Annotated in this window: 199 protein-coding genes, 2 tRNA genes, 3 rRNA genes, 1 pseudogene and 1 riboswitch (1 of these 206 cut by a window edge); of the genes and pseudogenes, 118 read left to right on the forward strand and 87 right to left on the reverse strand. The window is 40.1% G+C overall.

What is annotated here, in order from left to right:
- The 6 genes from dnaA (at nt 1) to K6I41_RS00030 (ending at nt 7,762) form a co-directional block, all read left to right on the forward strand.
- Complete coding sequence (gene dnaA / locus K6I41_RS00005; protein ID WP_199988173.1) at nt 1-1,407, forward strand: chromosomal replication initiator protein DnaA; 1,407 nt, start codon at nt 1-3, stop codon at nt 1,405-1,407.
- 97 nt (nt 1,408-1,504) lie between these two features.
- The gene (gene dnaN / locus K6I41_RS00010) at nt 1,505-2,653 is read left to right on the forward strand and encodes a DNA polymerase III subunit beta (RefSeq protein WP_250374973.1); all 1,149 of its coding nucleotides are present in this window, start codon (nt 1,505-1,507) and stop codon (nt 2,651-2,653) included.
- A gap of 14 nt (nt 2,654-2,667) precedes the next feature.
- On the forward strand, nt 2,668-3,750 hold the full coding sequence (gene recF, locus K6I41_RS00015) for a DNA replication/repair protein RecF (RefSeq protein ID WP_250374974.1): 1,083 nt from the start codon (nt 2,668-2,670) through the stop codon (nt 3,748-3,750).
- 52 nt (nt 3,751-3,802) lie between these two features.
- Entirely contained in the window at nt 3,803-6,271 is a 2,469-nt protein-coding gene (gene gyrB, locus K6I41_RS00020) for a DNA topoisomerase (ATP-hydrolyzing) subunit B (RefSeq protein ID WP_250374975.1), read from the forward strand.
- Between the two features lie 37 nt (nt 6,272-6,308).
- Nucleotides 6,309-6,701, forward strand: coding sequence for a cytochrome b562 (gene cybC, locus K6I41_RS00025; RefSeq protein ID WP_250374976.1), 393 nt, complete (start codon nt 6,309-6,311; stop codon nt 6,699-6,701).
- Between the two features lie 134 nt (nt 6,702-6,835).
- Nucleotides 6,836-7,762, forward strand: a complete 927-nt coding sequence (locus tag K6I41_RS00030) for a TolB-like translocation protein (RefSeq protein ID WP_250374977.1) — start codon at nt 6,836-6,838, stop codon at nt 7,760-7,762.
- A 50-nt stretch (nt 7,763-7,812) separates the two neighbouring features.
- On the opposite strand, the gene K6I41_RS00035 is transcribed toward K6I41_RS00030, so the two are convergent.
- Nucleotides 7,813-9,744 carry an ATP-binding cassette domain-containing protein gene (locus K6I41_RS00035; protein ID WP_013196506.1) on the reverse strand — a complete coding sequence of 644 codons (1,932 nt, stop codon included), beginning with the start codon at nt 9,742-9,744 and terminating at the stop codon, nt 7,813-7,815.
- Nucleotides 9,745-9,997: 253 nt separating this feature from the next.
- On the opposite strand from K6I41_RS00035, the gene K6I41_RS00040 reads away from it, so the two are divergent.
- The 4 genes from K6I41_RS00040 to erpA all read left to right on the forward strand — a co-directional run bounded on the left by K6I41_RS00040 (nt 9,998) and on the right by erpA (nt 14,082).
- On the forward strand, nt 9,998-11,002 hold the full coding sequence (locus K6I41_RS00040) for a putative solute-binding protein (protein ID WP_250374978.1): 1,005 nt from the start codon (nt 9,998-10,000) through the stop codon (nt 11,000-11,002).
- Between the two features lie 255 nt (nt 11,003-11,257).
- Complete coding sequence (locus K6I41_RS00045) at nt 11,258-12,265, forward strand: putative solute-binding protein (protein ID WP_003656045.1); 1,008 nt, start codon at nt 11,258-11,260, stop codon at nt 12,263-12,265.
- A 352-nt stretch (nt 12,266-12,617) separates the two neighbouring features.
- Entirely contained in the window at nt 12,618-13,622 is a 1,005-nt protein-coding gene (locus tag K6I41_RS00050; protein WP_013196508.1) for a putative solute-binding protein, read from the forward strand.
- 124 nt (nt 13,623-13,746) lie between these two features.
- Nucleotides 13,747-14,082: an iron-sulfur cluster insertion protein ErpA gene (gene erpA, locus K6I41_RS00055; RefSeq protein ID WP_003656048.1), complete on the forward strand. Its 336-nt coding sequence runs from the start codon at nt 13,747-13,749 to the stop codon at nt 14,080-14,082.
- Between the two features lie 60 nt (nt 14,083-14,142).
- Here erpA and K6I41_RS00060 read toward each other — a convergent pair whose 3' ends face one another.
- Nucleotides 14,143-14,985: an alpha/beta fold hydrolase gene (locus tag K6I41_RS00060; protein WP_192835207.1), complete on the reverse strand. Its 843-nt coding sequence runs from the start codon at nt 14,983-14,985 to the stop codon at nt 14,143-14,145.
- A gap of 127 nt (nt 14,986-15,112) precedes the next feature.
- Complete coding sequence (locus K6I41_RS00065; protein WP_004795587.1) at nt 15,113-16,240, reverse strand: anhydro-N-acetylmuramic acid kinase; 1,128 nt, start codon at nt 16,238-16,240, stop codon at nt 15,113-15,115.
- Nucleotides 16,241-16,301: 61 nt separating this feature from the next.
- On the opposite strand from K6I41_RS00065, the gene tyrS reads away from it, so the two are divergent.
- The 6 genes from tyrS to rrf all read left to right on the forward strand — a co-directional run bounded on the left by tyrS (nt 16,302) and on the right by rrf (nt 23,776).
- On the forward strand, nt 16,302-17,534 hold the full coding sequence (tyrS, locus tag K6I41_RS00070) for a tyrosine--tRNA ligase (RefSeq protein WP_174766028.1): 1,233 nt from the start codon (nt 16,302-16,304) through the stop codon (nt 17,532-17,534).
- Nucleotides 17,535-18,432: 898 nt separating this feature from the next.
- A 16S ribosomal RNA gene (locus tag K6I41_RS00075) occupies nt 18,433-19,970 on the forward strand.
- A 59-nt stretch (nt 19,971-20,029) separates the two neighbouring features.
- Nucleotides 20,030-20,106: transfer RNA gene (locus K6I41_RS00080), tRNA-Ile, on the forward strand.
- A gap of 55 nt (nt 20,107-20,161) precedes the next feature.
- Nucleotides 20,162-20,237, forward strand: a tRNA-Ala gene (locus tag K6I41_RS00085).
- Nucleotides 20,238-20,589: 352 nt separating this feature from the next.
- Nucleotides 20,590-23,482: ribosomal RNA gene (locus K6I41_RS00090) — 23S ribosomal RNA — on the forward strand.
- A gap of 179 nt (nt 23,483-23,661) precedes the next feature.
- Nucleotides 23,662-23,776 (forward strand): 5S ribosomal RNA (gene rrf / locus K6I41_RS00095).
- Together the 16S, 23S and 5S rRNA genes with 2 tRNA genes alongside form the textbook arrangement of a ribosomal RNA operon.
- A gap of 164 nt (nt 23,777-23,940) precedes the next feature.
- On the opposite strand, the gene K6I41_RS00100 is transcribed toward rrf, so the two are convergent.
- Nucleotides 23,941-24,642, reverse strand: coding sequence for a TIGR04219 family outer membrane beta-barrel protein (locus K6I41_RS00100; protein WP_081399233.1), 702 nt, complete (start codon nt 24,640-24,642; stop codon nt 23,941-23,943).
- Nucleotides 24,643-25,283: 641 nt separating this feature from the next.
- On the opposite strand from K6I41_RS00100, the gene K6I41_RS00105 reads away from it, so the two are divergent.
- Nucleotides 25,284-26,762 carry a sodium-dependent transporter gene (locus tag K6I41_RS00105; protein WP_005300319.1) on the forward strand — a complete coding sequence of 493 codons (1,479 nt, stop codon included), beginning with the start codon at nt 25,284-25,286 and terminating at the stop codon, nt 26,760-26,762.
- A 12-nt stretch (nt 26,763-26,774) separates the two neighbouring features.
- A complete protein-coding gene (locus K6I41_RS00110) occupies nt 26,775-26,918 on the forward strand; it encodes a methionine/alanine import family NSS transporter small subunit (RefSeq protein WP_004790262.1) in 144 nt (47 codons plus the stop codon).
- 39 nt (nt 26,919-26,957) lie between these two features.
- Here K6I41_RS00110 and rsmB read toward each other — a convergent pair whose 3' ends face one another.
- Entirely contained in the window at nt 26,958-28,262 is a 1,305-nt protein-coding gene (gene rsmB / locus K6I41_RS00115; protein WP_192454696.1) for a 16S rRNA (cytosine(967)-C(5))-methyltransferase RsmB, read from the reverse strand.
- Nucleotides 28,259-29,221, reverse strand: a complete 963-nt coding sequence (gene fmt, locus K6I41_RS00120; protein ID WP_192454695.1) for a methionyl-tRNA formyltransferase — start codon at nt 29,219-29,221, stop codon at nt 28,259-28,261. The genes rsmB and fmt overlap by 4 nt, the downstream gene beginning before the upstream one ends.
- A gap of 348 nt (nt 29,222-29,569) precedes the next feature.
- On the opposite strand from fmt, the gene ilvD reads away from it, so the two are divergent.
- The 3 genes from ilvD to K6I41_RS00135 all read left to right on the forward strand — a co-directional run bounded on the left by ilvD (nt 29,570) and on the right by K6I41_RS00135 (nt 33,820).
- Nucleotides 29,570-31,399 (forward strand): dihydroxy-acid dehydratase, encoded by a 1,830-nt coding sequence (gene ilvD, locus K6I41_RS00125; protein WP_034590616.1) that lies wholly within the window; start codon nt 29,570-29,572, stop codon nt 31,397-31,399.
- Between the two features lie 320 nt (nt 31,400-31,719).
- Entirely contained in the window at nt 31,720-33,009 is a 1,290-nt protein-coding gene (locus K6I41_RS00130; RefSeq protein WP_151828092.1) for a hypothetical protein, read from the forward strand.
- A 79-nt stretch (nt 33,010-33,088) separates the two neighbouring features.
- A complete protein-coding gene (locus K6I41_RS00135; protein WP_223115594.1) occupies nt 33,089-33,820 on the forward strand; it encodes a sulfite exporter TauE/SafE family protein in 732 nt (243 codons plus the stop codon).
- On the opposite strand, the gene K6I41_RS00140 is transcribed toward K6I41_RS00135, so the two are convergent.
- The 4 genes from K6I41_RS00140 to K6I41_RS00155 form a co-directional block, all read right to left on the reverse strand.
- Nucleotides 33,817-34,719 (reverse strand): LysR family transcriptional regulator, encoded by a 903-nt coding sequence (locus tag K6I41_RS00140; RefSeq protein ID WP_250374979.1) that lies wholly within the window; start codon nt 34,717-34,719, stop codon nt 33,817-33,819. The genes K6I41_RS00135 and K6I41_RS00140 overlap by 4 nt on opposite strands.
- 79 nt (nt 34,720-34,798) lie before the next feature.
- Complete coding sequence (locus tag K6I41_RS00145; protein WP_004790247.1) at nt 34,799-36,094, reverse strand: solute carrier family 23 protein; 1,296 nt, start codon at nt 36,092-36,094, stop codon at nt 34,799-34,801.
- A 297-nt stretch (nt 36,095-36,391) separates the two neighbouring features.
- On the reverse strand, nt 36,392-39,076 hold the full coding sequence (ppc, locus tag K6I41_RS00150) for a phosphoenolpyruvate carboxylase (RefSeq protein ID WP_049837589.1): 2,685 nt from the start codon (nt 39,074-39,076) through the stop codon (nt 36,392-36,394).
- A gap of 170 nt (nt 39,077-39,246) precedes the next feature.
- A complete protein-coding gene (locus K6I41_RS00155) occupies nt 39,247-39,870 on the reverse strand; it encodes a TetR/AcrR family transcriptional regulator (protein ID WP_250374980.1) in 624 nt (207 codons plus the stop codon).
- A 149-nt stretch (nt 39,871-40,019) separates the two neighbouring features.
- Between K6I41_RS00155 and K6I41_RS00160 the strand changes: the two genes are divergently transcribed.
- The 4 genes from K6I41_RS00160 to dnaJ all read left to right on the forward strand — a co-directional run bounded on the left by K6I41_RS00160 (nt 40,020) and on the right by dnaJ (nt 45,981).
- Nucleotides 40,020-41,126: an efflux RND transporter periplasmic adaptor subunit gene (locus tag K6I41_RS00160; RefSeq protein WP_005300346.1), complete on the forward strand. Its 1,107-nt coding sequence runs from the start codon at nt 40,020-40,022 to the stop codon at nt 41,124-41,126.
- Nucleotides 41,123-44,248 (forward strand): efflux RND transporter permease subunit, encoded by a 3,126-nt coding sequence (locus K6I41_RS00165; protein WP_250374981.1) that lies wholly within the window; start codon nt 41,123-41,125, stop codon nt 44,246-44,248. Before K6I41_RS00160 ends, K6I41_RS00165 begins: the two co-directional genes overlap by 4 nt.
- 139 nt (nt 44,249-44,387) lie before the next feature.
- The gene (locus tag K6I41_RS00170; RefSeq protein ID WP_004790237.1) at nt 44,388-44,765 is read left to right on the forward strand and encodes a hypothetical protein; all 378 of its coding nucleotides are present in this window, start codon (nt 44,388-44,390) and stop codon (nt 44,763-44,765) included.
- Between the two features lie 103 nt (nt 44,766-44,868).
- Nucleotides 44,869-45,981: a molecular chaperone DnaJ gene (dnaJ, locus tag K6I41_RS00175; protein ID WP_250374982.1), complete on the forward strand. Its 1,113-nt coding sequence runs from the start codon at nt 44,869-44,871 to the stop codon at nt 45,979-45,981.
- Between the two features lie 114 nt (nt 45,982-46,095).
- Here the strand turns inward: dnaJ and K6I41_RS00180 are convergent, their stop codons facing one another.
- Nucleotides 46,096-46,455: a hypothetical protein gene (locus K6I41_RS00180; RefSeq protein WP_250374983.1), complete on the reverse strand. Its 360-nt coding sequence runs from the start codon at nt 46,453-46,455 to the stop codon at nt 46,096-46,098.
- A gap of 183 nt (nt 46,456-46,638) precedes the next feature.
- Between K6I41_RS00180 and dapB the strand changes: the two genes are divergently transcribed.
- Nucleotides 46,639-47,460 (forward strand): 4-hydroxy-tetrahydrodipicolinate reductase, encoded by an 822-nt coding sequence (dapB, locus tag K6I41_RS00185; protein ID WP_250374984.1) that lies wholly within the window; start codon nt 46,639-46,641, stop codon nt 47,458-47,460.
- Between the two features lie 50 nt (nt 47,461-47,510).
- Nucleotides 47,511-48,164 (forward strand): START domain-containing protein, encoded by a 654-nt coding sequence (locus K6I41_RS00190; RefSeq protein WP_005300357.1) that lies wholly within the window; start codon nt 47,511-47,513, stop codon nt 48,162-48,164.
- Nucleotides 48,165-48,205: 41 nt separating this feature from the next.
- Here the strand turns inward: K6I41_RS00190 and K6I41_RS00195 are convergent, their stop codons facing one another.
- Both K6I41_RS00195 and dkgB read right to left on the reverse strand, forming a co-directional pair.
- Nucleotides 48,206-49,396, reverse strand: a complete 1,191-nt coding sequence (locus tag K6I41_RS00195; RefSeq protein WP_107880392.1) for an MFS transporter — start codon at nt 49,394-49,396, stop codon at nt 48,206-48,208.
- Between the two features lie 4 nt (nt 49,397-49,400).
- A complete protein-coding gene (gene dkgB, locus K6I41_RS00200; RefSeq protein ID WP_005300363.1) occupies nt 49,401-50,204 on the reverse strand; it encodes a 2,5-didehydrogluconate reductase DkgB in 804 nt (267 codons plus the stop codon).
- A gap of 120 nt (nt 50,205-50,324) precedes the next feature.
- On the opposite strand from dkgB, the gene K6I41_RS00205 reads away from it, so the two are divergent.
- Nucleotides 50,325-51,227, forward strand: coding sequence for a LysR family transcriptional regulator (locus K6I41_RS00205; RefSeq protein WP_250374985.1), 903 nt, complete (start codon nt 50,325-50,327; stop codon nt 51,225-51,227).
- Here K6I41_RS00205 and K6I41_RS00210 read toward each other — a convergent pair.
- Nucleotides 51,211-51,585, reverse strand: a complete 375-nt coding sequence (locus tag K6I41_RS00210) for a hypothetical protein (RefSeq protein WP_192836119.1) — start codon at nt 51,583-51,585, stop codon at nt 51,211-51,213. The genes K6I41_RS00205 and K6I41_RS00210 overlap by 17 nt on opposite strands.
- A gap of 90 nt (nt 51,586-51,675) precedes the next feature.
- Here K6I41_RS00210 and K6I41_RS00220 point away from each other — a divergent pair, with 90 nt between their 5' ends.
- Nucleotides 51,676-53,100 (forward strand): aminotransferase-like domain-containing protein, encoded by a 1,425-nt coding sequence (locus K6I41_RS00220; RefSeq protein WP_250374986.1) that lies wholly within the window; start codon nt 51,676-51,678, stop codon nt 53,098-53,100.
- A gap of 2 nt (nt 53,101-53,102) precedes the next feature.
- Here the strand turns inward: K6I41_RS00220 and ahr are convergent, their stop codons facing one another.
- The 8 genes from ahr to K6I41_RS00260 all read right to left on the reverse strand — a co-directional run bounded on the left by ahr (nt 53,103) and on the right by K6I41_RS00260 (nt 58,388).
- Entirely contained in the window at nt 53,103-54,131 is a 1,029-nt protein-coding gene (gene ahr / locus K6I41_RS00225; protein ID WP_250374987.1) for an NADPH-dependent aldehyde reductase Ahr, read from the reverse strand.
- Between the two features lie 38 nt (nt 54,132-54,169).
- The gene (locus K6I41_RS00230; protein ID WP_005300378.1) at nt 54,170-54,730 is read right to left on the reverse strand and encodes a DNA-3-methyladenine glycosylase I; all 561 of its coding nucleotides are present in this window, start codon (nt 54,728-54,730) and stop codon (nt 54,170-54,172) included.
- Between the two features lie 30 nt (nt 54,731-54,760).
- Nucleotides 54,761-55,006, reverse strand: a complete 246-nt coding sequence (locus K6I41_RS00235; RefSeq protein ID WP_001287364.1) for a hypothetical protein — start codon at nt 55,004-55,006, stop codon at nt 54,761-54,763.
- A 9-nt stretch (nt 55,007-55,015) separates the two neighbouring features.
- A complete protein-coding gene (locus tag K6I41_RS00240; protein WP_005300382.1) occupies nt 55,016-55,552 on the reverse strand; it encodes a M23 family metallopeptidase in 537 nt (178 codons plus the stop codon).
- A 47-nt stretch (nt 55,553-55,599) separates the two neighbouring features.
- The gene (mutY, locus tag K6I41_RS00245) at nt 55,600-56,634 is read right to left on the reverse strand and encodes an A/G-specific adenine glycosylase (protein ID WP_250374988.1); all 1,035 of its coding nucleotides are present in this window, start codon (nt 56,632-56,634) and stop codon (nt 55,600-55,602) included.
- A 141-nt stretch (nt 56,635-56,775) separates the two neighbouring features.
- Entirely contained in the window at nt 56,776-57,138 is a 363-nt protein-coding gene (locus K6I41_RS00250) for an HIT family protein (RefSeq protein ID WP_005300389.1), read from the reverse strand.
- Nucleotides 57,139-57,321: 183 nt separating this feature from the next.
- Nucleotides 57,322-58,059: a dienelactone hydrolase family protein gene (locus K6I41_RS00255; protein ID WP_005300392.1), complete on the reverse strand. Its 738-nt coding sequence runs from the start codon at nt 58,057-58,059 to the stop codon at nt 57,322-57,324.
- Nucleotides 58,060-58,229: 170 nt separating this feature from the next.
- The gene (locus K6I41_RS00260) at nt 58,230-58,388 is read right to left on the reverse strand and encodes a DUF1328 domain-containing protein (RefSeq protein WP_002053759.1); all 159 of its coding nucleotides are present in this window, start codon (nt 58,386-58,388) and stop codon (nt 58,230-58,232) included.
- A 193-nt stretch (nt 58,389-58,581) separates the two neighbouring features.
- Between K6I41_RS00260 and K6I41_RS00265 the strand changes: the two genes are divergently transcribed.
- From K6I41_RS00265 to K6I41_RS00275, 3 genes are all read left to right on the forward strand, one after another.
- Nucleotides 58,582-59,040, forward strand: a complete 459-nt coding sequence (locus tag K6I41_RS00265; protein ID WP_004790211.1) for a YcgN family cysteine cluster protein — start codon at nt 58,582-58,584, stop codon at nt 59,038-59,040.
- 108 nt (nt 59,041-59,148) lie between these two features.
- Nucleotides 59,149-60,321: a PQQ-dependent sugar dehydrogenase gene (locus K6I41_RS00270; protein ID WP_250374989.1), complete on the forward strand. Its 1,173-nt coding sequence runs from the start codon at nt 59,149-59,151 to the stop codon at nt 60,319-60,321.
- Between the two features lie 102 nt (nt 60,322-60,423).
- Nucleotides 60,424-61,689, forward strand: coding sequence for a replication-associated recombination protein A (locus K6I41_RS00275; RefSeq protein WP_111855307.1), 1,266 nt, complete (start codon nt 60,424-60,426; stop codon nt 61,687-61,689).
- Nucleotide 61,690: 1 nt separating this feature from the next.
- Here K6I41_RS00275 and K6I41_RS00280 read toward each other — a convergent pair whose 3' ends face one another.
- From K6I41_RS00280 to dapA, 5 genes are all read right to left on the reverse strand, one after another.
- On the reverse strand, nt 61,691-62,539 hold the full coding sequence (locus K6I41_RS00280; protein WP_250374990.1) for a formate/nitrite transporter family protein: 849 nt from the start codon (nt 62,537-62,539) through the stop codon (nt 61,691-61,693).
- Nucleotides 62,540-62,691: 152 nt separating this feature from the next.
- Nucleotides 62,692-62,895 (reverse strand): hypothetical protein, encoded by a 204-nt coding sequence (locus K6I41_RS00285; protein ID WP_013196537.1) that lies wholly within the window; start codon nt 62,893-62,895, stop codon nt 62,692-62,694.
- A gap of 190 nt (nt 62,896-63,085) precedes the next feature.
- On the reverse strand, nt 63,086-63,805 hold the full coding sequence (gene purC, locus K6I41_RS00290) for a phosphoribosylaminoimidazolesuccinocarboxamide synthase (protein ID WP_004790203.1): 720 nt from the start codon (nt 63,803-63,805) through the stop codon (nt 63,086-63,088).
- 35 nt (nt 63,806-63,840) lie between these two features.
- Complete coding sequence (locus K6I41_RS00295) at nt 63,841-64,446, reverse strand: lipoprotein-34 precursor (NlpB) (protein WP_081399090.1); 606 nt, start codon at nt 64,444-64,446, stop codon at nt 63,841-63,843.
- Nucleotides 64,447-64,461: 15 nt separating this feature from the next.
- Nucleotides 64,462-65,355 carry a 4-hydroxy-tetrahydrodipicolinate synthase gene (gene dapA / locus K6I41_RS00300; protein WP_005300412.1) on the reverse strand — a complete coding sequence of 298 codons (894 nt, stop codon included), beginning with the start codon at nt 65,353-65,355 and terminating at the stop codon, nt 64,462-64,464.
- 329 nt (nt 65,356-65,684) lie between these two features.
- Here dapA and pncA point away from each other — a divergent pair, with 329 nt between their 5' ends.
- The 3 genes from pncA (at nt 65,685) to K6I41_RS00315 (ending at nt 68,830) form a co-directional block, all read left to right on the forward strand.
- The gene (pncA, locus tag K6I41_RS00305) at nt 65,685-66,329 is read left to right on the forward strand and encodes a bifunctional nicotinamidase/pyrazinamidase (RefSeq protein WP_250374991.1); all 645 of its coding nucleotides are present in this window, start codon (nt 65,685-65,687) and stop codon (nt 66,327-66,329) included.
- A gap of 40 nt (nt 66,330-66,369) precedes the next feature.
- Nucleotides 66,370-67,308, forward strand: coding sequence for a bile acid:sodium symporter family protein (locus tag K6I41_RS00310; protein WP_250374992.1), 939 nt, complete (start codon nt 66,370-66,372; stop codon nt 67,306-67,308).
- 178 nt (nt 67,309-67,486) lie between these two features.
- A complete protein-coding gene (locus K6I41_RS00315) occupies nt 67,487-68,830 on the forward strand; it encodes an MATE family efflux transporter (RefSeq protein ID WP_250374993.1) in 1,344 nt (447 codons plus the stop codon).
- A 15-nt stretch (nt 68,831-68,845) separates the two neighbouring features.
- Here K6I41_RS00315 and K6I41_RS00320 read toward each other — a convergent pair whose 3' ends face one another.
- On the reverse strand, nt 68,846-69,316 hold the full coding sequence (locus K6I41_RS00320) for a 2-thiouracil desulfurase family protein (protein ID WP_250374994.1): 471 nt from the start codon (nt 69,314-69,316) through the stop codon (nt 68,846-68,848).
- 525 nt (nt 69,317-69,841) lie between these two features.
- Between K6I41_RS00320 and hppD the strand changes: the two genes are divergently transcribed.
- A complete protein-coding gene (hppD, locus tag K6I41_RS00325; RefSeq protein WP_049837573.1) occupies nt 69,842-70,897 on the forward strand; it encodes a 4-hydroxyphenylpyruvate dioxygenase in 1,056 nt (351 codons plus the stop codon).
- A 64-nt stretch (nt 70,898-70,961) separates the two neighbouring features.
- Here the strand turns inward: hppD and K6I41_RS00330 are convergent, their stop codons facing one another.
- The 4 genes from K6I41_RS00330 to fahA all read right to left on the reverse strand — a co-directional run bounded on the left by K6I41_RS00330 (nt 70,962) and on the right by fahA (nt 74,530).
- Entirely contained in the window at nt 70,962-71,741 is a 780-nt protein-coding gene (locus K6I41_RS00330) for an IclR family transcriptional regulator (protein WP_250374995.1), read from the reverse strand.
- A gap of 296 nt (nt 71,742-72,037) precedes the next feature.
- Nucleotides 72,038-72,586, reverse strand: a complete 549-nt coding sequence (locus tag K6I41_RS00335; protein WP_013196543.1) for a VOC family protein — start codon at nt 72,584-72,586, stop codon at nt 72,038-72,040.
- 17 nt (nt 72,587-72,603) lie between these two features.
- On the reverse strand, nt 72,604-73,236 hold the full coding sequence (maiA, locus tag K6I41_RS00340; RefSeq protein WP_250374996.1) for a maleylacetoacetate isomerase: 633 nt from the start codon (nt 73,234-73,236) through the stop codon (nt 72,604-72,606).
- Complete coding sequence (gene fahA, locus K6I41_RS00345) at nt 73,223-74,530, reverse strand: fumarylacetoacetase (RefSeq protein WP_151988786.1); 1,308 nt, start codon at nt 74,528-74,530, stop codon at nt 73,223-73,225. The genes maiA and fahA overlap by 14 nt, the downstream gene beginning before the upstream one ends.
- Nucleotides 74,531-74,884: 354 nt before the next feature.
- Between fahA and K6I41_RS00350 the strand changes: the two genes are divergently transcribed.
- The 3 genes from K6I41_RS00350 to zigA all read left to right on the forward strand — a co-directional run bounded on the left by K6I41_RS00350 (nt 74,885) and on the right by zigA (nt 78,530).
- Entirely contained in the window at nt 74,885-76,273 is a 1,389-nt protein-coding gene (locus K6I41_RS00350; protein ID WP_250374997.1) for an amino acid permease, read from the forward strand.
- Between the two features lie 165 nt (nt 76,274-76,438).
- On the forward strand, nt 76,439-77,116 hold the full coding sequence (gene zrlA / locus K6I41_RS00355; RefSeq protein ID WP_250374998.1) for a D-Ala-D-Ala carboxypeptidase ZrlA: 678 nt from the start codon (nt 76,439-76,441) through the stop codon (nt 77,114-77,116).
- A 148-nt stretch (nt 77,117-77,264) separates the two neighbouring features.
- Nucleotides 77,265-78,530, forward strand: coding sequence for a zinc metallochaperone GTPase ZigA (gene zigA, locus K6I41_RS00360; protein WP_250374999.1), 1,266 nt, complete (start codon nt 77,265-77,267; stop codon nt 78,528-78,530).
- 32 nt (nt 78,531-78,562) lie between these two features.
- Here the strand turns inward: zigA and K6I41_RS00365 are convergent, their stop codons facing one another.
- Nucleotides 78,563-79,675, reverse strand: a complete 1,113-nt coding sequence (locus tag K6I41_RS00365) for an acyltransferase family protein (RefSeq protein ID WP_250375000.1) — start codon at nt 79,673-79,675, stop codon at nt 78,563-78,565.
- Nucleotides 79,676-80,028: 353 nt separating this feature from the next.
- Between K6I41_RS00365 and hutC the strand changes: the two genes are divergently transcribed.
- The 10 genes from hutC (at nt 80,029) to murI (ending at nt 92,201) form a co-directional block, all read left to right on the forward strand.
- Complete coding sequence (gene hutC, locus K6I41_RS00370; protein WP_005066641.1) at nt 80,029-80,781, forward strand: histidine utilization transcriptional repressor HutC; 753 nt, start codon at nt 80,029-80,031, stop codon at nt 80,779-80,781.
- On the forward strand, nt 80,778-81,353 hold the full coding sequence (locus K6I41_RS00375; protein WP_250375001.1) for a HutD/Ves family protein: 576 nt from the start codon (nt 80,778-80,780) through the stop codon (nt 81,351-81,353). Before hutC ends, K6I41_RS00375 begins: the two co-directional genes overlap by 4 nt.
- A 251-nt stretch (nt 81,354-81,604) precedes the next feature.
- Nucleotides 81,605-83,281 carry a urocanate hydratase gene (hutU, locus tag K6I41_RS00380; RefSeq protein ID WP_005300451.1) on the forward strand — a complete coding sequence of 559 codons (1,677 nt, stop codon included), beginning with the start codon at nt 81,605-81,607 and terminating at the stop codon, nt 83,279-83,281.
- Between the two features lie 87 nt (nt 83,282-83,368).
- On the forward strand, nt 83,369-84,907 hold the full coding sequence (gene hutH, locus K6I41_RS00385) for a histidine ammonia-lyase (RefSeq protein ID WP_005300454.1): 1,539 nt from the start codon (nt 83,369-83,371) through the stop codon (nt 84,905-84,907).
- A 64-nt stretch (nt 84,908-84,971) separates the two neighbouring features.
- Nucleotides 84,972-86,384 (forward strand): amino acid permease, encoded by a 1,413-nt coding sequence (locus K6I41_RS00390; RefSeq protein WP_005300457.1) that lies wholly within the window; start codon nt 84,972-84,974, stop codon nt 86,382-86,384.
- A gap of 51 nt (nt 86,385-86,435) precedes the next feature.
- A complete protein-coding gene (gene hutI / locus K6I41_RS00395) occupies nt 86,436-87,641 on the forward strand; it encodes an imidazolonepropionase (RefSeq protein ID WP_250375002.1) in 1,206 nt (401 codons plus the stop codon).
- A gap of 10 nt (nt 87,642-87,651) precedes the next feature.
- On the forward strand, nt 87,652-88,572 hold the full coding sequence (gene hutG, locus K6I41_RS00400) for a formimidoylglutamase (protein ID WP_250375003.1): 921 nt from the start codon (nt 87,652-87,654) through the stop codon (nt 88,570-88,572).
- A gap of 251 nt (nt 88,573-88,823) precedes the next feature.
- The gene (locus K6I41_RS00405; protein WP_250375004.1) at nt 88,824-90,650 is read left to right on the forward strand and encodes a DUF885 domain-containing protein; all 1,827 of its coding nucleotides are present in this window, start codon (nt 88,824-88,826) and stop codon (nt 90,648-90,650) included.
- An 88-nt stretch (nt 90,651-90,738) separates the two neighbouring features.
- Nucleotides 90,739-91,377, forward strand: a complete 639-nt coding sequence (locus tag K6I41_RS00410) for an HAD family hydrolase (RefSeq protein WP_250375005.1) — start codon at nt 90,739-90,741, stop codon at nt 91,375-91,377.
- A 23-nt stretch (nt 91,378-91,400) separates the two neighbouring features.
- Nucleotides 91,401-92,201: a glutamate racemase gene (gene murI / locus K6I41_RS00415; protein ID WP_250375006.1), complete on the forward strand. Its 801-nt coding sequence runs from the start codon at nt 91,401-91,403 to the stop codon at nt 92,199-92,201.
- Here the strand turns inward: murI and K6I41_RS00420 are convergent.
- Nucleotides 92,188-92,811: a LysE family translocator gene (locus K6I41_RS00420; RefSeq protein WP_191000952.1), complete on the reverse strand. Its 624-nt coding sequence runs from the start codon at nt 92,809-92,811 to the stop codon at nt 92,188-92,190. The two genes, murI and K6I41_RS00420, sit on opposite strands and share 14 nt — an antisense overlap.
- A gap of 889 nt (nt 92,812-93,700) precedes the next feature.
- Here K6I41_RS00420 and K6I41_RS00425 point away from each other — a divergent pair.
- A pseudogene (locus tag K6I41_RS00425) lies at nt 93,701-93,995 on the forward strand (hypothetical protein).
- A gap of 232 nt (nt 93,996-94,227) precedes the next feature.
- Here K6I41_RS00425 and glmS read toward each other — a convergent pair.
- From glmS to K6I41_RS00465, 8 genes are all read right to left on the reverse strand, one after another.
- Nucleotides 94,228-96,066 carry a glutamine--fructose-6-phosphate transaminase (isomerizing) gene (gene glmS / locus K6I41_RS00430; RefSeq protein ID WP_005300481.1) on the reverse strand — a complete coding sequence of 613 codons (1,839 nt, stop codon included), beginning with the start codon at nt 96,064-96,066 and terminating at the stop codon, nt 94,228-94,230.
- 12 nt (nt 96,067-96,078) lie between these two features.
- Nucleotides 96,079-97,443 (reverse strand): bifunctional UDP-N-acetylglucosamine diphosphorylase/glucosamine-1-phosphate N-acetyltransferase GlmU, encoded by a 1,365-nt coding sequence (glmU, locus tag K6I41_RS00435; RefSeq protein ID WP_250375007.1) that lies wholly within the window; start codon nt 97,441-97,443, stop codon nt 96,079-96,081.
- A 15-nt stretch (nt 97,444-97,458) separates the two neighbouring features.
- Complete coding sequence (locus K6I41_RS00440; RefSeq protein ID WP_013196559.1) at nt 97,459-97,974, reverse strand: phosphatidylglycerophosphatase A family protein; 516 nt, start codon at nt 97,972-97,974, stop codon at nt 97,459-97,461.
- On the reverse strand, nt 97,952-98,869 hold the full coding sequence (gene thiL / locus K6I41_RS00445) for a thiamine-phosphate kinase (protein WP_250375008.1): 918 nt from the start codon (nt 98,867-98,869) through the stop codon (nt 97,952-97,954). Before thiL ends, K6I41_RS00440 begins: the two co-directional genes overlap by 23 nt.
- A gap of 16 nt (nt 98,870-98,885) precedes the next feature.
- Nucleotides 98,886-99,335 (reverse strand): transcription antitermination factor NusB, encoded by a 450-nt coding sequence (gene nusB, locus K6I41_RS00450; protein ID WP_004790142.1) that lies wholly within the window; start codon nt 99,333-99,335, stop codon nt 98,886-98,888.
- 3 nt (nt 99,336-99,338) lie between these two features.
- On the reverse strand, nt 99,339-99,809 hold the full coding sequence (gene ribH / locus K6I41_RS00455; RefSeq protein ID WP_002119264.1) for a 6,7-dimethyl-8-ribityllumazine synthase: 471 nt from the start codon (nt 99,807-99,809) through the stop codon (nt 99,339-99,341).
- 11 nt (nt 99,810-99,820) lie between these two features.
- Nucleotides 99,821-100,942 (reverse strand): bifunctional 3,4-dihydroxy-2-butanone-4-phosphate synthase/GTP cyclohydrolase II, encoded by a 1,122-nt coding sequence (ribBA, locus tag K6I41_RS00460; RefSeq protein ID WP_003654193.1) that lies wholly within the window; start codon nt 100,940-100,942, stop codon nt 99,821-99,823.
- 240 nt (nt 100,943-101,182) lie between these two features.
- Nucleotides 101,183-102,490 carry a hypothetical protein gene (locus K6I41_RS00465; RefSeq protein WP_081399092.1) on the reverse strand — a complete coding sequence of 436 codons (1,308 nt, stop codon included), beginning with the start codon at nt 102,488-102,490 and terminating at the stop codon, nt 101,183-101,185.
- Between the two features lie 59 nt (nt 102,491-102,549).
- Between K6I41_RS00465 and serB the strand changes: the two genes are divergently transcribed.
- From serB to K6I41_RS00480, 3 genes are all read left to right on the forward strand, one after another.
- Entirely contained in the window at nt 102,550-103,773 is a 1,224-nt protein-coding gene (serB, locus tag K6I41_RS00470) for a phosphoserine phosphatase SerB (protein ID WP_004790139.1), read from the forward strand.
- 409 nt (nt 103,774-104,182) lie between these two features.
- Nucleotides 104,183-104,518 (forward strand): ciprofloxacin tolerance protein AciT, encoded by a 336-nt coding sequence (aciT, locus tag K6I41_RS00475; RefSeq protein ID WP_004704819.1) that lies wholly within the window; start codon nt 104,183-104,185, stop codon nt 104,516-104,518.
- Between the two features lie 251 nt (nt 104,519-104,769).
- Nucleotides 104,770-105,249, forward strand: coding sequence for a hypothetical protein (locus K6I41_RS00480; protein ID WP_013196563.1), 480 nt, complete (start codon nt 104,770-104,772; stop codon nt 105,247-105,249).
- 43 nt (nt 105,250-105,292) lie between these two features.
- Here the strand turns inward: K6I41_RS00480 and dtd are convergent, their stop codons facing one another.
- Complete coding sequence (gene dtd, locus K6I41_RS00485; protein WP_005300497.1) at nt 105,293-105,736, reverse strand: D-aminoacyl-tRNA deacylase; 444 nt, start codon at nt 105,734-105,736, stop codon at nt 105,293-105,295.
- A 168-nt stretch (nt 105,737-105,904) separates the two neighbouring features.
- On the opposite strand from dtd, the gene pncB reads away from it, so the two are divergent.
- The 4 genes from pncB (at nt 105,905) to K6I41_RS00505 (ending at nt 110,611) form a co-directional block, all read left to right on the forward strand.
- Complete coding sequence (gene pncB, locus K6I41_RS00490; RefSeq protein ID WP_005300500.1) at nt 105,905-107,119, forward strand: nicotinate phosphoribosyltransferase; 1,215 nt, start codon at nt 105,905-105,907, stop codon at nt 107,117-107,119.
- Nucleotides 107,120-107,266: 147 nt separating this feature from the next.
- On the forward strand, nt 107,267-108,115 hold the full coding sequence (locus tag K6I41_RS00495) for a sulfurtransferase (RefSeq protein WP_016801778.1): 849 nt from the start codon (nt 107,267-107,269) through the stop codon (nt 108,113-108,115).
- On the forward strand, nt 108,112-108,963 hold the full coding sequence (gene asd, locus K6I41_RS00500; protein ID WP_004790127.1) for an archaetidylserine decarboxylase: 852 nt from the start codon (nt 108,112-108,114) through the stop codon (nt 108,961-108,963). The genes K6I41_RS00495 and asd overlap by 4 nt, the downstream gene beginning before the upstream one ends.
- Before the next feature lie 427 nt (nt 108,964-109,390).
- A complete protein-coding gene (locus K6I41_RS00505; RefSeq protein ID WP_151744771.1) occupies nt 109,391-110,611 on the forward strand; it encodes an acetamidase/formamidase family protein in 1,221 nt (406 codons plus the stop codon).
- Between the two features lie 29 nt (nt 110,612-110,640).
- Here the strand turns inward: K6I41_RS00505 and K6I41_RS00510 are convergent, their stop codons facing one another.
- Nucleotides 110,641-111,402 carry an AcfC family putative adhesin gene (locus tag K6I41_RS00510; protein ID WP_250375009.1) on the reverse strand — a complete coding sequence of 254 codons (762 nt, stop codon included), beginning with the start codon at nt 111,400-111,402 and terminating at the stop codon, nt 110,641-110,643.
- Nucleotides 111,403-111,643: 241 nt separating this feature from the next.
- Between K6I41_RS00510 and K6I41_RS00515 the strand changes: the two genes are divergently transcribed.
- Nucleotides 111,644-112,840 carry an alpha/beta fold hydrolase gene (locus K6I41_RS00515; RefSeq protein ID WP_250375010.1) on the forward strand — a complete coding sequence of 399 codons (1,197 nt, stop codon included), beginning with the start codon at nt 111,644-111,646 and terminating at the stop codon, nt 112,838-112,840.
- 111 nt (nt 112,841-112,951) lie between these two features.
- On the opposite strand, the gene K6I41_RS00520 is transcribed toward K6I41_RS00515, so the two are convergent.
- The 4 genes from K6I41_RS00520 to K6I41_RS00535 all read right to left on the reverse strand — a co-directional run bounded on the left by K6I41_RS00520 (nt 112,952) and on the right by K6I41_RS00535 (nt 116,926).
- Nucleotides 112,952-113,488 carry a hypothetical protein gene (locus K6I41_RS00520; protein WP_151822344.1) on the reverse strand — a complete coding sequence of 179 codons (537 nt, stop codon included), beginning with the start codon at nt 113,486-113,488 and terminating at the stop codon, nt 112,952-112,954.
- A 433-nt stretch (nt 113,489-113,921) separates the two neighbouring features.
- Entirely contained in the window at nt 113,922-115,280 is a 1,359-nt protein-coding gene (phoR, locus tag K6I41_RS00525) for a phosphate regulon sensor histidine kinase PhoR (RefSeq protein WP_013196569.1), read from the reverse strand.
- 9 nt (nt 115,281-115,289) lie between these two features.
- Nucleotides 115,290-116,000, reverse strand: coding sequence for a phosphate regulon transcriptional regulator PhoB (gene phoB, locus K6I41_RS00530; protein WP_000650776.1), 711 nt, complete (start codon nt 115,998-116,000; stop codon nt 115,290-115,292).
- A 254-nt stretch (nt 116,001-116,254) separates the two neighbouring features.
- Nucleotides 116,255-116,926, reverse strand: coding sequence for a TetR/AcrR family transcriptional regulator (locus tag K6I41_RS00535; RefSeq protein ID WP_031949648.1), 672 nt, complete (start codon nt 116,924-116,926; stop codon nt 116,255-116,257).
- A gap of 212 nt (nt 116,927-117,138) precedes the next feature.
- Between K6I41_RS00535 and K6I41_RS00540 the strand changes: the two genes are divergently transcribed.
- The gene (locus tag K6I41_RS00540) at nt 117,139-117,972 is read left to right on the forward strand and encodes an SDR family NAD(P)-dependent oxidoreductase (protein WP_005300520.1); all 834 of its coding nucleotides are present in this window, start codon (nt 117,139-117,141) and stop codon (nt 117,970-117,972) included.
- A gap of 56 nt (nt 117,973-118,028) precedes the next feature.
- Here K6I41_RS00540 and K6I41_RS00545 read toward each other — a convergent pair whose 3' ends face one another.
- From K6I41_RS00545 to K6I41_RS00565, 5 genes are all read right to left on the reverse strand, one after another.
- Nucleotides 118,029-119,396, reverse strand: coding sequence for an MATE family efflux transporter (locus tag K6I41_RS00545; RefSeq protein ID WP_250375011.1), 1,368 nt, complete (start codon nt 119,394-119,396; stop codon nt 118,029-118,031).
- A gap of 105 nt (nt 119,397-119,501) precedes the next feature.
- Nucleotides 119,502-120,656 (reverse strand): pyridoxal phosphate-dependent aminotransferase, encoded by a 1,155-nt coding sequence (locus K6I41_RS00550; protein WP_250375012.1) that lies wholly within the window; start codon nt 120,654-120,656, stop codon nt 119,502-119,504.
- Nucleotides 120,657-120,684: 28 nt separating this feature from the next.
- Nucleotides 120,685-121,995 carry a DUF445 domain-containing protein gene (locus tag K6I41_RS00555; RefSeq protein WP_250375013.1) on the reverse strand — a complete coding sequence of 437 codons (1,311 nt, stop codon included), beginning with the start codon at nt 121,993-121,995 and terminating at the stop codon, nt 120,685-120,687.
- Between the two features lie 13 nt (nt 121,996-122,008).
- Nucleotides 122,009-122,572: a CC0125/CC1285 family lipoprotein gene (locus K6I41_RS00560; protein WP_005300533.1), complete on the reverse strand. Its 564-nt coding sequence runs from the start codon at nt 122,570-122,572 to the stop codon at nt 122,009-122,011.
- Nucleotides 122,573-122,631: 59 nt separating this feature from the next.
- Nucleotides 122,632-123,171, reverse strand: coding sequence for a DUF924 family protein (locus K6I41_RS00565; protein ID WP_005300536.1), 540 nt, complete (start codon nt 123,169-123,171; stop codon nt 122,632-122,634).
- A 168-nt stretch (nt 123,172-123,339) separates the two neighbouring features.
- On the opposite strand from K6I41_RS00565, the gene gshA reads away from it, so the two are divergent.
- The 6 genes from gshA (at nt 123,340) to K6I41_RS00595 (ending at nt 131,517) form a co-directional block, all read left to right on the forward strand.
- Nucleotides 123,340-124,917, forward strand: coding sequence for a glutamate--cysteine ligase (gene gshA, locus K6I41_RS00570; RefSeq protein WP_151767078.1), 1,578 nt, complete (start codon nt 123,340-123,342; stop codon nt 124,915-124,917).
- 16 nt (nt 124,918-124,933) lie between these two features.
- Nucleotides 124,934-125,449, forward strand: coding sequence for a disulfide bond formation protein B (locus K6I41_RS00575; protein WP_004790111.1), 516 nt, complete (start codon nt 124,934-124,936; stop codon nt 125,447-125,449).
- A gap of 164 nt (nt 125,450-125,613) precedes the next feature.
- Entirely contained in the window at nt 125,614-128,919 is a 3,306-nt protein-coding gene (locus K6I41_RS00580) for a type VI secretion system Vgr family protein (protein ID WP_250375014.1), read from the forward strand.
- Between the two features lie 11 nt (nt 128,920-128,930).
- Nucleotides 128,931-130,679 carry a LysM peptidoglycan-binding domain-containing protein gene (locus K6I41_RS00585; RefSeq protein ID WP_250375015.1) on the forward strand — a complete coding sequence of 583 codons (1,749 nt, stop codon included), beginning with the start codon at nt 128,931-128,933 and terminating at the stop codon, nt 130,677-130,679.
- A 21-nt stretch (nt 130,680-130,700) separates the two neighbouring features.
- On the forward strand, nt 130,701-131,159 hold the full coding sequence (locus K6I41_RS00590) for a hypothetical protein (RefSeq protein WP_250375016.1): 459 nt from the start codon (nt 130,701-130,703) through the stop codon (nt 131,157-131,159).
- A 1-nt stretch (nt 131,160) separates the two neighbouring features.
- A complete protein-coding gene (locus tag K6I41_RS00595; protein WP_250375017.1) occupies nt 131,161-131,517 on the forward strand; it encodes a DUF5991 domain-containing protein in 357 nt (118 codons plus the stop codon).
- Between the two features lie 68 nt (nt 131,518-131,585).
- Here K6I41_RS00595 and K6I41_RS00600 read toward each other — a convergent pair whose 3' ends face one another.
- Complete coding sequence (locus K6I41_RS00600; protein WP_005300558.1) at nt 131,586-132,929, reverse strand: alpha/beta fold hydrolase; 1,344 nt, start codon at nt 132,927-132,929, stop codon at nt 131,586-131,588.
- Between the two features lie 210 nt (nt 132,930-133,139).
- On the opposite strand from K6I41_RS00600, the gene K6I41_RS00605 reads away from it, so the two are divergent.
- Nucleotides 133,140-133,721 carry a YqiA/YcfP family alpha/beta fold hydrolase gene (locus K6I41_RS00605; protein ID WP_005300561.1) on the forward strand — a complete coding sequence of 194 codons (582 nt, stop codon included), beginning with the start codon at nt 133,140-133,142 and terminating at the stop codon, nt 133,719-133,721.
- A 14-nt stretch (nt 133,722-133,735) separates the two neighbouring features.
- Nucleotides 133,736-135,619, forward strand: coding sequence for a DNA topoisomerase IV subunit B (gene parE, locus K6I41_RS00610; RefSeq protein ID WP_250375018.1), 1,884 nt, complete (start codon nt 133,736-133,738; stop codon nt 135,617-135,619).
- 122 nt (nt 135,620-135,741) lie between these two features.
- Here the strand turns inward: parE and K6I41_RS00615 are convergent, their stop codons facing one another.
- Both K6I41_RS00615 and alc read right to left on the reverse strand, forming a co-directional pair.
- On the reverse strand, nt 135,742-136,245 hold the full coding sequence (locus K6I41_RS00615) for an ureidoglycolate lyase (protein WP_005300567.1): 504 nt from the start codon (nt 136,243-136,245) through the stop codon (nt 135,742-135,744).
- Complete coding sequence (gene alc, locus K6I41_RS00620) at nt 136,242-137,252, reverse strand: allantoicase (RefSeq protein ID WP_250375019.1); 1,011 nt, start codon at nt 137,250-137,252, stop codon at nt 136,242-136,244. Before alc ends, K6I41_RS00615 begins: the two co-directional genes overlap by 4 nt.
- 199 nt (nt 137,253-137,451) lie before the next feature.
- Here alc and hpxO point away from each other — a divergent pair, with 199 nt between their 5' ends.
- The gene (gene hpxO, locus K6I41_RS00625) at nt 137,452-138,609 is read left to right on the forward strand and encodes an FAD-dependent urate hydroxylase HpxO (RefSeq protein WP_250375020.1); all 1,158 of its coding nucleotides are present in this window, start codon (nt 137,452-137,454) and stop codon (nt 138,607-138,609) included.
- 52 nt (nt 138,610-138,661) lie between these two features.
- Here the strand turns inward: hpxO and K6I41_RS00630 are convergent, their stop codons facing one another.
- The 5 genes from K6I41_RS00630 to puuE all read right to left on the reverse strand — a co-directional run bounded on the left by K6I41_RS00630 (nt 138,662) and on the right by puuE (nt 142,790).
- Nucleotides 138,662-139,387, reverse strand: a complete 726-nt coding sequence (locus tag K6I41_RS00630; protein ID WP_144732520.1) for an outer membrane protein OmpK — start codon at nt 139,385-139,387, stop codon at nt 138,662-138,664.
- A 121-nt stretch (nt 139,388-139,508) separates the two neighbouring features.
- Complete coding sequence (locus K6I41_RS00635; RefSeq protein ID WP_250375021.1) at nt 139,509-140,876, reverse strand: nucleobase:cation symporter-2 family protein; 1,368 nt, start codon at nt 140,874-140,876, stop codon at nt 139,509-139,511.
- A 24-nt stretch (nt 140,877-140,900) separates the two neighbouring features.
- A complete protein-coding gene (gene uraH, locus K6I41_RS00640; RefSeq protein WP_191900301.1) occupies nt 140,901-141,224 on the reverse strand; it encodes a hydroxyisourate hydrolase in 324 nt (107 codons plus the stop codon).
- Entirely contained in the window at nt 141,221-141,724 is a 504-nt protein-coding gene (uraD, locus tag K6I41_RS00645) for a 2-oxo-4-hydroxy-4-carboxy-5-ureidoimidazoline decarboxylase (protein ID WP_250375741.1), read from the reverse strand. The genes uraH and uraD overlap by 4 nt, the downstream gene beginning before the upstream one ends.
- Before the next feature lie 100 nt (nt 141,725-141,824).
- Nucleotides 141,825-142,790, reverse strand: coding sequence for an allantoinase PuuE (puuE, locus tag K6I41_RS00650; RefSeq protein WP_250375022.1), 966 nt, complete (start codon nt 142,788-142,790; stop codon nt 141,825-141,827).
- A gap of 252 nt (nt 142,791-143,042) precedes the next feature.
- Between puuE and K6I41_RS00655 the strand changes: the two genes are divergently transcribed.
- The 4 genes from K6I41_RS00655 (at nt 143,043) to dsbD (ending at nt 146,717) form a co-directional block, all read left to right on the forward strand.
- Entirely contained in the window at nt 143,043-143,393 is a 351-nt protein-coding gene (locus tag K6I41_RS00655) for an HPF/RaiA family ribosome-associated protein (protein ID WP_001019316.1), read from the forward strand.
- 153 nt (nt 143,394-143,546) lie between these two features.
- Complete coding sequence (locus K6I41_RS00660) at nt 143,547-144,092, forward strand: ankyrin repeat domain-containing protein (RefSeq protein ID WP_250375023.1); 546 nt, start codon at nt 143,547-143,549, stop codon at nt 144,090-144,092.
- Nucleotides 144,093-144,104: 12 nt separating this feature from the next.
- Complete coding sequence (locus K6I41_RS00665) at nt 144,105-144,872, forward strand: transporter (RefSeq protein WP_023274357.1); 768 nt, start codon at nt 144,105-144,107, stop codon at nt 144,870-144,872.
- Between the two features lie 18 nt (nt 144,873-144,890).
- Nucleotides 144,891-146,717 carry a protein-disulfide reductase DsbD gene (gene dsbD / locus K6I41_RS00670; RefSeq protein ID WP_250375024.1) on the forward strand — a complete coding sequence of 609 codons (1,827 nt, stop codon included), beginning with the start codon at nt 144,891-144,893 and terminating at the stop codon, nt 146,715-146,717.
- On the opposite strand, the gene K6I41_RS00675 is transcribed toward dsbD, so the two are convergent.
- On the reverse strand, nt 146,712-147,905 hold the full coding sequence (locus K6I41_RS00675) for a GGDEF domain-containing protein (RefSeq protein ID WP_250375025.1): 1,194 nt from the start codon (nt 147,903-147,905) through the stop codon (nt 146,712-146,714). The genes dsbD and K6I41_RS00675 overlap by 6 nt on opposite strands.
- Nucleotides 147,906-148,079: 174 nt before the next feature.
- Nucleotides 148,080-148,991 carry an alpha/beta hydrolase gene (locus tag K6I41_RS00680; RefSeq protein ID WP_151988755.1) on the reverse strand — a complete coding sequence of 304 codons (912 nt, stop codon included), beginning with the start codon at nt 148,989-148,991 and terminating at the stop codon, nt 148,080-148,082.
- Between the two features lie 152 nt (nt 148,992-149,143).
- Here K6I41_RS00680 and K6I41_RS00685 point away from each other — a divergent pair, with 152 nt between their 5' ends.
- Nucleotides 149,144-149,581, forward strand: a complete 438-nt coding sequence (locus K6I41_RS00685; RefSeq protein WP_002121971.1) for a DUF2147 domain-containing protein — start codon at nt 149,144-149,146, stop codon at nt 149,579-149,581.
- A 38-nt stretch (nt 149,582-149,619) separates the two neighbouring features.
- Here the strand turns inward: K6I41_RS00685 and K6I41_RS00690 are convergent, their stop codons facing one another.
- Together K6I41_RS00690 and K6I41_RS00695 are read right to left on the reverse strand one after the other, a co-directional pair.
- Nucleotides 149,620-149,970, reverse strand: a complete 351-nt coding sequence (locus tag K6I41_RS00690; RefSeq protein WP_250375026.1) for an arsenate reductase — start codon at nt 149,968-149,970, stop codon at nt 149,620-149,622.
- Nucleotides 149,971-150,422: 452 nt separating this feature from the next.
- Nucleotides 150,423-151,247, reverse strand: a complete 825-nt coding sequence (locus K6I41_RS00695; RefSeq protein WP_005300601.1) for an exodeoxyribonuclease III — start codon at nt 151,245-151,247, stop codon at nt 150,423-150,425.
- 38 nt (nt 151,248-151,285) lie between these two features.
- Between K6I41_RS00695 and pyrE the strand changes: the two genes are divergently transcribed.
- A complete protein-coding gene (pyrE, locus tag K6I41_RS00700; protein WP_049837532.1) occupies nt 151,286-151,936 on the forward strand; it encodes an orotate phosphoribosyltransferase in 651 nt (216 codons plus the stop codon).
- A gap of 51 nt (nt 151,937-151,987) precedes the next feature.
- On the opposite strand, the gene K6I41_RS00705 is transcribed toward pyrE, so the two are convergent.
- A complete protein-coding gene (locus K6I41_RS00705) occupies nt 151,988-154,177 on the reverse strand; it encodes a TonB-dependent receptor (protein ID WP_250375027.1) in 2,190 nt (729 codons plus the stop codon).
- Nucleotides 154,178-154,406: 229 nt separating this feature from the next.
- Nucleotides 154,407-154,619 carry a DUF1737 domain-containing protein gene (locus K6I41_RS00710; RefSeq protein ID WP_002122004.1) on the reverse strand — a complete coding sequence of 71 codons (213 nt, stop codon included), beginning with the start codon at nt 154,617-154,619 and terminating at the stop codon, nt 154,407-154,409.
- Nucleotides 154,620-154,779: 160 nt separating this feature from the next.
- Here K6I41_RS00710 and gshB point away from each other — a divergent pair, with 160 nt between their 5' ends.
- The 8 genes from gshB to lpxC all read left to right on the forward strand — a co-directional run bounded on the left by gshB (nt 154,780) and on the right by lpxC (nt 164,015).
- Entirely contained in the window at nt 154,780-155,724 is a 945-nt protein-coding gene (gene gshB / locus K6I41_RS00715; RefSeq protein ID WP_151767064.1) for a glutathione synthase, read from the forward strand.
- A gap of 237 nt (nt 155,725-155,961) precedes the next feature.
- Nucleotides 155,962-157,059 (forward strand): undecaprenyldiphospho-muramoylpentapeptide beta-N-acetylglucosaminyltransferase, encoded by a 1,098-nt coding sequence (murG, locus tag K6I41_RS00720; protein WP_005300613.1) that lies wholly within the window; start codon nt 155,962-155,964, stop codon nt 157,057-157,059.
- A gap of 11 nt (nt 157,060-157,070) precedes the next feature.
- Nucleotides 157,071-158,519: a UDP-N-acetylmuramate--L-alanine ligase gene (gene murC, locus K6I41_RS00725; protein ID WP_003654096.1), complete on the forward strand. Its 1,449-nt coding sequence runs from the start codon at nt 157,071-157,073 to the stop codon at nt 158,517-158,519.
- 36 nt (nt 158,520-158,555) lie between these two features.
- The gene (locus K6I41_RS00730) at nt 158,556-159,482 is read left to right on the forward strand and encodes a D-alanine--D-alanine ligase (RefSeq protein WP_005300616.1); all 927 of its coding nucleotides are present in this window, start codon (nt 158,556-158,558) and stop codon (nt 159,480-159,482) included.
- Between the two features lie 2 nt (nt 159,483-159,484).
- The gene (locus K6I41_RS00735) at nt 159,485-160,339 is read left to right on the forward strand and encodes a cell division protein FtsQ/DivIB (protein ID WP_005300619.1); all 855 of its coding nucleotides are present in this window, start codon (nt 159,485-159,487) and stop codon (nt 160,337-160,339) included.
- Nucleotides 160,340-160,399: 60 nt separating this feature from the next.
- Nucleotides 160,400-161,662, forward strand: a complete 1,263-nt coding sequence (ftsA, locus tag K6I41_RS00740; protein WP_004790064.1) for a cell division protein FtsA — start codon at nt 160,400-160,402, stop codon at nt 161,660-161,662.
- A 164-nt stretch (nt 161,663-161,826) separates the two neighbouring features.
- Nucleotides 161,827-163,002, forward strand: a complete 1,176-nt coding sequence (ftsZ, locus tag K6I41_RS00745) for a cell division protein FtsZ (RefSeq protein WP_016139861.1) — start codon at nt 161,827-161,829, stop codon at nt 163,000-163,002.
- A gap of 110 nt (nt 163,003-163,112) precedes the next feature.
- Nucleotides 163,113-164,015 carry a UDP-3-O-acyl-N-acetylglucosamine deacetylase gene (lpxC, locus tag K6I41_RS00750; RefSeq protein WP_004790060.1) on the forward strand — a complete coding sequence of 301 codons (903 nt, stop codon included), beginning with the start codon at nt 163,113-163,115 and terminating at the stop codon, nt 164,013-164,015.
- A 97-nt stretch (nt 164,016-164,112) separates the two neighbouring features.
- On the opposite strand, the gene K6I41_RS00755 is transcribed toward lpxC, so the two are convergent.
- The gene (locus K6I41_RS00755) at nt 164,113-164,553 is read right to left on the reverse strand and encodes a DciA family protein (protein WP_151822037.1); all 441 of its coding nucleotides are present in this window, start codon (nt 164,551-164,553) and stop codon (nt 164,113-164,115) included.
- Nucleotides 164,554-164,660: 107 nt separating this feature from the next.
- Between K6I41_RS00755 and K6I41_RS00760 the strand changes: the two genes are divergently transcribed.
- The 5 genes from K6I41_RS00760 (at nt 164,661) to K6I41_RS00780 (ending at nt 171,510) form a co-directional block, all read left to right on the forward strand.
- Nucleotides 164,661-165,353 carry a M23 family metallopeptidase gene (locus K6I41_RS00760; RefSeq protein WP_005300632.1) on the forward strand — a complete coding sequence of 231 codons (693 nt, stop codon included), beginning with the start codon at nt 164,661-164,663 and terminating at the stop codon, nt 165,351-165,353.
- Nucleotides 165,354-165,602: 249 nt separating this feature from the next.
- On the forward strand, nt 165,603-168,320 hold the full coding sequence (gene aceE / locus K6I41_RS00765; RefSeq protein WP_013196595.1) for a pyruvate dehydrogenase (acetyl-transferring), homodimeric type: 2,718 nt from the start codon (nt 165,603-165,605) through the stop codon (nt 168,318-168,320).
- Nucleotides 168,321-168,322: 2 nt separating this feature from the next.
- The gene (locus K6I41_RS00770) at nt 168,323-170,281 is read left to right on the forward strand and encodes a 2-oxo acid dehydrogenase subunit E2 (RefSeq protein WP_250375028.1); all 1,959 of its coding nucleotides are present in this window, start codon (nt 168,323-168,325) and stop codon (nt 170,279-170,281) included.
- A 145-nt stretch (nt 170,282-170,426) separates the two neighbouring features.
- Nucleotides 170,427-170,705: a hypothetical protein gene (locus K6I41_RS00775; protein ID WP_077163716.1), complete on the forward strand. Its 279-nt coding sequence runs from the start codon at nt 170,427-170,429 to the stop codon at nt 170,703-170,705.
- A gap of 28 nt (nt 170,706-170,733) precedes the next feature.
- A riboswitch (yybP-ykoY riboswitch) is annotated at nt 170,734-170,919 on the forward strand.
- Between the two features lie 15 nt (nt 170,920-170,934).
- Nucleotides 170,935-171,510, forward strand: a complete 576-nt coding sequence (locus K6I41_RS00780) for a TMEM165/GDT1 family protein (RefSeq protein WP_013196598.1) — start codon at nt 170,935-170,937, stop codon at nt 171,508-171,510.
- Nucleotides 171,511-171,570: 60 nt separating this feature from the next.
- Here the strand turns inward: K6I41_RS00780 and K6I41_RS00785 are convergent, their stop codons facing one another.
- Entirely contained in the window at nt 171,571-173,709 is a 2,139-nt protein-coding gene (locus tag K6I41_RS00785) for a TonB-dependent siderophore receptor (RefSeq protein WP_151822034.1), read from the reverse strand.
- A gap of 226 nt (nt 173,710-173,935) precedes the next feature.
- Here K6I41_RS00785 and K6I41_RS00790 point away from each other — a divergent pair, with 226 nt between their 5' ends.
- The 5 genes from K6I41_RS00790 to recJ all read left to right on the forward strand — a co-directional run bounded on the left by K6I41_RS00790 (nt 173,936) and on the right by recJ (nt 180,248).
- Nucleotides 173,936-174,733: an oxygen-binding di-iron domain-containing protein gene (locus K6I41_RS00790; RefSeq protein WP_060465086.1), complete on the forward strand. Its 798-nt coding sequence runs from the start codon at nt 173,936-173,938 to the stop codon at nt 174,731-174,733.
- Nucleotides 174,734-174,927: 194 nt separating this feature from the next.
- Nucleotides 174,928-176,394 carry an IMP dehydrogenase gene (gene guaB, locus K6I41_RS00795; protein WP_004790042.1) on the forward strand — a complete coding sequence of 489 codons (1,467 nt, stop codon included), beginning with the start codon at nt 174,928-174,930 and terminating at the stop codon, nt 176,392-176,394.
- A gap of 148 nt (nt 176,395-176,542) precedes the next feature.
- Entirely contained in the window at nt 176,543-177,880 is a 1,338-nt protein-coding gene (gene glmM / locus K6I41_RS00800) for a phosphoglucosamine mutase (protein WP_005300649.1), read from the forward strand.
- Between the two features lie 10 nt (nt 177,881-177,890).
- On the forward strand, nt 177,891-178,547 hold the full coding sequence (gene pdxH, locus K6I41_RS00805) for a pyridoxamine 5'-phosphate oxidase (protein ID WP_250375029.1): 657 nt from the start codon (nt 177,891-177,893) through the stop codon (nt 178,545-178,547).
- A complete protein-coding gene (gene recJ / locus K6I41_RS00810; protein ID WP_250375030.1) occupies nt 178,548-180,248 on the forward strand; it encodes a single-stranded-DNA-specific exonuclease RecJ in 1,701 nt (566 codons plus the stop codon).
- Nucleotides 180,249-180,296: 48 nt separating this feature from the next.
- Here recJ and K6I41_RS00815 read toward each other — a convergent pair whose 3' ends face one another.
- Nucleotides 180,297-181,064 carry a putative porin gene (locus K6I41_RS00815; RefSeq protein WP_009391349.1) on the reverse strand — a complete coding sequence of 256 codons (768 nt, stop codon included), beginning with the start codon at nt 181,062-181,064 and terminating at the stop codon, nt 180,297-180,299.
- 392 nt (nt 181,065-181,456) lie between these two features.
- On the opposite strand from K6I41_RS00815, the gene prfB reads away from it, so the two are divergent.
- The 5 genes from prfB (at nt 181,457) to K6I41_RS00840 (ending at nt 186,318) form a co-directional block, all read left to right on the forward strand.
- Nucleotides 181,457-182,552, forward strand: a protein-coding gene (prfB, locus tag K6I41_RS00820) for a peptide chain release factor 2 (RefSeq protein ID WP_107880456.1) whose coding sequence is annotated in 2 segments (ribosomal slippage) — nt 181,457-181,528 and nt 181,530-182,552 — 1,095 coding nt in all. Because the reading frame shifts where the segments join, the coding sequence is not laid out codon by codon here.
- A 221-nt stretch (nt 182,553-182,773) separates the two neighbouring features.
- Nucleotides 182,774-183,076, forward strand: a complete 303-nt coding sequence (locus K6I41_RS00825) for an ArsR/SmtB family transcription factor (protein ID WP_002121891.1) — start codon at nt 182,774-182,776, stop codon at nt 183,074-183,076.
- A 28-nt stretch (nt 183,077-183,104) separates the two neighbouring features.
- On the forward strand, nt 183,105-184,163 hold the full coding sequence (locus K6I41_RS00830; RefSeq protein WP_250375031.1) for an alkene reductase: 1,059 nt from the start codon (nt 183,105-183,107) through the stop codon (nt 184,161-184,163).
- 158 nt (nt 184,164-184,321) lie between these two features.
- Entirely contained in the window at nt 184,322-185,614 is a 1,293-nt protein-coding gene (locus K6I41_RS00835) for a 3-deoxy-D-manno-octulosonic acid transferase (protein WP_250375032.1), read from the forward strand.
- Entirely contained in the window at nt 185,611-186,318 is a 708-nt protein-coding gene (locus K6I41_RS00840) for a 16S rRNA (uracil(1498)-N(3))-methyltransferase (protein WP_250375033.1), read from the forward strand. The genes K6I41_RS00835 and K6I41_RS00840 overlap by 4 nt, the downstream gene beginning before the upstream one ends.
- Here the strand turns inward: K6I41_RS00840 and K6I41_RS00845 are convergent.
- Complete coding sequence (locus K6I41_RS00845) at nt 186,298-187,278, reverse strand: mechanosensitive ion channel family protein (protein WP_004790025.1); 981 nt, start codon at nt 187,276-187,278, stop codon at nt 186,298-186,300. The genes K6I41_RS00840 and K6I41_RS00845 overlap by 21 nt on opposite strands.
- Before the next feature lie 113 nt (nt 187,279-187,391).
- Entirely contained in the window at nt 187,392-187,967 is a 576-nt protein-coding gene (locus tag K6I41_RS00850; protein ID WP_013196608.1) for a DUF805 domain-containing protein, read from the reverse strand.
- Between the two features lie 294 nt (nt 187,968-188,261).
- On the opposite strand from K6I41_RS00850, the gene acs reads away from it, so the two are divergent.
- The gene (acs, locus tag K6I41_RS00855) at nt 188,262-190,211 is read left to right on the forward strand and encodes an acetate--CoA ligase (protein WP_250375034.1); all 1,950 of its coding nucleotides are present in this window, start codon (nt 188,262-188,264) and stop codon (nt 190,209-190,211) included.
- A 41-nt stretch (nt 190,212-190,252) separates the two neighbouring features.
- On the opposite strand, the gene K6I41_RS00860 is transcribed toward acs, so the two are convergent.
- Entirely contained in the window at nt 190,253-190,795 is a 543-nt protein-coding gene (locus tag K6I41_RS00860) for a cysteine hydrolase family protein (protein WP_250375035.1), read from the reverse strand.
- A 105-nt stretch (nt 190,796-190,900) separates the two neighbouring features.
- On the opposite strand from K6I41_RS00860, the gene K6I41_RS00865 reads away from it, so the two are divergent.
- Nucleotides 190,901-191,314 carry an Lrp/AsnC family transcriptional regulator gene (locus K6I41_RS00865; RefSeq protein ID WP_005066843.1) on the forward strand — a complete coding sequence of 138 codons (414 nt, stop codon included), beginning with the start codon at nt 190,901-190,903 and terminating at the stop codon, nt 191,312-191,314.
- 93 nt (nt 191,315-191,407) lie between these two features.
- Here the strand turns inward: K6I41_RS00865 and sfnG are convergent, their stop codons facing one another.
- Nucleotides 191,408-192,520, reverse strand: coding sequence for a dimethylsulfone monooxygenase SfnG (gene sfnG, locus K6I41_RS00870; protein WP_250375036.1), 1,113 nt, complete (start codon nt 192,518-192,520; stop codon nt 191,408-191,410).
- Between the two features lie 43 nt (nt 192,521-192,563).
- The gene (gene msuE, locus K6I41_RS00875; protein WP_005300671.1) at nt 192,564-193,304 is read right to left on the reverse strand and encodes an FMN reductase; all 741 of its coding nucleotides are present in this window, start codon (nt 193,302-193,304) and stop codon (nt 192,564-192,566) included.
- A 376-nt stretch (nt 193,305-193,680) separates the two neighbouring features.
- Here msuE and K6I41_RS00880 point away from each other — a divergent pair, with 376 nt between their 5' ends.
- Nucleotides 193,681-194,331, forward strand: a complete 651-nt coding sequence (locus K6I41_RS00880; RefSeq protein ID WP_013196611.1) for a response regulator — start codon at nt 193,681-193,683, stop codon at nt 194,329-194,331.
- A gap of 43 nt (nt 194,332-194,374) precedes the next feature.
- Here the strand turns inward: K6I41_RS00880 and K6I41_RS00885 are convergent, their stop codons facing one another.
- A complete protein-coding gene (locus K6I41_RS00885) occupies nt 194,375-195,142 on the reverse strand; it encodes a hypothetical protein (protein ID WP_250375037.1) in 768 nt (255 codons plus the stop codon).
- A gap of 389 nt (nt 195,143-195,531) precedes the next feature.
- Nucleotides 195,532-199,029, reverse strand: a complete 3,498-nt coding sequence (locus K6I41_RS00890) for a hybrid sensor histidine kinase/response regulator (protein WP_013196613.1) — start codon at nt 199,027-199,029, stop codon at nt 195,532-195,534.
- Between the two features lie 181 nt (nt 199,030-199,210).
- Here K6I41_RS00890 and K6I41_RS00895 point away from each other — a divergent pair, with 181 nt between their 5' ends.
- The 4 genes from K6I41_RS00895 (at nt 199,211) to K6I41_RS00910 (ending at nt 204,259) form a co-directional block, all read left to right on the forward strand.
- Nucleotides 199,211-199,543 carry a DUF485 domain-containing protein gene (locus tag K6I41_RS00895; RefSeq protein WP_004790008.1) on the forward strand — a complete coding sequence of 111 codons (333 nt, stop codon included), beginning with the start codon at nt 199,211-199,213 and terminating at the stop codon, nt 199,541-199,543.
- A gap of 1 nt (nt 199,544) precedes the next feature.
- A complete protein-coding gene (locus K6I41_RS00900) occupies nt 199,545-201,260 on the forward strand; it encodes a cation acetate symporter (protein WP_004790007.1) in 1,716 nt (571 codons plus the stop codon).
- 171 nt (nt 201,261-201,431) lie between these two features.
- Nucleotides 201,432-202,124, forward strand: coding sequence for an ion channel (locus K6I41_RS00905; RefSeq protein ID WP_250375038.1), 693 nt, complete (start codon nt 201,432-201,434; stop codon nt 202,122-202,124).
- A gap of 167 nt (nt 202,125-202,291) precedes the next feature.
- A complete protein-coding gene (locus tag K6I41_RS00910; RefSeq protein ID WP_250375039.1) occupies nt 202,292-204,259 on the forward strand; it encodes a glycine betaine transporter in 1,968 nt (655 codons plus the stop codon).
- A 60-nt stretch (nt 204,260-204,319) separates the two neighbouring features.
- On the opposite strand, the gene omp33-36 is transcribed toward K6I41_RS00910, so the two are convergent.
- Entirely contained in the window at nt 204,320-205,225 is a 906-nt protein-coding gene (omp33-36, locus tag K6I41_RS00915; RefSeq protein ID WP_005300691.1) for a porin Omp33-36, read from the reverse strand.
- A 1,004-nt stretch (nt 205,226-206,229) separates the two neighbouring features.
- Here omp33-36 and K6I41_RS00920 point away from each other — a divergent pair.
- A complete protein-coding gene (locus tag K6I41_RS00920) occupies nt 206,230-207,939 on the forward strand; it encodes a GGDEF domain-containing protein (protein ID WP_151988738.1) in 1,710 nt (569 codons plus the stop codon).
- A 39-nt stretch (nt 207,940-207,978) separates the two neighbouring features.
- Here K6I41_RS00920 and uvrA read toward each other — a convergent pair whose 3' ends face one another.
- Nucleotides 207,979-210,810 (reverse strand): excinuclease ABC subunit UvrA, encoded by a 2,832-nt coding sequence (gene uvrA, locus K6I41_RS00925; RefSeq protein ID WP_250375040.1) that lies wholly within the window; start codon nt 210,808-210,810, stop codon nt 207,979-207,981.
- A 297-nt stretch (nt 210,811-211,107) separates the two neighbouring features.
- On the opposite strand from uvrA, the gene K6I41_RS00930 reads away from it, so the two are divergent.
- From K6I41_RS00930 to K6I41_RS00945, 4 genes are all read left to right on the forward strand, one after another.
- A complete protein-coding gene (locus K6I41_RS00930) occupies nt 211,108-211,710 on the forward strand; it encodes a TetR/AcrR family transcriptional regulator (protein ID WP_250375041.1) in 603 nt (200 codons plus the stop codon).
- 3 nt (nt 211,711-211,713) lie between these two features.
- Nucleotides 211,714-212,691 (forward strand): zinc-binding dehydrogenase, encoded by a 978-nt coding sequence (locus K6I41_RS00935; RefSeq protein WP_013196617.1) that lies wholly within the window; start codon nt 211,714-211,716, stop codon nt 212,689-212,691.
- A gap of 65 nt (nt 212,692-212,756) precedes the next feature.
- The gene (locus K6I41_RS00940; protein WP_002053763.1) at nt 212,757-213,110 is read left to right on the forward strand and encodes a DUF1304 domain-containing protein; all 354 of its coding nucleotides are present in this window, start codon (nt 212,757-212,759) and stop codon (nt 213,108-213,110) included.
- Between the two features lie 52 nt (nt 213,111-213,162).
- The gene (locus tag K6I41_RS00945; RefSeq protein WP_151827531.1) at nt 213,163-213,504 is read left to right on the forward strand and encodes a GlpM family protein; all 342 of its coding nucleotides are present in this window, start codon (nt 213,163-213,165) and stop codon (nt 213,502-213,504) included.
- 42 nt (nt 213,505-213,546) lie between these two features.
- On the opposite strand, the gene K6I41_RS00950 is transcribed toward K6I41_RS00945, so the two are convergent.
- From K6I41_RS00950 to tenA, 3 genes are all read right to left on the reverse strand, one after another.
- Nucleotides 213,547-214,353: an SDR family NAD(P)-dependent oxidoreductase gene (locus K6I41_RS00950; RefSeq protein ID WP_151827532.1), complete on the reverse strand. Its 807-nt coding sequence runs from the start codon at nt 214,351-214,353 to the stop codon at nt 213,547-213,549.
- Nucleotides 214,354-214,456: 103 nt separating this feature from the next.
- A complete protein-coding gene (locus K6I41_RS00955; protein WP_107880474.1) occupies nt 214,457-214,828 on the reverse strand; it encodes a MerR family transcriptional regulator in 372 nt (123 codons plus the stop codon).
- Between the two features lie 65 nt (nt 214,829-214,893).
- Nucleotides 214,894-215,568, reverse strand: a complete 675-nt coding sequence (gene tenA, locus K6I41_RS00960; RefSeq protein ID WP_250375042.1) for a thiaminase II — start codon at nt 215,566-215,568, stop codon at nt 214,894-214,896.
- Nucleotides 215,569-215,830: 262 nt separating this feature from the next.
- Here tenA and K6I41_RS00965 point away from each other — a divergent pair, with 262 nt between their 5' ends.
- From K6I41_RS00965 to ssb, 3 genes are all read left to right on the forward strand, one after another.
- Nucleotides 215,831-216,913: a DUF475 domain-containing protein gene (locus K6I41_RS00965; protein ID WP_005300706.1), complete on the forward strand. Its 1,083-nt coding sequence runs from the start codon at nt 215,831-215,833 to the stop codon at nt 216,911-216,913.
- A gap of 147 nt (nt 216,914-217,060) precedes the next feature.
- Nucleotides 217,061-218,425: an MFS transporter gene (locus K6I41_RS00970; protein ID WP_250375043.1), complete on the forward strand. Its 1,365-nt coding sequence runs from the start codon at nt 217,061-217,063 to the stop codon at nt 218,423-218,425.
- 51 nt (nt 218,426-218,476) lie between these two features.
- On the forward strand, nt 218,477-219,067 hold the full coding sequence (gene ssb, locus K6I41_RS00975; protein WP_004789979.1) for a single-stranded DNA-binding protein: 591 nt from the start codon (nt 218,477-218,479) through the stop codon (nt 219,065-219,067).
- Nucleotides 219,068-219,108: 41 nt separating this feature from the next.
- Here ssb and K6I41_RS00980 read toward each other — a convergent pair whose 3' ends face one another.
- Nucleotides 219,109-219,432, reverse strand: a complete 324-nt coding sequence (locus K6I41_RS00980; RefSeq protein ID WP_111855172.1) for an AzlD domain-containing protein — start codon at nt 219,430-219,432, stop codon at nt 219,109-219,111.
- Nucleotides 219,429-220,124 (reverse strand): AzlC family ABC transporter permease, encoded by a 696-nt coding sequence (locus tag K6I41_RS00985; RefSeq protein ID WP_250375742.1) that lies wholly within the window; start codon nt 220,122-220,124, stop codon nt 219,429-219,431. Before K6I41_RS00985 ends, K6I41_RS00980 begins: the two co-directional genes overlap by 4 nt.
- Nucleotides 220,125-220,192: 68 nt before the next feature.
- Between K6I41_RS00985 and K6I41_RS00990 the strand changes: the two genes are divergently transcribed.
- Complete coding sequence (locus tag K6I41_RS00990; protein WP_151768128.1) at nt 220,193-220,741, forward strand: helix-turn-helix domain-containing protein; 549 nt, start codon at nt 220,193-220,195, stop codon at nt 220,739-220,741.
- A gap of 327 nt (nt 220,742-221,068) precedes the next feature.
- A complete protein-coding gene (locus K6I41_RS00995) occupies nt 221,069-222,511 on the forward strand; it encodes an amino acid permease (protein ID WP_151768127.1) in 1,443 nt (480 codons plus the stop codon).
- Between the two features lie 65 nt (nt 222,512-222,576).
- Here the strand turns inward: K6I41_RS00995 and pdxR are convergent, their stop codons facing one another.
- Nucleotides 222,577-224,076: a MocR-like pyridoxine biosynthesis transcription factor PdxR gene (pdxR, locus tag K6I41_RS01000; protein ID WP_250375044.1), complete on the reverse strand. Its 1,500-nt coding sequence runs from the start codon at nt 224,074-224,076 to the stop codon at nt 222,577-222,579.
- A 155-nt stretch (nt 224,077-224,231) separates the two neighbouring features.
- Between pdxR and gabT the strand changes: the two genes are divergently transcribed.
- Together gabT and K6I41_RS01010 are read left to right on the forward strand one after the other, a co-directional pair.
- On the forward strand, nt 224,232-225,524 hold the full coding sequence (gabT, locus tag K6I41_RS01005; RefSeq protein ID WP_004789969.1) for a 4-aminobutyrate--2-oxoglutarate transaminase: 1,293 nt from the start codon (nt 224,232-224,234) through the stop codon (nt 225,522-225,524).
- The gene (locus K6I41_RS01010; RefSeq protein WP_151988731.1) at nt 225,521-226,969 is read left to right on the forward strand and encodes an NAD-dependent succinate-semialdehyde dehydrogenase; all 1,449 of its coding nucleotides are present in this window, start codon (nt 225,521-225,523) and stop codon (nt 226,967-226,969) included. The genes gabT and K6I41_RS01010 overlap by 4 nt, the downstream gene beginning before the upstream one ends.
- Before the next feature lie 103 nt (nt 226,970-227,072).
- Here K6I41_RS01010 and K6I41_RS01015 read toward each other — a convergent pair whose 3' ends face one another.
- Nucleotides 227,073-228,047, reverse strand: coding sequence for a LysR substrate-binding domain-containing protein (locus K6I41_RS01015; protein WP_013196629.1), 975 nt, complete (start codon nt 228,045-228,047; stop codon nt 227,073-227,075).
- A gap of 20 nt (nt 228,048-228,067) precedes the next feature.
- The gene (ycaC, locus tag K6I41_RS01020; protein ID WP_002052204.1) at nt 228,068-228,694 is read right to left on the reverse strand and encodes an isochorismate family cysteine hydrolase YcaC; all 627 of its coding nucleotides are present in this window, start codon (nt 228,692-228,694) and stop codon (nt 228,068-228,070) included.
- 276 nt (nt 228,695-228,970) lie between these two features.
- Between ycaC and K6I41_RS01025 the strand changes: the two genes are divergently transcribed.
- Both K6I41_RS01025 and K6I41_RS01030 read left to right on the forward strand, forming a co-directional pair.
- Nucleotides 228,971-229,843 (forward strand): pirin family protein, encoded by an 873-nt coding sequence (locus K6I41_RS01025; RefSeq protein WP_250375045.1) that lies wholly within the window; start codon nt 228,971-228,973, stop codon nt 229,841-229,843.
- Between the two features lie 439 nt (nt 229,844-230,282).
- On the forward strand, nt 230,283-230,686 hold the start of the coding sequence (locus tag K6I41_RS01030; protein ID WP_043961653.1) for an FAD-dependent oxidoreductase. The gene runs 895 nt beyond the window's last position; only the first 404 of its 1,299 coding nucleotides appear in the window; its start codon is at nt 230,283-230,285; its stop codon lies beyond the right edge, outside the window.

Here is a 230,686-nt window from a genome sequence, read left to right on the forward strand (position 1 = left end):
ATGCTTTGGACAGACTGCTTAACTCGCTTGCGACAAGAGCTCTCTGATAACGTCTTTGCGATGTGGATTCGCCCATTAGTTGCTGAAGAAGTAGAAGGGATACTACGTCTCTATGCTCCTAACCCTTATTGGACGCGTTACATTCAAGAGAATCATTTAGAATTAATTTCTATATTGGCTGAGCAGTTGTCAGAAGGACGTGTACGTCAGGTTGAGATTTTAGTTGATTCTCGTCCTGGGAGTATTTTGTCATCGAGCGAACAACCAGCAACCACTACAGCTGCTTTGCAAACTACGCCACCACAAAGTATAAAAGTAAAAAAAGAGCCTGAGTCTGTTTCTAGCCCTCATGCAAATAGTGTGGTCAATCCGAAAACATCGAAAAAGAAACTACTGAATCCTCAGTTTACTTTTTCTTTGTTTGTTGAAGGCCGTTCGAACCAGATGGCTGCTGAAACATGTAGAAAAGTATTAACTCAATTAGGTGCCTCACAACATAACCCTTTGTTTTTATACGGTCCTACAGGTTTAGGTAAGACACACTTAATGCAAGCAGTTGGTAATGCTTTATTACAAGCCAAACCTAATGCTCGTGTGATGTATATGACTTCTGAGAGTTTTGTTCAGGATTTTGTGAGTTCTTTACAAAAAGGCAAAGTAGAAGAGTTTAAGAAAAACTGTCGTTCTTTAGATTTATTATTGGTCGATGATATTCATCTCTTAGCAGGTAAAGAGGCGAGTCTAGTTGAGTTCTTCTATACATTTAATGCCTTACTTGATGAATCTAAACAAATTATTTTAACTTCAGACCGTTATCCAAAAGAGTTAACAGAGTTAGATCCGCGTTTAGTTTCTCGTTTTTCTTGGGGGCTTTCAGTAGGCGTTGAACCACCAGATATTGAAACTCGTATCGAAATTTTATTAAAGAAAGCCGAAAATAGTGGCGTTGATTTACCTCGAAATTGTGCACTATTTATTGCACAACAAGTCGTTGCTAACGTACGTGAACTTGAAGGGGCACTTAATAAAGTCGTTGCAATTTCTCGTTTTAAAGGTGCTCCAATCGATCTTGATGTTGTGCGTGAGTCTTTAAAAGATGTGTTGGCTATCCGTGCACGAACAATTAGTGTAGAAAATATTCAGCGTGTGGTGAGTGAGTATTTCCGTATCCCATTAAAAGAATTAGTAGGGCCCAAACGTACGCGAATTTATGCTCGACCACGTCAGTTAGCAATGGGACTTGCTCGTGAATTGACCGGTGATAGTTTTCCAGAAATTGGAATGGCTTTTGGTGGACGCGACCACAGTACCGTGATGCATGCTTGTGAAAAAGTAACCAGTCTGCGCGGAGAAGATCCAATTTTTGACGAAGATTATAAAAATCTACTGCGTCTACTTCAGAGTTAATGAAATAATAAGACCTTGTTGCAAAGTCTACGTAAGTGCAGCATAGTACACAGCTAAAAAATGAAATATTTGCTCCAAGTTGCTAGAGGAATGAATCGTGCGTTTGAAAATCGCTAAAGAAAGTTTACTCAATGTTTTATCGCATGTTGTCGGTGCGGTAGAACGTCGTCATACATTGAATATTCTTTCAAACGTCAAAATTCAGACTAATGCTCAGGCGCTCACTATTACTGGTTCCGATCTAGAGGTCGAACTGGTTGCGAGCACTGTTTTAACAGAAGGGGCATGCCTTGAAGCAGGGGAAACCACAGTCCCTGCGCGTAAATTAATGGAAATTTGTAAATCATTGCCTACAGCTGCATTAATTGATTTACAAATTACTGAAGATCAAAGATGTATCTTAAAATCTGGTAATAGCCGTTTCGTATTAGGAACTTTACCAGCAGAAGATTATCCATTATTGACGACTGAAAATAGTCAAGGTACTCAAGTACAGGTAACTCAACGTGAGTTAAAGCGTTTATTTGAAAAAACTGCTTTTGCGATGGCTGTACAAGATGTACGTTTCTATTTAACAGGTACTTTATTGGAAATTGATGAAAATCAATTACGTGCAGTAACAACAGATGGACACCGTTTAGCACTTTGTGAAATTGCGGCTTCTTCTACATCATCTCAATTGGTTCAGGCTATTGTACCTCGTAAAGCTGTTGGTGAATTACAGCGCTTATTGAGTATTGAAGATGAGCAATTAACATTGTTGATTGGTCGTGAGTTGTTAAATGTAACCATCAATACGCCAAGTCGTGACAAAGAGCAGGGTGATATTACTGTTCGTTTTACAACAAAATTGATTGATGGAAAATTCCCTGATTATCGTCGTGTAATTCCACGTGGTGGCGATAAACATGTATTAATTAGCCATGATGTATTTAAGCAATCATTACAACGTGTTGCAATTTTGAGTAATGAGAAATTGCGTGGTGTTTTCTTGAATTTTAATCAAGATTCTTTACAGCTTCGTGCGAATAACCCTGAGCAAGATGAGGCTATTGAAGATTTAGCTATCCAATATCAAAACGTACCGCTTGAAATGTCATTTAATGCGCAATATTTACTTGAAGTATTGGGTGTATTAGATGGTGATGACGTAAACATGAGTATGAGTGAAGCGAATCAGTCTGTTTTGGTCCAAGACCCAGCACATACTGATCAAACTTATGTAGTTATGCCGATGCGTGTATAATCTGGCTATCTAATATGCATCTTACGCGCTTAAACATTGAACGTGTGCGTAATTTAAAAACGGTTGCACTCCAAGGGTTGCAACCGTTTAATATATTTTATGGCGCTAATGGTTCAGGGAAAACCTCAATTCTGGAAGCAATTCATTTGCTTGCAACTGGACGATCGTTCCGCACTCATATTCCTAAAAACTATATTCAGTATGCTGCCGAAGATGCGATTGTCTTTGCACAGTCTAGTACTGAAAAAATTGGCATGCAAAAGTTAGCATCTGGTGAGCAGTTGATGAAGGTTAATGGCGATACCGTAGCTACTCAAGGACAACTTGCTAAATTACTTCCTTTGCAGCATATTGATCCACAAAGTACCGACATTATTGACCATGGTGCAAAACCACGGCGCCAACTTTTAGATTGGCTGATGTTCCACGTGGAACCTGAGTTTTATTTTGCGTGGCAATACTATTCGCGTGCATTAAAACAGCGAAATACGTTACTTAAAACCCGAAGAAATTTGTCGTTGGCTGATTTAGAGCCTTGGAACAAAATGCTGAGTGATTATGGTGAAATTTTGCACTCTCAGCGCTTGGGTATTGTGGAACAATGGAATGTGTTTTTTCAAAACGATTTGAGCCAATTACTCCCTGATCTTGAAATTGAACTGGAATACAGTCCAGGTTTTCATACAGAGCAGGGACTCATGCAAGACCTGCTAAATCAGCACCAAAAAGATATCGAAAGACGGTATACGGAATATGGCCCACATCGTGCAGATTTGCGCTTAAAAACCCCGTTTGGACATGCTGATGTGGTTTTATCAAGAGGTCAGAAAAAACTGCTGATTATTGCTTTAAAACTGTCACAAATTGCAATGTTACATGCGAGTAATAAGGAAACTGTGGTATTATTAGATGATCTGACAGCAGAATTAGACTTAACCGCACAACAACGTTTAATTGAACGATTAAGCCAACTTGGTAGCCAGGTTTTTATGACAACTTTAGATCATGCATCGGTAAAAAAACACTTACATGATCTGTCTATTTCATATCAATTATTCAATGTTGAATCCGGTCAAGTTAGTCTTGCTTCACCATAATTTTTTGATGTTAACCATCTTTGAATAAACCTATATTTGCTAGGGAGAAACCATGAGTTCAGAGTCTCAATCAGCCTCTCAAACAGAACAAACCAATGAAAAGGCTTATGATTCCTCTAGTATTAAAGTATTACGTGGATTAGATGCAGTTCGTAAACGTCCGGGTATGTATATTGGGGATACAGACGACGGTACCGGTTTACACCATATGGTATTCGAGGTAGTCGATAACGCAATCGATGAAGCTTTAGCTGGGCATTGTGATGAAATTATTGTCACTATTCATGAAGATGAGTCAGTAAGCGTTTCTGATAATGGCCGTGGTATTCCAACCGATATTCACCCTGAAGAAGGTGTTTCTGCAGCGGAAGTAATTCTTACCATTCTCCACGCAGGTGGTAAGTTTGATGACAACAGCTATAAAGTTTCAGGTGGTTTACACGGTGTAGGTGTTTCTGTAGTAAACGCACTTTCGCGTAAATTACATTTAATGATTTCTCGCGCTGGTCAAGTGCATGAGCAGGAATATCAACACGGTGATCCGCAATATCCATTACGTGTGATTGGTGAAACAGATAAAAGCGGTACAACAGTACGTTTTTGGCCAAGTTCAGAAACTTTTAGTCAAACTATCTTTAACGTAGAAATTCTAGCGCGTCGTTTACGTGAGCTTTCATTCTTAAATGCGGGCGTGCGTATTGTTTTACGTGATGAACGAATTAACCTTGAACATGTGTATGACTACGAAGGCGGTTTATCTGAGTTCGTAAAATACATTAACGAAGGTAAAACTCATCTGAATGAGATTTTCCATTTCACTGCGGATACAGATAACGGCATTGTTGTAGAAGTAGCCTTGCAGTGGAACGAAAGTTATCAAGAAAACGTTCGTTGTTTTACCAATAACATTCCTCAAAAAGATGGTGGTACGCATTTAGCAGGTTTCCGTGCAGCGTTGACACGTGGTCTTAACCAATATCTTGAAAATGAAAATATTATCAAGAAAGAAAAAGTCAATGTAACCGGTGACGATGCGCGTGAAGGTTTAACTGCTATTATTTCGGTAAAAGTACCTGATCCGAAGTTCTCATCTCAAACCAAAGAAAAACTGGTATCGAGTGAAGTAAAACCAGCAGTTGAGCAAGCAATGAACAAAGAGTTCTCTGCTTACTTACTTGAAAACCCGCAAGCTGCAAAATCGATTGCAGGTAAAATTATTGATGCTGCACGTGCGCGTGATGCTGCACGTAAAGCACGTGAAATGACGCGTCGTAAAAGCGCACTTGATATCGCTGGTTTACCAGGTAAATTGGCAGATTGTCAGGAAAAAGATCCAGCACTTTCTGAACTATATCTTGTCGAGGGTGACTCAGCAGGTGGTAGTGCCAAGCAAGGCCGTAACCGTAAAATGCAGGCTATTTTGCCGTTGAAAGGTAAAATCCTGAACGTTGAACGTGCGCGCTTTGACAAAATGATTTCTAGTCAGGAAGTTGGTACTTTAATTACTGCTCTTGGCTGTGGTATTGGTCGTGAAGAATATAATCCCGATAAGCTACGCTATCATAAAATTATTATCATGACCGATGCCGACGTTGATGGTTCGCACATTCGTACCTTGTTATTAACGTTCTTCTTCCGTCAAATGCCAGAATTGGTTGAGCGTGGGCATATTTATATTGCACAGCCACCTTTGTATAAATTGAAAAAAGGTAAGCAGGAACAATACATCAAAGATAATGATGCGTTGGAAACTTATTTAATTTCAAATGCGATTGATGAGCTGTCTTTGCATACTAATGCTGAAGCACCTGCTATTACGGGTGAAGCACTTGCAAAAGTCATTCAAGACTATCAAGTTTCACAAAAGAGCTTGCAGCGCTTAACTTTACGTTATCCAGCTAGCTTATTGGATGCTTTACTTGAAGTAGAAGCATTCAAGAGCGATCAAAATCATGATCAGGCTTATGTACAACAATGGGCTGATCAAGTAAAAGCTATCATTACAAGATTACAGCCAAGTTTACGCCCAGAAATTACACTAGAGTCATTTGAGCGTGAAAATGCTCAAGGTGAAAAATCTGCGCATTATTGGCCGCGTATTACAGTATATGTTCATAACTTGCCACATGCATATTTGCTTGATGCAGCTTTATTGAATTCAGCTGAGTATGCACGTTTGTTGAAAAACTCGAAGAGTTGGTTCAGTTTGCTTGAAGATGGTGCTTATTTACAAAAAGGTGATCGCCGTATTCAAGTGGCTAACTTCCATCAAGTTTGGCAGCATATTTTGCAAGATTCGCGCCGTGGTATGATGATTCAGCGCTATAAAGGTCTTGGCGAGATGAACGCTGAACAGCTTTGGGAAACGACAATGGACCCTGAAAACCGTAATATGTTGCAGGTAACTATTGACGATGCGATTGAAGCAGATCGTATGTTCTCTTGCCTGATGGGTGATGATGTGGAACCACGTCGTGCATTCATTGAAGAAAATGCTTTAAATGCGGATATTGATGCTTAATTGATAACACGATTCTAAATCAGTCTAGGGAGAGAAGATGATGGGTCAGAAAGTATTAACTAGTTTGTTAATCTCATGTGCGTTTTTAGGAAGCTCTGCTGTTTGGGCAGCTGATTTAGAAACAAATATGAAAACTTTAGCTAAGAGCACTAAAGCATTTGCTGAAGCGAAAGATGCTACTAATGCGAAACAACAACTTGTTGTAATGCGTGAAGCAGCAGTTTCTTCTAAGCAATATTTGCCGCATAAACTCGAAGGTTTACCTTCAGGAAATGTACAGGTAAAAGAGTACCAAGCTGGTTTAGATCAGCTGGTTACTGAGATTGATAAAGTAACTGCATTAGTTGAGCAAGGACAATTAGACCAAGCAAAAACTGAAGCAATCAATTTAGTCAAAATTCGAAATGAAAATCATAAAAAATTTAGATAATTGATTTTTTATGGGAAAGGGCTAATCATCATTAGCCCTTTTTTGTATCCAGAAAAGCATTTTGTTTAACACCTAAACTATTGAAAGTTATATTCTCTAGGCGGTACTTACTAATAACAATAGGCAATATAATTATGAAAAAGATTTATAAACTCATATTGGGTAGCATTGTTTTTGTCACTAGTGTGTTTCAATTGCATGCTGCTACAGTCCCGACCTTTTATGGCAAATTAGTATTTCATCGTTATAGTGATTATGACGCATGGGACAGTAAGCTTTATCTTTATAACTTCACAACGCAGCAGACTACATTGCTGGGTACAAACTGGAAAATCGACCATATGATGAATGGCCATTTTTCCCTAGATGGAAAATGGTTAACTTTTATGGGGGTTAACTCTGGGCAGCATTATGGCGATGCATGGGATGTGTATGCTTGGAAAGTGGGTAGTAGTGAGTTACCCATTAATTTAACTCAGGGAAATAATAAACGCGATGAAGATCCAAAATTCATAGATAACCAGCGTATTATTTTTAAACAAAATGGCGATTTAAAAATCGTTAAAATGACGGATCGTACGATTACTTCTGTCACTCAAAATGGTTGGGACATAGAAGAGTCGATGCCTTATCCGATGGTAAATACTACCCAAATCTTGTATGCGAAAGGTGCTGGAAATAATTCTAGAGTTTTCAGTATTGATCAGTCGGGTGCCTATGATACACAACTGACCAATATTGCCTCATATTATCCAGTATGGTGGCAAGGCAGTCAGTTTTTATATGTGCGCTGGTATAGCTCAACAAATGCCCATGATCAGATTTATGCTTATGATATGGCTAATAAACAAACCACACGTTTGCCATTCAATAGCATTAATTATGATGCTTCAGATCCAGCGCCTTTAGATCAGCGTTACATGGTGGTGTCTCTTGCCGGACAAACAGGCAGTCGAGGCGGTTATGATCTATATATCGCAGATAGCCAATCAAGCAATGTTTGGCCTTTACCTGTAAATAGCAATTTAAATGAATTAGGGGCTTTTTATACCCCTTATTAATTAATAAAAAAGCCGATTAAGAAATCGGCTTTTTTATTTTAGAAAACAGATTAATCAAAAGAAGCTTCCATTTCTTCTAACTCCATCATGAGTTCTAAAAGCTGCTCTTCGTGTTGCTCAAGTTTAGCCTTCAGCTCAGTCTGTTCATTCATAAGTTTGAGTAAATCGTCTTTACGTGCAGCCTCATATAGAGATGTGTCTGCTAGAGATTCTTCAATTTTGGCAAGCTGCGGTTGAAGCTTCTCAATTTGAGACTCAACTTTTTCAATGTTTTTACGAATAGGTCGAGTTTGTTCACGACGGCGAGCTGCTTCTTTACGCTGTGCTTCTTTATCAACTTTAGCTGGGGCGGCAGCAGTGGTTGAGGACGAATTATTTTGAGCCACGGCAGTTTGAGCATTGATAAGTTGCTGACGTGCTTCACGTAGCCATTTTGCATAATCCTGTAAATCACCTTCGAATTCGGTACATTTACCGCCGTGTACTAAAAGAAGCTCGTCACAAACACTTGCAATGAGTTGACGTTCGTGGGAAACCAGTACAACAGCACCCTCAAAGTCTTGTAATGCCATGCTCAGTGAATGACGCATATCTAGATCTAAATGGTTCGTCGGTTCATCGAGAATTAAAACGTTTGGACGCTGCCATACAATGAGTGCGAGGGCTAAACGGGCGCGCTCTCCACCAGAAAAGGTTTCACATGGCGTATCCATGCGTTCACCACTAAAGCCAAAACTACCTAAGAAAGAACGTAGGGTGGCTTCACTAATTTTTTTATCTGCTATACGAGCAAGCTGTAACATTGGAGTAGCATGCCCATCTAAAGCATCCATTTGGTGCTGCGCAAAGTAACCAATGTTAAGCAGTTCGGAAGCTTTACGTTCACCCGCTAAGAGTGGTAAATCACCAACCAAACTCTTAATCAATGTTGATTTACCTGCGCCGTTCATACCAAGTAAACCAATACGTGAGGTTGGTGTAATTTGTAATCTGATTTTTTCGGCTATTTGTTTATCACCATAACCAATGCTGGCATTGTCTAAAGTCAGCAAAGGAGAACTCATTTTGGTGGGTTCACGGAAACTAAAAGTAAATGGCGTATCTACATGAGCGGGTGCAAGTTGCTGCATGCGCTCAAGTTGTTTAATACGACTCTGCGCTTGACGAGCTTTCGTCGCTTTTGCTTTAAAACGGTCAATAAACTTTTGTAGATGAGCACGTGTTTCTTCTTGTTTCTCAAAAGCTTGTTGTTGTTGGGCAAGACGTTCACTACGCGTAGTTTCAAATGTAGAGTAGTTTCCGGTGTAAAGCGTGAGTTCTTGATTTTCAATGTGAAGAATATGATCAGTAATTGCATCTAAAAAGTCGCGGTCATGCGAAATGAGGATGAGTGTACCTTCATAGGCTTTAAGCCAATCTTCTAACCACAGAATTGCATCCAAGTCTAAATGGTTGGTTGGTTCGTCTAGTAATAATAAATCTGAACGGCTCATAAGGGTACGCGCCAAATTTAAGCGCATACGCCATCCACCTGAGAAACTCTCAACGTTTAAACGCAATTGATTTTCTAGAAAACCAAGACCAGCCATGAGTTGGGCTGCTTTAGAGGGTGCTGAATAACCATGAATTTCATCAAATCGGCCATGCAATTTAGCCAATTCAAAATCAGTCAGTTGATCTGGTTGAGCAAGCTTATTTTGAATATCCCAAAATTCTTCATCACCCGAAAGAACAAAATCAATTGCAGGCATATCTAAGGCTTTTATTTCTTGAGCCATATGCGCTACGGTCCAGCCTGTAGGACGAGTAAGTGAACCTTCATCGGCACCTAAACTTCCAAGTAATGCAGCAAATAACGTCGACTTACCTGCACCATTTACCCCAGTTAGACCAATCTTCCAACCTGGGTGTAATTGCATAGACGCTTTTTGAAATAGAACACGTCCACCGCGGCGTAAAGAAACTTGGTCAAATTGAATCATCTTATTGTATCGAGGTGAGTTAGGGATGCTGTATTTTAAAGAGAACTGCCGATGAAAACAAAACTTTCCGGATTTTAGTGAGCAGCTATTAATAATTACATATATCAAGACATTCTAAATTTCGCTATTCATCCGAAATTCTCAAAATATTGAATAAGATAGAACACATTTAAAAAAATATAGCTAAAATAAAAACAGTTTAAATTTTGGTTGATTAATGAGCTACTAATAAAACTAGACTAAGGAAAGTCAAATGAAAAAAAGATTGGGGATAATTGGTGCAGCATTTTGCTGTGCTATGGGAACAACACATGCGGGACAAAATGTGTGTGTATTTGATTTATTAGGAAAGTCAGGGGAATCTTATAAATTGATGGAAGAGTGGGCGCTTGCAGCAAAAGAGTGGCAAGCTGATATCACTTTAATTCCATTTCAAGATGAAGCTTTGGTTGACCGTAGGTTGCGTGAAGGCAAGTGTGATGCCGCTTATATGACTTCCATGCGGGCGAGAAATTACAATAAATTTGCAGGTTCGATTGATGCGATTGGTGGAGTAACCAGTAATGCCATTGCCCAAAAAGCAATTAGCTACGTTTTAGATAAGCGTAATAAACATCGTATGGTAACTGTACAAAATGGAGTCAATTACGAAGTCGTCGGGATTGTTCAGATTGGATTGGCTTATTTATTTGTAAGAGATAAAAACTTGAATTCAATTGAAAAAGTACGCGGTACTAAATTTGCTATTTTGCAATATGACGCAGCACAGAAGATTATGGTGGAAAGTGTTGGCGCGCAGCCTATTCCATCAGAAATTACCGATTTTGTGAAAAAGTTCAATAGTGGACAAGTCGATGCAATTGCGGCACCAGCTTATGCTTATAAACCTTTAGAGATTGGTAAAGGAGTTGGAGTGAAAGGGGCAATGTTTACTTTCCCCGTAGTTAACGTTACGGGAGATTTGATTGCTCGAAGTGATAAGTTCCCTACAGATTTCGGTATAAAGTCACGTGCTTGGTTTCTACAGCAACTACCTCAGAACTTTGCCATGATAAAACGGCTAGAAATGGGCGTACCCTCAAAAATTAAAATGAATTTTTCAGCTGAAGACAAAATTAAATATCAAAAAATTTTACGTGAAGGTCGCCTCAGCTTAACAAAACAAGGTGTATACGATGCAACAATGATGAGTGTGCTGAAGCGTGCTCGTTGTACGGTTGAAAGAACTAATTTTGAATGTACCCTTAATGGAGAATAGTTTGTTTTTTAAACACAAAAACGCTACATATATTTCAAAGCTGAATATGGGTATGAAAATTGTGAATATAAAAAGTAACTTACGGAAACTTAGTGATTTTTACTACTAATAAATAATTTAAATTGAACAAACAATGGTTCAATGAGATAAAAATATTTGAGTAAAAGCTCTATTTTTTTCTAAAAAACATGATTAATATCTGTCTTTGAAAGGAAACTTCAAACAAAAAATCTGTTCCGTGGAAGGATGAAGAAAATGAAAAAAATCGTACTTGCTATGGCTGCCGCTTCTGTTGTTGGTTTTTCTGCTTCAGCGCAAGCAGCGAGTACCGTATGTGTATTCGACCTCTTAGGAAAAGCAGGCGACTCATATAAAATGATGGAAGAATGGGCTCTAGCTGCAAAAGGCTGGGGTACTGAAATTAACTTAGTTCCTCGTCAGGACGAGGCTGTTGCTGATAATGATTTTAAAGCAGGCAAATGTGATGCTGTAGCAATGACAGCAATGCGTGCGCGCCAATATAACAAATTCGCAGGATCTATCGACTCACTCGGTGGTGTTCCAAACAACCAAATCGCTCAACGTGCAATTACCTATGTATTAGATGCGCGTAATGCAGCTAAAATGACCACTAATATGGGTGGTAAAAAATATGAAGTTGCTGGTATTTCTCCGCTAGGTTCAGCATTCATTTTCGTACGTGACAAAAACATCAACTCTGTTGAAAAAGCTGCGGGTAAAAAATTCGCCGTACTTGGCTATGACGATGCACAAAAAATTATGGTGCAACGCGTAGGCGCTCAAGCGGTTCTTTCTGATATTTCGAACTTTGCCGCGAAATTTAACAATGGTCAGGTAGATATGGTAGGTGCGCCTGCTTATGCTTACAAACCATTAGAGTTAAATAAAGGTTTAGGTGCAAACGGTGTAATGTGGAACTTCCCTGTATTACACGTTACAGCAGATCTAGTATTACGTTCTGATAAATTCCCAGCTGGTTTTGGTCAAAAATCTCGTGACTGGTTCGTTAAACAGTTGCCTAAGAACTTTGCAATGATCAACCGTTTAGAAGCGCAAATTCCTGGCAAATACAAAATGAACTTAAGTGCAGAAGATAAACTTAAGTATCAAAAAATGTTGCGTGATGGCCGTATGGACTTAACTAAACGCGGTGTTTACGATGCAGGAATGATGTCTGTATTGAAAAAAGCACGTTGTTCTGTAGACAAGGCTAACTTTGAATGTTCAATGCCTGGTGAATAATCTTAATTTCTTTCAGAAAGCCTAGACCTAGTTCTAGGCTTTTTGTTTTATATGTGCTGTCAATTCTGCCATTGTGGTTAGTTAGAAAGAGGTTAAGCTAAATTTAGATAAAAACTTCATAAGGAAACATGAAGGTATAAAAATGGATCAAGGACTTGAGTGATTAAAATAATTGCTAATAGGTGGGGCAAACGCTATCTATTTTTCATGGAAATAAAATCATTAAAGCAAATAGGGTCTATACCAATATTCCATCATGATTTTTATATGAGGCCTATCCGATTCATACCTGATCGGTGTGAAATTTCTTGGTATCGAAAAACAAAAACTCCACAAGGAAAGGAAAAAGAATATGCAATTTTCCAAAATGCTATTACTTGCGATGGGACTTACTACAGTTTCTTTTGCAGCTCAGGCTAAACAAACAGTATGTGTTTTCGACTTCGTTGGTAAAAATGGCGATGTCTATGCGCTGATGAAGGATTATCAACTTGCCGCTAAAAACTGGGGAGCTGATATTGAACTTAAAGTAAACCAAAATGAAGCCGTGATTGCTGAAGATTTTAAAGCAGGCAAATGTGATGGGATTAGTGTGTCAGGGATGCGTGGCCGTCAATTTAACTCATTTACTGGGTCATTAGACGCGATCGGGGCCATTCCTGACCTCAAGCTTGCTGTAAAAATCATGCAAGGTTTAGCGAGTCCGACTTTTAGTAAATATATGGTTAATGGTCGCTATGAGGTTGTAGGTGTTATTCCAGTTGGTGATGCTTATCTTTTAGTAAACGATCGCAGCATCAATACAGTAGCGAAAGCCGCAGGAAAGAAAATTGCGGTTCTTGACTATGATGAAGCTCAAAAAATTATGGTTCAGCAGGTAGGAGCACAGGCTGTTAGTGCTGACGTCACAAATTTCGGTGCGAAATTTAATAACCATCAAGTTGATATTATTGGTGCGCCAGCAGCAGCATTTAAGCCTTTAGAGCTACAAAAAGGTTTAGGAACAAAAGGTGCGATCGTGAACTATCCGATCTTACAGGTCACCGGAAATATTATTATCCGTCCTGATAAGTTCCCAGCTGGTTTTGGTCAAAAATCTAGAGAATGGGTTTCAGGTCAGCTACCACGTGCCTTTACCATCTTGGGTAAAATGAAAGCTGATATTCCGCAAAAATACTGGATGGATGTTCCAGCAGCCGATAAACCAGGCTACCAAAAGCTTATGCGTGAGTCTCGAATTAATCTTACACAACGTGGTGTGTACGATAAACGCATGATGAAACTACTGTGGCAATTCCGTTGTAAGCAAGATGCTAAAAACTTTGAATGTGGCTTACAGGATGAGAATTACAAATAATCTTGATAAAAATACTCAAGATTCGCTTTAAACTTCGAAGACAGACCCTATATTGATTATGCTATACTCAATATAGGGTCTTTTTTATTTTGAAAGGCACAGCAAAATCCGAGGAACAATCATCATGAATGCCCAAGCTCTAGTTTTGACAGATAATGCTGCCAATAAGGTACGCCAACTCCGTGATAGTGAAGGGAATGACGATCTCATGTTACGTGTATATGTAACAGGAGGCGGGTGTTCAGGATTTTCGTATGGCTTCAATTTTGCTGAAAGCGTAAATGAAGATGATGCAGAATTCGTAAATGGCGATGTAAAAATGCTTGTTGACTCACTTAGCTATCAATATTTAATTGGCTCAGTGGTTGACTATGTAGAAGGTCTTGAAGGGTCACGTTTTATTATCCAAAACCCGAATGCAACAACAACATGTGGTTGTGGTTCTTCGTTCTCGATTTAAAAAGAATTTTAAAATAAAAAAAACCTCTCTATTTTGAGAGGTTTTTTATTGGTCAGATCATTATTTTTCACTGATAGATTCTAAAAAGTATTGAACCAGTTCAGGTGCATTCTGATATGGAATCCAATGCGATGCATCCATAAAAACTGCGTTATAACTATTTTTAAAATAATGTGAGTTTAGCTCGGCACTTTTTTCTGTAACGGCAATATCATGTTTACCCCAAATAAAGAGGGTAGGGACAGCTATGGCTTTAAACGGATTTTGAGGCTTGTCCCAAAAAAAGCCACGATACCAATTCAACGCCGTAGTTAATCTATTTTCTTCTATAAACTCAGCCTCGAATATCGCAATTTGTTCTTCGGTCATGCCTGATGACTTAAGAAACTTCCGGCCCAATTTAGGTATCTTTTTAAATAAAAGTTCGGGCAGAATCGGTAGCTGAAAAATTGCAAAATAATAAGATTTAAAAAGTTGTCTGCTGCTTAAACAGGCTTTTAAAAAAGCAGCTTGATGGGGTACAGAAACTAAAGTGAGATGCTGAATATATTGTGGATACTTCATCGCAACGCCCGAAGCGATTGCTGAGCCCCAGTCATGCCCAATTAAATAAACTGACTGGCCAAGCTGCTCAATGAAACTGGCCACATCTTCTACAAGTTCACTCAGTGAATATTGAAATCGGCTTTGAGGCCTAGCATTTAAACTATAACCACGTTGATGAATCGCAAGCGTTCTAAATTGATGCTGATGCAATAATTCAGAGGTTTGCTCCCAACTATGAGCAGTTTCAGGAAAACCATGCAATAAAACAACGAGTGGACCATCTATAGGGCCTGAATCAATCACATCGAATGTCCAAGCCCCACGTGTGTATTGAGAAATACGTTTAGTCAGATCCATACAAACATGCCTTAAATTATTTTTGTCGGCATTTATCATGAGTTTTTATGCTCATTTAAATAACAGCATTTCGGGTCAGTAAATGTGTTATGAGGTCGAATCTGACCAATCAATCAATAAGTAGTTTTTATACTACTGTGATTGTACCTAGAATTCTGAAATCCGAAGCACCTGTTACTGCTGGCAAATTACCACTTAAACCATTTACAAAGCGCATTGCTAACCATGCAAATGCTGTAGCCTCAACCCAAGTAGGGGAGAGCCCTAAAACATCTGTAGGTTGAACAGACCAATTGTGCTTACGAAGACGCCAGCGTAATTGTTCTAATAAATAAGAGTTATAAGCACCACCGCCACATACATATACTTCACCTGTTTCCATCTCAGAGCGATAAATCGCTTTTTGAATAGCGCGCACAGTAAGCTTTAATAGGGTAGCTTGGATGTTTTCAGGTGTATCTTCTAACTCATCGTAAGTTAAATCATTACGCCAATCGATTAACTGATCATCTAACCAGTCAATATTAAAGTCTTCACGACCTGTGCTTTTAGGTGGTTCTTTAGAAAAATACTCATGCGCATGAAGGCGGTCGAGTAAAGAGCGAATAGGATGACCATAGGCAGCCCAGTCACCATTTTCATCATATGGATGACCTGTATGGCGATGGCACCAAGCATCCATCAAAATATTTGCAGGCCCTGTATCAAAACCAAATACGCCGTCAGCATTATTGGCAGGCAGCATACTCACATTAGCAATACCACCCAAGTTCAAAATCACACGATGAATACTTGGATGTTGAAATAATGCTTGATGGAAAGCCGGAACTAATGGTGCACCTTGACCGCCTGCTGCCATATCTCTACGACGAAAATCTGAAACAACCGGAATCTGAGTGATTTCAGTAATGATGTTGGGATCACCAATTTGTAGCGTAAAACCATGTTCTGGACGATGACGAATGGTTTGTCCATGCGATCCAATCGCTTTAATTTGACTACGATCTAACTGATTTTTTTCAATGAGAGTATTAATGCCATGACCAATCATTTTGGCTAGAGCAACATCAGCTTTACCCATGCGGTCAATTTCATTGTCATCAGGCAAAGTTAACGCCATAAGCTCATCACGTAACTCGGGTTCAAATGGAACTGTAAGAGTGGCATGAAGCTGTAGTGGCTCAAATGAAGCCGCAACAATATCCACACCATCCATACTAGTGCCAGTCATTACGCCGATATAGATTGCGCTCATATGCAACTTCCCCTGCAAGACGCTGAAAAAATGTTAGTATATCGCACAAATTGAATAACTGATGTGTTTAGGTTTTGTGATGTCAAATTTCTTGCCCGCCGAAGAACAGCTTGCCCTCATCCAACGAGGCACGCACGAAATTATTTCAGAAGAAGATTTACTGAAAAAGCTCAAAGAGAATCGTCCTCTTAAAATTAAAGCTGGTTTCGATCCTACAGCACCAGATTTACATTTAGGACATACGGTTCTTATTAATAAATTAAAAACTTTCCAAGATTTGGGCCATGAAGTTACCTTCTTAATTGGTGACTATACAGCGATGATCGGTGACCCAACTGGTAAAAGCGCAACTCGTCCGCCGTTGTCACGTGAACAAGTGGAAGCCAACGCTAAAACTTATCAAGAACAAGTTTTCAAAATATTAGACCCGAATAAAACAAAAGTACGTTTTAACTCAGAATGGTTTAATCAAAAATCTGCTGCTGACCTCATTCAGTTGGCAAGTCAGCAAACCGTATCCCGCATGTTAGAGCGTGATGACTTTACAAAGCGTTATAGCAACCATCAGCCGATTGCAATTCATGAGTTTTTATATCCTTTAGTTCAAGGTTATGACTCAATTGCGCTTGAAGCTGACGTTGAGTTAGGCGGTACAGACCAGACCTTTAACTTACTCATGGGTCGTACATTACAAAGCCGTTATGGCCAAGAATCCCAAGTGTGTATCACTGTGCCGATTCTAGAAGGTTTAGATGGCGTAAATAAAATGTCTAAATCTTTAGGTAACTATATTGGTGTATTTGATACACCAGGGGCAATGTACCAAAAAGTTTTATCAATGCCAGACTCTTTAATTGAACGCTATTTCGATTTATTAAGTTTTAAATCTCTAGATGAGATCAAAGCTTTATTAGATGAAATTGCTGCTGGTCGTAATCCACAAGAAGTAAAGCGTATTCTTGCACTTGAGCTAGTTGAGCGCTTCCATGATGCAGAAGCTGCCGCTAATGCACATAAAAGTGCTGGCAACCTTATTACAGAAGGTGAAGTACCAGAAGACACCCCAGAGGTGACTATTTCGCGTGGTGAGTTTGGTGGAGAAATCTTTATTGCCACGATTCTACGTGTAGCTGGATTAAATCCGAATGCTGCAGCTGCAAAAGATGCAGTAGCTCGTGGTGCAGTAAAAGTTGACTGGAATGCTGTTGATGCTGGTTTCTCTGTAAAAGAAAACGGTACTTTCATTATTCAGTCAGGTAAAAAAGCAATTGCACGTGTAACGTTCACTGACTAAGAATGTTATGTAGTGAAAAAAGCAGGAGTAATCCTGCTTTTTTTATTTTAGGATCAAAAAAACAATCCAACGTTCCACGTGGAACAATTTATAGATCAGTAATAATGAAAAGTAATGAAAGCAAATAACAAGATAGAGCGAAATATAGCTTGAGAGTAGAGCATTTGCTCTAATATGTTTTTGGAATTTTTGGAATTTTTGGAATTTTTGGAATTTTTGGAATTTTTGGAATTTTTGGAATTTTTGGAATTTTTGGAATTTTTGGAATTTTTGGAATTTTTGGAATCTTTGGAATCTTTGGAATAGAGAATGCTATATATACCTATAACAACTGTATAAGAATAAGAAGACATCAAAAATCTAAGATGAACTGTATTTTCCTAAAAATAAAATTAATAAAAGTGGCGAAAATGCCTAAAAAAAAGCCATATATATCACTTTTTTTGCAAAATAGTAGAAAAAAACGGCACTCAATAGAAAAAGGCTGAAATACCCCTTGCAAAGGGTTTTTAATCCTCTATAATGCACATCCATCGGCGGTGATGCAGATAAGAACTTGTTGAAAAACAGTTACTTGGAATTAGATTGGTTACTTTAAGTGATGAATTTGATGAGAAGTTGGTTTTGAGATTAAGTTTTAAAAATATCGAAATTACCTGTTGACTTTTAAGAGATTAAGAGTAATATAGCCGACCTAGCTTGCTGGTGACGAACCAGGAAGAAGATCATTAAGAGAATTGAAGAACAACTTGTGTGGATTTTTACTGATTGATTGATCGAAATATTATCATTGATTGATTGGTTTAAATTACTCGAAGTTTATTTGAGCGAAATTTAAGTCAGAAAATTGATGAGCCAGAATTGGCACCTTGTCTTTAATAAGGTGCAAAATGATTTTTAACTGAAGAGTTTGATCATGGCTCAGATTGAACGCTGGCGGCAGGCTTAACACATGCAAGTCGAGCGGGGTGATGGTGCTTGCACTATCACTTAGCGGCGGACGGGTGAGTAATGCTTAGGAATCTGCCTATTAGTGGGGGACAACATTTCGAAAGGAATGCTAATACCGCATACGTCCTACGGGAGAAAGCAGGGGATCTTCGGACCTTGCGCTAATAGATGAGCCTAAGTCGGATTAGCTAGTTGGTGGGGTAAAGGCCTACCAAGGCGACGATCTGTAGCGGGTCTGAGAGGATGATCCGCCACACTGGGACTGAGACACGGCCCAGACTCCTACGGGAGGCAGCAGTGGGGAATATTGGACAATGGGCGGAAGCCTGATCCAGCCATGCCGCGTGTGTGAAGAAGGCCTTATGGTTGTAAAGCACTTTAAGCGAGGAGGAGGCTACTCTAGTTAATACCTAGGGATAGTGGACGTTACTCGCAGAATAAGCACCGGCTAACTCTGTGCCAGCAGCCGCGGTAATACAGAGGGTGCAAGCGTTAATCGGATTTACTGGGCGTAAAGCGCGCGTAGGCGGCTAATTAAGTCAAATGTGAAATCCCCGAGCTTAACTTGGGAATTGCATTCGATACTGGTTAGCTAGAGTGTGGGAGAGGATGGTAGAATTCCAGGTGTAGCGGTGAAATGCGTAGAGATCTGGAGGAATACCGATGGCGAAGGCAGCCATCTGGCCTAACACTGACGCTGAGGTGCGAAAGCATGGGGAGCAAACAGGATTAGATACCCTGGTAGTCCATGCCGTAAACGATGTCTACTAGCCGTTGGGGCCTTTGAGGCTTTAGTGGCGCAGCTAACGCGATAAGTAGACCGCCTGGGGAGTACGGTCGCAAGACTAAAACTCAAATGAATTGACGGGGGCCCGCACAAGCGGTGGAGCATGTGGTTTAATTCGATGCAACGCGAAGAACCTTACCTGGCCTTGACATAGTAAGAACTTTCCAGAGATGGATTGGTGCCTTCGGGAACTTACATACAGGTGCTGCATGGCTGTCGTCAGCTCGTGTCGTGAGATGTTGGGTTAAGTCCCGCAACGAGCGCAACCCTTTTCCTTATTTGCCAGCGAGTAATGTCGGGAACTTTAAGGATACTGCCAGTGACAAACTGGAGGAAGGCGGGGACGACGTCAAGTCATCATGGCCCTTACGGCCAGGGCTACACACGTGCTACAATGGTCGGTACAAAGGGTTGCTACCTAGCGATAGGATGCTAATCTCAAAAAGCCGATCGTAGTCCGGATTGGAGTCTGCAACTCGACTCCATGAAGTCGGAATCGCTAGTAATCGCGGATCAGAATGCCGCGGTGAATACGTTCCCGGGCCTTGTACACACCGCCCGTCACACCATGGGAGTTTGTTGCACCAGAAGTAGCTAGCCTAACTGCAAAGAGGGCGGTTACCACGGTGTGGCCGATGACTGGGGTGAAGTCGTAACAAGGTAGCCGTAGGGGAACCTGCGGCTGGATCACCTCCTTAACGAAAGATTGACGATTGGTAAGAATCCACAACAAGTTGTTCTTCATAGATGTATCTGAGGGTCTGTAGCTCAGTTGGTTAGAGCACACGCTTGATAAGCGTGGGGTCACAAGTTCAAGTCTTGTCAGACCCACCATGACTTTGACTGGTTGAAGTTATAGATAAAAGATACATGACTGATGATGTAAGCTGGGGACTTAGCTTAGTTGGTAGAGCGCCTGCTTTGCACGCAGGAGGTCAGGAGTTCGACTCTCCTAGTCTCCACCAGAACTTAAGAGAAGTTCGGATTACAGAAATTAGTAAATAGAGATTTAGATCTTGGTTTATTAACTTCTGTGATTTAAGTATCACGGTATTAAGCATGACCTGACGAAGGCGTGTTTATTCATTAACAGATTGGCAAAATTGAGTCTGAAATAAATTGTTCACTCAAGAGTTTAGATTAAGCAATTAATCTAGATGAATTGAGAACTAGCAAATTAACTGAATCAAGCGTTTTGGTATATGAATTTAGATTGAAGCTGTACAGTGTTTAAGTACACGGACAACAGATAGTAGCGATGAAGAATCGCACGGACAACACTCACTTGTAAGTGTTGACGACTGTTTGGGGTTGTATAGTCAAGTAATTAAGTGCATGTGGTGGATGCCTTGGCAGTCAGAGGCGATGAAAGACGTAATAGCCTGCGATAAGCTCCGGGGAGGCGGCAAATATCCTTTGATCCGGAGATTTCTGAATGGGGGAACCCACCTACTTTAAGGTAGGTATTGCAACATGAATACATAGTGTTGCAAGGCGAACGAGGGGAAGTGAAACATCTCAGTACCCTTAGGAAAAGAAATCAATTGAGATTCCCTTAGTAGCGGCGAGCGAACGGGGATCAGCCCATTAAGTTATGTGTGTTTTAGTGGAACGCTCTGGGAAGTGCGAACGTAGAGGGTGATATTCCCGTACACGAAAGGGCACACATAATGATGACGAGTAGGGCGAGGCACGTGAAACCTTGTCTGAATATGGGGGGACCATCCTCCAAGGCTAAATACTCCTGACTGACCGATAGTGAACCAGTACCGTGAGGGAAAGGCGAAAAGAACCCCTGTGAGGGGAGTGAAATAGATCCTGAAACCGCATGCATACAAGCAGTGGGAGCCGACTTGTTCGGTGACTGCGTACCTTTTGTATAATGGGTCAGCGACTTATATTCAGTAGCGAGGTTAACCGTATAGGGGAGCCGTAGAGAAATCGAGTCTTAATAGGGCGTTTAGTTGCTGGGTATAGACCCGAAACCAGGCGATCTATCCATGAGCAGGTTGAAGGTTGGGTAACACTAACTGGAGGACCGAACCCACTGTCGTTGAAAAGCCAGGGGATGACTTGTGGATAGGGGTGAAAGGCTAATCAAGCCTGGTGATAGCTGGTTCTCCCCGAAAGCTATTTAGGTAGCGCCTCGGACGAATACCATAGGGGGTAGAGCACTGTTTCGGCTAGGGGGTCATCCCGACTTACCAAACCGATGCAAACTCCGAATACCTATGAGTACTATCCGGGAGACAGACTGCGGGTGCTAACGTCCGTAGTCAAGAGGAAAACAATCCAGACCGCCAGCTAAGGCCCCAAAATCATAGTTAAGTGGGAAACGATGTGGGAAGGCATAGACAGCTAGGAGGTTGGCTTAGAAGCAGCCACCCTTTAAAGAAAGCGTAATAGCTCACTAGTCGAGTCGGCCTGCGCGGAAGATGTAACGGGGCTAAAACTATGTGCCGAAGCTGCGGATTTGACTTTTAGTCAAGTGGTAGGGGAGCGTTCTGTAAGCCGATGAAGGTGTATTGAGAAGTATGCTGGAGGTATCAGAAGTGCGAATGCTGACGTGAGTAACGACAAAACGGGTGAAAAACCCGTTCGCCGAAAGACCAAGGGTTCCAGTCCAACGTTAATCGGGGCTGGGTGAGTCGACCCCTAAGGCGAGGCCGAAAGGCGTAGTCGATGGGAAATTGGTTAATATTCCAATACTTCTGTGTAATGCGATGAGAGGACGGAGAAGGTTAAGTCAGCCTGGCGTTGGTTGTCCAGGTGGAAGGAAGTAGGCATGCATCTTAGGCAAATCCGGGGTGCTCTATGCTGAGATCTGATAGCAAGCTGTACTTGTACAGCGAAGTGGCTGATACCATGCTTCCAGGAAAAGTCTCTAAGCTTCAGTTACACAGGAATCGTACCCGAAACCGACACAGGTGGTCAGGTCGAGTAGACCAAGGCGCTTGAGAGAACTCTGCTGAAGGAACTAGGCAAAATGGTACCGTAACTTCGGGAGAAGGTACGCTGCTGACGGTGATGACCCTTGCGGTCTGAGCTATTGGCAGCCACAGAAACCAGGCCGCTGCAACTGTTTATTAAAAACATAGCACTCTGCAAACACGAAAGTGGACGTATAGGGTGTGATGCCTGCCCGGTGCTGGAAGGTTAATTGATGGGGTTAGCGTAAGCGAAGCTCTTGATCGAAGCCCCAGTAAACGGCGGCCGTAACTATAACGGTCCTAAGGTAGCGAAATTCCTTGTCGGGTAAGTTCCGACCTGCACGAATGGCATAATGATGGCGGCGCTGTCTCCAGCAGAGGCTCAGTGAAATCGAAATCGCTGTGAAGATGCAGTGTACCCGCGGCTAGACGGAAAGACCCCGTGAACCTTTACTGCAGCTTGACATTGAACTTTGACCTTACTTGTGTAGGATAGGTGGGAGGCTTTGAAGTTGGAACGCTAGTTCCAATGGAGCCGTCCTTGAAATACCACCCTGGTAATGTTGAGGTTCTAACTCTGCCCCGTAATCCGGGGCGAGGACCATGTCTGGTGGGTAGTTTGACTGGGGCGGTCTCCTCCTAAAGAGTAACGGAGGAGTACGAAGGTGCGCTCAGCGTGGTCGGAAATCACGCGTAGAGTATAAAGGCAAAAGCGCGCTTAACTGCGAGACCCACAAGTCGAGCAGGTACGAAAGTAGGTCTTAGTGATCCGGTGGTTCTGTATGGAAGGGCCATCGCTCAACGGATAAAAGGTACTCTGGGGATAACAGGCTGATACCGCCCAAGAGTTCATATCGACGGCGGTGTTTGGCACCTCGATGTCGGCTCATCTCATCCTGGGGCTGAAGCAGGTCCCAAGGGTATGGCTGTTCGCCATTTAAAGAGGTACGCGAGCTGGGTTTAGAACGTCGTGAGACAGTTCGGTCCCTATCTACCGTGGGCGCTGGAAATTTGAGAGGATCTGCTCCTAGTACGAGAGGACCAGAGTGGACGAACCTCTGGTGTACCGGTTGTGACGCCAGTCGCATCGCCGGGTAGCTATGTTCGGAAGGGATAACCGCTGAAAGCATCTAAGCGGGAAGCCTACCTCAAGATAAGATTTCCCTAGGACTTTATGTCCTCTAAAGAGCCGTTCGAGACTAGGACGTTGATAGGTTGGATGTGGAAGCATAGTGATATGTGAAGCTGACCAATACTAATTGCTCGTGAGGCTTGACTATACAACACCCAAGCAGTTGTATATAAAGCATCAATCGATTCATTAATATGCAAAGCAACTTGATTTAGTTATACGCTTAGCTAAAATGAACAAATAAAGTAAGATTCAATCAGCCCATCTGCAAAGATTTGGAAAACGCATCGGCATATTAAGACCAATGCAAGTATCCATACCAGTTGTGCTGGCGACCATAGCAAGAGTGAACCACCTGATCCCTTCCCGAACTCAGAAGTGAAACCTCTTAGCGCTGATGGTAGTGTGGGGTTTCCCATGTGAGAGTAAGTCATCGCCAGCTCATTATTCTAAACACCCCGGTCTCGAAAGAGCCCGGGGTGTTTCTTTATGCATGAATTGAATGAATTGAATGAATTGTTTAATTTAGATGCACTAAGACCCATAAAAAAGGACTCTATATGAGTCCTTTTTTATATATGAAGGAAACTTCGAGCCCGTTCTAAGTTAGAAATGGGCTTCTAAGCCTACATATGGGCCCTTAAATTCAAACTTAAGATCATTATTATCGTAGTCATCTAAATCAATATTGAGTACGCGATATCCTGCTGTTAAACCAAGATCAATGAGTAGATTATCTGCAAATTTATATTTTACTTCTGCTAATGCATCTGTGATTCGTGCATCATCAAAGTTTGTATAGGTTGCTTCACCTTTAGCACTTAAGCCTGTAAATGGAAGTTTGACTTCACCAGATAAATAAGCAATAGGATATGTTTTATCAATATCCACGCGTTTACCAGTATAAGCAGTAATATCACCATTTAGTACAGTTGCACCAAGCCCAGCATCTACACTCACAATATTGTCTAGTAACTCATAATAGAGAATAAAATCGCTATGATCTAAATCAACTTTATAGTTAGCTTGACCTAAAGTTTCTGATTTAGTTTGAGTATCTAAATTTACATAACGTATTTTTGCATTTGGAATAAATGGGATTGGGTGTTCTATTGCCAATGAGAGTTGAGCACTACCTTTTTGATCTAGATCTTGATCATCAGGAAATTGAGAAGACATATTCGCTTTACCATCGTAAAACCAGTAGCCGACATCTCCTTTTACTCCAACAAAGTCTGCTTGAGCAAGGCCACTTAAGCCCATCCCGAGCGTTAATAAAGATATTTTTAATATTTTCACTTTGAACATCCGCATAAAAGAAATCTTTGAGCGCATCATATAGACATCTTGCTACAGATGCATTGATAAAAAATATGAGTCTGAAGCATATATTATTAATAATTTTTCTAAGCTAGATAAAATATTAATCATTTCAAATAATTAATATTTAAATTTTTCATTTGGATGACATTAGTCCTCTACAGATTTTAGTATAAATTTTGTCATATAAAAAATGGGTATTATCAAATTTTAATTGGAAATTAAGGAGGAAATTAATGGATAAGTCGAGTAATTAAATAGATCTTTTTAGTGCTTGGAAGAAAATGTCATTGAACAATATTGTCTGACTATTTGATTTAAACGTAAAGATTAGCTGAAAAATAACCAATTGTGAAAAAAACTTAAAAAATTCGTAAAATTTCTGATGGAAATTACAGTAAAAAGAAATAAAAACAGGTATTGTTCAGCTATATAGGGGCAAAAAATGGACAAAAATCTTTAAGGAAGAATTTTCTATTTTTGCTTGTTTGAAATGAAAATAAAAATACTCACAAGGTGCCTTTTATTCTCAATCAAACACAAAAGTATTCTTTGGTTCTTTTTTTGCATGCGGAATAACAATCAACAATAGCAGTAAAAATAAGCAATCTTTTAACATTAGGTGTTTTATGACAGATTCTCGTGAAAACTGGACGTCACGATCTGGTTTTATTATTGCAGCCGTTGGTTCGGCTGTAGGCTTAGGTAATATTTGGCGCTTTCCATACGTTGCTTATGAAAATGGTGGTGGTGCGTTTCTTATTCCTTATCTATTGGCACTCATTACTGCTGGTTTACCGTTACTATTTTTAGATTATGCGGTTGGTCATCGTAGTACTGGTTCACCTCCAAAAGCATATCGGGCCTTATTTAAAGGTGGAGAAACATTAGGTTGGTGGCAAGTTTGTGTCTGTATCATTATTGGTTTGTATTATGCGAGCGTTTTGACATGGGCAGGTAGTTACGTTTACTTCTCTATTGGTCAAATGTGGGGAAGTGATCCGGAAGGCTTCTTCTTTAATACCTATTTACAAACCTCAAAAGCGACTGGTTTTGATTTACAGTTTGTAAGTCATTTATTCTGGCCGATTGTTGGAATTTGGGCACTTACTTTAATCATTCTTTATGGTGGGGTGAAAAAGGGTGTGGAATTATCCAATAAAATTTTCATGCCATTATTATTCATTCTATTCACTATTTTGGTGATTCAGTCATTGCGTTTACCTGGTGCAGTTCAAGGTTTAAATGCATTCTTTACGCCAAACTGGTCAGCAATGATGGACTATAAAGTATGGTTAGCCGCATATGGTCATACTTTCTTTTCATTATCTGTTGGTTTCGGGATCATGGTTACCTATGCATCTTATTTAAAACCAAAAACGAATTTAACTGGCTCTGGCTTAATCGTTGGTTTTGCAAATGCATCAACTGAGATTTTGGCAGGGATTGGTATTTTTGCTGCTCTTGGTTTTATGGCACATGCAGCAGGTACTGATGTTAAAGATGTCGTGAGTGGCGGTATTGGATTAGCATTTATCGCATTCCCTAAAATTATTTCAAGCTTAGGCGCTGGGGCTGATTTATTTGGTCTTTTATTCTTCTCTTCACTTTTCGTCGCAGGTATTTCTTCGATGGTCAGTATTTTGGAAGTGCCTATTGCAGCAATGCAAGATAAGTTGAAATGGGGCCGTAAAAAAGCTGTAACGATTATTGGTGGTGGTAGTGCACTTGTATCAATTATTTTATTCTCAAGTGTAAATGCAATTAAGCTGGTTGATATTGTTGATCACTTTATTAATAACATCGGTATTATCGGTGGCGCATTAATATCAATTATTAGCGTAGCTTGGTTTAAACGTTCAGCTCTTAAAGAACTTAGTGACCATATAAATCGTATCTCAACCATTCAAGTGGGTAAGGGGTGGGATTTCACTTTAACGGTTATTACATCTTTAATCTTGTTAACGACACTCTGTATGACTGTTTTTAATTTGATCAAAAATGGCTATGATACTTATAGTATGAGCTTACAAGGTGTATTCGGCTGGGGCAGTGTGATTTTCTGTGCGGTCGTTGCAATCGTGCTAAGCAAAATGAAAGATCGCTAGGAGGATAAAATAATGAATACTTCGGCAATCGTGATGATGGTGATTTCGATGGTGTTTTTATGGGGTGGGTTGGCTTTATCCATTCTACATTTATCGAAACATCCTGAAGAGTTAGATGACGTTTTAGAAGATGTAAAAGATCAGCATACGCTTTGATGCTGATCAAATAAAAAGCAGGCTTAAAGCCTGCTTTTTTTATGCAATTTTTTGAATTTTACAATAATAAAATCCGTCGCCAGACTGCGCTTGTGGTAATAATTGTCGGCCATGAATTTGTTCAAGTCCCCAATTCGCTTCAATCTTAATTTCTTTTGCATCAGTATGTTCTGCAAAGAAATTTATCATCTGCTGTTCATTTTCAGCTTTTAAAACTGAACAGGTAATATAGAGCAATGTGCCTCCAACATTAAGCTGTTGCCACATGTGTTCCAAAATCTGCTTTTGCAGTTCAATCGTTTGAGTTATATCGCTAGATTGGCGCAATAGGCGTATGTCAGGATGACGACGAATAACGCCTGTAGCGGAGCAAGGTGCATCAAGCAAGATACAATCTACTGGTTCTGCGGGAACCCATTGGGTTGCATCGGCTGCCAAAATTTCTGTTTGACTTTGATCAAGTGCTAAGCGGTTTAAATTTTCAGTTACACGGATTAAACGATTCGAATCCTGGTCAATAGCAATGAGTTTAGTCGGTTTAAACTTTTCGAGTAAATGAGCTGTTTTTCCACCGGGAGCTGCACAGGCATCAATTACTGTTTTATTATTTAGATCTGGCAATAATGTTGCACATAGTTGAGCATGTTCATCTTGTACAGAAAGCCATCCCTCTTCAAAGCCGGGTAGCTGGGTAATTTGTACAGATTGTTCAAGAACAATACCTGCTTCAGACAGAGTACAAGCACGGGCCTGAATATCTAGACTTTGTAATTTTGCTAAATAAGCATCACGACCAATATGACGCTGGTTAACTCGCAAGGTTAAAGGTGCGACTTGTTTTAATGATTGACAAAGAGATTCAGTTTGTTCCCCCCAATCCTTTTTTAACCTTTTGAAAAGCCAACTTGGTAAGCCATGCGCTTGCTTTAAACCTTGCTGAAAATCATCAGTCTCACGAGTTGCTCGGCGCAAAATAGCATTCACAATACCGCCGAGCGCAGGAAATCCAAGCTGTTTGGTGGCATCTACTGTTTCTGATATGGCAGCGTGCGCTGCAATACGCGTGCATAAAACTTGATAAAGCCCAACATACAGACAGGTTTCAACAGTTTCATTATTTAAAGGTTTACTGAGTAAAGGTAGGCTAATTGATTTAAGAGCAAACCATTGGCGTAGCGTACCTAGAACAAGTTCATGAAATAGTGCGCGATCACGCTCTGCGACTTGATTCAGCTGTGTATTTAAAATACTAGCAAGTGATTGCCCTTGCTGAACTTTTAGTAACGTTTGGACGACTTGAGCACGTAGGTTAAAACGTGATGAATTTGAATTAACCTGACTCATGGCAGAATCTGTCCTACGTGAAGTTTTTGAGTTTGCGCTATTTGTTGAGCATTTAATGCCTTACCACCCGGCCACTGTACACTCGTCAAACAAACAAATGTATTTTCACCGCAAGCAACATGCACGCCTTGTTTATCAATTGCAATAATTTCACCAGCTTGGGCATCTGCTTTGCTTTGGCTAGAAACTAAAGAGTTCCAAACACGCAGTGCATTATTTTCATCGAGTTGAACAAAAGCGACTGGCCAAGGGTTGAACGCACGAATATTTCGGTCAAGTTGAACAGCATCATTTGACCAGTCAATACGAGCTTCTGATTTCACCAATTTGTGTGCATAGACAGTTAGGCTTTCGTCTTGGACTTCGCGTTCTGCCAAATATTTTTGTAGTGTTTCTTCTGACTCAAGTACGTCACAAATTGCTTCCGCACCTTGAGCTGCGAGTTTGTCATGTAAAGTCGCTGATGTATCTTCGGCTGTGATTGGACAGTAGGTTTTATACATCATATCGCCTGTATCTAAACCAGCAGCCATTTGCATGATTGTGATTCCGGTTTCTTTATCACCCGTTGCAATTGCACGCTGAATTGGTGCTGCACCGCGCCAACGTGGTAATAGTGAACCGTGAATATTTAAACAGCCATATTTAGGTGTATCGAGCACAGCTTGTGGAAGAATCAAGCCATAGGCTGCAACGACCATCACATCGGCACCTAAAGTTGCAAGTTCTTGTTGGGCTGCGAGCCCTTCTTCTGTAGATGCTTTAAAGTGAAGTGGTTGATAAACAGGGATACCATGTTCAAGCGCAAGCTGTTTTACAGGAGATGGCGTTAGTTTTTGTCCACGGCCTGCTTTACGATCTGGCTGGGTGTAAACGGCGATAATTTCATGGGAAGTTTTTAATAATGCCGCCAATGCTGTTGCAGCAAATTCGGGGGTGCCAGCAAAAATAATTTTCACAAATGCAATCCAAAAAGAGTTTATGGGTAGTATACGTGAAAAACGTTTGAAGCCCTAAACTCATGGCTATTGAGAGATTTGATTTTTAAATAGTGAACAAAAAATTATTCAAAAAATTTTATTGATAAAAAAAGGTTATGAAAAAATAAAAAATTATTCATGTAAGTTTTGCTAAATATTGACTGACTATTACTGTTCTTGGCTTTCCGAATATTATTTGCTTCTATAGAATGGAGAATGATCAAATTATGATGATGAGTCAATATTCCGACTGATCTAACGCTATATCAGTATCATTCAGCCAGAGTGGGAGAAATTCCGCTCAAGCACAACTTGTTGGAAACACTAATGCCTGACTATCGTTCAAAAACATCGACACACGGAAGAAATATGGCTGGCGCACGTGGCTTATGGCGTGCAACAGGAATGAAAGATGAGGATTTCGGCAAACCGATTATTGCGGTGGTCAATTCATTTACTCAATTTGTTCCGGGCCATGTACATCTTAAAGATTTAGGGCAACTAGTCGCAGCAGAAATTCAAGCGGCAGGTGGTGTTGCTAAAGAGTTTAATACGATTGCAGTAGATGATGGGATCGCGATGGGGCATGACGGCATGCTTTATTCATTACCATCACGTGATTTGATTGCTGACTCAGTTGAATACATGGTGAATGCACATTGCGCCGATGCAATGGTATGTATTTCTAACTGTGACAAAATTACTCCGGGAATGCTCATGGCTGCGATGCGCCTGAATATTCCAGTTGTTTTTGTGTCTGGCGGACCAATGGAAGCGGGCAAGGTCAAGTTCCGTGGTAATGAAAAAGCGATTGACCTTGTTGATGCAATGGTTGTTGCGGCTGATGAAAGTTATACAGACGAAGAAGTTGAAGAATTTGAACGTTCAGCATGTCCAACATGTGGTTCATGTTCAGGTATGTTTACTGCAAACTCAATGAACTGTTTAACCGAAGCTTTAGGTCTATCTTTACCGGGTAATGGTTCGATTGTTGCGACACATGCAAATCGCAAAAAACTATTCTTAAAAGCAGGCCAACTTATTGTTGAATTGGCTAAGCGCTATTACGAACAAGAAGATGCAAGTATTTTACCTCGTTCAATTGCAACCAAGGCTGCGTTTAAAAATGCGATGACCCTTGATATTGCAATGGGTGGTTCAACCAATACGGTTCTGCATTTATTGGCCGCGGCAAGTGAAGCAGAAGTTGACTTTACCATGGACGATATCGACGAGTTGTCACGTCGAGTTCCTGTACTGTCTAAAGTAGCGCCTGCGAAACAAGACGTTCACATGGAAGATGTTCACCGTGCTGGCGGTATTATGGCCATTTTGGGTGAGCTTGACCGTGCGAAGTTACTTGATGTATCAGTACCAACTGTACACGAGAAAACTTTAAAAGATGCATTAGATAAGTGGGATATTATTCGTACTGAAGATGCAGATGTATATGAGTTCTATCGCTCATCTCCAGGTGGTGTTCCAACTCAAGTTGCATTCTCTCAAAACCGTTATTATGCAACTTTAGATGGCGATCGTGAAAAAGGCGTTATTCGCAATGCAGAACATGCATTCTCTAAAGATGGTGGTTTAGCAGTTCTATACGGCAACATCGCGCTTGATGGCTGTATTGTAAAAACTGCGGGTGTAGATGAATCGATCTTGAAATTTACGGGCACAGCGCGTGTATTTGAGAGCCAAGATGCTGCTGTAGATGCAATCTTGGGTCATGATATTAAAGCTGGCGATGTTGTTGTGATTCGTTACGAAGGCCCACGTGGTGGTCCGGGTATGCAGGAAATGCTTTACCCAACCAGCTACCTTAAATCGAAAGGTTTAGGAAAAGATTGTGCATTGGTGACAGATGGTCGTTTCTCTGGTGGTTCATCAGGTCTTTCAATTGGACATGTTTCGCCAGAAGCTGCTGAAGGTGGTGCAATTGGTTTGGTAGAAGATGGTGACACCATTGAAATCGATATTCCAAATCGTACCATCCACTTAAACGTTGATGATGCGACTATGGCGCACCGTCGTACAGTTCAAGAAGCGAAAGGCTGGCATCCGAAAGAAGAACGTAAACGTAAGGTATCAAAAGCGTTAAAAGTTTATGCAATGCATACAACAAGTGCAGCGAAAGGAGCTGTACGCGTTCTATAAAATATTCAATTTTATTAATTGAATAGAAACTATGCATCCATTTGCACGATAAATTATTATCATGCTGATGGGTGCATTTTTTACATCTGTTCGAAAAAATAGGCTTGTAGATGAGGGTGTTGCAAGTCATTCTATGGGTTTGCCATAAAATGATGATAAAATCTTCACCGATGCAGGAATACGTGCAATAACATGATCTTTGTTCTGTGTAAGCAGAGCTCATCAGCATTTTGTATATGAAGTTTCTGCGGTACTTTGTACTGCGATCAAAGCAGTTTTTTGGTCTTGCTTAGGATTTATTTTTTAGAGGCTCTACTCTCATGTCACTGCTACGCCGTTGGTTTGACCCTATCCGATCGAGTTGGTTTTACCAAAAACCTTCACGTCAAGCGGTGTTACCCACGGAAAATGGTTTAAGTATTTATTTACGACTTGATGATGTGTATAGCTATTTAGCTGTTCAGCAACTGTCTCAGCTTGATGAGATTTTAAGTGATGAACTTAAGCCCTTAAAAATTATTATTTCCCATACGGCTTCTGAACCTCCGAATGGTATGTCGCATGAAGAATGGCAAAATTATTGTTTGAATGATGCCAAAATATTAGCCAAACAACATCGTTTTGCTTTTGATGAATTTCCAGAAATCCCAAGCCAAGAATCTTTAAAACAAGCCGCCGTCATATTAAAAAGAACCCCATTACAAGGTCAGAATTTCTTACATTTACTTGAAGATATTTTTCACATGCTTTGGCAGCAGCAATACGGAAAGCTGCGTACTTTACATGCCATGGCAGTTAAACATCAGCTTCCTCAACATTTTTCAGAACGTATTTTTACGGATGAGCCTGTGCCGGCAGCTTACTTTGAATTTGGTGGGCGTAAATATCATGCAGTAGATGATTTATTACGTTTAACCCGTCGTCTAAAACAGCAAAAGTTACTGACTGGCAATCCGATCTTTTTAATTAATCACATCGAATGGCGTGAACATTTAATTAATGATGCTGAGGCACTTACCGAAATTCAGACACTTCATCCTGAACTTGATTTATATATTGCCTTAGAAGATCCAATGAGTTGGCTGTTGCTTGCTTATATTAAGGAAGAACTGGCTGATTATTATGATATTCAATTAAAAGTTTACCCTTTAAGCTACCAAGGCCGAGACTGGTTTGATTGGAGTTTGGCAACACGTGTTTCTAAACGAACAGATGTCGCTTTTACTCCTTTTTGCCGCCCTACCGAAGAAAGTGCGCTTGAAATGGCAAAGCTTTTCTATAGTGTGCAGGAAAATCAGCAAATCGATACGGTTTTTACGATCTTGCAGGCCGTTTGGACAAAAGGCAAAGATTTATCTTTCCAAAAGCATTTCCAAGAATTACAGCATCAGCTGGGAATTGAGCAGTTAACCGAGCAGGATGTGCCAGCTGTTTTGGCACAAAATGATGCTTTTTGCAAAGATAAGCATCAGCCTGATTTGCCAGTTCTAGAGTTACGTATTGATGGGCAAAGTTATGTATTTAATAGCTTGTACCGCGTTTGGATGATTGAAAGTATTTTTAGTAATGTTTTAGAAGAAAAATACAAAACGGCCTCAACTTCTAATTGAGGCCTACTCCTAAAAACAAGAATAGGGCAAACCTGTTTTTTTTCCGTAGCATAACCATGTAGGGAATCGGAGATAAACAGTGACTTTTTTAGTAATTATTATGATGGTGTTTGCCTTTGCTGGCATGATTAAAGGCATGATCGGTTTAGGGTTGCCCGCAGTATCGATGGGCTTACTCACCATCGCAATGAGTCCTTTTCAAGCAGCCTCTTTACTCATTGTTCCTTCAATGGTCACCAATGTTTGGCAGCTTTTTGCTGAAGGACATGTCTGGGCTTTTATTCGCCGTTTCTGGACCTTACTCGTAGGCATTGTGGTCGGTTCAATATGGAGTTTTCTACCGACTTTAAGTCAAAGTCATGGGCACAGTAGTGAGATTTTATTGGGCTGTATGTTGGCCTTATATGGCCTTTATGGACTGTGTGTCAAAAAGCTTCCACATTTAGGGAAACATGAGCGCTGGTTATCGCCGATTATTGGATATATTGGTGGGGCAGTGACCGTAGCAACAGGCGTTATTATTATTCCGATTGTTCCTTATTTGCAGTCTTTGCATTTAAAACGTGACGAGTTGGTTCAGGCTTTGGGATTAACCTTTACGGTGTCTACCATTTGTCTTGCCGTCTTTTTACACCATAACCCGATGTCGGGAGTAACACTGGACTATCGTTTATCTTTTGCTGCGTTGGTGGCGGCACTTGTTGGAATGTGGTTAGGTAAAAAAATTCGCTATCGACTCAACGAGCAGTTATTTCGTCGTATCTTTTTTATAGGTTTGGTGTCATTAGGGCTTTATATGATTTTGCATTAAGCCGTTTTTTCAGGACGATGCTGCAATAAAAAATCTGCAAAGTGTTGGTAACTGCTAGGCAGCTGGTTGAAGTTTTGTGTGGCTAAAAGTAGTTTTCGGTTTGCCCATGCACCGAGTAATTGGATCGAATGAAAATCATAATCTGATTGCAAACGCTGTGCAGCACGAGCTGGCATAATCGCAATTCCTACGCCTTTGGTGACTACCTCAGCAATTGCGCCAAAATTAGGTAAACGCAAACGGTACTGTATGTTAAAGCCTAGTAATTTAGCTTGGGTTTCGATGGACTGTTGCAAAGAGTGATGGGGTTTAAGGCCAATAAAACCATAGCTTAGAGCCTCTACCAAATTCAGCTCTTGGTATTGAGCTAACTCATGTGTAGCGGGGCAAATCAGAACTAAAGGATCACTCGCAAATTCCTTAGTTTGCAAATGTCGGGTATCAAAAAAACTTGAGACTAGACCGAGACTCGCAATTCCTTGGGTTAACGCATCTACAATTTCTGAGCTTTCTGCCTCATGTAAATCAATATTCATTTCGGGATGAAGCACCAGATATTGCGGTAATAACGTAGGCAAATATTCACTTTGAGCAGAAGAATTACACCAAAGCGTTAATGCCTCTGTGGTAGGGTGCCTAAACCGCTGCATTTCTTGTTCGAGTTGATCTTTTTGTGCTAAAAGCTGACGAGCATGTTCTACAAAAGCATGTCCAGCTGTGGTGAGTTCTACCCCAGTGGTTTGGCGAATAAATAAGGGTGTCTCAAAATATTGTTCGAGTTTTTTTATACGCTCGCTCGCTGCTTGAAGTGAAATCGCAGAGCGGTCTGCACCTTTGGTTAGGCTACCAGTCGAGACAATATGAAGAACCAACTGTAAATCAAAAAAATCAAAACGCATGATAGGAACGTATTGAAACGCAAAAATTCATCATACTAAATCGTAATGAAAAAAGGCAGCTTACGCTGCCTTTTTGAATTTAGGTTTTATCTTTTAAACTAAACAACCAATTTAAAATAATGGCCGCAAATGTTGCTGTACCAATGCCACCTAAATTGAAATTACCAAACATTAATTCAAAATTTCCGGCACCTAAAATAATCGTCACAGAAGCAACAATCAGGTTTTTATTGTTAGAAAAATCAACTTTGTTTTCAATCCAGATTTTTGCACCTGCAATGGTAATTAAACCAAACACAACAATAGATGCACCTGTTAAGACAGCACTTGGAATCGTACTAATTACCGCGCCAAATTTTGGAGATAAACCCAAGAAAATGGCGAAGACACCAGCAATCACAAAAACAATGGTTGAATAGACACGAGTGACTGCCATGACTCCAATGTTTTCGCCGTAAGTGGTCATCCCCGGTGCGCCAACACTACCAGAAAGAGTGGTTGCCAAACCATCTGCAACGAATGCTTTGCCTAATTGTGGCGTCAGGTTTTCACCAGTCATTGCACCAACAGCTTTAATATGGCCTAAGTTTTCTGCTACTAAAATAAGCGCAACTGGCGCAATAATTAGCATTGCTTTGGTATCAAAAGTAGGATGTGAAAAGCTTGGGATACCGAACCATGCAGCCTGTGAGATCTGGCTAAAATCGATTGGTTTACCAAAACCTAGCCCATTGGTGGTGATGGCATAAATTGCATACGCCAAAATTAAACCGACCAATAGAAGCAGACGTTGCAATAAGCCACGAGTAAAGACTGCGATACTACCCATACAAAGTACGGTAATTAAAGCCATCCACATTTCAAATGGTTGGCCTGCAACACCTTTAATGGTAACGGGTGCGAGGTTTAGACCAATAATCATCACAATGGCGCCAGTCACCACAGGCGGCATGAGTTTTTCGATCCAGCGTGTACCCGTAAGCATCACAATAAAACCGATAATGGCATAAAACACACCACATGCTACGATTCCGCCTAAAGCCATCGAAAGGTTTGGATTTGCACCTGAACCTGTAATATGTCCAGTTGCTGCTGCAACCACACCAATAAATGCAAAACTTGAGCCTAAGTAACTCGGAACACGGCCACCCGTAATTAAAAAGAACAGGATGGTACAGATACCAGACATTAAAATGGCAAGGTTAGGATTAAAGCCCATGAGTAAAGGTGCTAAAACAGTTGCTCCAAACATGGCAAACGCATGTTGAATACCTAAAATAGCACTCTGAACTGGGGGGAGATATTCGTTGGTAGAGACCGGTCGGTGGTCAATATCACCTTGGTAAGGCTGCCATTTTGGAAACCAATTGGACATAAAATAAGCTCGTTATTCTTTAATTGGTGCCATGATACTCTTTCTTGAGAGTGCATTTAATCTCTAGAGAGAAGTATGTTAGTGAAAAGTAATTATTTTTTAACGATTGGTATAATTTTATGAATTCTAAATATAAGGAATTAGTTATTTTTTTCTCATAAAGACTAATTTTTTGATTTTAAAAAAATATTCAAAAAAATAGAAAATCGAGGAAAATTTAAGAAAAATAGAGAATTTTGCAAGTAAAAAGCAGTACATCAAGATGCACTGCCTTGTTAAACAATTGGTAAAATTAGCTTAGCCCGTATTACGTAAACCAGCAGCAATACCCGCAATACTCACCATAAGTGCATGGTCAACAGGCGTGTTCTCTGCCTGACGCTCAGCAAGATAATCACGGCGGCGTTTCATGAGTTCAGCCTGTAAAAGATGCAAAGGAAGTAAGTACGGTTTACGAACCTGCATTGATTGATCAAGAACTTCGTTGTTACTAAGAAGCTTTGATTCATCTTTCAATTTAAGGAGCGTTTCAACAGCATCTTTTAAGCGCTGACGTAATTGATTACCGAGCACTTTTAAATCTTCATCTTCAGTCAAATGAGACTCGTAATAGAGTGCAATGTTGGCATCGGATTTAGACAATACCATTTCCAGCATATCAATAAGCGTCTGGAAATAAGGCCATTGCTGGAGCATTTCATCAAGTGTTGCTTTTTGCTGATCGGCAATCACTTCATTAATTGCTGCACCAGTACCTAGCCATGCTGGTAGCATCAAACGGATTTGAGTCCATGCAAATACCCATGGAATCGCACGTAAAGACTCGATACCACCACTCACTTTACGTTTTGCTGGACGTGAGCCTAATGGCAACATTTGTAATTCAAGTTCAGGCGTAACGGTCCGTAAGTACTTCACAAAATGTGGATTTTCACGCACTGTCTGGCGATAAACCTTTACAGAATGATCTGTCATACGGTTCATGATTTCACGCCACTCGGCTTTAGGCTCTGGTGGCGGTAATAAAGTCGCTTCGAGAGTTGCAGCGGTATAGATTTCAAGGTTTTGCATGGCAATCCCTTCTAAACCGAACTTGAAGCGAATCATTTCTCCTTGTTCTGTGACACGGATTGCACCAGAGATAGAACCCGGCGGCTGTGAAAATAGTGCCTGTTGTGTTGGAGCACCACCACGACTAATTGAACCACCACGGCCGTGGAATAGCGTTAACTGTACACCGTGTTTTTGAGCAATTGCGGTCAGTTCTTCTTGAGCACGATATTGCGCCCAGTTAGCTGACATAAAACCGGCATCTTTTGCAGAGTCGGAGTAACCGATCATCACTTCATGTTTACCCTGAATGTGCTGTTTATACCAATGCATATTGAACAGCGTATTCATGGTTGTTGCAGCGCCATCTAAATCTTTTAAAGTTTCAAACAGAGGAACTACACGTAGAGGGTGCTGAATACCTGCTTCTTTTTGCAATAGCAACACAGCTAAAACATCACTTGGATATTCAGCCATCGAAATAATATAAGCCCCTAAAGACTCAGGCGGTTGGTCTGCCAAAGTACGCATGGTTGCAAATACTTCTTGGACATCTGGGTGTCCAATCAAACTGCCTTCAGGTTCATTAATATATTTCGGTAAAAGCGGGCGCTTGCTCTGTAATTCCTGAATCAGGAAGTTTTGGCGCGCTTGTTCAGTCCACGATTCAAAATTACCTAAACCTAAATATTCGGTAATTGCTGAAATCGCTTGGCGATGACGACCTGATTCTTGGCGAATGTCGAGTTTAAGTAGTTCAATACCAAAACAGTTCACACGATAAATAAAGTCGAGGAGTTGACCATTCGCAATTTCAGGTAAGTTACTGTCGATTAAAGAGCGATAACAAAGCAATAGGGGTTGTAAAAGCTCATCTTTGCTTTTAATGACATTGCTGTCGTCTGCTTCTAAGCCTTGTAAGCGCTGTGCTAACCAGTGGCGAGTCGCTTTTAAGCGTTCGCGTGTAGCACGTAAATATTCGCGATAAGGCTCTGCATGTTGGTTACCAATAGCCTGAATCATTTCTTCAGAACAGGTTTGGATTGAAAGTTCCCAACGTAAGTTTTCGATATCTCTTAGGTAAAGGTCAGCAGCTTGCCAGCGTGATAACCACAGCACTTCTTGGGTAATTTGGTGAGTAACATTTGGGTTGCCATCGCGGTCTCCGCCCATCCAAGAAGCAAAGCGTACCGGCGCAATGTTAAGGGGTAAGTTTTGTTGGCAATTATCTTGAACCAACTCATTTAACTCACGAATAAATTTAGGTACTGCGTTCCAAAGTGTTTGTTCAATGGTTGCAAAGCCCCATTTTGCTTCATCAACAGGGGTCGGGCGGTGCTGGCGAATTTCATCTGTTTGCCATGCCGAACTGATTTGTTGCTTTAAGTTGGCAAGTGCATTTTGTCGTTCGCGTGGAGTAAGTTTTTGCTGATCAAGCTGTGAAAGACAAGCATTGATATCATCATATTTTTGAATGAGGGTACGACGGCTGACTTCGGTTGGGTGCGCCGTAAGTACCAATTCAATATTAAGATCACAAATTTGCTGAAACAGTTTTTCTGTCGAGATACTTTTGTCTTTAAATTTTTGAAATAGGTGAACAAGCGGATTTGGAGAATTAGCCTCCGAATCAAACTCTGCCTGTCTGCGGCTACGCACTACATGGTATTGCTCGGCAATATTGGCAAAATTTAAAAAATGAGAAAAAGCGCGGGTAAGAGGTAATAGCTCTTCATCGGGCAATTCTAAAAATAATTGTTCTAATTGCTTTTCGGCTTCAGCTTGACCATCACGTGCACCTTTGGCAAGCGCACGGATTTGCTCGATCTGATTAAACAGTTCTTGTCCTGCATGTTGTTTTAGGGTTTCACCTAACAAATTGCCAAGTAAACGGACATCCTCACGCAGTGGCGCATCGATTTGCTGAACCATGCTATTTTCTCCTGTTCTTATTCTTATCGAATATAGCGCGATTAACAAACATTCCAAGCTTTGAGCGTAAGAAAATGTGAATTTTTGCTTAAAAAATAACATTTAATTCGCTTATTGCATCTTAAAAGTAGACATGCACTCAGTGCAACTTTTGGCAATCGGACTTTGGTTTAATTCCGATATTTGAGCAAAAATAAATGAATTGCATCTCTAATAATTTGTTCTAGCTCTTCTGCATTAGGTACGGCAATAATTCTAAGTAGAACCTTATGGTGACGTACACCAAGCAACAAAGTTAAAAGAAGCTCTGTTTGATAAATTGGATCATCGGCGTGGATAAAACCTAATTCAGCTGCTTTTTGGAAGAATGCGGCTAACTGATTTTGAAGTCGTGTATGCGATGCATCAAAAAACTGTTCAGCTAAAGGGCTTTGTTCTGCTGCGAGCTCAAATAATACATGTTCCAGCTTTAATGCTTCAGGTGAATAAATAATCTGCAAAGCGTGTGAACAGACAATAAAGAGTGCTTGATAAAAGTCTACCGATGCATCTAATTCAAATTGTTTAGGATTCAGTGTCTCTTCACAAGTTTGCGTAATTGCACAGATAAACAGGTTTGCTTTGTCTTGAAAGTGGTTATACACCGTGAGTTTAGTGACACCTGCTTCCTGTGCAATCTGGTTCATGCTGGTACCGTGATAGCCAGATTTTAAAAAAATAGCTTTCGCGGCTTGTAAGATACGAGCACGTTTTTCCAGATCTTTGGGGCGACCACTTTGATTAACTGTTTGCACAAAATCCTCTGATAAAAATTTAAAAAGATAGCAATTTATAAGTTTTTCTTTAATTAATGTACCCATGGGTATATTAATTAAAAAATAAACAATTTATGATGCAAGCATATTGTGCCTTAAAAAATCAGTTTGAATAAGAGCGATAAGATATGAATCTGTTAAAACCTCTCATCATGAGTATGGTGATTGTTTGTACGGTCACATTAATGGGGTGTAGTAAAGAAGCTCCCAAAACAGAAGAAATACCCTATGTGATGGTGGCCCAACCCTTAACCACTCTCAATGAACAAAAAAGCTATGCAGGGGATGTGCAGGCCAGACAGCAAACAGCTTTAGCATTTCGGGTCGGTGGACAGGTTACAGCACGTTACGTGGATGTAGGTGATCGAGTTAAAGTCGGACAAGTTTTAGCAAAGCTTGACGTAGCAGATGCTCAGCTACAATTAAATGCCGCTAAAGCCCAACTGGACAATGCACAGGCTTCAGCAAAAACAGCAGCAGACGAACTTAAACGTTTTCAGCAATTATTGCCGATTAATGCGGTAAGTCGTTCGCAATTCGATACGGTAAAAAATCAATATGACGCTGCGCAAGCGGCTCTACAGCAAGCTCGTTCTAATTATGAAGTTTCTGCAAACCAAACTGGTTATAACCAACTCGTTTCTAATAAAAACGGGGTAATTACTGCACGAAACATTGAGATTGGACAAGTGGTTGCTGCGGGGCAAGCGGCTTATCAACTGGCCATTGATGGAGAGCGTGAAGTTGTCATTGGTGTGCCAGAACAAGCGGTTTCCGAGATCAAAGTTGGCCAAGCAGCTTGGGTGACGTTATGGTCTAAACCGAATGACCGATTTGCTGGTTATGTGCGTGAAGTTTCCCCAGCGGCGGATCAGTCTCGTACATTTACGGTCAAAGTTGCACTCAAAGAAGGTCAATCTGCTATTCAGCTTGGACAAAGTGCACGCGTATTTTTTAGCTCGACTCAAACCAATGTGATGAGCGTGCCACTTTCGAGTGTTTCAGCAACAGATAATCAACCTTATGTGTGGGTGGTTAATGCGAACCAGACTTTGCGTAAAGTACCTGTAACGATTGGTGCATATGGCAAAGATAGTGTACCTGTGTTATCAGGCTTGGCTCCAAATGATTGGGTTGTGATTGGCGGCGTACATTTGCTACGTGATAAACAGAAGATTCATCCGATTGATCGTGAAAACCGTGGGGTGAAAATTCAGGGAGCAACCCAGCCATGAAATTCAATCTCTCGGAATGGGCATTAAATAATAAAGGCATTGTCCTTTATTTTATGCTGTTGCTTGGCATTATCGGTGCAATCTCTTATTCAAAATTATCACAAAGTGAAGATCCACCATTTACCTTCAAGGTCATGGTGGTGCAGACCTACTGGCCTGGGGCGACTGCCAAAGAAGTTTCTACTTTAGTTACGGACCGTATCGAAAAGGAACTCATGACAACAGGGCAGTATGACAAGATTATGGCTTACTCCCGTCCGGGTGAGTCGTTGGTCACTTTTGTAGCGAAGGATTCACTTACTTCTGACAAGATTCCTGATGTTTGGTACAACGTTCGTAAGAAGGTAAATGATATACGCCATGAACTACCAAACGGTGTACAAGGTCCATTTTTCAATGACGAATTTGGAGACACTTACGGCAATATTTATGTACTGACAGGCAAAGACTTTGACTATGCACTTCTTAAGGAATATGCAGATCGTTTGCAATTACAGCTTCAACGTGTCAAAGATGTCAGTAAGGTCGAACTCATTGGTCTGCAAGATCAAAAAATCTGGATTGAGATTTCTAACACCAAAGCGGTACAGCTTGGCATTCCAGTTACAGCGATTCAAGATGCCTTACAAAAGCAAAATAGTATGGCAAGTGCAGGTTTTTTTGAAACGGGCACAGACCGCATCCAGATTCGGGTAAGTGGTCATTTACAAAACATTGATGAAATTAAGAAAATGCCTTTACTGGTAGGTGATAAAACCATTCAACTCGGAGATGTCGCTGATGTCTATCGTGGTTTTAGTCAACCTGCTCAGCCACGTATGCGCTTCATGGGTGAAAATGGCATTGGTATTGCTTTATCAATGCGTAAGGGCGGCGACATTATTGCCTTAGGTAAAAATCTCGACACAGAATTTGCCCAACTGCAAAAAACTTTGCCTTTAGGCATGAAGCTTCAAAAAGTTTCTGACCAACCTGTAGCAGTACAACGCAGTATTCATGAGTTTATAAAGGTACTCGCTGAAGCAGTTATTATTGTCTTGTTAGTGAGTTTTTTCTCTTTAGGTTTCCGTACAGGATTGGTTGTCGCTTTTTCTATTCCTTTAGTTTTAGCAATGACTTTTGCGGGGATGAATCTATTCGATGTCGGACTACATAAGATTTCACTGGGTGCCTTGATTCTGGCGCTAGGTCTGTTAGTCGATGACGCCATTATTGCTGTCGAGATGATGGCAATTAAGATGGAGCAGGGTTATAGCCGAATTAAAGCCGCCGGCTTTGCGTGGAAAACAACAGCATTTCCGATGCTCACCGGAACACTGATTACTGCGGCTGGTTTCTTACCGATCGCTACAGCTCAGTCTGGTACAGGTGAATACACTCGCTCTATCTTTCAGGTGGTAACGATTGCCTTATTAGTCTCTTGGGTTGCAGCAGTTTTATTCGTACCTTATTTAGGCGAAAAGCTATTACCCGATTTTACTAAAACAGGTGATCAAGCACCTTGGTATGTCCGTTTATGGGCGAGGTTAACCAAAAAACCGCAACCGCAAACTGTGGCCATTTCACAGGACCATCACTACGATCCTTATCAATCTAATTTCTATTTACGTTTTAGAAAGATGGTCGAGTTTTGTGTGACTTACCGTAAAACCGTAATTGCGACGACGGTGGGTGTTTTTGTGCTATCTGTGCTGATGTTTAAGATAGTGCCTCAGCAGTTTTTCCCACCATCGAATCGTGCCGAGATTTTAGTCGATTTAAAACTTGAAGAAGGTGCTTCTTTAACAGCGACTGAACAAGCTGTGAAAAAGGTTGAAAAATTCCTGTCTAAACAAAAAGGTATTGATAACTATGTGGCATATGTCGGTACAGGGTCACCACGTTTTTATTTACCGTTAGACCAGCAATTACCGCAAGCCAGCTTTGCACAGTTTGTTGTACTCGCATCATCGCTTGATGATCGTGATGAAATTCGACGCTCGTTAGACAAACAAATTAGACAATTGCTGCCGCAAGTTCGTACTCGCGTGTCATTACTGGAGAATGGCCCTCCTGTTGGTTATCCATTGCAATATCGTGTGTCGGGTGAAGATCAAAATCTAGTCCGTCAAGAAGCACAGAAAGTCGCTAAACTGATTAGCGAAAACCCGAATACCACCAATGTGCATTTAGATTGGGGTGAGCCGAGTAAGATTATTTCAATTCAAATTGACCAAGATCGTGCTCGACAAATGGGTGTCTCTAGTGTCGATTTAGCAAATTTCATTAATGCATCAATTACAGGTAGTGCGATTGAGCAATATCGTGAAAAGCGTGAACTCATCGAAATCCGTTTACGCGGCGATCAGAGCGAACGAGTTGAAGTGGCTTCTCTGGCAAGTTTAGCTGTACCAACGAACAACGGAACGACTGTGCCTTTAGCTCAAATCGCTAAAATTGAGTATAAGTTTGAAGATGGTTTAATTTGGCATCGTAACCGCTTACCGACCATTACTGTTCGCGCAGATATCCGTACTCAATTACAGCCAGCGACTGTTGTTGGCGAGTTAGCTGAATCAATGGATAAGTTACGTGCTGAATTACCAAGTGGTTATCTGGTTGAAGTTGGTGGAACTGTAGAAGAGTCTGCACGTGGGCAAAATTCCGTTAATGCGGGTATGCCACTGTTCTTGGCTGTGGTTATGACATTACTGATGATTCAGCTCAAAAGCTTATCACGCGCGACTATTGTGTTGTTAACAGCTCCGCTTGGTTTAATTGGTGTGGTTTTATTCTTGCTCCTATTTAACAAACCATTTGGCTTTGTGGCCATGTTGGGCACAATTGCACTCTCTGGGATGATCATGCGTAACTCGCTTATTTTGATTGATCAAATTGAACAAGACAGGCAAGCAGGACATCCAACATGGGAGGCGATTATTGAGGCGACAGTGCGTCGATTCCGCCCGATTATTTTGACTGCATTAGCCGCGGTTTTGGCCATGATTCCACTTTCACGAAGTATTTTCTTTGGTCCGATGGCAGTTGCGATCATGGGCGGCTTGATTGTTGCCACCTTACTGACATTATTTTTCTTACCTGCGCTCTACGCAGCGTGGTTTAAGGTGAAAAAAACCGCATAAAATACATAAATTTTTTGTGAATAAAGGTGCGAAATATTGAAAACTCCAATATAGTAGCACCTGTCTTTACACAAAAAATACAGGATTATTTCACTGCATAAAAAATAGGCTAAGTGCAGTGAATTGAGGTGAAATACAGATGGGGCAAGACCATATCGAACAGCATCGCCGTTATATAGTAATTTCTTATGCGTTCATGTTTCTTGCATTGTTTACGGTTATTTTTGCGGCCTTTGCTTATTTGGTCGCTCGTAAAGTGGCGGTTGTAGATAATGCAGAAGTTTGGATTCATGCGCATGCACTATGGATTATGCGAAACGGGATTCTATTTCTTTGTATGGCAATTTTTGCTGTGGTCTGGTTTATTCCGCTCTTCTTTTTTGCATGGGACAGTAACCTCTGGGTAACCGCCTCTACGGTTGCTGGTGTGGTATTTAGCGCTATTGCGTGGTTATTTCTATTAAATGCATGGTTAAAAGGCTTGTCTAAATATTTAAAAAATAAGGCAGTTTTTTAATATATCTATTTTTTAAACATTTTACCCTTGTAAATTCGGCTAAAGCCCCCCATTTAGTCGGCAATAGAGTATTGATAAAATTCCGTGAGGAGCACCGCCAAAAATGGCTAAACGTGATTATTATGAGGTTTTAGGCGTTTCAAAAACCGCAAGTGATGATGAGATCAAAAAAGCCTACCGTAAATTGGCGATGAAATATCATCCTGATAGAAACCCTGACAATGCCGAAGCTGAAGAGAAATTTAAAGAAGCTGCTGAAGCTTATGAAGTTTTATCGGACAGCGAAAAGCGTAGCATGTACGATCGCATGGGTCATAATGCGTTCGAAGGCGGCTTTGGCAGCGGCGGCGGTGGCTTTGGTGGATTTAGTGCCGAAGACATTTTCAGCCAGTTCGGTGATATCTTCGGTGGTGCATTCGGTGGTGGTGGACGTCAACAGCGTCAACGTCGCGGATCAGATCTACGCTATGTAATGGAACTTACCCTTGAAGAAGCTGTAAAAGGGGTGAAAAAAACCATTACCTTTACTGCTCCAGCACCTTGTGATGTGTGTGATGGTAAAGGTTCAAAAAATCCAAAAGATGTTGAAACTTGTAAAACTTGTCATGGTTCAGGACAAGTACGTATGCAGCAAGGTTTCTTCTCTGTACAACAAACATGTGGTACTTGTCGTGGCCAAGGTAAAATTATTAAAAACCCTTGCCAGGCATGTCATGGTTCAGGTGTAGCTGATCGCCAGCAAACGTTGGAAGTTACAATTCCAGCGGGTGTAGATAATGGTGACCGCGTACGTTTGAGTGGTAAAGGCGAAGCAATTCGTGATGGCCAATCAGGTGATTTATACGTTGAAGTCGTTGTTCGTGAACACGAAATTTTCCAACGTGATGGTGCCGATCTTTATATGGACGTACCAGTAAGCATTGCTGATGCTGCACTTGGTAAAGAAATTGAAATTCCAACTTTGGAAGGTCGCGTTAGCTTGAAAATTCCTGAGGGAACTCAAACAGGTAAATTATTCCGTTTACGTGGCAAAGGTGTTCGTCCAGTACGTAGCAGCATGGTAGGTGATTTACTCTGCCGTATTGTGGTAGAAACACCAGTCAACTTAAATTCTCGTCAACGTGAATTACTTAAAGAGTTGCAAGCTTCTTTTGATGGCGAAGACAGTGCTTCTTCACCGAAGAAAAAATCATTCTTTGATCGTTTGTTCGATTAATAGTTGATTAGATAAGAAATTAAAAAGAAGGCGGATATTGATAAAATATCCGCCTTTTTATTGCGCTGATTCATCTTATTATTTTTATTCTGCTTAAAAGAAAATTACGTCTGCTTACTCTGTAGGATGAGCAACATCAATATCATTAACGCTTACAGTCGGTTCGCTAGAAGCAAAAGTAGGAGCATTTTCGATCACTGATGCAGCTACTGCTTCTGCCTGTACAGCTACTTTCGGTGCCTCTGCTGCTGTTTCGCCAATAATCGGGTCAATATCTTCAACTTTAACGTCAGTGTTGGCATCAGTTGCTACAGTTTGAGCTGTAGGTGTTGCTGTTTGAGTGCTTACGTTAGTGGTAATACGTGCTTTAGATAAGCTTTCTAAGGTGTCTCCTGGCTGGATTGCAGGCTCTGCAAATGCCATTGGACTCATAATCCCCATCATCACGGTAAAGCCAATAATTCTCGAATGCATGCTGAACTCCTTATAGTCATCTTTTTTTCATTCGTGGCCCGTAGTGTGCAGATCAATTCTTTAACTTTTGTGAAAACAGCTTAAATTTCAGTTCATCTCAAAAAATAATTTTTACTTTTTATCGTGAGCAAAGAGTTTTGATATAGTAGACAAATTACGTAAAACAGAAGATTGGGAAGGATTATGTCAGCAGCTCCACGCATTGGTATTTTAGGTGCAGGCGGTCGTATGGGCCGTACGCTTATTCAAGCAGTTCAACAAGCAGGCTATCAATTAGCTGCTGCGGTAGAGCGTCCGGAAAGTAGTTTGGTGGGCACTGACGCTGGTGAGCTTGCTGGTATTGGTTCAGTGGGTGTGAAGGTTTCAGGAAGCTTGGCCGATGTTCTGAAAGATTGCGATGTAATCATTGATTTTACTGCACCAGTTGCAACTGCTCAGCATTTGAAGCTTTGCCGTGAAGCTGGGGTTGCCATGGTTATTGGTACAACAGGTATGTCAGATGAGCAAAAAACTGAATTAGACGAAGTTGCCACTCATACACCTGTGGTTTACGCAGCGAACTATTCAGTAGGTGTAAATGTATCAATCAAGTTACTTGAGCTTGCAGCAAAAGTATTTGGCGATACAGTAGATATTGAAGTGATTGAAGCTCATCACCGTCATAAAGTAGATGCGCCGTCAGGTACAGCGTTAATGATGGGTGAAGCGATTGCAGATACTTTAGGCCGTAACCTAAAAGAAGTTGCTGTTTATGGCCGTGAAGGGCACACAGGTCCGCGTGAACGTCAAACGATTGGTTTTGAAACCATTCGTGGGGGCGATATTGTTGGTGAGCACACTGTGATGTTCATTGGTGAAGGTGAGCGCGTTGAAGTGACTCATAAAGCAACGAATCGTATGAACTTTGCTGCTGGTGCAGTGCGAGCTGCTGCATGGGTTGTGGGCCGTGAAGCGCGTAAATATGACATGAAAGATGTTTTAGGATTGAACGACGTACAGGTTTAAAACCCTGTCCGTATTCCATGTGTAGCGAGAAAAACAAGATAGAGCAGAACATGAATAAAAAACAAATTGCCTTGACCACTCTTCTTTGCTTAAGCAGCCTCTGGACGGGGGCTGCTTCTACGGAAAAAGCTAAACTCAGCTTAGACCGTAATAATATTAAAGTCTGGACCTATCAAAAGACTGATAATCCAGTCTTTCAATATAAGGCTGAAACGACTTTTGATGTGCCACTTGAACGCGCTGTTGCTGTGATTCTAGATGTAAATCGTGCCGATCAGTGGGTACCTTATATGGGCAAGGTTCAGATGTTGTCTCAAGATGAGAAAAAGGGTGAATTCACACTCTATATGCTATTAGATTTTCCATTTCCTCTAAAAGATCGCGATGTGGTCGTGAAAGGAAAAATGAGTAAAGCAGCCAATGGCTTAATTACCATTAAGAATACAGCGATTAATAGTAATTATCCGATACAACCTGATGTCGTGCGCTTAACACGCTATGAAGGGGATTGGACCTTCCAGAAATTAGCAAATAACAAAGTTAAAGTAACCACAAGTGGTTATGCTGATCCGGCTGGTGCGATTCCGCTGAGCTTCGTAAATATGTTTGTTCAACAGCAACCTTACCAGATGTTGCTGAAAATGAAGCGGGAAGTGACGAGTCCGATTTACGAGCAACCCAAGTTACCAGAAATTTTAAAATAAATAGCTTAAAAAAAAGCGCCTGAGATCAGGCGCTTTTTTTATTAATCTGAACACTGCTGTAATGCTTGGGCGGGACTACTCTCGCGTTTGATTTGGAATAAAACCAATAACAAACCTAACCCTGCTAGCAATGCACCAGCAAATGATACTGCGCTATAGCCCCAACCTAAATCGAGTACTAACGCACCTGCTGCTGCTCCAACTGCGTTACCTAAGTTAAAGGCACCGATATTTACTGAAGAGGCAAGGCCTGGTGCTTCGTGAGCGACAGACATTACACGCATTTGTAATGGTGGAACTAAAGCAAAAGTTGCAGCACCCCAGATCACTAAAGCAATGGCTGCTCCAATCTGGCTTTGTGCAAGGATTGGGAAAGTCACCATCATTACAATTAACAGAACCAAGAAACCAATCAGAGTTTTGTTAATAGACAAATCTGCAAAGCGACCGCCTAAATGGTTACCAACAGAGAAACCGACACCAATCAACATCAGCATAAACGTAATGAAGGTCGGTGAAGCATGTGTAAACTCAGTCAAACTTGGCGCAATATAGGTATAGAGCGTAAACATTGCACCTGCACCAAGCACGGTGGTAAGTAGAGCAAGTATTACAGGGGCACGCGTCAACACTTTCAACTCAGCTTTCACATTCGGTTTTTGGGCAACCATACCTTGTGGTAATGCTTTCCATAAAGCGAGCATAGTAATCACACCAAGCAATGAAATCGCAAGGAAAGACATACGCCAGCCAATGTTTTGCCCAACCCATGTTGCCAACGGTACACCACCAATATTGGCAATGGTTAATCCCATAAACATGGTTGCTACAGCACTGGCCTGTTTATGTGCGGGCACAATGCTTGCTGCAACAACAGAGCCAATCCCGAAGAAAGCACCATGGTTAAGGCTTGTGATGAGACGCGCACCTAATAAGCTCATATAGCTTGGTGAAAACGCTGCTATCAGGTTACCTACCGTAAAGATCGCCATCAGGAAGATAAGCGCATTACGTCGTGCAAAACCACCAAACCACAGGGTCATGAAAGGCGCACCTAGCATGACGCCAAGAGCATAGCCCGTAATTAACATTCCAGCCGTTGGAATTGAAATCCCTAAATCATTAGCGATATTCGGCAACAGTCCCATCGGAGAGAATTCTGTGGTGCCAATGGCAAAGGCACCAATTGCCAATGCCAATAACGAGAACGCCGTATTTGATTGAGTGTTCATGAGTTTAGTCCCAAACTGGTGCCCATGGCTCTGGGCTAACTTCACGACTGTTACGATCAAGTTCGGCAATCATTTGCATTTCAGCTGAAGTTAACTCGATATCCTGTGCTTTTAAGTTGCTAATCAGGTTTTCACGTTTAGTCGAAGATGGAATAACTGCAAAACCACGTTGCAATGCCCATGCAAGTGCAATTTGCGCTGTCGTTGCTTTATGAGCTGCTGCAATTTCAGTTAAAACGGGGTCTTGAAGCACTTTACCGTACGCAAGCGTCATATATGAAGTGACATCAATATTCTTCTCTTGTAAGAAATTTACAAGTTTATGGTTTTGAAGATAAGGGCTTAACTCAATCTGGTTGGTTGCAATATTTTCAGCACCAATTGTATCAATCGCTTGTTGAGTAAGCTCAATATTGAAGTTTGAAATACCAATTTGTTTAGTAAGACCTTGTTCTTTCGCTTCAAGTAAAAGCTTCATGATTTCAGGAATCGAAACGCCTAAATCTGGTGCTGGCCAATGAATCAAAGTTAAATCGACATGGTCAGTACGAAGCTTTTCTAAGCTTTCTTTTAAGCTCGGAATAAACTTATCTTGAGCAAAATTATCTACCCAGATTTTTGTGGTTAGAAATAAGTCCTGACGTGATACACCGCTTTCGGCAATGGCTTGACCAATCGCTGCTTCATTGTCATAAATTTGAGCAGTATCAATTACACGGTAACCTACGTCTAAAGCAGTTTTCACAGAATCAATGACTGCTTGTTCTTTAAGACGGAAAGTACCTAGACCAAAACGTGGAATATTCATGTGTTTACCTAAATTTGAATAATCATTTAACTTGATGTGCATTTTGCTTTTTTTATTGTTGCGAAAAAATAGATGAATAAGCAAAATATCTTTGATCATTAGTCAATAATGGAATAAGACATGAAATCAACAATTGAAGAACTCGTCGCGTTTATCGCAATCGTTGATACGGGTTCTTTTGTTGCAGCGGCAGAGCATTTAAAACAAACACCTTCGGGGGTTAGTCGATCTTTAACACGCTTGGAAGCTAAGTTAGATGTGACTTTGTTAGAGCGAACGACGCGTAAGTTGAAACTCACTCAAGAAGGGCAACAATTTTTGGTAAAGGCCCGTAAAATCTTAAATGAGCTAAATGCTGCTGAAGAAGAACTACAAAAATCTGATCAGGGCACCGCGGGACTCATCCGCATTGATTCAGCAACGCCGTTTGTTTTACACGTGATCGCACCATTAATGCATAAGTTTCGTGAGTGCTATCCAAATATTGAAATTGAATTAAATAGTAATGATCAGGTGATTGATCTATTACAGCATAAAACCGATGTGGCATTTCGATTTGGGGAGCTTAATGATTCGAGTCTGCATGCCAAACTAGTGTGTAAAAGTCGTTTATTTATTGTTGCGAGTCCAGAATATCTAGCGATTAAAGGCACACCAACACAACCTGAACAACTCGAACAGCATGATCTGATTGGTTTTACCAGACCTGCCTATATTAATAGCTGGCCGATTAAAGTCGGCGATGAATATTTTTTCGCACAAGCAAATATTAAAGCTTCTAGCGGTGAGACGGTACGCCAACTCACGATTAGAGGTCATGGTATCGCACGACTATCTGAATTTGAAGTTTGGAAAGATATTCAAGAAGGACGCTTGATTGCATTATTCGAAGATCAAATTGAACATCAATATCAAAGCATCCATGCTGTGTATTATCAACAAGAGCATCTACCAAAACGAATCCGTTTATTCATTGAGTTTTTGGTAGAACAGTTAAAAGATGGTTTTAAAAGCGCTCTCTAAAAGTAGCATAACCATCAGTTGGAAAATGAACTTCTAAAATTGGAGTGATTTGTCCCTCTGATGAATGCTGGGCCAGAAAATAGCTTTTTTGCTGTTGTCGACAACTAAAATATAATTTGGAATAAGTCGAATTCACCATGACAACTTCATTTGAGCTATTGCGCTTATATTGATAATGAGAAATCGTATTGGCTTCATCATCAGTGCGTTGCTCCATTTTATAGTCTTGTTGATTGGTCATTTTTAAATAACCTTCAATGAGACTTTGGCAAACCGTATGTCTATACTGCTCGTTTTTTGGTTGTGGCTGGCAACCTGCTAAAACAATAGTAAATAACAATATAGCTTTTAATTTCATGATCTTGCTACTCTTTGAGTTGATTTCTATAGCGTAAAGGTGTTCTATAAACCAGTACAGATACAGAAATTTTTAAAAAAGCAGCACAGAATGACTTTTCAATATCAGGTTCTTGCCAATCAATTAGCACATCGAATTTATCAAGATGAGCTCAAGCCTCATCAGAAGCTGATTTCATTACGAGATTTCGCTCGTCAGCATAGTATTAGCTTAAGCACGGCAAAAAGTTGCTATGAATTGCTTGAGGCGAGGGGACTGATTTATGTAAAGCCGAAATCAGGTTATTTTGTGGTTGCTCGTACTCAATCTAGTCCTATTCCTGATAGCCTAGATTTTTTGTCTTTACCTCGGCAAGTCTCAAATTTAGAGTTGCATAACCAAATTCAAGAAGCCGCCTTACAAAGCCATCTCGTACCGTTAGGTTCGATTCAGTTGACGCCGCATTTTATTCCGGTAGAGGGTTTACGTCGTTCTATTCAACGGGCTTTAAAAAATTGCCAACCACAAGACTTTCTTTATTGTAATAAACAAGGACATGAGCAATTAAGAAAAGCGCTTTCTGATCATTGGCGCGAAGACGGAATCTTCATTGCAACGGAAGATATTTTTATTACTAATGGTTGCATCCCCGCTTTATCGTTAGTCATTCAGCATCTAACAGAAGTAGGCGATAGTATTTTGATTCCGACGCCTACTTTTAATGGGCAACTACAGCTTTTAGCAAGTTTAAAACGGCAGATTATTGAAATTCCAGCACATCATCGTGGCATTGATCTTGAACGTTTAGAATCATTGATGGAGCAGGGGTTGGCGAAGGTTTGCTTGATGACAGCCAATTATCAAAATCCTTTAGGATATTGTTTAAGTAATGCAGAAAAGCAAAAGATTGCTGAATTAGCTGCAAAGTATCAGTGCTTTATTATTGAAGACGATATTTTTGGTGAATGCGGTTACAGCAATGAACGCCCGCTACCGATTCGCTATTGGGATCGTGAAGGCTATGTCATTTGGTGTGGATCGGTTTCTAAGTCACTATCGAGCGCATATCGGGTGGGGTGGTTTTGTTTAAGCTCAAAGCTACAGCATTTAAAACTAGAGCTACTGGCAAGTAATATTGGCGTAAATACACCGCTACAATTAGGCTTAGCTGATTTTATTTATAGCCGTGGTTATCGAGAGCATTTAGAGCAGCTACGACCAAATCTAATGCGACAGGTCGAGCAATATCGCAGTTGTATTTTAAGAGCCTTTGACGGCCTTCCCATTGCGTTAAGTCAGCCAGAAGGGGGCTACGCACTCTGGATACAGTTACCAAAGGGAGTGGATACCTTAGCGCTTTATTACACTGCGAAAGCTGAAGGAATTACTGTGGTACCGGGCCATGTTTTTGGTGAGGATGAACGATATCGACATTTCATTCGTTTAAATGCGGGTCATGAATTAACAGCAGATGTCCGCCAAGCAATTAGTGACTTGGCGGAATGGTCACGACAACAGATGAAAACCGTAAGTTAGTTTTATTCTGCAAAGTCTGCTTTCAACACAATGCGGTAGCGTGCCTGACCTGAGTGTAGACGTTCAATTGCTTCATTCAGCTGTGACATTGGAAATAGCTCAATTTGAGGCGCAATTTTTTTGCGTGCAGCAAACTTCAAAAGTTGACGTAGTGCAGCTGGTGAACCCGTCGGTGAACCTGTCACTGACTTAGCACCACTAATAAGTGAACCTACAGAAACAGGAACAGGCTCCAGAGTCAACCCCAAGAAGTGCAACGAACCGTTTGGTGCTAGCGTAGAAATGAAAGCACGCCAGTTTAGGGTCACGTTTACTGTGCTCAGCAATAAATCAAAGTTCCCTTTTTGTGCTGTTACCGCGTCTGTATCGCGGCTATTCACGACATGATCTGCTCCCATTGCTTTAAGTTCCTCTGTTTTATCAGGGTTGGAACTAAATGCAGTGATCTCACAGCCCCAAGCTTTGAGTAGCTTAATGGCTATATGACCTAAGCCACCAATGCCAATCACACCGACATGATGTGTTGCTTGAATTTTATGTTTAAGCAACGGGTCAAAAACGGTAATTCCGCCACAAAGTAAAGGACCAGCACTTTCAGCGTCTAAATCTTCAGGGAGGGGAATAGCCCACTGCCAGCCTGCACGGACTTTGTCAGCAAAACCACCCGCATGTCCTACGATTGTTGCAACACTTCCGCCTGTACAAAGTACTTGCTGACCACCAATACATTCATCGCAGGCTTGGCAACTTTCCGCGGTCCAGCCAATGCCGACACGTTGCCCGATTTGTAGACCTTTGGCTTCTGAACCCAAAGCAACAATTCGTCCAATAATTTCATGACCCGCAACCACAGGGTATACAGTTGAGCGCCATTCATTGTTCAAAACAGAAACATCAGAATGGCATAAACCACAGTATTCAACTTTTACCTCAACCTGATGCGGTTGTAATTCACCTGCATCAAATTGATAGGGAACCAGTTTTTCACCTGCTTGCATTGCGGCATAAGCCTGAATCGTATTATTGCTCATCGGAAACTCCTTAAGCGGATTTGGACCGTTCGAGTGGGTTATGAAGCTTTAAATTGACAATCGTTTTCATGATCATCGACCATGCCTACTGCTTGCATAAAAGCATAGCAAGTGGTTGGGCCGACAAATTTGAAGCCATTCTTTTTAAGAGTCTTGGAAAGTTTTACGCTGAGTTCAGTTTGTGCAGGAGCCTTACGATAATCTACAACATCATTGTGTTGTGGAGCTGCATCTACAAACTGCCAAAGCCATTTAGGAACGTCACCGACTTGTGCTTTGAGTGCTTGCCAAGCAATTGCATTATCACGAATAGCTTTGAGTTTGCCTAAGTGGCGAATTAAGCCTGCATCGGATAATTTTAATTCTAAAAAATCATCTGTGAATGAAGCAATTTCTGCAATCGGATGATTAAAAAAGTGCTGACGGTAGCTTTCTCTTTTCTTCAGTACAGTAATCCAAGATAAACCAGCTTGCTGACCTTCAAGGCAAAGCATTTCAAATAAACGTGCTTCGTCATGTTCCGGTTTGCCCCATTCTTCATCATGGTAGGCAATATAGAGTGGATCGTCGGAACACCATCCGCAACGTTGAGTTTTCATGATAATGCTCCTTATATTTATCTTAGAATTTTAAAGTTTAAACAGCACCCATTCATTTGGGCGAGTATCCCAATAATACAGTTCAGCTTGAGTTAAGTCTTCAAACTTTAGCCAAAAGTCTTTACCAACTTTATCTGAAAAACCGGTACTGATTAGCAGGGCATCATCACTGATTTCCATGATCCAGCCTTGATAGCTATTGCCATTTAAAATGATCTTTTGCTGGTTGCCAGACTCGGCAAACTCTACTAAGCGATTGATCAGCGCTTCCGACATAAAATGTTCCTAGCGTAAATATGAATAAGGATTAACAGCACCACGTCCTTTACCATCTAGGTAAAGACCATAATGAAGATGAGGTGAAGTATAACGTGCATTGCCCGTATTGCCGACATAGCCAATTAGATCGCCTTTTTTGACATAGTCACCCACATTTAAGCCACGTTTGTGGTCATCAAGGTGGGCATAATAATGCCATGTTCCAGCTGGACCTAAAATCCAGATGACTTTGCCACCTAAGTTATTATTGCGAAGATCTGCAACCAGTCCTTCGGTTGCACTGTACACTTTGGTTCCACGTGGAGCCAAAATATCAATTCCTTCGTGACTACGACCTTGACTGCGAGCAGCTCCCCATGTGTCTTTTAACTCATCTCGATCGACACCTTTCACTGGTACAGGCAGTCGATTTGGAAGCTGCATACTTTTAAGTTTATTAACTTGAGCAGGTGGAAGTGGGGCAGGTTTTTTAGGTGCACTGGCACAGGCCGCCAATAGGATAATCAGAAAACCAAGTGAGAAATGAGAAACAAAACGTCGCACAAAATACTCCCTGTCACAGTCATATCAAAATTATTTTGCTCACTATGTCACGAACGGCTTGTCGAGATCAATTTTTTCATGGCGGTTGGTACACCTTTAGCAATAGCTTGTTCTGGGCTCAACCATTGGCCTTCAAGTTCAATTGACAGATGTTCTTTTTGATCAGGTTCCACGTGGAACATGTGAGCATTAAGTAACCATGTGAAGTGAGTGAAGCTATGACTGATCTGAAAAGTTTGCGGTTGAGGATGTAATTTAAATTGCTGGCTTAAGCTCAGTCGCTCATGTTCATTTTCTAAAATAGGTAAACAGAATAAACCACCCCATAGACCATGAGCTTTGCGTTGTTGCCAGAACCATTCATCTTCGCACTGGATGATAAGAACATCTGCTGTTCTAACAGGCGGTGTTTTTTTCGGTTTCTTAAAAGGTAATTCTTGTTCTAAACCTTGCTGATAAGCTTTGCAATGTTCTTGCATTGGACAATATAAACAAAGCGGTTTTTTAGGCGTACAAATGGTTGCACCCAAGTCCATAATCGCTTGCGTGTAGTCATGGTTACGATGTGTCGGGCAAAGCTCTTCAGCGAGTTTCCACATTTCACGTTCGTGCTGTGGTTTGCTTAAATCATCTTCAATGGCAAAGAAACGGGCTAAGACACGTTTCACGTTGCCATCCATAATGACGCCGTACTGACGTAGACCCAAAGACATGAGTGCACCTGCTGTAGAGGGACCAATGCCGGGTAGTGCAATCCATTCTTCTAGTGTTTCAGGAAACTTGCCTTGCTGAGTGACAAGGCCAGCAGCTTTATGCAAATTGCGTGCACGAGCGTAATAGCCCAGACCCGCCCAATAAGGCGCTACTTCATCCCAAGTTGCATGACCTAATGTCTCTACAGTTGGGAAGCGCTCCATAAAGCGGTCAAAATATTGCAGAACCGTTTTCACCTGAGTCTGCTGCAACATAATTTCAGAAACCCAAACTTTGTACGGATCATCTGCAACTTGCCAAGGCAAATCGTGACGACCATGTTGATCGAACCAGTTTAAAAGGGCATCAGAAAAAGAAAATTCAGGCATGAACAGCTATAGAAGAGAAGTAAGGGCTAAATTATAGCTGAAATTTAGATGAAATTTTGTTTAAAGCAGGCGAACAGCGAGAGTATGTTAAAACAGAGATTACCTGATAATGAGTAACCTCTGCTTCATATATAAAAAGGACTAATCCTTTTGTACACCCCAACGTTGGTCAAGTTTCAACGGTTGGTTTTTGTAGTACGGAATGACATGAATGTGGAAATGATCAGAATTTTGTCCGAACACTTCACCATCATTGAAGCCGATATGGAAACCGTCTGGTTGATGGCGAAGCTGTGTTTCGTGGCGAGCAATTTCAAGAAGTGTAAGCAAGCCTTGATGTTCTTTAGAAGTGATATCAAAAAAAGAACGAACATGGCGTAGTGGCGTTACCACACAGTGGCCTTTAGATAGCGGATTAGAATCAGGTAAAATTACAGCAAATTCATTCTTATCAATGATGTCATATTCATCAAATTCGCAATACGGACATTTCTTGTCAGTCATTGTTGTATCCTCTCATGTTATTCCATTAAACCCCGAGTGCGGGAAATAAGACTAGGCTTTGCTCTAGCTCAACGGGAGTATAGTTATTGAAGTATGGTTTAAAAAATACAGTAAAAATATTGCAAAGTCATAAACATTTAAGGGAGCAAATGCGAAAAAACATTTGCTCCAAATTGGCTTCTTTTATTTTAAAGTACGATCTAACAACGCGTACATTTTAGCAAGGCCTTGTTTTTCCGCTTCGCTATTGTAGCCAAGGTCTACACCGTTCGCTTTAGCTTTTTCATCTGCAAGCGGGTTACTAAAGCCATGTTTAGCACCTTCTAAAACCACTACTTCGTGTTTAACCTCAGCAGCTTGCATCTCTTTTTCAAAATTAGCAACATCTTCTAAGGTGACCATGCTGTCTAGTTCACCATGTAGTACTAAAACTTCACCTTGAATGTTGCCTTTTTGAGCAGGTGCTTTCGGAGCTAATGTGGCATGGAACGTTATAATTGATTTAAGTGGTGCACCTGAACGAGCAAGGTCTAATACAACTTTACCGCCATAGCAGAAGCCAATTGCAGCAAGTTTTTCACTGTTTACTTCTGGTTGGGCCGCTAGAGTTTGAAGCGCTGCATTGGCACGATCGGTAACCGTATCTAAATTTTCAAATGTCTGCATCATCCATTCATAGGCTTGAGCTGCAGTCGAAGTTACTTTTTTATCGCCATACATATCAATTGCAAGCGCAGCATAGCCATGTTCAGCAAGCTCACGTGCACGTTGTTCCGTATATTCGTTACGACCCCACCACTCAGGACCAACAATTACACCCGCAACAGGTGTTTCACTATCTGGAGCCGCAAAGTAACCAATTAAATGGCTTCCATCTGGTGCAGTATATTGAATTTCACGGGTTTTAATTGCTGTACTCATAACCTTAATCCTGAAATTTAAAGAGATTTAAACACGCTTGATTAAAGCATAAAAAGATAAAACTAATATAAATAACTGTGTAAGAATCTACATCAAAACAAAAGAGAGAAATCTTCAAGCAATAAAAAAGAAGGAAACCAGTTCCTTCTTTTTAGGTGATCATGATTAAGTTACGTTCTGCCTCGCGAAATGAACCCAATTACAGCGAGAATTACAGCCACAACTAATAAAATCACGGCAAAGTCTTTAGATAGTCCTGCAACACCACCAAACCCTAATAGACTGGCAATGAGTGCAATCACTGCAAAAATTATAGCCCAACGGAACATATGCTGTTCTCCTTATTTTTTCATTGTTGTTTAACTATATAGCTTGTTTTTTGCACCGAATGTGTCGTTTATGTGGTTGAAATGTATATTAAACAATCATTTTGTGATGCTAGGAATACAGCTTCTTTTTTCGTACAGACGACTTCAATGTTATACTTAGCCACTGTTTCATCTCATCAGCTGCTAAAACATTATGTCTACCGAGACCTCACTTCGACCACTCTTCTGGAAAAACTATCCATTAGAGCAACTCACTCAAATTGAGTGGGAAGCTTTATGCGATGGGTGTGGTTTGTGCTGTTTGGTCAAGCTTGAAGATGAAGATACCCATGAGGTGGCTTATACCAAAGTGGCCTGTAAGTTACTCGATTGTGATACAGGACGTTGTACCGATTATCCAAATCGTCAGCAGCAAGTGCCTGACTGTTTGCAATTAACCCCAGAGTCTTTAAAAACAATTCATTGGTTACCATCGAGCTGTGCCTATAAGCGCTTGAATGAAGGTAAAAATCTACCTTCTTGGCATTATTTAAATACAGGCTCTAGACAAAGCGTCGTTAAGGCGAAAAAGTCAGTTGCTGGACGTTGTCTTTCTGAAGTTGATGTCCATGAAGATGATCTTGAAGATTATGTCGTACGATGGGTGCGTTAATATGCTCGTGATGGGCATTTTTAATTACAACGTATTATAAAGTAACATTTTATCGTAAATTTTTTGCTCATCTCCGTTATATAACAATAAAAACAAAAGGAGATAAGAGTGATGAGACGATTAGCAACCCCCTTATTATGTAGTAGCTTTTTTTTGTTGATGGCTTGTGGGTCGAATAATACAAATTCAAAAAATCTTGAACAAAATACGTCTGCAAAAACAGAGCAGACCGCCTTAACCAAACAACCTTATCAAACTGAAATATTTGCTCAATTCAATGAACCTTGGGCTTTGACCAGCTTGCCTGATGAGCGTTTATTAGTCACTGAACGGCAAGGTAAATTAAAAATTTTTAACCCTAAAAATAAACAAATGTTAGATGTACAAGGCATTCCAGCGGTTAATTATGGCGGACAGGGCGGTTTAGGGGATGTAGCTTTACACCCAGACTTTGCCAAAAATCACTGGATATATCTCAGTTATGCAGCCAAAGGGCAAGGCGGATCTGGGGCAGTGATTTCGCGTGCGAAATTAGATTTATCTAACCCCAATCGGCCAAAACTTACCGATATAAAGCAGATTTGGCAGCAAGTACCTAAAGTTTCAGGACAAGGCCATTATGGACATCGTATGCTTTTTGGCGCAGACGGTAAGCTGTGGGTCAGTTCAGGTGAGAGACAAAAGTTTGACCCTGCTCAAAACATGAAAAGTAACTTGGGTAAAATCTTGCGTTTAAATGAGGATGGTTCAGCGGTTGTAGATAACCCTTTTTATAAGCAAGACGGGGTCACTGCTGAAATATGGTCGCTTGGACACCGTAATCCATTAGGTATGGCTTTTGATCGTCAAGGACAGCTCTGGGTAGTTGAAATGGGGCCTAAAGGTGGTGATGAGCTTAACGTCATCGTAAAAGGTGAAAATTATGGTTATCCAATCGTTTCAAATGGAGACCATTATTCAGGTCAACCTATTCCCGACCATCACACTCGCCCAGAATTTAAAGCACCAGAAATTGACTGGACTCCCGTAATCTCTCCGTCGAGCCTAATCATTTACCGGGGCCAACAATTTCCTGCATGGAAAAATAAGGCGTTAATTGGCGGGCTATCTTCAGAAGCAATTATTGTGGTGGATTTAGAGCATAAACCCGTGAAAGAAGTACAAAGATTAGATATGAAAAAACGTATTCGTGGATTACATGAAGCACAAGATGGCTCGATTTGGGTCATTGAAGACGGCTCAAATGCGCGTTTACTGAAGCTAAGTAAGAAACCCTCTTAATGCGAACCAGCCTATAAATAACGGACGTGTCTCATAGATTCAAATTGTAGATTTCTGTGAGACACAATAGACTATAGTGAAAAGACGATAAAGCAATTTGAGATGTCAGACACCCATATTCCACTTCCTGAACGCCTGCGCCCGAGAGACTTGTCTGAAATTATTGGGCAAGATCATTTATTAGGTGAACATGCGCCCTTACGTCAAATGATTGATCAGGGGCATTTGCCTTCTATTATTTTTTGGGGGCCACCAGGCGTTGGTAAAACAACAATTGCTTTGCTTTTGGCTCAAGCGATAGATCGCCCATTTGTGAGCTTATCTGCGCTGAATACGGGCGTAAAAGAATTACGTGAAGTGATTGCAGAAAGTGGGGATTTACTGACACCTGTGGTTTTTATTGACGAAATTCACCGCTTTAATAAATCACAGCAAGATGCATTATTGGGTGCAGTTGAAAAAGGCAAAATTACCTTAATTGGCGCGACGACTGAAAACCCATCGTTTGAGGTGAATAGTGCGCTTTTATCTCGCTGTCAGGTCTATACCTTAAATAGTTTAGACAGTGAGGCAATTCAGACACTCCTCAATAATGCACTTCAAGCCGATAAATTCTTAAAAGAGCGTTACATTCATGTTGAAGAATACGATGCTCTCATACAATTTGCAGCAGGCGATGCTCGTAAGGCGCTTAATTTACTGGATTTAATTGCAAGTACGTTTGAGCCAGAAGTTGAAAACACGATTACCAATGCGGTGGTGGTGAAAGTCGCTCAGCAAAATATTGCGCGTTATGACAAATCGGGTGAGCAGCATTACGACCTCGTTTCTGCCTTTATTAAATCAATTCGTGGTAGTGATCCAGATGCAACCCTGTATTGGATGGCACGTATGCTCAAAGGCGGAGAAGATCCGGTTTTTATTGCAAGACGTATGCTGATTGCAGCCTCAGAAGACATTGGAAACTCTAACCCTAATGCGCTATTGCTAGCAGGCGAGTGTTTCCGCTCTGTACAAGCGGTGGGGATGCCTGAGGCTCGAATTATTTTGGGCCAAACCGCGGTTTATTTAGCAACGAGTGCAAAGAGTAATAGTACTTATTTAGCGATTAATAAGGCCTTGGAACTTGCTGAAAAAACGGCAAATTTACCTGTGCCTTTGCATTTGAGAAATGCACCAACCAAGCTGATGAAACAGCAAGGCTATGGGATTAATTATCTCTATCCTCACGATTACCCTGAGCACTTTGTGTTGCAAGACTATTTGCCACCTGAGTTAAAGGGAACCAAACTCTATGAATCTGCAAGAAACAAGCGTGAGGTTGAAGGTGAGCGCTTACAGCAACGCAGATGGCAGCAGGAACAATAGTTTATTTATGCTTCTGCTCTAGTTCTTCAGTCACTTGACCATAAATCAGTAGTGTAAATACACCTGTACCGCCAATAATATTGCCAATAGTGGTGGGGACGAGGAAAGTAAACAGATAGTCAGTAATGGAAGCCTCTCCTTGCCAGACGAGATAGGACATTTCTGTAGAACCCACCACTACATGGGTAAAGTCACCCAGTCCTATCAGATACGTCATGAAAAAGATGAGCAGGAACTTATTAGTAACTGAGGGTAACATCCAAACCAACGCTGCAATTAACAGCCCTGACATAATACCTTTGAGCATATTCTGGGTGGCAGAAAAGGAACCGACATGATGGGCGAGTTCATCTAGTGCTTTGTCAATATCTGGAGTAAACAGGTGAGTAGTTAAGAAAAACAAACTCGCCAACGCTGTTCCAATAATATTGCAGAGAATCACAATCCCCCATAAGCGGCCCACTGCTCGTAATTTATCGAAGGTAAAGGGTTTGAATAAAGGTACAACAGTGGTGATGGTATTCTCTGTAAAGAGTTGCATGTGACCCAAAATAGCGATCAGGAACCCAATGGTATAACCGATATTGGTGATTAAATCGGTCCAAACAGCATCAGTTGGGAGGTAAGAGGCAATAATCGCTTTAAATACAAATGAAAAGCTGATGACTAAACCCGCAGCAATCCCTGAAAAGATCAGTGCAGCCGTTGGACGATCCAGCTCTTCGGCACCATCGCGGCGGATAATTTCATAGACCAAGCGGGGTGACAGTTTTTCATGTTCTTCAACTGCCATTTTTTCACGCCAGCTTAAGGTTTTCTCGACCTTTTTTTCCTCTATTTCATGATCCATCAGGTTTACTCCTCACTGAATAAATAATTTATATTTCTTATTTTTATTTATTGATAAGGCAGTGCTTGGGATAAATCCAGTCGATTCCTAACAGCTTTATGTGTCTTTTTATAAATTGAATGTGAAGTTGCAGCAGATCATCAGCAATAAGATTAAAGAAATGTATAAGCCCTTAACGTACGGATCAGTGCCATATAGTCACCTTGGGAGGCTTTAGAAATAACAGATTCGACTTCTGCCTGACTCCAGCCTTGTTTTAAGGCGGAATTGCTAAAGTTAGTTAATAAGACCAAAGGATTTTCACCAAAAAGGATTGGATGATTCGTTAATCTCTTTTCAAGCTTAGATATTTCCATAGCTTTACCCTAGTTTTGACATTTAATTATTGTGAAGTGCTTAATGTTTTTTTAGATTTTAGTGTTTTAAATTGAGTTTGTGCAAGTGCTAATTTACTTTAATAGACAAATCTGTCTACTTTTTAATATCTCAAATAATTAAATATAAAAAAACCGGGCTAAAGCCCGGTTTTTCATGAAGTTTGAACGATTAGAGAGCAGATAAATCTACGCCTAAACGAGCAGCAACTTCTTCATAAGCTTCAACAACACCGCCTAAACCTTGACGGAAACGGTCTTTGTCGAGTTTCTTCTTAGAGTCTTTATCCCATAGACGGCAGCCGTCTGGAGAGAATTCATCACCAAGCACGATACGGTCATGGAAAACACCGAATTCAAGCTTGAAGTCCACCAAGATCATGTTGCCTTCAGCAAATAATGCTTTTAATACATCGTTTACTTGGTAAGTTAACACTTTCATTTGTTCTAATTGTTCAGCAGTCGCCCAACCTAAAGCAATCGCTTGAGATTCGTTAACCATTGGGTCGCCTAGACCGTCATCTTTATAGAACAATTCAAATGTAGGAGGAGTTAACTCTTTACCTTCTTCTACACCTAAGCGACGGCATAGAGAACCAGCTGCGTAGTTACGAATTACACATTCAACAGGAATCATTTGAAGTTTTTTAACAAGCACTTCAGTTGGAGAAAGCAATTTTTCAAAATGCGTTTCAATACCTGCAGCAGCAAGTTTTTCCATGATGAAGGCGTTAAAAAGGTTGTTCACCTTGCCTTTACGATCTAGTTGTTCGATTTTTTCGCCGTTGAACGCAGAGGCATCATCACGAAAGACTAAAATCAGATGGTCGGCATTGTCTGTTTCATATACAGATTTTGCTTTACCAGTATAGAGCAAGGTTTGTTTTAACATGAGGGAACCTTTTAAAAAAAATGCCTAGTAAACGACTAGGCTGGCCAATTTTGGTAAATCTGGTTTAACACTTCAGCAGCCACATCTGGGCTTGCAAAAGTGTTGTCTACATTAAATAGAGCAAGAGTATGACTTGAACCTACACCAGTAAGTTTAAGCACATAAGTATTGTCATTTACTTTAATCGTCGCCTGATTACTGCCTTGAGCGATGATGTTGTAATTTAAAGTACTTAATGTCGCTTTGGTGTATTGCCAGATCTCGGTCGTATTCCCATCAACTTTTAATAATGGGTTTTTATTACCGTCGGTCACAAGCTGAGGACGTCCAAGCGCAGTTGTCGTTTGAGCAGATGCATCTGCTGTTGCATTGTTACCTTGAGTTTGTTCAGGGCGTGGCAATGCAAAACGGTTACCGCGCTGGTTTTCAAACTTCGGCGCGTGCTCGATAGCGAGCTGGTCAACAGTTGGTGCAGGATACAAAGGTGTCGCTGGTCGTACAGTTGCATCGGCAGGATACTCAAGCGGGGCAAGTTGCTTGGCATTTTTATAATCTAAAGAGTGATTATTAATTGCGAAGCGACCACAACCAGCTAAACTTAAGGCTGAAACTGCAAGGACTAAACCAAGACGTAATTGCATCATAAATTGCTCTTATTAAATAATTCCCGCATCTTTTAGGGCATTGCGGAGAGGTTCGCGATATTGCTCAGCGAGAGGAGTGAGTGGTAAACGAATACCAGTATCAATCAGTCCCATCTCATGTAGTGCCCATTTCACAGGAATTGGGTTTGATTCGCAAAATAGAATATTGTGTAAATTTGCAATCTTATTGTTAATCGTCTTCGCTTGTTGTTCATCTTTAGCAATCGCAACAGCGCATACTTCACTCATTGCTTTAGGTGCAACATTTGCAGTAACTGAAATATTACCGTCAGCGCCAAGAAGCATGAGTTCCCAAGCAGTTTCGTCGTCACCTGAGTAGACAGCCATCTTGCCATTTAAAGCTTCGATTAATGCTTTACCACGAGGTACATCACCTGTTGCATCTTTAATACCAACAATATTAGGGATCTCTGCTAAACGTACAGCTGTGTCGTTTGCAAGATCTACACCAGTACGACCCGGTACATTATAAAGAATAAGAGGGAGTTCTACGGCTTCAGCAATCGCTTTATAGTGTTGGAATAGGCCTTCTTGAGTTGGCTTGTTATAGTACGGCGTCACAAGTAAAGCTGCATCCGCGCCAAGATCTTTCGCAGCTTTAGTTAATTCGATTGCTTCACGGGTTGAGTTTGCACCAGTACCGGCAATAATTGGAATACGTTTATTGGCTACACGAATAATTTCTTTAATAACCTGTGTGTGCTCTTCCATGCTCAATGTTGAGGCTTCGCCGGTTGTACCGACGGCTACAATACTGTTTGTACCTTGTTCTATGTGCCACTCAACCAGCTTCTCAAGACCCTTCCAATCTACACCGCCGTCTTTCAACATTGGTGTGACGATTGCGACGATTGAGCCTTGAATGGTCTGTGCTTGCTGAGTCATTTTTAAAAATATCCTATTTATCCATCCGAATCTGAGGTAAGAAAAACAAAATGTGGGATGGTTGCAGTATTTTGATTGTCCAGTTCTAACAATAACAGATTGTTGAATGACAATTATGCAAATTATGACTGATCAGACGCATAAGAACAATACGCCTAACGGATAATCGCGAGGTAAACTTGAGGAAAAGATAGGATGTTTTCATTATTGTCAGCTGAGAGAGGCTAGTAAATATAACAATAGAGCCTGATTCGACTGGACCTTACTTAATATGTACTTTTTTTATGGCAAGATAGAATGCAATTTTCCCGGTTGGGATTGAAGATGACATGAATATGAATAAACAACCACAAAATGCGGTTTTAATCGTAGTTGATGTGCAAAATGGTTTTACACCGGGTGGAAATTTAGCAGTTGTTGATGCCGATACAATTATTCCAACGATTAACCAACTTGCTGATTGTTTTGAAAATGTTGTTTTGACACAAGATTGGCATCCCGATAATCATATCTCTTTTGCTCAAAACCATTCGGGTAAGCAGCCATTTGAAACCATTGAACTCGACTATGGACCACAAGTGCTTTGGCCGAAGCATTGTGTGCAGGGTACTCAAGATGCCGAATTTCATCCGAATTTAAATATTCCGACCGCTCAACTGATTATTCGAAAGGGTTTTCATGCTCATGTTGATAGCTACTCGGCTTTTATGGAAGCAGATCACGCCACAATGACGGGTTTAACGGGTTACTTAAAAGAACGCGGTATTGATACGGTTTATGTGGTCGGAATTGCCACGGACTTTTGTGTGGCATGGACTGCCTTAGATGCAGTTAAACAAGGTTTTAAAACTTTAGTGGTTGAAGATGCTTGTAAAGCTATTGATCTGAATGGCTCGTTAGAACACGCGTGGCAAACCATGCAGCAACGAGGTGTTATCCGTATTCAATCGACTGATCTGTTGAGTGGGCGCTAAGTCTATTGGTCTAATATTTTAATTTTTAGGGATAGGAAGTATGTCTGCATTACTGCGCTTTACCCAATTTATTCAAAAAACTTTTGCCCTATGGGTTATTGTTTTTGCAGCACTAGCGTTATGGCAGCCTGAATTTTTTGTTTGGCTCAAAGCTTACATTCCATGGATTTTGGGCATTATTATGCTCGGCATGGGAATGACCATGACTGTAGACGACTTTAAAGGGGTATTACAAAGCCCTAAAGCTGTATTGATTGGGGTGGTTGCTCAGTTTGTGGTGATGCCCGGTTTAGCATATGTTCTATGTAAATTATTTAACTTACCGCCTGAAATTGCCGTTGGGGTTATTTTAGTGGGGTGTTGCCCCGGCGGAACAGCTTCAAACGTGATTACCTATATGGCCAAAGGTAACGTGGCTTTATCGGTTGCTTGTACATCGGTATCAACACTTTTAGCGCCAGTGTTAACACCAGCGATTTTTTATTTGCTCGCGAGTCAATGGTTAAAGATTGATGCAGCTTCGATGTTTATTTCGATTTTGCAGGTGGTGCTACTGCCTATTGTGGTTGGTCTGATTTTAAGAACGTGGCTCAAGCGTCAGGTCGAATCCTATATTCAAGTCATGCCATTAGTTTCAGTGATTGCAATTGTAGCGATTGTGGCAGCCATTATTGGTGGGAGCAAAGCAGCTATTCTTCAATCGGGTTTGCTCATTTTAGCTGTGGTGATCTTACATAATGGATTCGGATATTTATTAGGTTTTGCAGCAGCGCGATTCTTTAAATTGCCTTATGCGGACAGTAAGGCAATTGCCGTAGAAGTAGGAATGCAAAACTCAGGTTTAGGTGTTGCGCTCGCAGCAGTACATTTTGCTGCTTCTCCAATTACAGCAGTACCAAGCGCGATTTTCAGTCTTTGGCACAATATTTCTGGTCCTGCACTTGCGACTTATTGGGCAAGTAAACACAAACAAGACTAACTGTATAAACACAACATACATTAAATAAGAAGGCCAAACGAATAGTTTGGCCTTCTTATTTAAAGCATATTTTACGGGAGCTGAATTTATAACTGGTATGTCTTTTGCTTTGGATTGATGCACTAAAAATAACGTGAATATGAGTATAAATCGCAAAGAAAAATAAGGTATTTCCTAGATGAATCAGATTTTTAAATTATTTATTCCCATGCTCTCAAGCAATTTAATTCTAGTTTTAAGTGGTTTGATTGATCTTGCTTATGTAGGGCATTTTAGCAATGACCATGTCGCCGCATTATCGGTGACCTTATCTTTATATACAGTGATTTATGTCATTGGGATGGGTATTCTGCAAGGTGTGATCCTCAAGCTCTCGGAAGCTTATGGTTGCCATGATATACCCCATATTCGTCAAATTTTTATTCAAGGCATTTGGCTGATGTTATGTTCGGCATTGGTGAGTATTGGCTTGCTTTACTTGTTCCGTGATTTACCAAAATTGTTCGGTGCATCTGAACATGTCGTTTCAATTACTAAAAACTGTATTTGGGCTTTGGTATTTATTTTACCTGCGCATTTACTGATGCGCTTATTTACAGCTTTGTCTCAGGTCACTGAAAATGCGCATAAGGTTTTACTATCAGATAGCATTTTCTTCATTCTTAAAATTATTTTGTCCTATCTTTTGATTTATGGGGTCGCTTTATTTTCAATTCCACCACTCGGTGCGATAGGGGCTTTGTTAGCCACTCTCATTGTACGGTGGTTTATGTTGGCTGTTTATTACCTGTTTTTCCTAGAGAAAGGATACATCTTTACTGAACATCCAGAACGTTCGGTTGAAGATAGCCGACAAAGTCTTCGGATGATTTTAAAAATAGGGATACCCACTGCAATCATGGCATTGATGGACGTCGTTGCATTTTGTTCGGTTGCTATTCTGATTTTACCTTTTGGGAGTGTGGTGTCAGCAGCCCATCAAATTGTCGCGAGTACTGGCGGCTTCATGTTTATTTTCCCTTCATCAATTGCCTCGGCTTATAGCATTTTGGTGTCACGATCTATGGGCAGCGGCAACATAGAAGAAGCAGACAAAATTGCCAGACAAAGTATATGGGTAATTATGGCAGTGAGTGGCAGTCTGTCCCTGTGTTTATGGTTAGAGCGGGACTTAATTGTCACGTTCTATTCAGATGATTTGGCCGTGCAGATTTTGGCTGCATCCTTGTTGTTGATTGTGTGTCTGTCTCACTTTCTAGATGGCTTAATGACGTTATTGACCTCTTTGTTGCGCTGTTGGGATGTGTCAATTTTACCGATGCTAATTTTCTTGGTCGTAGTGCTGGGTTGCGGATTGGGTGGTGGTTGGTGGATGGCCTATAAAGGCCTGCATTGGCAGGATATCTCGATTTCTGCGATGGGAATTTATGGTTTCTGGTGGATGGCCGCCCTGAGTTATTTAGTAGCTTGTCTATTAAGTGCCTTTTGTTTCCATTTTAGAAAGCAATTAAGAGGGTTTTGATTAAGCAGACAACCATTAAAGAGGATGTTCTACTAACCAATCTTCAATCTCATTTTCAGAAATTACCTTAAAACCATGGCGCTGTAACAGTGCTGTGGTAATTCCAGTTCCAACAATTTTTTCGCCTTGAAAAGTCCCGTTATAAATTTTTTGACTGCCGCAAGAAGGGCTATTTTCTTTTAAAACCACACAGCTTGCTTTTATTTGCTGTGCAATTTCTAAAGTGCGGTAAGCGCCTTTTAAATATAAGTCGGTTACATCTAAACCAGATGAATCGGTAATTTTTGCTTGGCCATCAAGTACATCTTGACCTGTTCCGCCCACAATTTCTGAGGGTAAGCGAGGAGTAGTAAAACCGCCTAATAACTCTGGGCATAATGATTGGGCTTTTTTATTGAGTAATAGTTGCTTAAGTAAAGTATTTGGACAAGATTTACCATCATATCGAACAGGTTCACCAGTTAAACAGGCGCTGACTAAGATCATAAGTTTTCCTAAATCAAATGGATGGTAGGGCTTATTGTAGAAATCATAAACAAAATTTGAAAACTGACCATTAATTTTAAAATTACTTCATTTAATATTACTAAAATTATGCAATTCATAATTAAGTTATGTATTGCATAATTTAATTGTTTTTAGTAGCATCTAATTCAAGGTAAATGGCCAATGGAGATCCAACAAGGAAGTTGGTCTCCATAAATCTATAAATGATTTTTAGGAAAAGACGATTTTTAAAGGTTTATTGAAAAATCTCAATCGTACTTTTAGATAACAAAGGACAGTGTGTATGGAAAACAAACACCACATGGAACGGAAATTAATCATCAAAGGCTCTACGCTCATCATATCTTCATTTTAATGATTCGTTTTTTTCTCATAGGATGCGTTGGGTTAAGGCATTTTGACGGTTCAAATACTCACCCAATGATTACGTATTCTATAGAGAAAGGAGCTGAGTTCATCAGCAATAGAGATAAACGGAACAGGTAATCACCAGAGGGAAACTAGATGGATATTTTAGAGAACCCATTAGAATTATGCGGTTTTGCATTTATTGAGTTTGTTTCAAAAGAAAATGAATTAGATCCAATTTTTGAAACAATCGGCTTTTCAAAAGTAGCCAAGCATAAATCGAAAGAAGCGTACTTATGGCGTCAAGGAAATATCAATATTATCCTGAATTATCAGCCAGAATCTTATGCTTCATTCTTCTTTAATGAACATGGTCCATCTGCTTGTGCGATGGGTTTCAAAACACGTGATGCAGCAAAAGCTTTCCAAAAAGCAGTAGAGCTTGGCGCTGAACCAATGTATTCAAAAGTTGGGCCAATGGAGCTTAACATTCCGGCAATTAAAGGTATTGGTGGCATGCCGATCTTCTTGGTTGACCGCGATATTTATGAAAATGACTTTACTTTCTTTGATGATGCTCAAAGACACCCCGTAGGTGCGGGCTTAAATGAAATTGACCATTTAACTCATAATGTCTACAAAGGCCGTATGGAGTATTGGGCAAACTTCTATGAAAAAATCTTTAACTTCCAAGAAATTCGCTACTTTGATATTAAGGGCGAATATACGGGCTTAACGTCTAAAGCATTAACAGCACCAGATGGCAAGATCCGTATTCCATTAAACGAAGATTCGGACAAAGGAAACGGCCAAATTGCAGAGTTCCTTTCTGACTTTAATGGCGAAGGTATTCAACATATCGCGTTTATTTGTGATGACTTAATTTCGACTTGGGATAAGTTAAAAGGCCTTGGTCTGAAATTTATGACACCGCCGCCAAATACCTATTATGAAATGCTACCAGAACGTTTACCTGAGCATGGTGAGCCGACTGAAGAGTTAAAACAGCGTGGTATTTTGCTAGATGGCAATACTAAAGATGGTCAGAAGAAACTGTTATTGCAAATTTTCTCTGAAAACATGATTGGTCCAGTCTTCTTTGAATTCATTCAACGTAAAGATGATGACGGTTTTGGTGAAGGTAACTTCAAGGCATTATTTGAGTCGATTGAACGTGATCAGATTCGCCGTGGTGTTTTAGAAACTAAATAAGCTGAGCTTTATTCCTGATAAAAAACCAAGAGTTTGATCTCTTGGTTTTTTTTATTGCTGTTGATTAGCGACTTTTAATATATTGATTGATGAGTTTCACTTCATTTTTTAAGATTTCAATCGTTTTACTGTGAGGGTCGACTGGTAAAAACATTTCGCTATCCAGTGCGACAATACAAAATTCAATGCTCTGGTTTGAGTTAAACACAGGTAAACCCACCGCATTAATTCCTGTCAGTAAATCACCTTTTGCTGCCGACATTTCTTGCTGGCGAATGCTTTCTTTAAGCTCTGTAAACGCTTCCCAGTTTTGTGGTGCGATGTTTAGACCAAGCTCTTGATGTTTCTGCCATTCTGTTTCCATTAAGGGGCGAACAAAATGCTCTGGAAGATAAGAAGCAAATAAACGTCCCGCAGCAGAATTGACTAAAGGCATAATTGAGCCGACTTTAGTGACAATCGAAATAGGATGGTTTGATTCAATCGATTGAACAACCACAGGGCCTTTAGGCGACCATTTACTAATTTGTATGCCGCAACCAATTTTGTTTTGTAGGTCGTAAATTAAATGCTGTACCAGCTGTAGTGTGTCGCTATGCTGAACACAGTTGAGACCTAAGCGCCACGCCTGATCACCTAAAGCATATTGCCCATCATCAAGTTGTTTTGCATATTCCATGCGAATAAGGCTGACCAGATAGCGATGCACTTTGGCAGGATGCATTTCTAGCTTGCTCGATAGGTCTTTGAGAATAATAGGTTGATTGTGCTCTAAAAGGGCGTTTAGTACAGATAAACCGACTTCAAGTGATTGAACCCCCCCAGATACTTTTTCTTCAATCATTTAAATACCCTTAATAAAGTTACTTCAGCTGTTAAACAGTGACGATCAAAACATAAATTGAAATTGCTGCGATTTGCATCATGCCTGAGCCTAGTAAGAAATAGAAATCACCTTTTTCTATTAGCGAAATTGGCATGTTTAATAATCAACAATTTTTCTAAAATCCCGACACTCTTATTTATAGCGCGTTTTTCTAGAAATTTAGCAGTTTTAAATAATATAAATCGGCATTGATACAGAACCGTTCATTTAAACAATTCTAATCAATGCCGACTTTTTAGTTTGCTCTTTTTAAATTAGGTTCCTAACTCTGCTTCATGTAAGAAATGAGTGTGGTGTGGAGCACGTTTGGTTTTGCTCCATTCCTCTAGCATTTCAGCTTTCATTTCTTCAGTAATTTTTGCAATTTTTTCTTCAGCATGCGCATCGTTATAAGTCAGTTCTAAACGATGGCCATTTGGATCGAAGAAATAAATTGAGTGGAAAATGCCATGGTTGGTTACGCCCAAAACTTTCACGCCATTTTCTTCTAAATGTTGCTTCGCAGCCATTAGAGCATTTAAGTCTTCAACTTCAAAAGCAATATGTTGTACCCATTGAGGGGTATTTTCGTCTCGGCCCATGTCTGGTTGAGTTGGCAATTCAAAGAAAGCCAAAACGTTGCCTTGACCTGCATCTAAGAATAAATGCATGTAAGGGTCAAAGGCTTTAGTTGAAGGCACATGGTCTTCAGCAAAAGCTAAAATGAAGTCCATGTTGAGCATTTTTTTATACCACTCAACAGTTTCTTTCGCATCCTTACAACGATATGCAACGTGATGTATTTTTTTAATGGCAAATGTCATATTAAAACTCCTTTTTACTATTCCCAATCTGGTTGTTGTTCTGGCGCCGCGTTATAGAAGGCTGGGATAGACAAACAATGGTGATAAATCGATTCAATTTTTGGAAACGCAGATAAATCAATCTTGAAGCGTTTCGCGTTGTAAACCTGTGGAATCAGACAGCAATCTGCAATTGTTGCTTCATTTCCAAAGCAAAATTGTCCGTTTGAATCTTGGAGTAGCTGTTCAAGATTTTGAAAGCCTTCAATAATCCAGTGCTGATACCAATAATTTTTTTGTTCGTCCGAAACATTTAAGTCATTTTTTAAATATTTCAGTACGCGTAAGTTGTTTAACGGGTGAATATCGCAAGCGATTGCCTGGGCAAAAGCACGAATTTTGGCTCTCTCTTGCACATTGATTGGAAGTAGTTTGGTTTCTGGATATTGCTCATCCAGATATTCCAAAATACTTAATGATTGAGACAAGGTTAAATCGCCGTCAATTAAAGTCGGGACTAGAGCACTGCGGTTTAACTTTAAATAGTCTTCGCTTTGCTGTTCGTTTTTTACCAGATGAACCGGAACAGTCTCATAAGCTAAACCTTTAATGTTTAGACCAATCCGTACTCTGTAGGCTGCAGAGCTACGAAAGTAACTATACAGCTTCATAGTCTGGCTCCGAAGTTTCTGCAAAGTCGAACGTTAATGCAGGAAGAACCGTATTTCGAACTTCACCGAAGCCAATGCGAATACCATTTTTCTCACAGTGACCTTTCATAATGAGTGTATCGCCGTCTTGCAAGAAACCACGAGTTTCACCATTGGCAAGTGTTAAAGGCTTGGTGGTGTTCCATGTAAGCTCAAGCAAGCTACCATACGAATCTGGTGTAGAACCTGAAATAGTACCTGAACCCATTAAATCGCCAACCTGAACATTACAGCCGCCAATGGTGTGGTGAGTGAGCTGTTGAGACATAGACCAATACATATATTTGAAATTGGTTTTGCAGATCACATCAGCTTGTGCCGATTTCGGACTTTGAATTTCAACACTCAAATTAATGTCGTAACTGTTGGCGATATTTTCTTGTAAATAAGCTAAAGGTTTAGGCTCTTGTTTTGGACCTTCGACTTTAAATGGCTCAAGTGCTTCAAGTGTTACCACCCAAGGTGAGATGGCACTAGCAAATGATTTTGAATTGAATGGACCTAGAGGCACATATTCCCATTGCTGGATATCGCGTGCTGACCAGTCATTGAGTAATACCATTCCAAAAATATGGTCCCACGCATTTTCAATCGAGATCGGTTGACCAAGCGCCGTTGGTTTACCAATAACAAATGCTGTTTCAAGTTCAAAATCGAGTTTACGCGATGCAGAAAAAACTGGGCGCTCTTCATTTGGAAGTTTAATTTGTCCAGAAGGACGCACAACTTGAGTGCCGCTGACTACAACAGAGCTAGCACGGCCGTTATAACCAACAGGCAATTCAGTCCAGTTTGGCAGTAAAGCATTTTTTGGGTCGCGGAACATACAGCCCACATTGGTTGCATGCTCTTTAGAAGAATAGAAATCGGTATAACCAGGCACCTGAAGAGGTAAATGCAAAGTAACGCTGTCTTGTTTAACTAAAACTTCTTGGCGTAATGCTTCATTTTCTTGAAGTGTTAAATTTTCAACTGAAAGAAGAGACTGTAACGTTTTACGAACTTTTGACCAGTTGGCTTTGCCAGACTCGATAAATTTATTCAGTGTCGGTTGATTAAAGTATGTATCTTGTTCTGAGAGTTTTAAAAGACCGTGCTTTTCAAGAGCAGCGAGATCAATCACCCAATCACCAATAGCTACACCAACCTGACGCTCGCCATCAGCTGTTTTGCTAAAAATACCATAAGGCAAATTATGAATAGTGAAATCTGATTGAGGTGAAACTTCAATAAAAGAGTTTAGTTTTTGTTCCATTTTCGCGTCCTTGTCTTTATCTCGGGTCTTATACAAATAAAAGTTCGGTCTAGGACTGAGCTACTCAATAAGTTTTTAACCTTTGCTTAGATCATCTGTCTTATGAGTTTGATATAGACCGAGCACAACCAATTGCTTCATGTCTCTATAATACTGAATTCATCAAATTACGCAATACATAATTTAATTACACATTTCATAATAATTGTCATTTCTTGTATTTTCTGTTTTCATTCGCGGTCATGAGAAAAGTCACGCAATTATTTTTTCATGAATATCTATGAAAGTTTGATCAATTTATGATATACGTAATTTATTGGAAAAAAATTACGTGACACGGATGAGAATAATCATATGTCAGCACAAGAGCAAGGAAACCTGAAACATGGTTTGAGTAATCGGCACATCCAGCTTATTGCATTGGGTGGGGCGATTGGCACAGGGCTTTTTCTTGGTATATCACAATCGATTAAATTAGCAGGTCCATCGGTCATCCTCGGTTATGCCATTGCAGGATTTATTGCTTTTTTAATGATGCGTCAGCTTGGTGAAATGGTGGTTGAAGAGCCAGTTAGTGGTTCTTTTAGTCATTTTGCCTATAAATATTGGGGACCATTTGCAGGGTTCATGTCAGGATGGAACTATTGGGTACTCAATGTGCTCGTCTGTATGGCAGAACTAAGTGCAATTGGTCTTTATATTCAATATTGGTGGCCGCAAATCCCAACGTGGGCATCTGCTTTAACCTTCTTTGTCTTAATTAATGGCATTAATTTGCTACATGTTAAGTTTTTTGGCGAAATGGAATTTTGGTTTTCTATCGTCAAAATCTTGGCGATTCTTGCAATGATTGGTTTTGGTTCATATTTACTTGCAACAGGCACGGCAGGTCCACAAGCAAGCATTTCGAACCTTTGGGCACTTGGTGGTTTCTTCCCATTTGGTGTTGAAGGCTTAGTCATGGCAATGGCGGTCATTATTTTTGCTTTTGGTGGTATCGAACTTTTCGGTATTACTGCGGCTGAAGCACGTGACCCTGATAAAACTTTACCTAAAGCTGTGAATCAAATTATTTACCGTATTTTGATTTTCTATATTGCGACACTTTTTGTTTTATTCTCGCTATTCCCATGGAACCAGATGGCACAAGGCGGTAGCCCGTTTGTGATGGTATTTGCTTCTTTAGATAGCCAAGGAATTGCAACGTTATTAAACTTTGTGATTTTGACTGCTGCTGTTTCAGTTTATAACGGTACAAGCTATTGCAGCAGCCGTATGCTATTGGGCCTTGCACAACAAGGAAATGCGCCAAAAGCATTTGCACACATTAATAAACGCGGTATTCCAACCAATGCAGTGATCCTTTCTGCTGCTGTGACTATTTTATGTGTATTGTTAAATTATATTTTCCCTGAAAAAGCATTTGGTTTACTCATGATGCTCGTGGTTGCAGCCATTGTGATTAACTGGGTTGTAATTTCATGGACGCATTTAAAATTCCGAAAATATATGCAACGCCAAGGGCAAACAACGAAGTTCCCAAGCTTCATGTATCCATTTAGCAACTATTTATGCATCGTATTTATGTTGGGCATTTTAATTGTGATGTCTTTAACACCAGATATGCGTGTTGCGGTCATGATGATTCCTGGCTGGATCTTATGTTTGATGGTGGCTTATCAATTTAAACGCCGCAAACTAAAAGCTGAGCAGTCTTTAACTGCTGTAGAAGCCGATATTTAATAACAGCGTAAGTTGTAGGTATCAAAAGGACGTATCTCATACGTCCTTTTTTATTTTTAAAATTTAACAACAGAAATTAAAGGACTTTATTATTGTTATAATATAACATTTGTTCAATTTAATGATGAGCAGTCTTCCCATTTTTGGCGAAGATAGAGCATATTTATGAAACGTTATTTAGGTTTAATTTTATTATCTCTTACAGCGTGTAGTACTCAAACGCCCAAGCCAACAACTCCTCTATACACCCACACTTTGCCGCAGCCTAAAAAAACAGTGGTCAGGATAAAACAACAACCCGAAGATTATGTGGCTTGGATCGCAACTGCAGATCACGGACAGTCTGTACAAGCTTATAAGCAATTTCTTAAGCAAAAAGGGCTTGCCAATTTGGTTCCAGACCATGAGTTATTACGCTCGGCTCGCGATTGGCAAAAATGTGGAGTTGAACCGTATGCGGTGCCACCAAGAGAGATTTGGTCCAACATCGTTCCGACGCTTAGCATTTTAAAAGCATTGGTTGACGATGGGGTAATTAACGATTTTGAAGTGACATCGGCCTATCGAGCTTTATCTTTAAACCGTTGTGCAGGTGGTGCAGATGCTTCTCGACATGTCTTTAATGCAGCGCTTGATTTTCGAATTGGAGCAGAACAGCCTACCGATTTAGACCAGTTTAATATTCAACAAACCAAAACCAAACTTTGTCAGTTCTGGGAAACCAAGGGGCAAGCACTTAACATGGGGCTGGGTGTTTATGCTTCGGGACAAATTCATATTGATAGCCAAGGATTCCGTTCATGGGGACCTGACCATCACTATAGAACCTCGATTTGTCAGTAACTATAAAAGCAATTTTTTCAAAGACTAAATGAATGGGCTTAAATAAAACTGGAATAAAAACTTGATCAATAGTTATGTTATAACATAACATTATTGTGGTTTAGAAATAGATTACGCTTGTGATCTGGCCATATTTAAATGGCCAGCCATGATCAGTTTAAATATTATTCAAAGAGATCAAGCCATGCGCACTGCAATCGCCAACTCATTTGCCAAGCTTCCCGTCACTGTTTTATCTGGCTTTTTGGGTGCAGGAAAGACCACATTACTCAACCATATTTTAAATAATCGTGAAGGCCGCCGTATTGCCGTGATTGTTAATGATATGTCAGAGGTGAATATTGATGCAGCATTAGTACGCGAAGGTGGGGCGGAACTTTCAAGGACAGATGAAAAACTGGTTGAAATGAGTAATGGCTGTATCTGTTGCACGCTACGAGAAGATTTACTGGTTGAGGTTAAACGTTTAGCTGATGAAGGACGCTTTGATCAATTGGTGATTGAGTCAACTGGCATTTCTGAACCGTTGCCTGTTGCAGAAACCTTTACCTTTGAAGATGAAGATGGAAACTCTCTCAATGAGTTTGCTCGACTCGACACCATGGTTACTGTAGTCGATGCTTTTAACTTTCTTAAAGATTACAGTTCAATCGACTCCCTGCAACAACGTGGTGAGTCCTTGGGCGAACAAGATGAGCGAACTGTGGTCGACCTTCTTATTGACCAGATTGAGTTTTGTGATGTGATTATGCTGAATAAAATTGATTTGATTGATCAGGTTCAGCAAGACCAACTCATCGCAATTTTAAAAACTCTAAACCCGCGTGCTCGAATTGAAATTGCTCAATTTGGAAAGATCGCTTTAGATAAAATCTTAAATACACAGCTATTTGACTTTGATGAAGCCGCACAAGCACCGGGCTGGTTAAAAGAGTTACGTGGAGAACATACGCCAGAGACTGAAGAGTATGGAATCAGTAGCTTTGTTTACCGCGCGCGTCGACCTTTCCATCCAGAACGTTTTTATGATTTGGTGCAGGCTGAATGGCCGGGTGTCGTTCGTTCTAAAGGCTTTTTCTGGTTGGCTGCTGAACCGACATTGGCTTATTCATGGTCACAAGCAGGTGCGATGGCACGACATGGCTTGGCAGGCTATTGGTGGGCGGCCGTTGCAGAAGAAGACTGGCCGAGTGACTTAGACAGCATCGAACAAATTAAAAAGGTTTGGGACGCTCAAACAGGTGATGCACGTCAGGAGCTGGTGTTAATTGGTATGCAAATGGATGAGCAAGCTTTAATAGAACGCTTAGACCGTTGCTTGTTAAGTGATGAAGAAATGGCTTTAGGACCACCAGCTTGGCAGAACTGGTCTAATCCTTTTAAACAAGAAGATGAAACCATGTTGATTGCTTAATTAAAAAAGCCCCTGATTTAAAGGGGCTTTTTTTATGATTTGTCTTTAATAAAAATCTTTCGAATGTAACTGTTAAGTGGGGTGGAATAATATTTTTCAATTGCTGCGCTGATAATAAAGGTCAGAACCAAATAGCCAATTAAAAGCATAATTTTGATGCTAGAGTCGGTTTGAGCCGGAACAAAAGCAACTTTCATAAGACCCAGCACAACCAGATGAAACAAATAAGTTTCATAACTTCTTTGCCCCAACCAAACCATGATTTTTGTAAAGAGGTTATGCGCTTGTGTTCCAGAAGGATGTTGAAAACACAAAATCATTAAGCCTGTGGCAAGAGCAAATAAGCTAATACCCCAAGTACTCACTTCTTTAATTGGTGCATATAAATAAAGAGCGACCATACTCAAAATAATCAACCAAGAAAGAGGTTTTTTATAGTGCCAATTTGGCTGATATTTATGAGAAAAAATCGCAGTTAAACAGCCAATTGCTATACCATCAAAGCTCGAAAAATAATGATATAAATAAGCGCCGCTTTCTTCTCCAAAATGGAGAGACCTAAAATAAGGTCCGTATAAAATGACTCCAATCAGTACAGCAATAAAGACCTTATTACTACGCGTGAACAGGCACAATAATGGAAAAACAAAGTAAAAAACTTCTTCTACAGAGAGCGACCACAACACGCCCAAAGCATAGTTTACCCAACCGAATTTAATAATCAGGATGTTCATCCAGAAGGTTAAAGCTGCAAATATGGTTAAAGGATAGGAAACCTCAATACCATTGGGTGCTTGGTTCATAAAGGGTTTTAAGTCAAATGAACCAAGTATGCTTACCCCTAAAATGAGTAATATCAGACACGGTAAAATACGGGCTGCTCGGCGGATATAAAAATGCTTGAGGTTAATTGCGGAAAATTGTTTATCTCTTTTTAAAGTGTGATGGGTGATTAAAAAACCCGAAATCACAAAAAACATGGTGACGCCATAATTTCCGTTTCTTGCGATGACTGTGCTAAATGCTTCACCTAAGAAATCAAAACCTAACCATGTATCTTTAAGTTTATAGGGAATATTAAAATGATGTAAAAGAACCAAAAGGATAGACATTCCTCGAAGAATATCTATTTTATAATTACGCATTCGATGTGCTTCCAGTTTTATTAATATACTGTGTGGCTGAAGAATACTATCGATCAGTTATTTTAAATAAAAATTTTAAGCAGCATTTCGTAAATCAGAAAAGACGATACTTTTTACATCCTTGAGTTGAGCACGGGCATAGCAGAAATAACTATTAAATAAATATTGATAAAGCCTTTATATATTTGAATTTCTCTACATAAAACTTTAAATTAGCTCTTATCGAGCTATGTTTATTTTTTAAACTTTTTAAAATCTATTTAATTCATAAATTAACATGTTGTATGTGGTTGTATATACATAGCATGTCAACTAAAATACCTTTTTGCCTGCCGCCTTTTTGAGTATTTGTTATGCCCAGAACATCAAAACAAGAACATGCTGAGCTTTCGATTGAAGCTGATAGTCCAGTTCCTTTATACCAACGCGTCAAACAGCTAATTTCACAAAAAATTTATGAAGGCTCGTGGGCTGTAAATAAAAAAATTCCTTCGGAAAGTGAGTTGGTTAATCAACTCGGTTGTAGCCGTATGACTGTAAACCGTGCGCTTCGTGAGTTAACGACGGAGGGCCTACTTGTTCGAATTCAAGGCGTTGGTTCGTTCGTAGCTGAAGGGCAAGGCCGAACTGCACTTTTTCAAATTAATAATATTGCCGATGAGATTATTGCACGAAACCATAAGCACCACGCTGAAGTTTTAGTCTTAGAACAAATTTATGCAAATGCAGAGCAAAGCGTGTTAATGCAAACTCGCGAAGGGCAAAGATTATTTCACTCGATTATTGTGCATTATGAAAATGATGTACCTGTTCAGGTCGAAGATCGTTTAGTCGACGCAGCGCTCATTCCAGATTATCTACAACAAGATTTTAAAACCATTACCCCAAATGCTTACCTCATGGCAAAAGCACCTGTGTCCGAAGGTGAGCATATTGTTGAGGCAGTTTTAGCATCTCCTCAAGAGTGTAAATGGTTGAAGATTACCAAAGCTGAGCCGTGTTTACTGATCCGTCGCCGCACATGGTCAAACAAGCAATTGATTTCAAGTGCGCGTTTGATTTATCCGGGCAGCCGCTATTATCTCGAAGGGAAATTTAACCCATGATTGAATTGATCAGGGCCGATCAATATACAAAAATGCTTTGGAAAAATGGTGCGGGTTTCACTTTAGAAATTGCTCGAAGCCAAGGGGATGCTGATTTCGATTGGCGTATTTCGATGGCAGATGTGACCACTTCCGGGCCATTTTCATTATTTCCTAATAAGCAGCGAATTATTAGTGTGCTTGATGGAAAAGGCATGGTGCTGCATGTCGATGATCTTCCTGCCAAAACGCTGAACCAAGGCGATATTTTTGCTTTTCATGGCGAAAGTCAGGTTCAAAGTGAACTGGTAGACGGGGCAATTCGAGATTTAAATTTAATTTATGATCCTGCAAAGTTTCATGCTCGTTTTCAGTGGTTGAATGATGCAGCTGAGCAGGCATTTATTAGCTCGGCAGATCTGATTTTTATTTTTAATCAGGGTGATGAAACACAAGTAAATGTGGATGATCATTCCGTTCAGGTTGCTGCTCACGAGACGCTAAAAATTGAGAGAAATGCTGGCGTGACATCGATCAGTTTTCCCAAAAGACAACTCAAAAGCTGCTATGTCATTGAGTTAATTCAAGGATAAAACAATAGAATTTACTACTTAAAAAGCACGTGTCGATTTAAAAGACATGTGCTTTTTTTATACCTAATATAAAAATAAATTAATTTAATTCATAAGCTTATTCAATTTTTTTAAAAAAATATGAGTAACCCTCTTCACGCCGTAAAATATTTGTGTAGTATATGGATGTATATACAAGTTAATACATTACTATACAAATGCAGAAACAAGTGATGTTCTGCTGATGTAAGCTCAAAGGAAGGAGTCCGCCTGTGACAACAACGACAACAAAATTTCGTGATGTAGAAATTCGTGCACCACGTGGCACTGAATTAACGGCTAAGAGTTGGTTAACTGAAGCCCCATTACGTATGTTGATGAATAACCTTGATCCGGACGTTGCAGAAAACCCGAAAGAGTTAGTTGTATACGGCGGTATTGGTCGTGCAGCACGAAACTGGGAATGTTTCGACAAAATTGTAGATACTTTAAAAAATCTTGAAACTGATGAAACTTTATTAGTTCAATCAGGCAAACCAGTAGGTGTATTTAAAACTCATAAAGATGCACCACGCGTTTTAATTGCAAACTCAAACCTTGTACCGCACTGGGCAAACTGGGAACACTTTAACGAATTAGATGCAAAAGCACTCGCAATGTACGGTCAAATGACAGCGGGTTCTTGGATCTACATCGGTAGCCAAGGCATTGTGCAAGGTACTTATGAAACTTTCGTTGAAGCTGGCCGCCAACATTACAATGGTGATTTAAACGGTCGTTGGGTTCTTACTGCTGGTTTAGGCGGTATGGGTGGCGCTCAGCCTTTAGCTGCAACACTTGCAGGGGCTTGTTCTTTAAACATCGAATGTCAGCAAGCAAGTATCGATTTCCGTTTACGTACTCGTTATGTAGATGAGCAAGCAACTGATTTAGACGATGCTTTAGCGCGTATTGATCGTTACACCAAAGAAGGTAAGGTCATTTCAATTGCGCTTCATGGCAATGCTGCAGAAATTTTACCTGAGCTTGTTCGCCGTGGTGTACGTCCTGACATGGTAACCGACCAAACAAGTGCACACGATCCACTCAATGGCTACTTACCAGTAGGCTGGACTTGGGATGAATACCGTGAACGTGCCAAAACTGAACCAGAAGCTGTTGTAAAAGCTGCAAAACAGTCGATGGCGAAACACGTACAAGCGATGCTCGATTTCCAAAAAATGGGTGTTCCAACATTTGACTACGGTAATAACATCCGTCAAATGGCGAAAGAAGAAGGCGTAGAAAACGCTTTTGATTTCCCTGGCTTTGTACCTGCTTATATCCGTCCATTGTTCTGCCGTGGTATTGGTCCATTCCGTTGGGCAGCGCTTTCTGGTGACCCAGAAGACATTTATAAAACAGATGCTAAAGTTAAAGAATTAATTCCTGATGATGAACATTTACATCACTGGTTAGACATGGCACGTGAACGCATTAGCTTCCAAGGCTTACCAGCGCGTATTTGTTGGGTTGGTCTAGGCTTACGTGCAAAACTTGGTTTGGCATTTAACGAAATGGTTCGTAGTGGTGAATTATCAGCTCCAGTTGTGATTGGTCGTGACCACTTAGACTCAGGTTCAGTTGCGAGTCCAAACCGTGAAACTGAAGCAATGCAAGATGGATCAGATGCAGTATCAGACTGGCCTTTATTAAACGCTTTGCTTAATACTGCGGGCGGCGCAACTTGGGTATCTCTACACCATGGTGGTGGTGTAGGTATGGGCTTCTCTCAACACTCAGGCGTTGTGATTGTGTGTGACGGTACAGATGAAGCTGCTGCACGTATTGCTCGTGTACTGACCAATGACCCTGCAACAGGTGTTATGCGTCATGCCGATGCCGGTTATGAAATTGCGATTAACTGTGCGAAAGAGCAAGGCTTAAACTTGCCAATGATCACGCAATAAAAATACATGGAAGAACTGGCGGTGCTTTTTGCAATTGTGAAAAGCACTGTCTCAGCAGAATATAGTGCAAAAAATTAGGAAGCCAACATGGAATTACTGATCCAACCGGGAAAATTAACCTTAGCTGATTTACGTCAAGCTTACCTCAACCCGATTAAAGTTAAGTTAGATGAAAGTGCGTCAGCTGCAATCAACGCAAGCGTGGCTTGTGTAGAACAGATTGTAAATGAAGGGCGTACAGCTTACGGCATTAACACAGGTTTTGGTTTACTTGCTTCAACCAAGATTGCTCCTGAAGATTTAGAAAAATTACAGCGTTCGTTAGTTCTTTCCCATGCAGCAGGTGTAGGTGAAGCACTTGATGATGCAATGGTTCGTTTAATTATTCTATTGAAAGCAAATAGCTTGGCACGTGGCTTCTCAGGTATTCGCCGTAAAGTCATTGATGCTTTGTTGGCTTTAATTAATGCTGAAGTTTATCCGCACATTCCTCTTAAAGGTTCAGTCGGCGCTTCAGGTGACTTGGCACCACTTGCACATATGTCTTTGATTTTACTTGGTGAAAGTAAAGCGCGTTATAAAGGTGAATGGTTACCAGCAGTTGAAGCTTTAAAAATTGCAGGCTTAGAACCAATTTCTTTAGCAGCGAAAGAAGGCTTGGCACTTTTAAACGGTACACAAGTTTCGACTGCTTATGCTTTACGTGGCTTGTTTGAAGCTGAAGATTTATTTGCTGCTGCGACAGTTTGTGGTGGCTTAAGTGTTGAAGCAATGCTGGGTTCACGCTCACCGTTCGATGCACGTATTCATGAAGTACGTGGTCAACGTGGTCAAATTGATGTTGCGGCGGCTTATCGTGACTTATTGACGGATTCGAGTGAAATTGCACATTCACACGAAGACTGTAGCAAAGTTCAAGATCCCTATTCTTTACGTTGCCAACCACAGGTGATGGGTGCATGTCTAACTCAAATCCGTCAGGCTGCTGAAGTTTTAGAAATTGAAGCAAATGCGGTATCTGATAACCCACTTGTTTTCGCAGAACAAGGTGATGTGATTTCTGGTGGTAACTTCCACGCAGAACCTGTAGCAATGGCGGCAGATAATTTAGCATTGGCAATCGCAGAAATTGGTTCACTTTCAGAACGTCGTATTTCGATGATGATGGACCGTCACATGTCACAGCTTCCACCGTTCTTGGTTGCAAATGGTGGTGTGAACTCAGGCTTCATGATTGCTCAAGTGACAGCAGCAGCTCTTGCGAGTGATAACAAAGCACTTGCACATCCAGCGAGTGTTGATAGTTTGCCAACTTCAGCGAATCAGGAAGACCATGTATCAATGGCTCCGAATGCAGGTAAACGTCTTTGGTATATGGCTGACAACGTTCGTGGCATTTTAGCTGTCGAATGGTTAGGCGCTTGTCAGGGTCTAGACTTCCGTGAAGGCTTAAAAAGCTCGCCTAAACTTGAACAAGCTCGTAAAATCTTGCGCGATCAAGTTCCTTACTACAGTGAAGACCGTTTCTTTGCTCCTGATATTGAACAAGCAAGTGAATTACTTTCGAGTGGCTGTTTAAACGAGTTACTTATTCCAAAACTACTCCCTAGTTTATCTGAAGTGTGATTGATAAAACGGTCACATGGAGTGGCCGAATCTAACTAAATTTCCTCAAGGATTGGAGATTATAATGTCACAAAACTCCACACTACAGCGGGGATTGAACACCCGCCATATTCGTTTCTTGGCATTGGGCTCAGCAATTGGAACTGGGCTTTTCTATGGTTCGGCTACCGCCATTAAAATGGCGGGGCCTTCAGTATTATTGGCGTATATCGTTGCAGGGATTGCAATTTATATCGTTATGCGCGCACTGGGTGAAATGGCTGTCCATAACCCAGTATCCGGTTCATTTAGTCACTATGCATCACAATACATTAGTCCTCTGGCAGGTTTTACGACAGGCTGGACCTATGTTTTTGAAATGGTGATTGTTGCGATTGCCGATGTCACCGCTTTTGGTATTTATATGGGGTTCTGGTATCCCGATGTACCACGGTGGATCTGGATTTTATCCCTAATTATGTTCTTGGGTGCTATTAACCTGATTCACGTTAAAGTCTTTGGTGAACTCGAATTCTGGCTTTCCATCATTAAAGTCAGTGCCATTGTTGCCATGATTTTAGGCGGAATAGGGTTAATGTTCTATGGCTTCCACGCTGACCATAGCAGTGTGGTACCGGGTATTCAAAACTTATGGATTTATGATGGCTTTATGCCGCATGGCATTGCAGGCTTAGTTGCATGTTTATCTGTGGTTGTATTTGCTTTCGGTGGTATCGAAATTATCGGTTTAACTGCTGGTGAGTCACAAGACCCTAAAACCACTTTGCCAAAAGCAATTAATGCTGTTCCAGTACGTATTTTACTTTTCTATGTACTGACCATTTTTGTTTTGATGTCGATTTTCCCATGGAATCAAATTGGTAGCCAAGGTAGTCCATTTGTACAAATTTTTGAAAATTTAGGCATTAAATCTGCTGCGAATATTCTAAATATTGTGGTGGTGACTGCTGCGATTTCGGCAATTAATAGTGATGTATTTGGCGCTGGCCGTATGCTTTATGGTATGGCAAACCGTGGTCAAGCACCTCGCATTTTCCAAAAATTATCGCGTAATGGTGTGCCTTGGATGACTGTTGTGGTTATGGCTGGCGTGCTGTTAATTGGTGTGGTGTTGAACTACCTAATTCCTGAAAATGTATTCATGATCATTGCATCAATTGCGACTTTTGCAACGGTTTGGGTATGGCTCATGATTTTACTTTCGCAAGTTGCGATGCGCCGTAAATTATCTACTGCTGAAATTAAGGCACTGGATTTCCCTGTATGGGGTTGGCCAGTTGCACCTGCGTTCGCGATTGGTTTTATGGTGTTTATTTTAGTGATGATGGGTTATTTCCCTGATTCACGTCCTGCAATTTATGTCGGAATAACATGGCTTGCACTCTTAACTATTGCTTATCGCATATGGGTAAAACCACAGCAAAACTTGGGAAAGGAAAGTAATCCTATCCAGCAAAATGTTGAGATAGAAAGCTAACAAATGAACTGCCCAATGGTTTAACTATTGGGCAGTTTTGAGGAAAGGCTCATGAAAAAACTTTGGCAGAATTGCCACATTGCGACCATGCAAAATGGGCAATACTCCTACATTGAAGATGCTGCAATTGTCACAGAAGGGCATCTCATTCAGTGGATTGGAAAACAACAAGAACTTCCTACCGATACATATTCCGAAACAGTTGATTTAAACGGTGCTTGGGTGACCCCAGGGTTCATCGACTGCCATACGCATAGTGTATTTGGTGGCAACCGTAGTGTTGAGTTTGAAAAGCGCTTACAAGGTGTAAGTTATGCTGAAATTGCAGCAAGCGGTGGCGGTATTGCTAGTACAGTACGTGCAACGCGTGAAGCAAGCGAAGAACAACTATTAAATTCAGCACTTAAACGTATTCGTTGCATGCAACAAGACGGTGTAACGACTATCGAAATTAAGTCTGGTTACGGACTCAACTACGAAAACGAGCGCAAAATGCTGCGTGTGATCCGTCAAATTGGTGAAGCTTTACCAATGACGGTCAAAAGTACCTGTTTAGCTGCTCATGCTTTACCGCCAGAGTACAAAGACCAAAGCGATGCTTATATCGAGCATATCTGTACAGAAATGTTGCCTAAACTACATGCTGAAGGTTTAGTCGATGCAGTTGATGCGTTCTGTGAGCATTTAGCATTTTCACCTGCTCAGGTCGAACGTGTTTTTAAAACAGCACAATCATTGGGTCTACCCGTTAAGCTTCATGCTGAACAGCTTTCATCGCTAGGTGGCTCAAGCTTGGCAGCACATTATCATGCTTTGTCGGCTGACCATTTAGAGTACATGACCGAAGATGATGTCAAAGCAATGGCAGAGTCGGGTACGGTTGCTGTGTTACTACCGGGCGCCTTTTATCTATTACGTGAAACACAATATCCACCGATTGAAAGTCTCATTAAACATGGCGTGCGTATTGCGCTTTCGAGTGATTTAAATCCGGGCACATCTCCAGCACTTTCTTTACGTTTAATGCTCAACATGGGCAGTACGTTATTCCGTTTAACGCCTGAGCAAGCATTAGCTGGTGTCACCATTCATGCTGCACAAGCACTTGGTTTAGAGCAAACACACGGCAGTTTGGAGCAGGGTAAAGTCGCTGACTTTGTGGCTTGGGATATTGAGCATCCATCTGAAATTGTTTACTGGCTTGGCGGCGATTTGCCTAAGCGAGTCGTTCAGCATGGACAAGAAGTTATTTTTTAAACGGTGTCACATGAATCACACATTTAAATGGCAAGGTCGCCATGATGGCGAGGGTGAAGCACACCAACGTATTCACCATATTATGAATAAAACCCAACATGCTGAATTTGCGCTGATTGGTTTTAGCTCTGATGAAGGCGTGAAACGTAATAAAGGCCGAGTCGGTGCTGCCGATGCGCCAGATGCAATCCGTAATCAGCTTGCCAATTTACCTATTCATCGTCCAGTCAGTATTGTCGATTTAGGTACAGTGACCTGCGAATATGACAATTTAGAGCAAGCCCAAACCGAGTTGGCGGAGCAAGTCGCAACCAGCCTACAAAATGGTTTAAAACCGATTGTACTTGGTGGTGGACATGAAGTTGCATTTGGCAGCTTTAGCGGTATGTTCCAATATGTACAAGCCCACACGCCAGATAAAAAAATAGGCATTATTAATTTCGATGCCCATTTCGATTTGCGTGAAGCAGAGCATGCCACTTCTGGAACACCTTTTTTACAAGCAGCGCGACTTTCAGAACAGCATCAAAAACAATTTAATTATTTATGTATTGGGGTCGCTAATCACGCCAATACTAAAGTTTTGTTTGATACAGCCGATGCGCTAAATTGTTCATATTTACGCGATCATGAGGTTAATATTTTTAACCTATCAAACGTGCTTGCAGCGGTTGATGCTTTTATTGAAAAAGTAGACTATTTGTACGTTACGATTGATTTAGATGTCTTCACGGCTGCGGTTGCACCAGGGGTCAGTGCACCTGCTGTAAAAGGAATTGATTTAGCCACTTTTGAAGCAATTTTTAAGCATATTCAAGAGACTGGGAAAATCAAACTTTTAGATATTGCTGAGTGCAATCCAAAATTTGATTTAGACAATAGAACAGCAAAACTGGCTGCGTATATTGTTTATCAATATTTGTTTTCTTAAGAAACAATTTTTAATGTAGAAATTCAAAAGTGCACTGAGATTGCTCATGTGCACTTTTTTAAGTTTCTGAACCATTAAAGTCAGCTACGAAATATAGATAGCAACTATAAATAATTTAATTAAAAAGAAAATTAATTTATAAAATCATTGAGTTAAAAAATACTCGATTTTTACATTATTTTATATGCTGCTTGGCACGTAATTTGTTTTGTCTTTATTTTAACCTTCGTTAAATATTTCTGGATAATTAAATGAAAAACAGAACCTTACATTTTGCTTGTATCAGTGTTTTATTTTGGATGTCTCATTCTGCTGATGCTGCAACCCCCGAAATAAATACAAATACCATCGAAAAATCACAATCTAAACAAAACAGTGATGTCTCTGTTCAGGTGAAAGCTTTAAACCAGCTTTTACAAGAACAGTGGGAATATACTTTGAAAAATAATCCTGAAACTGCAACGACATTAGGCGATTTACGCTACAACAATCGATGGACCGAGGTTTCAAAAACTCAGATCGAGAAAGATAAAAAAAGTACTCAAAATTTTTTAAAACGTTTTGAAGCAATTGATAGCACGGGGTTTTCAGCAACTGATCAATTAAATAAAGATTTAATGATTTATCAGTTGAAAGAAACACTTAAAAATTATGATTTGAAATTGTATGAGATGCCTTTTAATCAAATGTGGGGGCTACATTTACAATTTCCGGGATTTATTAGTGCAATTCCATTTAATAATGCTAAGGAATATCAAGACTATATTGCTCGTTTAAAACAAATCCCACTTATTCTTGATCAAGGTATTCAGTTAGCAAAACAAGGACAAAAAGATGGTTTAATGCCACCGAAATATTTACTTGAAAAAGTGGTGAAGCAGGTTGATAGCATTGCAACTCCTGCAGGGAAAGACAGCGTGTTTGCTTCTCCATTAAAGCAATTTCCAAAAAACATTTCGAAAGCAGAACAAGAGCGTCTAAGCCGTGAAATACTACAGGCCATAGATCAGAATGTTCGGCCTGCTTATCAAAAACTCGGTACGTTTATTCAGAAAGATTACTTACCCTATGGACGACAACACGAGGGTATCTGGAGCTTGCCAAACGGTGACGAACTCTATCGCTTTTATGTAGAAAACAATACGACAACCTCGGAAAGCCCTGAAAATATTCATCAGCTCGGATTGAAAGAAGTTGCTCGTATAGAAGCGGAAATGCTGAAAATTGCTAAAGCACAAGGTTTCAATGACTTAAAAAGTTTCCAACAATCCTTAAAAACAAATCCCGCTGTTTTCTCAAAATCTCGTGAAGAAATTTTAGAGATTTATCGGGGATATATTGCCCAAATGCAACCAGAGTTGCCGAAGCTGTTTGGTTTATTACCCAAAAATAAAGTCGAAGTTTTACCTGTAGAGCAATATCGAGAAAAAGAAGCGGCAGGTGCGGAGTATCACCAAGGCACGCCTGATGGTTCACGCCCCGGACAGGTATATGTGAATACTGGAGACTTCTCTGAACGTTCAAAAATATCCATGGAAGCGACTGCTTACCATGAGGCAATTCCCGGCCACCATATGCAGATTGATATTGCCCAAAACCTGCCAAATTTGCCGATGTTCCGAAAGCAGCCTAACCACACTGCCTATATAGAAGGATGGGCACTTTATGCAGAGCAGTTGGGTAAAGATGTTGGTTTCTATAAAGACCCGCTTTCAGACTATGGAAGACTATCGAGTGAGTTGTTCCGTGCTTGTCGTTTAGTGGTGGACACTGGCGTACATTATAAAAAGTGGACACGCCAACAAATGATTGATTTTATGCGCGAACACTCAGCTTTAGATGAACCTGATATTCAGGCAGAGACTGATCGATATATTGCTATTCCCGCCCAAGCATTGGCATACAAGATGGGACAACTAAAAATTTTAGAGCTACGGGAGCTTGCGAAACAGGAGCTTGGAGATCGTTTTGATATCAAAGCGTTCCATGACATGATCTTAAATGCAGGAACACTGCCTTTAAATATATTGGATGCACGTATTAAAAATTGGATTAAGGAACAAAAAGCGGCAGCTTAAAACAAAATTCAAAATTTAGATCAGGTCCTCATTGGGCCTGATTTAAAAACAGAATATAATAATAAAAAATATATTTTCGAATTTGAAAATGGAAAAAAACCTAAAAGAATATCAGGCTATTATTTTTGATTTAGATGGCACCTTAGTCGACTCCTTTCATTTTTTTCTAAGCGTTTTAAATCAACTTTCCGCAAAGTATAAGTTTAAATCTGTAGAGCTACATGAAGTAGAGCAGTACAAACATCTTTCACCAAAAGAAATTATGAAAGAGATGAATGTTTCTAGGTGGAAACTACCTTGGATTGCCAAAGATTTCATTCGATTAATGAAAGAAAGAGACCAAGACGTTTACATGTTTGAAGGTATGCGGGATCACTTAATTGAACTGCATAAGCGGGGATATACGCTCGCAATTATTACTTCAAACTCTAAAGAAAACTGTCAAAGTATTCTTGGTACAGAACTATGTGAACTTTTTAGCCATATTGATGGTGGCTCGTCTATATTTGGCAAAGCTAAACGAATTAAGCATGTTCTCAGCATTTTGGATGTAAGTAAAAACCAAGCCATTTATGTCGGCGACCAAACCACGGATGGCGAAGCTGCACATAAAGCAGGCATTGATTTTGCTGCGGTAGGTTGGGGGTATACATCGGCTGAAAAATTAAAAACCATTCAGCCCAAAGTCGTGCTAACAGACTTAGCAACCATGAAAGAATTTTTCTAAATATATGAAATGCAGGACAAACCATGAATAACAATAACAACCCGATTGGAATGATTGATTCTGGTTTAGGTGGGTTGTCTCTCTTTAAGCATATTCGGCAGGCCCTTCCGAATGAAGATATTATCTATTTCGCTGACTCGAAATATGTCCCATATGGAGACAAAGAAAGCGACTGGATTGTTTCACGAACCACTCACTTAATCTCAAATCTTATAAATGACGGGAATTGCAAAGCGATTGTGGTTGCTTGTAACACCATGACGGCTGTAGCGATTGAAACGATTAGAGCACAAATTAGTGTTCCACTTATTGCCATAGAACCAGCGGTAAAACCTGCTGTAGCCATCACAAAAAGTAAGCATATTGCGGTTTTGGCAACTGCCACTACGGTTAGGGGCAAAAACTTAAAAAGTTTAATTGAAACATATGCGCAAGATATTAAAGTCTCTTTAGTGCCTTGTATTGGTCTGGCCGAAAAAATTGAAACGGGTAAAGCGCATACAGCGGAAGTTAAAGATTATTTAAAAAATATTTTGGCGCCGTTGGTCGAACAAAAAGTCGATACGATTATTTTAGGATGCACCCACTATCCGTTTGTTTCAGACACGATTCAGGAAATTGTAGGTCGTGATATACAAATTATTGAGCCTTCGGAAGCTGTAACAGCGCAATTAATTCGGCAGCTCAATCAATATCATTTAAGTTCTGAAAGTCCAAATGAAGGAAATCATATTATTTGGACCAGTTCAGACCCGTTGGAAGTTGCAGACGTGACTTTTTCTTTATTAGGTACGCATTTACCCGTAGAAACTACTGGTTTTTAAAGCCAAGAAAAACGCCTAGCCCCATAAAAATGAGTCCACCCATAACTGACATAGATTTTTGGGGCTTCTTCGATTTAGTTAATTTTTGGCTAATGTAATTGGCTAAAAACACACAAACCACATCAGCAGAAACAAAGATTAGATTCACTATAAGCCCCAGAATGATGAATTGAGACCAAACTGGAAAATCTAATGAGGTATTAATAAATTGGGGTAAAAATGCGATATAAAAAATAGCGGTTTTAGGGTTTAAAACTTCGACCAGAATGCTCTGCTTTAAAGATAATTGACCATTTTCAACATTTTGCTGAACAGTAGGGGACGAGGTAGATCTAATTAATTTAATGCCTAACCAAACTAAATACAAAGCACCTAAAATCTTAATAATATCATAGAGTTTTGGAATAATTTGAAAGATGGTCGTTAAGCCTAAAGAGGCTGCAATGATATGAAAACAACCTCCTAAGAAAATTCCAAATGCTGCCATCAAACCAGATTTTCTGCCGCGAGAAAGCGTCTGTGCAGCCGTATAAAGCATTGCCGGACCCGGGATATAAGCAAAAATAATTGTAGTAATTAAAAATGTAATGAAAAGCTCTAAAGAAATCATGTTTTACCTATCTTATTGTTACTATTTTTGAGTGAATTTTAAACAATTTAAAGTATATGAAATTTATAAGTATTTCAATTTTATAATCAGATTTATGGCTATAAAAACTCAAAATAACTTGATCTAACTTTTAGAGTCACTGTCAAAAAATCTCAATCACAAAACTCTAAGCTTAGAGCACCTAGATTAAGATATTTTTTATACTTAACTTTTCTCATCTTAGACGTATTTATATTAATTATTAATTTAAAATTAACGATCAATCTATTTTATTAACCAAATATATAACTCAATTTTAAATTTAATTAAAAACCATGAAAATAATAAAGAGGATAATATTATTTAAATATTAATAAAATTATTATATTTAAAATTTTTTATTAAAATAAATTGACGTAATTAAAATCACCGATTATTATCTCGTTGCTGGCCTACATTGCCAGACGGTTTTGACAGACCGTAAGTCCCCATAGCGGATTATAGTTCTACTATAAGTCGTTAGACCCTTGCGTCCCCTTTCTTTGCGGTAGGACGGAAGGGGGACGCCCCGTGCGTGCTGGTCTCTATGGGCACCAGTCTGTCAACCCTCTTTCGTTCTACCACCATAAATTAATTCGCGGTGATCTGGTGGTAGGACTCCATTTTTAAGGAGTTGGCCATGCCACAATTTAAACTCATTTTCTCTCTTATTTAACTATTTTATTTATTTAAAATTTGGGTTTCTTTAACCTGATTTTTTAAATTTATAAATTATTTTTATTTTAAAATCTTAATTATTTTATTTTCCTATTTTTGTGGGAGGATTAATTATTATTTAAAAAATTATTTTAATATTTAAGCGAATAATATTTCTGTTTTATTTAAAGATATAAATAATCATGAGAATAATATGAAACTTCATAAATTTATATTGTTTTTAAACCTTGTGGTCGGTGCTTACAGTATTACAAATGATGATGCCAATGCTCAGCAGGAATTTAAAAGAATTTGCTTGTCAGGTGAACACATGCAAGCCAGTTGTAATTGTGTTTGCCAACAGCTCGCGCAAGTGTATTCACCTCAAATCGTGCAACGTTTAAAACACACCAGTTTGCAAAGTCCTGTTCTCCCACAGGACTTTGCCCCTAACTTGTTCAGCAGCATTCAACGCTGCGATAAAACTGAAATGGGCTAAGTTCGCTTAGCTCCTTTATCTCTGTGTCGCAATGCTCTCTCAAACTTTAAATCAGCGCAAAAGTAAAAGTCCGTTGTGACACAGGGTCCTAAGCAGAGTTCTCTATTTTCTTTCACGGGAAAGGGGCTGTGTAGCCATATGAACGCAATAAAAAAAGCCCGATAGGCAATTAATGCGTATCGGGCTTTCTAATCAACAGAAGCGATCTACACCCTTTATGGCATAGAAAGCATGTCTGATTATTATTCTACAGTTACTGATTTCGCCAAGTTACGTGGCTGGTCAACGTCTGTACCACGTAATACAGCAACGTGATAAGACAACAACTGAACTGGTACGCTATAAACGATTGGTGCAAGCCATTCGTTTACTGCTGGAATATGCACAACGTGTTGACGGTCTTTTCCATTGATTCCGCTATTTTCATCAGCGAAAACGAATAATTCACCACCACGTGCCTGAACTTCTTCCATATTTGATTTTAGCTTATCAAGCATTTCATCATTTGGAGCAAGAATGACGATCGGCATTTCATTATCAACAAGTGCTAATGGGCCGTGTTTTAACTCACCAGCCGCATAACCTTCTGCATGAATATATGAAATTTCTTTTAGCTTTAATGCACCTTCTAATGCGATTGGATAATTCGTACCACGACCTAAGAATAAGCAGTGATTTTTTTCAACGAATAATTCAGACAAACGCAAAATTTCTGGATCATGTTTAAGCGTATCAAGAATAACTTTCGGGCTGTGCCATAGCTCACGCGTAATTTCTTCAAGAAGAGCAGGGCTAATACGTTGTTTCACTTGACCAATTTTCAAGATTAACAACATAAGCGCAGCGAGCTGAGTCGTGAACGCTTTAGTTGAAGCAACACCAATCTCAGGACCAGCAAGAGTCAATAAGTGATGATCAGTTTCACGAACCATTGAAGACGTAGCAACGTTACAGATAGTCAAAGTCTGAATATCGATATTGTTTGCTTTCGCACGTTTTTGAGTTTCACGTAGTGCCGCTAAAGTATCAGCAGTTTCACCTGACTGTGAAATACAAATATAAAGTGTATTTTCAACAATTACAGGGGTGCGATAGCGGAATTCACTCGCGATTTCAACTTGGCAAGGCACGCCAATCAGTTGTTCAAACCAATATTTCGCAATCATTCCTGAGTGGTAACTTGTACCACAAGCAATGATTTGTACGCTTTGAATTTTGTTGAAATCTGCATCAGCATTTTTCAAGAAATCATCACGTAAGCTATTGCCATCAAGCGCTTGAGAAATTGTTTGCTTGATTGCTTCTGGTTGCTCATAAATTTCTTTGAGCATGTAGTGCTTGTATTCACCTTTTGATGCACTGCTTACGGTTGCATCAAGCTCTCGTACTGGACGTTCAACGCGTTCGCCATTTGCGAATACTTCAATTGAAGTGCGAGTAAGACGTGCAATATCGCCTTCTTCTAGGTACATAAAGCGGTTAGTCACTGGTAAAAGTGCAAGTTGGTCTGAACTAATAAAGTTTTCACCAATACCTACACCAATGACTAAAGGTGAACCTTCACGTACAGTAATGAGTTCATCTGGATAATCGCTGTGGATAATACCTAGCGCGTAAGCACCTTTAAGCTGAGGTACAACAGTTTCAACAGCATCTAAAAGGCTATCTGTGCTTTTTAGTGCTTCAGCAACTAAGTGTGCAACAACTTCAGTATCTGTTTGAGAAGTAAAAACGTAACCTAATGCTTGAAGGTCGTCTTTTAATTCTTGGTAGTTTTCAATGATACCGTTATGTACAACAGCAACCTTACCCGACATATGTGGGTGAGCATTATTTTCAGTTGGTTTACCATGTGTTGCCCAACGGGTATGCGCAATCCCGATAGCCCCTGTAAGCTGGTGTTCAGCAACTGCATCGGCAAGATTAATAACTTTACCTACACGACGCTCACGTAAAATTTGTTGGTTATTCAGTAAAGCAACACCCGCAGAATCATAACCGCGGTATTCAAGACGTTTTAAACCTTCAATTAAAATCTCGGTTACACAACGCTCTGCAACGCCTCCGACGATACCACACATACTTCAATCCTCTTATTTTTTAACCTTTTGGGGACGTTGATAATTTGCTTTTGAAATTTGTTGCGCACGTTCAAAGGAGAGACTTTGTTCGGCTACATCTTTCGTAATCACAGAACCCGCACCAACTGTTGCGCCATTCCCAATGGTCACCGGAGCAACCAGCGAGCTATTAGAACCGATAAAAACGGCATCGCCAATAGTGGTTTTGTGTTTATTTGCACCGTCGTAATTACAAGTAATAGTACCTGCCCCAATATTTGATTCAGCACCGATTTCTGCATCACCTAAGTATGTGAAATGGTTAGCTTTACTACCTAGTCCAATCGATGTGTTTTTAACTTCAACAAAGTTGCCAATATGCACTTCATTTGCCAATTTAGCACCTGGGCGTAAGCGTGCAAATGGTCCAATTTGAGCATTTTCGCCTACAACTGCGCCATCAAAAACGCTGTAGGCCTGAACTTTAGTGCCTGCTGCAATTTTGGTGTTCTTTAAAATACAGCCAGCGCCGATTTCTACAAAATCACCAAGCTCACATTCACCTTCAATAATAACATTGATGTCAATACGAACGTCTTGTCCAACTTTTACAGAACCACGTAAATCAAAGCGTGCAGGGTCAAAGAACATTACACCTTGCTGCATGAGCTTTTTGACTTGCTCTTGTTGGAACTGGCGTTCTAAAGCTGCAAGTTGTAAGCGGTCATTAACCCCTTCAACTTCAAAAGCAAGCTCTGGTTCAACAGAGGCAACTTCTAAGCCATCTGCAATTGCCATTGCAACGATGTCAGTTAGGTAATATTCACCCTGTGCATTTTCATTTGAAAGTTTAGGCAACCACTCATGAAGTTTTGCGTTGCTAACACAGTAAATGCCTGTATTGAATTCTTTAATTTGGCGTTGTGCTTCGTTTGCATCTTTATGTTCAACAATGGCTTGGATTTTGCCATTTTGGCGCACAATACGGCCATAACCTGTTGCATCATCTACAGTAAGCGTAACTAAGCCAATTCCTGTCTGAGTCGATGCATCTAATAATTTTTGCAACGTATTTGCATTAATACATGGTACATCGCCTGATAAAATCAGTGAAACACCTTCTTTAGGAAGTACAGGTAAGGTCATTTGTACTGCATGACCTGTACCAAGTTGTTCAGCTTGCTCAACCCATTGAACATTTTCTTGGGCAAATGTTTGTTGTACGCGGTCACCACCATGACCATAAATCGTAATAATATTTTTAGCTTGTAATTGTTTTGCTGTTTCAATGACATGCCCTAATAGTGGGCGACCTGCTAAAGGTTGTAATACTTTAGGAAGCTGAGAACGCATACGCGTTCCTTTACCAGCAGCAAGAATAATGACGGTAGTTGACATGAATAACTCTAATGATTAAGTCAAATGGATAATAATTAGTGTACAAAGAGCAGCCCATACACCGGCAATAATATCGTCAAGCATAATACCAAAACCACCATGCACTTGACGATCAATAACACGGATAGGCCAAGGTTTCCAAACATCGAAAATTCGAAATAATATGAAGCCGACGATCACCCACATCCAGTTCATTTGTTGTAAGTAAATGAGAGGAAGAAAGGTAATAGATTGCCCTGCAAATTCATCCCACACAATTCGACCATCATCGTGTACATTTATGACTTTTGCTGTTTGACCACAAATATAAATCCCGACCAAAGACATGATAATTATCGCGATTAAGCTTAAGTTAAATCCAAGCGATAACCAGATCGGAACGAAGAGTAGGGCAAAAGCAGAGCCAAAAGTACCAGGGGCTTTAGGTGCGAGACCAGATCCGAAACCAACTCCACAGAAAACGATGCAGCGGTTGAACCAAGACATGTCTTTAAAATGAATCGGCGGCTTATGCAAAGTGTTGGTATCCATGAATTTGCAATGGGTAATCCGAACCCAAATGCTCAAAAGTTAGTTGTGTTTGCTCAACGATCTGTCCGATCATTGTAAACTTAATGTCTAGTTGTTTTTGCAAAAGTTTTTCATAATTTTGCGGTGTTATTGTAAAACATAATTCGTAGTCATCACCACCAGCTAGCGCATATTGCCAACGCTGCTGTTCTGGTAGTTTCTCTAGCGTTGAATCAATCGGTAACTTTTCTAAAAATAACCGAGCACCGACCTTTGAAGCTTTTAAAATATGGCCTAAATCTTGGGCTAATCCATCAGAAATATCAATCATGCTAGAAGCAAGGCCCTTTAACTGTTGTCCAAGCTGACAACGTGGTGTTGGGTAGTCTAGTCTTTTTTGTAATGGATGACCTGGGTGTTGTAAACCATATGCTGCATCTCCAACTTGACCGCTCACACACACATAGTCACCGACTTTTGCGCCTGAACGTAACACCGCTTGTCCAGCTTCAATCCAACCCATAGCCGTCACGGTAATGGTCAGATGTGGACCTTGGGTCGTATCTCCACCAATGAGAGCAACACCAAATTGATTACAGCAGTCATAGATTCCCTGACTGAATCCTTCGAGCCATTCATGGTCAATGGTAGGGAGGCTTAACGCAAGTAAGATACTATGGGGTTTAGCACCCATGGCAGCAATATCTGAAAGATTTACAGCCACACTTTTCCAGCCAATTGCATGCGCTGAGGTATTAAGAGGAAAGTGACGACCAGCAACTAGTGTATCTGCACAGATCACCAATTGTTGATTTTGGGGAGGGGTGATTAAGGCTGAGTCATCTCCAATACCTAAGGTGACATCTGTGTAAGATTGTCTGTTAAAGTATTGGTCAATAATAGAAAACTCAGCCATATCAACTTCAAACCTATTAGTTTGCTTGTTGTTTTTCAGCACTACGTAGTGTTGAACTTAAACGATCTAAAACGCCATTAATGTATTTATGGCTATCTGCTCCACCAAAGTGTTTGGCGAGTTCAATGGCTTCATCAAGAACTACACGATAAGGTACTTCTAAATGATCACGTAACTCATAAGCACCTAAACGTAAGGTTGCGAGCTCTACACCATCAAGTGCACTAAGTTCACGGTCAAGTACCGGAATGAGTAATGCATCAAGATCATCGCGCAGTGCAATCACTTGCGTTAGTAGTTCGTGATAGTAATTTAAGTCTACCTTGTGCATGGCATTTTCAGCACGAGTACGTGCTTCGATTTCATGTACAGGATTGTGACTCATTTGCCACTCATAAATACCTTGTACAGCAAAACGACGTGCTTTGCGTTTTGCTGCATAAGCGGCTTGCAGTGTTTGAGACATGCTTTAAATTGCCTTTAATAAATTAACCATTTCAATTGCAGTTAAAGCAGCTTCGCTACCTTTGTTTCCTGCTTTTGTACCTGAACGTTCGATGGCTTGCTCGATGCTATCAGTAGTTAATACACCATTGATGACAGGCAAGCTGCTTTCTAACGCGACTACACCTAAACCTTTTGCACATTCACCAGCAACGAAGTCAAAGTGTGGTGTGCTACCACGAATAACTGCGCCAAGTGCGATGATTGCATCAAATTGATTTGATGTAGCTAATTTTTTAGCAACAATCGGGAGTTCCCATGCGCCAGGAGCATGAATAACAGTAATGTTATCTTCATTTACACCATGACGTTTTAATGTGTCGATTGCACCATCCAATAAGTGTTCAACAACAAAACTGTTGAAACGACCCACTAAAATCGCATAACGACCTTCGCTTGCGAGATGTAATAAACCTTCAATACGGCGAATTGCCATAGCAACCTCGATTATTTCGTTGTGATTTGATCAGCAGTGACATATTCCACTACTTCTAAATTAAAGCCAGATAAAGCATTGAAACGTAATGGTGAGCTAAGAAGCTTCATTTTTTCAACACCTAAGTCACGCAAAATTTGAGCGCCTACACCAATGGTTTGATATTGATGTGAAAGTGCTGCATTGGATTTCACCGGTTTTGGTTTATTTAAATCATCCAACGCTGGTCCCAAGTCTTGCAAATGATCTTGCCCGATCCAGACTAAAACACCGCGATCACTCGCTGCAATTGTCTGTAGTGCACGGTCTAGATTCCACGCAGGTTCACCATCAGCTTTATTGAGCTTAAGTAAATCGCGAATTGGACTGAAACCATGTACACGTACTGTTGTAACACCTTCTTTTGGCTCGCCTTTGACTAAAGCCAAATGGATGTCCGGGTTACCAATCTCACGATAACGATAGAGTTCAAATGAACCATATTCTGTTTGAATCGTTTTTTGATCCAGACGTTCAACCGTTTGCTCATTGGTCATGCGGTAGTGAATCAAGTCCGCAATTGTACCAATTTTTAAGCCATGCTTCTCGGCAAAAATTTCTAAATCTGCACGGCGCGCCATTGTGCCATCTTCATTGATGATTTCACAAATGACAGAAGCTGGTTCAAGACCTGCTAAGCGTGTTAAATCACAGCCCGCTTCAGTATGACCCGCACGATGTAGAACACCGCCTGGCTGTGCCATTAACGGGAAAATATGGCCCGGTTGCACAATATCACTTGGCTTTGCATGCGCTGCGACAGCAGCTTGAATTGTATGTGCACGCTCTGCTGCTGAAATACCAGTTGTAATACCTTCAGCGGCTTCGATTGATAAGGTAAAGTTTGTACTATGCTGAGCACCGTTTTGGTCAACCATCAACGGAAGGTTTAACTGCTTACAGCGCTCACGGCTTAACGTTAGGCAAACTAGACCACGTGCATGGGTAATCATGAAGTTAATATCTTCAGGACGAACATGCGTTGCTGCAATGACAAGATCACCTTCATTTTCGCGATCTTCGTCATCCATCAAGATAACCATTTTGCCTGCACGAATATCGGCGACAAGATCTTCAACACGACTCAGCGGCATTCGCTCTCACCTTTTTTTGTCGTTAGACAATTTCTATTTAATAAATTTTGCATAGTTTACGCTGTTTAGAGAATTTTGCCTATGATTCTGATTTATCCAACTTTGCAACGAGATAGAATAGATCCAGCTTTATTTATACAAATAAATCATAAGAAAATGGAATAATTTAAAATAAAAACAAGGAATTTAAATAAAAAAAACCTAGCCAAAAGGCTAGGTTCTGATGTGCGCAGGTATTTTTTATGAAGCTGCACTGCTTGGACTATCATTTTGTGGGATTGATTTTTTTCCCATCAAAATCTCAGTGCGAATATTTTGAGCAAGTTCAGCGCACTCTGCATTCATGCCATTGATCATAAATGCATGACGAGTCATCACATTGCTTGGGTTTGGCATTGCAACAAGTTGATAGCTGTCTTGAATTGCCTTAAGTTGATCATTCTCAAGATATAAAGCAGATTCTTTCGCATGAAGATGCTGTGCTAAACGTTGAGCAGCTTCTTTCGCGTCAATTTGCATTGCTTCCACAGCATTACACGTTGCACTACGAGTTTGAAGCGCAAAGCGTTTATCTTCGCGGTAACGTTTATATAAAACGTCAGAGAGCAACTGAAATACGGTTCCAACCATAAGCAGACACTCTACAGCGTGAGCGTGCGAGGTTGAAATCGCAAGTGTAGCGCCGTCAGCATTAAACTCATTTACGACTTCAATGTCCGCTAACTTTAATTGGTAATGTTTCACGCATAACTCAATACTCTTGTTTAAAAAGAGCTGACAGAGTTTAAAGTACGGAACAGATACCGATTGGTTAACACTGCTTAATAACTGTTTAGGATCATAAAACTGAATATTGAGTGCCAACATGTGTTGGTCAGCTGAATCTGCTGTTTTCTCTGGTTGTGGACGAGCCGCCGGTTTACCTTTCGCTTGTTGTTGAGCTTGAGCAACCAACGTTACTGTATTTTGTTTTTCTAGAGCCAATGCCTGAGTTAACTGCTGAATTTCATGTTTCAAGCGGTTTTCTTCGTTAATACGTGCCAAATATTCGCTACGGGTTGGGCGAGCAATCGCGCGATAGGCAAGCCATAATAAAACATGCAAAAACAGAGAAGCTAAAATTGCTAGCCATTGAGTGCGCAGAATTTCACCAATGCTTGGTTGAATCAGCGTAATCTCGATAGAGCCCACTTTCTTTTCATTTTGCAGAGCATCGCGAGCAAAAATCTCACCTTGGCGAGTTTTTGAAATTCCACTCGTTGCCAGCACTTGTTTGTTGGCATCAAGAATGCGAATAGACGCAACGCTTGGATTGGTCGCATAGCGATTGGCAATCAGAGCTAAAGACACCGTATTGGCAGGTTCTAGCTCAGATAAGCTGTCTGCAACGAGTTGACTGGTCATGAGCTGACCTTGACTCGCACGGTTTTCATTGAGCTGGTGTGTCGTTGCAATCACCATTAAAAAGGTATGCAATGCAAAACTAACGATCAGTAGGCTAGCAAATAGCCCTTGTCTAGGCGCAATCAAGTTAAACTTCCAAGGCAATTATATTGAAATTCGATTATGATTCTTACAATAGTTGTCACTCAGACTAGAGTCAATTCATGCGAGAAATCATTCTTATATCCTTTTTAGGACCAGACCAACCAAACCAGTTTACCCGATTAATGCAAGTACTATCCGTACATTCATTGCAAATACTGGATGTAGGTCAGGCTGTTATTCATAATCAACTCACATTGGGCATTGTAGTCGCTTCCGATAATGAAACTGCGACCGCATTGGCAATGAAAGAAATTCTGATTTTAGCACATGATATTGGCTTAACAGTGCGCTTTAAACCAATCACAGGCGCAGAATACGATCAATGGGTAACTGAAGGTGGCCGCACTCGTTATATCGTCACGGCTTTAGCCCCTGAACTCACTGCTGCACACTTACAAGCGGTTACACAAATTGTGTCTAGCCAAGGCTTTAACATTGAAACTGTTACCCGTTTATCAGGCCGTGTCGACTTTGAAAAGGATAGCGCATTCCCGCGTCGTGCATGTGTACAGTTTGGTTTAAGCAGTGGCCCAACTTTAGATGCTCAAGCCATGCGTGCAGCATGTTTACTTCTTTCAAGTGAATTAAATATTGATGTCGCTGTTCAAGAAGACAACGCTTATCGACGTAACCGCCGTTTAGTTTGTTTTGATATGGACTCAACACTCATTGAACAAGAAGTGATTGATGAGTTAGCGATTGAAGCAGGGGTAGGCGCACAAGTTGCTGAAATCACTGAAAGAGCGATGCAAGGTGAACTTGATTTCCAGCAAAGCTTCCGTGCTCGTGTTGCATTATTAAAAGGGCTAGATGCTGCTGTTTTACCTAAAATTGCAGAGCGTTTAACCATTACTGAAGGTGCAGAGCGTCTTATCTCGACCTTAAAAGCGCTTGGTTATAAAACGGCAATTTTATCTGGTGGATTCCAATATTTTGCTGAATATCTACAAGGTAAACTTGGTATTGATGAAGTTCATGCCAACATCTTAGATGTGCAAGACGGTTTCGTAACGGGTGAAGTGAAAGGCGCAATTGTTGATGGCGCTCGTAAAGCTGAGTTATTACGCGAACTTGCAAATAAAATGGGTATTTCTCTAGAGCAAGCGATGGCAGTAGGCGATGGCGCAAACGATTTGCCAATGCTAGCGATTGCAGGGCTTGGTGTAGCTTATCGCGCTAAACCTTTAGTTCGTCAAAATGCAAATCAGGCTATTTCAAGTGTGGGCTTAGACGGGGTTCTATATTTACTTGGTATGCATGACAAAGATTTAAACCGTGCTTAATCTATAAGGCTAAGCTTTAAGCGCTACTTCAGAGTAGCGCTTTTTTTATGCAGAATCGTCATAAAAACAAGCATGTTATGCTCAAATCATGCACAGAAAAAAGGCAATAAAAAAATCTGAAAAAAACTTATTTTGGTCCTTAAAAACAGCATATTTTTTTGTAATGACACGCCAGAATTGATGCCATATAGGGAATCGAACTTTTTGAATTTTACAAAAATGTAATGACAAAAGAATGTTGCGACAAAGTATGTCGCATTAAGAAAAAACGGGTCTTTTTTTCTAAAAAAAAACATCCATAATGCATCCTAAGCTTCAACACAAATTATGAATTAAAGTTGTTTTTGGAATGAGGTCGGGTTTTTAAGACCGAATCTTTTTAGACGTTTTCATTAAGACGGAGGTTTCTATGGTAACAGCGAATTTTGCCGCTATCGCCGGATTCAGCTTGATCGCTGTCGCGCTTGTTGCTGTTTTCTTTTCTCCTTACCGTCGTTGGCTTGGTTTTATGCTTGCAGGGATGTTCTTTTGGGGGCTATTGGAAGTGGTCCGTTTTGGAGTTCAAGTCACTTTTGAAATGCCAGTCACATATAGTTATTTAACTGCACTAAGTCTAGCGATGGTAATGGTTACATTTGTTTTGTTACGTGAGGATAAACAGGCACAAAAGGCTTTGGCAAATCGCCAATATATAGAACACACGCCAGTATATGAAGATGATCAGCAGCAATGTTCTAGCCGATAATTAAATTGTTATCTAACGGTAAAAAGGTATGCACAGCATGCCTTTTTTATTTACGAAACGTGATTTTTATTATACAAAGCATTTATTAAAAAATAGCCAGTTATGCTACGATAGACGCGTCTGTTGACGTTTCATCTAGATTGCGTTGCCAGCTAAAAATTATCAGTTGATGCACAAAACACAAGCAATGGTATGTCCTTGTTGAGTTTTGCTCTAAAGTTTTCATAAAAATACAATAGGCGTGAATGTTCATGAAACTTTCTTCTATACCTGTAGTCAAGTTACCTCTCGTTGATGTCAGTACAGACCCGTTAGATTTATTGGTAGCAGGTTTAGTGCTGCGTATGAAGCAATTGGCACGTACTAGTCCTAAGTTTATTGAATTGATTCATGACCGCGCTTTCCGTATTCAGATTGGTACGGACTTAGGTGTTGCACGTCAGATCATTATTAATAATGGACAGATCGATACTGTTGCAGGTGCACCTGAAAAAGCTGACTTTATCTTGCAGTTTGCAGATAGCGAACAGGGTGTAAAAACTTTGATTAAAGGTGACCCAACTGCATTTATGACAGGCATGCAAAACGGCAGTATTAAAATGGAAGGAGACTTCAGCCTACTTGTTTGGTTTAACCAAGTGGCTAGACTCATTCCACCTAAGTTGCCAAAACCAGTTAAAGAGAAAGTACGTCAAGCACGCGCTTTTATTAAAGAGAAAACTGGTCGCTAATCGCCAGATATAAAAAAACTCCCAAATGGGAGTTTTTTTATATCTACGCTTCGACTTCTAGATTGAAAGTCACGGGACCATCATTAATGAGATGAACCTTCATATCAGCTGCAAAAATGCCGGTTTGAACTTTTTCAAATTGTGAATGGGCATATTCAACCAACTGTTCATATAACGCTTTTGCATCTGCTGGTGGCATGGCTGGGCCAAAATCTGGACGTAAACCTTTTTGCGTTTGAGCCATCAGGGTAAATTGTGAAACAAGCAGGATTCCTCCATTTGCTTGAGAGACATTCCAGCCCATTTTGCCTTGTTCGTCATCAAAGATGCGATATTTCAAAATCTTATCAATAAGCTTCTGGCCAATTGCTAAAGTGTCATCACGGCCAATGCCTAAAAAAACCAGTAGTCCATGTTGGATTTCACCAGTAGTCTCACCGTCAACCACCACTTTGGCTTCAAGAACTCGTTGTATTAAAGCGCGCATAGTTAAAGCAAATTTCTGCAATTAATTGAATTGGTTTAGTTTAGCAGAATTTAAATTAAATGATTTTTAAAAGGAAATTTCATGGAATTGCAACAATGGTCTAAAAGCTCGCAATTGATTTATAAAAATATGCTTTAATGCTAAGAAGCAAGCGAATAATCATTGACTATGTCTCCAATTATCCATTCTTTACTAGATACAGACTTGTACAAATTTACGATGTTACAAGTGGTTTTGCATAAATTCCCGCAAACCCATAGTGTCTACCATTTCCGCTGTAGAAATTTAGAAGATACTGTCTATCCACTAGTAGATATTTTGGATGATTTAAACGAACAACTCGACTATTTGTGTAGTCTTAAATATAAAGAAGACGAGCTTCAATATTTACGTAAATTGCGCTTTATAAAAAGTGACTTTGTCGATTATTTAGAACTGTTTCAACTGAAGCGACGCTTTATTCGAGCTAGCATCGATGCGGAAGGTCGTTTGGATATTCATATTGAAGGTCCAATGGTTCAAGCCATGATGTTTGAAATTTTTGTATTGGCAATTGTAAATGAACTTTATTTTAGCCGTATCAAAACCGATGAAGTATGGGCTGAAGGCGAGCGCCGTTTAAAGGCTAAGCTTGAATTGATTCAGGAATATGAAAAAACACAAAAACCGAATGACCCGCCATTCTTAGTTTCTGATTTTGGTACACGTCGCCGTTATAGCTTCGTATGGCAAAAACATGTGGTGGCAGCCTTTCATAAAACAGTACCAAATGTGTTCCGTGGTACAAGTAATGTCCTGCTTGCAAAAGAGTTAAACATTACGCCAATTGGGACCATGGCTCATGAATTCCTACAAGCTTTTCAGGCACTTGATGTACGACTGCGTGACTTTCAAAAAGCTGCTTTAGAAACATGGGTGCAAGAATATCGCGGAGACTTAGGAATTGCTTTGACTGACGTTGTTGGTATGGATGCGTTCCTCCGAGATTTTGATTTGTATTTTGCGAAACTCTTTGATGGCTTACGCCATGACAGTGGTGATCCTTACGAATGGGGCGATAAGGCTTATGCGCATTATCGTAAATTAAAAATTGATACCAAAACCAAGATGCTGACTTTTAGCGATGGTCTTAATTTGCCAAAAGCATGGGAATTACATCAATACTTTAAAGATCGTTTTCAGGTGAGTTTTGGTATTGGAACTAATTTGACTAATGATATGGGACAAAAGCCGCTCAATATTGTGTTGAAACTAGTCGAATGTAATGGTCAGTCGGTTGCGAAAATTTCTGATAGTCCCGGTAAAACCATGACCGATAACGATACCTTCTTAGCTTATTTGCGTCAGGTTTTTGAAATTGAAGAACTTGAAGAAGTCGTTTAAGTAAAAAGTAGTCTCGCTATTTTGTATTTTTAAAAGTAAGAGTGCTGATATCTGATTTTCTGCTAAAGAGTTGCAGAAAATCAGAGTTTGTTAGATATAAGCTTATGCTAATATGAAATTAAGCTGGTATAAAAAGAAACCATGACGATGACACTCCCGGATTTTAAACTCGATTTATTAATAGAAGCAGAAGAATTAGTGCCTTATTTAGGCAATGAATATATTCGCATTGTAGATTTGAGCCGTGCTTCTGTTTATGAGCAACTTCATATTCCGCATGCTATTCACTTACAACCTAAATGGTTAGTGTCTCAACACGAAGAAGCCACTGGCATTTTGCCAGATGAAGCAGGTTTACAAGCACTGATTGAGAAATTGAATATTTCACCTAATCATCATGTTGTGGTCTATGACGATGAAGGCGGAGCATGGGCTGGACGTTTAATCTGGAATTTGCATTGCTTAGGATTCACCCGTACCAGTTTAATTAATGGCGGTATCCATGCATGGTTAGGAGCAGGGTTACCAACTACAGCAGAAGTCGAAGAAGTTTCTCCTGTTACAGACTTAATTCAGATTGATTTATCGCATGCCGCTCAGTTCCGTGTGAACTATGAAGAGCTACGCAAACAAGTAGAACAAGAAAATGTTCAATTGTGGGATTGCCGGACGAGTGATGAATATAGTGGGATCCGTTTAGCAGCGCGACGCGGCGGTCACATTCCAAATGCACTCCATTTTGAATGGAGTACTGCACTTAATCGGCAAAATCATCTAAAATTGCACCCGCTTGAACGCACGCGGCAGCGCCTTGAACAACTTGGGTTCGATTTACAGCAACCTGTAGTTGTGTACTGCCAGTCACATCACCGTTCCGGTTTGGCCTATATTTTGGCTAGGCTCTTGGGCTGGGAAGCAAAAGCCTATGATGGTGCGTGGAGTGAATGGGGCAATCGCCTCGATAGTCCTATTATTACTGGAGAATCACCGTCGTGAGTTTCACATCTCGATTAAAAAAAGAATTATTTATTAAGGCACAAAACCTTGTACCACAGCACCAATTGAGCCGTGTGGTAGGTAAAGTTGCTGCGAGTGAAAATCCAGTTGTGAAAACTGCTGTTATTCATGCATTTAAAACCAAATATGGGATTGATTTATCGATTGCTGAACAAGGCAACGCACTAAAATATAAATCTTTTAATGACTTTTTTACTCGTGCTTTGAAAGATGGCGTGCGTCTTGTTGACGAAAATGCAGATAGCATCGTGTCACCTGCTGATGGCGCAATTTCTCAAATTGGTAAAATTACTGCGGGTGAAGTATTTCAAGCAAAAGGCCAAAGCTTCTCTGTAGAGAAACTTATTGGCGACCCACAACTTGCTCAGCCGTTTCAAGAAGGCGAGTTCGCGACAGTCTATCTATCTCCACGCGATTACCACCGTGTACATATGCCGTTTGCAGGTACATTAACTGAAACGTTGTATGTACCGGGTGAGCTATTTTCGGTAAATCAGGTGACTGCTGAAAATGTACCGGGACTATTTGCCCGTAATGAACGCATGGTGTGTTTGTTTGATACTGAACTTGGCCGTATGGCTGTTGTTTTAGTGGGGGCAATGATTGTTGCTGGTATTGAAACTGTGGCGACAGGTAAAGTGAAACCTTCAGGTCGTATCGAATTACAGCATCATCAGTTAAAGCTAGAAAAAGGTGCCGAGCTTGGACGTTTTTATTTAGGTTCTACCGCAGTTATTTTATTTGAAAAAGATAAGATCGAATGGGAACAACGTTTTAAAGCTGAGTCTGTGGTTGTAATGGGCGAGCGCATGGGACATACAGTTTAGTAAGCGATATAATCCCTATAAAACAAGTAAACCCTGAGTTTAATTATTCAGGGTTTATTTTTTGATTTAAATTATATAAAAGCAAAATATATAACTATGTCTGGATTTATATTATATGGAAATATAATTATTATTAAGTGATCTGAAATAGGACGCTATATTAACTAGCCTATAAATATGTGTCTAAAGAGAGCAAAAATATTAATGTGATTGAAAATTAATAAATAAAAATAGAAAGAAATATTTAAGTTAGACTTAAGTCGTAATTTTAATTTTATTTGAAGATAAGTTATTAAATTTAAAAAAATTATTTAATTTTATAAATGTGAAGCGATTTTTAGATATTGCACAGCCTTTAGCCTTGGCACAATGCTTGCTAACTATTCAGGACCTTACTGTAATTTTCATATTTTTAGGTTCTGAAATCATGTTAAAAGTTAAACGCCTGACAGCTTCGGTTTTATCTGTACTTTGTATTTCACTCAGCCATGCCAATGATTTTAAAGTTTTAAATCAAATTTCAAAACAGCCTACTCAACTTCAAAGTGGCGAATATAAAGGTAATTATTACGTTCCATCTACTTTAAAAACCATTACATGGGGTTATTTACCGAATCGGGATGCCAAACCCGTACTTACTGTTCCGTCGGGTAGTGTTGTGACATTTGATACGGTTTCTCATGAAGGTTTGCTTGAAGACCAAGGGCGTAATGCTGAAAAGTTCTTTCAATCGAAAGGTGTCAAATCTAATGAAATATTGGAAGATGCAAAAACGATTACGCAGTCAAATTTAAAGCATGATTTTCATAAAGATGGGCCACATATTGTGACAGGTCCTGTTGCAATTGAAGGCGCACAGCCCGGTGATATTTTGAAAGTTGAGGTACTTAAAGTTGAGCCGCGTGTACCTTACGGTGTTATTTCAAATCGACATGGTAAAGGTGCTTTAGTCGGGGAATTTCCTAAAAAAGCAAAGCAAGAAAATGCATCGGCTGAGCATCCTGAACGCTATGGAAATGTCTCAATTTTCACACCAATTGAAAAAAATGCTAAAGGTGAGTACGAAGGTGTATTAAAAACAGAATCGGGTAAATCAATACGGTTCCCGCTTTATCCTTTTATGGGAATTATGGGGGTAGCAGCCAATACTTCTGAGCCTGTTCACTCTGTACCCCCTGCAATGTATGGTGGAAATATTGATATTAATGAACTAGGTGCAGGTTCAACAGCCTATTATCCTGTTCAGGTCAAAGGCGCATTATTCTATACGGGTGATAGCCATTTCGCGCAAGGGGATGGTGAAGTAGCATTAACTGCACTCGAAGCTTCAGCACGTGCAACACTAAAATTTACCTTGCTCAAAGCAGGTAAAGATAAAATACCGGGCAAAGAGCTAAAACAACCTTTAGCTGAAAATGCTGAGTTTTGGATTACACCGGGACTTGATGAAGATCTTGATGAAGCGATGAAAAAGTCTACACGTGAAGCCATTCGTTTCCTAAATCAAGAATACGGTATTGATGAAGCAACGGCTTATGCGTATTTAAGTGCCGCAACTGATTTTGAAGTTTCACAAGTTGTAGATAAAACCAAAGGGATCCATGCAAAAATCAGAAAAGCTGATTTTAAAGAGTTTGAGAGTAAATAATTAAAAAGGGAGCAATGCTCCCTTTTTAATTATTTAGTCCAACCATATTTTTTGAAAATAGTATTGCCTTGCTGAGACGATAAGAACTCTACAAAACGTTTAGCTTCAGCATCTTTTAAACTATGCTTGGTTAAGGCTACACCTATATCTCGATAGACAACCAGCTCTGGTTCAATAGGTATAATTTGCCCAACATCTGGGTTACTAATTCCCCAAATATTAAAAACTAACCAAGCATCATAGCTGCTATTTTCTTCCCAGTTTTTCTTGGCAATACCTGTATTGGCTGCATAGGTGGCAATATTTTTTCGAACAGATTTGGTTAATTGAATATTGCCAGTTCTACCAGCGATATCCTCCCACATACCGACCTGACCTGCACCATGAGTAACTAAAACTTTAACGCCAGATTTAGCTAGGTCTTTAAATCCTTTAATATTTTTAGGATTTCCTTTGCGTACTAAAATGGCCGCGGGGCGTAAATATAAAGGTTCCACCGAGTCTTTTATAATTTGCTCAGAAAAAGCATTTTCAAAATCAGACATCATGGCTTCAGAACCACTATATATAACATCGGCATCAAGTTTCGCTTTGTCAGACCATTGAGAAGTAGGCCCAGACGTTACATGGACTGCTATGCCCGTTTTATTGGTGAATTGTTTAGCGGCTTCTTTCATGGCGGGTGCTGGTCCACCAGGACCATACACTTGTACATCTGCAAAGCTATGGATAGGTAGAGAACCGAGAATAAGACAAATCAGGTATGGTATAAATTTATATTGTTTTGACATTTTAATCGCTATAGTAATTAAGAAAATATCAGCATATATTTTTTATTATTTAAACGGGATTAATTTTTGCAACGATATTTATAATACATTTCTTTAAAATATATTTTAATGAGATTTTAAGTAACTGTATAAATGTAAATTCTTTTGAATTAAATATAACTATAGAAGTTTTTATGGTAATTTATATTTTATAAATTGATTATTTGAATAGATATATTGTAAATAATAGAGGCGTAATCCCTTGATTAAAAAAAGTAATTCTTTTTTAAAAATTTTATTTAGCAGCGCTTGTTTGGTGTCTGGTTCTGCTATGGCTGCTCCCATTACAGATTTGGGTAAGCAAATTGTGAGCGATAAACCGGGTTCAATACTGTCTCTAGAACGGCAAGATGTGACGGATTTATTTCCTCATGCTGATCAGCGTTTGTTAGTTAATTATCGTAGTCGAGGGATTCAGGGCGAGCCCATTGTGGCATCGGCTTTTATTTTATTACCGAAAGGCACTCCGCCAAAAAATGGTTGGCCGATACTCGCTTGGGCGCATGGCACGACTGGAGTTGCCGATACTTGTGCACCTTCGGGTGATTATGTTGGTGGGCCAGTTCATTCATACCAAGAAGTTGCTTCAAAAGCTTTAGATGGTTGGCTTGCACGTGGCTATGCAGTTGTTGCACCAGATTATCAGGGCTTAGGTACACCGGGTGGGCATCCTTACATGAATGCAAAGAGCCAATTGCATACGGTAGTTGATGCAGTGCGTGCATTACATGTGCTTAAGCCCAAGAGTTTTAATAAACAGTGGTTTGTGATGGGGCACAGTCAAGGCGGAGCTGCGGCAATTGCAGTGTCTGCCTATGGTCAAAAAGATGCGCCCGAACTGGATTTAAAAGGGGCAATCGCTCTTGCGCCAGGTGGCTATCAATATGAAGGCATCGCAGAATATGTGCAGAGTAATCCAAACCCAGAACCAAGTGTGGCAGCATTTTTCCCGATTGTGTTATTGGGTGCGCAAGCAGCAGATCCAAGCATCGTTCCTGAAAAGCTGGTAAGTCCTGAAATGAACACTGTGCTGACTCAAGCGCGCAGTCGTTGTTTATCTGAACTTCAATCTGATTTGAAGAAATCTCCTTCTAGCATATTTCGATCTGATGCTGATTTAAAACCTCTTTTGGCTTATCTAAAACAACAGTCCATTGAAAATATGGTACCTACCGTGCCATTAATGATTGTTCAAGGTTCTAAAGATCATTTAGTCGACCCGAGAGGCACATCTGCTTATTATCAGCAGCTATGTAAATTAAAAAAACCAACTATATATCAAACGATTGATGGCGGAGATCATCGTGATGCACTACGCCAGAGCAATACTTTTGCTACTCACTTTTTAAATGTAATAGAGAAAAACCAAAGTAAATCCTATTGCTCGACTTCTAAGTAAATTGGTTTAAATGCTAAAAAAGCCGACTTTTCATGAGCCGGCTTTTTATATTTGAAGAGGTGACTTTAGGTCAGGTTATACAGTCTTTCTTTAGGGAAAACTGCGTTAAAATCAGCCTTCATATTCACGCCCATTTTTGCGCCATTTTCCATCAGCACCTTTATACCAGTCTGGGGCTACAGCTGGGCCTCGTGCTCCTGAGCCTTCTCGTGACTCATCTATATAATCAATTTTATCAATGTACACTGTATCTTCTCGGCCTTCATAAACTCTGCTGCGTAACAGTATTGTACGGTGCTTCCAATCAATACTTTTAAGTTCTCCTTGCTCGCAACGTTGATTTATTGAACCACCAAAATGTCCCCAAACCATTAAATACTTGCCCATAGGTATGCATCTTAATTGATCATCAATAGTTTCTATGTAAGGTTCTTCTTCGATTGGCTCAAGTGACTCAATTTTATCAAAAGAGATTAGTCCAATTGATTCACCTTCTATGAATACACGAATTGATACAAGAATAGTCTGTTGATCTTTATCAATATGAAGAACTTTTACTTTTAATGATTCTCCACTTTTTAAACCAAGAATAAAGCAATCAGTTATTTCTGCATTATTCGATATTATTTCTACAGGGTTAATAGTCATTTAAGCCTCGCTTAATTATTATGTTAGCTGTTCTTATGGGTTAAGTTATTTGTAGCGATTTAATAATACTGAATTATTCTTAAAATAAAAGTTGTTTTTAAAACTATTAGATAATTCGTTTAAATGGTGTTTTTTATTTTAATCATTTTTTAAATTATCAATGATATTAATTATATATATTGTATAAATTGGGTGGTTTTGTATTTTAAAAGTACAGTTAGTATATCTATTTCATAAATTCTAATCTATGAAATAGATACGAGGAAAAAGAAGATTTATTAAATAACTTATATAGGCTGACCATAGGTTATATTTGATATTATCAATGACAAAAAATTAAAATCATGTCCATAATAAATTATATATAAAAAATGGCTAAGTATTTTTCACTGCGTCTATTTAATATCCACCCTTTGCGTGAAATGAATACTTTTTAAGCCATGTTATATAGTCTTTCTTTTGGAAAAACTGCGGTAAACGTTGATCCTTCGTTTTCTTTAGACTGCACATCTAAATACGCGCCGTGTTGCATCAGCACGTGTTTTACAATCGCAAGACCTAAACCTGTACCACCTGTTTGGCGACTACGGTCACTGTCAACACGATAGAAGCGTTCAGTTAGTCGTGGTAAATGTTTAGGGTTAATTCCAATGCCTGTGTCTTGTACACTAAAGAACGCATGTTCACCATCATCATGCCAGCCAATGGTAATTGTTCCACCTTTTGGCGTGTACTTGATGGCATTGGTAATTAAGTTACTAAATGCACTGGCGATTTCCATGTCGGAACCAATCAGGTCACAGTGGCTATCAATATGTAAATTGAGCGTATGTCCATAATCGGCATTGTAGGCCTGAGCATCATCAAAGAGTTGACTCATTAAACTCGGCATTTCAATAATCTGATTCTTTGCAATTTTTTTATTATTTTCTAAATTCGATAACAGCAGTAAATCATTCACCAAAGCATTCATACGCTTGGTTTGTGACTGCATCTGATCAAACGCACGTTTCCAGCGCGGACTAATATCTTCTTGATCGGTAAAGGTCTCGATATAACCACTCAGTACCGTTAATGGTGTACGAAGTTCATGAGAAATATTATCGACGAAGTCTTTACGCATTTGCTCAAGGTTGTGCATACGCGTAACGTCGTAAGCCACCAATAAGCGACTTTCTCCACCAAATCTTGTCAGCTTAACCTGTACATAGCGGTCATCATCAAAATTTGAGTGAAGCTTAATCCCGTCGGGTGCTTGATCAATATTGTTAAAATATTCAATAAAGGTCGGCTGACGTAAAATGGTTAATAAGTTACGACCACGATCGAGAGGGCTGATTCCTAACAAACGTTCGGCAGCAGGGTTCCACCACTCGATTTGATGTTGGTCATCAATTAAAACAACGGCTTCAGCAAGTGCAACCAAAGAAGACTGAGCTCGGTCAATTAAACCGACCATTTCTGCCTGAACAATTCGTTCTTGGCGCTGAGCACGATAGACATTAAATAATAATGCCCCCCAAATCCCATTAAGATTTGGAGGAACGTCATAAGGTTTATTCGCAATCCAGTCATTGACCAGATATAAAGAACGCAACTGGAGTGTAAAAAATACCACGAAGGCGATAAAAATACAGCTCCAGAAATACCCAAGGCCTAAACCGACTAAACCGGCAATAATTAGAAAAAATAATAAGAGCCGTAAATCTTGTTTGGCAAACGTCCATAAACTACTGTAGCGGGAAAGTTTTTGTTCACGTACCTGTTCGGGGACGGGGTAGGGTTCATACATAAATCTTGGTTAACCTGCGGCTAAATCTGCACGTGTTGAGAAACGGTAGCCAGTTCCACGCACAGTCTGAACAAATCGGTCTACACCAAAAGGTTCTAAAACTTTACGCAAACGGCGAATGTGCACATCGATAGTGCGGTCTTCGATATATACATTACCGCCCCATACCTGATCGAGCAACTGGGCACGTGTATATGCACGCTCTGGATGGGTCATAAAAAATGCAAGTAAGCGATATTCAGTTGGGCCCATATCTAAAATGCTGTTGCCAAAGCTAACACGCTGGCTTACAGGATCAAGAATTAAGCCATTGGCATCAATGGTTTTTTCGCCACTTAATGCATTAGCACGACGCAGAACTGCTTTAATACGTGAAACCAGTTCACGTGTTGAAAAAGGCTTAGTCATGTAGTCATCTGCACCTGCGTCAAGACCTTGTACTTTGTGGTCTTCTTCTCCGCGAGCAGTCAACATAATGACCGGAATTTCTGCTAGGTTTTCATCTCGTTTTAAGCGGCGACATAAATCGACACCACTTACGCCTCCAGGTAACATCCAATCAAGCAAGATAAGCGCCGGACGTTGGTCGACGATAATTTGATGAGCTTGTTTGGCATCTTCTGCCTGTAAACACTGAAAGCCTGCCATGTCCAAAGAAGTATGGATCATTTCGCGAATAGGAAGCTCATCATCGACAATTAAAATATAGTCATCTTTCACAGCGCAATATCCTATAGATTTAACGGTGAACCGTTTTGTAGTTATGACAGGCTTATTACAAAGATTAATTATGACAATTTCATTGCAGAAAAGTCTATAAAATTAAATTTAGCAATAATTTGTGACAAAACTAAGGCAAAGGTATGACCAAATTATGACATGAAGTCTTTAATTTTCTTAAAATCATTCAAAGGGTTATCACTTGAATCGCTTAACTCATTTTGCACATTTATGGCTGTCAAAAAACTTTAATATTATTTTGAAACTTGCGCTAATAAAGATAAGAAAACGATACGGCATGCGGTTAAAACCTGTTCAAGCGACTGTTCAAACCCTCCCATGACCCATCGAATCGCAATTTGAGTGACATATCCATTTAAGCCAGTTGCGATTAAAGAGAGCTCATTTTCATGGTGTTGAATTTGCGGCATGGTCAGCATAACAAAGGCTTGAATCATGCGATCAAATTGCGCAAGTGTTTCTTGAATTGTGGCCTGATTATGTAACTCTTGTACCAAAACGGCATCGACATAGATAATACGAGCTAATCTTGGGTCGTCTTTTAAGGTCGTCAGCAGTGCTCTTAAACCAGCATCCACCATTTTTTCTGGATCGGGTGCAGCTTTAATCACGGCTTGCATCAGATTTTGCTGTAATTCTTCAATCATTTTTAAAAAGATGGTTTGGAATAAATCTTCACTCTTCTTAAATGATTCATAAAAATAACGTTCTGTGAGTTTTGCCTCTTGGCAGACATCTTTTACCGTCACGGAAAAAAAACCGAGCGTTCCGTAAGTCGCAATACCTGCTTCAATCAGTTTTTCACGGCGGGCCTCTTTACGTTCTGATAGAGATAACCCTTTGAACTGACGTTCTTTACTCACACTTTTTGTTTTCTTTTTACTGGTTGAGTCGTTAGTCGCCATAAATAAGTCGTTTCCTAAAGATTGGTTTCCTAATTTATAGGTTTTGGCCAAATATGCTCACTATGATAAAGCTCTCAGAAGAATTGTGCCATTCTATCTGAAATTACAGTGTACTATATTGACAATGGATATTGTCAAAATTATATTGAAGATGTCTGAACTGCACATGCAATGAACCGGTTGTGCAAATATCGAAAAACAAAGGATGGACAATGAAAAATTTTAAAAACAAAGTCGCTGCAATTACGGGCGCAGGTTCTGGCATTGGGCAACAGTTAGCAATTCTTTTGGCAAAACAGGGCTGCCATCTTTCGTTGAGTGATATTAATGAAAAAGGATTACAACAAACTGTCGAGCTTTTAAAACCGTACAGCAATATTACGGTTACCACCAAAAAGCTTGATGTGTCGGATCGGGACGCGGTAAAGCAGTGGGCACAAGAAACTGTGCAAGATCACGGTTCTGTTAACCTAATTTTTAACAATGCTGGTGTTGCTTTAGGCTCAACTGTTGAAGGTGCGACCTACGAAGATTTAGAGTGGATCGTTGGGATTAACTTCTGGGGTGTCGTGTACGGAACTAAAGAGTTTTTACCGTTCATTAAGCAAACTCAAGATGGCCATATTATTAACATCTCCAGCTTATTTGGTCTGACTGCTCAACCGACTCAGTCTGGTTATAACGCGACTAAATTTGCTGTACGTGGTTTTACCGAATCATTACGCCAAGAGTTGGATATTGAAAAAAGTGGTGTAAGCTCGTTGTGCGTACATCCAGGTGGAATCCGCACCAACATTGCTAAATCTGCAAAAATGAGTGATAGCTTGAATAGTTTAGGTATGGACCCGACTAAATCAATTCAAAACTTTGACAAGCTACTACGTACTCCACCTGAAGAAGCAGCTCGTCAAATTTTACAAGCTGTCTTAAAAAATAAACGCCGTTTATTGATTGGTAGTGATGCAAAAATTCTTGATGCATTCCAGCGTTTATTCCCAACGGGATATCAACGTGCTTCAACCATTGTGACCAAATTAATGAAATAATTTTTTAATGTAAAAAAGCCATCAAATGATGGCTTTTTTATGTGGTTTAGTTAGTTCTAAATAAGAACTTTGATCTTCTTTTTCTTCCAGATAAATTGATAATACAGGCCTTGAATAATACATAAACTAACGAATGCCAAGGCATAGGCAACCCAGATTCCTTTAAGGCCCCATATTGAGCTAAACCAGTAAGCACATGGAATTTCAATAAATAAAATAGCAGAAATATTAAGTAGCATTGGAACAGTCACGGTTCCGCTGGCACGCATGATCGATGCAAAAATGGCACCTGCACCAAAGAATAAAATTGCCCACAGCACAATAAATAAAAGTTGCTGCCCTAACACCACCACAGTTGGGTCGGTAATAAACAAAGCCATTAAATATTTTGAAAATAGATAGCCAAGTGCAATTAAGGTACCTGTAAATAAAAAGTTCATTCCCAAAGCTGTGCGGGTTACCCGTGCTAACAGATCTGATTTGCCAGCACCAATCGCTTGTGCAGCAAAAATTGAAGCCGCAATTGAGATCGATAAGGCAGGGAACTGAATGTAGTTGAGCACCTGATTCACTGCACCATACGCTGCTGTAGCATGTGATCCATAACGGTTAACTAACCCAACAATAACTAAGCCAGCCATTGAGGTGGTAATCATTTGAATGCCGGTCGGAACGCCTAAGCGCAAAATGATTTTGCTTAGTTCTGGATTGTGACGGATATGTTGCAGAAGCTGACGATTCGGCCGAAGTGGATGATTTTTCTTATTTAGATAAATCGCGAGAAAAATTAATATTGCGATATAACTAATAATTGATGCTATAGCAGGAGCAATAATCCCTAGAGCAGGAAAGCCAAAATAACCTTTAAGTAGAATTGGTGTAATAATTACACCGATGACACTGGTTAAAGCCAATGCTAGTAAAGGCGTGGTACTGTCGCCTACACCACGTAAAATTGAGGTATAAATAATATAAACAAACAGAAGCGGGCTACCCGCCAGCATCCATTGCACATAAGGCAAAGCAAGATGCATGACCTTAGGGTCAGTACCCAATAACTCTAAAATATCGTGGGCAAAAAACACGCCGATAATCGCGGTAATTACCCCACCAATCAGTGTCATAAATAGGGTAGAACCAACCACACTTTGGACTTTCTCTATATTTTGTGCACCCCACGCTTGCCCTACTAAAACAGTAGTACCCGTTGAAATCCCGATAATAAAAGCGAGAAGCAAGAATAAAATAGGGAAATATACAGAAACTGCTGCAATTGCATCTACTCCCATCATTTGACCAACGAAGATGGTGTTAATCGTCCCCGACAAGTTTTGCAAAATATTGGTTGCAATGAGTGGCAGTAAGAAAACAAAAAATGTTTTCCATAGATTTTGCTGGTGAATTAAAGACTGTCTTGGTGGCATGTGTTCTCCATCGCCCATCTCTTTGATGAGCGGGGCAGACATTCAACTTAGCATATTTAGGTGAAACTTCTTGTAGTGTTTTACTATGCTAAGTTTCTAAATTTATTAACATTCATTCAAGATTTCTCCTGCTTTTTGCAATGTCTCATCATTTTTAGCAAAGCAGAAGCGAATTAGGCGTAAAGATTCTGGCGCTTGCTGGTAGAAAACCGAAACAGGAATAGCCACAATTTTATGTTGCTCCGCAAGAAACTGGCACATTTCTACATCGTTTAAGTCAGGTCTAATCTGACTGTAATCAAGATTTTGGAAATAGGTACCTTGAGATGGTTTTAGTAAAAAACGGCTATTGTGAATTGCCTGATTAAAACGATCTCGCTTAGTTTGGTAAAACTGCGAAAGCTCTTGAATATGTTCCGGATGTTGCTGCATATATTGCGCTAGGGCAATCTGACAAGGTGTCGTGCCACAGAAATTCGCATATTGGTAAATCTGGCGGAATAAACGCATTAACTCAGGTGAAGCGACGCAATACCCTGTTTTCCAGCCCGTCACATGAAAGGTTTTTCCAAAAGACCCAATCACAAAACTGCGATCTCTGAGCTCTGGAAAATGCAATGCGCTAAAGTGTTGTTGACCATCAAAGACTAAGTGTTCATAGACTTCATCGGATAAAACCACAATGTTTTTATCTTGAATCAGTGCAATAAGCTCTAACCAATCCTGTTTATCCCAGATGGTACCTGTTGGATTGTGAGGCGTATTCACCACAATCATACGGGTTTTGTCATTAATCAAATCTTTAACGTGTTGCCAGTTCACCTTAAAGTCAGGTGCCTCAAGTGCGATATGAACCGCTTTACCGCCAGCTAACTGCACAGAAGGGCCATAACTGTCATAACTTGGGTCAAAAATAATGACTTCATCACCTGCATTAATGCATGCCTGTATGGCACAAAAAATTGCAATGGTTGCACCGGGAGTAATCGTGATTTGCGTTACAGGATCAAGTTGTAGTTGGTCACGCTGCTGAAATTGTAAAGCGAGCTGCTCACGTAAACCGAGAATACCATCGCCAGGTGGATATTGATTATGCCCAGCTAAAGTCGCCTGAGATAAAGCTTCCAGTAAGGCTTGTGGTGCCGGAAAATCTGGAAAGCCTTGTGACAGGTTGAGAGCACCTAAACGATGTGCCATTGCCGTCATGGTACTAAAAATAGTCACGCCTTGAGTGGCCAATTTTGACTGTAGTTGAAGCATATTGTTCTCTTATTAAAAATATTTAAAGTTATAAAATTGATTCAATCACTGCTCGAATTACACCGAGGGTTAAACCAATAAATGCACCGACTACAACGCCATTTACTCGGATCATATGTAGGTCGCCACCGACTTCATTTTCAATTTTTCCGATCATTTCGCGTGAATCCCATTCATGAATGCGTTCACTGACATAGCGTATGATTTTATGGCTATATTGATCTGTAAAAGTCAGCGCAAGTCCTGTCATTTCTTTGTTGAGAACTTCACGTACCTTGGCATTTTGAACAAGGTTTTCACCTAGTTGTTGAATAGCCGCTCTTAGGTTCATTGCAATGCCAGAATCTTCTTTCATTAAATCTTCTTTAATGGCATTACACAAAATCGTAACAGCGCCACTGATGAAATTGAGGACTTGTGGACTATCGAGAAGGGCATCTTTACCGCTGTTGAGACGTTGACTAGCAACGCTGTCTGGTTCTGCCAGCTCAAGCATGAGAGAGTGGGCAATGGTTTCAATTTCTTGTCGCCATGGGTGTTCAGGGTCTGCCAGCATCGACTCTACTTTTTCAACGAGTGAATCGATGGTACGTTGTTGAACATCAATACCAATCCAGCTTGCGCCTTTTGCAAGTGACCAGACACCAAGTGCTTTAAACATTTTTCGGGTTAATTCACGGGTTTTATCTGGGTTTTGTACCACCCATTCATGAGCGATATCGAGTCCACGCTGTAAAACGTCTTGATGGAAATCATTTTCCAATACCGCGCGTAGCATTTCACTTGCGAGTTTATTGACCTCGGTATTACGCACCCATTGCACACTATTGTTTTGCACAAAATTGGCAATTTGATCTTGGCTAACAAACTCAAAAATTTTCGGTACGGTTTGCTGAATGAGCTGCACCACTTGAGTATTGTTTTGTGGGCTTGCTAACCATTGACCAATTGCAAGGCTTAAGTCAGTTTTTTCTAAGCTTCGTTCGACCACTTGAGGCGAAAGAAAATTTTCTTGTACAAAACGGCCCATTGACTCTGCAATGCGAGCTTTGTTGCGCGGAATAATCTCGGTATGGTCGCGTAAAAACTTAGGAATGGGTAACTTACCAAATGGGTTCCGAAACAGAACGGTAATCGCGTACCAGTCGGCTAAACCACCGACTACACCGGCTTCTGCCCCTAACATTAAAATATGAATAAAACCTGTGTACTCTGGCAGAAAACGATCAGCCACCATCAGTGCAATCCACAGCACAACGACAATAATAAGCGCCAGAGTAGCAAAATATTTGCTACGTTTAAGACTGGGCACGTGGTGAACTTCTTCTGCCATGTTCATAAATTTATCCTATTCATTTTTGTTTTACTGGAGGCTCAGGCGGTGGCAACAGCTCTCCTGTCGGACTCAATCCATATTTTTGTCCGATTGATTTCAAGATCAAGGTTGCATCAAAAGCATCCTGTGGAGCCTGCTTTTGATCCCGATAACATTCAATAGTATACGACACTTGAACAGGGTCGATATTGACCACTTGTGGGTAATCATAGAACGGATCATGCCAGAAACCTGGATAGCGACGACCATAACCATATGGGTAAAAGCTTGGAGCTGATGGATAAACCACAGCTTGACGTGGTGGTTTCTGGCTCTGATTGCTTGGATCATTTTGCACTTTAAAAAAGCGGAAACCTTTTTGTATCGTCGTTTGTGCTGATTTCACCAAGGTAATTTCTTCAGCTCTGCCATAACTCATATTTGGGTCGGCTTGAAAACTAATACGGAACGTTTGGGCATTTAGAGGATATGCTGAAAACTGGCCAAGCTGATCAAAGGTTTTTGGTTTACTTGGAGTCGTTGCACACGCAGTTAAAGTTAAGGCAGTGCCTAAGGCTAAACAAAGAGAGAGATATTTCATGATGAACTCCCAGCTGAGCATTAAAAAATAGATGACTCAGCATTAAAAATTAAGAAGTTTTAAAAACTACTGTTCGGTTCTAATAAAAATTCGGTTTCCTCTGGAGTGGAAACACGCCCGAGAATGGTATTTCGATGAGGATAGCGTCCAAAGCGATCAATAATGACTTTATGCTTTTTCTCAAAACTTAAATTAATTTCATTGCCGAGGCGTTGAAAGAGTTTCAAGGCAAACTCATGAATCAGCTTTGATTCACTATGCATAAACGGCATATATAAAAAAGAACGTTGCTCTGGATTAAGCTGTGCATCGAGTTGTAAGCTAATCGTTTCTTGTGCCAAAGCTAATGCCAAACTGTCATAGGCAAAAGATTCGGGTTGATCACGATAAATGTTGCGAGAAAACTGGTCTAGTACAATAATCTCTGCCAAACGGCCTTCCGCTGTTTTTCGCCAAGACCACAGTTCTGCTTGAGTTGCCTGTCGATGAACGTCAGAAAAATTTTCACGGATTTTTTTGTCAAAATCATCACTTTTTGCAAACCAAAGTGAACGGTGTTCAGGAGAAAACCAGAAGTTTAAAATGTCTTGTTCGTTCATGATATTGACAACTCTTTAGCAATTATTCTTCAATAAAATCACAATTCTTTCGTGTCTTAAATAACAAGATTGTGATAAAAATTGCCAAACTGGAATGATGTGAGTATATAAATAGCCGTATCATCTCACGATTTTGTATATAGTGATCTTTAATAAGCGAGCAAATGCATGAGTCAACCCACTACACCCTCTCAATCAGTTATTCCTGCTTGGGTGGATTCGTCGCTACTACAAGGCATGTTACGTGGAATAGAGCGTGAAAGCCTACGTATGCAAAGTAATGGGTTCTTATCACAAGAGTTACATCCAAAGGCATTGGGTTCAGCTTTAACACATCCACAAATTACGACTGATTATTCAGAAGCATTAATGGAGTTTATTACCTCACCTAAGCCAACCATTGGTGAAGCTTTGAATGAGCTCACCGATATTCATGCGGTTGTGCATCGTCATTTAGAAAATGGTGAGAAACTCTGGCCGCTGTCTATGCCATGTATGTTAGATGACAATGAAGAACGGATTCGTCTAGCACAATACGGCACCTCTAATATTGGTCGTTTTAAAACACTATACCGCCGTGGGCTGGGAATTCGATATGGTCGCCGTATGCAGACCATTTCAGGCGTGCATTACAATTTATCTTTTCCAGATACACTTTTTGCCGAGCTACAGGCTCATGAAACTGACGAACAATTAAAATCATTAAGTTTGCAGGATTATCGTAGCCATCGTTATTTTGGTCTTATTCGTAATTTTATCCGTTTAACACCGTTAGTTATGTTTTTAGTGGGCGCTAGCCCAACAGTATGTCGTTGTTTCTTAACTGGACATAAACATCAGTTGTTGCCTTTAATCAAAGGTTCATACTATTTACCGTATGCTACAGCTTTGCGCATGGGACGATTGGGTTATCAAAACTCAGCTCAAAAAAGCTTGGGTATTCATTACAATAATTTGTCTGGCTATCTGGATGGTTTACAAAAAGCCGTTCATTCTCCTTACCCACCATTTAGCCGTTTAGGGTTAAATGATGCCTCTGGTGAGCCGTTGCAAATTAATGATCATGTTTTGCAGATCGAGAACGAATATTACAGTCTCGTACGTCCAAAACAGGTGCCTCAAAAAGGTGAGACGCCGTCTCAAGCTTTGAAAAATCGAGGAGTGGGATATGTTGAGCTACGTGCTGTTGATGTAAACCCATACTCGGCAATTGGCGTTGATGAAACAACGGCAGGCTTTCTTGAAGTGTTAGCACTTTATTGTCTGTTAAGTGATAGCCCAGACTTGTTAGGTCCTGAGCAAGACTTGGTTGAGAAAAATCAGACCGAGGTGGTAAACCGAGGTCGAGCACCGAACGCAACCATTACTGATTTAACAGGGTCATATCACATCGAAGATTGGGCACGTTTATATATTGCAAAAATGCAAGATTGTGCACAGCTACTCGATCAGACCTATGCAACGGACTTGTATGGTTCCGCATTAGCGATCATGCAAGCACGAATTGATGAAGTTGATGAGACTTTATCTGCCCATGTTATTGACGATACGTTAAAACATGGTGGAACTTGGAGTTTTGGTAGCCACATGGCGCAATTACATGCTGAAAGTTATGAAGAGCATGAGCTTAGTGTGGAAACCTTGAAACATTTTGAACAATTGGCTGCACAGTCGTTACAGCAGCAAGAACAACTTGAGCAAGATACTCAGGTCAGTTTTGATCAATATCTTGAACAATATCGATAATAAAACGAGGTTTTACATGCGATTAAGTTACCGTTTGGTGAGTGGACTACTTGTTTTAGCAAGTATTGTCGGCATGTCTTTTGCGTTGTATCTGGAACATGTAAAAGGTTTAGAGCCATGTCCGCTCTGTATTTTTCAACGTGTTGGCTTAATGGCGATGGGTTTTGTGGCGCTCGTCGCTTTTTTGCATAACCCAGTTTCCAACGCGATTAAACGCTTTTATGCATTTTTGGCTGGCATTGCAATTTTATGGTCAGTAGGTGTGGCTGGGCGTCATGTGTGGATACAGCACTTACCAGCAGATCAAGTACCGAGTTGTGGACCGGGTTTAAATTACTTAATTGATGCTTTACCTATGAAAGCAGTTTTGCAAGAAGTGCTTTCTGGTTCAGGTGAGTGTGCAGCTATTGACTGGACCTTTTTAGGTCAGTCTTTACCAGTTTGGTCGTTAGTTTATTTCCTTTTGCTCTTACTGGTCTGTTTATGGCAGTTGTTCCGTTTTTATCCAGTGTTTAAGACTGCTAAAAAGTAAGTTTAAACAGATTAAAAAAAGCTCAATATTATGTTGGGCTTTTTTTATTGTTTTAGAATTGATCAAACTATAAAAAAACAAATTGAAAAAAAGAATAATGATATAGACAGATAGGTCTGTTTTTTATAAAGTGCAGCCGTTTTATATCCTTATGATTATAAAAAATGTTTTTTAATATCTTTAATGTTTTGGAAAAAATAGGGTTAAGTGCACAGAAACGCGCGATTCACGTGCAATTTTCTAATGAATTACTCAATAACCAAGTTTTTTTACAGCGTATCGAAGGCCAACACCAGCTAAATGGGGGAGTTGAAGCTGAGTTAATTTGTCTTTCGACGAGTGCCCAAATTGCATTGAAGCAGTTTATAGGAGTGCAAGTTGCTGTTGATCAGGTCACCGATTCAGGACAATTATTTCGAACTACAGGAATTTTAACGGAAGCTAGTTATGGCCAAAGTGACGGTGCTTTAACGCTTTATAAACTGACCTTAAAAGATGCGACAAATTTATGGCACAAACGCCGTAATAGCCGTGTTTTCATGAATAAAAGTATTATTGAAATCACGGAAATTTTATTTAAAGAGTGGCAAGAAAAAAGTCAGCTTTTTGCGACAAGTTTAAGTCTTGATCTTAGTGGGTTAAGTCAAAACTATGATATTCGACCTTTCACCATGCAGCACAATGAGTCTGACTATGACTTCCTTACACGTTTATGGCGAAGTGAAGGTATTAGTTGGCTCATTGATGAGTCAGAACTTTTTGTTCCGCATTTTACTGCGCCAATACAAGCTCAAAAACTAAGACTCATTGATGAAAATAGCCAGTACCAAGCTTTAGAGCGACGCAGCATTCGTTATCACCGCAGTAGTGCAACAGAATATCAAGATAGCATTACAGGTTTTGTAGCAGTGCGGACTTTGCAGCCGACAGCGGTACATGTGCAGCGTTGGCAACCGGATGCTCTGGCACACGAAGAAGGTGTAGGTTCAGTTATTACTACACACATACATTCAGAGCAGTTTGATTCAGCGAGTTTGAGCCTTGAACAAGCATGGCACATGAGCCCAGCTTGGATGCAAGATTTAAAAGGGGAAGATCAGGCTACCGCTTCAAGTGGTAATCAGCTAGAAAAATTAAATCAGCACTTCACACATATGTACGCAAGTCAGGCCAAATACTTTAAGGCCTATAGTAGTGTCCGTGATAGCCAAGTTGGTTATTGGTTTAATCTACAGGGGCATCCAGAAATTGATCAGCATGAAGGGGCTGACCAAGAGTTCCTCATCATTGCTAAAAATTTCTATAATCAAAATAACCTACCGAAAGATTTGCATCAGCAAGTTAGCCAGTTGTTAACCCAAAGTCGTTGGGATAAACATGGTTATGAAGATATTGAGCGCCAAGGTAATGAGCTGACCTTAATACGCCGTCAAATTAAAACTGCACCTGAATATCATCCAGAACAGCATCGACCAATTGCCTACCCACAAAGAGCGAAAGTCGTGGGGCCAGAGGGAGAGACTATTCATGTCGATGAATGGGGGCGTATCAAAGTACGTTTTCTATTTACCCGTAGTGATGATCATGGACATGACGGTGGTGCAGGGAGTAATGATAACGATACCGACTCGGCTTGGGTTGATGTATTGACTCCTTGGGCAGGTGAAGGCTATGGAGCACGGTTTTTACCACGTATTGGTGAAGTGGTTGTCATAGACTTCTTTGATGGCAATATTGACCGTCCATTTGTGACGGGGCGTATCCATGAAGCGCAGCGTTCGCCAACCAAGTTCGATGTAAAAGGGCAGCTTCCTGATACTAAAAAACTAAGCGGGATTCGCAGTCAGGAAATCAGTGGTAGTGGTTTTAACCAATTACGTTTTGATGATACAACAGGGCAAATCAGTACCCAACTACAAAGTAGTCATGCCGCGACACAGTTGAACTTAGGTAACTTAAGCCATCCGAAAGAACAAGCAACGAGCCAAGGTCGTGGTGAGGGTTTTGAGCTTAGAACAGATGCTTGGGGAGCTGTGCGTGCGGGCAAAGGCATGCTCATTAGTACCTATGCACAAGAGCAGGCAATTGCAGACCATTTAGAAGCTGCACAAGCACAATCTTTACTTTCACAAGGTTATGAAAGCATGAAAATGCTCAGTGAAGTTGCAGCTAAGCAACAAACTGATGCTTTGAATGTGATTAATCGATTACCCAAATTCATCCAGTCCCTTGAGCTAAAAACCACAGGACAGGCATTAAATAGTACGGTAAACCTATTTAAGGAAGGCATTAATAACGACCCTATTCACGCATTAAAAGACTGCGGTGGCTTTATTCAAGACATGGGTGCTCTAGGTGGCAATACAAAAGGTGTTGTAGACGAATTTAATGCTTTCTTTACCGACGCTAAAGATGCGGTAGAGAATTTAAAAGCGTTCATCGAAAATGTTGAAGAACATGGCGCTGACATCGTTAAAGGAAAACTTGCCAGCATTAAAGATCGGATTCATAAAAATCCATTTGAAAGTATTAAAGAGGTCGGAAAAGTCTTAGGGAATGTGGAGACCAAAGACTTTGATTTGATGAGTGTATGTGGAACATTTAGTAAAGGCAGTAAATTAGAAGTATCACCATCAAAAGCGTTGAGTTCTTTGCAAGGCTTTATGGAGGGTTATACCCAAGGTTTAGAAAGTAGTGCAGATACGAAACAACAAGAACAAGGCAAAATCTTTAGACAAGCGCTTATGTTATTAGCATCGCCAAATGGTATTGCTTTAACGACACCTGAAAATATTATTCTGCAAGCTTCACAAGATATTGCTGAGAGTGCTAGCGGTTCAATTAATTTAAGCGCACAGAAAAATATTATTGGGCATGCACAAGACAAAATTAGTTTGTTTGCCGCACAAAAGGGTTTCCGCGCTTATGCAGCAAAAGGAAAGCTCGAACTACAAGCGCAAGATGATGCTATTGAAGCGATTGCCAAGAAGGTCATCAAGCTCATTTCTACAGAAGAAAAAATCGAGCTTACGAGTCCAAAAGAAATTGTACTAACAGCAGGTGGATCACAGCTCAAAATTAATGCGGATGGCGTATTTTCAACAACAGGCGGTAAGTTTGAAAGTAAAGCTGGGCAGCATTTGTTTACGGGTGGGGCTAAGGTTTCTTATGAGGTTCCTGAGTTACCTAGTTCTTTTAATTATAGTAATAGAATTGATTTGTATAAGATTTTTCAATGGAGTGATTTCGAAAATATTAAATATAGCGCACTTTTTGAAAATCAAAGAGTTACGCAAGGGAATTTAGATGATTTAGGAAGAACAGAAAGATTCAAGAGTAGTACCCCTGATAAAATGAAGGTTTTAGTGGGATATAGTGCTGATAAGTGGCATAAAGAAACAGAAGAGTTTGAGGATTTTGATGACTATGAAATCCACAATGATTCTAACTTAAATAATAATTCTAATTAAGGGGAGAGAAAATGAATAAGAAAGGTTTAATTCAGTTTAGGTTTGTTGAATTATTTACTGCTAATAACATACCTAATTTATATCATGTTATTAAGAATGAAAAGGGTGTAACTATTGCTTCTGGAATGACTAATAGTAATGGCTTAACAGTAATGATAAGTAGAGATGTGGGTGATACTCTTTATGTATATTTAAAAAATATTATAACAGGTGATTTGAAAGAAAAAGTTAGGCACACTATTGTTTATAAAAAGGAGATAGTAAGAGTAACATCATCAAAAATACTATTAGATAATATTACCTTAGCAAAATCAACGAATAAACCTGGTAATTATAGATATTTAACGCATAAAGTAAAAAAAGGAGAAAATTTATCTTCAATTTCTCATCGATTTAATTGTAAAATTAGTGAAATTGTAAATTTAAATAAATTAAAAAATCCTGATCATATAGATGTTGGACAAATTATTAAAATTCCATATAAAGGTGCATCGAGTGATACCAAAAAAAATCCTGATAACAATCAATCTAAGCATGAAAATAATAAATCATCTTCTAGTCATAAAGTAAATTCACATGAAAATAATAATAAAAATACTTCAGATAAACCTCAAAAAAGAATAGAGACAAAAGATATAACTGATGAATATACAAAAGAGTCAGGAAAACCAATGAAAGTTGCTACTAATGCAACTTCACCATGTATTTGTAAACAATATAATTTGGCTTGGGGATCTAAAGTTAGTTGTGAATTTAGGAAAAGAGTTATAAAAATAGCACAAAATTTGTGGCCTAATGATTCAGAGAATATGGCAAGTCAATTAATGGCTGTTATGCATTTAGAGTCTGCCGGTACTTTTAGTCCAAAAATTGGAACTTTTGTCAGCAAAAAATTAACAGATGATGCTAAAGGTGGTTATGTTGGTCTTATCCAATTCGGAAAATTTGCTTCAATTGATTTAAAAGTTAAAAGATCTGATTTAGCAAAAATGTCAGCCGTACAACAATTAGATTATGTGGAAAAATACTATAAACTAAACTCTGCTCATACAAAGATTAAAACTCTAACTGGATTATATTTATGGGTGAATTATCCTAAAAATGTCAAAGAAAATCGATTAGAAGATGAAGATATTGTGTATGCGGCACCTAAAGACGCAGAAGTAACTTCTAAAAAATTTTTAGAAAGCCCATATCACCAAAATCCTAGTTTTATGAAAGAGAATGATGAATATAAACGGGATGGCAAAAAAGTTATTAAACAAGGATTTAAAAATGGTTCAACTAAAGTTTGGGAGGTTGAACAAGAAATTAAAAAACATTTAACCGAAGGTATAAAAAGTCAAAATTTAGAGAAAAATTATAATTGTGCATACATAAATCATACTGAGGTAAAAAATACTCAGAAAATTAATTTGGAAAAATTTGCTGAAATTTTAAGAAAGAGAGCTAAAGAAAAAAGTCAACATCAATGTGCAAAATATGTAAGAATTGCATTAGAGGCTGGGGGAGCCGACACTTCAGGACATCCTATCGCAGCATCAGATTGGGGGCCAACTCTTAAAAAAATAGGTTATAAAGAAATACCTGAAGAGTTTAATAAACCTCAATTAGGTGATATTTATATCATCACCAAAACTGATAAGCATCAATATGGCCATATTGCAGGCTATGATGGTAGCCAATGGATTTCTGATTTTAAACAAAAAGGTCATAGAATTTATAGTGATCATGTTAACTACAGATATTTTAGAATGTAATTTGTTAAATAGGAGATTTTAATGAAACTTTTAATTTTAGAAATTTTATGTTTAAGCCTTTTATCTGGTTGCGCTTCCGCAAAAGAAGCTGAATGTTACAATACTTCAAAAGCTCTAATTACAGATTTATACAATAAATTTCCTATTAATAGCGATGAGGTTGTTGAAAATAAAAATAGAAAAACCTTAAGTAATTTTTTTGATAAAAACCTTACAAATTTACTTATAAAAGATCAAGAATGTAGTGCAAGAAATAATGGGGTTTGTAATATTGATTTTAATATTTTAATTCATTCTCAAGATACTCCTAATAAATATAAGATATTACAGGATACGGATAATTTAGTAACAGTGAAAGTTGAATATCATCAATACTCGGAATTTATTAACTTTGTTATTAATAAAGAGTCTTCTTGTAAAAAAATAGAAAATATAAAATATGATGATGGAAGTGATTTAATTAAAATGCTGCGGAAATAACATGAAATATTCAATATTGTTCTTAATTTTACTATTTGCTAATCATACAATTGCAAATACAGAAATATGGAATGGTACATATCACTATTATAGTTCAGAGGAGCTACCTAGTGGAAATGTTGCGACGATAGAGTCAACTTTAACATTAGCACCAAAAAAATGTGTGTACTCTATTATAGGCTTTCAGGTTGATAAATCCTATATGTGCAAAGTAAAAGAGAAAAATAACGAGCTATATTTCTTTAATGTTCAAAGTGGTGAAAAGTTAGGAAAAGTAGTCTTTAAGAAAGGAAAATACTATCTTTATTCTGATGAAGTTTTAGATAGTAAAGACAACTTATTTTTTAAAGATAAATAATAGTTATAGAGCCCTTTTTAAAATATTTTCAGATTCTGTAAAAAAGCCCAACTTAAGTTGGGATTTTTTTACGTCTCTACAATTCCTTCTAAATCTTCGAGCGTATAGTTCGGCATATCAATAATATGAGTTTGAATACCTTCTTGCACATAATCATTAACATTAGGGTAGAGCCAGCGAGTAATCTGTTCCGCAACACTCGAGTGATACTGAATTTCAAAGTGATTTAAGCCATAAAACACGGCTTTATGAGAGTCTGGAACTTTGAGCTGAAAACGTGGATTTGGATGTTCGCCTAGCGCGCTTTTTACACTCACCAAGTAATCGCCAATTACGGTCAACGCTTTGTTGCGTACTTTTTCAAATTCGAGTGTACCTGCCACTAAAAAGGTATTGATATGGGAAGGTAACGGAGCTGGGGCACGGTTATCATCCATCATGCCAATTCGGGCATCCATATATTCCCAGTCGTCATCACGAACGCTACCGTGGCGTAAGTCTAAAATGCCATTACTACGAATATTAACCAGTTGACCGAGTAAACCCACAAAAGGGAAGGCCCCGAGCTTATCTTGTATAGTAAAACCAAAACGCTCCAACACTGCACCATGATGTGGAGAGCCAATGCAGACTAGATTCTCGACCATATGAATCCATTGATACATGTTTTGTTTGCCATAAAACAAGGCACTGCGAGAAACTAGTCCGCCCATACTATGACCAATGATATCAATACTGGTAATTCTTGGATTACGCTGTACCAAGTCTTCTAATAAATTTGAAAAACTGCGCCCATTGGCTGAAATACGTCGACCTGTATTGTAGTTTAAATACAGCATCGTGTTATGGTCGCGCTGTGCTAACAGGCGCTCCCCAATACCGCCATAATGTGCATTTGACCAACTAAGATGATTCATACACAAACCATGAACCAAAATTACAATACGTCCTGCAAGTTCCCCTTGTTGTATTGCACCGTAGTGATCGTATAGGACCATTGGTAAAGCGAGAGGGCTATGTTGTTTAAGTAGATAATCCCCAAAAATCCCATTCAAAATTCCGACTAAAAAATGTAAGCTCGGGGTGAGTGGTTTTTCGTGAAGTGTGGGATATTTTTCAATAATGTGACGTAAGCTTGGCGCTAAAAAGTGGCTACCATATTTTTGTAATGCACCATAAGAAAATTGATATGCCTTTTGCACAAATGGTCGTTTTTGAAAGTTTTTAGCATTTTGTGTGCTCACACCAAAAGCATTTTTTAATACTTCAATATTAATAACTTGTATTAATTCATGTACACCATTTAAGCTGGTACTGAACAGTTGAGCTAAACCTTCTAGTACGTCTGCCTGACTCGGTGGCGTACGATCCCATTTACAATAAGTTTCATGTAGTGGTGTTAAGCTCGGCATATCTTTTCCCCATATACGTTATAACCGACGTTTTAAGCTGTACTTTTTATCAACGGCAGTAAACGTTTCCATCTTAGTAGTTTAAATAACACATGTTTTTAAAATACTGATGAATGGTTAGTTGAGTGGTTTTTCTTGTCTGACAATAGTGTTTTTATATACAAACTGAGAACAAAAATGTGAGTTTATTCTCAATTTAGAGGGAAATATATGAATATTATCTACCTCCATGGCTTTAATAGTAGCTCTTCTTCAATTAAAGGGCTAAGCCTGAAGCAGTATTGTAGCGAATTAGGCATAAATGTGCATTTGCCAGACCTAAACAGATCTCCTAATCTAGTGGTAGAGCAAGTTTCAGCGCTGATTGAATCGTTGCAAGACGTGGCTTTAGTTGGTAGTAGTCTCGGCGGATTTTTTGCGACATATTTTGTCGCGAAATATAATATTCCGGCTGTACTGATTAACCCTGCTATGCAACCATGGAAGTTGTTTGATGAGTTATTCCAAGTTGAAAGCATGCCCTATGTGGTGAATGATCAATGGTCAATTGACCATATTCAGTTGCGACAATTACAACACTTGGAACTGAAACAACCTGAAAATGCTGACAAAATACTCGTCTTGTTGCAACAAGGCGACGAAATTTTGGATTATCGTCAAGCACAACGCTATTATAGTGCTGCAACGCCATCCTCATTGATTTTGACGGATGCTCATGGCAATCATGCTATGGAAGATTTTGAAGAAAAATTACCGTTAGTGATCGAATTCTTTGCGCACACCATCAAATAAGGAAAACGTACAACGTGACACAATATACGGCTCAATCGCTTGAAGTCCTTTCTGGTTTAGACCCTGTTCGTCGTCGTCCAGGGATGTATACCGATACGACTCGACCTAACCATTTAGCCCAAGAAGTTATTGATAATGCTGTTGATGAAGCATTAGCTGGTCATGCCGACAAAATCTGTGTCACGGTTTATAAAGATGGTTCATTGTCTGTTGAAGATAACGGCCGTGGTATGCCAGTGGATATGCACCCTGAATATGGCCAAAGTGGTATCGAAATCATTCTGACTAAGCTGCATGCTGGTGGTAAATTCAGTACTGATAACTATCAGTTTTCAGGTGGTTTACATGGTGTGGGTATTTCCGTTGTAAATGCTTTATCAACACGTGTTGAGGTCGAAGTTCAACGTCAGGGTAACCTATATCAAATGGCCTTTGAGCAAGGTGAACCCGTAGCACCTTTAGCTGTTCTCGAAGGTAAAGCTCCAAAACGCGCGACAGGTACAACGGTACATTTTTGGCCAGAAGCGAAATATTTTGATAGTCCAAAATTTGCGTTAAAAGCACTTAAACACAATTTAAAAGCCAAAGCTGTTTTAGCGGCTGGTTTAAAAATTATCTATATCGATCAAATTAACGATGAAAAAATCGAATGGCAGTTTGAAAATGGCCTTGTCGATTATTTGATGGATGAGTTGCAAGACCGCGAAATTTTGCCAAATCCCGCTTTTGTGAGTAATGGTCAGGCAGACCGTGCGGCGTGTGAATTTGCGATTTGCTGGAATGTGGAAGGCGGTGAGCAGGTTCAAGAAAGTTACGTCAACCTGATTCCAACCGCACAAGGCGGTACTCATGTGAATGGTTTACGTTCAGGAGTGACTGAAGCGTTACGAGAGTTCTGTGAGTTACGTAATTTATTACCGCGTAATCTTAAACTTTCGGCAGAAGATGTTTGGGATGGCGTGAACTATATCTTGTCGCTCAAGTTCCAAGAACCGCAGTTTTCAGGTCAAACCAAAGAGCGTCTTTCTAGTCGGGAAGCATCCAATATTGTTTTAAATATTGCTAAAGATGCTTTCGCACTCTGGCTAAATCAGCATGCTGAAATTGCTATGCAATTGGCAGAAATGGCGATTTCTAAAGCTGGTCGTCGTTTAAAAGCAGCAAAGAAAGTCGAGCGTAAAAAAATTGTTTCCGGCCCTGCATTGCCGGGTAAATTGGCAGATTGTGTTGGTCAAACACGTGAGGACAGTGAGTTATTTATTGTCGAGGGTGACTCTGCTGGCGGTAGTGCCAAGCAAGCGCGCGATAAAAACTTTCAGGCAATCATGCCAATTCGTGGAAAAATCTTAAATACGTGGGAAGTTTCTTCAGATGAAGTACTCGCTTCTCAAGAGGTTCACGACATTGCGATTGCGATTGGTGTAGACCCTGGCAGTGATGATTTATCAGAGCTGCGTTATGGCAAAATCTGTATTTTGGCCGATGCGGACTCGGACGGTTTACACATTGCGACGTTGCTTTGTGCTTTATTCGTAAAACATTTCCCAACATTGGTTGAAGAAGGGCATTTGTATGTGGCAATGCCACCCTTATTCCGTATCGATATTGGTAAAGATGTCCATTACGCACTTGATGATGATGAACTTGAAACTATTTTGAAAAATATCAAAGGTAATCGTAATCCGCAAATTACCCGATTCAAAGGATTGGGTGAGATGAACGCGATTCAGCTACGTGAAACGACCATGGATCCAAACACGCGTCGTTTAGTTCAGCTCGATCTAGATGATGCTCATTTTACAGCTGGTTTACTCGATAAATTGCTTGCGAAAAAACGCTCGGCAGATCGTAAGCAGTGGCTTGAGCAGAAGGGTAACCTAGCTGATATCACTGTTTAAAATAGAATTAAAAAAATCCCCGCTCAATAGGCGGGGATTTTTTTATGTAAAACTAAGTTATTGGAAATCACCACAACGGTTTTTGCCATAAAATTAAAATAGACAGATCTGTATATTCTAATTTAGGTCGTAATTTTTATAGTCTGTGGAAATTGAAAAATATCACAATTCGCTCCACCTCCAATTCGATCTACCACTGCAAAATCACTTGGTGCCTCAAAGGTAAGCAAAGGATGATGCCATGTGCCTGCCCGATAATTGATACTTTGCTTCCCATTTGAAACAAATGCACATAGCTTTGAAATGTCGGGAGTATTCTCGTCTAAAGCGGGCGCGACAATAATTAAAAACTTTTGTTGCTGTAATGGAATAAATGCCTGAGACCCCTTGGGATGGCGCTCTAGCATTGAAATTTCCAGAGGTAGTACACTGGCCTTAATATTACGGAAAATACTAATTCCTGCCTTTGCTTCCCCTTCAATTTCAGTTTCAACGAGCGCATGGTAGCGCTCGGTGTGGGCATCGTTAATATGAAAAAAGTCATGCCCGTCGCAACAGATGACCTCTCCGAAGGACTGAAAGTTTTCAATTGTTAAAGGCTGAATTTGAACATTCTTCATGATCATGGCTTGGCAATTTTTCCCCATAAACGAACACGACTAATACCACCGTCTGGAATCATGTTAATGCGAATATGAGAGATTTTTCCATGCTGTAAAATCTCATTCACATATTCATGAATATGGTCCATTTGCATCGGTTGAGCTTCAAGTAAATAAGACCAGAACATACTTTGTGGAATCAGCTGTGCATCGGTAGCATTTTCAAGGTAAACCGCTTGAATGGATACTTGGGCAGGGAAGTTCCCTTTAAAGTGAGCCGTATCAATTTCAAGTTTCTCAATTTTTCCGCTTTTACCTAACGAAAGAATACACCAGTCATAACCCGGAGCTCGGCGGCGTTTGGTTTCCCATCCATCGCCCATGTTGACGCCACGACCGGGGTTAATCAAATTACGCGGATGTCCAAAGTGCGCATCGCTATAGGCAACTACGCGGCCACCATTTTCAAGGGCTAATAAATCAAGAGTTTGCTCGCTATCAGTCACCTGAATATGAACGTCTCCATAGACACGTAAACGGGCAATACCACCATCTGGGAAAATATTGAGGCGTATATGAGTGAAAAGTGCATCATTATTGACCATAAAAATATGATGCTGGCTTGGGCCGAGTTCCGTATTTCCTAAAAGACTCTCCCATTTTGCCCCTGTAAGGTCACCATTTGGTGCATAACATGCTTCTAATGATGCAGATGCAGGATAATTTCCTGTAAAAAAGCTGGTATCAATATCAAGTGCACTGATTTTTCCAGTCACACCAAGTTTCACAATGCACCAGTCATAACCTGCGTGACGTTTACGACGCGTTTCCCAACCGTCCATCCATTTGCCGTTATCATCAAATTTATCTTCAACAAAAATAGGTGCATCAAATTGCAGCATACGCTTTGCTTCTGCAAAGAAATCATCTGAACACTCAATGACTTGTGCACCAATTCGGGCATCAGCCAAATTGGTTTTCGTATTCAAAATTTCAGGAAGTTCAAATGCTGGGGCGTGCAATGTTGCCATAGTGGATTATCCGTATTTCTTGTTAAAAACATGATTTTTCATTTAAAACTGCGCCAACACGGAGCGTGCTGAGACGAGTTTTACACCTAAATATATAAGCATGGTGCATGCCAGTTTTGTGGAAAAGCTAAATAAATTTTGAAGGATGGCATGTTTTTAGCATAAGCACTCTATAGGTGAATATCTATAGGAGCGTGTTATGAATGTGGTGATTATTGGTGCGGGAATGGGAGGTCTAACCACAGGCATTGCATTAAAAAAATTTGGTCACCAAGTTCGTATTTTTGAGCAAACTGAAAAGATTCTTCCAGTTGGTGCTGCAATTTCGCTGTGGTCGAATGGTGTGAAATGTCTAAACTATCTGGGATTAACTGACAAAATCGCCAAACTTGGTGGACAAATGGATGATTTAGCCTATGTGGATGGTTTAACTGGAGATGTGATGACACAATTCAGTTTACTACCATTAATTGAAGAAGTAGGCCAAAGACCTTATCCAGTTGCACGTGCCGATTTACAAAATATGCTGATGGATGAGTTTGGCAGAGATCAGATTCATTTAGGCAAAAAAATGGTCAGCCTTGAAAATAAAGCTGATTATGTCGAGGTGCATTTTGCAGATGGCAGCTCAACGCAGGCTGATCTATTAATTGGGGCTGACGGTACCCACTCACATACACGGACCTATGTGTTGGGCCAACAAGTACAGCGCCGTTATGCGGGTTATGTGAACTGGAATGGCTTGGTTGAAATATCTGAAGATTTAGCTCCAGCTCAGCAATGGACGACTTATGTGGGGGAAGGCAAGCGAGCTTCTTTAATGCCAGTTGCAGATGGCAAGTTCTATTTCTTTTTAGATGTGCCTTTGCCAGCAGGTTTAGACAATAATCGAGATGACTATAAAAAACTTTTAAAACAATATTTTGCGGATTGGTGTTTGCCAGTACAGCAACTCATTGAGCGCTTAGACCCGCAAAAGACCAATCGGGTAGAAATCCATGACATTGAACCGTTTACTCAGTTTTATAAAGGTCGTGTAGTGATTTTAGGTGATGCTGCACACAGCACGACACCTGATATTGGTCAAGGCGGTTGCCAAGCAATGGAAGATGCGATTTATTTAGCGCGTTCTCTGCAAATTAACACTTTAGGTGTCGAAGATGCTTTACGTCGCTATCAAAACAAGCGCAATGAACGTGCAAATGAGTTGGTACTTCGTGCGCGTAAACGCTGTGACGTGACTCATATGAAAGATGAAAGCGTTACACAAGCGTGGTATGCAGAATTACGCCGTGAACAAGGCGGACATATTATGCAGGGGATTATTAGCAATATTGTGGGTAATCCACTCGATTAAAACAAAAACAGCAAGGAATTATCCTTGCTGCTTAATCTTCTAAATCACAATTTTAGAAGTGGTATTTAACCAAAGCACTAACGTTATTTTCGTCTGCACCTTTAATACCGAATTTGTTATTCCACACAGAATGCTCAATACCGAGGTATAGGCGTGTGTCAGGAGAAATGTGTTTACCTACATTCCATTTCCATTGTGTTGTCCAGTTCAACTCGCTGGCATGGTCGCCTTCAGCAGTTGACCAGTCAAGGAAACCATCTACCAAGAAATCTTCAGATCCTAATTTTAATGGAACACCGTAAACGAATGTCATTTGATAATCGTCGTCAGTTTTCTCATTATTCGCGCGGTAGAAGTTTAAATTCGCATATTGGAAATATGGGATATCTAAGTCAACTGCAAAACCATAAAGGAAGTTGTCGAAGTTATTGCCGTTTTCACTGTTACTTTCCCAAGTGGTACTAATTAACACATCTTTAATTGGACCATACGCCAGTTTTTTACCAGACACTTCGCCTAAGCTTAAACGTGGTGATAACTCAAAGTAAGTACTCTTGTGGTCATCTTCACCGCGCATACGGTCCATGAAGAAAAATACATCAGCGTATTTAACTTTCGCAGCATATTCCAAAGTAATCGTGGTTTCTTTGTCATCTACAACTTCATAGTTTTCACCATAAAGTCCCGTCACACTAAAATCTTGCCAGATTGGTTTTGCCTGAACCATGGCAGTTGCAGATAACAAGGCACAAGTCGCCGCAAGTTGCTTTAATTGCATTTAAATGATCTCCCCCCAAATAAAGCACGCTAAGGATACAGGGTCTTAAGCAAAAATGAAGCCAAATTTGATCAACGGTTAAAAAAAAGCCCACCGAAGTGGGGCGCTAAAAACTAAATCTTTAATGAGTATTTCTTGTGTTTATTGTTTGGCTTAAATGTGGGGTACGCGAGCCGCGAAATGAGGGTAAATGATTAAATAATAAATTCAACAAGATAGCAAAGATACATGTTGAACTAATGCCCGAATGGAACAAAGTTTGTACCCAAACTGGAAAATGAGCATAAAACTCATGGTTAATAATTGGGATCATCCCTGCTGATAAAGCAGTCGCGACAATAATCAAATTTTTCTGATCGTTATAATCTATTTTTGCCAAAGTGCGAATTCCACTCGCTGCAACCGACCCAAACAAGACCAAACCTGCACCACCAAGTACGGGCATTGGAATCGCGGCAATCAAACGACCCATAATGGGGAGTAGGCCCAAAATAATGAGAATGACACCACCTGCTGCGACTACAAATCGGCTTTTGATGCCTGTAATGGCAACTAACCCAACATTTTGGGCAAAAGCGCTTTGCATGAACGAACCAAAAATAGGCGCAAAAGCACTCGAGAACATATCAGCACGTACACCATTGGCGATCCGTTTCGAATCGACTTCAGTTCCTACAATGTCTCCGACAGCAATAATATCGGCTGTGGTTTCCGTCATAATCACTAAGGTAACGATCAACATCGATAAGATTGCACTAAGCTCGAAAGTCGGCAAACCAAATGCAAATAAGTGTGGGAATTGGAGCCATGCGCCTGAACTGACCTGACTAAAATCACCAAAACCCATAAAGTAGGCGAGGGTGGTACCAGCAACAATAGCCAACAAAATTGATAGGCGGCGAATGCTTGCTTGCGGCAGCATATTTAGAACAATCACAATACCTAAGGTCAGTAAGGCTAAAGAGATATTTTCTACGCTACCCCAGTCAGGTGCTTTGTTGTTGCCACCCATTATCCAGCGAATCGCAACGGGTAACAGCGATAGCCCAATAATCGTGATGACGCATCCAGTCACAACGGGTGGGAAAAACCGAATAATTTTTGAAAAGTAAGGCGCAAGACATAGTCCAATCAGAGATGCGACAATCACCGCACCATACACAGCAGGTAAGCCGCCACCAGTGGTGATAATGGCTACCATGGTAGCCACGCCCGCAAAAGATACACCCTGAACTAAAGGTAATTTTGCACCTAGATATTTCGTTCCAATTGTCTGAATCAGTGTTGCCAATCCCCCGACAAACAGGGCAGCTGCAATGAGTATTCCGACTTGTGCTGAGCTTAAGCCAGCTGCTGTTCCAATAATGAGTGGCGGGGCTACAATACCACCATACATGGTCAGCACATGCTGTAAGCCGTAAGCAAAACTTTTGGAAATTCCTAAATATTCATGCTCTGGAGAAATCGCATTTTTTTGCTGATGATTCATATTTTTCTCCTATTTATATTTGAATTAACTACCGCGATAAGTGGAGTAAGCAAACGGGCTGATCAGTAATGGAATGTGATAATGCTGATTGATGTCTTCTACAAAAAATTGAATACAAACACGTGGGAAAAAAGTTTTTATTTGCTGAGATGAAAAATAAGGTGCAATTTCAAATTCAAGTTGATAAGCACCTTTTGCAAAGTCTGTTATTCCGAAATCAGCCACTCGACCGTCTGGATTAGTGGTTGCGGTTGCAATCAGCTCGTGGGTTTCTGCATGAAACAACTTCACTTCTACGTGTGCAGCTGGTTTGCCTAAATTCGTATCTAAAATATGAGTGCTGATCATGCTTGTATTTCCTGAGATAGACGTAATAGAGCAATCGCTGAGAGTTGCTCATGTACAATTACTTTTTCGATAGCTAAGTCATGTTGTAAACGTTCGTGTAGCTTTTTTAAAATCTCATCGCTACTGAGGCCCGCTGCTTTAATTAAAAAAATAAAGCCAAACTTTTGTTCATAATCGAGGTTGCCTTGTAGCAGCGCTTGTTGCGTTTGTTCATCTAAAGAAATGCCAGCTTGTTCCTGATTTGAAAAATGTTGCTCTTTTGCATTGAGTTGTTTTTTTGCTTGTCGTTCACCAATTTTTGGGTGGGTTGCTAAAGCAGTTTCAATGTCTTGCCATGACCACATTTGACTTAAATTTTCTGCATGCTCTAAAAGAGATACTTTTGATGAATAGGGACGTCCTGAGATGATTTTCTCGGCCCATGCTGGAATGTGGACACAGTTTTTTAACAAAGTCTTGAGTTGTTCGGGTGGGGCTTGATTAAACTCGGCTAAAAACACTGTTATTCCTAAACTCGTTGTCGTGATATAGAGTTTTAGCAATAACAGTGCCAAGAGGCGTTCATGATTCGCTTATGAATTTGGAAAATTAAAAAATCAATTATTTAGTTATGTGATTTTTATACCAATGTTCAGCAATGTCTTGACGACTACATATCCAGACTCGATCGTGCATTTGAATATAGTCGAGAAACTTTTGTAGTGCTTTAAAACGTCCTGGACGCCCTAAAATACGGCAGTGCATTCCAATCGACATCATTTTTGGTGCATTTTCCCCCTCTGCATACAGCACATCAAAACTATCTTTTAAATATTGAAAAAATTGTTCTGAACTATTAAATCCACCCGGTGAGCAGAATTTCATATCGTTACATTCCAAAGTATACGGAATAATCAGATGAGGGCGTGATGCACCCGCAGCATTGGTGAGAGTCGTCCAAAAAGGCAGATCATCGCCATAATAATCAGAGTCGTATTGAATTTGCGGGAATTCTGCAAGTAATTGACGTGTATTAGGGCTATCACGTCCAGTGTACCAACCTATCACTTTATTTCCAAACAAGTTTTCTAAAACAGATAGAGCTTGTTCTATATGCTGTTTTTCTAACTCAATATCAGTATCTTGATAGTGAAGCCAACGGTAACCATGAGAAACCACATCATAATCAGCTTGCTTAATCGCCTCTACAATAGAAGGATTGCGTACGAGTGCCATTGCAACCCCAAAAATGGTCATTGGAAGTTTGCGCTTTTGGAATTCATTATGAATGCGCCAAAAACCAGCACGTGAACCATATTCGTACATCGAGTCCATCGACATATGTTTCGCTGGGTAACTTGCAGCGCCAATAATCTCCGATAAAAACTGTTCTGAGCCTTCATCGCCGTGCTCAATGTGTTTTTCGCCACCTTCTTCATAATTAAGAACAAATTGCACTGCAATCTTGGCATTGTTAGGCCATTTAACCTGTGGAGGCTGTCCGTGATAACCGATCAAATCACGTGAATAAGGAGACTTTTGAATTTGCTCAATGAGCTCGGCTCCAGATAGATAAGATTTGGTCACGATTGCTCTCCTTTTGTTCAATTTTTCATAAAAATTTAAAAAATCAGCTTGCATATTTTTATAGATGGACTGATATTGAAGATATGAAGATCTTCAAAATAAATTAAAACCAGTACGTTTAAGTCAGGAGATAACAAACCATTACACCATCAAAATGTACAATTGAAGTCAGTTCATGCATGCTTAAAACATGCCAACATAAAAAAGTTTTGCATAGAAAAGATCCACAGTAAGAAAGAGAGGATGGTATTTATGAATATTGAAATCCGCACAGATAAAAACATCCATAACAGCGAACGTTTAATTACTTATGTACGTGCAGAACTTACTCAAGAATTCCAACGTCATAGCGAACGTATTACGCATTTTTCGGTTCATTTTAGTGATGAAAATGGGGACAAAGGTGGTGACAAAGATATCCACTGTATGATTGAAGCGCGTCCTTCAGGTTTGAAACCAGTTGCAGTGCACCATAAAGCAGGAAATATTGACGCTTCAATTCATGGCGCGATTGAAAAATTAAAACGTAGCCTCGAACATACTTTTGAGAAAAAAGAACACCCGAGAGGTGGGCAACCAGAATTCATTGATGATGAAGTTTAATTGAAAATGCTAAAAAGCCCTTCGGGGCTTTTTTTATATTTGATGAAAATAAAACTATTCACAACATTAGGTTTGCAATGCGATGCAATCAACCTCTAAAATCTGGAGAAGAGATTAGGCATAATAGCCCTAATATATTTTTGAGAGATGGTCATGTTAACCACCCAGCAGCAAGCTTTAATTAAAGCCATAGAAGAATTAGAACTCGCGCAAGTGCAGAAATTACTTGCTGACGGACTTGATCCGAACTTTATTGATCCAGAGCAAGGGCCACCTGTATCAATTATCTGTGACGGAATTTTTAAATGGTGGGAAAATGTATCGGAAGCTTATGAAGCTGGTACACCATTATCAAAAGAAGAGAAGCGACAATCGTTACAAGTTTATCTCGATATTCTTGAAGCCCTAATTCAAGCTAAAGCCAATGTACACCTTTGGGATGCAGAAGAGTTTTATGGCCCGTTATGGGATGCAGCAAGCTCGGCATGTGCTCCAGCTGTTCAACGTTTACTCGATGAAAAAGTTGATCCAAACTCACGTGATGAAGAAGGACTCACCGTTTTATCTTCAATCAGTCAGTTGTTCTTTGATTGCGATTTTGATGAAATAGATTGGTCAGAATCACTTGAAGAAGAGCGTGAAACATTAGAGTTATTGCGCCGTCATGGGGCTAAAATGACAAAAGAATTAACTACTTGATTGGACATTAAAATGAAAATAGTACAAATCTTAACTTTTGCCCTTACAACTGTTGCTGCTGGAAGTACTTTCGCAGCAGAGTTTTCCTTTGACCGTCCTGGAGCAGGCTTCGGAACAGGTATTACACCAGTGGGTAAGTTAGCTTGGGAACAAGGTTTACCTAGCGCGACTTATACAGAGTCGACTGTCGATGGCGTTAAAGAAAAGACCGTAACTGTAAGTGAAGATATGCTATTCCGTACAGGTTTGGCTGATGGCTTAGAATTACAATTAGGTTGGCAAGGTCCAGCATGGACTCAAACCAAACGTGCTGGCAAAAAAACTGACAATTCAGGCTTTGGTGATGTAAGCATCGGTTTGAAAAAAGCAATTGATCTAGATGATGAAAACTTATCAATGGCTGTGTTAGCTCAGGCTGTCATTGCAACTGGTAATGATGAATTTACTGCGCATGATGATATTTATAGCCTAAGCTCAGCAGTGGCTTATAAATATGATGACTTGATTGATACCTCAATTACTATGCGTTACGAAGTGCAAAACAGTAATTGGGCTGTGACTGCAATTCCAGCAATCAACTATAAGATAGCTGGTAAACTTTCTGGATATTCTGAATTCATTTACCGTAAAGCTGAAAGCCAAGACTATGAATACGGTTTAGGTACAGGTTTAGTTTACGCTGTAAATAATCGTACTCAGCTTGACGCAAGTATCGGGGTCGATTTAGAAGGTCAAGATAAGAGCTACAACGGTGGCTTAGGCGTGGCGTTCTTGTTCTAATCGAAGCAATTTAAATTTATGTTAATGAAAAAGCTTATTCATCAGGGAATTCTTTATTTTCTAGCCGTTGCTGTTTGTGTGTTTAGCCAGTTGGTTTCCGCACAAGACAAGCTGCTCTCGCCCGAACAAGCTTTTTCATTTTCGGTTGAATCTTCTGAGCCGCATACTGCGAGTTTATCTTGGCAGATTCAGCCAAATTACTATCTATATCAGCATAAATTTACCGTACAACAAGGTACTCAACCTTTAGCTTTAAAATTACCTAAAGCGATTGCTCAATATGATGAAAATTATGGGCAAAGTCAGGTTTACTACCATCAAGTTAATTTCAAAATTAAAACAAAGCCTTCAGAGCACTATAGTGTGACTTGGCAGGGCTGTGCCAAAGATCGTATTTGTTATCCGCCACAAACCATTGAGTTTCAAACTGATGCAGATGGCTTGGTCGGTGTGCAAAACCAAGCAGGAACAGCGCCAAAACGATTGCTAGATTTGGCAAATACTCAACCGGAAGCTTCCTCAGATTCAAAACTTTTAGAAAAAGAGCAGAGTATAGAGCCTGTAATAGATCCATCTACGCCACAAATTGCACAAGATCAGATCTGGTCAGCTAAGTTAATTGAGCACTCGCTTTGGTATGGAATTTTATTATTTCTCGGTTTAGGCATGTTGCTCGCATTTACGCCATGTTCTTTACCGATGTTGCCTATTTTAACTTCGCTAATTATTCGAGAACATAAAGGTCTAAAAGCTTGGACCATTGCACTTACTTTTGTTTGCAGCATGGCATTGGTCTATGCAGGTTTAGGTTTAATTGCTTCTTCAGCAGGCTTAAATTTTCAACGCTGGTTACAACAGCCTGCGACTTTAATTGCTTTTAGTTTGTTGTTTATTGTATTCGCTCTGAACTTATTTGGCTTATTTGAAATTCGTTTACCACAAACATGGTTAAACAGACTTGACCGTATTCAGTCAATGCAACAAGGCGGCACTTTAGTCGGTGCGGGAGTCATGGGTGTGGTTTCTGCACTCTTGGTCGGTCCTTGTATGACTGCACCTCTCGCTGGAACTTTATTATTTATTTCTCAAACACAAAACCAATGGCAAGGTGCTTTGCTTTTATTTTGCCTAGGTTTTGGAATGGGAATTCCGCTACTGCTGGCAAGTATTTTAGGGGCAAAATTTTTACCTAAAGCGGGTGACTGGATGCATCAGATTAAAGTGATTTTTGCTTTTCTGATGTTGGGGTTAAGTCTCTACTTTATTCGTCCTTTATTGCCAGATTGGAGCATGCAAGTACTTAGTCTAGTACTAGGCCTCGCTTTTATAGCATATGCTGTTTATCAGTTTTTCTGGAAAAAAGGACAGCTACAATGGCTCTACGCGATCTTATTGTTAGTCGTTACCCCTTTTGTAGTCTATAACCAATATCAACATATTCAAAATCGAAATTTGCAAAGTTCCGAGCACATGGCCGAGTGGCATGTTGTGACTAGCGCGGCAGACTTCCAAAAGATTTTAGCAGCAGCGCCTACTGATCGAGCTATTGTGGTTGATGTATATGCCGATTGGTGTGTTGCTTGCCAACCAATTGAGCACCGTATTTTAAAAGCACCTGAGGTTCAGTCTGCTCTTGCACCTTACTATTTAATTAAGCTTGATTTGAGTCATTATGACCAGTCACATGAAGCGCTACTCAAGCAATGGAATATTTTGGGACCACCGACCTATCTATTTTTAAGCCCAGAGCAAAAAGAGATTCGTGCTCTACGCTTAACGGGTGCTTTTAGTCAGCAAGAACTTTTGCAACAACTTGCGAGTTTGGCAAAGCTCAAAGAATCATAAGGTATCAATAGTTTCGGTCTGATGAAATGTACGTACCTGATTACGGCCTGAAGCTTTTACCGCATAGAGAGCTTGGTCAGCCTGTCGAATAACAAGATAAGGGTCCTGTGCAAAAGCTGAACTGCTTATTCCAAAACTTGCACTAATATGAATAGGACTATTTTGAGCACTACAAACAGGTAATTCTTGTAAAGCACAGCGACAACGCTCAGCAATTTTTTCTGCTTGAATAATATCGGTGTGGGGGAGTAATAAAATAAATTCCTCTCCACCAAATCGACCAATAATATCCTCGCTACGCAAGTTCTCAGAAAGACATTGAGCGATTTCAATTAAGACCTGATCACCTTGGTGATGGCCATATATGTCATTAATTTTTTTAAAATGATCGATATCAAGAAGTACCACAGCATAATCAAATTGCTGTTGGTGTAGCGACTCTAAATGCGTATTTAAACTACGTCTATTTAATACATTAGTTAATGGGTCGATTTGGCTTAAGCGTTGAATATAAGTTTCGCGCTGACGCCATTGGGTGAGTAATATTTCAAATAAAATAAAACATGCCAATAAAATGGGCATAATAAAAAAAGCCATGCTTCCTAACCAAAAAGGATTGGTTTGAGCACGTTGCATGGCAATCAGATTAAATAAGGGGGCGTAAGGCACAACACCTTTCATACTCAAATAAGTACATACGATTAAAATAATTGTTGCAGGTATAAGGGCGCTATAAACAATTTTTCGGTCAAATAACACCAGACCTACCCCAATCGTGCCGACATAACCGACCATAGTGGCGGGGCTAATGCTGCCAATTAAATATCCATCGTGGCATAGCATGAGCGTAAAAAATTGCACGCTCACTAAAGGAATAATTCGTTGAGCCCATTCATCATTTTTGTAACGATAGCAGGGGATAATCAAAAGAGCCAATAAAAATAAGGTTAATAAATTGAGCCAGATTTGCGACTCAACTAAAGGTAAATGTGTCCATTGCCAGACACTCGGAGTAATTAGAATATAGCCTTTCCATAAAATCCAACTGAAATTCATTGCACAGGCAAGTGTAAGCATCAGTGCGCTTTTTTGTAGTGGTGTCCAGTTGATGATGTGATTATTGTAGATGAAATCGATTATCACCTGTTTTATTCTATGTATTGGCTGAGTGATGAAACGACTTTTCATAATAAGTAAGGCCTCCTAAATATAGATGCCTCTTTGTTGGACCATCCTAAAATTGGATTGTTTAAATAATTTATGTTTTAAACATAACATGATTTTCAATTTATACATGATGACTTTTTATAAAGTAAATGATGTGAAAAGTTTTGAGGCCTATTCACACCATTTATAGATAAATTAAGTTTTATCAAGTTCGTGAGCAAATTCAGCAATATCTGCCAATGCTTGTTTAGCCTCATCAAACCATGCATTAAACATCTGGAAGTTATGCCACATGCCTGTATAAAGTTTGAATTGAACTTTAACGCCAGCATCTTCAGCTTTCTCTCTAAAACGTTTGGCATCGTCTAATAAGATTTCTTTAGACCCCACTTGAACCAAAGTGGGCGGTAGACCATGCAAGTCATCGAAAATAGGCGAAACACGTGGGTCATCAGCTGCAATATGATTGCCTATATAGTACTGAGTTCCTGTTTGCAGCGCTTCAATAGAGAGTAAGGCATCATGTTTTTTATTAAATCTGAGCGACTCGCTGGTTAGGGTTAAATCTAAAAATGGAGATAGCAAAATCAGGCCACTTGGCATGAGCTCAGGTTGTTCTTTTAAACGTAAGCAAAGTGCTAGCGCTAAATTTGCTCCACATGAATCACCTGACAAAATAATATCTTTAGGCTGAACACCTTGTACTACTAAAGATTGATAGATGTCATATAGGGCTTCAGTTGCCTCAGGATAAGGATGCTCTGGTGCAAGTGGATAGTCCACATGAATAATCTGCATTTGAGTACGGGCAGCTAAATCCGTCATGAAAGCATGGTGTGTTTTGACACTGCCAAGAAAAAAAGCGCCGCCGTGAATATGAAAAATCAGTTGAGTGGCAGAATCTTGTGGTTTGATTTCTTCACCTTTAATGCCTGCTAACCGAATTGGGCGTACAGAAACATTTTTTTGCCTTGGGAAAGCACGACAGATCTGATCTAGAACGGGACGTAAGGCGGTAGCCGGCAAATTTAACTGACTTGGCTTGCGAATTGTTGTTTTAAGAAAAGTTTCTGTAAAATAATATTTCCAAACATTTGATATATTCATAGAGCATCCATTTTTATGCTAGTTTCTTGTTTTCTTGTAAATTTTATTTTGCAAGATTACAAGGTTACACGAAACAGTCACATTCAAAAATTGCAATATCTTTGCGACTTCTGAATACTAAAAATCTTGAAAGACCCAAGGATATTACAAAAATGAAAAAGATTGCTTTAGCTTTAGGACTCATTGGTATGGCTGCATTTGCCAATGCGGCTGATTCACTCAATGGAACGGTATGGAAAACGATTGATGATCAGACCAACAAGCCAAAAGCCGTAGTGAAATTTACGGAACAGAAGGACGGAACCTTAACTGCAACCATTCAAAACATTTTGACACCGGGCGAAGAAAATGCTTGTACAAAATGTGAAGGTCCGTATAAAAACAAACCACTTAAAGGTGTCACCATTGTACATAATTTAAAAAATGTAGGTGGTAACAGTTATGAAAACGGTACGATTTTAGACCCTAAATCTGGTAAAACTTACAAACTGAAAGGTGAGTTAACCGATGGCGGTAAAAAGCTTAAACTACGTGGTTATATTGGCGTTTCTGCACTTGGTCGTAACCAAACATGGATTCGCGCTAACTAAAAGTTTTAATAAAAAAACGAGCCATATGGCTCGTTTTTTTATGCTTGGATGTTTTGATAGGTAGATTCATCAAAACCTATAATGAAACCTTGTGAGGTTTGTAAAACAGGTCTTTTAATTAAACTTGGTTGAGCAATGAGTGCTTCAATAAGGTTATCTTCACTGCTTAAAGCACGATTTTGTTCTTCTTCTGAAAGCTTGCGCCAAGTCGTTCCTTTTTTGTTGAGAACTGTATCTTGCCCAATTTCTTTTAACCAGATCTTTAGAGTATCTGCATCAATGCCTTGTTTTTTATAATCGTGAAAATCATAGTTAAGCGCTTTGGCTTGCAAAGCATCAAATGCTTTTTTCATTGAATTACAGTTTTTAATTCCATAAATTTTTAACATTTTATCGGACCATGTCAAAAAGAGAGAGCACACAGCCTAACCCAAAAAGCTTTTAAGCACTACTTTATACCGATACTTTTAAAACAAATGAAAATTAATGATTAATCGAAAGAGAAATGTCATGTTATTGTCATAAGACAAAGCGATAATGACCTTAAAGAAGAAATTAAAACTAAAAGAACTTAGCGCAAAAAATAAGAGATAGAAAAGAGAAAACCCGCATTTAATCATCCTGATCATGCGGGTCTCATTTCAACGTCCAATGTCACATCCTTGCAAATAAACTTATCATAAGTTTATTTTATCTTCCTACGGCGTCCTATCCTTTTGCGTCATCCTGACTGCTTCCCTGTGCCGTGCAGCTATAATGCCGTTAAAGCTGTGTAAGAAAAATACTCAAAAACGACATATGCTGTAAGCGAAAACGACAATGCAAGTGAACAAGTGTTCACTTACTCTTGAATTTTATAGTCAATAATAACGGGTGCGTGGTCGCTAAACCATTGATCTTTAAAGACCCATGCGTTTGCTACACGTGTTTTCCAGTCTGGTGAACACGCTTGATAGTCAATACGCCATCCTACATTTTTTGCACGAGCTTGACCGCGATTTGACCACCATGAATAAAGTTCTGCTTCGGCGCGAACTACACGGAAAGTATCGACATAGCCAAGTTCATCGTAAATATGGTCAAGCCAAGCACGCTCATGTGGTAAACAACCAGATGATTTCTGGTTACCTGACCAGTTTTTGATATCAATTCGTTTATGAACAATATTGTAGTCACCACAAATGATGACTGACTTGTTTTCATCACGCCATTGTTTCAAGATTTTTGCGTATTCACCTAAAAATAAATCTTTACGTGCTTGCGCTTCTTCACCACTTGAGCCTGAAGGTAAGTATAATGATGCAATATGTACCGGATGTGACAAACCTAAATCGAATTCCGCAGAAATAAAGCGGCCTTGACTGTCAGCTAGTTCAAACCCTAAGCCATCTTTAACAGAGACGAAGGGTAGGCGGCTATAGATCGCAGTCCCCGCATAACCTGCACGCTCTGCTGGAAAGAGATGGGTATGCCATCCTTCGGGTCTAAATTTTTCAGTCCATTGTTCATGGGTAATGCGGCTTTCCTGCATGCATACGACATCGGCATCTGATTGTTCTAACCATTCAAGTAAGCCTTTCGTTACTGAAGAACGTAAGCCATTTACGTTAATGGAAACGACTCGAAGAATTTTTACATCACTTGGATACTGATCCTTTGGTATCATGCGAAAATTTAACCTCAATTGTGAATTTGGAGCACCTCATGACAACGCCTGTGTCATTTCACCCGCAAGCATTTATCGAACTCGCATTATCACGCGGTGTGCTTAAATTTGGTGAGTTTACTTTAAAATCTGGACGCGTGAGTCCTTATTTTTTTAATGCAGGCCTACTCAACGATGGTGAAGCTTTATCTCTTTTAGCGCAAGGCTATGCTGATAAATTAACACAATGCCAAAATGTTGATGTGATTTTTGGACCAGCTTACAAAGGTATTCCTTTTGTAGCAGCGACTGCTGTTGCTTTGTCGCAAGTCCATAACAAAAGTGTGCCATGGGGCTTTAACCGTAAAGAAGCGAAAGATCATGGTGAAGGCGGTGTTCTAGTTGGTGCTGCGGTTGAAGGTAAAAAAGTCTGGATTATTGACGACGTAATTACCGCAGGTACAGCGATTCGTGAAGTTGTAACGATCTTGAAAAATGCTGGTGCAACTATAGCGGGCGTTTTGGTGGCATTAGATCGTCAAGAACGTGGTCAAGGTGAGCTTTCTGCAATTCAAGAAGTTCAAAAAGAATTAGAAATTCCTGTACACGCACTGATTACCATGAAAGATTTAATGGATTATTTAGAAGCGAAAGGCGAAACAGAAGCGCTAGCAAATATGCAAGCTTATCGCGAGAAATACGGTATCTAAAAAAGAAAAAGGCATACACCTAAAATAGGGGTATGCCTTTTTAATATTTACTTAGAACTGATAATTCAAACGTAATAACACATTACGTGGTGTGCCTGGCATGCTGTCTGAACGCCAGTACTCTTTATTGGTTAGATTATTCACCGCAAGTGTGACATTCCATGGGTCTGCACTATAGCCAATTGCCGCGTCGACACGGTTAAAGCCTTCCATTTTTACTTGATTATTAATATTTGGATAATAAGAGCCGACATAGGTCACGCCCACCTCGGTATACCACTGCTCGGTTGGTAAATAACGAACAAATAAATTACCAGTGTTTTTAGATGTGTTGGCTAAATAGTTGCCTTCTTGTTCAGGCTTTTGTTTGTCTTCTTTTACTTTTGCATCTGTGTAGCCATAACCACCGCGAACAAAGACATTATCAAGTACGCGACCAATAAAACTAAATTCAAGACCACGAGATTGATGCTGTCCTGCAGTTGCCCATACATCTGGTTGTTCATTAGGATTTGGTTTATAGCGAATATTATTCTTACGAATATCAAAGACAGAAAATTGAGTATTTAAACGACTATCTAACCATTCGCTTTTTACCCCAACTTCGTATTGTTCGTTATATTGAGGTTCTTTATCCATTTTTGTGATATCGGTGCTTCCAGTGACTTGGTTAACACCCATTTGTCCGCCAAATGGTGCAAAACTTTTAGAGTAAGATGTGTAAAAACTATGTTCAGGAAGCGGTTGCCATACCAAACCAACGTTTGGGCTAAAGCTGCCATCTTTTACATTACGGTGTTCATTAGTAAGTTTGTTGGTGGTTGAAAAATCGAAGTAATCGTAGCGGACGCCCATCATCAGTTTAAGTTGGTCATTTAGACCAATTAAATCTTGAATAAATATGCCGTAAGTTGTGCCTTCATTATAGTTATGCTGTCTCATCTTTAATGGGCCATTGTCACGGCTATATTCACGTTCGCCTGTAAATGGATTAACGTAGCCGTAAATAGAACCGTTCTGAGCTTCATTTGCTAAGCGTGGCTCTCGTTGTTCATATGTCCAGTCTGTACCCATCATGATTTGGTGTTCAAGCTGACCTGTTTTGAACTTGCCCTTAATATCAAATGTATTGGTGGTGGTCTTATTGCTGGTTTGTTGCCAGTAGTAAATTTGATTGATATAGCCTTTTTTAGTGTTGCATTCTTTACCTTTTAGGTCGTTTCCATCTAACCCACAATAAGTTCCAAAGTAAAAGTGATCAAAGTTTTGTTCTGCTTGTCGGTAACTTGCTGCCCAGTGAAAGTTCCAATCAGGCGCATATTGATAATTCACATCGGTGCGAACCACTTGCAAAATATCATCAACATAATCGCCGTCTTGGGCAAATCCCATTTTAATTGAGGTTCCCGCAGGCAAGTTTTCATATGCTGGACCACGATCAGGCACACGACCTAATTTGTCATAGGTATATTGTGTGGTCCAAGTGAGTGTTCCATCATCATTTTTATAAGTGAAACTTGGTGAAAACATTTCAATTTTATTTTCAATGCCAGAGCGGAAGCTTCCTGACTCGCCATATTCTCCAGTTAAACGCACTGCTAAATTGTCATTAATGACTTGGTTAATGTCAGCCGTTGTTCCGTAGTTGTCATAAGAACCTGCGTACGCACCAACTGAACTTTTAGAGTCAAAATTGGCGAACTTACTCACCATATTCACAACCCCACCACCAGCGCTACGACCATATAAAACAGAAGCAGGGCCTTTTAAAATTTCAATACGTTCGATATTGGCAGTACTACGACGTACTTGTCCGCTTTCACGTATGCCATCACGGTAAATATCACCTGTATCGGCACCAAAACCACGAATTGTGATGCCATCACCACGCATATCGTAACTGGTTGATACGCCTGGGGTGCCTTGTAACATAACGCTTAAATCATTCGATCCATAAATTTTATATTTTTGAACATCAATCGTATCAATGGTTTGAGGAATATCTTTTTTGTCTAAACCGTTACGTGTGATATTGGCTTTGTCATAGTCGATATAACTTTTAATTGGGTCGAGTTCACTCATGGCCTCAATTTTTATTGTAGGCATGGTGGCTGCAACTTTTGCGGCTGAATCAGTCGCTTCCTCTGCGTAGGCACCTTGAATATTCAAGATCATTAAACTGAGTAAGCTCAGCGGGAAAAGACGCTTAATTTGGGGAGATGATATAGAAATTCTTAACATAAAAATAAAATCAATTAACAAAAATAAAAGTATAAATGATAATTATAATCATTTAATTGTTTAGAATAAAAGAACTATTGCCTCAAAAAATGACATATTTATTTTTTAATAACTATTTTTTAGGAATGTAATGAGTAAATTAAGCAAACTATGTGTATTAACTCTTTAGTTTTTCTTGTTAATTTGGTTTTGGAGAGGGGCTTTTATCAATAAAAACTCCTCCTTGGGATTAAGCGTTATTTTTCAGAACATCTAAAATATCCATTTCTGGATCATAATTCTCGTCAATTGTTTTGCAAATTGCTTGTCCAACAATGACATGCGTGCCATTAAAGGTCATGGTTGGCGCTTCATATAATTCCCAACCATGATTCAGTGCTTTAGTCACTCTTGCACAAAAAGCAGAGTCATCAGGGCCAGTTAAATAGCGATAAAGTTTCATGTTTAGCCTTTAAATATAATGTTTTATGCTCATAGTTTAACTGAATTTACTTAAATTCCAGATCAAGAAATAACAGATAATGTTTTACTGAAATTAAGAAAAACCAGTGAAAAATCTCAGCTATACTCATGTTAATTTAAATTTTAAGAAGAGCTTGAGCATGCGTGTACTTGTCGTCATGGATCCGATTGAAACCGTAAACCTTAAAAAGGATTCAACCATGGCAATGTTGTGGGCGGCGAGCCGTCGTGGACATGAATTAGGTTATGCATTACAGCAAGATTTATATATCGATCAAGGTAAGGCTTACGGTCTAATTTCACCGTTAAAAGTTTTTGAAGATTACAATCATTACTATGAGCTTGGCGAAAAGAAAAAAGAATCTATCGCGGCTTATGATGTAGTACTCATGCGTAAAGATCCGCCATTTGACATGAATTTTGTCTACACGACTTACGTGCTTGAGCAAGCTGAGCGTGAAGGTTCATGGATTATTAATAAGCCTCAATCATTGCGTGATTGCAACGAAAAACTTTTTGCAACGCAATTTCCAGAGCTACAAGTGCCTACACTTGTGACATCGCAACAAAGTTTAATTCGTGAATTTATTAAAGAACATGGTGATGTGATTGTTAAGCCACTTGACGGTATGGGTGGTATGGGGATTTTCCGTTTATACCAAGACGGTGTAAATATTGGTTCTACCTTAGAAATGCTTACAGAGCTAGGCAATCGTCCAATTATGGCTCAGCGTTATATTCCTGAAATTGTAGAAGGGGATAAGCGTATTTTAATGGTGAATGGCGAACCTATTCCTTACTGTCTAGCTCGTATTCCACAAAATGGTGAAGTGCGCGGTAACTTGGCGGCAGGCGGTTTAGGGCAAGCGCGTCCGCTTACTGAAAACGATAAGCTGATTGCTGCTAAAATTGGCCCTTTCTTGCGCGAAAAAGGTTTGATTTTTGTGGGCTTAGATGTGATTGGTAATTATGTCACTGAAATTAATGTCACTAGCCCGACGTGTATTCGTGAAATTGATGCTCAATTTGGTACATCAATTGCAGATGATCTATTTGATGTATTAGAAGCTGGACGTTCAGCTTAATTAGTTATTGCAGGTGGTTTTCCGCGGTATTTATGGGAAATCACCTGAAAATATATGAATTAATAAAATAACAATACTAAATACACCACAGCTTTGTAGGCATATTTTCAAAAAAGCCCATCTTTCTGTTATAAACGAGTGAAATTAGCTTTTCGTTAATGAAGCTTTAGGATTAAAATAAACGGCTACAAAAATAGATGACAATTTCCATTGTTTTTTGAGTTGAAGAATTAGACCGTGACCGATTCACAGCAAAGTAAACCTAAACATGTCATGATGATGGCTGCCGGTACAGGTGGACATGTTTTTCCAGCCCTCGCCGTAGCCAAAAAACTTCAACAACAAGGTTGTCAGGTTTCATGGTTAGCCACGCCAACAGGTATGGAAAACCGATTATTAAAAGATCAAAATATTCCAATATATCAAATTGATATTCAAGGTGTTCGTGGCAACGGATTAGTCCGTAAAATTGCTGCACCTTTTAAAATTTTAAAAGCTACTTTAAGCGCAATGCGTTATATGAAACAGCTTAAAGTTGATGCAGTTGCAGGCTTTGGCGGTTATGTTGCGGGACCGGGTGGTTTGGCAGCACGTTTGTTAGGTATTCCTGTACTTATTCACGAACAAAATGCGGTTGCTGGTTTTACCAATGCGCAGTTGTCTCGTGTTGCTAAAGTCGTGTGTGAAGCATTTCCAAATACCTTTCCTGCTGGTGGAAAAGTTGTTACAACAGGAAATCCTGTACGTCATGAAATCACAGATATTTTAAGCCCAAAGTGGCGTTATGATGAGCGTGCGCAAGCAGGGCAGCCTCTAAATATTCTAATTGTTGGTGGTTCTTTAGGAGCCAAAGCACTCAACGAACGCTTACCTCCAGCATTAAAACAATTACAAGTTCCACTTAATATTTTTCACCAGTGCGGTCAGCAACAAGTTGAGGCAACTCAAGCACTCTATGCAGATGCACCAGCCAATTTAACCGTACACGTTTTGCCGTTTATTGAAGATATGGCAAAGGCTTATAGTGAGGCAGATTTAATTATTTGCCGAGCTGGAGCACTCACGGTAACAGAAGTTGCCACAGCAGGTGTGGCCGCAGTTTTTGTGCCACTTCCTATAGCAGTTGATGACCATCAAACTGCAAATGCCAAATTTCTGGCGGATTTCGGTGCTGCAAAAATTTGTCAGCAATCGACTATGACACCAGATGTTCTAAATGAATTGTTCACTTCGCTGATGAACCGCCAGTTACTTACAGAAATGGCAGTGAAAGCACGTCAACATGCCCAACCAAATGCGACTCAGCATGTGGTTGATCTTATCCAAAAAATGTAATCGGATTTACTATGTCTCCATCAACAGCTGCGAACCAAGCAAAAAAACTGATTAAAGTGCCTGAAATGCGCCGTATCAAACACATTCATTTTGTGGGGATCGGCGGTGCTGGGATGTGTGGCATTGCAGAGGTATTGGGTAACCAAGGTTATAAAATTTCCGGTTCAGACATTAAAGCATCTAAAACTACAGAACAATTAGAGCAAAATGGCATCAAGGTTTATATCGGCCATCAAGCGGAAAATATTAAAAATGCCAATGTGCTTGTAGTTTCAACAGCGATTGATCCAGAAAATCCGGAAATTAAAGCAGCGATTGAGCAACGTACTCCAATCGTACGCCGTGCAGAGATGCTAGGGGAGCTTATGCGTTACCGTCATGGTATTGCTGTAGCTGGAACACATGGTAAAACGACGACGACAAGTCTTTTAACGACTATGTTGGCTGAAGAAAACCTTGATCCAACTTATGTGATTGGTGGTTTACTTAACAGTACAGGCGTAAATGCTGCATTAGGTGAAAGCCGTTTCATCGTAGCTGAAGCTGATGAATCAGATGCATCTTTCCTTTATTTGCAACCAATGGCAGCGATTGTAACGAATATCGATGCTGACCATATGGATACCTATGAAGGTAGCTTTGATAAATTAAAAGATACGTTCGTACAATTCCTTCATAACTTACCATTTTATGGTTTGGCTGTAGTTTGTGGTGATGACGCCAACATTCGTGAAATTATGCCGCGTGTAGGCCGTCCAGTCATTACCTATGGTTTTAACGAAGACAACGACATTCGCGCAATTGATGTTGAACAAGATGGCATGCGTTCACACTTCACCGTGTTACGTAAAGGTCGTGAGCCGCTACGTTTAACAATTAATCAACCAGGCATGCATAATATTTTGAATGCTTTGGCTGCGATTGGTGTTGCGACTGATGAAGGTGTTTCTGATGACGCAATTAGCCGTGCTTTAGCAGGATTTAGTGGTGTTGGTCGTCGCTTCCAAGTACAAGGCGAATTCGAACTTGCCGATGGTAACGTTAAGTTAGTTGATGACTATGGACACCATCCGAAAGAAGTAGAAGCAACTATTAAAGCTGCTCGTCAGAGCCATCCAGATCGTCGTTTGGTGATGTTATTCCAGCCACACCGTTACTCTCGTACCCGCGATTGTTTTGACGACTTTATTGAAGTGCTTTCTCAGGTCGATCAATTATTATTATTGGAAGTTTATCCTGCCGGTGAAAAGCCTATTGTAGGTGCAGACAGCCGTACTCTAGCGCGTAGTATTCGTTTACGTGGACAGGTGGAACCGATTTTGGTTGATCCGGTTGAAGGTAATTTGCAAAACATCATGCAAAATGTGTTACAACCAAATGACTTGTTATTAACGCAAGGTGCGGGTAACGTGGGAGCAATTTCTGTAGAACTTGCACAACACCATTTGTATGTGAAATAAACAAAAATATTGAATTATCGGGTTAAGGATTTAAACGTGTCAAATGCTACAAAATTCGGCAAAGTTGCCGTGCTATTTGGTGGGAAATCGGCTGAGCGTGCTGTGTCTTTAGATAGTGGTCAGGCAGTTCTGGATGCTTTATTGCGTTCAGGTGTTCAGGCTGAAGCATTTGATCCGCAAGACCGCAGTGTGACTGAACTTGTAAATTATGATCGTGCATTTATTGTATTGCATGGTCGTGGTGGTGAAGATGGCCAGATTCAAGGCGTACTTGAATGGTTAAATCTGCCTTATACAGGAACTGGTGTGCAAGGTTCTGCGATTGGCATGGATAAAGTCAAAACCAAGCAAATCTGGCAAGGTAGTGATTTACCTACAGCGCCATATCGCATTATTACTAAAGAAACAGATTTAGATGCGGTGATTGCTGAGTTAGGCTTACCTGTGATTATCAAACCTGTACATGAAGGCTCAAGTGTCGGCATGAGTAAGGTTGAGAAAGCAGAAGATTTTGCAGCTGCAATTGAGAAAGCCACTCAGCACGATGCTGTTGTGATGGCAGAAAAGTGGATCACAGGTCGTGAGTTCACAATCTCATTCCTAAATGGTCAGCCTTTACCAGTTATTCGTTTACAACCACCAGCAGATGTTGCTTTCTACGACTACGAAGCGAAATATCAACGTAATGATGTAGAGTATGGTATTCCTTGCGGTCTAAGTGAGACAGAAGAGAAGAACCTACAAGCATTGTGCTTACGCGCTTTTCAGGCAGTTGGTGCAGAAAGCTGGGGTCGTATTGATGCGATGCAGGATGAGCAGGGTAATTTCTGGCTTTTAGAAGTAAACACTGTGCCAGGTATGACCAGCCACTCTTTAGTTCCAAAAGCTGCGAAAGCTGTTGGCTATAGTTTTGATGAATTGTGTGTTGCCATTCTTGAGCAAACATTGGAAGGTACGGCTTAAATATGGCACAACTTCCGGCTTCCATGCGCCGTAAACGTGCGGCCATCACCTCTATTCATGATAAACCACCTACACGTAAGCAGAAGCTTGCAAATGCTGGTGGATGGGTGCTGTTGGTTATTGCTTTTGTAGTGCTGGCAGTCGGAATTTATGGGCTATATAAAGTTATTACGGATGCAACAGTTGCAAAGCTAGAAGTTGTGGGATCGACGTCTTCAGTTGAAACCCAACAAGTGATGCAGCATGTTGCTCCAATTATAAAAGCGAATTATTTCACATCTGATTTAGAACAGATTCGAGATAAAACATTAGAAATTTCATGGGTAGACCGAGTTGTGGTTTCTCGTGCTTGGCCCAATGGTATTCGTGTTCGTGTCATGCCTCGACATGCCATCGCCCGTTGGGGAACAGGTCGCTTGTTAAGCGATGGAGGCGATGTATTCAGTGAGGCAGAGCCGACTATTCATCCTGAGCTTCCGTTACTCCATGGTCCGGTAAGCCAGTCGAAAATGATGATGCGACGCTATAATGAAATCAATCAATTATTCCACCCTGCCAATTTGCGTCTAAAAGAGTTATATCTGACGGAGCGAATGACTTGGTTTATGCAGTTTGACTCAGGTTTACGAATTATTGTTGACCAAGATCAAACAATGAATAAGTTGCAACGTTTAAGCCATCTGGCACAATCTGACTTAAAACCGGTGTGGTCGAAAATCTCAGCCATTGATTTGCGATATCGTAATGGATTATCTATTCAATGGAAGAACGCAACACCACCTAAAATTGTGAATGGTCAGTTTGTTGTAACGATTGATGACACAAGCATTGCAGGTGGAACAAAAGCAAAGCCATAATACGTGGCTTTAAAATAGGCAATTTGCCTGGTATTAAACAACAAAGAAATGGTATGAGTGATGAATGAAGCTGTTCCCTCAGTTGTTGCGATTGACATTGGGACGCATAAAGTTTCAGTTTTGATTGGAAAAATTCATGCGCCGGATAACATTCAAGTTATCGGTATGGCAACTGCTCGCAATCGTGGCATGAATAAAGGAAAAATCGTAAGCCTCGATAAAGTTATCGCTGCGATTAAAAATGCTGTCGCTGAAGCGGAAAATATGGCCGAATGTCGCATTCATAGCGCATGGGTATCGATTCCGAGTACCGAGTTGCAAAGTTTTTATGCCTCTGGCCGCACACCAGTTGCTAATCCAGCACATGTTATTACAACAAATGAAGTCGTGCGCGCGTTAGAATTGGCAAAAGCAAGTCATGTGACTTCTGATTACTATTTAGCAAGTGCAGTACCGTTAGGCTTTGAATTAGGTGATTCTGCTGAATGGGTGCAGAATCCAATTAATATGACTGCCCATAGTATGACCGGACATTATCAGTTAATGATGATGCCGATTGCGACTATGCAAAACCTTGATCGCGCTATGAAAGGTGCAAATATCGGGGTTGAAAAAATGGTGGTATCTTGTCTGGCAACTGCTGAGGCAAGCTTGCTTAAAGATGAAAAAGAGTATGGTGTTTGTCTGGTCGACATTGGCGCAGGTATTACCAATCTTGCCGTTTATCTAGATGGACGTTTGGCTCTGGCACGTACATTGCAACGCGGTGGTGAGCACGTTACGCGTGATATTGCTGCTGTATTGCAAACTACGACAGAAGAAGCTGAACGTATTAAAATTCTGTATGGTTGTGTTGATTTAAGTGCTGTTAAGCCAGATCACATGATTCAGGTGGAAGGAATTGATGGCCCTCAAACTATTAGTCGAATTGAGTTGTCAGAAATTATTATTGCCCGCTATGAAGAGATCTTTAGCCAGATTCGTGATGAGCTCGAGAACAGCGGTGCAATTCATGGTTTATACCATGGTGTAGTGTTGACAGGGGATGCTTGTCAAATCGAAGGTATGGTGAGTTTGGCTCGCCGTATGTTGGGGGTATCTGCCCATTTGGGTAATCCGCCGTTACAGGTTTATGCTGATGATCAACATCAGGCAGCATTACGTCGTTCGATGTATGCAACAGCAGCTGGTTTGCTCATGTTTAGCCAAAGTGAGTTGCAAGAAGCTGTTGAAGAGCCTGAAGAGGCAAATGACCGTTCGGTATGGGAGCGAATGGTAAATGGCTGGAATGCATTTAATAGCAAGCTAAAAGCCATTTTTTAGGATGTATGGATTTATTGGTAGAATTGTTAGGAAGTTGTAAGAGAAAACCACTGTACTTGACAAGGTTTGTATTGCACAGCATTCTTAAAATTAGTTATTTTTGAAAATCAAGGCAGTATACGGGCTGAAGTGACTGCCATAATGTATTAGGAACCCTAAAGGTCATGGCCTCATTTGAATTTATAGAAGATGAACTAAACGATGGCAACGGTCAAGCCCGTTTCACTGTATTTGGTGTAGGTGGTGGTGGCGGTAATGCCGTTCAACATATGGTGCAGTCTGATATTCAAGGTGTTAAATTCGTTTGTGCCAATACAGACAAACAAGCACTAGACTGTATGAATGCACCTTTCAAAATTCAGTTAGGCGAGCAAAGTACGCGTGGTTTAGGTGCTGGTGCTAACCCTGAAGTTGGGCAAGTTGCAGCAGAAGAAAGCCGTGAAATTATTCGTCACCATCTTGAAGGTACGGATATGGTATTCGTTACCGCTGGTATGGGTGGTGGTACGGGTACGGGCGCGGCTCCTGTCGTGGCTGAAGTTGCCAAAGAAATGGGTATTTTGACTGTTGGTGTTGTAACAACTCCATTTAACTTTGAAGGCCGTCGCCGTTTAAAATCTGCTGAACGCGGTATTGAAGCGCTTGAAGCACATGTTGATTCATTGATTATTATCCCTAATCAGCGCTTACTTAGCGTATATGGCGATATTTCAATGAAAGATGCTTATAAAAAAGCTGATGATGTATTGTTAAACGCTGTACGTAGTATCTTTGACCTTGTTGTAAACCGTGGTCACATTAACCTTGACTTCGCCGATTTGAAAACTGCAATGAGTACTCGTGGTTACGCAATGATGGGTGCTGGTTTAGGTCGTGGTGAAGATCGTGCACGTCAAGCAGCTGAACAGGCTATTCGTAGTCCATTGCTTGATAACGTAAATATTATTAATGCTAAAGGTGTGTTGATTAACATTACTGGCGGTGATGATATTACTCTACGCGAAACTGAAATCATTACTGATGTAGTGAACCAGATTGTTGACCTTGATGAAGGTGAAATTTTCTACGGTACAGTATTTGATCCAGATGCGCGTGATGAATTACGTGTAACAGTGATTGCGACTGGTTTAACTCGTAATGCAGCAGATGCAGAGCCGAGAAAACGTAATACAGTAAGTCATGCATCGTCTCAAGCGGCTCAATCTGTTGATGAAGATGACGTTCCTGCTATTAATAAGCGTCAAAATGCAGACAATGAAGTGAGCAGTAACGCAAGTTCTTCTCCGCGTTCTTCTCCGATGAGTATTCAAGATTACTTGAAAAATCAGCAACGTAAGTAAAAAATTATTAAATTTAAAAAAAGGCAGTGTTTAAACACTGCCTTTTTTTGTTTTTGATCAATGACTAAATATGCTAACGTATAGCGGTTTTAAAAAAGAAGTTACAAAGCATGGTGAAACAACGTACTCTCAATCGTGTGGTAAAAGCGAGTGGAATAGGTCTTCATAGCGGTCAAAAAGTGATGATCAATTTCATTCCACATACCGCGGATGGAGGTATTGTATTTCGTCGTATCGATTTAGACCCGCCCGTTGAAATCCATGCGAATGCTTTACTCATTCAAGAAGCTTTCATGTGCTCCAATTTAGTGATTGGAGATATAAAAGTTGGAACAATTGAGCATGTAATGAGCGCAATTGCAGGTTTAGGAATTGATAACCTTATTGTTGAGGTATCTGCGTCCGAAGTTCCGATTATGGATGGAAGCGCCGGCCCATTTATTTACCTGTTAATGCAGGGTGGATTACGTGAGCTAGATGCGCCGAAAAAATTTATAAGAATATTAAAACCAGTTGAAGCATTAATAGATGATAAAAAAGCGATTTTTAGCCCGCATAATGGTTTTCAATTAAATTTTACGATTGATTTTGACCATCCGGCATTTGCTAAAGAATATCAATCTGCCACTATCGACTTTTCTACTGAAACTTTTGTATATGAAGTCAGTGAAGCTCGTACTTTTGGTTTTATGAAAGATCTAGATTACCTCAAAGCAAATAACTTAGCCTTGGGTGCAAGTTTAGATAATGCCATTGGTGTAGATGACACAGGTGTTGTGAACGAAGAAGGCTTACGTTTCGCTGACGAGTTTGTGAGACATAAGATTTTGGATGCAGTAGGTGATTTGTATTTACTTGGTCATCAAATTATTGCCAAGTTTGATGGCTATAAATCGGGACATGCTTTAAATAATCAGTTGTTACGCAATGTTCAAAGTGATCCGAGTAATTATGAAATTGTAACATTTAATGACGAGAATGAATGTCCAATTCCATATGTCAGTGTGACATAAGTCATTGTCTTTACTTGGCTACGTTATATTGTAACGTTTCAAAGTGTGATTATTATCACATAATAAGAACGATTCTAATTAAGAAATAGAAAGCTCATCATTTTTTATTGCTTGCCAAACGTAGTAAAGCTTGGCTAAGCTTAGGGTCGCTCACAAAGTCGGCTGCACTACGTAACATTTCTTGTGTTTCCGGGGGGATGGGTTTAGATGGCTCAGATGAGGGTATATTGGGAGTGTTTTTATTTCTCAAGCGAACCTGAATTCTTTGTAAGTCTTTTAACCCTTCAAGTTGAGATAATTTAGATACATATTGGTTCTGTAAATAACTGAGTTGACTAATCATCGCCTGATTTTCACCAGTAATGATTAAAGAACCATTTTGATAACACACGACCTGCCATTGTTCCGGTTGGGGCAATAAGGGTTGGATTATTTTCGTAAGTCTTTGCCATTGCGCGACTTGCGTTGTTAGAAACGTAAGGTTTCCTGTTTTTATGTGTTTTCCGGTTTGTTGAAAAACGTTATCGGGTTTAGACATGGGTCATTCTCGGATAGATTCTTGTCTTCATCTTAAGCGTTCATTTCGATTGATATCAAGGAAGAGATCATAAGGAACTTGAGTAAGAACAGTTTCAAGAGGTTTTTATGCACACGCGTCGTATTTTATTAGCGTTTTCACTTGCCGCTTCGGCAGCATCAGTTGCTTTTGCAGATTATCAAACAATTAACCAATCTACTGATTCAGATCGATTGGAACAACTATCAAAAACATTATCTCAAGGTTCATACACCCATCCTGATGATTTAGATCTTCCGGCGAGTGCGAAAGTTTCAGTGACCTTACGCCAAAAAACGGTTGAGCTCAACAATGAATCGCTCGCAAAAAAATATGGCAATACGAGTGCAAAGAATTCTTTTAATGCCTCTTCTTCAAATGCTTACTCTTGGTTAGTTTCTCACCCTCTTCCTGATACTGTACGAGTTTCTTCGAACTTCGGTGGTCGTACAATGAGCGGTCGTGCCGAACATCATGGTGGTTTAGATATGGCTGCTCCGAGTGGTACACCAATCTATGCAACAGGCCCAGGTATTGTAACGAAATCTGGCTGGGGCACTGGCTATGGTCAATATGTTGAAATTAACCATGGGAATGGTTACTTAACACGTTATGCTCATGCTTCGCGCTTAATGGTACGTGTAGGTGACCAAGTATCTGCAGGTGAACATATTGCCAATGTAGGTTGTACTGGTCGCTGTACTGGTCCCCATTTGCACTATGAAGTAGTAAAAGATGGTCAACGTAAGAATCCAACTACTTACTTGGCGATGCTTCCTTAAAAGCATAGTTAAAAAGTTAAGGTTATTAAATTTATGAATCTGAAATTAGCCTAAACCTTTTTTAACGTAAAGATTGTATAAAAAAACGCCATTATTGGCGTTTTTTTGTTATTTTGTTTAATGCTCGGTCAATGACTATTCATTCAGAAAATAATAGGCCCCCCTCACATTCACCCGTGGCAATAACTAGAGAGGGGTAAAACGTGGTAAAAATACAAAGTAGATTAAAGAACAAGGAACAGGTGAATTATGGCGTTTTACGGTGACTCCGATGCACAAGAAACCCAAGAGTGGCAAGATGCATTCGATTCAGTTTTACAACATATGGGAACTGAGCGCGCAGCATTCTTATTGGAAAAACTTTACCAACAAGCAATTGCTAAGCATGTTCCAATTCAACGTCTCAATACACCTTACTTAAATACAATTTCTGTTGAAGAACAACCTGCAATGCCAGGCGACCAAGATATGGAACGCCGTATTCGTGCATTGATTCGTTGGAATGCCTTAGCAATGGTACTTCGTGCGAATAAAACAGGTGATGATTTAGGTGGACACTTGGCGAGTTTCGCATCAAGTGCAACATTATATGACGTAGGTTTTAACCATTTCTTCCGCGCAAACAGCGATAACTTTGGCGGAGATATGATTTATTACCAAGGACACTGTGCTCCTGGTATTTATGCACGTTCATTCCTTGAAGGACGTTTAACTGAAGAACAGTTAAGTAATTTCCGCCGTGAAGTTGGCGGTAACGGTTTACCAAGCTATCCACATCCATATTTAATGCCGGACTATTGGCAATTCCCAACTGTATCAATGGGTCTTGGTCCAATCATGTCGATTTATCAAGCGCACATTCAAAAATATTTGATGAACCGTGGCTTGATCAAAGAAGAAAATCGTAAAGTCTGGGCTTATCTTGGTGATGGTGAGATGGATGAGCCAGAAAGTACTGGTGCAATTTCACTTGCTGGTCGTGAAAAACTTGATAACTTGATCTGGGTTGTTAACTGTAACTTACAGCGTCTAGATGGACCTGTACGTGGTAACGGTAAAATCATTCAAGAATTAGAATCTTTATTCCGTGGTGCGGGCTGGCGTGTTATTAAAGTGGTATGGGGCCGTCATTGGGATCCGCTACTTGCAAAAGACAACACAGGCGCTTTAAAAGCGGTAATGGAAGAAACTGTTGATGGTGAATACCAACGCTATCAAGTGAAAGGTGGTGCATATACACGTGAGAAATTCTTTGGCAAGTACCCAGAAGCTGCGGAACTTGTAAAAGATTTAAGCGATGAAGACATCGATAATCTCAACCGTGGTGGCCATGACCCTTACAAAGTTTTTGCAGCCTATGCAGAAGCAATGAAAGCCAAAGGTCAACCAACAGTTATTCTTGCGAAAACTGTTAAAGGTTACGGTTTGTCTGAAGAAATTGAAGCGGTGAACAAAACTCACCAAATCAAAAAAATGCAGATCGACTCTTTAAAATATGTACGTGACCGTTTTAACCTGCCATTTACAGATGATAAGTTAGAAGAGCTTCCATTCTATCGCCCAAGTGAAAACTCTCCAGAAATGAAGTATATGAAAGCGCGTCGTGAAGCGTTAGGTGGTTATCTGCCAGCACGTCGTCGTGAGAGTGAAATTTTAGCGATTCCTGAATTATCTGTATTTGATGCCGTATTAAACGGTTCAGGTGGTAAAGAGCAATCTACTACGATGGTGATGGTTCGTTTAATTGCTGCTTTACTTAAAGAAAAAGCAATTAAAGACCGCGTAGTGCCAATTGTTCCAGATGAAGCACGTACATTTGGTTTAGAAGGTATGTTCCGTCAGCTTGGTATTTATGCTGCTCACGGTCAAAAATATACTCCAGAAGACCAAGAACAGTTAATGCATTACCGTGAAGCAAGTGATGGTCACATGCTTCAAGAAGGGATTAACGAAGCTGGTGCGATGAGCGCATGGGCTGCGTTGGCAACAAGTTATTCAACGAATAACTTGCCAATGATTCCAATGTATATGTACTACTCAATGTTTGGTTTCCAACGTATTGGTGACATTGCATGGGCTGCGGGCGATGCACAAGCTCAAGGTTTCTTGTTGGGTGCAACTGCTGGTCGTACCACATTGAACGGTGAAGGTTTACAGCACCAAGATGGTCATTCACATATCTTGGCGAACACGATTCCAAACTGCGTATCTTATGATCCATGTTTCGGTTACGAATTAGCTGTAATCGTACATGACGGTTTACAACGTATGTATGTGAACCAAGAACGTGTGTTCTATTACCTCACTGTAATGAACGAAAACTACGAGCATCCTGCAATGCCAGAAGGCGCTGAGGAAGGCATTAAACGTGGTATGTACTTGTTCGAAAAAGATGAAAAAGCAACTGTTCAGTTACTTGGTTCAGGTGTAATTCTTCGTGAAGTAATCAAAGCTGCGAAAATCTTACGTGATGAATACCAAATCCATTCAAACGTTTGGAGTGTAACAAGCTTCAATGAGTTGTCGCGTGATGGTATGGCATGTGAAGAATACAACCGTTTACACCCACTTACTGAAGAAGTAAAAGAGTCTTGGGTATCTAAACAGTTACGTGGTACAGAAGGTATTGTTGTTTCAGCAACAGACCATATGCGTGCGTATAGCGAACAAATCCGTGCTTATCTTCCAGATGGCCGCCCATTTGTTGCATTAGGTACAGATGGTTATGGTCGCTCAGATACACGTGCTAACTTACGTAGTTTCTTTGGTGTTGACGCTGCACATATCGTTGTTGCTACTTTGAAAAAATTAGCTGACGAAGGTGAAGTAGATGCACGTTTAGTTAAAGATGCAATTTCTAACTTTGAGTTAGACACTGACCGTCCAGTGGCATGGGCTCCACAAGCACATCCAGAAGTTCAGGCAGTTGCTGAATACAATGAAGCGCAAACTGGTGAGGGGAACTAAGCATGCAAATTAAGACCCCTGATATTGGTGTAGATAAAGCAGTTGTTGCTGAAATTTTGGTAAAAGTTGGTGACAGCATTGCTGAAAATGACAGCCTTGTTTTGCTTGAGTCAGATAAAGCGTCTGTTGAAGTGCCTAGCACTTCAGCAGGTGTCGTAAAAAGTATCTTAATCAAAGAAGGCGATAGCGTAACTGAAGGTACGGTATTGTTTGAACTTGAAGCTGAAGGTGCTGCATCTGTAGCTCAAACAGAAGAAGTTGCAAAACCTGCTCCAGCAACTGAAACAGCAGCACCGGCAGCTGTACAACAGGCTTCAACTGCTGCACAACCAGCAGCGGCAACTACTAGCCAAGTGGTTGAAGTTCAAGTTCCTGATATTGGTGTTGAAAAAGCACTCGTTGGTGAAATTTTAGTAAAAGTTGGTGAGCAAATCGATGTTGAGCAAAGCATCGTTGTAGTTGAATCTGACAAAGCAACTGTAGAAGTACCAAGCAGTGTTGCTGGTACTGTAGAAAGCATTCAAGTTAAAGAAGGCGATACAGTTAAAGAAGGTGTTGCGCTCATTAAAGTGAAAACAACATCTGCATCAAGTGCGCCAGTTGAAGCTCCTGCTTCTACAGTAGCTCCAGCGCCTGCACCAGTTCAACAAGAAACTGTAGCCGCGGCTGCTACTCAATCTGGACCAGTTGATATTAACGTTCCTGATTTGGGTGTAGATAAAGCAATTGTTGCTGAAATTTTGGTACAAGTTGGCGATAAAGTTGATGTAGACCAAAGCCTTGTTGTGGTTGAGTCAGATAAAGCGACTGTTGAAGTTCCAAGTACTGTTGCGGGTGTTGTGAAAGCGATTCACTTGCAAGCAGGCCAACAGGTTTCACAAGGTATATTGCTTGCAACAATTGAAGCTGAAGGCCAAGCACCTGCTGCGGCACCAGCGGCAAAAGCAGAAGTAGCTCCAGCTCCACAGGCAGCAGCTCCTGCTCCGACTCAGGCAGCATCTGCTCCAGCGTCTGGTAGTGACAAGTTAACTAAAGAGCAAGAAGCCGAAAACGCTAAAGTATATGCAGGTCCTGCTGTACGTAAGCTTGCTCGTGAACTTGGTGTGATTTTGTCACAAGTTAAAACTTCTGGTGAGCATGGCCGTGTTGTTAAAGAAGATATCTTTGCTTATGTGAAGACTCGTTTAACTGCGCCACAAGCTGCATCAGTTGCTGCGGCTGCACCAGCGGTTTCGGGTTTGCCAAAGCTTCCTGACTTCACTGCGTTTGGTGGCGTTGAAGAAAAAGTACTGACGCGTTTGCAGCAAGTATCAATTCCGCAATTGTCGTTGAACAACTTTATTCCGCAAGTCACCCAGTTTGATTTGGCTGACATTACTGAGTTAGAAGATTGGCGTAATGAGCTAAAAGGCAACTTCAAAAAAGAAGGTATCAGCCTGACGATTATGGCATTCATTATCAAAGCAGTTGCGTATTTGTTAAAAGAAGAGCGTGAGTTCGCAGGTCATCTATCTGATGATGGTAAGTCAGTGCTCTTGCGCAATGAAATCCATATGGGAATTGCGGTAGCAACACCTGATGGTTTAACTGTGCCAGTACTTCGTAACCCAGACCAAAAATCAATTAAGCAAATCGCAGTTGAATTGGGTGTGTTAGGTCAAAAAGCGCGTGATAAGAAATTAACACCGAAAGACTTACAAGGTGCGAATTTCACCATTTCAAGCTTAGGCGCAATTGGTGGTACAGCATTTACACCACTTGTAAACTGGCCACAAGTTGCGATTTTGGGTATTTCACCTGCAACGATGCAACCGGTTTGGAATGGTAAAGACTTTGATCCACGCTTAATGTTGCCGTTGTCGTTGTCTTATGACCACCGTGTAATTAATGGTGCAGATGCCGCTCGATTTACCAATAAACTTACGAAACTTCTTAAAGATATTCGTACTTTATTAATCTAATATTCTGAAATGAATCATTAAAACCTCGCTTCGGCGGGGTTTTATTTTGGTATTTAATTTAATTGATTTTAGGTTAATCTAAAGATGAAGAAGGAGTGATCGAGAGAGGAAAAATTTCTCGTTTTAGGTAAAGGAGAAATAATAGATGGCGGGTTTTTTAAAAATCATGTTGCCGATTCTGTTGGTTGTATTTTTATTGATGGGATTGTGGGTCAGTTTTTTGCACTTTCCTTGGGAGTGGATGACCTACGTTGCAATCGGTTTGGAAGTATTTGTGGCAACGCTTATTTTGCCATTTGAATTTCAATCACAACATATAGCTGGTATTAACAATTTTGGTTTTATTAACTTAAGTATCTGTTTAGCTTTACTATTAGGCTTGGGGCGGCTGTTAGTATGGGCATGGATAAAATTTTTTGTTTGAAAAATAGAACTGCTCGAATATAATGAGCACATACTTCATTGGGGAGTAGCCGCTATTCATTTCTGAATGAATAGGTGATGATCAACATAATTGTTCAACAGAACATGGTCATCATAGCTTAAACGTCTCATCGTTTCCGAGTTGGCAAGACCTTTGATTTACCACTCTGCAGATATTTGGCTAGCAGGAGCGGTAGGTCATGGGCATTTATGCTAGCCAGAGAAACGACATGCAAGAATTTCTGATTTCTACCTCGATTGTTGCCCTAGCTGAAATGGGCGATAAAACTCAATTGTTGGCCCTTTTACTGTCTGCACGTTTCCGTAAGCCAATCCCTATTCTCATTGCGATTCTTTTAGCCACTTTAATTAACCATGGTATCTCTGCTGTGCTTGGACAGTGGATTACAACCGTGTTGAGTCCCGAAATTTTAGTTTGGGTACTTGCGGGTGGTTTCATTGGTATGGCGTTCTGGATGCTTATTCCAGATAAGCTAGATGATGAAACAGATAGCATTAACAGATGGCAAAAATTTGGTGTTTTTGGTGCAACCTTTATCCTGTTCTTCTTAGCAGAAATTGGTGATAAAACCCAGATTGCGACAGTGGCTTTAGCTGCTCGTTACGATAGTATTTTCTGGGTAATGCTAGGTACAACCTTAGGTATGATGATTGCCAATGCACCAGCTGTATTTATTGGTAATAAATTAGCTGAACGTTTATCTATCTCTCTCATTCATAAAATTGGTGCTGCTATTTTCTTAATTGTAGGTATCTCTACTTTAGTGCAGCATTATTTCTTCTGAAGCATTTAAAGCTGCCATAAAAAACGCACTCGAATTGAGTGCGTTTTTTTGTAGGTCATTTTAGTAGTTAAATTTCACTGTGAAGTTAATTTGGCGTGGGTTACCGAGCGTCACCAAATTCTCATTAAGCGCGCCTGCATAGTAATCTTTATCAAATAAATTACGAATCGCAAGTTGAGCACCCCAATGTCCAGCGTCATAGCCAGCTTCAGTGTCAAAGACTGTATAGCCTGGAATGTGAACATCTAAGCCATCGACAGTTTTATATGTTTCACCACGGAATCCACCACCAACATACCAGCCAAGTTTTGATGTTGGGTCAAATTTATAGCGCGCTGACAAACTATAAGCATGCTCAGGAATATTATCGAGTGCTTTTCCTACATTGCTTGAGTTTGCATCTTTACTAATTTCAGCATCAATGGTGTAAGTATATGCAGCTGTTAGTTTTAAGCCTTCTAAAATTTCTGCGCTGAGCTCAGTTTCAATACCACGTGTTAACTGTTCGCCACGCTGAGCTTTATAGCCACTATTCGCAGTATCAGTGACTAAAACATTTTGACGTTTTAAATCATACCAAGCGATAGCACCTTGAACTCGTTGATCAGGGCTTTGTAATTTCATTCCGACTTCAACCTGTTTTCCTTCTTCAGGTTTGAACGGATTGTTATTTACATCAGTACCACTGTTAGGAGTAAATGAAGTGGCATAGCTGACATAAGGGGCAACAATGTCATTAAGGGTATACATGACAGAGGCGCTACCCGTAAAAGCATTGTCTGATTGTTTGCTTGCACTACTTGTAACTAAACTTGTGCTTTGGGTTTGTGCCCAGTCTTGGCGTCCAGACAAGCTTAAAAGCCATTGGTCATTAAGTTGAATGCGATCACGTATATAGAGTCCCAAATATTTGAGACGATTAATATCCCGAACATTTTGCTTCAATGTCACGTTTTGACCATAAACGGGGTTATAGATATTTAAATTACCAATATCGTATTTATCATTGGTGTAGTCACTTTTTTCCTGAAAAGCATCTACGCCAATATTAATGTCGTGCTGCATGCCATATAAATCAAACTGTTTGTTTAAACGGTTATCGATGGCGAAACTTAAGTTATCAATCACTTGATGCCGACTATTATTAGCTCGGTTAATGGTTGTGTAAGATGTGTCTGCCCAAAACTTTTTAGTTTGAGCAAAAACCGCAGTACCATCCATTTCGGTTTTTTGGATGGCAAAATTCTGGTTAAAGTTCCAGCCATTATTAAAGGCATGTTTAAACGTATAACCCGTACGATAAACATCTGCTTCATATTTACCAAAATTAGGGTCGCCAATATATAAACTTCGGTCTATAGCGCCGTTAGGATTGTCTTTTAATGTGCCAATGACAGGCAAGCCTTGCTGACGAATATATTCGCGGTGCTGATAGCTTGCGATTACAGAGAGGTCAGTGTTATCACCTAAGTCGAAGTTGTAAGAAGGGGAGATATAGTAATTTTTAAAATACACATAATCAGTGGGGTCATCTTGGTCAGAGATGCGGCCATTTAAACGAAAAGCACCTTTCTCACTATTATTAGGGCTATAGTTTAAGTCGAATATACCTTCTTTTAAGTTATAGCTGCCATAAGTCATGCTAGCACGTGCAAAGTTTTCTGCTTCTGGACGTTTAGTGACTAAATTGACCATACCGCCTGGTGTAACCAAACCGAAATTAATAGAGGCAGGGCCTTTTAAGACTTGGACCTGATCCATGCCTGATAGTTCAGTGGCAACATAAGTATTTTGTCCAACTCTTAAACCATCTATATAAACCGAATCGGAAGAGGTCTGGCCTCGAATAACAAAATCATCCCAACCACGACGACCAAGTTTTCCAGCTTCAACACCTGCAACACCTTCAAGTGCATCTGCTAGAGTTCTAGCTTGTTTCTGGTCGAGCTGTTCACGAGTCACCACAGAAACCGATTGAGCCGTCTTAAATAAGGGTGCATCTGATTTTAAGGCAGAACTTGCTTTTGTTGCGACATAGGCAGAGCTGGGTTCTTTTTGCGCCTGAATAGAAATTGTGGGTAGCACATTGGTCGAATTCTGTTGTTCTGCTGTTTCATCAGCATGACTTGCTGTCATTAAGCTAAAAATAGCAACTGCTAATAATGTTTTAGAGCTTGAAAAATAAGGTGCTTGGTTCATGGGAGGTCTAGACAGCGCAAAAGACAAAGTGATAATGAGAATTATTTTAATTTATTGCATGTGAATTTTAAATAACATTATGATTCATTTATAAAATAAGAAAAGCAAAAGCTATTTTAAAATATTATGAGAAAAATAAAGCAATTCATTGCAAGAGTTGTCGAATCCCTTTATTTTAGTATGGATATAAAAATATCTAATATTTAAAGTTTTTTTGGGGAATTGTATGGGGTTTGAAAAAACAACATCGCAGATATTATTTGATAACGGCGTACATAAATGTATTAGTTTTACCAGTTTGGTGAAAGGGGAAGGTATCCAAGCCAATCAATTTTTAATTATTGATCATGAGCGTGCTGCTGTAATCGATCCGGGTGGCGATTTGACCTATGTTCCATTAACGATGGAATTAAATAAATATACACGTTTGAAAAATCTGGACTATGTGATGGCTTCGCATCAGGATCCAGACATTATTACCTCAATGCCACGCTGGTTAGTCTATACCGATGCTAAAGTGGTGGCGTCAAAATTATGGGCACGTTTTTTACCGCACCTAAATTCCTCATTTATGAGTGAGCGTATGAAAGGGAATTGGGAAGACCGTCTTATTGAATTACCTGACCGTGGCCAAGTGATTCAATTGGGGGAATCAAAGTTAGTTGTAGTTCCTGCTCATTTTCTACATTCGGTCGGTAATTTTCAGTTTTATGACCCCGTTGCCAAAATTTTATTTTCTGGTGATATGGGCGCTTCGATTGTTGAGGATGCCAATCAACCTTTGACAGATTTCGATACGCATGTTCTGAAAATGAAAGCTTTTCACCAACGCTATATGTGTTCCAATAAGGTTATCCGTTTATGGGTAAACATGGTCCGCCAGATGGACATTGAAATGATTGTTCCACAGCATGGCAGTCCATTTATTGGCAAAGAAATGATTAATCAGTTTTTGGACTGGATTGAGGTTTTACCTTGTGGTGTCGACTTGATGACAGAACAAGTTTTTAGTTGTCCTGCCTAAATATGATGTCTAATGATCAACCCAGATAAAATTCTGGGTTGCAAAAACATGGGTTAAAAAATAACGTTAAAACAATAATAAGTGGGAATTATTTAGAGCAGCTCTACATCTATTGCTGAAAAAGGCAAAGATAATATGAAAATTGCATTGAAATTTGTTTATAATAGCTCACGGAATTTACCAGTGAGATTGTTATGCTGACCATCGTTCAAGAAGCGCTAACCTTCGATGATGTCTTATTACTTCCTGCCTACTCTACTGTTCTCCCAAAAGATGTCTCTTTAAAGACACGTTTAACTCGCGGCATTCATTTAAATATCCCATTGGTTTCAGCTGCAATGGATACAGTGACTGAGTCACGTATGGCGATTGCGATGTCACAAAATGGCGGTATCGGGATTTTGCACAAAAACATGGATATTGCTGCTCAAGCTGCAGAAGTACGCCGTGTAAAGAAATTCGAAGCGGGTATGGTGAAAGACCCTATCACTGTAACGCCTGAAACTACAGTACGTGAACTGATTGCAATTACCACTGCTAATAACATTAGCGGTGTACCTGTTGTTAAAGACGGCAAGGTTGTTGGTATTGTGACAGGCCGTGATACGCGTTTTGAAACTAATTTAGAACAACCTGTTAGCAACATCATGACAGGCCAAGATCGTTTAGTCACTGTACGTGAAGGCGAGTCTAAAGAAAATATTCAAGCATTATTGCAAAAACACCGTATTGAAAAAGTCTTGGTCGTTGGCGAGAGCAACGAACTTAAAGGCTTAATTACAGTGACTGACTTCCGCAAAGCTGAAAGCTATCCAAACAGTTGTAAAGATGATCTTGGTCGTTTACGTGTTGGTGCTGCGGTAGGTACAGGTGCTGATACACCAAGCCGTGTGGAAGCATTGGTTGAAGCTGGTGTTGACGTCATTGTTGTTGATACAGCACACGGTCACTCAGCTGGTGTAATTGAACGTGTACGTTGGGTGAAACAAAACTTCCCTCAAGTACAAGTGATTGGTGGAAACATCGCAACTGGTGATGCTGCATTAGCATTATTAGATGCAGGTGCAGATGCTGTAAAAGTAGGTATTGGTCCTGGTTCTATCTGTACAACACGTATTGTGGCAGGTATCGGTATGCCACAAATTTCTGCGATTGACAGTGTTGCTAGCGCACTAAAAGATCAAATTCCTTTAATTGCAGATGGTGGTATCCGCTTCTCTGGTGATATGGCAAAAGCGATCGGTGCGGGTGCAAGCACGATCATGGTTGGTTCATTACTTGCAGGTACTGAAGAAGCGCCAGGCGAAGTTGAGTTTTTCCAAGGTCGTTACTACAAAGCATATCGTGGTATGGGTTCATTAGGTGCAATGGCGGGAGCAACTGGTTCTGCTGACCGTTATTTCCAAGATTCGAAAGCGGGTGCTGAGAAGTTAGTACCAGAAGGAATCGAAGGCCGTGTTCCATATAAAGGCCCAATGGGTAATATCGTTCATCAAATGATGGGTGGTTTACGTTCATCAATGGGTTATACCGGTTCAGCTGTGATTGAAGATCTTCGCCAAAATGCGAAATTTGTGAAAATTACTTCAGCAGGTATGTCTGAGTCACATGTTCACGATGTAACGATTACTAAAGAAGCTCCAAACTATCGTGTTGGTTAGATTTTGGTAACCAAAACAATGAAGAAAGCCGTCATTACACTGACGGCTTTTTGTTTTTGGTGTAAAGTAAATCCGAGAAAAGAAATATGGCGGAATTGCCATATATGAAGTGAGCCACCGCTGAAGTGGCGTAAGAATGAGATAAGCTATGAGTTATTTTGGAACGGATGGTATTCGTGGAAAATTTGGGCAAATGCCTATTACTCCAGAGTTTGCTTTAAAACTCGGTTTTGCTGCAGGGAAGGTATTAAAACGAACGAGTCAAAAAAATAAACCACTCGTTGTATTAGGAAAAGACACTCGTTTATCTGGCTACATTTTAGAATCTGCTTTGCAAGCGGGCTTAAACGCTGCTGGCGTATATGTTCATCTACTTGGTCCTTTACCAACACCAGCCATTGCACACCTTACTCGTGCTTTGCATGCACATGCAGGTATTGTTATTTCTGCATCGCATAATCCATATTATGATAATGGGATTAAATTCTTCTCAAGTGAAGGCAAAAAATTACCGGATTCGTTACAAGAAGAAATTAACCGCGAATTAGAAAAAGATTTATTCATTGAGGACACTGCAAACTTAGGTAAAAGTGTTCGTGTAAATGATGCAAATGGTCGCTATATTGAATTCTGTAAATCTACTTTCCCTTATCACTTTGATTTAAATAATTTAAAGATTGTGTTGGACTGTGCTCATGGCGCTGCATATAGCGTTGGGCCTTCAGTTTTCCGTGAGTTAGGGGCAAAAGTTGTTGCTTTATATAATGAACCAGATGGCTTAAATATTAATGAGAGCTGTGGTTCAACACATCCTGAACACTTGCAAAAAGCAGTAGTTGAGCACGAAGCAGATTTAGGTATTGCCTTTGATGGTGATGCTGACCGTGTTGTGATGGTTGATAAGTTTGGTAACTTAATTGATGGCGACCATATTTTATATATTTTGGCGACTCAAGCTCAAAATAAGCCAGCGGGTATTGTTGGTACAGTCATGAGTAATATGGCACTTGAAGTTGCACTTGAAAAAGCAAACGTTAACTTTGTTCGTGCAAAAGTCGGTGACCGCTATGTATTACAAGCTTTAGAAGAAAATGGTTGGGTGATAGGTGGCGAGCCTTCTGGTCATATTCTAACTTTAGACAAGAGTACGACTGGTGATGCCATTATCGCTGCTCTTCAAGTTTTAACTGTGATGGTCGAGCAAAATAAGGCTCTTCATGAATTGGTTCAAGACTTTAAATTATTCCCACAAGTTCTTTTGAACGTACGTTTAGAACAAATGCTTGATCCGTATTCTATTCCGGCATTGGTTACTGAATTTGATAAAGCAGAAGCACAGCTCAAAGGTCGTGGCCGTATCTTGATTCGTAAGTCTGGAACAGAGCCTGTGATTCGTGTCATGGTTGAAGGTGATGATGAGCAAGAGGTGAAAGCTTTAGCTCAGCATTTAGCAGATTCAGTTCGTTCACAAGCACAAGTCGCATAAGGTGCATGACATGAGTGATGTCATCAAAGATTTAAGTGAATTACGCTTAAGTTATGAGCAAGGCGAGTTGCATGAGGGGCAGGTTGAATCTAACCCTCATCAGCAGTTTCTTGGTTGGTTTAACCATGCTCTAGCAGCCAATTTGCATGAACCCTATGCAATGTCATTAGCAACTGCAAGTGCAAATGGCAGACCTCATGTTAGAACAGTTTTGTTACGTGGGGCTAAAGAAGCTGGTTATGATTTTTATACGAATTATGACAGCCAGAAAGGTATTGATTTGGCAGAAAATCCATATGCCGAATTATTATTTTACTGGCCAAGTCTAGAGCGTCAGGTGCGAGTGGGTGGTCGTGTAGTTAAAATTGCTGAGCAAGAATCTACAGATTACTACCTTAAGCGACCACGTGATAGCCAGATTGCAGCGCATATCAGTACTCCCCAAAGCGGTAAAATTGAAAGCCGAGAGCTGTTACAGCAACGTTTTCAAGACTTACAACAGCAAGTTGAAAGCCGTGAAGTGCTTGATAAGCCGGAGTTCTGGGGCGGTTATCGTCTGCAACCAGATTATTATGAATTCTGGCAAGGACGACCAAATCGTTTACATGACCGCTTGAGTTATGAAAAAATCGACGGTCAATGGACGCTGCACCGACTGATGCCTTAAATGACAAAAATACAAATCAAACAAAGACCTTTATTGACACGCCCTGAACAGTTTCAGGGCGTGCCTCCGTTTATTGCTGAGATTTTGGCAAGGCGTGGAGTAGAATCTGAACAGGAATTAGAGCTAAAACTTAAGAATTTACTTGCTCCTCAGCTCAAAGGATTAGAAACTGCTGTGGCATTAATAGATCAAGCTATTGATGCACAGAAAAAGATTGTTATTGTTGGCGACTATGATGCTGACGGTGCAACCAGCACAGCGTTAATGGTATTGGTGCTTCGCGATATGGGAGCACAAGTCGACTATTTAGTTCCAGACCGATTTAAATACGGATATGGGCTTACCCCCGCAATTGCAGAGCTTGCACATCAAACTTATCAGCCCGATTTATTAATTACAGTCGACAATGGAATTTCGAGCCATGCTGGGGTTGATACAGCCCATACGCTGGGCATGCAAGTTATTATTACCGATCACCACTTAACAACAAAAGAAACGCCTCTAGCGGAAGCGGTGGTTAACCCAAATCAGTTAGGCTGTGATTTTCCAAGTAAGGCGCTTGCTGGTGTTGGTGTTGCATTTTATGTGCTGGCCAATTTGGCAAGTTTACGTAGCAGACAAGGTAAAAGCACAAGTAAAGTCACTCAATATCTAGATTTAGTCGCTTTGGGAACTTATGCAGATGTGGCTGTTCTAGACTATAACAACCGTATATTGGTCGATGCGGGCGTAAAACGTATTCAGCAACATCAGTGTCGAGTTGGAATATTGGCACTGTTGGATATTGCTGGCCGAGAGGCGTCGTCTTTGCGTGCACAAGATCTAGGTTTTGTTTTAGGTCCGCGTATTAATGCTGCTGGGCGTATGGAGAGCATGCGAATCGGTATAGAGTGTTTATTAGCAGACTCTATGGAAACAGCTTACCCGATTGCTCAACAATTAAATCAGTTGAATATAGAGCGGCGACAAATTGAAGGAGAGATGAAGCAACAAGCTTTATCTGCTTTAGATAGTTTGCAGCTCTCAAAAGAAGATATTCCGCCAGCTCTGGTGCTCTTTGAAGAAAACTGGCATCAAGGCGTGATTGGGATTGTCGCAGGGCGTTTAAAAGAACAGTTTCATCGCCCAGCTATTGTCTTTGCACCAGATGAAGATGGTGTCCATATTAAAGGATCTGCACGTTCAATTGATGGTGTGCACATTCGAGATATGATTGAACAGGTTGCTGAACAACATCCGGAATTGGTGAGCCATTTTGGTGGACATGCGGCGGCGGCAGGTTTAACGATACGTAAAGAAAATTTTGATGCTTTTAAAACAGTGTTTACTAACTGTGTTGCAGCTATGGAAGAATCTTTATTTCAAGCAACGCTATGGACGGATGGGGAATTACCAGCTTCGGCTTTGCAACTAGACACATTGGACTGGATAGAGCAGCTTGGGCCATGGGGGCAAAAATTTCCTTTTCCTCAGTTTGAAGGATATTTTAAAGTTGTCGATTATCGCTGGCTTAAAGAAACACATCTAAAACTTAGATTGGCTCTTGATCAATATACTTTTGATGCGATTGCTTTTAATGCCGCTGGACGATTTGAATTTAATCCTATGCGAGATGAAGTTCATTTGGTCTATGAGATTGATCGTAATGTATTTAAGGGTAATGTAAATTTACAATTGCGTATTGTGCATTTAAACCAATAAAAAAATCCGCTCATTTGAGCGGATTTTTTTATAAACTTTTAGGTAAGATTAGAAGCGGTAGCCTGCACGAACACCATAAGTGTTATCGTTGTCACCGAAACCAATACGACCTTCAAGACTTACTTGTTGATTTAAGAATTTTTTAGCATTAATACCAAATTCATCTTTATCAGTTAAGTCGTTATTGTAGTAATCCACACCAAGACTTAAAGTTTTATCGATGTAGTAGTCACCACGAACTTTATATTCGTCTAGGTCACCAAACGCACCAAACGCTTCAAGGTTTACGTCATGTTGACCTACTTGAGTTACGTATTTAGCACGAACTGTTGGATCAGCGCCGTCTTTACCGTCTTTTTCGTCGTAACCTTTAACACCTAGTGCAAGTAATAAACCTGGAGCTGGTAAATAACCTACTTCAGCTGCATAAGTTGTAACTTTCTGGTCGTAGTTAGTGTTGTCAATTTCACGCTCATTACGGCCTACATCACCGCTAAGGTAGAAATCTGAGTTAGGAACATAGTATTCAACACCTACGCCATACTGAGTATCTTTAGTACCGCTGTTATCGCCATAGTTAATAAGTGCGTTAACATTACTTGCACGGCTTAAAAATGCTGCTTCTGCAAGTGGAGCGTTACGAGTTTGAACAGGATTAAAGTAATAAGTCCCGTCAACACCGAATTTACTTACGCTGCTACCGTTGTCTGGATCAAGATAATTGTAAGAACCACCAACTTCAGCTTGGTAAGCGTTTGCTGCGCCACTTACTGCGAGTGCAGATAAAAGAGCTGATGCAATTGCTAGTTTTTTCATGGAATCTCTCCCCTCTAAAAAGCGATTTTATAAATGTTTTGTTACAACTTTTAGTCTAGAGGAAAATCGAGTAGCGTCAATCTTGCACAAGTAACCGCACTGTAACTATGTGCTTTTTTTGTAAATATGTTTAACTTAAATATTTGATTTTAAACTATAAAAATAGAATGTTTAATTTTATTAAAATTGAGGAGATTTTGTGTAGATCATAAAAAATGCTGTAAAAGTACCCAATTTTGTATGAGGATGTTACCGGTTAAGCTTAAAATGAACTGAAGAAAATTTAGAAATTAGATGAGTGAAATATAATGAGAAATACAAAGCAGGTTCGAAGATAACCGCAGCTATGCTAAAATAATTGCATGTTTATCTGCTCTTATGGGAACACTCGCGTGGAAATTAATCCTTATCTAAACCAATTGAAAGACTTAACTGATCGTAGCCAAACACTACGGGGGTATCTTTGACTACGATCTGAAAAAAGAGCGTTTAGAAGAAGTTTTACGTGAGTTAGAAGACCCTGCGATTTGGAATGATCAAAGCCGTGCTCAGGCGATGGCGAAAGAAAAGGGCGAACTAGAAAACGTTATTAATGTATTGGATGGGTTGTCAACACAACTTGAAGATGCAAAAGCGATGTTAGATTTGGCTGTAGAAGCTGATGATGAAAGCTTGCTTGAAGATGTTCAGTCAGAGCTTAGTGCTGCCGAAGATGAACTGGCTAAACTTGAATTCCGTCGTATGTTTAGTAACCCAATGGACCCGAATCCTTGCTATGTCGAGATTCAATCAGGTTCAGGCGGTACCGAAGCACAAGACTGGGCATCTATGCTTTTACGTATGTATATGCGCTGGATTGAACGTCATGGCTTTAAAGCAGAACTTATGGAAGTATCTGATGGTGACGTAGCTGGTATTAAATCTGCAACAATTCGTGTTGAAGGTGAATATGCCTATGGTTGGTTACGCACAGAATCAGGTGTCCACCGTTTAGTTCGTAAATCACCATTTGACAGTGGTAACCGCCGTCATACCTCATTCTCTGCGGTATTTATTTCACCAGAAGTTGATGACAATATTGAAATTGATATTAATCCTTCTGATGTTCGTACAGATACTTACCGTGCATCTGGGGCAGGTGGTCAGCATATTAACAAAACCGATTCGGCAGTACGTTTGACTCATACTCCAACAGGTATTGTGGTGGCGTGTCAGAACCAGCGTTCGCAACATGCTAACCGTGACCACGCATGGAAACAGTTACGTGCGCGTTTGTATGAATTGGAAATGCAAAAACGTAATGAAGCGGCTCAAGCTCTAGAAGACTCGAAGTCTGATATTGGTTGGGGAAGCCAAATTCGTTCATATGTATTAGATGATTCGCGTATTAAAGATTTACGCACGGGTGTTGAAAACTCTAATACAGGTGCTGTTCTTGATGGTGACCTTGATCGCTTTATTGAGGCGAGCTTAAAACAAGGTTTATAAGAGTCTGCTGAACTTTTAGTTTAAATACAGTTCATCTATGAATATGTAGAACTCTTGGATTTTTAGCGATTAAAACGGCAAAGCAATTCAGCCTTCGAATCTTAATCGAAAAAAAGCGATATGAATATCGAAAAAAATAGATATGAATATCGCAAAAGTGCGATATGATGTTTTCGAAATGCTGAATAAAGCTTTGTTCGTTTAAAAGACGTGTTGAGCCTATGGATATTGATGCAATTAGCAAAGCCCTTTCCAATCCGCTACGTCGGCAGATTTTGCAATGGTTGAAAGAACCTGCGCATTATTTACCAGTGGAAGAGTGTGGTGGTAGTTTTGAGAAGGGTGTTTGTGCAGGTCATATTGAACGATTGGGCAAAGTAGCACAGTCTACAATGTCGAATCATTTGTCTGTTTTACAACAGGCGGGTCTGATTCAGGTCCAAAAATATGGTCAATGGTCTTATTTTTCACGTAACGAAGCTTTGATTCAGCAATATATCGAACATTTAAAACAAACACTTTAACAATATTAAAGTGTAAGTCGAGGCGACTATGGCTGAACTCAATACTCCTTTAACGGTTGGTGATTTTGAAATCAAAAATCGATTGGTAATGGCTCCATTAACGCGTGCGCGTAGTGGTGAAAGCCGAGTACCTAATGATTTGATGGTTGAATATTATCAACAGCGTGCAAATGCTGGTCTTATTTTGACTGAAGCAACAGTGATTGGTTCAAAAACTGTGGGTTATGCAGAAACCCCAGGATTATGGTCACAAGAGCAGGCACAAGCTTGGAATAAAATTATTGAGGCAGTTCATGCTCAAGGTTCAAAAATTGTAGCTCAGCTTTGGCATGTTGGCCGTATTTCGCATCCTGAACTTTTAGATGGTGATATTCCTGTTGCACCAAGTGCAATTCAACCTGCGGGTGAAGTGAGTCTATTACGTCCTAAACGTCCGTATGTAACGCCACGCGCACTTTCATTAGAAGAAGTGAAAGAGGTTGTAGCCCAATATAAACATTCAGCAGAATTGGCTAAAGCAGCTGGTTTTGATGGTGTTGAGTTACATGCGGCAAATGGTTATTTAATTGACCAGTTCCTTCAAAGTAACACCAACAAACGTAATGATGAGTATGGTGGTCCAGTTGAAAACCGCGCACGTTTATTATTAGAAGTGATTGATGCGTTTATTGAAGTATGGGGCGCTGGCCGAGTTGGTGTTCATATTGCACCGCGTGGTGATTCGCACGATATGGGTGATGAAAATCCGTTAGCGACATTTGGTTATGTCGTTGAGCAATTGAATCAACGTAATGTTGCTTTCATTTTCTCTCGTGAATATGAAGCTGCCGACAGCATTAGTCCAAAACTTCGTGAAAAATTTAATGGTGTATGGATTGCGAATGAAAATCTAACACCAGAGTCGGCAAAACGTATTTTGCGTGATGGTGAAGCTGACGCAGTATCTTTTGGTAAAGCATATATTGCCAACCCAGATCTTTTACAGCGTTTAGAGCAAGACTTGCCTTTAAATGAACTTCAACCAACGACTTTATATGCTAAAGGCGCTGAAGGTTATACAGACTATCCAACGCTAGAAGCTTCGTAAATTTTTTGAAATGACTGTTTGCTGACCTAGTTCATTTATGAGCTCAGTAAATCGCTTTTCTTGTAATGGTAGAGTTTAGGTATCGAAACTCTGCCATTTTTTCTATCTATGTTATATTTTCCCCAGTTTTTAAATTTTGACTATTTGAGGCAAACCGCTTGGCGACCCCTTTTTGGTACAACACCGCACTTCATTTATTAAAACCCTTTTACCGCTGGCGGATAAAAAAACGTGCAGAAAGCCAGGAATTATATAATCAGGAATGTCTGGAAAGATTTGGGCCGTTTGAATCTCCGAAGAATGTGAGAGCAATCTGGTTCCATGCTGTTTCGGTTGGAGAAACCAATGCTGCGCAGCCTTTAATCGAGCATTATCTTAAACTCGGACAACCTGTTTTAGTAACCAATACGACTAAAACGGGGCAGGCACGTGCCAAATCGTTATTTTTAAAAGCCCCTTATTTAGACTTGTTTCAAGCAGTTTATTTGCCTGTTGATCAGAAGCATCTTTTAAAACAATTTTTTGAGTTGTATCAGCCAAAACTTTTAGCATTGGTTGAAACAGAGCTTTGGCCAAATTTAATCGATCAAGCCAAACAGCAGCATGTTTCATGTTTATTGTTAAATGCGCGGTTATCAGAAAAATCAGCTAAAGGTTATAGCCGAGTCTCAGGTCTAACAGCAGGAATGCTGAGACAAATTGACTGGGTGTTGGCACAAGATAATGCTACTCGCCAACGCTATGTCGAGCTTGGCTTAGATCAACAAAAAAGTCAGGTGGTTGGAAATATTAAATTTGATATTCACGCCCCTGAAGCATTTTTAAATCAGGCTGCAAAGCTACACCAATTATGGTATTTGGGGCAACGTAAAGTCCTGACAATTGCCAGTACACATGCACCCGAAGAACAACAAATTTTGCAGGCACTTCAGCCTTATTTAAAGTCAGATCCAGATTTAGTTTGTATTGTTGTACCTCGACATCCTGAACGTTTCAACGAAGTCTTTGAAATTTGCCAAAACCTAGATTTAATTACTCACCGTAGAAGCTTGAATCAAAGTATTCATACGAGTACACAGGTTTATCTAGCCGATAGTATGGGAGAGCTTTGGTTATGGTACGCCTTAAGTCAGGTGTGTTTTGTTGGTGGCTCTTTAAATGAGCCGGGTGGTGGACATAATATTTTAGAGCCTATGGTTTTGAATGTACCGACCGTCATTGGACCTCGTTACTTTAATTTCCAAACCATTGTCGATGAGTTTATTGATGAAAATGGTGTGCTCATTGCCCAAGACGCTGAGCAAGTTGTGGCAATCTGGATAGCATGTTTAGCTGAACCTGATCAGGCCCAACAAGTAGTAGAACAAGCACATAAAGTCTTACAACGTAACCAAGGTTCATTGCAAAAACATATTGGCGTAATTAACCGGTATTTGGCCGAAAAACCATGAATATCGTTTTACTAGAGCCTGAAGATATTCAGTCAGACACGTGGTTAATTCACTCAAAGCGTCAATTACAACATTTACGTGAACATCTTGATATTACGGTTGGCCAAAATCTAAAAGTTGGTGTTCGTAATGGCGCACGTTATACCACTGAAATTATGTCGATTAACGAGCAAGAAGTTTGTATACGACCTATTAGTGAAGAAGCTGTCCCTACAAAACTTCCGGTTCATTTAATTGTGGCTTTACCAAGACCCAAAGTTTTACGCCGTTTAATTATGGATAGTGTGACTTTAGGTGTTGAAAGAATTAGTTTGATTCATAGTTATCGGGTAGATAAAAGCTATTGGCAAACTCCTTTTTTGCAACAACTCGATAACTATGTGACTTTAGGGCTTGAGCAAGCAGGTGACACGATTGTTCCTGAAATTCACATGTACAAACGCTTTAAACCTTTTGTTGAAGACGTTCTGCCAAGCTTGATCTCCAAAGAAACACCCGTCTATGTGGCTCATCCTTATGCCGAGCAGAGCATGCCAGTTAATATTCCACATGCTTGTAGTGTAGTCGTGGGTCCCGAAGGTGGCTTTATTCCCTATGAAGTTGATTTGCTCAAAAAAAACGGCTGCCAAGCTGTGAGCTTAGGCAACCGTATTTTAAGAACTGAAACGTCTATTTCTTATATTTTAGGTCGTCTCTTTAGTTGATGCTTCAGGGTTTAAAAGTGGCTGATTTGCTGCCATCTTTAATTCTTGAATTGGGTAAGGAATATTAATTCCGTTCGCATTAAAAGCTTGCTTGACCTGAGCTTGAATGGTGCTCGTAGACGACGAAATATCAGTTTCAGTCGTATCAACCCACCAGCGTACAGTCAGGTTAACCGAGAAATCTGCTAACGCTGTAACGTTAACCGAGAAGGCTGGCTGACTAAGTACATTTCGGTCATTATTAAGAATATCTAAAATAATCTGCTTAGCTTTTTGTTCATCGTCGTCATATCCAATTCCGACTACAAACTCACAGCGTCGTTGTTGATAAGCAGTATTTACAGTTAAAGCACTTGTATAAACAGTTGCGTTTGGAATAACAATGCGACGGCCATCTGGCGAGCGTAAGAATGTTGCACGAATTTGGATATCTTCAACCGTTCCTTCAAGCGAATTTACAACAATGGAATCGCCAATGCGGAATGGTTCGCTTAATAAGATTAAGATGCCTGATAATAAGTTTTGAAAGATATCTTTAAATGCAAAACCAATAGCGACAGAACCAATTCCGAGAGCACTCATGAGTTGCCCTGGTGTAAACCCTGGAATCATAATGACGAGAGCAATTAAGAAACCAAAGAATAAAATTGTTGTACTGCCTACACGGTTTAAGACCAAAACGAGGTTTTGGCGCGTGTAAGAACGGTTTTCTAAGGTTTTACGAACAAAGAACTTAAATAATTTGGTCAGTAGCCAAAAAATAATAAAAACGATAATCGCAATACATATATAAGGCACACGTTCCCAGAAGCTATCCACGATTTTGTCTATAGTGGTATAGGCATCATGATACTTTTCAGTGTGGGCTAAAACCGTTTGAGTGGTTTTAGTGCCCGCTTCTTGCAAAAGTTCGCCTGTATTTTTTGCGACATCCGTTAAGGATTTTTGTTCATCAGCCACGGCAAGTCTCAATTAAAAAAATTTATGAAAGCGATTTTCGGCTTTCATCATAGTAGGAGATAAAATGTGCGCCTACTATAATGAGTTCATCTAAATAATAAAGTGTTTTTTAATTAAAAGTATTCCGTTCCTTTTTGTAAGATTTGTGTCGGTGTTTCTAAGGTATCAGTCCCTGAGAAATAATAAAAAATTCCTGCTGTTGAAATAAGGCTAACTAAAATAGCGACTAAAATAAGCCAAGCCATCAGTTTTTCTATAAACGTTGCTGGTCGAACAGGACCGTATTCGTTTGGACCTGCTGTACCTGAGGCAAGCAGTAGATAAATCATAAAAAAGAACTGAACAACTGGAATGAACAATAGCAATCCCATCCAGCCACTCTTATTTAGATCGTGCAAACGTCGAACAACGAGAACAATATTTAAATAAATCAGGAACAGCGAAAAAGCCCAGACTACCAAGGCACTGGCTCCAGAAAGAGAGCTATAAAATTCAAAATTAAATAAATTGCTTGAAAGCTGAAAACTTCCAAGAAATGAAGCCAAAATGAAATAGCCCAAGAGGGTGACTAAATAAATCAGTCCATAACCACCTAAATAGCTCATACGATTAAAACGTCCATGAATTGAAAACGGACTATCTTTAAAAGGGAGTTGTGGTGGGCGTGAGGAGCTTGTTTGGGCAAACATATTATTTTATTCCTGTGTTGCGTATGAGAGACAAAATAATCTTTGTTGATGATCAAAACCATCAAATCTTGCAAAAATTATAAAAGTAAAAGCTATAGACAAATGTTTTAAATCAACTTAATTTTATAAAAATGTTCACAATTTCGTGTGCTTGAGTAAGTGATCAATATATGACCAAAGTCGCATTGTTTAGACTTTGAAAGAGTCATCATACTGCAAAGGCATGCAAATAAGATCCAGTAAAATAATAGCCACAGTCTCGAGATGGGATGCACAAGATCAAGGAAGTTGCGTATGAATGAGATCTATCCAGTACCAGAGGAATTTAAAAAAACAGCTCGTACTGTTGAAGCAGACTACTTTAAACGTTATCAACACTCTATCGAGAACCCAGATGAATTCTGGGCAGAGCAAGCTAAAATTGTCGATTGGATAAAGCCATTTACCCAAGTTAAAAATACGAGTTTTGACAAAGACAATTTCAAGATTGAATGGTTTGCCGATGGTGAGTTGAACGTATCAGCAAACTGCCTCGACAGGCATCTTAAAGAACACCCTCATAAACCTGCAATTATTTGGGAAGGTGACCATCCTTCTCGTCATAAAATCGTTTCTTATAAAGAATTACACGACGAAGTCTGCCGCTTTGCCAACGTTTTAAAGAAATATGGTATTGGTAAAGGCGACCGCGTTGTACTGTATATGCCGATGGTCACTGAGGCTGCAATTGCGATGTTAGCCTGTGCACGTATTGGTGCTGTTCACTGCGTGGTGTTTGGTGGCTTCTCGCCAGACTCTTTAGCAAGTCGTATTGAAGATAGCCAAGCTAAACTGGTGATTACCGCAGACTCAAGTCTACGTGCCGGAAAACTATTACCACTCAAAGAAAATGTCGATTCGGCTCTAGAATTGCCGGGTACAGAGTGTGTTGAAAATGTAGTTGTGGTTTATCGTAATGCGAACCCGATTGAAATGAAGCCGGGGCGTGATTTGTGGTATCACCTCATTATTATGGAGGTTGATGCAAACTGTCCTCCAGAACCGATGAAGGCAGAAGACCCATTATTTATTCTCTATACCTCGGGCTCGACAGGTAAACCGAAAGGTGTCTTACATACCACAGGTGGCTATTTAGTCTATGTAACAAGTACCTTTAAAGAGGTCTTTGATTTAAAACAAGATGATGTGTACTGGTGTACGGCAGATGTAGGCTGGATTACAGGGCATAGTTATTTGATTTATGGCCCACTTGCAAATGGAACTACGACCTTAATGTTTGAGGGGGTTCCTCAATATCCAACATGGGCACGTCTTGGTCATGTGGTCGATAAGCACAAAGTCTCTATTTTATATACGGCCCCAACCGCGATTCGCGCCATGATGCGAGAAGGGGATTCGTTTGTACGTGAAAGTAACCGTAGCAGCCTGCGTTTACTTGGTTCGGTCGGTGAGCCTATTAACCCTGAAGCTTGGAATTGGTACTACAACGTTGTTGGTGAAGGTCGCTGCCCGATTGTTGATACATGGTGGCAAACCGAAACAGGCGGTATTTTGATTGCTCCATTGCCGGGAGCAACAGCTTTAAAACCGGGTTCTGCAACACGTCCGTTATTTGGTATTCAACCTGCCATTGTAGATGGTGAAGGCAATGAGCTGGAAGGTGCGGCTGAAGGTAACCTAGTCATTAAAGATTCATGGCCGGGTCAAATGCGTACCATTTGGGGCGATCCTGATCGCTTTATCGAGGCGTATTTCTCAACCTTTAAAAATACCTATTTTACAGGTGATGGTGCTCGTCGTGATGAAGATGGCTATTACTGGATTACAGGTCGAGTTGATGATGTCTTGAATGTTTCAGGTCATCGTTTAGGTACGGCTGAAATTGAAAGTGCTCTGGTTTCACATGAAGCCGTGGCAGAAGCTGCGGTGGTGGGTATGCCGCATGATATTAAAGGACAAGGTATTTGTACTTTTGTGACTCTACAAGCGGGTGTTCCAGAGTCGGAAGAACTGCGTAAAGAGTTAATTAATTGGGTGCGTAAAGTGCTTGGGCCTGTGGCTTCACCTGATGCACTACATTGGGCACCAGCATTACCTAAAACCCGATCGGGTAAAATCATGCGCCGTATTTTAAGAAAGATTGCAGCAAATGAGCTTGATAGTTTAGGTGACACTTCAACTTTGGCTGAACCTGCTGTAGTAGATCAGTTAATTGCAACGGTTTATCCCGATAAGCAAAACTAATTTTAAAAAAGCCCCATTTGGGGCTTTTTTATTAAGCTTTATTAAGAGTTTGCTAAAAAATCAGTAGTATTTTGTACATTCGCGAATGTACTCAGCGCAGTTAAAAAAGCAGTTTCTACGTCTTCAGCTTTTACAGTCTTTCCAGCATAACTTAAATCACGAGTTGCCGTTGCATCTGCAATCAAGATTGGTTGATAACCCAGTTCTTTGGCTGCACGTGTGCCTGAATCAATACACATGTGAGTCATCATACCTGTAATCACGAGTTGCTCAATTTGATGTGTTTTTAAAAGTTCATCTAAATTGGTTTCTAAAAAACTGTTTGGATAATGCTTCGTTACGATTAATGAATCACTGCCAGCACTGAGTTCAGGGTGAAGTAAAACTCCATCTGTATTTTCTTGGAAGAAACTCGCTTGTGGTGGGTTAATATGTTGCACATAAATGATTGGCAAGTTTTTCTCGTTAAAATATTGTTCGAGTTGTTTTATTTTTTTCAGCGCTTGCTCTGGCTCAACCAATTCCATTTTGCCATTTTTAAAATAATCATTTTGTACATCGATAATTAATAGTGCTTGTTTCATGAGATCACTCTTGTTGATATGAGATAAAACAAGATTATTCTCTGCCAGTAAAATCGGCTATAGTCAGATGAAAGCATTACCGCCAGATTTCTTTCGCCATGAAAAATGAATATTGAATTAGACCCGATTGATCTAAAAATTATTGCATTGCTTAAACAGGATTCTCGATTAACCAATAAAGAAATTGGGCAACGTGTGCATCGAACAGGGCAGGCAGTGGGTGCTCGAATTGCTCAGTTAATGGATGCTGGTGTCATCAAAAATTACACGATTGCCGTGCAATATTCGCATAAACAATTTATTCATTTGCATTTAAATGAACAACGCGCATTTGAAGAAATTGAAAATTTGGTTAAGCAATATGAACAAATAGATGAATGCTTTAAAGTTATGGGCAATGCTTGCTATATGATTGTGAGTCATTTTGAACCCGCAGCATTAAATGAATTTATCGAGAAACTTTCAAAATGGTGCCGTTACTCGGTTGAAACAGTGATTCGAGAAGTCGAAAAATCTTAAAAAATAAAGGCTCCAAGCCGAGTCTTGGAGCCAATAAGTCTTTATTTTTAATTTATTGTTTTTATTGTCTTGCGCTGCTTTAAATGAAGTTTTTTAGGCTGATTTCGCTTGAATTTCTATCTCCTTTTCTTGTTGAAGTTCTAATTGGCGAACGAGTGGTAGAACTTTTTCCCCAAAATATTCTACTTCTTCAATGAAATGTAAGAATCCAGAAAGAATCAAATCAACACCTACATTTTTAAGTGCGACAATACGCTCTGCAATTTGCTGCGGTGTACCAATTAAATTGGTTTTAAAGCCATCGTTATATTGCACTAAATCTTCAAAACTTGATTTTGCCCAGTTACCTTGTTGCTCTGGAGAAGCTGCACCTGCTTCACGTGTTGCATCGCCAAACACATTTACCGCTTCAGTGTTGGCTTTATCAATAATTTCTTGAAGTACCGCTTTTGCTTCTTCTTCGGTATCTCTAGCAATAATGAACGCATTAACACCAATTTTAACCTGATGGTTATTGGCTTTAGCTTTAGTGCGAATGTCTTCGACTTGTTTTTGAATTTCCTCTACGGTATTACCGTTGGTGAAATACCAATCAGATACACGTGAAGCCATGTCACGTGCAGCACGTGAGCTGCCGCCTTGAAACACTTCAATATGAGGCTTTTGCAGAGGTTTTGGTTTAAGTGTGTAGTTTTGGAATTGATAGTATTTACCATCGAAACTATATTTATCGGTGGTCCAGATTCCTTTTAACGTACGAATAAATTCTTCAGAACGGACGTAGCGTTGATCATGCTCTGGCCACTCTTCACCAATCGCATCAAACTCTCCTCTAAACCAACCACTCACCACATTAATGGCAATACGGCCTTCGGTTAGATAATCGATTGTTGCAAGTTGCTTAGCTGCGAGTGCCGGTTTCCAGGGGCCGGGCAGAATAGCTGCAATCACCTTAAGTTTTTCAGTTTTTGCCAGTAAGGCATGACTGAAACTTACTGATTCATGCTGGTTTTCTGCTCCGTACCCCGCCGTAAAACGAATTTGAGTGAGCGCATATTCAAAACCATTTTTTTCGGCAGCCTGTGCAAGTCGAACATTGTAGTCATAACTCCAGTCTGTACGCTGTTCGATGTTACTTACTACAAGGCCACCGCTTACATTTGGTACCCAATAAGCAAATTTAATAGGTTGTTGTAATTGCGTCATGGTTTGCTCCCCCAATTCGTATTTTTATTTAGCGATATTGCACTTAGGCAACATGCGTTGTTAATGATTTGCCAGACTTGTGATGCAAGCGAGACTCTGCCGCATCAAGATCAGGCACAGCCGCTGAAGGTAATACTTCTTCTTGCTCAATTTGCTTGTTAATACCAAGCTCTTGATTTGCTTGCTGAGTCTTAGATTTGACTACTTCAGCACGTTCACCTTTCGCTGGTGCCCATTCTAAAATTGGCAATGCACGAGCTACTGCTAACGTAATACGATCTGATAATTGCTCGCTTTTCACCGTATATTCAGGAGTAAAGTCACGGTCAGTTGCATATACGCCGATTGGTAAAGTTTGTGCTTGGAAGAAGCTGAACAATGGACGAAGTTGATGTTCAAGTACCAGTGCATGACGATCACTACCGCCTGATGCTGCTAAAAGTACAGGCACATCGACCAATGCAGTTTGTTCAACAAAATCGAAGAAATGTTTGAAAAGACCCGTAAAAGATGCACGGTAAACTGGTGTACCTACAATTAAAGCATCAGCTGCTTCAACCGCTGCAAGATCATCTTGCACGCGCTGTGGAAGTTGGTTGCGATAAAATGCACCGCCTAATAAAGGCCCAATTTCGCTTAATTTAATAAAATGAACTTTAATATCGGTTGCTTCGGATAACTCATCAAGAATGGCTTGAACCAGACTTTCCGTTTTAGATGGGGTATTTAAGCCACCAGAAACAGCAACAATATTCAAAGGTTTTGGTGATGTGATACCAGTCATAATTTGGTTCCTAAGCCTAAAACAAGAGATTGGACTTATTAATCAACAACGACGGCGAACTGTAAAATAACGAAATTGGTCAACCTTATCAGTTTTAAATATAAAAGATAAATAGTGGATTTTTATACTTTATTTATCTATTAAGTTGCTGTTTTTATTTTATATAATTATTGGTGATATATTTTTTATAATAAAAAGTAAGCTTATATAAAAAACAGATTAATTTTGATTAAATGTTAAAAAACATCTGAATATTTTAGCTAAGTTCTGCATTTATCATCATTTTGCATAAAAATGGATAAGATGAACGTATCTTTCATCTAAATAGTAGGGTTACAATAGGCCATACTTATGCTCAAGATTACTTTAATCGCTTATGAATATTTTAATCGTTGATGATCATCCTTTGTTTCGTCATGCTTTAATTCAAGCAGTACGTTATAGCCTGCCACAGGCACAAATTCATGAAACAGCTTCGGTTGATGAGTTTTATGAGCGTTTGGAAAATGGGGCAGAACCTGATCTAGTATTACTCGATTTAAATTTACCAGGTGCTTCAGGCTTTTCTGCTCTAGTCTATGTACGAGCACAGTATCCAGCTATTCCAATTATTGTGGTTTCTGCACATGAAGAAACTTCAATTATTCAGCGTGCGATTGCACATGGCGCGATGGGTTATATTCCTAAATCTGCTCATCCAAGTCATATTGGTGAAGCGATTCGTCAAGTTTTAGAGGGTGAAATCTGGTTACCACCTAATTTGCCACCTAACCTTAATCTTGATCCGAGAGCGGCAGATGAAACTGCTTTAGCTGAACGTATTCAATCTTTAACACCACAGCAATTCCGTGTTTTGATGATGGTTGCGGAAGGTTTGCTAAATAAACAGATTGCTTATGAACTCGATGTTTCGGAAGCAACGATTAAAGCGCATGTGACAGCTATCTTTAGAAAATTAGGTGTGCAAAACCGTACACAAGCCGTATTGGCCATTAGCGCATTAAATATTGAAGATAAAAAAATCTAAAAATAAAAAAGACCTCAATTGAGGTCTTTTTTATGTGTGCCACTTAAGCAAGACAATCTTGCTTTGGTGTTAGGCTGTCGCAGTACAAAGGATTGAGTGCACATTGCAAATCATCAATTTGATCTTGAGTCACATAACCTTTCACTTTTAAATATTCAGCTACGCGGTCATCACGCAAGCTTAAAAACGCTGCATCATAAACGCCTAAATCTACAAAAAGTGCAGCTGTTTCTAGGCTATTGAAGCGATCAAGGAAAATATCATTGCCATACATTAAGAAGATATGGTCGAGTTTTGCTTTTTCATCGACATGTAGTCGTTCAGCAAGTTGATCTGGATGAGTTTTAATAAAGAGTAAGTCAGAAAGCTCATCAAACTGAGTCATATCTAGCTGATTTTCTCCAAGTTTGACATGACCAAGCCAAGCTTTGAAAACAAGTACAGCTCCACCGCGAAGTAACATGCTCCAAATTTGATGACGTGTATCGTGATCAAGATTTTCACTTTCAGCGCTAAGCACTTTTAAGAAGTTTTCTTCTTGTTGTGCCAATTTATCAAATAAGCCTAATCCTTGAGGATGATAAGCCGCAGGTGCGAATACATCAAAATTTAGATCATGAAATACATTAAGTGCGAGTGGGACTGCACTTTGATAAATCGTATTTAACGCTTTGATATGGGCTTCATTGAGTTTGCTGTTGGGAAAAATACTTTGCCAATCTAGTTCAGGAAGTAAAGCATTGGCACTGTATTGACGATAAAACTGTTGAGATGAGAGTTGGTTTTGTGGGCTATTATCAGAAATGTTCATGGCAATTGTCCTTTGCATTAATTCGTGAGCAGGGGTGCTTAATATAGAAATCGGTTAAAAAATGGTTATACATTTATCAAATGCGTTTGGAATAGTTATGTGTCATCAAGAATGCAAGTAGAATACGACTAAAGTCGTATATGGTGGTTCTAGTTAGATAATATTTTTTAAAAACAAATATTTATTAAATTGTAACTAAGTATACAAGTGTTCACTTACAAAAAAGATGGGCTTTGCCATAGAAAAAGGGCTGTTGGAAAGTTTAGCCAATTATTTAATCAACAAAAGTAGACTTTTTGAGCAGTTCTGCCTATTGGCTTAAATTAAACCTATAACTTTTGCCAAAAAATCTCTCCCAAACTTATAAAAAGCTTGGGAGAGGAAAATGTTTAATCTGCCGCGCTGGCAATTTTAAGTCCCGATAGCCATGCTCTTAGAGAGGCTGGTTTAAGCGGTTTTTTGAGTAAAACGATATTCAGTTCTTTCAATTGTTGAGGTAATTCTGGATGCGAGTCCGCTGTAATTAAAGCAACCGGAACGTCATGCTGTCGATTTTGCATAATAAAATCGACACCGAGTTGGTTGTTATTTAAATGCTGATCGATAAGCCAGACCTGAATATTCTCTTTTTGAATAATCTCAAGTGCTTGTTCTGGTTCAGTGGCTTTAAAAACCTCATAACCCCATCGACCTAATAAGCTACTCATTCCTTCTAAAATAGTTTCATCATTGTCTAAACATAAAATCCGGTAGGCTTTAGTTTTTAAAGGCACTGCCTGTACGGTTGGAGTTATTACTTTTGGCGCTTCTACGACTGGAACCTCAATCATAAAGCAGGAGCCTTTATTGAGTTGAGAGTAGACATGAACAGGATAATTCAACAAACCTGTCATACGCTGCACAATTGCGAGACCCAAGCCTAGGCCTTGCTCACCCCACGGTGATAAATGCCCACAGCGTTCGAACTCTTGAAACAGTTTAATACGTTGTTCTTCGGCAATACCGGGGCCTGTATCCCAAACACCAATACGAATATGGTCAGGTTTTTGAGCCGAACGTAATACACCGACAATTACTCGGCCTTTGGCGGTATAGCGCAAAGCATTACTCACAAAGTTTTGAATAATACGTCGTATCCATTGTGGATCTGTGTCAATCCAGAACGATACATCGTGAACTTTGAGTGAAATATTTCGCTGAGCAGCAATTGATTTAAACTGAAGTTCAAGATCACTGAGTAAATCATGTAACGGGTAAGGTTGTCTTTTTGGCTGTATGCTACCGCCTTCTAAACGGGCAATATCGAGTAGGGCAGAGAGCATGCTTTCTGCACCATATAGAGCACGGTCAAGCTGTTGCAAAGTTTGACGGTCTTCTTCAGTTGCGATGCTTTGTTCAAGAACGGTACTAAAGAGACGAGCCGCATGCATGGGTTGTAATAAGTCATGACTTGCCGCTGCAATAAATCGGCTTTTTGACATATTCGCCATATCGGCTTGTTCGCGTGCGAGCTGCTGTTCGGTTAAAGCACCAGCAAGTTGTTGGGTTCGGTCTTTTACGCGCGCTTCAAGTATTGCCTCATTTGCACGGAAAGCGGTAATGTCGGCGAATGTTGTAACAAAGCCTCCACCTGAAATAGGATTACCACGCATTTGAATAACGCGTCCGTCTTTACGGATTCGTTCAAATTCATGTGCACTTCCGACTTTCATCCAGTGTAAGCGTTTACGAACATGTTCTTCGACTGAACCAGGGCCGCATTCGCCGCGTTCAGCGTTATAACGAATCAAATCGGCAATTGGACAACCCACATAAACTAAGTCTTTCGGGTAGCCAAATAGTTTTAAATATTGGTTATTCCAAGCCACCAAACACATATTTTTATCAACCACACTTACCCCTTGAGTCATGTGGTCAATCATGGTCATGAGCAAGTTTTGATTGAAACGTTGCCATTGTGAGGCTTGGTCTAAAATATTAGCGACTTGACCTAACGCGAGGCCATTATTGATCATTGCTGTAGTGAGCAAAGTACGGGCAGAGGCTGCGCCGATAATGCCAGCTAGATATTGTTCGGTAAAACGCCACCACATGCCATTGGCGATACTATTGGGGTTGAGCGTGAGATGATTTTGCTCACAAAAGTTCTCGAATGCTTGTGTTGTTGGTTGCTCACCCGTAATTCTTTTAGCAAGAGCGAATAGGTCACCTACTTTTAAACGTGCTGCATCGTGAGGTAAATAAGTTAAATCGGTAGATGTATGCGGTGATGGCAGGGGTTTGGTTTCGTAGTAGAAAAAGCTTTCTGCCTGAATTTGTTCTGCCACACTTGGACGGTAAAGTTTAGAAATCCAAATATATAAAACAATATTTAAACCAAGCGACCAAATAACGCCGTGGGTTAAAGGTGCAAATGATTCAAAACCAAAAAGTGACTCTGGTCTTAAGGCGTTAATTCCAAAAGGGCCAAAAAGCAAAATACTTTGGGCAGTTTCCTGATAGGCCTCTGGCAAACTACGTAAAATCGTTGGAAATAGTAATGTGTAACTCCACATCAAAAATCCAATAATGAGGCCAGCATAGACACCTTGGCGGCTTCCACCTCGCCAATACAAGCCTCCAATAAGCGCAGGTGCAAACTGGGCAACGGCACTAAACGCCAATAAACCAAATACTGAAAGCTGGTTAATATCATTAAAGAAATGGAAGAATAAAAAGCCAAGTAGCATCACCGCGACAATACTAATACGACGGCTGAATTTAAGAACTTTAGGTAAATGTTTATCGTGACGTGATAGCAACTTAAAACGCCAGAGTGCAGGCATAATCAAGTCGTTACTGAGCATGATAGATAGGGCAACAGATGAAACCAGCAACATGCCTGTTGATGCAGAGAACCCACCTAAAAAGGCCAGTAAAGCTAACCATTCTTGGTTATAACTCAGGGGTAATGAGAGTACTGCAACATCAGGTACAGTTAAGAACTTCGGTGCAGCATGTAATGCCCAGCTTGCAATCGGAATAATGGCTAAAATCGTTAAAATCAGATAAACCGCAAACCATTTGCGTGCACCGCGAATATGTTTTTCATCTCGTAATTCGACAACCGCGACATGAAACTGGCGAGGTAAGCAGATAATTGCTAAACCTGCCAATAATGTCTGAATCCAGAAAGTTTCAGGCACACCAAACAACTGAACTTCTTGAAAGGTTTGATTTACATCTGATGTGACTTGTACAAGGTTCGCTGGTGTTTCAAAAATAAAAAATAAAGCAACGCAAATCAGCGCGAATAATTTTACAAAAGATTCAAATGCCACAGCTAACATGAGGCCGCCATGCTGCTCGGTATTGGCAATTTGCCTTGTACCAAAAATCATGGCCAAAATAGCCAGTACACTGGTTAAAAGCAAAACACTATTGGTGGTTGTGTGGATATGAGCATTCTGTTCCATAATGACAGAAGTACTTAAGGCAATCGCACGTAACTGTAAGGCTAGATAGGGAATAATTGCGATTACAGCCAAAATGGTGACCAGTGATGCCAACACCCCACTTTTCCCATAACGCGCCGCAACAAAGTCAGCAATTGAGGAAATTGCGTGGTGCTGGCGTACCCGACCTAAACGTCGCCAAATGTCATAGCCAAACCAGACAAATAAGAGAGGGCCTAAGTAAATAGGCAAGAAAATGACGCCTTCTCGAACAGCTGCTCCAGTCGCGCCGTAAAATGTCCATGATGAACAGTAAACACCCAGTGTTAAGCTGAACAAGAACATGCGGCCACGTGTACTCAGACGGCTGGCATGCTTTTCACCAAAAAAAGCACAAATAAATAAGAGTGCTATATAAAGGGTGAGTACCCCAATAATCAGCCAGCTGTTCATATGACTCACATGATTAAAACCTTGTGCCTATCATACCCCAAGCAGAAACAAAGCTATAAATTGATTAAATTTTAACGACCAAAGTCTAAGTTACGAATTACACGTAATTTTGCTAACTTTAATCCTGAGAAACTACTATTAAAAAGTGGCCAAGGCTGGGCACAGGGCAAGGAGTTTGGTTATGGATCAGAACCAAGTAGAACAGATTCTACGCAATCCAAAGTTTCAAAAGATGGTCAAGAAAAAAAGTACATTAAGTTGGACGCTCACAATCATCATGTTAGTTCTTTATGTGGGTTTTATGCTGCTTGTTGGCTACAACAAAGAATTTTTGATGAGTTCATTTAGTGGCGGTGTAACGACATGGGGAATCCCACTAGGTTTAGGAATTATCGTTTTATCTTTCCTATTGTGTGGTGTGTATTCTTTTATCGCGAATAGTACCCTTGACCAGTTGAGTGAAGAAGCGTTGAAGGAAGTTGAAGCCATCACGCATGAGAAAGGACTACACTAATATGAAATGGAATTCATTAAAAGCGAAAGCCTTATTGGCAGCAGCATCGCTATATTCAACAGTGGCTATGGCAAGTCCAGATCTGGGTGAAGCTGAACAACAAGCAACCAACTGGCATGCTATTATTATGTTTGTCATTTTTGTTGGTTTCACTTTGTTTATTACGAAGTGGGCTGCGAAGCAAACCCAATCGACACAAGATTTCTATACAGCAGGTGGTGGAATCAGCGGTTTCCAAAACGGATTGGCAATTGCGGGTGACTACATGTCTGCTGCATCTTTCCTTGGTATTTCTGCACTTGTGTTTAGTTCAGGCTTTGATGGCTTACTTTACTCGCTTGGGTTCATGGTAGGTTGGCCAATCGTTTTATTCTTGGTTGCAGAACGTTTGCGTAACCTAGGTAAATATAACCTTTCAGATGTGGTTTCATTCCGTCTTGAAGAGAAACCAGTACGTACTTTAGCTGCAGTCAGTTCACTTGTTGTGGTGGCATTCTATTTGATTGCTCAAATGGTAGGTGCGGGTCAGCTCATCAAATTACTATTTGGTTTGAACTACAACATTGCTGTTGTCATCGTTGGTCTATTGATGATGGCATACGTAATCTTTGGTGGCATGTTGGCAACAACATGGGTACAGATCATTAAAGCGGTTATGTTACTCAGTGGTGCAACCTTCATGGCATTCATGGTGATGAAAGCAGTTGGTTTCAGCTTCAGCAACATGTTTAGCCAATCAATTGAAGTTTTCAGTAAAGTACACGACATCAGTTTGGCCGATGCTTCAAAAATTATGGGGCCGGGTAAACTTGCCGCAAATCCAATTGATGCCTTGTCTCTAGGTTTGGCGTTGATGTTTGGTACAGCAGGTCTTCCACACATTCTTATGCGTTTCTTTACTGTAAAAGATGCGAAAGAAGCGCGTAAATCGGTTGTAGTTGCAACAGGTTTCATTGGTTACTTCTATCTTTTAACTTTCATTATTGGTTTCGGTGCGATCCTTTTCGTATCAAACAATCCGCAATTCCTTGATGTTGCAAAAATGGCAGTAACAGGCAAACTTGAGCTTGTTGGTGGTAACAATATGGCAGCCGTGCATTTAAGTGACGCTTTAGGCGGTGACTTATTCATGGGCTTCATTTCAGCAGTAGCGTTCGCAACGATTCTTGCTGTTGTTGCTGGTTTAACACTTTCAGGTGCATCTGCAATCTCTCATGACTTATACGCTAACGTATTCAAGAAAGGTCAAACGACACCTGCTTCTGAACTTCGTATGTCAAAAATTGCGACATTGGGCTTAGCAATCTTCGCAATGGTTTTGGGTATCTTGTTTGAGAAGCAAAACGTAGCATTCATGGTTGGTTTGGCGTTCTCTGTAGCGTGTTGTGCAAACTTCCCGATTCTTGTTCTTTCAATGTTCTGGAAAGGCTTAACGACTCGTGGAGCGGTTATTGGTGGTGTTGTTGGCCTTGTAACAGCAGTAGTACTTATTGTTCTTTCTAAAGCAGTTTGGGTAGATACTTTAAAAATCTCTGATACACCAATCAACCCGTTCAATGGTCCAGCGTTATTCGCTATGCCATTGTCATTCCTTTGCTGTTGGTTCTTCTCGGTAACTGACAACTCTGCACGTGCTAAAAAAGAGCGTGCTGCTTTCGATGCTCAATATGTTCGTTCAATGACAGGTATTGGCGCATCTGGTGCATCGGATCACTAAGACGAATATTGTTAGCTCATTCTTTAAAAAGCCCTACGGGGCTTTTTTTATACTTATTTTATTTCCAATCCAGAGTTTAGATATTAATAAAGAACAACTTGTTTGCCTGATTTTGTGTACAGTATTATTTGTTAAATCTCAAAAAAGCATAATGAAACAAGGAAAATAATAATGCGATCTATTATTGAGTTTTGGGCAAGTTTTCGCTTACTGCCTTCTGCATGGCTGTTACTGGTTCAGTTTATTTTATTGATTTTAGCCATGCTGACATTTGATAGTTTGCCTTACCGGACTTTAACCTGGTCATTAGGCGTCCTTGCTTTATTATTGATTGCCAAAGTTATTCGCCAGACCCCGATGTTTACTTTTTTGGGCTTAACATTTGTGAGCGGTGCAATTCTGTCATCAGTACTGATTGTGTTGGGATATAGCAATTTATATATTCAACTATTTGCCCATAGCTGTGAAGCTCTGGCCTATTTTTCGGCAGCTTATGGTTTATTTCGTTATATGTTTGCTGACCGATATTTAACAAGAGATGAACTATTTGCGGCAGCAGCAGTCTTTACACTGATTGCATGGGGTTTTGCATTTTTATATAACATTTGCCAGCTTATTTTCCCTTACAGCTTTCAAAATCCAAATAACCCCCATGCTTTCCAAACTTGGCTGGATCTACTCTTTCTCAACTTTAGCTTGCAGTCGGCTACAGGCTTATCCGACCTCATGCCAATCACCCCACCAGCGCGCGTTTTAGCCATGCTGCAAATGTTTTGTGGGGTCATGTATTTAGCTTTAATCGTCACCCGTCTAATTGCTTTACAATATATTACCCACCTCCCTAAAAAAAATTCAGATAAATAATGGAGGAGGTGTTTTAATTTATTTACACCTTTGTAACTGCAATATTCTTTAAGTTTATTTAGAGTGTTATCGACTTTCTCTATTGAAAGCCCTAGCTTTGTTCATTCTGTGAATATCTTATTGGCATTTAAGCCTGTCACTCGTCATTAAAATAACATGGAGGATTTATGCCTTCCAAACAGTCCGGTTGGTTCGCAAACGTTAATCCTAACGTATTTTTGGGTACGGTCATTATTATTGCTTTGTTTTTAGCAGTGGTTGTGATCGCCCCGAGTTCTTTTGAGCTTCTAACACAGCAATTAAAACAGTGGATCACTGATTCATTTAGTTGGTTCTATGTTTTATCTGTTGCTTTCTTTCTCATCTTATTGATTTACATTGCCTGCTCTTCGATTGGACGCATTAAATTAGGACCAGATCATAGTCAGCCTGATTATAACAATGGGTCTTGGTTCGCCATGCTGTTTACCGCAGGGATGGGGATTGGGTTGATGTTCTTCGGCGTTGCCGAACCTGTCATGCACTATGTTAATCCACCAAGTGGTGAGGCTCAAACGATTGATGCAGCACAGCAAGCATTAAGAGTTACCTTTTTCCATTGGGGACTACATGCTTGGGCAATCTATGCTGTAGTTGGGTTAGCTTTGGCTTATTTTGCTTATCGGCATAATTTACCCTTAAAGACCCGTTCAGCACTCTATCCACTTATTGGTAAGAGAATTTATGGGCCATGGGGCGATAGCATCGATATATTCGCGACCATTGGTACGGTATTTGGTGTAGCGACCTCTCTTGGCTTTGGTGTTACACAAATCAATTCTGGTTTGCATTATTTATTTGGAATAGAGCAAAGCACCAATATTCAAGTGTTACTCATTATTTTCGTGAGTATGTTAGCTTCCTTATCTGTGTTTCTAGGTCTTGATAAGGGTGTAAAACGTTTGTCGGAGTTAAACTTAGTTTTAGCTTTAATATTATTGGTATTTGTTTTTATTGCTGGTCCAAGTATTTATTTACTTCAAACGACGATTCAAAACACTGGGCAATATATCTCTAACCTATTTACTATGACATTCAACTTATATGCCTATCAGCCGAATGGCTGGATTGGTGGTTGGACAATTTTGTACTGGGCTTGGTGGATTTCTTGGTCGCCATTTGTGGGAATGTTTATTGCCAGAGTTTCTCGTGGTCGTACCATTCGAGAATTTATTGTTGGGGTTTTACTCATTCCAACAGGCTTTACCATTATCTGGATGGGTTTCTTAGGTAATGCCGCCTTATTTAGCATTATCCATGAACACCAAACAACATTAATTCAGGCTGTTCAGCAAGATTCGTCAGTTGCATTATTTGAATTCTTAGGTCACTTACCGTGGTCTGGCGTGATGAATGTCTTGGCAACTATTTTGGTGGTTTTATTTTTTGTGACATCTGCTGACTCAGGGGCATTAGTCACTGACTATTTAACTGCTAAATCTGAAAATTCACCAACTTGGCAGCGTCTGTTCTGGACGGTACTCATGGCTGTGCTCGCAATTATTTTATTGCTAGTCGGTGGCTTGGCTGCACTTCAGGCTTCCATCATTATGAGTGCGTTACCTTTTACTGTCGTCATGCTCTTAATGAGTTGGGGGTTAATAAAGGCCTTACATCTTGATGTCACAAAAATGACAGCCATTCAGGAAGCACGCATTACACCACGTGCAATTCATAATCCAAGGAGTTGGCAACAGCGTCTAGGGTTAATCATGCACTATCCTCATAATGAAGAAGAAGTGCGTGAATACATTGAGAAGCAAGTGGCTGGCGCATTTGAAAATATTCAACATGAATTTAGACGCCGTCATCTTGAGGTTTCAATTAGCCAACTTGAAGATGGTATGCAACTTCGAGTAGACCATCACAATGAAATTAATTTTATTTATAAAGTTGTTCCACGTGAAACAGTACCACCAAGTTTTTTAATTGGACGTACTGAAGCCGAAGACGGACAATATTTCCAAGCAGAAGTTTTCTTAAGAGAGGGTGGTCAGAACTATGATGTAATGGATTGGACGCAAGAAGATTTAATTCAAGACATTATTGATCAATATGAACGTCATCTGTATTTCTTAAATATTGTGCGAAGCTAATCTTTAGGTATAAAAAAAGGACTCAATTGAGTCCTTTTTTAATTCGATTTCTAAATTAAATTAGAAACGGAATTTAGTATTTAAGCCGATAGTTTGTGTATCGTAGCTAGTAGACGCATTTTTAACGTCAGCTTTCATGTACGATGCACCAACTGCTAAAGCTGGAGTAATGAAGTAGTTTACGTTACCACCCCAAGCTTGACGGAATTCACCAAGGTCATTACCTTTGATGTCAGCTACGCCATCGTTACCAATGAAAGATGCGCCAACACTTAACTTAGGAGTTAAGTAAAGGTCAGTTTTCAAACCGTATTGGTTTTCTTGACCGAAAGCACCAGCAGCTTCAAAACCAATTGCCATGTTAGTTCCATCGATTGGACCTACATATTTAGCACGTGCTGTAACAGCATCTTGGTCGTCTTGAATCGCAGCAGTTTGGTTTACAGCAGAGTAGATACCGTTGCTGATGATGCCAAAGTTGTCTAAAGCGAATTGGTTAGCAACACTTGTATAACCAACAGTCATCAAGAAGTTAGGTAACAACATAGCACCAACTTCTAATGCATAACGGTCACCGTTGTCATCTTTAGAGAAGTTGTTTTTACCATCAACATCAGTGTGGTTGTAAGTTGCGCTAGCATATACAGGAAGGTAAGGAGTAGGAACATAAGCCTCACCTTTAACACCGTAAGTACCAACGTGGTAGTTTACGTTGCCTTGGTCATACTGTTGGTAGCTGTAACCTACAGATACGTTAGAAGCTTGGTTCAAGAAAGCTGCTTCAGCTAAAGGACCTTTAGTGGTATCAACATTTTTTAAATAGTATGTACCAGCAACGTCACCAGTGAAGTTTTTATCGTTTGCAGTTGTGTCAACATATTCAGATTGACCTTGAACTTCAAATTGATAAGCATGAGCACCGGTCATGGCTAATAATACAGCAGTGGCTAAACCAAGTTTTTTCATAATCATTTCCAGCAATAACAAGAGATAAAGCTGGGGTCATTGTATTGTAACAATTTATGAAGTCAACAATGAAAAAAAGGAATGTTAAAGATATTTGACACTTATGTTAAAATTGGTGAAAAACTAATCAAATGAAAAGTAAATTGTCAACCTGATAAAAAAATGAACATTTACAAGAGGCTAATAATTATATTTCATAACGAATTTAGAAATAAATGTTTAAAAGTTATTACAATTACGATTGGAAAAAATGATTAATACGATCGGTTTTAACATTAAGTAAATTGTAGAGTTGCTTATATGCTGAATAAAAAATCACCAATTTATTATCGTATTCATACTATTTTGAGGAGTAGTTAACAATATTTAGATTAGTTTAACTAAAAAATTTAACTATTTTTAATTATTATATAAGTGAATAAAATAAAAGAAATCTCTATTTTAAGTTGAAAAATCGATTAAATTTTTAATTCTGATTAATTTAATCGACTTTACAAAAGTAGAGATAAGTCACATAATTCAATCGCAAAGTTCACTGCCTAACGTTTTTAGGATTTAAAGTGCTTTCCCAGATACGATGTGTGTATCACATCAGACTTTACGAGCTCAGCTTTCCCCAAGGTTGAGCTTTTTTTTATCTATAAGAAAATCTTAAAATTATAAGAAAATTTATATGAACTTTATTGGAAAATAATAGAACAAAAAGAACCCAGCTTAAAGCTGGGCAGTGGATGCTGGGAGAAGCGCATCCAAGAGGATAACTAGATATGTTTATTATCATTGCTAAAAATTTTTAATCTGTAAAATAGAGTTTTTTTATAAAAATCATTTAATTTTTCGATACTATTTATTTAAGCTTACTAAAATCTAGAAGCCGTATAATTATTAAAAGAGAAATGAAGGTTTTATTGATGAAATTCTAGTTATTAAAATGCTAGGATGGATTTAAGCCTAATTTATATCGTATTAAAAATGGCAGGACATTTACGGAGTACCAGCTAGAAATGTCAGGATTACGTTCAGAGCATATTAGTAATCGACTGTTCTTTTTTATGCTGGTTATTATTTTGTCCTTATTATTCATGGCTGTACCGCTTATTGTGGGAAGCTATCAGGATTATATAAAAACTAGACAAGCCTTAGCCGAAATAAAAAGTTTAAGAGCAGTAGCTGATATTGCCTATAAAATTTCTAAGGAGCGTGCTCCTGCCAATAAGATGATGTCGAGCAGTCCTAGTGATTTATTAAAGAATCAGCAAGAATTAAAAAAGTTTCGTTTAATTGTTGATGCGCAAATTGATACAAGCATTCTTATCTTAAAACAAGCAGGCTATGTTTCATTAGCAAATGAGCTGCAAACTAATTTCAAAGAAAACCTTAGGCAAGCCCGACGTGTCGTTGATTATTATGGTGAAACTCCTTATGGAGCCAGAACTTCCGTTCAAATGGATAACGCTATTTTAGGGATGTTTGGAGTCTGGGATCATTGCAGGGAAATACTGCAAAAACTGATGTTGCAGCTAAAAAGTAAAGATAGCCGTATTTCTAATTACTTTACGCTCATTATAGTTCTAACCGATATGCGCGATCAGGCGGGACGGATGGCGTCTAATATTATTGCTCCTGTGAGCTTTAATGAAGAAATTCCAAGTAATAATCGCGCACGTTCTCTGCAAACTCAGCATCAATCTAGATATTTATGGATTTTGGTCGATACCTTGCAGCCTGAACAGGCAAAGACTCCTGAATACCGTCGGTTATATGCCCGAGTGAAATCAGAATTTATAGATAAGGGTATTCCGATTGTACAAAACCTATTAGATGAAAGCCAAAAAGGGGAGCCATATGATTTAAATGGCACCCAATTGACAGAAGCAATCGTAGGTAAATTTACTACAGTGGTTGATTTACAAAGTTATATTCTTGATGAAAGTGTAGCAATTGCAACTCAAGAAAATATAAGTGCCCGAAAAGGTTTTCTTTTAACTTTATTAATATCTTTAATTTCTTTAGCCACAGCGTTACTTACGCTGAATTATGCACAAAGAAGGGTATTTTCTCCTTTAATAAAAGCAAGGACTTTAATTTTAGATTTATCGCGTAGTTCTAATCATTGGACAGATGAGATGAATATGACAACAAAAGGTGAATTTCTTTCCCTGTTTGAAGCGATTGATCGATTACAGCGTATGTTGCAGCAGCGCGATGCTTTTGAATTCCAATTAAAGAATATTGCCAATACAGATCCATTAACTGGTGTGTCCAACCGTCTAGCTTTATCTGAATATTTAAAAATTGTTGAAAGTTACCCTCAAAAATTTATGCAAACCTGTTTAATGATTATAGATATTGATCGTTTTAAACAGGTGAATGACCAATATGGGCATATTGTAGGCGACCATGTGATTGTCAGTATTGCCGAGCAATTAAAGCAAAATATTCGAAGTTCGGATTTAATTGTTCGTTATGGTGGAGATGAGTTTTTAATATTATTAGAACAAGTGCAATTTGTAGATGCTCGTCTTTTAGCAGAGAAAATTCGGATTGCGATTTCTTTAGAAGAGATTTGTTTATCTGGTTCAGATGAAAAATTGCATGTGTCTGTCAGTATTGGTTTTGCCATAGGCGCGGCGAGTTGGATCGAGCTTTTAGAGAAAGCTGATCGTTCACTATTAAGAGCTAAGGCCCGAGGTCGGAATGCAGTTGAGGGGTAAAAAAGCCGGAAATGAGTTCCGGCTTTTTTATTCAATAAATTACTTCAACATTGGTTTTAAGAAGCGGCCAGTATGGGAAATTTCAACCTCAGCCACTTGTTCAGGTGTGCCTTCGGCAATGATCATACCACCGCCCGAACCACCTTCTGGGCCTAAGTCCACAACCCAATCCGCTGTTTTAATGACATCAAGGTTATGTTCAATCACAACAATGGTATTACCTTTGTTGCGTAGCTCATGCAAAATGTCGAGTAACTTGGCAATATCGTGGAAATGTAGACCTGTTGTTGGTTCATCCAAGATATAAAGAGTTTTACCCGTATCACGTTTAGCTAACTCACGCGCTAGTTTTACACGTTGTGCTTCACCACCAGAGAGTGTAGTCGCAGCTTGACCTAAACGAATATAGCCTAAGCCCACCTGAGTTAAGGTTTCTAAGCGGCGGTGAATGACTGGAATTGCACTAAAGAATTCAGCAGCATCTTCAACCGTCATTTCTAAAACATCAGAAATGTTTTTGCCTTTATAGCCGACTTCAAGCGTTTCACGGTTATAACGTTTACCATGACACGCATCGCAAGGTACATACATATCTGGTAAGAAGTGCATTGCGACCTTAATCATGCCGTCGCCTTCACAGGCTTCACAGCGTCCGCCTTTCACGTTAAACGAGAAACGGCCTGCACTATAACCACGGGCTTTTGCCTCTGGCGTTTGAGCAAATAACTCACGGATTGGCGTAAATAACCCTGTGTAAGTTGCAGGGTTAGAGCGTGGCGTGCGCCCAATTGGGCTTTGGTCAATATCAACAACTTTATCTAGATGTTGTAGACCATCAATTGAGTCAAATTTTTCAGCTGTTAATGTGGTTGCGCCATTGAGCTGTGTTGCAGCCAATGGAAGTAACGTACGGTTAATCAGTGTCGATTTACCTGAACCTGAAACGCCAGTCACACAAGTCATAATGCCGAGCGGAATTTTCAAATCGACGTTTTTAAGGTTATGACCACTTGCACCAGAAAGTTTAATGAACTCATCTGGGCGCGGTGATTGAGTCCGTTGTTTTGGTATTTCAATTTTGAGTTTACCTGAAAGGTATTGACCTGTGAGTGAGTCAGCATGGTTAGCCAATTCATCATAAGTTCCTTCAGCAATAATCACGCCACCATGTATCCCGGCTCCCGGACCGATATCAATAATATGGTCGGCTGCACGAATTGCATCTTCATCGTGTTCAACGACTAATACCGTATTACCTAAATCACGTAAGCGAATCAGTGTTTGTAATAGACGATCATTATCACGTTGATGCAAGCCAATCGATGGTTCATCAAGGACATACATGACGCCCATCAAGCCTGCACCAATTTGTGAGGCTAAACGGATACGCTGTGCTTCACCACCCGATAACGTTTCGGCAGAACGAGCTAAACTTAAATAGTTCAGACCAACACTCACCAAGAAATGTAAACGCTCTCGAATCTCTTTAAAGATTTTATCGGCGATTTCACCTTTAGCACCTTCAAGATTTAAATCTTGATAATAACTTTCAGCATCACCAATCGACATGCGAGTAATGTCGGCAATCGTTTTATCTTTTACACGAACATGACGTGAAATTTCATTTAAACGTGAACCATCGCATGCATCACATGCTGCATTAGATAAATACTGCGCTAAATCATCACGTACATAGTTACTTTCAGTTTCACGGTAACGACGTTCAAGATGCGGCAAAATCCCTTCAAACGGCTGTACGCGTGTATGTTTACGACCACGCTCATCGATATAGCTTAAATCAACTTTTTCTTTGCCAGTACCTTGTAAGAATTTCTTTTGAGTGTCTTTATCTAGCTGGTTCCAAGGCGTATCAAGTTGAAAACCAAAATGATCGGCAACTTTTTGTAGCATCGAATAGTAATATGGACGTTGACGATCCCAGCCACGAATAGCCCCTTCACTAATTGCAAGATCCGGATTTGGAATGAGCTTTTCAGAGCTAAAGTGGCTACGTGTACCTAAGCCATCACAAACAGGGCAGGCACCGAACGGGTTATTAAATGAAAATAAGCGAGGCTCAAGCTCTGCGACTGCACGATCACACTCAGGACATGAATGTTTCGCAGAAAAAACACGATCAGGATGTTCGCCATTCATCCATGACAAAACAGCAATATCGCCACCTAAACGCAGTGCAGTTTCAAATGATTCGGCAATACGGTTACCTAAGTCTTCACGCACTTTAAAGCGGTCAACGACAACTTCGATGGTGTGCTTTTTCTTTTTGTCGAGTTCAGGTGGCGTATCAATATCGATGATTTCACCATCAACACGGGCACGAACAAAACCTTGACCTTGTAGTTGTTCGAACAGGTTACTGTATTCACCTTTACGCTCACGAACGACAGGTGCAAGCAACATGAGTGCTGTGCCTTCCTCAAGGTTCTTTACCGCATCGACCATTTCAGAAACGGTTTGCGCAACCATCGGCAAGTCGTGTTCAGGGCAATATGGTGTACCAACACGGGCATAAAGCAAACGTAAATAGTCATAAATTTCGGTAATTGTACCCACCGTTGAACGCGGGTTATGACTAGTAGATTTTTGCTCAATCGCAATCGCTGGAGATAAACCTTCAATCGAGTCGACTTCAGGCTTTTCCATTTGCGATAAAAACTGACGAGCATAGGCCGAAAGCGATTCGACGTAACGGCGTTGTCCTTCGGCGTACAGGGTATCGAAGGCAAGAGAAGATTTTCCTGAACCTGATAACCCCGTAATTACCACAAACTTATCGCGTGGAATATCGAGAGACACATTTTTTAAATTATGGGTACGTGCGCCTCGAATACGGATATGACTTTGGCTCATAAAACATCTCAATTATGTATTAATGAAAATTTAGGTGTTGATTGATCAGCCGCGGGGAGGTGTGACTGGTTATAAACAACAGACCCTATATATGATAACGATTTAAAATTGTTCAAGTGGTACAAAATGATTTAAAGCGACAAATTGTGACGGTTAAACGACAATCGACAAAATTTGTTTAAATAAGCAGGTTGTATTTTTAACATTCCTTTCTTTTGATTTCTACTTCTTAGCAAATTTTATTGAGCAACATAATTTTACTAGACGACTGGTCTAATAGTGGAGTATGGTGTCTGCATGAAACGATTAAATAAAAGCGAAAGCACGCGACAACACATTTTAGATACCAGTTTTGAGCTGGTATTACACAAAGGATTTGTCGGTGTTGGTTTGCAAGAAATTTTAAAGACTTGTGACGTACCCAAAGGTTCGTTCTATCACTACTTTGCTTCGAAAGAGGCATTTGGTTGTGCCTTGCTAGAGCAATACATGGCCAATTATAAAGTTCGTATGGAACAACTTTGGCAGCACAGTGAACAAAGTGCTCATGCCCGTTTAATAGCGTTGTGGCAGGCGTGGATTGATGATCCCATATATGGCAGCTGGGCTGAAAACTGCTTGATTGTGAAATTGGCGGCAGAGGTTTCGGATTTGTCGGAAGATATGCGCCAAATTCTCAATGACGGTGTGTACAAATTAACGCAGCGTCTGGCTTTGCTACTCAAAGAAGGACAACAAGAAGGGTCAATTCCAAAACATATTGATCCTTTGAAAACTGCGCAAGTCATGTATCAGTTATGGTTGGGTGCCGCTTTGCTCACAAAATTGTCGCAAGACAAAGCACATCTACATTTAGCTTTAGAAACGACCCAACAACTCTTAAAACCGATAGAGGAATAAAGAATGCGAAGTATTATCCATGGTAATTTTGGCGAACCTGTAGACGTTTTAGAGCAGGCGGATATGCCAAAGCCAGAACCAAAAGCAGGCGAAGTGCGTATTAAAACCATCATGTCTCCAATCCATAATCATGATGTATGGACAGTACGTGGAAGCTATGGTTACAAGCCAACTTTACCTGCGATTGGTGGTAGTGAAGCCGTTGGTATTGTAGATGCGTTGGGCGAAGGCGTTACTCATGTACAGGTAGGGCAACGTATCGCAGTTGCATCTGTGCATGGCAGTTGGGCTGAATACTTTATTGCACCGGCTCAAGGGCTTATTCCACTCAATAATGAAATTGATGATGAGACAGCTGCACAGCTGATTGGTATGCCAATTAGTGCCCTCATGCTTTTAGACTTTGTAAATGTTCAACCGGGTCAATGGCTCATTCAAAACACGGCAAATGGTGCAGTAGGTAAAACAGTTGCGATGATTGCACAGGCACGTGGTTTACCTGTTATTAATCTGGTTCGTCGTACTGATGCAATTGCTGAAATGCAAGCATTAGGTATTCAACATGTTGTTGCGACTGATCAGCCAAACTGGAAAGAGCAAGTTAAACAGATTCACGGTGATCAACCGCTGATTGCTGGTGTGGACTCAATTGGTGGCAGCGCAAGTGGGGAAATGCTGAATCTACTCAGTGAAAATAGTCTATTGGTTTCGTTTGGCAGTATGACTGGTGAAACCATGCAAATTTCATCGGGTGATTTGATTTTTAAACAAGCGACAGTAAAAGGTTTCTGGGCAAGTGTGGTCAACAAAGAAATGCCGGCAGCTCGTAAAAAGGAACTGATTGTTGAGTTATTAACGTTAGCAACTCAGAAAAAATTAATCCTTCCTGTAGAAGGTGTGTTTAGTTTTGATGAGATTAAAACAGCTGCCCAAAGAGCAACACAAGGTGCTCGCCAAGGCAAAGTATTGTTAAAACCGTAACACACTAAAAGATCAGTCGAGAGACTGATCTTTTTTCATATCTTTAAAATAAAAAGGAAAACTATATGATCGGACAAATATTCATTGCGCTTATTGCCATATTACATGTCTACATTTTAGTGCTAGAGATGTTTTTATGGGACAAGCCTTATGGCATGAAAGCATTTGGAAATAATGCAGAGAAAGCAAAACTCACCAAAGTTATGGCACAGAACCAAGGGCTTTATAATGGTTTTTTAGCGGCGGGTTTGTTTTGGTCTTTATTGGCTGATGCACCGTTTGCGACATCAATCGCTAATTTCTTTTTAGGCTGTGTACTCATTGCAGGTATCTATGGTGGTCTGACTGCCAGTAAAAAGATTATTTATATTCAGGCAGTTCCAGCATTGATTGCTTTAGTCGCTGTTAATTTTCTTTAAAAAGCGCAGAATACAGCGTTTTGAAATGGAAATGATCGGGTAGGATCAGTGTATGTGGGCGTTATTTTTAAAATGTATGTTGGGGGCTGGGGTTGTCCTCATTATTTCGATTTTATCGAAAAGTAAGGCATTTTATATTGCTGGTTTAGTCCCACTTTTTCCTACCTTTGCCTTGATTGCTCATGTGATTGTCTATCAGCAAAAAGGAGCTGAAGCATTACAGAAAACGGCTCTGTTTGGTCTATGGTCACTTATTCCTTATGCCATTTATTTAGTTGCTGTTTATTTACTGGCAACACGGGTGTCGATGTGGTCTTGTCTAGGATTGGCAACCTTATGTTGGGTGGTTGCTGCGGCAGGCTTAATTTATGGCTGGCAGCTGTTTCAGCATTAAAAGATTAAGAGAAATCCCTTAATCTTTTAAATTGAAGCATTTTTATGAGTGCTCAATAACACGGGTTTTGAGCATACCTTCAACTAAATTAATCATCTTTTGGCGAGAAAGAATTCGGGGCAATTGAGATGTCAAATAGTTGCTATATCCCACCACAACTGTTGCTTTATTCTTATCTAATGCTCTAACTGTTGCAGACACAACGTCCTCAACTGTAGAGCTTTTCATACCACTCGTATCGGCATTTGCGACCTGAGTAAAATTGGTTTCGGTATTGCCCGGACAAACTGCCAGAAATTTAATACCTGAAGAGCTATATTCTCCTGCAAGCGCTTCAGTAAACTGCAATACAAAAGATTTACTTGCACCATAAACGGCAATATAGGGTAACGGCTGGAACGCGCCTGTCGATGAAATATTAATCATGATGCCTTTTTTGTTCGCAAGCATATGGGGCAAAAATAAATAACATAAAGATGTTACGCTGCTGATATTAAGCGTGATCATTTCTTGATAGGTAGATACAGATTGATCTAAAAATTTAGTCCATTTTCCAAATCCTGCGTTGTTAATTAAAATATCTACCGTTAATTTTCTAGCTTGTACTTCATCAAATAAGCTTTGAGCTGAATTGGGTTGAGCTAAATCTAAAACGATCACCTCAACATTCACGTTATATTTTTTTCTGAGTTCATCGGCTAAATCATTTAGTTTCTGTTCAGAGCGTGCTGTTAAAATTAAATGAATTCCTAAAGATGCAAATTCTTGAGCATAGGCTTTGCCTATTCCTGAAGATGCGCCTGTAATTAATGCTGTTGAATTTTTAAATATTGAAAGATGAGCACTCATTTTATTGGTCCGTAATAAAAGAAGTCATTACGATAAACCTTGTCCCTAAGGGCAGAGTCAAGCACTCATTTTGAAAGCTATTTGCAGATTCTAACCAGCTGTTTTAGGCAGAAATCTTATTGGTAATATAAGTCTGAATAATCTCATCTTCCAGTTCTTTTAAATCTTCTTGTAAACGGTTTAACGCTTTTTTTTGCTCAATAATTTGTTGATTCTTTTTTTGAATAAGCTGCTGTGCAATTTCTACAGGAAAGCGATTATTTTTATATTTTAAAGCGGACAAGTCATAAAGCTCGGCAAGGCTAAATCCAACAGCTTGTGCAAGGCGGATCATCTTAACGGATTTAACATCAATCTCTTCATAAATACGATAATTGCCTTTTCTTTTTGCGACTGGTAGCAAGCCTAATTTCTCATAATGCCGAATGGCTTTAGGAGTGGCTCCAGTTAAAGATGCTAATTCGCCGATATACATATTTATCTCACATTTTATTAAAAACGGTCAGCGTCTTGAACGATCTGACCGATTCTTTTGAAGTTTTAAATATGGTCTAAACCTAGCCATTGTCTTTGGTGGTAGGCGCTATCCCAAAATAACCATTCAAGTTTTGCACCCATGGTGTACGCGGCATGCATTTTCTCTAAAGTGTCTGCATCACAACGTGCGGCAACCTTGTCTACCGTCGCAATCACATTCTGAACGGCTATATGAAACTCTTCACCGGCATAGGTATCAATCCATGCTTGGTAAGGGTTATTAGGAATTGATTTATCTACAATATCTTTACCGACTTCGGCATAAATCCAGAAGCAAGGTAACAGTGCAGCGAGTACAACAGGGTAGCTTTCAGACCAAGCAGTTGCTGTTAAGAATGAAGTGTAATGATGGCCTGCCAAGGTCAAAGGCGTATTTTTAAATTCTTCTTTGGTTACCCCAAAGTTTTTCATAAAGTCATCATGCAAGCTGCGTTCAACTACAATTGCAATTTTAGCAGCATCTGAAAATTGCATAATATCGTCAGCCTCAAACGCCTTTGCTGCCGCAACAGCAAGTACGCGACCATAAGCCACTAAATATTGAGCATCTTGAATGACATAATGACAAAAAGCTTCTTTATCTAAAGTACCGTTAGCAAGTTCCTGATTAAAAGGCAGGTCGAGAATTTTTTGATATAAATTTAAATTACGTTGCCAAAGTTCTTGAGAAAAAAGCATAAAATCATTCCATTTAAAATAAGACAGCTGAACCGGATTTTAAATCAATTTTAAAATACAATAATAATAATGATAGATATATCGCAAGAAAATATTTAATACGATTAATAAGTTAATTAAAAATTATAAATTTCTTTATTAAACAGAGAGATAAAGTAGCGGGAATAACGGCACAAAACAACATCGTTTTGTGGTTAATTATCGATATAATAGCCGCGGTTTTAAGAAAGATTAAATTTAGTTCTTGGTATAGGTCTGATCCATGAAGCATTTCCGATTTTCGATATTTTTTACGGTGGTGTGTTTAGCACTATCCGCGTATTGGGGTTTTACCCATGGACCTGAAGCTGGCGTGTCTACCATGCTTAAAGCTTTAACGATTACAGCGATTTTAGCGGTAATGGAGGTCTCTTTATCTTTTGACAATGCTGTCGTAAATGCATCGGTTCTACGTAATTGGGATCCGTTCTGGAAAATGATCTTTTTAACGGTAGGTATTTTAATCGCCGTTTTTGGTATGCGTCTGATTTTCCCTGTCGTGATTGTTGCTGTAACCGCTGATATGGGTGTTATTGAAGTGGCAAAATTGGCACTCAATGATCCGAAAACTTATTCTGAGCGCTTAATGGCGCACCACGCTGAAATTTCAGCTTTTGGTGGAACATTCTTATTATTAGTTTTCTTAAACTTCTTCTTTGATGATGAAAAAGAAACCCATTGGTTTAGATGGCTTGAATCTAAACTTTCAAGTTTAGCTAGCGTACCTGCAATGTCTGTTTTTATTGCTTTGATCGCTTTAATTGTGATGGCTGGTTATGTAGATGACCATCAACGTTTAGCAGTGACCATGGCCGGTATTTGGGGCATTGTGGTTTACATTGGCGTTGAAGTATTAAGTCATTTGTTAGGTGGTGAGCCTGAAATTGATGAAAATGGTAATGCTGTATTACAAGATGGCTCGGGTGCTGCGTCTGGTGTGGTTAAAGCTGGTTTAGGCGGTTTCTTATATCTTGAAGTATTAGATGCATCATTCAGTTTTGACGGTGTGATCGGTGCTTTTGCAATCACCAGTGACGTTGTTGTGATTATGTTAGGTCTTGCAATCGGTGCTATTTTTGTCCGTTCAATGACTGTTTATCTTGTTGAAAAAGGTACGCTAGATGCTTACGTGTTCTTGGAACATGGTGCGCATTACGCAATTGGTGCTTTAGCATTCATTATGATTGCAAGTGGTACAGGTGTACATGTACCTGAAGTTGTCACAGGTTTAATTGGTGTAGCGTTTATTGTGTGGGCTGTTATTGCTTCAATTCAATATTCGAAGCGCGAGCAACAGTCGCCTTAAGCTAATTTTCAGTAAAGTTGTTTAGAATAAAGAGGCTGAATGCCTCTTTATTTTTTTAAGCTGAAATCGTTAATTTAAATAAGGTGGCCCGTATTTTTAGAAACGAATCGGCTTATAATTTGCCTAGTTTGATAAACGTGTATTGATATGATGAATGCTTTGGAACGTCGCTCAACTTTTGCCTTAAGTAGTATTTTTGCGCTACGCATGTTGGGTTTGTTCATGATTATTCCTGTCTTTTCTGTAGTCGGGCAGTCATATCAATATGCAACTCCAGCACTCATTGGTTTGGCTGTGGGCGTCTATGGTTTAAGTCAGGCTATTTTACAAATTCCTTTTAGCTTACTGGCTGACCGTTTTAGTCGTAAACCTCTCGTGGTACTTGGCTTATTGCTGTTTGCAATTGGCGGTGCAATTGCGGGGTTATCTGACACCATCTATGGCGTGATTATTGGTCGTGCTATAGCAGGTGCGGGTGCAGTTTCAGCAGTCGTGATGGCGCTTTTAGCAGATGTGACGCGCGAAGAGCAGCGTACTAAAGCCATGGCCGCGATGGGCATGAGTATTGGTCTGTCTTTTGTGGTGGCGTTTAGTCTGGGGCCTTGGCTCACAAGTCTTGTCGGCATTTCTGGTTTGTTCTTTGTCACGACCATTATGGGTTTAATCGCGATTTTGATGTTATTGCTTGTACCTAAAGTAACTCGTCATCATCGTAATTATCAGCAAGGCTACATAGCGCAGCTTAAGCAAGTTATTCAAATGGGCGATTTAAACCGTTTACACGTTTCGGTTTTTGCATTGCATTTATTGCTTACCGCCATGTTTATTTATGTGCCTTCACAGCTTATCGAGTTTGCCCATATTCCTTTAGCCAGTCATGGTTTGGTGTATCTGCCACTACTAGTAATTAGTCTGTTTTTTGCATTTCCAAGCATTATCGTGGCTGAAAAATATCGCAAAATGCGAGGCATTTTCTTAACTGCTATTACAGGCATTATTGCAGGTTTGTTGCTGCTCATATTTGGTTATCAATCAAAATATGTATTACTCGCAGGCCTAGGTATTTTCTTCATTGCATTTAATGTGATGGAAGCTTTATTACCATCTTGGTTATCAAAATGTGCGCCAATTCAATCAAAAGCAACCGCTATGGGTGTAAATGCCAGTAGCCAGTTTTTAGGTGCTTTTTTTGGTGGCACACTAGGTGGTCAATTATTGATGTTACATAATACTGCGATTGGATGGAGTGTCTTAATAGGGATTGCTATAATATGGTTGCTAATTAGTTTTGGTTTAGCTCAGCCGCGGTATTTGTCATCGATTGTGTTGCCATTACCGCAAGTGCAACAGGTGAATGAGTGGACCACACAGCTATTGGCAATTCGTGGTATAGAAGAAGTTGTGGTGATGCCTGACCAGCAAGTTGCTTATATTAAAGTCGATAAACAGACTCTTGATGAGGCTGCGCGACGTGATTTAACGCAGTTGTTCGGTAAAGAGGTAGCCATTTAAGCATAACTCTTATAAAGTAAAACATAGAAATGAATAGGATGAAGACAGCTAATGCGTGGTGTAAATAAGGTTATTTTGGTTGGTACTTTGGGTCGTGATCCTGAAACAAAAACTTTTCCAAATGGGGGCTCGCTGACTCAATTTTCAATCGCGACAAGTGAAGCTTGGACCGATAAAACTTCAGGTGAGCGTAAAGAACAAACTGAATGGCACCGTATTGTTTTGCATAACCGTTTAGGTGAAATTGCTCAGCAGTTCCTACGTAAAGGTTCTAAGGTTTATATTGAAGGTTCATTACGCACGCGTCAGTGGACTGATCAAAATGGTCAAGAGCGCTATACAACAGAAATTCGTGGCGAACAGATGCAAATGTTAGATGGTCGTCAACAAGGTGAACAAGGTTTCGCTGGCGGTAATGATTTTAATCAACCACGTTTTAATGCACCTCAACAAGGTGGTAATGGTTATCAAAATAATAACAACCAAGGTGGCGGCTACGGCCAAAACAATGGCGGTGGTTATGGTAGCCAAGGTGGTTTCGGTAATGGTGGCAACAGCCCACAAGGTGGTGGTTTCGCTCCTAAAGCGCCACAACAACCTGCGTCTGCACCAGCTGATTTAGACGACGATTTACCGTTCTAATCAAAAGTTTCAAAAAAGGCGAGTTTATCTCGCCTTTTTTATTACTCAACTCCGAGCAAACGTATTAGGGCCGTGCCAGCCGCTGCTAAGCAAATTACCAATAAAAGCGGTACTTTTTTCCAAACCAAGAGAAGTGCTAGCCCAACACCGAATATACGCGCGAAACCTGCAAAATCTTGGCCTTCAAAAAATGTCGTCGTGACTGCAATCGCACAGAGTAAAACAGTCGCACCGTTTGAGAGTAAAACTTGGTATTTTTCAGAAAAAGTAAACTTGGCGCCTAAGTGAAAACCAGCAAAACGAATCCCATATGTTCCAAGTGCTAACAAGCCTATTCCTAAAATAATGAGTAATTGTTGATTCATTTTTTTCTACCCCATATCAAGCCAAAAAGTGAAATCAGAATTGGAAGTCCTGAGGCCAAAAAAGGTGTGGTAATCAGTGCCAAAGTTGATCCGGCAAATGCAGCTTTTCGGGTAGATTTGTTCTTTAAAGCATTAAAAGTAAGTGCAATTAAAATGGCAGGGAAAATGGCATCTAGACCAAATGTTTTTGGGTCTGGAATGGCACTTCCAATAAAATAACCCGCAGTGACACCCAGTGGCCAAGTTAGCATGATGCCTATACCACATAGCCAGTAAGCGGCTTTTTTTGTCTCGAAATCGGGCTGTGCCATACCAAACAAAACGCTTTCATCGTTCATGATATGAGCACCGAAATATCGAGAGAATTTACCTCTGATTAATTCATTGACCGCGATACCAAAAGGCAGATGTCTTAAATTGACGAGTAGTCCTGCAATAGCAGCAGCAATAGGACTACCACCTACAGCCAAGAATCCAATAAAAATAAATTCAGCAGTTCCTGCGAGCACAAATATAGATAGGCAAAGCGGGATCCAGAGCGCTAAACCATAACTTGCGGCGAGTGAACCTAAAGACATACCGACAACACTGGTTGCTAGACAGACAAAGAAAATCGAGCGGGTGGTGTCTTTACTAAGTTTCTTAATGAGAGCGTATGTGGACATAGCATGATATAACGAACGGTTTTCCATTATAATGAATAAGTCTGATTGTTTTGTCAAAACGAACGATCGTTTTTTTTATAGAACGGATGTGGTGAATGTCTCAGCCAATTGAAATTATTGCCAAAGGTTTAAATCGTGAACGTCAAAGAGCAGGGCTTTCTTTGGCAGAGGTTGCCCGTCGTGCAGGCGTTGCAAAGTCTACTCTTTCTCAATTAGAGGCAGGCCAAGGTAACCCAAGCATTGAAACCTTATGGGCACTTTGTGTGGCGTTAAATATCCCATTTGCACGTTTGATGGAAGAACCGAGCAATCAGGTACAAGTCATTCGCTGTGGCGATGGGCCAACAGTGAGTTCAGAGATTGCCAATTACAAGGCAATTTTGTTGGCAACTTGTCCCCCTCATGCGCGCCGTGATGTGTATTTATTGCTTGTTGAGCCGGGCGAAGACCGTCTTTCAGAACCTCATCCAGTTGGTTCTGTGGAACACATTATTGTGGTCGAAGGTAAAGCTTTAGTGGGCTTAATTGATGAAGCTGTTGAGCTCGGTGTCGGAGATTATATTTGTTACCCTGCCGACCAGAAACATATCTTTAGGGCCTTGGAAACAGGTACAAAAGCGTTATTAATCTCTGAACAAAACTAAAGAATTTCAATCTTATTAAAGTAAAACTTAATTATTTTCAGAATAAAAACTTAAAACTATTTACCAGCATTTCAGACAAAAAGAGCCAATTTTGCGTATAAATTTTGCAATTGGCTCTCTCTTTTATTCCAAAAATGGCTCTCGTTTCTTGACTGCCGAAACGACAAATTAAAGCCATTGGAAGTATGCATACGGAAGCGCCGGATAAGCTCAGTGAATTTTCTGTTTTAGGAATTGAGCAAAACGGCTAAATTTTTAGGGGATATTTTTTGGCTTCGGAGGATTTCCGAGTCTAGCCGATATCCTCCATATATTAAGGAAAATGATATGGCAGCTCATCAAAATGGTTCTGAAGCCAATCACTCCCAAAGTTTAAAACATGGACTCAAATCACGCCACTTAACGATGATCTCGATTGCAGGGGTAATTGGTGGCTCTTTATTCGTAGGCTCGGGCAGTATTATTTACAATACGGGACCTGTAGTTTTTCTAACTTACGCGTTAGGTGGTTTACTCGTTTGGTTCATTATGCGTATGTTAGGCGAGATGGCCGTTTTAAACCCTGATAGTGGCTCTTTTTCAACATATGCTGACCGTGCGATTGGTCGTTGGGCGGGTTTCTCAATTGGCTGGTTGTACTGGTGTACGCTCGCAATGCTCATGGGCTGGGAAGCTTATGTGGCAGGTAAAATTTTAAATAATTGGTTTCCATTTATACCGATCTGGGCCTATATGGTCGTGGTGATTGGTGCCTTAGTCGCAGTCAATTTACAAAACGTGAAAAACTATGGCGAATTTGAGTTCTGGTTTGCACTCATTAAAGTCATCGCAATTGTTATCTTCTTGGTGATTGGTAGTTTAGCCATCATGCATTTGTGGCCTTGGGGCAATCCGGCTGCTTCAGGTATTAGTAATTTAACCTCTCAAGGCTTTATGCCAAATGGAGGGTCATCCGTTATTACTGCATTGCTTGGGGTCATGTTTGCCTATATTGGCGCTGAAATTGTTACTGTAGCGGCAGCAGAATCGGCAAATCCATCTAAAGAAATTCGTAAAGCATCGAACTCGGTGGTTTGGCGAATTATTTTATTCTATGTAGGTTCAATGTTCGTTGCGGTATGTCTGATTCCTCACAACAATGAACTTTTGAAAGATTCGACTTGGGGTACTTATAGTGTGACTTTGTCTGCTCTCGGTATTCCTGGCGCGCGTCATATCGTAAACTTTGTGGTTCTCACGTCGGTATGTAGTTGCTTTAACTCAGCACTTTATACGTGTTCACGTATGCTGTTCTCTTTAGCTAAACGTGGTGACGCACCGAAAAGTTTTGGCTCTGTAAACAGTAAAAGCAGTCCGTGGGTGGGTGTGATTGTGTCATGCTTCTTCTCTGTGATTGCGGTAGTTTTAACTGCAACTAAGAGTATGGATGTTTACGACTTTTTCATGCTAACGACGGGTGCAGCAACACTCTATGTGTACCTTACCATTGCTTACTCTCAACTTCGCATGCGCAAAAAACTAGAAGCTGAAGGGGTGAAAATTGACTTTAAAATGTGGATGTTCCCTTATTTAACCTATGTGGTGATCTTTGCAATTATTGGTGCAATTCTGACTATGTTAATTGAAGGTACATATTTTAAAGAAGTGATTTACACCACCGCATTGTTCGGCATTATTGTGTTCTTCGGATTGTTGTCTGAAAAATTGGGTTGGGGTAAAGAGCGTAGAGCGACCCATTTAACCCATACGCATGAAGAAAAGTTAGTTTAAATTTTTAAATAAAAAAGAGCCTCACAATGAGGCTCTTTTTTATTTGGCTTAGTACGAGAAAACAGTTAATTCAGCGTAGGTACGCCTGCTTCACGTAAGCACTGGAGCAAGACGCCAAAAGCCATCACCATGTCTTTTTCATTTACACAGGCAAAGCCCATGAGCAGTCCACGCTCTGCATGTGCATGCGATTGCATATAGTACTGTGAAAGTGGGCGAACTTTGACACCACGTTCAAGTGCGGTTGTTGCAATCGCGACATCATCGCAAGAGTTTGGTAGTTTTAAAACCAAGTGTAATCCTGCTGCTTCGTCATATTCATGAATAAATTCAGGGCCAAGATAGCGTTTAATCAGACTGACTAAATAATCGCGTCTCTTTCCATAAAGTAAACGCATACGACGAATATGCGCTTCGTAATGACCTTCACGAATAAATTCTGCTAGGGCCTTTTGCTCAAGCAAATGTCCACCACGATACAGCTCGGCTGCCACAATACGTAGGGGTGAAAAGAGTGGTTTAGGCACCACCAAATACCCAATTCTTAAAGATGGATAAATGGTTTTGCTGAACGTGCCCATGTACAGCACAGGCGCATCATTTTCTAAGCCTTGTAATGACGGATACGGTTGGCCTGAGAAACGAAACTCACTGTCGTAATCATCTTCTACAATCCAGCTATTGTGCTGGCGGGCAATTTCAATCAGTTTACGTCGACGATCTAGGCTTAAATGTGAACCTAGTGGATATTGGTGTGATGGTGTGACAAAAATGAGTTTAGGTGGTTTAACTGGATTTTCTTCGGGAATAATGCCTTCGGCATCAACTGGCATAGGTTGAATATCTACGCCATTAATACGTAAAGTGTTGCGCATTCCCCAATACCCCGGATCTTCGATCCAGACGCGATCACCAATATCACTGAGCGCACGCGAGACTAAGTCAATCGCTTGGTGAATACCCTCGGTAATAATAATCTGGTCTGCATCGCACTGGACTGAACGTGCAACACGCAAGTAATCTGCCAACGCACTTCGAAGCTCTATACATCCACCTGCATTGCTATAAATCAGGCGGTTAATGTCGGGTTCGCGGCTTAAGCGTGCTTGAATACGACTAAAAATATGATGTGGGAACTCGGTAACATCGGGCGCTCCCGGCACGAAAGCTCCCCATTGGTGTGGCGAGGCTGCGGCATAGCCTAATAAGTTTGAGCCACGATTTGAGAGCGCATAAGAGTTTTGAACTTTCGGACTTGAAACTACTTTTTTCTTATTTTGTGTATTTAAAAAACTCTCTGGTAGTTTTTCGGCAACCCATGTGCCATGACCTGTACGAGCCTCTAAATAGCCTTCAGCCTGTAGCTGTTCATAGGCAGTAAGAACAGTATTTCTCGAAACATGAATTTCACTGGCTAAGTCACGTGAAGCGGGCAAGCGTGTTTTTGGCTGAATGACGCCATCAATAATGGCACCACGCAGACAACGGAAAAGGCGCTGATGTAGTTTACCTTCGGTGTCCTGTTGGAGCCGTTGTAATAAATGATCTCCAAGTAAACTACGCAATTGGCTCTCTCCTACAGTTAAAAAATGGCTCTCGTCAGTTGCCGCCAGACGAGCGAAATTACATGCATAGGCAGTCGTTGTAAAGCACCCTGAAAATTAAGCACAGGATGCAAAAACCAAAGCTGCAACTGATGATGAAAATATGAGGGAATCAAATGGATAATCAACATTCTGCACTTAACGCACGTAAACAGCAAGCAACTCCACGTGGTGTAGGCGTGATGTGTCAGTGGTATGCAGAAAAAGCTGAAAATGCCACGCTTTGGGACAAGGAAGGCAACCAATTTATCGACTTTGCTGGTGGTATCGCGGTTTTAAATACAGGCCATCGCCACCCTAAAGTCATTGCAGCGGTGACAGAACAACTCACTAAATTTACTCACACTGCCTATCAAGTAACACCGTATGAAAGCTATGTGGCTTTAGCTGAGCGTATTAATGAGCGTGCACCAATTGCTGGTCCTGCGAAGTCAGCGTTTTTCACAACAGGTGCAGAAGCTGTTGAAAATGCTGTGAAGATTGCTCGTTGTTACACAGGTCGTCACGGCATTATCACTTTTGGTAACGGTTTCCACGGTCGTTCATTTATGACGATGGCAATGACAGGTAAAACTGCGCCTTACAAACGTGATTTTGGTGTAATGCCAGCGGGTGTATTCCACGCACGTTATCCAGTACCTGCTAAAGGGATTTCAGTAGACGCGGCAATTGAAAGCGTTGAAGATATTTTCAGTGAAGATATTGCACCACATGATGTTGCAGCAATCGTGCTTGAGCCAGTACAAGGTGAGGGCGGTTTCAATGTTGTGCCAGCTGAGTTCTTAAAACGTTTACGTTCAATTTGTGACAAGCACGGCATTTTATTGGTTGCTGACGAAGTGCAATCAGGTTTTGCTCGTACTGGTAAATTGTTCGCAATGAACTATTACGAGACTAAAGCAGACCTCATCACCATGGCGAAAAGCTTGGGCGGCGGTTTCCCTATTTCGGGTGTTGTGGGCCGTGCAGAAGTCATGGATGCACCAAACCCAGGTGGTCTAGGTGGGACTTACGCAGGTAGCCCGATTGCGGTTGCTGCTGCACACGCGGTTATTGATGCGATTGAAGAAGAAAACTTGTGTGACCGTGCAAATGAATTAGGTGCTGAGTTAGTTGTTGCACTTAAAGATATTCAACAAGCAACAGGCGACGTGGTTACTGATATTCGTGCTTTAGGTTCAATGGTTGCAGTAGAACTTGAAACGGCTGAACAAGCAAAAGTTGTACAAAACTATGCAATGGAAAACGGGTTGTTACTTCTTACTTGTGGTAAATACGGTAATGTAATTCGTTTCTTATATCCATTAACCATTCCTGCTGAGCAATTCCGTCAAGGTCTTGATATCTTGAAACAAGGTTTTGCAACTCTAAAAGCAGGTAGTGCAAAAGCAATGGAGCAATCTGCATGATTCAAAATAATTTGCAGTATTTATTAAAACATCCTGATATTTCATTAGAAGCACCTGCATCAAATGACTATATCGAAGTTAATGATGCTGCTACAGGTGAAACTTTGGCATGGGTAAAAACCTATGACCGTGCAGGAGTTGAAGCCGCAATTAACCGTTCAGCAAAAGCGCAGGCTGCTTGGAAAAAGCAAACTGCCTTGGCTCGTGCTGATGTGCTATTGGCATGGTACAACCTCATGCTTGAGCACAAAGAAAATCTGGCTCAGATTTTAACGGCTGAGCAAGGTAAGCCATTGGCAGAAGCACGTGGTGAAATTGGTTATGCAGCATCATTCATTCGCTGGTTTGCCGAACAAGCTCGCCGTGTTGATGGTGAAGTATTAACACCGACTTTGCCAAACCAACGTTTGCTCGTGATTAAACAAGCGATTGGTGTTACAGCTGCAATTACGCCGTGGAACTTCCCAGCTGCCATGATTACGCGTAAAGCAGGTCCAGCCATTGCTGCGGGTTGTTCAATGTTGGTTAAACCAGCAGAGCAAACGCCGTTAACTGCCTATGCACTTGAAGTATTGGCGTTACAGGCAGGCTTACCAGCAGATGTTTTAATTAACATTAGTGGTGATGCGGTTGAAGTGGGTAAAACACTATGCGAAAGCGATATTGTTCGTAAGTTAAGCTTCACAGGTTCAACGCAAGTTGGTCGTATCTTGATGCAACAATGTGCGCCAACTATTAAAAAGCTTTCACTTGAACTTGGTGGTAATGCACCAGTTGTGGTATTTGACGATGCCAATCTTGAACAAGCTGTTCAGGGCATTATGGCAAGTAAATATCGTAACAGCGGTCAGACTTGTGTTTGTGCGAACCGTATTTATGTTCAAGACGGTATTTACGATGCGTTGGCAGACCGTTTGGTTGAAGCCGTGTCTAAATTGAAAGTTGGTGATGGCCGTCAAGAAGGTTCAACTCAAGGGCCTTTAATTGATGAAGATGCAATTGCAAAAGTTCAGTCTCATATTGCAGATGCAACCGAGAAAGGCGCGACAGTTCGTATTGGTGGTCAGCGTTCGGCACTTGGCGGTACATTCTTTGAACCGACTGTGTTAACTGGCGTAACGCAAGACATGAAAGTGTCTAAAGAAGAAACTTTTGGTCCCCTTGCACCACTATTCCGCTTTAAAACTGAAGATGAAGCAGTGGCAATGGCGAACGATACCGAATTTGGTTTAGCTGCTTATTTGTTTACTCAAAGCACAGCTCGTCAATGGCGAGTGGGTGAAGCACTTGAGTACGGTATGGTCGGCATTAACACGGGCGCGATTTCAAATGAAGTTGCTCCGTTTGGTGGCGTAAAACAGTCAGGTCTAGGCCGTGAAGGTTCAAAATTCGGCATCGAAGAATATGTTGAAATGAAATACCTATGCGTAGACTTATCTGAGTAAGGAATAAAACGAGTTCGTTTTGTTCTGAACGAAAACATGCAGTTATGCTGTATGTGATGTTTCACAAAAACCGGTCATGCCCATTCATGACCGGTTTTTTTATTTAAGTTGGCAGATATCCTTCATGGCTTTCGGGTAAACGTCTGAGTTCTTCAATCAGCGTTTCAATGAGTTTTTCGACCACCAGACGTTGACCTTTTCTAGACACATAGACCAGTTGTAGCATGCCAATATTCGACTTCCAGTCAGGAAGAATATGAATAAGTGTGCCTTTACGAATTTCAGATTCGACGGTTAAAAAAGGAAGGTCGGCAATGCCTAATCCGTCCATCACTGCATAGTAGACCCCTGCTAAGTCATTACTTTTGATTCGTGGTTGATAAGGCACATCAACTGATTCACCGTTACGAATATTGCATAAATGCCAAATAGGGTTTTGTTTTTGAGTACCTAAGCTGATACTTGGAAAGTCTTGTAATTCGGAATAATGCTCAATAGTACGGCCTTGCAGTAATTCAGGCGAAGCCACCAGACAGTGATCTGTTTTAATCACATCACGAACAATTAAATTTGAATCTTCATTCGGTTCAAAATTGGTCCGAATCGCGAGATCGATATCATCATGCAAGATATCGACTCGACGGCTGGTTAGCTCAAGAGATATTTCAACTTTTGGATAGGTTTTTAAAAACTGATTTAAAATTTTTCTAATTTGAAAATGCATCATTAAAGGTGGGCAGCTTACTTTGACTAACCCTTGAGGTTCACTTTTTTGCTTTAACAAAACGTTTTCTGCACATTCAACTTGAGCAATGACTTTGCAGCATTCTTCATAGAACTCTTGGCCTAAATCGGTCACTTTAAAATGTCGGGTTGTTCTTTGAATGAGGCTAACGTTAAATTTATTTTCAAGGTCAATAATACGTCGGCTGAGCTTAGATTTACTAATATTTTCGGCTTCACTGGCCGCACTAAAGCCGCCGTGTTTTACGACTAAATAGAAATAATAAAAATCATCAAAAGAACTTATCAATGTCAGATCAATCCATTTAAATTTAAGATTAGAGCGCTTAAGCACTCTAATCTTGGCAATAGAATTTATTTTTGCGATGTATTAAAGCTATAGCTGGTCATCAGGTTGCGGTAATCAGGAATATGATTTGAGAAGAGTGCTCCAAGACCTTCCACATCATTACGCCAGTCACGGTGTAACTCACAAGCCATACCGAACCAAGTCATAAGCTGAGCACCTGCTTTTGACATACGGTCCCAAGCAGCATCACGTGTTAATTCATTGAAAGTACCAGAAGCATCGGTAATCACAAACACTTCAAAGCCTTCAGCGAGTGCAGATAAAGCTGGGAACGCCACGCAAACCTCAGTGACTACACCAGCAATAATCAGTTGTTTTTTACCTGTCGCTTTGACCGCTTTTACAAAATCTTCATTGTCCCAAGCGTTGATTTGACCAGGACGTGGAATAAATGGCGCATCTGGAAAAAGCTCTTTTAATTCTGGAACTAAAGGACCATTTGGACCGTTTTCAAAACTCGTGGTAAGAATAGTCGGTAAATTAAAATATTTCGCAGCATCTGCAAGTGCTAAGACATTATTTTTAAATTTATCTGGATCGATATCTCGAACTAAAGAAAGTAAACCTGCTTGGTGGTCAACTAAAAGAACCGCAGCATTATCCTTGTCTAAACGTACGTAATCTTGAGCCATTTTTATATCCTCGTGTTATCAAAATAAATAATCAAAAATTATTAAGTAGGTCATCAGTGCCTAAAATTATGCTAGATGAGTTTGTTGTCGTGATTAAGTCTAAAAAATAGGATTAAGAATTTTAAAAATAGGACGATCTTAAAAAGAGTACCTCAAACTTTATGATTGTCTCATAGATGAAATAATGTGTTGCTAATCCTGATCTATAAACTGCAATTATTGAGGCGTAAAATCAATCTCAGTTCAAGAAAATCCTACATATATAGGAGAGATCAGATGAAGAAATTTCTTGGTGCATATCAAAATAACCACATGCATTGGGTGGGTGATGGTTTCCCTGTATATAACCTATTCTCTTATGACCGTTTAGGCCAAACCCTAAGCCCATTTTTGCTACTTGATTATGCAGCGCCTTATACATTCTCGCCAACGACTGAACAGCAAGGTGTCGGTTCGCATCCTCACCGTGGCTTTGAAACAGTGACCATCGCCTACCAAGGTGAAGTGACACATAAAGACTCAAGTGGTGGTGGCGGAACCATTAAAACAGGTGATGTGCAATGGATGACTGCGGGTGCAGGAGTGTTACATGAAGAGTTCCATTCTCCTGAGTTTGCAGAACATGGCGGTCTGTTTGAAATGGTGCAATTGTGGGTAAATTTACCTTCACATTCAAAAATGACGCCTGGAAAATATCAAGCCATTGAAGCGAAAGAGATTCCAGACATTGCGTTAGACGAGCATGGCAGTCATTTACGTGTGATTGCTGGTGAATATGCAGATGCAAAAGGTGCAGCAACGACATTTAGTCCATTAAATGTATGGGATGGTAAATTGGCTAAAGGTCAAAAACATACCCTCTATGTACCTGAAGGTCACACCACGCTTGTTGTGATATTAGATGGCGCAGTTGTGGTCAATGATGCAAATCGTCTTGAAGGTAAAACTGTTGCGATTTTGTCTCGTGAGGGTGTTGAGTTTAGCTTAAATGCAGAAGAAGACACTAAATTCTTAGTGTTAACTGGTCAACCACTTAACGAACCAATCGAAGGTTATGGTCCATTCGTAATGAATACCAAAGCCGAGATTATGGAAGCGATTAATGATTTTAATCGTGGAAAATTCGGTTCAATCATGCAAGAAGGATAAATTGTTTAATTGCGCTTAATCCGCTATTAAAACAAAGTAATAAAAAGCCCGCTATCAAGTGTGAATAGCGGGCTTTTTCGCTGTAAAGATTCTGTTTTTATGATGGTTTTCATTGTTGTTTCGGCATTGTTTTATGTGATTTGGTTCTCATTATTGTGGCTCTATGATATCTCAAAAAAAGATAGTTGTAAAACATATGATATAAATATAGTTAAATTATCTTATTTTATTTAAAAGATTTTTTTTAAATTTATAAAAAATATCAGTTTTTATATGACTGTATATTTTTGTAAAAAAATATAAAAAGCTAGCCTGTCCTTTAGTTAAATATTTTCTATATAAATTGATGCAAAAAATAAAAATCTGGTAGTTTTTAATACGGTGTTTTTTTAGGGTATGAGTGATAATCAAAAAAATTCTCGAAAAATGGGACATCATTTTGAATATCGCAATTATTGGCAGTGGAATGGCAGGTCTTGCGGCAGCAAGAATTCTGAAAGATGCAGGGCATACGATCACGATATTTGAAGCACTTCCTGGCCGGGGAATGGATAGCCATAGCATTGAATTCGATGGTGGAATTATTGATGCACCGCTACGTGTGATGAATCCACATCTGTGGAAGAATACACTCAGCCTTGCTGCTCATTTAGGCATTAAAACCTTCCCTGTTCGTACTTATATGTCATGTAGCTGGTTATTCGAAGATCGTACGGAAACATGGTTAACGACATCTCGTAGTCGTATTGGTAATTTCCCAATTATCAATAACCGTAAAGGCATCCAGCAATATGGCTGGCGTCTTGTGAAAGGAATGTTGCAATTAAAAACTGCAATTCACCA

Source organism: Acinetobacter sp. AS23 (genome assembly GCF_023612055.1).
Taxonomy (GTDB): Bacteria; Pseudomonadota; Gammaproteobacteria; order Pseudomonadales; family Moraxellaceae; genus Acinetobacter; species Acinetobacter oleivorans.

Bases quoted from the DNA above. Each gene is read 5' to 3' on its own strand.
- dnaA (WP_199988173.1), top strand. From the start codon at position 1: ATGCTTTGGACAGACTGCTTAACTCGCTTGCGACAAGAGCTCTCTGAT.
- recF (WP_250374974.1), top strand. From the start codon at position 2,668: ATGCATCTTACGCGCTTAAACATTGAACGTGTGCGTAATTTAAAAACG.
- gyrB (WP_250374975.1), top strand. From the start codon at position 3,803: ATGAGTTCAGAGTCTCAATCAGCCTCTCAAACAGAACAAACCAATGAA.
- cybC (WP_250374976.1), top strand. From the start codon at position 6,309: ATGATGGGTCAGAAAGTATTAACTAGTTTGTTAATCTCATGTGCGTTT.
- K6I41_RS00030 (WP_250374977.1), top strand. From the start codon at position 6,836: ATGAAAAAGATTTATAAACTCATATTGGGTAGCATTGTTTTTGTCACT.
- K6I41_RS00035 (WP_013196506.1), bottom strand. From the start codon at position 9,744: ATGATTCAATTTGACCAAGTTTCTTTACGCCGCGGTGGACGTGTTCTA.
- K6I41_RS00040 (WP_250374978.1), top strand. From the start codon at position 9,998: ATGAAAAAAAGATTGGGGATAATTGGTGCAGCATTTTGCTGTGCTATG.
- K6I41_RS00045 (WP_003656045.1), top strand. From the start codon at position 11,258: ATGAAAAAAATCGTACTTGCTATGGCTGCCGCTTCTGTTGTTGGTTTT.
- K6I41_RS00050 (WP_013196508.1), top strand. From the start codon at position 12,618: ATGCAATTTTCCAAAATGCTATTACTTGCGATGGGACTTACTACAGTT.
- erpA (WP_003656048.1), top strand. From the start codon at position 13,747: ATGAATGCCCAAGCTCTAGTTTTGACAGATAATGCTGCCAATAAGGTA.
- K6I41_RS00060 (WP_192835207.1), bottom strand. From the start codon at position 14,985: ATGGATCTGACTAAACGTATTTCTCAATACACACGTGGGGCTTGGACA.
- K6I41_RS00065 (WP_004795587.1), bottom strand. From the start codon at position 16,240: ATGAGCGCAATCTATATCGGCGTAATGACTGGCACTAGTATGGATGGT.
- tyrS (WP_174766028.1), top strand. From the start codon at position 16,302: ATGTGTTTAGGTTTTGTGATGTCAAATTTCTTGCCCGCCGAAGAACAG.
- K6I41_RS00100 (WP_081399233.1), bottom strand. From the start codon at position 24,642: ATGTTCAAAGTGAAAATATTAAAAATATCTTTATTAACGCTCGGGATG.
- K6I41_RS00105 (WP_005300319.1), top strand. From the start codon at position 25,284: ATGACAGATTCTCGTGAAAACTGGACGTCACGATCTGGTTTTATTATT.
- K6I41_RS00110 (WP_004790262.1), top strand. From the start codon at position 26,775: ATGAATACTTCGGCAATCGTGATGATGGTGATTTCGATGGTGTTTTTA.
- rsmB (WP_192454696.1), bottom strand. From the start codon at position 28,262: ATGAGTCAGGTTAATTCAAATTCATCACGTTTTAACCTACGTGCTCAA.
- ilvD (WP_034590616.1), top strand. From the start codon at position 29,570: ATGCCTGACTATCGTTCAAAAACATCGACACACGGAAGAAATATGGCT.
- K6I41_RS00130 (WP_151828092.1), top strand. From the start codon at position 31,720: ATGTCACTGCTACGCCGTTGGTTTGACCCTATCCGATCGAGTTGGTTT.
- K6I41_RS00140 (WP_250374979.1), bottom strand. From the start codon at position 34,719: ATGCGTTTTGATTTTTTTGATTTACAGTTGGTTCTTCATATTGTCTCG.
- K6I41_RS00145 (WP_004790247.1), bottom strand. From the start codon at position 36,094: ATGTCCAATTGGTTTCCAAAATGGCAGCCTTACCAAGGTGATATTGAC.
- ppc (WP_049837589.1), bottom strand. From the start codon at position 39,076: ATGGTTCAGCAAATCGATGCGCCACTGCGTGAGGATGTCCGTTTACTT.
- K6I41_RS00160 (WP_005300346.1), top strand. From the start codon at position 40,020: ATGAATCTGTTAAAACCTCTCATCATGAGTATGGTGATTGTTTGTACG.
- K6I41_RS00165 (WP_250374981.1), top strand. From the start codon at position 41,123: ATGAAATTCAATCTCTCGGAATGGGCATTAAATAATAAAGGCATTGTC.
- K6I41_RS00170 (WP_004790237.1), top strand. From the start codon at position 44,388: ATGGGGCAAGACCATATCGAACAGCATCGCCGTTATATAGTAATTTCT.
- dnaJ (WP_250374982.1), top strand. From the start codon at position 44,869: ATGGCTAAACGTGATTATTATGAGGTTTTAGGCGTTTCAAAAACCGCA.
- K6I41_RS00180 (WP_250374983.1), bottom strand. From the start codon at position 46,455: ATGCATTCGAGAATTATTGGCTTTACCGTGATGATGGGGATTATGAGT.
- dapB (WP_250374984.1), top strand. From the start codon at position 46,639: ATGTCAGCAGCTCCACGCATTGGTATTTTAGGTGCAGGCGGTCGTATG.
- K6I41_RS00190 (WP_005300357.1), top strand. From the start codon at position 47,511: ATGAATAAAAAACAAATTGCCTTGACCACTCTTCTTTGCTTAAGCAGC.
- K6I41_RS00195 (WP_107880392.1), bottom strand. From the start codon at position 49,396: ATGAACACTCAATCAAATACGGCGTTCTCGTTATTGGCATTGGCAATT.
- dkgB (WP_005300363.1), bottom strand. From the start codon at position 50,204: ATGAATATTCCACGTTTTGGTCTAGGTACTTTCCGTCTTAAAGAACAA.
- K6I41_RS00205 (WP_250374985.1), top strand. From the start codon at position 50,325: ATGAAATCAACAATTGAAGAACTCGTCGCGTTTATCGCAATCGTTGAT.
- K6I41_RS00210 (WP_192836119.1), bottom strand. From the start codon at position 51,585: ATGAAATTAAAAGCTATATTGTTATTTACTATTGTTTTAGCAGGTTGC.
- K6I41_RS00220 (WP_250374986.1), top strand. From the start codon at position 51,676: ATGACTTTTCAATATCAGGTTCTTGCCAATCAATTAGCACATCGAATT.
- ahr (WP_250374987.1), bottom strand. From the start codon at position 54,131: ATGAGCAATAATACGATTCAGGCTTATGCCGCAATGCAAGCAGGTGAA.
- K6I41_RS00230 (WP_005300378.1), bottom strand. From the start codon at position 54,730: ATGAAAACTCAACGTTGCGGATGGTGTTCCGACGATCCACTCTATATT.
- K6I41_RS00235 (WP_001287364.1), bottom strand. From the start codon at position 55,006: ATGTCGGAAGCGCTGATCAATCGCTTAGTAGAGTTTGCCGAGTCTGGC.
- mutY (WP_250374988.1), bottom strand. From the start codon at position 56,634: ATGCCTGAATTTTCTTTTTCTGATGCCCTTTTAAACTGGTTCGATCAA.
- K6I41_RS00250 (WP_005300389.1), bottom strand. From the start codon at position 57,138: ATGACTGACAAGAAATGTCCGTATTGCGAATTTGATGAATATGACATC.
- K6I41_RS00255 (WP_005300392.1), bottom strand. From the start codon at position 58,059: ATGAGTACAGCAATTAAAACCCGTGAAATTCAATATACTGCACCAGAT.
- K6I41_RS00260 (WP_002053759.1), bottom strand. From the start codon at position 58,388: ATGTTCCGTTGGGCTATAATTTTTGCAGTGATTGCACTCATTGCCAGT.
- K6I41_RS00265 (WP_004790211.1), top strand. From the start codon at position 58,582: ATGTCTACCGAGACCTCACTTCGACCACTCTTCTGGAAAAACTATCCA.
- K6I41_RS00275 (WP_111855307.1), top strand. From the start codon at position 60,424: ATGTCAGACACCCATATTCCACTTCCTGAACGCCTGCGCCCGAGAGAC.
- K6I41_RS00280 (WP_250374990.1), bottom strand. From the start codon at position 62,539: ATGGATCATGAAATAGAGGAAAAAAAGGTCGAGAAAACCTTAAGCTGG.
- K6I41_RS00285 (WP_013196537.1), bottom strand. From the start codon at position 62,895: ATGGAAATATCTAAGCTTGAAAAGAGATTAACGAATCATCCAATCCTT.
- purC (WP_004790203.1), bottom strand. From the start codon at position 63,805: ATGTTAAAACAAACCTTGCTCTATACTGGTAAAGCAAAATCTGTATAT.
- K6I41_RS00295 (WP_081399090.1), bottom strand. From the start codon at position 64,446: ATGCAATTACGTCTTGGTTTAGTCCTTGCAGTTTCAGCCTTAAGTTTA.
- dapA (WP_005300412.1), bottom strand. From the start codon at position 65,355: ATGACTCAGCAAGCACAGACCATTCAAGGCTCAATCGTCGCAATCGTC.
- pncA (WP_250374991.1), top strand. From the start codon at position 65,685: ATGAATATGAATAAACAACCACAAAATGCGGTTTTAATCGTAGTTGAT.
- K6I41_RS00310 (WP_250374992.1), top strand. From the start codon at position 66,370: ATGTCTGCATTACTGCGCTTTACCCAATTTATTCAAAAAACTTTTGCC.
- K6I41_RS00315 (WP_250374993.1), top strand. From the start codon at position 67,487: ATGAATCAGATTTTTAAATTATTTATTCCCATGCTCTCAAGCAATTTA.
- K6I41_RS00320 (WP_250374994.1), bottom strand. From the start codon at position 69,316: ATGATCTTAGTCAGCGCCTGTTTAACTGGTGAACCTGTTCGATATGAT.
- hppD (WP_049837573.1), top strand. From the start codon at position 69,842: ATGGATATTTTAGAGAACCCATTAGAATTATGCGGTTTTGCATTTATT.
- K6I41_RS00330 (WP_250374995.1), bottom strand. From the start codon at position 71,741: ATGATTGAAGAAAAAGTATCTGGGGGGGTTCAATCACTTGAAGTCGGT.
- K6I41_RS00335 (WP_013196543.1), bottom strand. From the start codon at position 72,586: ATGACATTTGCCATTAAAAAAATACATCACGTTGCATATCGTTGTAAG.
- maiA (WP_250374996.1), bottom strand. From the start codon at position 73,236: ATGAAGCTGTATAGTTACTTTCGTAGCTCTGCAGCCTACAGAGTACGG.
- fahA (WP_151988786.1), bottom strand. From the start codon at position 74,530: ATGGAACAAAAACTAAACTCTTTTATTGAAGTTTCACCTCAATCAGAT.
- K6I41_RS00350 (WP_250374997.1), top strand. From the start codon at position 74,885: ATGTCAGCACAAGAGCAAGGAAACCTGAAACATGGTTTGAGTAATCGG.
- zrlA (WP_250374998.1), top strand. From the start codon at position 76,439: ATGAAACGTTATTTAGGTTTAATTTTATTATCTCTTACAGCGTGTAGT.
- zigA (WP_250374999.1), top strand. From the start codon at position 77,265: ATGATCAGTTTAAATATTATTCAAAGAGATCAAGCCATGCGCACTGCA.
- K6I41_RS00365 (WP_250375000.1), bottom strand. From the start codon at position 79,675: ATGCGTAATTATAAAATAGATATTCTTCGAGGAATGTCTATCCTTTTG.
- hutC (WP_005066641.1), top strand. From the start codon at position 80,029: ATGCCCAGAACATCAAAACAAGAACATGCTGAGCTTTCGATTGAAGCT.
- K6I41_RS00375 (WP_250375001.1), top strand. From the start codon at position 80,778: ATGATTGAATTGATCAGGGCCGATCAATATACAAAAATGCTTTGGAAA.
- hutH (WP_005300454.1), top strand. From the start codon at position 83,369: ATGGAATTACTGATCCAACCGGGAAAATTAACCTTAGCTGATTTACGT.
- K6I41_RS00390 (WP_005300457.1), top strand. From the start codon at position 84,972: ATGTCACAAAACTCCACACTACAGCGGGGATTGAACACCCGCCATATT.
- hutI (WP_250375002.1), top strand. From the start codon at position 86,436: ATGAAAAAACTTTGGCAGAATTGCCACATTGCGACCATGCAAAATGGG.
- hutG (WP_250375003.1), top strand. From the start codon at position 87,652: ATGAATCACACATTTAAATGGCAAGGTCGCCATGATGGCGAGGGTGAA.
- K6I41_RS00405 (WP_250375004.1), top strand. From the start codon at position 88,824: ATGAAAAACAGAACCTTACATTTTGCTTGTATCAGTGTTTTATTTTGG.
- K6I41_RS00410 (WP_250375005.1), top strand. From the start codon at position 90,739: ATGGAAAAAAACCTAAAAGAATATCAGGCTATTATTTTTGATTTAGAT.
- murI (WP_250375006.1), top strand. From the start codon at position 91,401: ATGAATAACAATAACAACCCGATTGGAATGATTGATTCTGGTTTAGGT.
- K6I41_RS00420 (WP_191000952.1), bottom strand. From the start codon at position 92,811: ATGATTTCTTTAGAGCTTTTCATTACATTTTTAATTACTACAATTATT.
- glmS (WP_005300481.1), bottom strand. From the start codon at position 96,066: ATGTGTGGTATCGTCGGAGGCGTTGCAGAGCGTTGTGTAACCGAGATT.
- glmU (WP_250375007.1), bottom strand. From the start codon at position 97,443: ATGTCAACTACCGTCATTATTCTTGCTGCTGGTAAAGGAACGCGTATG.
- K6I41_RS00440 (WP_013196559.1), bottom strand. From the start codon at position 97,974: ATGGATACCAACACTTTGCATAAGCCGCCGATTCATTTTAAAGACATG.
- thiL (WP_250375008.1), bottom strand. From the start codon at position 98,869: ATGGCTGAGTTTTCTATTATTGACCAATACTTTAACAGACAATCTTAC.
- nusB (WP_004790142.1), bottom strand. From the start codon at position 99,335: ATGTCTCAAACACTGCAAGCCGCTTATGCAGCAAAACGCAAAGCACGT.
- ribH (WP_002119264.1), bottom strand. From the start codon at position 99,809: ATGGCAATTCGCCGTATTGAAGGTTTATTACATCTCGCAAGCGAAGGT.
- ribBA (WP_003654193.1), bottom strand. From the start codon at position 100,942: ATGCCGCTGAGTCGTGTTGAAGATCTTGTCGCCGATATTCGTGCAGGC.
- serB (WP_004790139.1), top strand. From the start codon at position 102,550: ATGCGAGAAATCATTCTTATATCCTTTTTAGGACCAGACCAACCAAAC.
- aciT (WP_004704819.1), top strand. From the start codon at position 104,183: ATGGTAACAGCGAATTTTGCCGCTATCGCCGGATTCAGCTTGATCGCT.
- K6I41_RS00480 (WP_013196563.1), top strand. From the start codon at position 104,770: ATGAAACTTTCTTCTATACCTGTAGTCAAGTTACCTCTCGTTGATGTC.
- dtd (WP_005300497.1), bottom strand. From the start codon at position 105,736: ATGCGCGCTTTAATACAACGAGTTCTTGAAGCCAAAGTGGTGGTTGAC.
- pncB (WP_005300500.1), top strand. From the start codon at position 105,905: ATGTCTCCAATTATCCATTCTTTACTAGATACAGACTTGTACAAATTT.
- K6I41_RS00495 (WP_016801778.1), top strand. From the start codon at position 107,267: ATGACACTCCCGGATTTTAAACTCGATTTATTAATAGAAGCAGAAGAA.
- K6I41_RS00505 (WP_151744771.1), top strand. From the start codon at position 109,391: ATGTTAAAAGTTAAACGCCTGACAGCTTCGGTTTTATCTGTACTTTGT.
- K6I41_RS00510 (WP_250375009.1), bottom strand. From the start codon at position 111,402: ATGTCAAAACAATATAAATTTATACCATACCTGATTTGTCTTATTCTC.
- K6I41_RS00520 (WP_151822344.1), bottom strand. From the start codon at position 113,488: ATGACTATTAACCCTGTAGAAATAATATCGAATAATGCAGAAATAACT.
- phoR (WP_013196569.1), bottom strand. From the start codon at position 115,280: ATGTATGAACCCTACCCCGTCCCCGAACAGGTACGTGAACAAAAACTT.
- K6I41_RS00535 (WP_031949648.1), bottom strand. From the start codon at position 116,926: ATGGCGACTAACGACTCAACCAGTAAAAAGAAAACAAAAAGTGTGAGT.
- K6I41_RS00540 (WP_005300520.1), top strand. From the start codon at position 117,139: ATGAAAAATTTTAAAAACAAAGTCGCTGCAATTACGGGCGCAGGTTCT.
- K6I41_RS00545 (WP_250375011.1), bottom strand. From the start codon at position 119,396: ATGCCACCAAGACAGTCTTTAATTCACCAGCAAAATCTATGGAAAACA.
- K6I41_RS00550 (WP_250375012.1), bottom strand. From the start codon at position 120,656: ATGCTTCAACTACAGTCAAAATTGGCCACTCAAGGCGTGACTATTTTT.
- K6I41_RS00555 (WP_250375013.1), bottom strand. From the start codon at position 121,995: ATGAACATGGCAGAAGAAGTTCACCACGTGCCCAGTCTTAAACGTAGC.
- K6I41_RS00560 (WP_005300533.1), bottom strand. From the start codon at position 122,572: ATGAAATATCTCTCTCTTTGTTTAGCCTTAGGCACTGCCTTAACTTTA.
- K6I41_RS00565 (WP_005300536.1), bottom strand. From the start codon at position 123,171: ATGAACGAACAAGACATTTTAAACTTCTGGTTTTCTCCTGAACACCGT.
- gshA (WP_151767078.1), top strand. From the start codon at position 123,340: ATGAGTCAACCCACTACACCCTCTCAATCAGTTATTCCTGCTTGGGTG.
- K6I41_RS00575 (WP_004790111.1), top strand. From the start codon at position 124,934: ATGCGATTAAGTTACCGTTTGGTGAGTGGACTACTTGTTTTAGCAAGT.
- K6I41_RS00580 (WP_250375014.1), top strand. From the start codon at position 125,614: ATGTTTTTTAATATCTTTAATGTTTTGGAAAAAATAGGGTTAAGTGCA.
- K6I41_RS00585 (WP_250375015.1), top strand. From the start codon at position 128,931: ATGAATAAGAAAGGTTTAATTCAGTTTAGGTTTGTTGAATTATTTACT.
- K6I41_RS00590 (WP_250375016.1), top strand. From the start codon at position 130,701: ATGAAACTTTTAATTTTAGAAATTTTATGTTTAAGCCTTTTATCTGGT.
- K6I41_RS00595 (WP_250375017.1), top strand. From the start codon at position 131,161: ATGAAATATTCAATATTGTTCTTAATTTTACTATTTGCTAATCATACA.
- K6I41_RS00600 (WP_005300558.1), bottom strand. From the start codon at position 132,929: ATGCCGAGCTTAACACCACTACATGAAACTTATTGTAAATGGGATCGT.
- K6I41_RS00605 (WP_005300561.1), top strand. From the start codon at position 133,140: ATGAATATTATCTACCTCCATGGCTTTAATAGTAGCTCTTCTTCAATT.
- K6I41_RS00615 (WP_005300567.1), bottom strand. From the start codon at position 136,245: ATGATCATGAAGAATGTTCAAATTCAGCCTTTAACAATTGAAAACTTT.
- alc (WP_250375019.1), bottom strand. From the start codon at position 137,252: ATGGCAACATTGCACGCCCCAGCATTTGAACTTCCTGAAATTTTGAAT.
- hpxO (WP_250375020.1), top strand. From the start codon at position 137,452: ATGAATGTGGTGATTATTGGTGCGGGAATGGGAGGTCTAACCACAGGC.
- K6I41_RS00630 (WP_144732520.1), bottom strand. From the start codon at position 139,387: ATGCAATTAAAGCAACTTGCGGCGACTTGTGCCTTGTTATCTGCAACT.
- K6I41_RS00635 (WP_250375021.1), bottom strand. From the start codon at position 140,876: ATGAATCATCAGCAAAAAAATGCGATTTCTCCAGAGCATGAATATTTA.
- uraH (WP_191900301.1), bottom strand. From the start codon at position 141,224: ATGATCAGCACTCATATTTTAGATACGAATTTAGGCAAACCAGCTGCA.
- K6I41_RS00655 (WP_001019316.1), top strand. From the start codon at position 143,043: ATGAATATTGAAATCCGCACAGATAAAAACATCCATAACAGCGAACGT.
- K6I41_RS00660 (WP_250375023.1), top strand. From the start codon at position 143,547: ATGTTAACCACCCAGCAGCAAGCTTTAATTAAAGCCATAGAAGAATTA.
- K6I41_RS00665 (WP_023274357.1), top strand. From the start codon at position 144,105: ATGAAAATAGTACAAATCTTAACTTTTGCCCTTACAACTGTTGCTGCT.
- dsbD (WP_250375024.1), top strand. From the start codon at position 144,891: ATGTTAATGAAAAAGCTTATTCATCAGGGAATTCTTTATTTTCTAGCC.
- K6I41_RS00675 (WP_250375025.1), bottom strand. From the start codon at position 147,905: ATGAAAAGTCGTTTCATCACTCAGCCAATACATAGAATAAAACAGGTG.
- K6I41_RS00680 (WP_151988755.1), bottom strand. From the start codon at position 148,991: ATGAATATATCAAATGTTTGGAAATATTATTTTACAGAAACTTTTCTT.
- K6I41_RS00685 (WP_002121971.1), top strand. From the start codon at position 149,144: ATGAAAAAGATTGCTTTAGCTTTAGGACTCATTGGTATGGCTGCATTT.
- K6I41_RS00690 (WP_250375026.1), bottom strand. From the start codon at position 149,970: ATGTTAAAAATTTATGGAATTAAAAACTGTAATTCAATGAAAAAAGCA.
- K6I41_RS00695 (WP_005300601.1), bottom strand. From the start codon at position 151,247: ATGATACCAAAGGATCAGTATCCAAGTGATGTAAAAATTCTTCGAGTC.
- pyrE (WP_049837532.1), top strand. From the start codon at position 151,286: ATGACAACGCCTGTGTCATTTCACCCGCAAGCATTTATCGAACTCGCA.
- K6I41_RS00705 (WP_250375027.1), bottom strand. From the start codon at position 154,177: ATGTTAAGAATTTCTATATCATCTCCCCAAATTAAGCGTCTTTTCCCG.
- K6I41_RS00710 (WP_002122004.1), bottom strand. From the start codon at position 154,619: ATGAAACTTTATCGCTATTTAACTGGCCCTGATGACTCTGCTTTTTGT.
- gshB (WP_151767064.1), top strand. From the start codon at position 154,780: ATGCGTGTACTTGTCGTCATGGATCCGATTGAAACCGTAAACCTTAAA.
- murC (WP_003654096.1), top strand. From the start codon at position 157,071: ATGTCTCCATCAACAGCTGCGAACCAAGCAAAAAAACTGATTAAAGTG.
- K6I41_RS00735 (WP_005300619.1), top strand. From the start codon at position 159,485: ATGGCACAACTTCCGGCTTCCATGCGCCGTAAACGTGCGGCCATCACC.
- ftsA (WP_004790064.1), top strand. From the start codon at position 160,400: ATGAATGAAGCTGTTCCCTCAGTTGTTGCGATTGACATTGGGACGCAT.
- ftsZ (WP_016139861.1), top strand. From the start codon at position 161,827: ATGGCCTCATTTGAATTTATAGAAGATGAACTAAACGATGGCAACGGT.
- lpxC (WP_004790060.1), top strand. From the start codon at position 163,113: ATGGTGAAACAACGTACTCTCAATCGTGTGGTAAAAGCGAGTGGAATA.
- K6I41_RS00755 (WP_151822037.1), bottom strand. From the start codon at position 164,553: ATGTCTAAACCCGATAACGTTTTTCAACAAACCGGAAAACACATAAAA.
- K6I41_RS00760 (WP_005300632.1), top strand. From the start codon at position 164,661: ATGCACACGCGTCGTATTTTATTAGCGTTTTCACTTGCCGCTTCGGCA.
- aceE (WP_013196595.1), top strand. From the start codon at position 165,603: ATGGCGTTTTACGGTGACTCCGATGCACAAGAAACCCAAGAGTGGCAA.
- K6I41_RS00770 (WP_250375028.1), top strand. From the start codon at position 168,323: ATGCAAATTAAGACCCCTGATATTGGTGTAGATAAAGCAGTTGTTGCT.
- K6I41_RS00775 (WP_077163716.1), top strand. From the start codon at position 170,427: ATGGCGGGTTTTTTAAAAATCATGTTGCCGATTCTGTTGGTTGTATTT.
- K6I41_RS00780 (WP_013196598.1), top strand. From the start codon at position 170,935: ATGCAAGAATTTCTGATTTCTACCTCGATTGTTGCCCTAGCTGAAATG.
- K6I41_RS00785 (WP_151822034.1), bottom strand. From the start codon at position 173,709: ATGAACCAAGCACCTTATTTTTCAAGCTCTAAAACATTATTAGCAGTT.
- K6I41_RS00790 (WP_060465086.1), top strand. From the start codon at position 173,936: ATGGGGTTTGAAAAAACAACATCGCAGATATTATTTGATAACGGCGTA.
- guaB (WP_004790042.1), top strand. From the start codon at position 174,928: ATGCTGACCATCGTTCAAGAAGCGCTAACCTTCGATGATGTCTTATTA.
- glmM (WP_005300649.1), top strand. From the start codon at position 176,543: ATGAGTTATTTTGGAACGGATGGTATTCGTGGAAAATTTGGGCAAATG.
- pdxH (WP_250375029.1), top strand. From the start codon at position 177,891: ATGAGTGATGTCATCAAAGATTTAAGTGAATTACGCTTAAGTTATGAG.
- recJ (WP_250375030.1), top strand. From the start codon at position 178,548: ATGACAAAAATACAAATCAAACAAAGACCTTTATTGACACGCCCTGAA.
- K6I41_RS00815 (WP_009391349.1), bottom strand. From the start codon at position 181,064: ATGAAAAAACTAGCAATTGCATCAGCTCTTTTATCTGCACTCGCAGTA.
- K6I41_RS00825 (WP_002121891.1), top strand. From the start codon at position 182,774: ATGGATATTGATGCAATTAGCAAAGCCCTTTCCAATCCGCTACGTCGG.
- K6I41_RS00830 (WP_250375031.1), top strand. From the start codon at position 183,105: ATGGCTGAACTCAATACTCCTTTAACGGTTGGTGATTTTGAAATCAAA.
- K6I41_RS00840 (WP_250375033.1), top strand. From the start codon at position 185,611: ATGAATATCGTTTTACTAGAGCCTGAAGATATTCAGTCAGACACGTGG.
- K6I41_RS00850 (WP_013196608.1), bottom strand. From the start codon at position 187,967: ATGTTTGCCCAAACAAGCTCCTCACGCCCACCACAACTCCCTTTTAAA.
- acs (WP_250375034.1), top strand. From the start codon at position 188,262: ATGAATGAGATCTATCCAGTACCAGAGGAATTTAAAAAAACAGCTCGT.
- K6I41_RS00860 (WP_250375035.1), bottom strand. From the start codon at position 190,795: ATGAAACAAGCACTATTAATTATCGATGTACAAAATGATTATTTTAAA.
- K6I41_RS00865 (WP_005066843.1), top strand. From the start codon at position 190,901: ATGAATATTGAATTAGACCCGATTGATCTAAAAATTATTGCATTGCTT.
- sfnG (WP_250375036.1), bottom strand. From the start codon at position 192,520: ATGACGCAATTACAACAACCTATTAAATTTGCTTATTGGGTACCAAAT.
- msuE (WP_005300671.1), bottom strand. From the start codon at position 193,304: ATGACTGGTATCACATCACCAAAACCTTTGAATATTGTTGCTGTTTCT.
- K6I41_RS00880 (WP_013196611.1), top strand. From the start codon at position 193,681: ATGAATATTTTAATCGTTGATGATCATCCTTTGTTTCGTCATGCTTTA.
- K6I41_RS00885 (WP_250375037.1), bottom strand. From the start codon at position 195,142: ATGAACATTTCTGATAATAGCCCACAAAACCAACTCTCATCTCAACAG.
- K6I41_RS00890 (WP_013196613.1), bottom strand. From the start codon at position 199,029: ATGAACAGCTGGCTGATTATTGGGGTACTCACCCTTTATATAGCACTC.
- K6I41_RS00895 (WP_004790008.1), top strand. From the start codon at position 199,211: ATGGATCAGAACCAAGTAGAACAGATTCTACGCAATCCAAAGTTTCAA.
- K6I41_RS00900 (WP_004790007.1), top strand. From the start codon at position 199,545: ATGAAATGGAATTCATTAAAAGCGAAAGCCTTATTGGCAGCAGCATCG.
- K6I41_RS00905 (WP_250375038.1), top strand. From the start codon at position 201,432: ATGCGATCTATTATTGAGTTTTGGGCAAGTTTTCGCTTACTGCCTTCT.
- K6I41_RS00910 (WP_250375039.1), top strand. From the start codon at position 202,292: ATGCCTTCCAAACAGTCCGGTTGGTTCGCAAACGTTAATCCTAACGTA.
- omp33-36 (WP_005300691.1), bottom strand. From the start codon at position 205,225: ATGAAAAAACTTGGTTTAGCCACTGCTGTATTATTAGCCATGACCGGT.
- K6I41_RS00920 (WP_151988738.1), top strand. From the start codon at position 206,230: ATGTCAGGATTACGTTCAGAGCATATTAGTAATCGACTGTTCTTTTTT.
- uvrA (WP_250375040.1), bottom strand. From the start codon at position 210,810: ATGAGCCAAAGTCATATCCGTATTCGAGGCGCACGTACCCATAATTTA.
- K6I41_RS00930 (WP_250375041.1), top strand. From the start codon at position 211,108: ATGAAACGATTAAATAAAAGCGAAAGCACGCGACAACACATTTTAGAT.
- K6I41_RS00935 (WP_013196617.1), top strand. From the start codon at position 211,714: ATGCGAAGTATTATCCATGGTAATTTTGGCGAACCTGTAGACGTTTTA.
- K6I41_RS00940 (WP_002053763.1), top strand. From the start codon at position 212,757: ATGATCGGACAAATATTCATTGCGCTTATTGCCATATTACATGTCTAC.
- K6I41_RS00945 (WP_151827531.1), top strand. From the start codon at position 213,163: ATGTGGGCGTTATTTTTAAAATGTATGTTGGGGGCTGGGGTTGTCCTC.
- K6I41_RS00950 (WP_151827532.1), bottom strand. From the start codon at position 214,353: ATGAGTGCTCATCTTTCAATATTTAAAAATTCAACAGCATTAATTACA.
- K6I41_RS00955 (WP_107880474.1), bottom strand. From the start codon at position 214,828: ATGTATATCGGCGAATTAGCATCTTTAACTGGAGCCACTCCTAAAGCC.
- tenA (WP_250375042.1), bottom strand. From the start codon at position 215,568: ATGCTTTTTTCTCAAGAACTTTGGCAACGTAATTTAAATTTATATCAA.
- K6I41_RS00965 (WP_005300706.1), top strand. From the start codon at position 215,831: ATGAAGCATTTCCGATTTTCGATATTTTTTACGGTGGTGTGTTTAGCA.
- K6I41_RS00970 (WP_250375043.1), top strand. From the start codon at position 217,061: ATGATGAATGCTTTGGAACGTCGCTCAACTTTTGCCTTAAGTAGTATT.
- ssb (WP_004789979.1), top strand. From the start codon at position 218,477: ATGCGTGGTGTAAATAAGGTTATTTTGGTTGGTACTTTGGGTCGTGAT.
- K6I41_RS00980 (WP_111855172.1), bottom strand. From the start codon at position 219,432: ATGAATCAACAATTACTCATTATTTTAGGAATAGGCTTGTTAGCACTT.
- K6I41_RS00985 (WP_250375742.1), bottom strand. From the start codon at position 220,124: ATGGAAAACCGTTCGTTATATCATGCTATGTCCACATACGCTCTCATT.
- K6I41_RS00990 (WP_151768128.1), top strand. From the start codon at position 220,193: ATGTCTCAGCCAATTGAAATTATTGCCAAAGGTTTAAATCGTGAACGT.
- K6I41_RS00995 (WP_151768127.1), top strand. From the start codon at position 221,069: ATGGCAGCTCATCAAAATGGTTCTGAAGCCAATCACTCCCAAAGTTTA.
- gabT (WP_004789969.1), top strand. From the start codon at position 224,232: ATGGATAATCAACATTCTGCACTTAACGCACGTAAACAGCAAGCAACT.
- K6I41_RS01010 (WP_151988731.1), top strand. From the start codon at position 225,521: ATGATTCAAAATAATTTGCAGTATTTATTAAAACATCCTGATATTTCA.
- ycaC (WP_002052204.1), bottom strand. From the start codon at position 228,694: ATGGCTCAAGATTACGTACGTTTAGACAAGGATAATGCTGCGGTTCTT.
- K6I41_RS01025 (WP_250375045.1), top strand. From the start codon at position 228,971: ATGAAGAAATTTCTTGGTGCATATCAAAATAACCACATGCATTGGGTG.